Origin of the sequence: Epilithonimonas zeae, assembly GCF_023278365.1 — a bacterium.
GTDB lineage: Bacteria > Bacteroidota > Bacteroidia > Flavobacteriales > Weeksellaceae > Epilithonimonas > Epilithonimonas zeae_A.
Genome location: NZ_CP075338.1, coordinates 1,211,100 through 1,441,785 on the forward strand (window position 1 = coordinate 1,211,100; position 230,686 = coordinate 1,441,785).

General features: G+C 34.4%; 205 protein-coding genes (2 of these 205 only partly in view). 100 read left to right on the plus strand and 105 right to left on the minus strand.

Features of this window, described 5'->3' with window-relative positions:
- Positions 1-2,169, plus strand: partial view of an ATP-binding protein gene (locus KI430_RS05290; RefSeq protein WP_248877219.1) — the 3' portion only. Its footprint begins 60 nt before the window's first position; the window shows 2,169 of its 2,229 coding nt (coding positions 61-2,229); its start codon lies off the left edge, out of view; its stop codon occupies positions 2,167-2,169.
- Between the two features lie 443 nt (positions 2,170-2,612).
- A complete protein-coding gene (locus tag KI430_RS05295; RefSeq protein WP_248878274.1) occupies positions 2,613-4,307 on the plus strand; it encodes an FAD/NAD(P)-binding protein in 1,695 nt (564 codons plus the stop codon).
- 117 nt (positions 4,308-4,424) lie between these two features.
- Here KI430_RS05295 and KI430_RS05300 read toward each other — a convergent pair whose 3' ends face one another.
- Together KI430_RS05300 and KI430_RS05305 are read right to left on the minus strand one after the other, a co-directional pair.
- On the minus strand, positions 4,425-5,033 hold the full coding sequence (locus tag KI430_RS05300) for an alpha-ketoglutarate-dependent dioxygenase AlkB family protein (RefSeq protein WP_248877220.1): 609 nt from the start codon (positions 5,031-5,033) through the stop codon (positions 4,425-4,427).
- A 143-nt stretch (positions 5,034-5,176) separates the two neighbouring features.
- Entirely contained in the window at positions 5,177-5,953 is a 777-nt protein-coding gene (locus KI430_RS05305; protein WP_248877221.1) for an XRE family transcriptional regulator, read from the minus strand.
- 61 nt (positions 5,954-6,014) lie between these two features.
- Here KI430_RS05305 and dinB point away from each other — a divergent pair, with 61 nt between their 5' ends.
- Positions 6,015-7,157 carry a DNA polymerase IV gene (gene dinB / locus KI430_RS05310; protein ID WP_248877222.1) on the plus strand — a complete coding sequence of 381 codons (1,143 nt, stop codon included), beginning with the start codon at positions 6,015-6,017 and terminating at the stop codon, positions 7,155-7,157.
- Between the two features lie 10 nt (positions 7,158-7,167).
- A complete protein-coding gene (locus KI430_RS05315) occupies positions 7,168-10,242 on the plus strand; it encodes a DNA polymerase III subunit alpha (RefSeq protein ID WP_248877223.1) in 3,075 nt (1,024 codons plus the stop codon).
- A 30-nt stretch (positions 10,243-10,272) separates the two neighbouring features.
- Here the strand turns inward: KI430_RS05315 and KI430_RS05320 are convergent, their stop codons facing one another.
- Together KI430_RS05320 and KI430_RS05325 are read right to left on the minus strand one after the other, a co-directional pair.
- The gene (locus KI430_RS05320; RefSeq protein WP_248877224.1) at positions 10,273-10,866 is read right to left on the minus strand and encodes a Crp/Fnr family transcriptional regulator; all 594 of its coding nucleotides are present in this window, start codon (positions 10,864-10,866) and stop codon (positions 10,273-10,275) included.
- A gap of 355 nt (positions 10,867-11,221) precedes the next feature.
- Positions 11,222-14,704 (minus strand): T9SS type A sorting domain-containing protein, encoded by a 3,483-nt coding sequence (locus KI430_RS05325; RefSeq protein WP_248877225.1) that lies wholly within the window; start codon positions 14,702-14,704, stop codon positions 11,222-11,224.
- A gap of 323 nt (positions 14,705-15,027) precedes the next feature.
- Between KI430_RS05325 and xth the strand changes: the two genes are divergently transcribed.
- The 5 genes from xth to KI430_RS05350 all read left to right on the plus strand — a co-directional run bounded on the left by xth (position 15,028) and on the right by KI430_RS05350 (position 22,490).
- Positions 15,028-15,810 (plus strand): exodeoxyribonuclease III, encoded by a 783-nt coding sequence (gene xth / locus KI430_RS05330; protein WP_248877226.1) that lies wholly within the window; start codon positions 15,028-15,030, stop codon positions 15,808-15,810.
- Positions 15,811-15,917: 107 nt separating this feature from the next.
- Positions 15,918-16,367 carry a PA2169 family four-helix-bundle protein gene (locus tag KI430_RS05335; RefSeq protein ID WP_248877227.1) on the plus strand — a complete coding sequence of 150 codons (450 nt, stop codon included), beginning with the start codon at positions 15,918-15,920 and terminating at the stop codon, positions 16,365-16,367.
- Between the two features lie 494 nt (positions 16,368-16,861).
- Positions 16,862-18,487 carry an AraC family transcriptional regulator gene (locus KI430_RS05340; protein WP_248877228.1) on the plus strand — a complete coding sequence of 542 codons (1,626 nt, stop codon included), beginning with the start codon at positions 16,862-16,864 and terminating at the stop codon, positions 18,485-18,487.
- 447 nt (positions 18,488-18,934) lie between these two features.
- On the plus strand, positions 18,935-21,883 hold the full coding sequence (locus KI430_RS05345) for a hypothetical protein (RefSeq protein ID WP_248877229.1): 2,949 nt from the start codon (positions 18,935-18,937) through the stop codon (positions 21,881-21,883).
- Positions 21,884-21,908: 25 nt separating this feature from the next.
- Complete coding sequence (locus KI430_RS05350; protein WP_248877230.1) at positions 21,909-22,490, plus strand: hypothetical protein; 582 nt, start codon at positions 21,909-21,911, stop codon at positions 22,488-22,490.
- A gap of 759 nt (positions 22,491-23,249) precedes the next feature.
- Here the strand turns inward: KI430_RS05350 and KI430_RS05355 are convergent.
- Genes KI430_RS05355 through KI430_RS05375 form a run of 5 tightly spaced genes read right to left on the minus strand, consistent with a single transcriptional unit; the run spans position 23,250 to position 28,739 of the window.
- Positions 23,250-24,092 carry a sugar phosphate isomerase/epimerase family protein gene (locus KI430_RS05355; RefSeq protein WP_248877231.1) on the minus strand — a complete coding sequence of 281 codons (843 nt, stop codon included), beginning with the start codon at positions 24,090-24,092 and terminating at the stop codon, positions 23,250-23,252.
- A gap of 22 nt (positions 24,093-24,114) precedes the next feature.
- Positions 24,115-25,527 carry a carbohydrate porin gene (locus KI430_RS05360; protein ID WP_248877232.1) on the minus strand — a complete coding sequence of 471 codons (1,413 nt, stop codon included), beginning with the start codon at positions 25,525-25,527 and terminating at the stop codon, positions 24,115-24,117.
- A gap of 1 nt (position 25,528) precedes the next feature.
- Positions 25,529-26,773, minus strand: a complete 1,245-nt coding sequence (gene fucP / locus KI430_RS05365; RefSeq protein WP_248877233.1) for an L-fucose:H+ symporter permease — start codon at positions 26,771-26,773, stop codon at positions 25,529-25,531.
- Between the two features lie 10 nt (positions 26,774-26,783).
- Complete coding sequence (locus KI430_RS05370; protein WP_248877234.1) at positions 26,784-27,695, minus strand: carbohydrate kinase family protein; 912 nt, start codon at positions 27,693-27,695, stop codon at positions 26,784-26,786.
- Positions 27,696-27,731: 36 nt separating this feature from the next.
- Positions 27,732-28,739, minus strand: coding sequence for a LacI family DNA-binding transcriptional regulator (locus tag KI430_RS05375; RefSeq protein ID WP_248877235.1), 1,008 nt, complete (start codon positions 28,737-28,739; stop codon positions 27,732-27,734).
- A 741-nt stretch (positions 28,740-29,480) separates the two neighbouring features.
- Between KI430_RS05375 and KI430_RS05380 the strand changes: the two genes are divergently transcribed.
- The 4 genes from KI430_RS05380 (at position 29,481) to KI430_RS05395 (ending at position 33,682) form a co-directional block, all read left to right on the plus strand.
- Positions 29,481-30,605 (plus strand): helix-turn-helix domain-containing protein, encoded by a 1,125-nt coding sequence (locus KI430_RS05380; protein ID WP_248877236.1) that lies wholly within the window; start codon positions 29,481-29,483, stop codon positions 30,603-30,605.
- 231 nt (positions 30,606-30,836) lie between these two features.
- Positions 30,837-31,700, plus strand: a complete 864-nt coding sequence (locus tag KI430_RS05385; RefSeq protein ID WP_248877237.1) for an alpha/beta fold hydrolase — start codon at positions 30,837-30,839, stop codon at positions 31,698-31,700.
- A 141-nt stretch (positions 31,701-31,841) separates the two neighbouring features.
- A protein-coding gene (locus KI430_RS05390) for an IS3 family transposase (RefSeq protein ID WP_248874265.1) occupies positions 31,842-33,016 on the plus strand; the annotation gives its coding sequence in 2 pieces (ribosomal slippage) (positions 31,842-32,100 and positions 32,100-33,016; 1,176 coding nt in all).
- 198 nt (positions 33,017-33,214) lie between these two features.
- Entirely contained in the window at positions 33,215-33,682 is a 468-nt protein-coding gene (locus tag KI430_RS05395) for a hypothetical protein (protein WP_248877238.1), read from the plus strand.
- 102 nt (positions 33,683-33,784) lie between these two features.
- On the opposite strand, the gene KI430_RS05400 is transcribed toward KI430_RS05395, so the two are convergent.
- Positions 33,785-35,215, minus strand: coding sequence for an OmpA family protein (locus KI430_RS05400; protein WP_248877239.1), 1,431 nt, complete (start codon positions 35,213-35,215; stop codon positions 33,785-33,787).
- A 428-nt stretch (positions 35,216-35,643) separates the two neighbouring features.
- Here KI430_RS05400 and KI430_RS05405 point away from each other — a divergent pair, with 428 nt between their 5' ends.
- Positions 35,644-36,414, plus strand: coding sequence for an alpha/beta hydrolase family esterase (locus KI430_RS05405; RefSeq protein WP_248877240.1), 771 nt, complete (start codon positions 35,644-35,646; stop codon positions 36,412-36,414).
- A gap of 81 nt (positions 36,415-36,495) precedes the next feature.
- Here KI430_RS05405 and gcvP read toward each other — a convergent pair whose 3' ends face one another.
- The 9 genes from gcvP to KI430_RS05450 all read right to left on the minus strand — a co-directional run bounded on the left by gcvP (position 36,496) and on the right by KI430_RS05450 (position 47,455).
- Positions 36,496-39,354, minus strand: coding sequence for an aminomethyl-transferring glycine dehydrogenase (gene gcvP / locus KI430_RS05410; protein WP_248877241.1), 2,859 nt, complete (start codon positions 39,352-39,354; stop codon positions 36,496-36,498).
- Between the two features lie 136 nt (positions 39,355-39,490).
- Positions 39,491-41,251 (minus strand): AMP-dependent synthetase/ligase, encoded by a 1,761-nt coding sequence (locus KI430_RS05415; RefSeq protein WP_248877242.1) that lies wholly within the window; start codon positions 41,249-41,251, stop codon positions 39,491-39,493.
- A complete protein-coding gene (locus KI430_RS05420) occupies positions 41,251-42,261 on the minus strand; it encodes an NAD-dependent epimerase/dehydratase family protein (protein ID WP_248877243.1) in 1,011 nt (336 codons plus the stop codon). Before KI430_RS05420 ends, KI430_RS05415 begins: the two co-directional genes overlap by 1 nt.
- On the minus strand, positions 42,258-42,518 hold the full coding sequence (locus KI430_RS05425) for a hypothetical protein (protein WP_248877244.1): 261 nt from the start codon (positions 42,516-42,518) through the stop codon (positions 42,258-42,260). Before KI430_RS05425 ends, KI430_RS05420 begins: the two co-directional genes overlap by 4 nt.
- A 72-nt stretch (positions 42,519-42,590) precedes the next feature.
- The gene (locus tag KI430_RS05430; protein WP_248877245.1) at positions 42,591-43,532 is read right to left on the minus strand and encodes an alpha/beta hydrolase; all 942 of its coding nucleotides are present in this window, start codon (positions 43,530-43,532) and stop codon (positions 42,591-42,593) included.
- 83 nt (positions 43,533-43,615) lie between these two features.
- Positions 43,616-44,389 (minus strand): alpha/beta fold hydrolase, encoded by a 774-nt coding sequence (locus KI430_RS05435; protein ID WP_248877246.1) that lies wholly within the window; start codon positions 44,387-44,389, stop codon positions 43,616-43,618.
- 16 nt (positions 44,390-44,405) lie between these two features.
- Positions 44,406-45,416 (minus strand): YhcG family protein, encoded by a 1,011-nt coding sequence (locus KI430_RS05440; protein ID WP_248877247.1) that lies wholly within the window; start codon positions 45,414-45,416, stop codon positions 44,406-44,408.
- 36 nt (positions 45,417-45,452) lie between these two features.
- Positions 45,453-46,172 carry a pyridoxine 5'-phosphate synthase gene (locus KI430_RS05445; RefSeq protein WP_248877248.1) on the minus strand — a complete coding sequence of 240 codons (720 nt, stop codon included), beginning with the start codon at positions 46,170-46,172 and terminating at the stop codon, positions 45,453-45,455.
- A gap of 23 nt (positions 46,173-46,195) precedes the next feature.
- The gene (locus KI430_RS05450) at positions 46,196-47,455 is read right to left on the minus strand and encodes a mechanosensitive ion channel family protein (RefSeq protein ID WP_248877249.1); all 1,260 of its coding nucleotides are present in this window, start codon (positions 47,453-47,455) and stop codon (positions 46,196-46,198) included.
- Positions 47,456-47,542: 87 nt separating this feature from the next.
- On the opposite strand from KI430_RS05450, the gene KI430_RS05455 reads away from it, so the two are divergent.
- Both KI430_RS05455 and KI430_RS05460 read left to right on the plus strand, forming a co-directional pair.
- The gene (locus KI430_RS05455; protein WP_248877250.1) at positions 47,543-48,031 is read left to right on the plus strand and encodes a DUF456 domain-containing protein; all 489 of its coding nucleotides are present in this window, start codon (positions 47,543-47,545) and stop codon (positions 48,029-48,031) included.
- Positions 48,032-48,040: 9 nt separating this feature from the next.
- On the plus strand, positions 48,041-48,448 hold the full coding sequence (locus KI430_RS05460) for a hypothetical protein (RefSeq protein WP_248877251.1): 408 nt from the start codon (positions 48,041-48,043) through the stop codon (positions 48,446-48,448).
- 58 nt (positions 48,449-48,506) lie between these two features.
- Here the strand turns inward: KI430_RS05460 and KI430_RS05465 are convergent, their stop codons facing one another.
- Positions 48,507-49,151 carry a uracil-DNA glycosylase gene (locus tag KI430_RS05465; RefSeq protein ID WP_248877252.1) on the minus strand — a complete coding sequence of 215 codons (645 nt, stop codon included), beginning with the start codon at positions 49,149-49,151 and terminating at the stop codon, positions 48,507-48,509.
- A 329-nt stretch (positions 49,152-49,480) separates the two neighbouring features.
- On the opposite strand from KI430_RS05465, the gene KI430_RS05470 reads away from it, so the two are divergent.
- The 6 genes from KI430_RS05470 (at position 49,481) to KI430_RS05495 (ending at position 56,642) form a co-directional block, all read left to right on the plus strand.
- Positions 49,481-50,554 (plus strand): lactonase family protein, encoded by a 1,074-nt coding sequence (locus KI430_RS05470; protein WP_248877253.1) that lies wholly within the window; start codon positions 49,481-49,483, stop codon positions 50,552-50,554.
- Between the two features lie 64 nt (positions 50,555-50,618).
- On the plus strand, positions 50,619-52,925 hold the full coding sequence (locus KI430_RS05475) for a DUF5686 family protein (RefSeq protein ID WP_248877254.1): 2,307 nt from the start codon (positions 50,619-50,621) through the stop codon (positions 52,923-52,925).
- Positions 52,926-52,988: 63 nt separating this feature from the next.
- The gene (locus KI430_RS05480) at positions 52,989-54,116 is read left to right on the plus strand and encodes a lactonase family protein (protein WP_248877255.1); all 1,128 of its coding nucleotides are present in this window, start codon (positions 52,989-52,991) and stop codon (positions 54,114-54,116) included.
- Positions 54,117-54,257: 141 nt separating this feature from the next.
- Positions 54,258-55,034: a 16S rRNA (adenine(1518)-N(6)/adenine(1519)-N(6))-dimethyltransferase RsmA gene (rsmA, locus tag KI430_RS05485; RefSeq protein ID WP_248877256.1), complete on the plus strand. Its 777-nt coding sequence runs from the start codon at positions 54,258-54,260 to the stop codon at positions 55,032-55,034.
- 316 nt (positions 55,035-55,350) lie between these two features.
- Positions 55,351-55,860, plus strand: a complete 510-nt coding sequence (gene idi / locus KI430_RS05490) for an isopentenyl-diphosphate Delta-isomerase (protein WP_248877257.1) — start codon at positions 55,351-55,353, stop codon at positions 55,858-55,860.
- Between the two features lie 125 nt (positions 55,861-55,985).
- Positions 55,986-56,642 carry an NAD(P)H-binding protein gene (locus KI430_RS05495; RefSeq protein WP_248877258.1) on the plus strand — a complete coding sequence of 219 codons (657 nt, stop codon included), beginning with the start codon at positions 55,986-55,988 and terminating at the stop codon, positions 56,640-56,642.
- A gap of 34 nt (positions 56,643-56,676) precedes the next feature.
- Here KI430_RS05495 and galE read toward each other — a convergent pair whose 3' ends face one another.
- Positions 56,677-57,696: a UDP-glucose 4-epimerase GalE gene (gene galE / locus KI430_RS05500; RefSeq protein ID WP_248877259.1), complete on the minus strand. Its 1,020-nt coding sequence runs from the start codon at positions 57,694-57,696 to the stop codon at positions 56,677-56,679.
- Between the two features lie 25 nt (positions 57,697-57,721).
- Positions 57,722-58,852 (minus strand): DegT/DnrJ/EryC1/StrS family aminotransferase, encoded by a 1,131-nt coding sequence (locus KI430_RS05505; RefSeq protein ID WP_248877260.1) that lies wholly within the window; start codon positions 58,850-58,852, stop codon positions 57,722-57,724.
- A gap of 143 nt (positions 58,853-58,995) precedes the next feature.
- On the opposite strand from KI430_RS05505, the gene KI430_RS05510 reads away from it, so the two are divergent.
- Complete coding sequence (locus KI430_RS05510; RefSeq protein WP_248877261.1) at positions 58,996-60,603, plus strand: S8/S53 family peptidase; 1,608 nt, start codon at positions 58,996-58,998, stop codon at positions 60,601-60,603.
- A 69-nt stretch (positions 60,604-60,672) separates the two neighbouring features.
- On the opposite strand, the gene pgl is transcribed toward KI430_RS05510, so the two are convergent.
- The 9 genes from pgl to KI430_RS05555 form a co-directional block, all read right to left on the minus strand.
- Complete coding sequence (pgl, locus tag KI430_RS05515) at positions 60,673-61,383, minus strand: 6-phosphogluconolactonase (RefSeq protein ID WP_248877262.1); 711 nt, start codon at positions 61,381-61,383, stop codon at positions 60,673-60,675.
- Positions 61,384-61,399: 16 nt separating this feature from the next.
- Positions 61,400-62,881 carry a glucose-6-phosphate dehydrogenase gene (gene zwf, locus KI430_RS05520; protein WP_248877263.1) on the minus strand — a complete coding sequence of 494 codons (1,482 nt, stop codon included), beginning with the start codon at positions 62,879-62,881 and terminating at the stop codon, positions 61,400-61,402.
- Between the two features lie 12 nt (positions 62,882-62,893).
- Complete coding sequence (gndA, locus tag KI430_RS05525; RefSeq protein ID WP_248877264.1) at positions 62,894-64,312, minus strand: NADP-dependent phosphogluconate dehydrogenase; 1,419 nt, start codon at positions 64,310-64,312, stop codon at positions 62,894-62,896.
- 143 nt (positions 64,313-64,455) lie between these two features.
- Positions 64,456-66,822, minus strand: coding sequence for a BamA/TamA family outer membrane protein (locus KI430_RS05530; protein WP_248877265.1), 2,367 nt, complete (start codon positions 66,820-66,822; stop codon positions 64,456-64,458).
- A 3-nt stretch (positions 66,823-66,825) separates the two neighbouring features.
- Positions 66,826-71,856, minus strand: a complete 5,031-nt coding sequence (locus KI430_RS05535; protein ID WP_248877266.1) for a translocation/assembly module TamB — start codon at positions 71,854-71,856, stop codon at positions 66,826-66,828.
- Between the two features lie 129 nt (positions 71,857-71,985).
- Positions 71,986-73,155, minus strand: a complete 1,170-nt coding sequence (locus KI430_RS05540) for a hypothetical protein (RefSeq protein ID WP_248877268.1) — start codon at positions 73,153-73,155, stop codon at positions 71,986-71,988.
- 12 nt (positions 73,156-73,167) lie between these two features.
- Positions 73,168-73,545, minus strand: a complete 378-nt coding sequence (locus KI430_RS05545) for a hypothetical protein (RefSeq protein WP_248877269.1) — start codon at positions 73,543-73,545, stop codon at positions 73,168-73,170.
- Complete coding sequence (locus KI430_RS05550; protein WP_248877270.1) at positions 73,529-74,089, minus strand: LemA family protein; 561 nt, start codon at positions 74,087-74,089, stop codon at positions 73,529-73,531. The genes KI430_RS05545 and KI430_RS05550 overlap by 17 nt, the downstream gene beginning before the upstream one ends.
- 11 nt (positions 74,090-74,100) lie before the next feature.
- A complete protein-coding gene (locus KI430_RS05555) occupies positions 74,101-75,354 on the minus strand; it encodes a hypothetical protein (protein ID WP_248877271.1) in 1,254 nt (417 codons plus the stop codon).
- 124 nt (positions 75,355-75,478) lie between these two features.
- Between KI430_RS05555 and KI430_RS05560 the strand changes: the two genes are divergently transcribed.
- Together KI430_RS05560 and KI430_RS05565 are read left to right on the plus strand one after the other, a co-directional pair.
- Entirely contained in the window at positions 75,479-76,060 is a 582-nt protein-coding gene (locus tag KI430_RS05560) for a Crp/Fnr family transcriptional regulator (RefSeq protein WP_248877272.1), read from the plus strand.
- 66 nt (positions 76,061-76,126) lie between these two features.
- Positions 76,127-77,071: a ketopantoate reductase family protein gene (locus tag KI430_RS05565; protein WP_248877273.1), complete on the plus strand. Its 945-nt coding sequence runs from the start codon at positions 76,127-76,129 to the stop codon at positions 77,069-77,071.
- Positions 77,072-77,278: 207 nt separating this feature from the next.
- Here the strand turns inward: KI430_RS05565 and KI430_RS05570 are convergent, their stop codons facing one another.
- The 5 genes from KI430_RS05570 to KI430_RS05590 all read right to left on the minus strand — a co-directional run bounded on the left by KI430_RS05570 (position 77,279) and on the right by KI430_RS05590 (position 82,966).
- Complete coding sequence (locus KI430_RS05570) at positions 77,279-78,256, minus strand: IS481 family transposase (RefSeq protein ID WP_248877274.1); 978 nt, start codon at positions 78,254-78,256, stop codon at positions 77,279-77,281.
- 84 nt (positions 78,257-78,340) lie between these two features.
- The gene (tssD, locus tag KI430_RS05575) at positions 78,341-78,748 is read right to left on the minus strand and encodes a type VI secretion system tube protein TssD (protein ID WP_074233857.1); all 408 of its coding nucleotides are present in this window, start codon (positions 78,746-78,748) and stop codon (positions 78,341-78,343) included.
- Positions 78,749-79,218: 470 nt separating this feature from the next.
- Positions 79,219-80,538, minus strand: coding sequence for a PQQ-dependent sugar dehydrogenase (locus KI430_RS05580; protein ID WP_248877275.1), 1,320 nt, complete (start codon positions 80,536-80,538; stop codon positions 79,219-79,221).
- 102 nt (positions 80,539-80,640) lie between these two features.
- Positions 80,641-82,671, minus strand: a complete 2,031-nt coding sequence (locus KI430_RS05585; protein ID WP_248877276.1) for a TonB-dependent receptor — start codon at positions 82,669-82,671, stop codon at positions 80,641-80,643.
- A 118-nt stretch (positions 82,672-82,789) separates the two neighbouring features.
- Positions 82,790-82,966, minus strand: coding sequence for a histone H1 (locus tag KI430_RS05590; RefSeq protein ID WP_074233830.1), 177 nt, complete (start codon positions 82,964-82,966; stop codon positions 82,790-82,792).
- 210 nt (positions 82,967-83,176) lie between these two features.
- Between KI430_RS05590 and KI430_RS05595 the strand changes: the two genes are divergently transcribed.
- Positions 83,177-83,377 carry a DUF2945 domain-containing protein gene (locus KI430_RS05595; protein ID WP_248877277.1) on the plus strand — a complete coding sequence of 67 codons (201 nt, stop codon included), beginning with the start codon at positions 83,177-83,179 and terminating at the stop codon, positions 83,375-83,377.
- 7 nt (positions 83,378-83,384) lie between these two features.
- Here the strand turns inward: KI430_RS05595 and KI430_RS05600 are convergent, their stop codons facing one another.
- Positions 83,385-83,678: a helix-turn-helix domain-containing protein gene (locus KI430_RS05600; protein WP_248877278.1), complete on the minus strand. Its 294-nt coding sequence runs from the start codon at positions 83,676-83,678 to the stop codon at positions 83,385-83,387.
- Positions 83,679-83,853: 175 nt separating this feature from the next.
- Between KI430_RS05600 and ccoN the strand changes: the two genes are divergently transcribed.
- Both ccoN and KI430_RS05610 read left to right on the plus strand, forming a co-directional pair.
- Positions 83,854-86,133: a cytochrome-c oxidase, cbb3-type subunit I gene (gene ccoN, locus KI430_RS05605; RefSeq protein WP_248877279.1), complete on the plus strand. Its 2,280-nt coding sequence runs from the start codon at positions 83,854-83,856 to the stop codon at positions 86,131-86,133.
- A gap of 21 nt (positions 86,134-86,154) precedes the next feature.
- Positions 86,155-87,030, plus strand: coding sequence for a cbb3-type cytochrome c oxidase N-terminal domain-containing protein (locus tag KI430_RS05610; protein ID WP_248877280.1), 876 nt, complete (start codon positions 86,155-86,157; stop codon positions 87,028-87,030).
- 102 nt (positions 87,031-87,132) lie between these two features.
- Here the strand turns inward: KI430_RS05610 and KI430_RS05615 are convergent, their stop codons facing one another.
- The 16 genes from KI430_RS05615 to kdpB form a co-directional block, all read right to left on the minus strand.
- On the minus strand, positions 87,133-87,624 hold the full coding sequence (locus tag KI430_RS05615) for a phosphate ABC transporter permease (protein WP_248877281.1): 492 nt from the start codon (positions 87,622-87,624) through the stop codon (positions 87,133-87,135).
- A complete protein-coding gene (locus tag KI430_RS05620) occupies positions 87,621-87,923 on the minus strand; it encodes a hypothetical protein (protein WP_248877282.1) in 303 nt (100 codons plus the stop codon). Before KI430_RS05620 ends, KI430_RS05615 begins: the two co-directional genes overlap by 4 nt.
- Positions 87,910-88,350 (minus strand): hypothetical protein, encoded by a 441-nt coding sequence (locus KI430_RS05625; RefSeq protein ID WP_248877283.1) that lies wholly within the window; start codon positions 88,348-88,350, stop codon positions 87,910-87,912. The genes KI430_RS05620 and KI430_RS05625 overlap by 14 nt, the downstream gene beginning before the upstream one ends.
- Positions 88,351-88,468: 118 nt before the next feature.
- Positions 88,469-89,182: a hypothetical protein gene (locus tag KI430_RS05630; RefSeq protein WP_120213083.1), complete on the minus strand. Its 714-nt coding sequence runs from the start codon at positions 89,180-89,182 to the stop codon at positions 88,469-88,471.
- An 18-nt stretch (positions 89,183-89,200) separates the two neighbouring features.
- A complete protein-coding gene (locus KI430_RS05635; RefSeq protein ID WP_248877284.1) occupies positions 89,201-89,656 on the minus strand; it encodes a hypothetical protein in 456 nt (151 codons plus the stop codon).
- Positions 89,657-89,793: 137 nt separating this feature from the next.
- Positions 89,794-90,882: a YARHG domain-containing protein gene (locus KI430_RS05640; RefSeq protein WP_248877285.1), complete on the minus strand. Its 1,089-nt coding sequence runs from the start codon at positions 90,880-90,882 to the stop codon at positions 89,794-89,796.
- Positions 90,883-90,914: 32 nt separating this feature from the next.
- On the minus strand, positions 90,915-91,685 hold the full coding sequence (locus KI430_RS05645) for an SH3 domain-containing protein (RefSeq protein ID WP_248877286.1): 771 nt from the start codon (positions 91,683-91,685) through the stop codon (positions 90,915-90,917).
- A 17-nt stretch (positions 91,686-91,702) separates the two neighbouring features.
- The gene (locus tag KI430_RS05650) at positions 91,703-92,452 is read right to left on the minus strand and encodes a hypothetical protein (protein WP_248877287.1); all 750 of its coding nucleotides are present in this window, start codon (positions 92,450-92,452) and stop codon (positions 91,703-91,705) included.
- A 19-nt stretch (positions 92,453-92,471) separates the two neighbouring features.
- A complete protein-coding gene (locus KI430_RS05655; protein WP_248877288.1) occupies positions 92,472-93,053 on the minus strand; it encodes a hypothetical protein in 582 nt (193 codons plus the stop codon).
- 36 nt (positions 93,054-93,089) lie between these two features.
- On the minus strand, positions 93,090-93,767 hold the full coding sequence (locus tag KI430_RS05660; protein WP_248877289.1) for a hypothetical protein: 678 nt from the start codon (positions 93,765-93,767) through the stop codon (positions 93,090-93,092).
- Between the two features lie 334 nt (positions 93,768-94,101).
- Positions 94,102-94,713: a DUF3828 domain-containing protein gene (locus KI430_RS05665; protein WP_248877290.1), complete on the minus strand. Its 612-nt coding sequence runs from the start codon at positions 94,711-94,713 to the stop codon at positions 94,102-94,104.
- A 330-nt stretch (positions 94,714-95,043) separates the two neighbouring features.
- Complete coding sequence (locus KI430_RS05670; RefSeq protein WP_248877291.1) at positions 95,044-96,762, minus strand: ATP-binding protein; 1,719 nt, start codon at positions 96,760-96,762, stop codon at positions 95,044-95,046.
- The gene (locus KI430_RS05675; RefSeq protein ID WP_248877292.1) at positions 96,762-97,883 is read right to left on the minus strand and encodes a sensor protein KdpD; all 1,122 of its coding nucleotides are present in this window, start codon (positions 97,881-97,883) and stop codon (positions 96,762-96,764) included. The genes KI430_RS05670 and KI430_RS05675 overlap by 1 nt, the downstream gene beginning before the upstream one ends.
- A gap of 130 nt (positions 97,884-98,013) precedes the next feature.
- Complete coding sequence (locus tag KI430_RS05680; RefSeq protein ID WP_248877293.1) at positions 98,014-99,093, minus strand: porin; 1,080 nt, start codon at positions 99,091-99,093, stop codon at positions 98,014-98,016.
- A gap of 17 nt (positions 99,094-99,110) precedes the next feature.
- Positions 99,111-99,671 carry a K(+)-transporting ATPase subunit C gene (locus tag KI430_RS05685; protein WP_248877294.1) on the minus strand — a complete coding sequence of 187 codons (561 nt, stop codon included), beginning with the start codon at positions 99,669-99,671 and terminating at the stop codon, positions 99,111-99,113.
- Positions 99,672-99,814: 143 nt separating this feature from the next.
- Positions 99,815-101,872, minus strand: a complete 2,058-nt coding sequence (gene kdpB / locus KI430_RS05690; RefSeq protein WP_248877295.1) for a potassium-transporting ATPase subunit KdpB — start codon at positions 101,870-101,872, stop codon at positions 99,815-99,817.
- A 136-nt stretch (positions 101,873-102,008) separates the two neighbouring features.
- On the opposite strand from kdpB, the gene KI430_RS05695 reads away from it, so the two are divergent.
- The gene (locus KI430_RS05695; RefSeq protein WP_248877296.1) at positions 102,009-102,365 is read left to right on the plus strand and encodes a four helix bundle protein; all 357 of its coding nucleotides are present in this window, start codon (positions 102,009-102,011) and stop codon (positions 102,363-102,365) included.
- Positions 102,366-102,458: 93 nt separating this feature from the next.
- Here KI430_RS05695 and kdpA read toward each other — a convergent pair whose 3' ends face one another.
- The 5 genes from kdpA to KI430_RS05715 all read right to left on the minus strand — a co-directional run bounded on the left by kdpA (position 102,459) and on the right by KI430_RS05715 (position 106,428).
- Positions 102,459-104,156, minus strand: a complete 1,698-nt coding sequence (gene kdpA, locus KI430_RS05700) for a potassium-transporting ATPase subunit KdpA (protein ID WP_248877297.1) — start codon at positions 104,154-104,156, stop codon at positions 102,459-102,461.
- Between the two features lie 94 nt (positions 104,157-104,250).
- Positions 104,251-104,328 (minus strand): potassium-transporting ATPase subunit F, encoded by a 78-nt coding sequence (locus KI430_RS05705; RefSeq protein WP_120213798.1) that lies wholly within the window; start codon positions 104,326-104,328, stop codon positions 104,251-104,253.
- A gap of 86 nt (positions 104,329-104,414) precedes the next feature.
- Complete coding sequence (locus tag KI430_RS18050) at positions 104,415-104,549, minus strand: hypothetical protein (RefSeq protein ID WP_262920895.1); 135 nt, start codon at positions 104,547-104,549, stop codon at positions 104,415-104,417.
- Positions 104,550-104,560: 11 nt separating this feature from the next.
- On the minus strand, positions 104,561-104,920 hold the full coding sequence (locus KI430_RS05710) for a hypothetical protein (RefSeq protein WP_120213625.1): 360 nt from the start codon (positions 104,918-104,920) through the stop codon (positions 104,561-104,563).
- 158 nt (positions 104,921-105,078) lie between these two features.
- Positions 105,079-106,428 carry a sigma-54-dependent transcriptional regulator gene (locus KI430_RS05715; RefSeq protein WP_248877298.1) on the minus strand — a complete coding sequence of 450 codons (1,350 nt, stop codon included), beginning with the start codon at positions 106,426-106,428 and terminating at the stop codon, positions 105,079-105,081.
- A 113-nt stretch (positions 106,429-106,541) separates the two neighbouring features.
- Here KI430_RS05715 and mnmE point away from each other — a divergent pair, with 113 nt between their 5' ends.
- The 8 genes from mnmE (at position 106,542) to KI430_RS05755 (ending at position 115,674) form a co-directional block, all read left to right on the plus strand.
- Complete coding sequence (mnmE, locus tag KI430_RS05720) at positions 106,542-107,927, plus strand: tRNA uridine-5-carboxymethylaminomethyl(34) synthesis GTPase MnmE (protein ID WP_248878276.1); 1,386 nt, start codon at positions 106,542-106,544, stop codon at positions 107,925-107,927.
- 169 nt (positions 107,928-108,096) lie between these two features.
- On the plus strand, positions 108,097-109,236 hold the full coding sequence (locus KI430_RS05725) for a site-specific integrase (RefSeq protein ID WP_248877299.1): 1,140 nt from the start codon (positions 108,097-108,099) through the stop codon (positions 109,234-109,236).
- 195 nt (positions 109,237-109,431) lie between these two features.
- Entirely contained in the window at positions 109,432-109,716 is a 285-nt protein-coding gene (locus KI430_RS05730) for a helix-turn-helix transcriptional regulator (protein ID WP_027374281.1), read from the plus strand.
- Positions 109,717-109,819: 103 nt separating this feature from the next.
- Entirely contained in the window at positions 109,820-110,980 is a 1,161-nt protein-coding gene (locus KI430_RS05735; RefSeq protein WP_248877300.1) for a virulence-associated E family protein, read from the plus strand.
- 240 nt (positions 110,981-111,220) lie between these two features.
- Entirely contained in the window at positions 111,221-112,102 is an 882-nt protein-coding gene (locus KI430_RS05740) for a toprim domain-containing protein (protein ID WP_248877301.1), read from the plus strand.
- Entirely contained in the window at positions 112,099-112,737 is a 639-nt protein-coding gene (locus tag KI430_RS05745; RefSeq protein WP_248877302.1) for a hypothetical protein, read from the plus strand. The genes KI430_RS05740 and KI430_RS05745 overlap by 4 nt, the downstream gene beginning before the upstream one ends.
- 603 nt (positions 112,738-113,340) lie before the next feature.
- A complete protein-coding gene (locus KI430_RS05750) occupies positions 113,341-114,708 on the plus strand; it encodes a hypothetical protein (protein ID WP_248877303.1) in 1,368 nt (455 codons plus the stop codon).
- Positions 114,709-114,927: 219 nt separating this feature from the next.
- Entirely contained in the window at positions 114,928-115,674 is a 747-nt protein-coding gene (locus KI430_RS05755) for a DUF6602 domain-containing protein (RefSeq protein ID WP_248877304.1), read from the plus strand.
- A gap of 469 nt (positions 115,675-116,143) precedes the next feature.
- Here KI430_RS05755 and KI430_RS05760 read toward each other — a convergent pair whose 3' ends face one another.
- Entirely contained in the window at positions 116,144-117,238 is a 1,095-nt protein-coding gene (locus tag KI430_RS05760) for a hypothetical protein (protein WP_248878278.1), read from the minus strand.
- A gap of 1 nt (position 117,239) precedes the next feature.
- Positions 117,240-118,055, minus strand: coding sequence for an RNA polymerase sigma factor (locus KI430_RS05765; protein WP_248877305.1), 816 nt, complete (start codon positions 118,053-118,055; stop codon positions 117,240-117,242).
- 382 nt (positions 118,056-118,437) lie between these two features.
- On the opposite strand from KI430_RS05765, the gene KI430_RS05770 reads away from it, so the two are divergent.
- The 10 genes from KI430_RS05770 (at position 118,438) to KI430_RS05815 (ending at position 136,704) form a co-directional block, all read left to right on the plus strand.
- Positions 118,438-118,719, plus strand: a complete 282-nt coding sequence (locus KI430_RS05770) for a helix-turn-helix domain-containing protein (RefSeq protein WP_248877306.1) — start codon at positions 118,438-118,440, stop codon at positions 118,717-118,719.
- A gap of 476 nt (positions 118,720-119,195) precedes the next feature.
- Positions 119,196-121,427: an AAA family ATPase gene (locus tag KI430_RS05775; protein WP_248877307.1), complete on the plus strand. Its 2,232-nt coding sequence runs from the start codon at positions 119,196-119,198 to the stop codon at positions 121,425-121,427.
- A 378-nt stretch (positions 121,428-121,805) separates the two neighbouring features.
- Complete coding sequence (locus KI430_RS05780) at positions 121,806-123,509, plus strand: hypothetical protein (protein ID WP_248877308.1); 1,704 nt, start codon at positions 121,806-121,808, stop codon at positions 123,507-123,509.
- A 267-nt stretch (positions 123,510-123,776) separates the two neighbouring features.
- Positions 123,777-125,300 (plus strand): type I restriction-modification system subunit M, encoded by a 1,524-nt coding sequence (locus KI430_RS05785; RefSeq protein WP_248877309.1) that lies wholly within the window; start codon positions 123,777-123,779, stop codon positions 125,298-125,300.
- A complete protein-coding gene (locus KI430_RS05790; RefSeq protein WP_248877310.1) occupies positions 125,297-127,000 on the plus strand; it encodes a restriction endonuclease subunit S in 1,704 nt (567 codons plus the stop codon). Before KI430_RS05785 ends, KI430_RS05790 begins: the two co-directional genes overlap by 4 nt.
- Positions 127,001-127,009: 9 nt before the next feature.
- Entirely contained in the window at positions 127,010-128,773 is a 1,764-nt protein-coding gene (locus KI430_RS05795; RefSeq protein WP_248877311.1) for a DUF262 domain-containing protein, read from the plus strand.
- Positions 128,760-130,841, plus strand: coding sequence for a DUF262 domain-containing protein (locus tag KI430_RS05800; RefSeq protein ID WP_248877312.1), 2,082 nt, complete (start codon positions 128,760-128,762; stop codon positions 130,839-130,841). The genes KI430_RS05795 and KI430_RS05800 overlap by 14 nt, the downstream gene beginning before the upstream one ends.
- Positions 130,842-130,846: 5 nt before the next feature.
- Positions 130,847-134,017, plus strand: a complete 3,171-nt coding sequence (locus tag KI430_RS05805) for a type I restriction endonuclease subunit R (RefSeq protein WP_248877313.1) — start codon at positions 130,847-130,849, stop codon at positions 134,015-134,017.
- 31 nt (positions 134,018-134,048) lie between these two features.
- The gene (locus KI430_RS05810) at positions 134,049-135,812 is read left to right on the plus strand and encodes an AAA family ATPase (RefSeq protein WP_248877314.1); all 1,764 of its coding nucleotides are present in this window, start codon (positions 134,049-134,051) and stop codon (positions 135,810-135,812) included.
- On the plus strand, positions 135,796-136,704 hold the full coding sequence (locus KI430_RS05815) for a hypothetical protein (RefSeq protein WP_248877315.1): 909 nt from the start codon (positions 135,796-135,798) through the stop codon (positions 136,702-136,704). The genes KI430_RS05810 and KI430_RS05815 overlap by 17 nt, the downstream gene beginning before the upstream one ends.
- A 469-nt stretch (positions 136,705-137,173) precedes the next feature.
- Here KI430_RS05815 and KI430_RS05820 read toward each other — a convergent pair whose 3' ends face one another.
- Together KI430_RS05820 and KI430_RS05825 are read right to left on the minus strand one after the other, a co-directional pair.
- Positions 137,174-137,710, minus strand: a complete 537-nt coding sequence (locus KI430_RS05820; RefSeq protein ID WP_248877316.1) for a hypothetical protein — start codon at positions 137,708-137,710, stop codon at positions 137,174-137,176.
- A gap of 1 nt (position 137,711) precedes the next feature.
- Positions 137,712-138,881, minus strand: a complete 1,170-nt coding sequence (locus tag KI430_RS05825) for a hypothetical protein (protein WP_248877317.1) — start codon at positions 138,879-138,881, stop codon at positions 137,712-137,714.
- Between the two features lie 234 nt (positions 138,882-139,115).
- On the opposite strand from KI430_RS05825, the gene tyrS reads away from it, so the two are divergent.
- From tyrS to KI430_RS05840, 3 genes are all read left to right on the plus strand, one after another.
- A complete protein-coding gene (tyrS, locus tag KI430_RS05830; protein ID WP_248877318.1) occupies positions 139,116-140,411 on the plus strand; it encodes a tyrosine--tRNA ligase in 1,296 nt (431 codons plus the stop codon).
- A 41-nt stretch (positions 140,412-140,452) separates the two neighbouring features.
- Positions 140,453-141,205 (plus strand): acyl-CoA desaturase, encoded by a 753-nt coding sequence (locus KI430_RS05835; RefSeq protein ID WP_074233640.1) that lies wholly within the window; start codon positions 140,453-140,455, stop codon positions 141,203-141,205.
- Positions 141,206-141,317: 112 nt separating this feature from the next.
- On the plus strand, positions 141,318-142,160 hold the full coding sequence (locus KI430_RS05840; protein WP_248877319.1) for a hypothetical protein: 843 nt from the start codon (positions 141,318-141,320) through the stop codon (positions 142,158-142,160).
- A gap of 96 nt (positions 142,161-142,256) precedes the next feature.
- On the opposite strand, the gene KI430_RS05845 is transcribed toward KI430_RS05840, so the two are convergent.
- The gene (locus KI430_RS05845) at positions 142,257-143,207 is read right to left on the minus strand and encodes an isopenicillin N synthase family dioxygenase (RefSeq protein ID WP_248877320.1); all 951 of its coding nucleotides are present in this window, start codon (positions 143,205-143,207) and stop codon (positions 142,257-142,259) included.
- A gap of 102 nt (positions 143,208-143,309) precedes the next feature.
- Between KI430_RS05845 and KI430_RS05850 the strand changes: the two genes are divergently transcribed.
- On the plus strand, positions 143,310-143,948 hold the full coding sequence (locus tag KI430_RS05850; protein ID WP_248877321.1) for an alpha/beta hydrolase: 639 nt from the start codon (positions 143,310-143,312) through the stop codon (positions 143,946-143,948).
- Between the two features lie 61 nt (positions 143,949-144,009).
- Here KI430_RS05850 and KI430_RS05855 read toward each other — a convergent pair whose 3' ends face one another.
- A complete protein-coding gene (locus KI430_RS05855) occupies positions 144,010-145,308 on the minus strand; it encodes an aminopeptidase P family protein (protein ID WP_248877322.1) in 1,299 nt (432 codons plus the stop codon).
- A 175-nt stretch (positions 145,309-145,483) separates the two neighbouring features.
- On the opposite strand from KI430_RS05855, the gene KI430_RS05860 reads away from it, so the two are divergent.
- The 8 genes from KI430_RS05860 (at position 145,484) to KI430_RS05895 (ending at position 152,983) form a co-directional block, all read left to right on the plus strand.
- Positions 145,484-146,473: an alpha/beta hydrolase gene (locus tag KI430_RS05860; protein WP_248877323.1), complete on the plus strand. Its 990-nt coding sequence runs from the start codon at positions 145,484-145,486 to the stop codon at positions 146,471-146,473.
- On the plus strand, positions 146,463-147,611 hold the full coding sequence (locus tag KI430_RS05865; RefSeq protein ID WP_248877324.1) for an alpha/beta hydrolase: 1,149 nt from the start codon (positions 146,463-146,465) through the stop codon (positions 147,609-147,611). The genes KI430_RS05860 and KI430_RS05865 overlap by 11 nt, the downstream gene beginning before the upstream one ends.
- Positions 147,612-147,815: 204 nt before the next feature.
- Positions 147,816-148,175, plus strand: coding sequence for a 30S ribosome-binding factor RbfA (rbfA, locus tag KI430_RS05870; protein ID WP_074233633.1), 360 nt, complete (start codon positions 147,816-147,818; stop codon positions 148,173-148,175).
- A gap of 12 nt (positions 148,176-148,187) precedes the next feature.
- Positions 148,188-149,390, plus strand: coding sequence for an ABC transporter permease (locus KI430_RS05875; protein ID WP_248877325.1), 1,203 nt, complete (start codon positions 148,188-148,190; stop codon positions 149,388-149,390).
- A gap of 257 nt (positions 149,391-149,647) precedes the next feature.
- Positions 149,648-150,721 (plus strand): endonuclease, encoded by a 1,074-nt coding sequence (locus KI430_RS05880; RefSeq protein WP_248877326.1) that lies wholly within the window; start codon positions 149,648-149,650, stop codon positions 150,719-150,721.
- Positions 150,722-150,917: 196 nt separating this feature from the next.
- Positions 150,918-151,979 (plus strand): endonuclease, encoded by a 1,062-nt coding sequence (locus tag KI430_RS05885; RefSeq protein WP_248877327.1) that lies wholly within the window; start codon positions 150,918-150,920, stop codon positions 151,977-151,979.
- A gap of 84 nt (positions 151,980-152,063) precedes the next feature.
- Entirely contained in the window at positions 152,064-152,732 is a 669-nt protein-coding gene (locus KI430_RS05890) for a GDSL-type esterase/lipase family protein (RefSeq protein WP_248877328.1), read from the plus strand.
- A 98-nt stretch (positions 152,733-152,830) separates the two neighbouring features.
- Complete coding sequence (locus KI430_RS05895; protein ID WP_248877329.1) at positions 152,831-152,983, plus strand: hypothetical protein; 153 nt, start codon at positions 152,831-152,833, stop codon at positions 152,981-152,983.
- Here KI430_RS05895 and KI430_RS05900 read toward each other — a convergent pair.
- A complete protein-coding gene (locus KI430_RS05900) occupies positions 152,976-153,620 on the minus strand; it encodes a J domain-containing protein (RefSeq protein WP_248877330.1) in 645 nt (214 codons plus the stop codon). The genes KI430_RS05895 and KI430_RS05900 overlap by 8 nt on opposite strands.
- 184 nt (positions 153,621-153,804) lie before the next feature.
- On the minus strand, positions 153,805-154,044 hold the full coding sequence (locus tag KI430_RS05905) for a hypothetical protein (protein ID WP_089872632.1): 240 nt from the start codon (positions 154,042-154,044) through the stop codon (positions 153,805-153,807).
- A gap of 220 nt (positions 154,045-154,264) precedes the next feature.
- On the opposite strand from KI430_RS05905, the gene KI430_RS05910 reads away from it, so the two are divergent.
- Both KI430_RS05910 and KI430_RS05915 read left to right on the plus strand, forming a co-directional pair.
- Positions 154,265-154,771: a hypothetical protein gene (locus KI430_RS05910; RefSeq protein WP_248877331.1), complete on the plus strand. Its 507-nt coding sequence runs from the start codon at positions 154,265-154,267 to the stop codon at positions 154,769-154,771.
- Positions 154,772-154,848: 77 nt separating this feature from the next.
- The gene (locus tag KI430_RS05915; RefSeq protein WP_248877332.1) at positions 154,849-155,475 is read left to right on the plus strand and encodes an XAC2610-related protein; all 627 of its coding nucleotides are present in this window, start codon (positions 154,849-154,851) and stop codon (positions 155,473-155,475) included.
- A 31-nt stretch (positions 155,476-155,506) separates the two neighbouring features.
- Here KI430_RS05915 and KI430_RS05920 read toward each other — a convergent pair whose 3' ends face one another.
- The 11 genes from KI430_RS05920 to KI430_RS05970 form a co-directional block, all read right to left on the minus strand.
- The gene (locus tag KI430_RS05920; RefSeq protein WP_248877333.1) at positions 155,507-155,950 is read right to left on the minus strand and encodes an SRPBCC domain-containing protein; all 444 of its coding nucleotides are present in this window, start codon (positions 155,948-155,950) and stop codon (positions 155,507-155,509) included.
- Between the two features lie 114 nt (positions 155,951-156,064).
- Positions 156,065-156,502, minus strand: a complete 438-nt coding sequence (locus tag KI430_RS05925) for a VOC family protein (RefSeq protein WP_248877334.1) — start codon at positions 156,500-156,502, stop codon at positions 156,065-156,067.
- A gap of 24 nt (positions 156,503-156,526) precedes the next feature.
- Complete coding sequence (locus KI430_RS05930) at positions 156,527-157,051, minus strand: DinB family protein (protein ID WP_248877335.1); 525 nt, start codon at positions 157,049-157,051, stop codon at positions 156,527-156,529.
- A gap of 16 nt (positions 157,052-157,067) precedes the next feature.
- Entirely contained in the window at positions 157,068-157,508 is a 441-nt protein-coding gene (locus KI430_RS05935) for an SRPBCC family protein (protein WP_248877336.1), read from the minus strand.
- 11 nt (positions 157,509-157,519) lie between these two features.
- Positions 157,520-158,374 (minus strand): VOC family protein, encoded by an 855-nt coding sequence (locus tag KI430_RS05940; RefSeq protein WP_248877337.1) that lies wholly within the window; start codon positions 158,372-158,374, stop codon positions 157,520-157,522.
- 153 nt (positions 158,375-158,527) lie between these two features.
- Positions 158,528-158,941 carry an SRPBCC family protein gene (locus tag KI430_RS05945; RefSeq protein ID WP_248877338.1) on the minus strand — a complete coding sequence of 138 codons (414 nt, stop codon included), beginning with the start codon at positions 158,939-158,941 and terminating at the stop codon, positions 158,528-158,530.
- A 113-nt stretch (positions 158,942-159,054) separates the two neighbouring features.
- Positions 159,055-159,822 carry a DUF3108 domain-containing protein gene (locus tag KI430_RS05950; protein WP_248877339.1) on the minus strand — a complete coding sequence of 256 codons (768 nt, stop codon included), beginning with the start codon at positions 159,820-159,822 and terminating at the stop codon, positions 159,055-159,057.
- A 96-nt stretch (positions 159,823-159,918) separates the two neighbouring features.
- Complete coding sequence (locus KI430_RS05955; RefSeq protein ID WP_248877340.1) at positions 159,919-161,187, minus strand: glucose-1-phosphate adenylyltransferase; 1,269 nt, start codon at positions 161,185-161,187, stop codon at positions 159,919-159,921.
- 76 nt (positions 161,188-161,263) lie between these two features.
- Positions 161,264-162,670, minus strand: coding sequence for a glycogen synthase (locus KI430_RS05960; RefSeq protein WP_248877341.1), 1,407 nt, complete (start codon positions 162,668-162,670; stop codon positions 161,264-161,266).
- Between the two features lie 12 nt (positions 162,671-162,682).
- The gene (glgB, locus tag KI430_RS05965; RefSeq protein ID WP_248877343.1) at positions 162,683-164,629 is read right to left on the minus strand and encodes a 1,4-alpha-glucan branching protein GlgB; all 1,947 of its coding nucleotides are present in this window, start codon (positions 164,627-164,629) and stop codon (positions 162,683-162,685) included.
- 190 nt (positions 164,630-164,819) lie between these two features.
- Positions 164,820-165,656: a tyrosine-type recombinase/integrase gene (locus KI430_RS05970; protein WP_248877344.1), complete on the minus strand. Its 837-nt coding sequence runs from the start codon at positions 165,654-165,656 to the stop codon at positions 164,820-164,822.
- 174 nt (positions 165,657-165,830) lie between these two features.
- On the opposite strand from KI430_RS05970, the gene KI430_RS05975 reads away from it, so the two are divergent.
- From KI430_RS05975 to KI430_RS06055, 17 genes are all read left to right on the plus strand, one after another.
- A complete protein-coding gene (locus KI430_RS05975; protein WP_248877345.1) occupies positions 165,831-166,649 on the plus strand; it encodes a DKNYY domain-containing protein in 819 nt (272 codons plus the stop codon).
- Positions 166,650-166,828: 179 nt separating this feature from the next.
- Positions 166,829-167,890: an ankyrin repeat domain-containing protein gene (locus KI430_RS05980; RefSeq protein WP_248877346.1), complete on the plus strand. Its 1,062-nt coding sequence runs from the start codon at positions 166,829-166,831 to the stop codon at positions 167,888-167,890.
- 162 nt (positions 167,891-168,052) lie between these two features.
- Complete coding sequence (locus tag KI430_RS05985) at positions 168,053-168,676, plus strand: hypothetical protein (RefSeq protein ID WP_248877347.1); 624 nt, start codon at positions 168,053-168,055, stop codon at positions 168,674-168,676.
- A 167-nt stretch (positions 168,677-168,843) separates the two neighbouring features.
- Positions 168,844-169,635, plus strand: coding sequence for a DUF4261 domain-containing protein (locus tag KI430_RS05990; protein ID WP_248877348.1), 792 nt, complete (start codon positions 168,844-168,846; stop codon positions 169,633-169,635).
- A 107-nt stretch (positions 169,636-169,742) separates the two neighbouring features.
- Complete coding sequence (locus tag KI430_RS05995) at positions 169,743-170,219, plus strand: hypothetical protein (protein ID WP_248877349.1); 477 nt, start codon at positions 169,743-169,745, stop codon at positions 170,217-170,219.
- A 106-nt stretch (positions 170,220-170,325) separates the two neighbouring features.
- Positions 170,326-170,640, plus strand: coding sequence for a hypothetical protein (locus tag KI430_RS06000; protein WP_248877350.1), 315 nt, complete (start codon positions 170,326-170,328; stop codon positions 170,638-170,640).
- Between the two features lie 24 nt (positions 170,641-170,664).
- On the plus strand, positions 170,665-171,180 hold the full coding sequence (locus tag KI430_RS06005; RefSeq protein ID WP_248877351.1) for a hypothetical protein: 516 nt from the start codon (positions 170,665-170,667) through the stop codon (positions 171,178-171,180).
- A 117-nt stretch (positions 171,181-171,297) separates the two neighbouring features.
- On the plus strand, positions 171,298-172,002 hold the full coding sequence (locus KI430_RS06010) for a hypothetical protein (protein WP_248877352.1): 705 nt from the start codon (positions 171,298-171,300) through the stop codon (positions 172,000-172,002).
- A gap of 84 nt (positions 172,003-172,086) precedes the next feature.
- Complete coding sequence (locus KI430_RS06015) at positions 172,087-172,584, plus strand: hypothetical protein (RefSeq protein WP_248877353.1); 498 nt, start codon at positions 172,087-172,089, stop codon at positions 172,582-172,584.
- A gap of 18 nt (positions 172,585-172,602) precedes the next feature.
- Complete coding sequence (locus KI430_RS06020; RefSeq protein WP_248877354.1) at positions 172,603-172,875, plus strand: hypothetical protein; 273 nt, start codon at positions 172,603-172,605, stop codon at positions 172,873-172,875.
- Between the two features lie 113 nt (positions 172,876-172,988).
- Entirely contained in the window at positions 172,989-173,693 is a 705-nt protein-coding gene (locus KI430_RS06025) for an SMI1/KNR4 family protein (RefSeq protein WP_248877355.1), read from the plus strand.
- 96 nt (positions 173,694-173,789) lie between these two features.
- Positions 173,790-174,224 carry a hypothetical protein gene (locus KI430_RS06030; RefSeq protein ID WP_248877356.1) on the plus strand — a complete coding sequence of 145 codons (435 nt, stop codon included), beginning with the start codon at positions 173,790-173,792 and terminating at the stop codon, positions 174,222-174,224.
- Positions 174,225-174,239: 15 nt separating this feature from the next.
- On the plus strand, positions 174,240-174,920 hold the full coding sequence (locus KI430_RS06035; RefSeq protein WP_248877357.1) for a hypothetical protein: 681 nt from the start codon (positions 174,240-174,242) through the stop codon (positions 174,918-174,920).
- Between the two features lie 23 nt (positions 174,921-174,943).
- Positions 174,944-175,816, plus strand: a complete 873-nt coding sequence (locus KI430_RS06040) for an SMI1/KNR4 family protein (protein ID WP_248877358.1) — start codon at positions 174,944-174,946, stop codon at positions 175,814-175,816.
- Positions 175,817-175,912: 96 nt separating this feature from the next.
- Positions 175,913-176,578: a toxin-antitoxin system YwqK family antitoxin gene (locus KI430_RS06045; protein WP_248877359.1), complete on the plus strand. Its 666-nt coding sequence runs from the start codon at positions 175,913-175,915 to the stop codon at positions 176,576-176,578.
- A 39-nt stretch (positions 176,579-176,617) separates the two neighbouring features.
- On the plus strand, positions 176,618-177,151 hold the full coding sequence (locus KI430_RS06050) for a hypothetical protein (RefSeq protein WP_248877360.1): 534 nt from the start codon (positions 176,618-176,620) through the stop codon (positions 177,149-177,151).
- A 91-nt stretch (positions 177,152-177,242) separates the two neighbouring features.
- Positions 177,243-177,863, plus strand: coding sequence for a hypothetical protein (locus KI430_RS06055; RefSeq protein ID WP_248877361.1), 621 nt, complete (start codon positions 177,243-177,245; stop codon positions 177,861-177,863).
- A 6-nt stretch (positions 177,864-177,869) separates the two neighbouring features.
- Here KI430_RS06055 and KI430_RS06060 read toward each other — a convergent pair whose 3' ends face one another.
- The 4 genes from KI430_RS06060 to KI430_RS06075 form a co-directional block, all read right to left on the minus strand.
- Positions 177,870-179,348, minus strand: coding sequence for a lipopolysaccharide biosynthesis protein (locus KI430_RS06060; RefSeq protein ID WP_248877362.1), 1,479 nt, complete (start codon positions 179,346-179,348; stop codon positions 177,870-177,872).
- Positions 179,349-179,386: 38 nt separating this feature from the next.
- Complete coding sequence (locus KI430_RS06065) at positions 179,387-180,175, minus strand: FkbM family methyltransferase (protein WP_248877363.1); 789 nt, start codon at positions 180,173-180,175, stop codon at positions 179,387-179,389.
- 156 nt (positions 180,176-180,331) lie between these two features.
- Positions 180,332-181,204 carry a sugar phosphate isomerase/epimerase family protein gene (locus tag KI430_RS06070; protein ID WP_248877364.1) on the minus strand — a complete coding sequence of 291 codons (873 nt, stop codon included), beginning with the start codon at positions 181,202-181,204 and terminating at the stop codon, positions 180,332-180,334.
- 94 nt (positions 181,205-181,298) lie between these two features.
- Positions 181,299-182,672, minus strand: coding sequence for a T9SS type A sorting domain-containing protein (locus tag KI430_RS06075; RefSeq protein ID WP_248877365.1), 1,374 nt, complete (start codon positions 182,670-182,672; stop codon positions 181,299-181,301).
- Positions 182,673-182,819: 147 nt separating this feature from the next.
- Between KI430_RS06075 and KI430_RS06080 the strand changes: the two genes are divergently transcribed.
- A complete protein-coding gene (locus KI430_RS06080; protein WP_248877366.1) occupies positions 182,820-183,614 on the plus strand; it encodes a helix-turn-helix transcriptional regulator in 795 nt (264 codons plus the stop codon).
- A gap of 182 nt (positions 183,615-183,796) precedes the next feature.
- Complete coding sequence (locus KI430_RS06085; RefSeq protein WP_410744674.1) at positions 183,797-184,309, plus strand: glutathione peroxidase; 513 nt, start codon at positions 183,797-183,799, stop codon at positions 184,307-184,309.
- Positions 184,310-184,366: 57 nt separating this feature from the next.
- Here KI430_RS06085 and KI430_RS06090 read toward each other — a convergent pair whose 3' ends face one another.
- Together KI430_RS06090 and gcvT are read right to left on the minus strand one after the other, a co-directional pair.
- Positions 184,367-184,825, minus strand: a complete 459-nt coding sequence (locus KI430_RS06090) for a PepSY-like domain-containing protein (RefSeq protein ID WP_248877368.1) — start codon at positions 184,823-184,825, stop codon at positions 184,367-184,369.
- A gap of 87 nt (positions 184,826-184,912) precedes the next feature.
- Complete coding sequence (gene gcvT, locus KI430_RS06095; RefSeq protein WP_248877369.1) at positions 184,913-185,992, minus strand: glycine cleavage system aminomethyltransferase GcvT; 1,080 nt, start codon at positions 185,990-185,992, stop codon at positions 184,913-184,915.
- 226 nt (positions 185,993-186,218) lie between these two features.
- Here gcvT and KI430_RS06100 point away from each other — a divergent pair, with 226 nt between their 5' ends.
- Positions 186,219-186,551: a zinc ribbon domain-containing protein YjdM gene (locus KI430_RS06100; protein ID WP_248877370.1), complete on the plus strand. Its 333-nt coding sequence runs from the start codon at positions 186,219-186,221 to the stop codon at positions 186,549-186,551.
- Between the two features lie 96 nt (positions 186,552-186,647).
- On the opposite strand, the gene KI430_RS06105 is transcribed toward KI430_RS06100, so the two are convergent.
- Together KI430_RS06105 and KI430_RS06110 are read right to left on the minus strand one after the other, a co-directional pair.
- Entirely contained in the window at positions 186,648-187,298 is a 651-nt protein-coding gene (locus tag KI430_RS06105) for a hypothetical protein (protein ID WP_248877371.1), read from the minus strand.
- Between the two features lie 233 nt (positions 187,299-187,531).
- A complete protein-coding gene (locus tag KI430_RS06110) occupies positions 187,532-188,464 on the minus strand; it encodes a sulfate/molybdate ABC transporter ATP-binding protein (protein WP_248877372.1) in 933 nt (310 codons plus the stop codon).
- A gap of 84 nt (positions 188,465-188,548) precedes the next feature.
- On the opposite strand from KI430_RS06110, the gene KI430_RS06115 reads away from it, so the two are divergent.
- From KI430_RS06115 to KI430_RS06155, 9 genes are all read left to right on the plus strand, one after another.
- Entirely contained in the window at positions 188,549-189,208 is a 660-nt protein-coding gene (locus tag KI430_RS06115) for a YceI family protein (protein ID WP_248877373.1), read from the plus strand.
- Between the two features lie 130 nt (positions 189,209-189,338).
- Positions 189,339-190,349 carry a phenylalanine--tRNA ligase subunit alpha gene (pheS, locus tag KI430_RS06120; RefSeq protein ID WP_248877374.1) on the plus strand — a complete coding sequence of 337 codons (1,011 nt, stop codon included), beginning with the start codon at positions 189,339-189,341 and terminating at the stop codon, positions 190,347-190,349.
- 210 nt (positions 190,350-190,559) lie between these two features.
- Positions 190,560-192,287 carry an ATP-binding protein gene (locus KI430_RS06125; protein ID WP_248877375.1) on the plus strand — a complete coding sequence of 576 codons (1,728 nt, stop codon included), beginning with the start codon at positions 190,560-190,562 and terminating at the stop codon, positions 192,285-192,287.
- Positions 192,287-192,925 carry a response regulator transcription factor gene (locus tag KI430_RS06130; protein WP_248877376.1) on the plus strand — a complete coding sequence of 213 codons (639 nt, stop codon included), beginning with the start codon at positions 192,287-192,289 and terminating at the stop codon, positions 192,923-192,925. The genes KI430_RS06125 and KI430_RS06130 overlap by 1 nt, the downstream gene beginning before the upstream one ends.
- Positions 192,926-193,325: 400 nt before the next feature.
- Complete coding sequence (locus KI430_RS06135) at positions 193,326-193,784, plus strand: hypothetical protein (RefSeq protein ID WP_248877377.1); 459 nt, start codon at positions 193,326-193,328, stop codon at positions 193,782-193,784.
- A gap of 168 nt (positions 193,785-193,952) precedes the next feature.
- A complete protein-coding gene (locus tag KI430_RS06140; protein ID WP_248877378.1) occupies positions 193,953-194,480 on the plus strand; it encodes an NADPH-dependent FMN reductase in 528 nt (175 codons plus the stop codon).
- Entirely contained in the window at positions 194,480-194,692 is a 213-nt protein-coding gene (locus KI430_RS06145; RefSeq protein ID WP_248877379.1) for a (4Fe-4S)-binding protein, read from the plus strand. The genes KI430_RS06140 and KI430_RS06145 overlap by 1 nt, the downstream gene beginning before the upstream one ends.
- 3 nt (positions 194,693-194,695) lie before the next feature.
- Positions 194,696-195,094, plus strand: a complete 399-nt coding sequence (locus KI430_RS06150; RefSeq protein WP_248877380.1) for an OsmC family protein — start codon at positions 194,696-194,698, stop codon at positions 195,092-195,094.
- A gap of 2 nt (positions 195,095-195,096) precedes the next feature.
- Complete coding sequence (locus KI430_RS06155; RefSeq protein WP_248877381.1) at positions 195,097-195,378, plus strand: GNAT family N-acetyltransferase; 282 nt, start codon at positions 195,097-195,099, stop codon at positions 195,376-195,378.
- Between the two features lie 177 nt (positions 195,379-195,555).
- On the opposite strand, the gene KI430_RS06160 is transcribed toward KI430_RS06155, so the two are convergent.
- Complete coding sequence (locus KI430_RS06160; RefSeq protein WP_248877382.1) at positions 195,556-197,973, minus strand: DUF5916 domain-containing protein; 2,418 nt, start codon at positions 197,971-197,973, stop codon at positions 195,556-195,558.
- 114 nt (positions 197,974-198,087) lie between these two features.
- A complete protein-coding gene (locus tag KI430_RS06165; RefSeq protein ID WP_248877383.1) occupies positions 198,088-199,761 on the minus strand; it encodes a glutamine--tRNA ligase/YqeY domain fusion protein in 1,674 nt (557 codons plus the stop codon).
- Between the two features lie 204 nt (positions 199,762-199,965).
- On the opposite strand from KI430_RS06165, the gene KI430_RS06170 reads away from it, so the two are divergent.
- The 3 genes from KI430_RS06170 to KI430_RS06180 all read left to right on the plus strand — a co-directional run bounded on the left by KI430_RS06170 (position 199,966) and on the right by KI430_RS06180 (position 202,481).
- On the plus strand, positions 199,966-200,643 hold the full coding sequence (locus KI430_RS06170) for a response regulator transcription factor (protein WP_074233816.1): 678 nt from the start codon (positions 199,966-199,968) through the stop codon (positions 200,641-200,643).
- A 31-nt stretch (positions 200,644-200,674) separates the two neighbouring features.
- Positions 200,675-201,763: a sensor histidine kinase gene (locus KI430_RS06175; protein WP_074233815.1), complete on the plus strand. Its 1,089-nt coding sequence runs from the start codon at positions 200,675-200,677 to the stop codon at positions 201,761-201,763.
- 133 nt (positions 201,764-201,896) lie between these two features.
- Positions 201,897-202,481, plus strand: a complete 585-nt coding sequence (locus KI430_RS06180; RefSeq protein ID WP_074233814.1) for an IS1096 element passenger TnpR family protein — start codon at positions 201,897-201,899, stop codon at positions 202,479-202,481.
- Positions 202,482-202,551: 70 nt separating this feature from the next.
- Here KI430_RS06180 and KI430_RS06185 read toward each other — a convergent pair whose 3' ends face one another.
- Both KI430_RS06185 and KI430_RS06190 read right to left on the minus strand, forming a co-directional pair.
- The gene (locus KI430_RS06185) at positions 202,552-203,178 is read right to left on the minus strand and encodes a hypothetical protein (protein WP_248877384.1); all 627 of its coding nucleotides are present in this window, start codon (positions 203,176-203,178) and stop codon (positions 202,552-202,554) included.
- 108 nt (positions 203,179-203,286) lie between these two features.
- Complete coding sequence (locus KI430_RS06190; RefSeq protein ID WP_074233812.1) at positions 203,287-204,078, minus strand: glucose 1-dehydrogenase; 792 nt, start codon at positions 204,076-204,078, stop codon at positions 203,287-203,289.
- A 238-nt stretch (positions 204,079-204,316) separates the two neighbouring features.
- On the opposite strand from KI430_RS06190, the gene KI430_RS06195 reads away from it, so the two are divergent.
- Entirely contained in the window at positions 204,317-205,660 is a 1,344-nt protein-coding gene (locus KI430_RS06195; protein ID WP_248877385.1) for an alpha-amylase family glycosyl hydrolase, read from the plus strand.
- Positions 205,661-205,764: 104 nt separating this feature from the next.
- On the opposite strand, the gene KI430_RS06200 is transcribed toward KI430_RS06195, so the two are convergent.
- The 6 genes from KI430_RS06200 to KI430_RS06225 form a co-directional block, all read right to left on the minus strand.
- Positions 205,765-206,418 (minus strand): NAD(P)-dependent oxidoreductase, encoded by a 654-nt coding sequence (locus KI430_RS06200; protein WP_248877386.1) that lies wholly within the window; start codon positions 206,416-206,418, stop codon positions 205,765-205,767.
- A 56-nt stretch (positions 206,419-206,474) separates the two neighbouring features.
- The gene (locus tag KI430_RS06205) at positions 206,475-206,885 is read right to left on the minus strand and encodes an Rrf2 family transcriptional regulator (protein ID WP_248877387.1); all 411 of its coding nucleotides are present in this window, start codon (positions 206,883-206,885) and stop codon (positions 206,475-206,477) included.
- Between the two features lie 154 nt (positions 206,886-207,039).
- Positions 207,040-208,506, minus strand: a complete 1,467-nt coding sequence (locus tag KI430_RS06210; protein WP_248877388.1) for a class A beta-lactamase-related serine hydrolase — start codon at positions 208,504-208,506, stop codon at positions 207,040-207,042.
- 87 nt (positions 208,507-208,593) lie between these two features.
- Positions 208,594-209,178, minus strand: coding sequence for a helix-turn-helix domain-containing protein (locus tag KI430_RS06215; protein ID WP_248877389.1), 585 nt, complete (start codon positions 209,176-209,178; stop codon positions 208,594-208,596).
- Between the two features lie 130 nt (positions 209,179-209,308).
- Positions 209,309-209,674, minus strand: a complete 366-nt coding sequence (locus KI430_RS06220; protein ID WP_248877390.1) for a hypothetical protein — start codon at positions 209,672-209,674, stop codon at positions 209,309-209,311.
- Between the two features lie 34 nt (positions 209,675-209,708).
- Positions 209,709-210,851: an acyl-CoA dehydrogenase family protein gene (locus KI430_RS06225; RefSeq protein ID WP_248877391.1), complete on the minus strand. Its 1,143-nt coding sequence runs from the start codon at positions 210,849-210,851 to the stop codon at positions 209,709-209,711.
- 148 nt (positions 210,852-210,999) lie between these two features.
- Here KI430_RS06225 and KI430_RS06230 point away from each other — a divergent pair, with 148 nt between their 5' ends.
- Together KI430_RS06230 and KI430_RS06235 are read left to right on the plus strand one after the other, a co-directional pair.
- A complete protein-coding gene (locus tag KI430_RS06230; protein WP_248877392.1) occupies positions 211,000-212,766 on the plus strand; it encodes an AMP-dependent synthetase/ligase in 1,767 nt (588 codons plus the stop codon).
- Between the two features lie 88 nt (positions 212,767-212,854).
- Positions 212,855-213,094 (plus strand): hypothetical protein, encoded by a 240-nt coding sequence (locus tag KI430_RS06235; RefSeq protein WP_248877393.1) that lies wholly within the window; start codon positions 212,855-212,857, stop codon positions 213,092-213,094.
- 36 nt (positions 213,095-213,130) lie between these two features.
- Here the strand turns inward: KI430_RS06235 and KI430_RS06240 are convergent, their stop codons facing one another.
- From KI430_RS06240 to KI430_RS06265, 6 genes are all read right to left on the minus strand, one after another.
- Positions 213,131-213,325: a hypothetical protein gene (locus KI430_RS06240; RefSeq protein ID WP_248877394.1), complete on the minus strand. Its 195-nt coding sequence runs from the start codon at positions 213,323-213,325 to the stop codon at positions 213,131-213,133.
- A 12-nt stretch (positions 213,326-213,337) separates the two neighbouring features.
- Positions 213,338-213,940, minus strand: a complete 603-nt coding sequence (locus KI430_RS06245; protein WP_248877395.1) for a MarC family protein — start codon at positions 213,938-213,940, stop codon at positions 213,338-213,340.
- 51 nt (positions 213,941-213,991) lie between these two features.
- Positions 213,992-215,728, minus strand: coding sequence for a BatD family protein (locus KI430_RS06250; RefSeq protein WP_248877396.1), 1,737 nt, complete (start codon positions 215,726-215,728; stop codon positions 213,992-213,994).
- On the minus strand, positions 215,729-216,463 hold the full coding sequence (locus KI430_RS06255; protein WP_248877397.1) for a tetratricopeptide repeat protein: 735 nt from the start codon (positions 216,461-216,463) through the stop codon (positions 215,729-215,731).
- A 237-nt stretch (positions 216,464-216,700) separates the two neighbouring features.
- A complete protein-coding gene (locus KI430_RS06260) occupies positions 216,701-217,546 on the minus strand; it encodes an ABC transporter permease (RefSeq protein ID WP_248877398.1) in 846 nt (281 codons plus the stop codon).
- Positions 217,543-218,442, minus strand: coding sequence for an ABC transporter ATP-binding protein (locus tag KI430_RS06265; RefSeq protein ID WP_248877399.1), 900 nt, complete (start codon positions 218,440-218,442; stop codon positions 217,543-217,545). Before KI430_RS06265 ends, KI430_RS06260 begins: the two co-directional genes overlap by 4 nt.
- A gap of 87 nt (positions 218,443-218,529) precedes the next feature.
- Here KI430_RS06265 and KI430_RS06270 point away from each other — a divergent pair, with 87 nt between their 5' ends.
- On the plus strand, positions 218,530-219,867 hold the full coding sequence (locus KI430_RS06270; RefSeq protein WP_248877400.1) for an AAA family ATPase: 1,338 nt from the start codon (positions 218,530-218,532) through the stop codon (positions 219,865-219,867).
- Between the two features lie 30 nt (positions 219,868-219,897).
- On the opposite strand, the gene KI430_RS06275 is transcribed toward KI430_RS06270, so the two are convergent.
- Positions 219,898-220,827, minus strand: coding sequence for an SPFH domain-containing protein (locus KI430_RS06275; RefSeq protein WP_248877401.1), 930 nt, complete (start codon positions 220,825-220,827; stop codon positions 219,898-219,900).
- Positions 220,828-221,017: 190 nt separating this feature from the next.
- On the opposite strand from KI430_RS06275, the gene KI430_RS06280 reads away from it, so the two are divergent.
- On the plus strand, positions 221,018-222,667 hold the full coding sequence (locus KI430_RS06280) for a peptide-N-glycosidase F-related protein (RefSeq protein ID WP_248877402.1): 1,650 nt from the start codon (positions 221,018-221,020) through the stop codon (positions 222,665-222,667).
- 92 nt (positions 222,668-222,759) lie between these two features.
- Positions 222,760-223,620 (plus strand): tyrosine-protein phosphatase, encoded by an 861-nt coding sequence (locus tag KI430_RS06285; RefSeq protein WP_248877403.1) that lies wholly within the window; start codon positions 222,760-222,762, stop codon positions 223,618-223,620.
- A gap of 23 nt (positions 223,621-223,643) precedes the next feature.
- Here the strand turns inward: KI430_RS06285 and KI430_RS06290 are convergent, their stop codons facing one another.
- The 3 genes from KI430_RS06290 to ccsA all read right to left on the minus strand — a co-directional run bounded on the left by KI430_RS06290 (position 223,644) and on the right by ccsA (position 228,056).
- On the minus strand, positions 223,644-223,820 hold the full coding sequence (locus KI430_RS06290) for an Arc family DNA-binding protein (protein WP_074233794.1): 177 nt from the start codon (positions 223,818-223,820) through the stop codon (positions 223,644-223,646).
- 17 nt (positions 223,821-223,837) lie between these two features.
- Positions 223,838-224,707 (minus strand): SPFH domain-containing protein, encoded by an 870-nt coding sequence (locus tag KI430_RS06295; protein WP_248877404.1) that lies wholly within the window; start codon positions 224,705-224,707, stop codon positions 223,838-223,840.
- A gap of 115 nt (positions 224,708-224,822) precedes the next feature.
- Complete coding sequence (gene ccsA, locus KI430_RS06300; protein WP_248877405.1) at positions 224,823-228,056, minus strand: cytochrome c biogenesis protein CcsA; 3,234 nt, start codon at positions 228,054-228,056, stop codon at positions 224,823-224,825.
- A gap of 239 nt (positions 228,057-228,295) precedes the next feature.
- On the opposite strand from ccsA, the gene KI430_RS06305 reads away from it, so the two are divergent.
- On the plus strand, positions 228,296-230,686 hold the 5' portion of the coding sequence (locus KI430_RS06305; RefSeq protein WP_248877406.1) for an FtsK/SpoIIIE family DNA translocase. Its footprint extends 90 nt past the window's final position; 2,391 of the gene's 2,481 nt are visible here — the first part of the coding sequence; its start codon is at positions 228,296-228,298; its stop codon lies beyond the right edge, outside the window.

Consider the following 230,686-nt stretch of genomic DNA (forward strand, 5'->3'; position numbering starts at 1 on the left):
GGTTATCTGCTGGGAATTAATACAAAAAATTTATCAATCGCTTTTTACAGCCAAAACTTAGCAGATATATTTGATTTTGATCAAAATATTATCAATCAAAGTCTTAACAGCATTAATTGTTTTAACAGTATTGCTGAGCACCCTCTATATAAAGACGCTATTACAGATCATTCGGATAAGGTTAAATGCAGCGGACGTATTACATTAAATCACCAAGAATATCATATTGTCGTTTATACATATAATCATCTTCTATATATTGAATTGGAGCAAGTTATTTTAGCCGATAATGCTGAACAGAAAGCTCTTAAAAACGTTAAGAATCTCATATCAACTAAAGATGGCAACCAGATATGGAATACACTTGTAAAGGATATCGCAAATATTACTGGTTACGAAAGGGTAATGATATATAAGTTTAATGCCGATGCAACAGGACGCGTTATTGCTGAAGAAAAAAACACTGATTTGGAAAGTTTTCTCAATGTACACTATCCTGAAAGCGATATTCCAAAGCAGGCGCGACAACTATATTTGAAAAACTATAAACGTATTATCTCAGACGTCGAGTCACAACCAGTTCCAATTATTAGTGCTATACCTGACATCGATTTAAGTTTATCTGGGATTAGAGCGATCTCCCCGGTTCATCTTCAGTATCTTAAAAATGGTCGGATTGCCTCAAGCTTCAGTATTTCAATTATTATTAATAATGAGCTTTGGGGTATGGTTACCTGCCATCATTCAACAGCTCGACATATTGATCTTGATGGCAGGATATTATCTGAAATCGCCACATTTATAGCAGCGAATTCATACAGCTCATACAAAGCTTCTCTTGCGCTTAGCTATGATAAGCAACTGAGTAAGAGCTGCTTTGAACTTAAGCTTCAACTGCTGTCTAAAAATAATTTCAAAGATTCGATTTTTGAACATTCAGCCCTTATTCATATGTTATCCGAAACAGATGGTTTTGCAGCCCTGATTGATGGTCAGATTATAAGCATTGGCGATACACCGGACAACAAACTTATTATTAGCATAGCACATTGGTTGCAATCCCAATCTCACAAAGGGTTTTACTTTAATCACTCCTTTTACAATGAATTTAATACCGAACTTGGACTGGATAAAAATTGTTGCGGTATTGCTTCCTGCTTTTTAAATGAAGCTCAGGGTGATCTAATGATATGGTTCCGGCGTGAATACAAAGACCATATCAATTGGGCTGGTAGACCAGAAAAAGAAATTGCCATGCTAAACTTTTACAAGGAAGAAAAACTGACTTATTCCCCTAGACAGTCTTTTGCGATCTACTGCGAAGAAGTGGTTAATAAATCACGGCCTTGGAGAAAAAAAGATATTCAAAGACTACAGAAAATAAAAGAAGTTGTTGACCAGACTGCGCAGGAATTTCTTTATAAAACTGAGAGAGCCAACAAGGATCTGAATTTCCTTAATGAAGAACTTAAAAGAGTGAATGAAGAATTAGACAGTTATTCTCACACCATATCACATGACCTGGCAACACCACTGACTGTGATGAAGCTGAATATGCAGCTGATGGCAAAATATAATACAGATCAGCCGACTATTGATAAAATTCATAATGTACTCAACGAAATCGATAATATGTCAGAAATGATGAATAATGTTCTGAGACTGAGCCGCCTTAAACATTCGGAGTACAACTTTCAGAGCATCGATCCTGCAGACATCATCAATAAAGTCTGTCTCGATTCTAAATTGACCTACAATGAAGATGTTGAAATCCATATTGGATCAGTTTATCCTGTTATTGGTGAAAAAAGCCTTATTCAGCAGGTCTTTCAAAATGTTATTACCAATGCTGTAAAATATTCTTCTCAGAAGGAAACACCACAAGTAAGCATTAGATCAGCTGTTGAAGGTAATTGGATTATTTATGAAATCCAGGATAACGGCATTGGCATACCCTATGACTCAAAACACGATGTTTTCAAGGTTTTTAACCGTATGACTAACTCCAAATCTTTCTTCGGAAATGGTGTCGGATTATCCATTGTCGATAATATTATGAAAAAGATCGGAGGCAGTGTGGATTTTGAAAGTGTAGTTGACTCAGGCACAACTTTCTATCTTAAATTTCCTGGCTCTCAAGTTTTATTCCGTAATTCACTGAATCATTGATAACACATCTGACACATTTCATTTGCATAGACTCCGAAATAAGTCTACCTATTTTACAAAGTCTTAGATGAGTTTCGAATTTTATTTCAGTAACAAACTGATTGATTATTAAGAACTCTGATTAAGTATTAGATTCACTATGGGTTTGGTTTAAGATAAAGAAGTAAAATGAGGCAGACTATAAACCATTTCCAAAAGTATAATTCGTATTGATTATAGCAGTGCATTTTGGAAAACTCATAAAAAGATACTGTTTTCTGATAATGATTCTCTAGAAGACGAAGTAAAGAAAATTCTTTTCTCAATATTTTCAAAGCTTATAACTAGTGGATGATAATTAATTGTGGAATATATTTTGAATATCTGCTGTGAAATAAAAGTAGATGCAAAATATATATCCTAAAACAATCGCAATTATTGGCGGCGGTCCTGCAGCACTAATGATGATTAAACATCTTTCTGAGAATCATTGCCCGGCTTGTAAGGTGCTCATATTTGAAAAGAATGACCGACTTGGTGTAGGCATGCCTTATGGCAGAGGCGGCTCTAATAATGAACATGTTGCTAATGTTTCTGCTGCTGAACTTCCCAGCTTTGCGATAAGTTTTAAAGATTATATCAGCAAGCATCCAACCAATGAACATCCGGATTACTTTGACAAAGGCAGCTTCAACCCTAACCAAGTAATTCCAAGACTCCTCCTGGGAAATTATATGGAATATCTTTTCGACCATTATATTAAAACTCTAACAAAGAAAAATATTGAAGTGGTCTTCAAAACCAATTGCAAAGTCATCGATATTGAATCAACAGCCGATCAATCTTATAAGATTATAACTGAAAACGAGAAATGCTTTTCAGCCGACATTATAGTCTTATGCACGGGTCACCACTGGCCTAAAACTTATGAAGATGCTGTCAGTGGATGGTATGACTCTCCCTACCCGCCTTCCAAGTTCACGTCACCGTTTAATGGTCCGGTTGCCATCAGAGGCACTTCCCTAACGGCTGTTGATGCTGTAAAGACACTAGCCCGTCTTAATGGAACTTATGAGGCTGATCAGGATGGCAGGCTGACTTATCATCTTAATCCGGAATCTGATCAGTTCAAAATCACTTTATTTTCAACAGGTGGATTTTTGCCTGCCTTGCGTTTTCATTCAGATGGTGAGGCGTATTCGAGTTCATGGCTGATGTCACTGCATGATATTTACGAATACAAAAGTAACAATGCTGGATTTGTGGACCTGGATTATGTTTTTGATCTTAATTTTAAGCAGCCACTGAAAGCTAAAGACCCTGAATTCTACGATAGGATTAAGGCTATGGATATGGAAACTTTTGTAGAAGAAATGATGAAACTACGAAAAGAACTTGACAGTTTTGATCTTTTCAAAGCAGAGTACAAGGAGGCAAAAAAATCCATTAAACGTAGAGAATCAATCAGCTGGAAAGAAACTCTGGCAGCCTTTAGCTATGCTATGAATTATCCTGCTAAACATTTTTCAGCAGAGGATATGCTTCGTTTGAGAAAAACAATGATGCCTCTTATCTCTGTCATTATCGCCTCATTGCCACAGGCATCATATAAAGAACTGATATCGTTATATGAAGCAGGTTTGCTGGATCTGGTTCAGGTGGATAAAGAAAGCCGGGTAGTTCCTAACGGTAATTCAGGAGCAGTTTACCATTATACTTCAATTGATAACGAGCGAAGGGAAGAACATTATCCTATGTTTGTTGATGCTATAGGGCAACAGTCCTTTAACCTTAATGACTTTCCTTTCGAAGGATTGAAACATACTGAATTAATTACTTCAGCGTATCTTGATTTCAGGGATAATCAGAAGGCATTAGAATTAATCAAAGAAGGCGAAGCACAAGTTTACCAAGGATATAATAATAACTATTATCTGAAATTACCCGGATTGAAAATCAACGATTTTTTCCAGGCTTTAAATGCTTACGGACAGATTATCAATAGTCTTTATATTATGGCTGTGCCTTTTATAGGCGGACTCAACCCTGACTATTCGGGACTGGACTTTTGTGATACTGCCGCTGAGAGAATTGTAGCCTCACTTAAGATTACTGATATCAGCAGCGAAATGTCTGATATTAAAAATGTAGCCAGTTAATATTATTATTAAAAGTTAATTTAAAATTTAAAGAAATATCGATTAGAATTTTATTGTTTTTACATATCTAATTCCTGAAGGAAGACTGCTATGCAGTCTTTTTTTAGACAACAAAACTTAGGATATATTAACCAATCGAAATGTCAGATTAATTCTCTCTTTCATCGGAATGGTTGATTTGGCAATTCTATGTTCCCAATGCTCCTGAAGGTCACCTTTCATAATTAATAAAGAGCCGTGAGGAAGTGGCAGTCTGTATTTGCTTTGGTGATGGTCCATCTTTCTGAAATCAAAGTTTCGCGTTTGCCCTAGACTGATAGATGCAATGACTGGACGCTTGCCATAACGGCTTTCTTTGTCTCGATGCCATGCTACGGAATCATTATTATCTCGGTACAAATTTAATAGCACGCCGTTAAACTGATAACCAAACTCTTTCTCGATCCTGGCCTTTAATGACAGCAGTTCGGGTGTCCATGGATTAGCTCCGGTTTTCCCATCTTCTTTCTTATATGTGCTTTCATCGCCATACCATGCTGTCAATCTTGGGGTCAATACCATTTTGTCATACATTTTCTGAGTACTTTGCTTCCACGGTGTATTGTGCAGCAGCAGATCTTTTAACTGATCCGCTTCTTCAGTATTTAAAAATTGTTCCTTATACTCTACAAGGTTTTTAGGGAACTCATAAAATTTTTCGGAATCAAATAAACTGAGCTGCGTCATAAACTGTTATTCAATTTTTAGTAAACATTTGAAATTCTCTCCTAAGGGAGAGTTTTCCTCATTTGTGTTTTTACTTCCCTTCTGGGAAGTTTTTTATTATGAGGGTATTTTTCAAGTAGTTATTAACTGTACCCAGAATAAATTCAGTTCTTATCATCGAGGGTCTCTTTGATCTGCTTTATATCTGTTTTAATTTCTGTCATAAAGTTTTGGATATGATGTTCAGAAAATTCATCCGCTTCGTATTCCTTTGTATTAATACTGCATGCAAATTCCCAGATTTCTTTAATTTCAGGCAGTGGAATTTTATAAGGCTCATAAAATTGATTATCAGCTTTAACCCAAATACCGTCCGCTTCGTGAAACTGAAACCTTTTGTAACTGATACCATCATTGGTGGTAATAAAAACATAAGTCCTGTCCGTTTTCAAGTCAGAAAGGTTTTCGACATATTTTCCTACAATGTAAGTTCCATCCTTATAAGGCGGCATGGAATCACCGTCAGCAGGAAATGCCCTAAACTTACCCCCTTTTAAGAAAGGTAATGATATAGTCTCCAGACTTTCTATGTACTCCGGGTCTCCGTAACCGTTTAAGTAACCCATAGAAGCCTTCTGTGGAATAATCTCAATCTGATTGTTTCCATCCTGATCTACCCTGATGGGCAGAATTATTCTATTGTCAGGAAGTTCCATAATCTCATCGATCGAAAATTTCCTGATATCTACAGTTAATAAAAGATCAGTGCTGATATTATAGTACTGTGAAATTCTAACCAAGACTTCAAAGGGTGGTTCTGTCCTTCCATATTCATAAGCTACATACCTGGATCGGGTAAGAATTAACAAATCTGCCAGCTCTTGCTGAGTCTTATTTTTCTTCCCTCTCAGGAACACGATGTTATCAGAGAATTTTGACATTGTTACAATTTTAGACAACAAAAATACAAAATTTGTTTCAAAATGTAACTAAGTTTGTACAATGGAAAGAGCAATTGTACATATGGATCTGGATACATTCTTTGTTTCCTGTGAAAGGCTGAGAGACTCTGTATTGGAGAAAAAGCCTGTCATTATCGGAGGGGGAGATCGTGGCGTGGTGGCATCCTGCTCTTATGAAGCGAGAAAGTTTGGAGTTCGTTCGGCTATGCCAATAAGGATGGCGTTGCGTTTGTGCCCCGAGGCTAGGGTCATTAAAGGGGATATGGATTATTATTCTAATATGTCTCATATGGTGACTGAAATTATTCAGGAAAAAGTACCCGTTTTAGAAAAAGCAAGCGTCGATGAATTTTATATGGATCTTTCCGGTATGGACAAATTCTTTGGATGCTATAAATGGACTAATGAAATCGCACAAGCAGTGACAAAGCAGTCTGGATTACCGATCAGTTTTGCATTATCTTCGAATAAGACCGTCTCTAAAATAGGGACGGGAGAGTCTAAGCCAACGGGAAGATTTGAAGTGAAGCCTGAATATATAAAGCCTTTCTTAAATCCGCTTTCCGTGAAAAAGATTCCAATGGTCGGCAATGTCACTTTTGAATTGCTTTCCAGATTAGGTGTCAGAAAAATAGAAACCTTATCTCAAATGCCTGTGGGCGTCCTGCAGGAGTTAATAGGCAAAAACGGAAAGGAGCTCTGGAAAAAAGCCAATGGTATCGATGAGACAGAAGTAGTACCCTATTCAGAAAGAAAATCGATTTCCACAGAAACCACTTTTTCTGAGGATACCATTGATATTCTTCATATTCAAAGTATCCTGTCGGGAATGGTGGAAAAATTATGCTATCAGCTAAGACAAGAGAAATGGCTGACCTCAACCGTTTCTGTAAGGATACGCTATGCCAACTTTGACACCGAGAACAAGCAGTGTAAAGTGCCCTATACTTCAGCAGACCACACCTTGCTGAAATATGTTTTGGAACTCTTTAATAAAGTATATACCCGAAGGATGAGAATCCGTCTGATTGGAGTGAAGTTTACGGGACTGGTTCATGGCAGTCACCAGATGAATCTTTTTGAAGATACTGAAGAGTTGATCTCATTATATCAGACTATGGATCAGTTGAAGGGTAGATTTGGGATTCATAGTGTCGGACGGGCTTCGGGATTAATAAATTAATGTATTGCTTATGTTTCTTAACTGCCACACCTATCACAGCCTGCGTTACGGGACTATTTCTGTTGAAGATCTGGTTCAGCTGGCTGTTGACTATCAGCTGAAAGTTTTAGCATTGACAGACATCAATACCGTCACGGGTATCTACCAGTTTTATAAATTGTGTCAGGACCATAACATCAAACCGATCGTAGGCGTTGATGTAAGAGTTGAAAATGAGCCGTATTATATTTGTCTTGCTAAGAACCCTAACGGGATTGCTGAAGTCAATAAGCTGTTGACCGCTTATAATTGTGAAGGCATTGACATTCCTAAGATCAATCCTCCATTGGAAAATTGTTATGTTATCTATTCTTTGCAGAATAGACCCGAAAAATTATTACATCACGAATTTGTTGGTATCAGAAAGGATGAAATAAATTACCTAATTAATCCTGAACTGAAATCTTTAATTCCTAAAATGATCATTCTGCATCCGGTCACTTTTAAGACGGATGAAGAATATGAGCTTCATAAAGTGTTGCGCGCAATTGACGGCAATACCCTACTCACCAAACTGACTGAAAATGATTATTGCAGGAACAGTGAATATTTCATCAGTAAAAGAAAACTTCTGGATCCGTTCCAACAATACCCTGAAATTATTGAAAATACCAAACACATCGTCAGTGAGTGTAGTTTTGATTTTGATTTTGAAACGCCGAAGAATAAAAAACATTATACCGGAAGCAAAGACAATGATTTTAAATTATTAACACAGCTTGCTTATGAAGGATTGACTCAAAGATACCCAGACAAAAACAGAGCTGCTATTTACAGAGTTGAAAAAGAACTAGAAGTAATTGATCAATTGAATTTCTGTGGTTACTTTTTGATTACCTGGGATATTATCCAATATAGCAAAAGGATGGGTTTTATGCATGTCGGCAGAGGTAGCGGCGCCAACAGCATTATCGCTTATTGTATCGGGATTACTGACATATGCCCATTAGAATTGGATCTGTATTTTGAGCGCTTTCTCAACCTTAACCGTAAGTCCCCTCCTGATTTTGACATTGACTGGAGCTGGAAAAACAGGGATGACATTTTAGAGTATATTTTCAAAAAATATGGCAAGGATCATGTTGCTTTTTGCGGAACGAATGTAGAGTTTAAAAAAAGGTCAAGATTCAGGGAGATTGGGAAGGTTTTCGGATTACCAAAAGATGAACTCGATCAGCTTTCTAAAAAACCGAAAGAATTACACGACCAGAATTCAGTTGTTCAGCAGATTTATATGTTTGAACAGCTTCTGGTAGGCTTTCCAAATCAGAGAAGTATGCATTCCTGTGGTATTCTGATTTCTGAAGAGCCTATAACCAATTACTCAGCTTTGGAATTTCCACCCAAAGAATTTCCTATTGTCCAGTTTGATATGCACACTGCTGAAAACATTGGTCTGGAAAAGTTTGATATTTTATCACAGCGCGGCTTGGGAACCATCAAAGAGGCGGTTAATCTGATTAAAGAGAAGCGAGGGATCAGCATTGATATTGATGACACGACGCTTTCGAAGAATGAAGAAAAATGCAACGAATTTCTAAGCATTGGAAAAACCATAGGCTGTTTTTATATTGAATCACCTGCTATGCGTGGGCTCTTGAGAAGGCTAAAATGTGACAATTATAAAGTTCTGGTGGCCGCTTCATCGATTATTCGTCCAGGTGTAGCCCAAAGTGGTATGATGCGGGAATATATCTTTAGACATAATCACCCAGGACAATTTGAATATTTTCATGAGGTGTTTGAAAAAGAACTGGGCGAAACCTATGGCATTATGGTTTATCAGGAAGATGTAATTAAAATTGCAATGCACTTTGGTGGCGTATCAGCAGCTAATGGCGATGTTCTCCGAAGAGCCATGAGCGGCAAAGGGCGTTCTCTCTCTGCGTTGCAAAAACTTAAAGAGGATTTTTTTGAATCCTGCAAGAAAAAAGGGCATCCCGATCAGCTCTCTCAGGAAGTTTACAGACAGATCGAATCTTTTGCAGGCTATTCTTTCTGTAAAGCCCATTCAGCTTCGTATGCGGTGGAAAGTTACCAGAGTCTTTATTTGAAAGCCTACTACCCCATTGAATTTATGGTATCTGCCATTAATAATGGCGGTGGATTTTACAGAACGGAAGTCTATATTCACGAAGCCAAAATGGCTGGCGCCAAAATTCATAATCCTTGTGTTAACCTCAGTGAATTCCAGACCACCGTATATGGTACAGATGTCTACTTAGGTTTAATGCATATTGAAAAACTGGAAGCTGCTGTTAAACTATTGATTACTGAAGAACGTAAAGAAAATGGTGATTATAAATCACTGGAAGACTTTGTAAAAAGAATCCAAATCGGTATTGAAACGCTGCAAATCTTAATTTATGTAGGCGCTTTCAGATTCACAGGAAAACAGAAACATGAACTATTGATTGAAGCGAGATTTCTGTTATCTAAAAACCACTACAGGATAAAAGTGATTTCTTTATTTGAGGAACCTCAAAAAAATTATGAATTACCAGTTATTGAAAAGAATGTTTTTGAAGATGCCTTTGATGAAATTGAAATACTGGGATTTCCGGTGTCACATTCTATTTTTGATTTACTGAAGACTAAATACAGAGGTCATGTTCTGGTTAAGGACCTTTTGAAATACCATAAAAAAACTGTTAAGATGCTGGCTTATCTGATTTCAAGAAAGCATGTTCCTATCAAAATGAAAAATCATCCGGGCAAGAAAGATGACATGTATTTCGGAACTTGGATTGATGCTGAAGGACAATACTTCGATACCGCTCATTTTCCTGACAGCTTAAGAAAATTTCCTTTTATGGAAGGCGGAATTTATCTTTTGCTGGGAACTGTCGAAGTCGATTATCATTTTCCAACGGTAAACATTACAAGAATGGCTAAGATGCCGCTCATTGCTGATCCAAGATATTCAATGGATGAAGAAAAATCTAAAGAGATGGAACGAAGCCTTCGAGATGACGTGAGTAAAACATCACGTGAGCCTTATCCTATGGAATATGAGATAGGACTGCCGAGACAAAAAGGAATATAGGGTAATATCATTTTTTAATGGATGACACATTCAATAAAACACTTTGTGGTCTATAATTTTTAGAAGTCCTGCTTTCTCCATTTTTTTTTCTGTTCGGATAGTTGTTTCCACTCTTAAACCGATCAAGTCTGCCATTTGTTGCCGTGTTAAGGGTATTTGAAAGGAAAAAATTTTCCGATTATTTTGCCTGCTCTTGAGATAATCCATTAATGCGATCAATTTGTGAGAGGGACTTTTCATTAAATAAATACTTCCCATTATAAATTTGAAATAGGTAAGATCAGAAATATTTTTCGCTACATTTAATCCGACTTCCGGATTACTTTTTGACAGGTCAAAAAAATTATCTTTTGAGAGGCATAAGAGAACAGCATCTGTTAAAACTTCGGCATTAATTGGATATGGCCTGTCTGTCAGCAAAGCAAAATCCCCTACGGAATATCCGTCTAAAACAATTCCCTGAATAAGCTCTTTACCATTTAAGTCCCGATTGAATAACTTGATACTTCCTATAACAATCTGATAATAGAACTTAGGAAAATCGCCTTCTCGGAAAATCATTTCTCCACTATTAAAATTGATTGTCTCAGCATTTACGGATTTCAGAACATTAATATCAATCATCATTTATACTTTTATTACTAGGATGTTATATCAAAAACTTTCAGTTGATACATATTACTTTGATTACTTAACCTCTGTAATGTTAAGAATACAAATCATAATTAACTAAATCGAAAAATGATCAAGAAAAATGATAAATACATACGATCATTTACGATAAATATGATTTTTTGGACTGGATAGTTGCACTACTCTGTAATATTTTTTTTGGAATGAAGTTAAATTATGCAGTAGATCAATTGATTAATTTACTGCGAAAAGGACTAACGCAGATATTAACAGTTTTTACTCAAGCTTCATTTTTAAGATAGTAATGATGAAGGGAACAATATAGAGCTGCTTATTTTAGGATAACTTATTTTTTAATGATTTTAAAAGCCTTCAGTGAATTTTCAACTGTCAGCATATAGACGCCTGAAGGTAAGTTTGATATATCGATGCTGCCGTTGCTGAAATAACCACGCTTTACAACGCTTCCTGTGGTACTATAAATAATAAATGCCGGATCCAGCCTATCATTATTTTTTGAAACGATGTGAAGTACATCTTTTACGGGATTTGGATGTATTTGAATTTCATCATTATTATCTTTAATCGTAATAACCGAGCTGAGAGTTGTGCCATCGGGATTAACTGTATATGGTAGATCTCCCATATATCTTTCAGTATCTCTTGAGCATCTTACCCCCATTGCTGCCTGCGGATAAAAGCCTGTTCCCGAGGCCAATTTACCACCACTTCCTGATATGCTGCTAAGGTTAAGTCCAATAGCATAACCAGTGTAGAAATCTGCAGGAGAACTGGTCCATAATCCCGTTTGATATTTATAATTATCTGTAGTAGGCGAAGCGCTTCTGATATTTCTCCAATCATTACCACCAAGAATTCCCCTTATACCGGTTGCAGGGATATTTCCTATGTTATATTTTGAATTTGGAAAATTAAATACCCAACCGGATCTGCTGCTTGGTGTTGTACTTTCCGTCGTGATTGAAAGTGTATAACCAGGATACTGTCTGACATTTATGGCATTGTTGACTGCTCCTGCTGTGAGATCTGCAATTGTACTTTGAACAATACCGTAATTTGAAAAACTGCTGCTGGTATTATACCCATTATAGAACCAGGGAGACGATCCTCTTGCATAGGTACTATTGTTAACTGCAGCAAATAAATTGGCATTAGCTGTATCTGGAACCCTCCATCCTGCCGGACAAGGATCAAATACTGATTTCTCTGCAGCATGGCCCCATCTATCCTGTGCAAGTCCGTTTTCATCGGAGATCCAGTCTTTTACTTGTAGTGATTTTGTAAGCAACGTTCCAGCATCTTCAATTCCTAGTTCTTGACCGGTTTTGGCTCTGAAAAGGAAATATAACGGATTTTCAGTAGTGTATTTTATTATTTTTCTGATCTTTTCATTCTTCGGTTCAGAAGCTAAAATACCTGCGGAAGATTTATAAATATCCCACTCTCTCGAATAGCCGGAAATATTGTCTGTCGAAGAAAAAATGTCGTCTGTGATTGGATTGGATATCCCTAAAATGACATTTCCGTTACCGTCGATTCCGATTTGCTTATAAACACTATATGTCGCTGCAACCTGAACACTATTAGCGTGAGCTGATATATATTGAGTTCCTCCAGGATTATGGAACGTTGGGAAAGGATCTTTCCTGCCCCATTGATAATGCAACCCTCCAGACTGCTGGATTTGTGTTTTAGATTGCAGTTCAGTGGCTAAATCAGGTCTTATCAGTGTTGATGGTAACGCTTGCAAAGCTCCAAGATTTCTATCCATAAATATTGTACTCATTGGTGTTCCACCTTTAGCAGGATATATTATTTGAGGATTTGTTGTTGGAATGATGCCGCCATTTTCAATAGATTCAGTTGTATATGTTATTTGATTATCCTCAGACAAAGGGTTTGTAACCGGTGCCCAGATATGCCAGCTCCATAATACTTTATCAGGGTTGGATGTCCCCCATACCCCATTATTACCTTTATGATAAGCAATTACAGCGTTCCCTTTTTCCTTCGCAGCTATCGTAACTTTCAATTGCTGATCCGGATATGTACCAATAATTTGAATTTTTTTGATCAAATCCGGATTGTCAGTCCATACCACGCTTCCTGTATTGATATTACCTGACGGAAGTTGCTTATTATCGGAAAGATAAAGTTTGTGCATGGCGTAAGCTTTTTTAAGACTGATCAACAGCTCTTTATCTTGCGCTACAGGATCACTAACTTCACCAGTCATCACTACAAAACTGTTGGGTTCTTTTGTCCAGGCTTTATAATCCGTGTTATCATTGTCGGTTGACAGAACATATTCTGTATTATAAAATACAGGTAACAATGAAAGATTCGGATCTTTCATACATCTTACTGCTCCCAAAGCATTGGTTTTAAAAGTTTGATTGACATAGATTCCATTCCAGCCGGTAGCAGAAACATCGGTTCTTTGAGGATCATTACGAATAATCGTTCCTCTGTTACCTCCAATTCCATAAGTCCCAATAAGTAAAAAAGCATCCGATCCCGGATCCTGATAGACCACTGATGTAGGTGTACCAACATTGTTCTGATAATAAACATAGTTCCCGCTAGTTGGCATTAATCCTATTTTTCGGTTATCAGTTCCATTAAAATCCATTCCTCTGCCTGGGTAAACCTTGACTCCCAGCAATACATTATTAATTGCATTAGGCAAAATCTGACTATTAGCAATATTTGTGTCATCATTCACACCACTGTTTTTTCTGCCCAATGGGTTAAGATTATTATTAATAGTGTTTCTTCCATAATGCGAAGGAACTCGCCATCCATTGGGACAAGGATCATACTCTGATTTTAATTCATATGATTTGCTATCTGCGGCAACAGTTGCATTTCCGCTGGAGGCATTGCTATGTAAGCCTTTTCTGTTATCTGACCATAAGTCCCAAGTTTCTATCAGGTCAGGATTGGAATTACTGACTTTATACTCCTGACTTGAAAACCATGTTCCATCATTGGTGGCGTGACTAATAATGTCAATAGGATTATTAATGGAGTATCTTAAATTTCCATTGATAGTATTGGTGCCAGTATCAATACCTCTTTGCTTTACAGATATTGGTGAAGATTGTAATGTTGCATAAGCATGTCTCCTGCTTCCAACATCACCTGTGATTTCATAAAATGTTCCGTCCTTATATTGCAGTGGAGGTACAGGATCCTTCCTGCCCCACTGGTACATCAAACCTCCTGATTTGTTCCATTCATTACCAAGAAAGTGAGCGTTTGTCGCACCAAGATTTCGATCCATATACTGTGGTGTGAATGCCTGATTCAAGACATTCGTTTCAAAACCTTGTCCGTAAAGAGCTCCGCCTGAAGGATCATCCGTAATCCAAATATGCCAGGTCCAATAGATTATACCATTGACGTTAAAGGCTATACTTGCATTACCTTCACCTTTTGTTTTATCAATTAAAACTTTAATTTTAGCATCCTCGCCCGTTCCAACGATGGAAGTTGAACTTACTAATCCATTGACATCTTCCCAAAATACAGTTGCAGTCTGCTGACCGCTTTCAATAATCGGAGTAAATTCCCCAGTATCATTCTGCATATATCTGCCATTTTTCCACATTTGATAAGCTTTAGCAACAGGTATATATAAACCGTCAGTTTTTGTACCATCAGGCAGAAGACCATCTTTATAAAAAATATAACTATTAGGTGCAAGCGTATAGTCTCCTTCTGCTTTTTGAAAATTATGAACTAGAGAATTATAATCTATAGACACTGGCTTTTGTCCGAAAAAAAATACGGTACAAATAAGCATACAAAGTTTGTAAAATTTAATCATGTTAAGTATTTTTCATAATCATATTACAAAATACGTGCTAATATTAAATGATTAAATCATTATAAGTATGAATTTAACAATAATACACATTCATAATTATAATATAGTAAATTGATGCTCGATTTTTAGTGAAATTTGATTGGTATTAAGCATTAAGAGGTTGAGAAATACCCATGAAAGAGTTTCTGACTTCCCACATGTAAATGGCGTACACTTTGATAATTCCTTATTATAGATATCGCAGGAAATTCTTTAAGCGAAGTATTTGGTAAAGAACAATACGGTATAGCAATTTAATTATGAAAATAGCGACTTATAATGTTAATGGCATTAACAGTAGACTACCTGTCCTTCTGAAGTGGCTTGAGGAATCCCAGCCAGACATTGTATGTCTTCAGGAACTCAAAGCACCGCAGGACAGATTTCCCATTAAAGAACTTAATCACGCAGGTTATCAGGCTATATGGAAAGGACAAAAACAGTGGAATGGAATCGCCATCCTGAGCAAAGGATATGAAATAACCGAGGTTCAACGACAACTGCCGGGTGATGAAGATGACTTACAAAGCAGATATTTGGAAGCCATCATCGATCAAATGGTTATCTGCTGTCTTTATCTGCCAAATGGAAACCCATATCCGGGATCGAAATATGATTATAAACAAGCATGGGTAAAGCGTCTGAAAAAGCGAACAAAAGAGTTTATAGATATGGATCTTCCTGCCGTTATAATCGGTGACTTCAATATTATCCCAACTGCTGCTGATGTCTACAAACCTGAAAAATGGGAAAACGATGCACTCTACAGGATCGAAATGCGAAGAGCTTATCAATCACTACTTAAATTAGGATGGACAGATTCTTTGAGAACACTTTATCCATCGCAAACTATTTATACTTTTTGGGATTACCTTTTCAAGGCTTATGAACGGAATGCCGGCATTAGACTGGATCATATTTTATTAAGCCCGTATTTAAAAAATTGTTTGATAAGCGGCGGCGTGGACAAACATGTCAGAGGATGGCTGAAATCAAGTGACCACGCACCGGTTTGGGTGGAACTTGATAAAAGCAAAGTCTAAACCTATAGTATTGCAATATATCACATCAATTCCCTTGGTATAATATTGAATATTACAGACAGGGCATATTTATTGCAACACACCTCGCTCACCAAACAATTTTTATTATGAATAATGAAAAAACAGTATCAACACTCAATGATTTGCTGAACATCACAAACGACAGAATTCAGGGATTCTCTAAAGTTGAAGATAAAGTATGGGAAACACACCCTGCTTTGAGAAATGATTATGATCAAATGGTATCAAGATCGCAGGAAATGAAAAATGATCTCATCAGACTCATTAATGAACGCGGTGGTCAGCCAGACAATACAGGAAGTACTGCAGGTGCAATACACCGTGCCTGGATTGATGTTAAAAATGAATTATCTTTTGACAATGATGAGGCAACACTTGAAAATGTAGTATTTGGAGAAAATGCTGCTATTAAAGCCTATCAAAATGCATTAGACAATGGTGATCTCTGCCCTGAAAGCTCTCAGGTCGTATTAGATCACCTGCATCATCTAAAAGCTTCACATTCGAAGTTTGAACATCTTGAAAATCGCAGTTGATCGATATGAAAAAGAGAGTCAAAATTGACTCTCTTTTTTTTTGCGAATTCGTTATAAAGCGTTAAATCTGGATTGTAATAATGTATCTGCCTTAGTTTCCGTTTACTGTATTTTAGAACTGCTGAATACTAAATAAATACAATCATTATTCTTAAGTAGATGGAATAATGTTCAGAATGCTATCAAGATCAGTATTTTATTTTTTTAAATACCTTCGTCTAATTTCATTATGGACATAACTTTACTACGGCAAAGATGATCGCAACTCTTTTTAGGTTTCATTATTCAACTTGAAATGCAAAAATAACAAAGCTGTAAAATAATTATGTCAGATAAATTTCTTTTAAGGTATAAAATGCTTTTAGACAAATAAATAAGCAGAGAAATTTACGAGCCATTTTCCTGCTTTCGGTTTGAAACGAAAGGCAGAATACGCACCCGGTCATCATGACCAAAAATATATTATGTTAACTTTGACGGTTCAACACCCAAATATGATGACAAATAAATTAAATGACCGGAAGAGTTCTCTTTTTCGCCTAACAACTCTTTGTACAATTATTTTAATAACCTTCACAAAGGCACAAAACCCTGAAGCCTTTAATAAAATTTACACCAATACATATCTTGAAATATCTCAAAAAGATTTCAGAAGAGCATTAAAAATAGCTGATTCTCTATATAATATTTCCGAAAGTCCGCGCTATAAAGCTAAGAGCCTCATGCTGTCAGCTACATTACTTCAACAAGCCGGAGAATTTAAAGAAGCTGTTGATTATGCCACAAAAGCTGACGGCATACTGGGCGACACAAATGAATATGTATGGAAAGCGAAGGTATCTGGTTTTTTAGCTACCCAGTATAGACATCTGGGACTTTATGACTATTCAAAAAAATATATAGATCAAACAACTGAAATTATAAAAAACATCGATGATCTAAAACTTGTCAATCAAACGAATGGCTTTCTTATGCAAGAGAAAGCTTACTATCAGCTTGAACAAAAAAATTATCGTGAATCAATTAAAATGATTGATGGCGCCTCACGGTATTTTAGTCTCTCCGGACAGGATAATCCGTTTCTTACAGCTAATAATGAACAGCTTTTAGGTTTGAATTATTACCACCTGAAAAATTATTCAAAGGCTATGAATTATTATCAAAAAGCTTTGAATAAATTGAATGAAATGCCTGACAACTTCCTTACAGCCTTGGTTCTAAATGGAATGGCACAAATCCATATCGCACAAAAAAATCCCGAAAAAGCAAAGCCTTTGATTGATAAAGCTCAGAAGCTTGCTGAAGAGTCACCCTACCTCAGCTTAAAAAATGAAATTTATCAAAGCTCTCAGCAATATTACGCTTTAACCAAAGATATTGAAAAACTTGAATTAAGCAAACGCAAACAAGACTCTGTTAAAGAAAAAATCAGCGGCAAAACTGCATCTTTTATTAATGATTCCTTTACAAAAATGGAGAAAGATTCTCAAAAAAAACAACAGCAGTCAGAGCGAAAAAGTGTATGGATTGCATTAACGCTTTTATTGCTAAGCTTAATTATGGGTTATTTTATGATCTATAGAAAGCGTCAGAAAGAAAAATTTATAAAAATACAGCAGATCTTAAATGAATTTGAAGAGATAAACAGCAAAAGAATGGTCGAATCCGACATTCCCGAAGCCAATTTTTTTTCTATTAATGAGGCTTTGTCTCAACAACAAGATGACATTGAAACAGAAACTCAAGCTTTAATGACTCCCGCTACTGAAAAGAAAATCCTAGGTAAGCTTGAAAAGTTTGAACAGACCACATTATTTACCCGAAATAATGTATCTCTTCCATATGTTGCAGCTTATTGCAGCACAAACACTAAGTATCTTTCTTTTGTAGTTAATAACCACAAAAAGAAAGATTTTAAGAATTACATTAATGAATTGAGGGTTAGACATATTATTCATAAACTAAAAAATGACAGTCAATATCACAAGTACAAAATTTCCAGCTTAGCTGAGGAAGCCGGTTTTTCATCTCAAAGTAAGTTTGCAGCTGCATTTAGGAAAGTTACTGATGTCTCGCCTTCCGAATTCCTTGATCATCTTCGATCACAGCATTTGAATTGAAATCGATGTTTTTTTTTCGGAAATAAACCGATCGCGTCCGTTTAGCGTCGCATAATTTTGTCTAAAACTTAAAAATCACATTAAATTATTGAATCTGAATTTTGATCGAAGATGACATTCAGAAGATTAAAATTCATAAAGTTAAGGGAGGCAGCAGTCTCCTTTTTTATTTTTGCTAATCACCAGACTATTAAATTATTAAATCTCTATTCATAATATATTATTGACATTCATTTTCCTGAATACGACCCCTCATTTTGTTGTATATCAGTTTTGATAACTGGTATTTTGCATCAGATTTTTTGACTTGCTGGAAACAGGATACAAATGATGAAAAAAGTCTGAAAGCTTTTCCCGAATATCTATCGGGAAAGTTTTTTTGACCACCCGAATCTGAAAGCAAGAATTTAATTCTTAAAAAGGTTTATTAAATTTTATCAACACAAAATGACACGAAAAATTTTTAACTATCTCAACAGAGGAAGGTTCTTCTGCTGTTTAATTTTTCTTACAGCTAATTTTCTTTTTGCTGAAGGGTCTAAAGATCTTTATCCTAGCGGCTCTGCTGGCGGCCGTGCTTATCTGTACAGTAATACTTATAATGGTACCACCGGTTCTACGATGGCTTCGTGGCCTTTTAAAACAGCGGGAGCACATTATGCTTATGTTAAGGCGGGTGAAATTATCCACACAGCCTCAAGTGCTCAGGGTATAGGAAATGGCAGAATTGTTCTTACAGCTCCGGATGGCTCTGTTTACACTTCCGCTAATAACACTACTGGACAGATAAGCAACAGAACTTCAGAGTTGGCAGGACCAAGACTTTTAGGACAGGCAGCTGGTTCGAATCGATATTTAACTTTTAACAGAACTGCGACAGCGAACCAAGCTGGTATATGGAAAATCGAATTTACGCCAACCGGTGACGTTAATTCTTCCGCTACGCCTTCAGTTACAAGTGTTGCTGCAGACGCTTCTTGGACTCAGGGAACAAATTCAGAATTAATTGCAGCCTGGGACGTCTCGGTAGAATCTTCGGGTTCATGGATAACAGGTCGGACTTATTCCAATGTAGTAAATTTGCATATCAGCAATACTCAAAGTGGGTTTTACGGACAGGTTTACGCATTAACAAAAGATGGTTATATCTACAGAGTTAATAATAATGGTAATAATGGAGTCGGCTTTACATTTTTTGTGAACAATAGAGGTTTTATTTCAAATAACAGCTCTACTTATAAAAGTATGGACTTTTCAAGCGGTATTGCATCTTATGTACAATCCCCTATTGCTGCAGATACATCATCAGACATCACCCATAAGATATTTTACAGTCAGCCATCCTCTGATCTGCCTGTATCAGCAAGTGGTAGTGTACCCGGAAATACAACCTGGCTGAGAACAAACGTCATTGAACCTACAGTTTACAATGTGAGCCTTGTTGGTGCTGAAACAACACCTGGACAGGTCAGCAGTGTTAAAGGTGGCTATGTTAGATTTAATGCAGCAGTTCAAGGTTCCTATACAATTACTATAGAAAGTGCTTCAATACCAGCGACTTTTATAACACGGACTTTAACCGGAATCGCTGCCGCAGGCAACAATAATGTATTCTGGGATGGAAAAGACGGCAATGGCAACAATCTGCCGCAGGGTAACCAGCCAATCAGGCTTAAAGTTCAATTACGCGGTGCAGAAGTGCATTTTCCATTTATTGACATGGAAATAAATCCCAACGGTATAGTGTTGGAACTTTTAAATGGGATCGATACTACCAGCGAACGCTACCGTGTATATTGGGATGATAGTGATATAACGAGGACTACCACCAATAATCAGGGAAAAGGATCTACACCTGCTAACGCCAGCGTTTCCGGTTCACTTAGTGGTCCTACCGGTACAGGTGGACATATGTGGGGACAGCAGACTAACAGCACAAGCCCCCTGACTTCAGCCAATCTCGGAAATGGATTTGGTAATGAAAAATCAATCGACACGTGGTCTTATATCAAGGGGCCGATTGCCCAATCAGAAACTTCAGTTATTGTAAAGACAGCCGATCTTCAGGTTACGGCTGTTACTGCAGATAAGAACACTTTGGCAATTGCCGACCAGATTACCTATACAGTGAAAGTGAAAAATAATGGCCCTAGCGATGTTGAAAATGCACCATTCACTTTTACAGCGCCGTCAGGTTTCGATCCGCAGTCTCTCACATTTGCCGGTAACAACTGTGGCACTCAAGCGAATGCTGTCAGCTATAATGCGGTTACACACATCTATTCTTCTCAGCTTAATCTGCCCAACGGATGCGAAATTACATACACCTTTACAATGCTTGTGAGCAGCGCGGCAAATGCAGGTGCTGTAGAGGTTCAGGCTGCGATATTAAGACCAAACGATGTTACGGATCCTGATGCGACCAATAATACGCCAGGTGTGCCTCCTACTAATGCCCAATACGAGTGTGCCAACAACGGACTTGGGGGAATATGTAATAACATTTTGAACCATAATACTGTAACATTTACACCAGGTGAAATCTGTACAGAACCCGTCAATGGGAATACCTTTCAATGGAGTATTTCAGACTCTCCGAACCCTTATATTACTCAGAATATTACGCAACCACCTTCTAACTACGGATTTGTTTTTGACATTTATGAACTGGATAATTCGTTCAATTTAAATATCAATGGTACGTTGATAGCTACACAAGAGCTTCAGTTCCAGTCATCAGGAACTTCCGGCATCAATGTCCGATTCGCCGATGGATCTCAATATGAAGTCAACACTACACACAATGGAACAGCTGCTGATATCTGGCAGATGCGAGGAAATCCTGCTAATCCACTCATCCGTATCTCTATCAGCCCAGCCGGTGTTATCTCCCTTTATGGAAGTAAGGCTTCATATGGATCTCTTCAACCGCTTGTGCTTACTAATGGTAATGCATTAAATACTATCACGTGGAACCATACAGGGACTAATAACATTACTGTCACTCAAAATGTTGTCGGCCTGACCATTATGGATGGTTACGGTTATGGTCTTAATATTACACCTTGCGCGTGCTACCGACCCGCTGTTTTGACAGGGAATGGTCCAGATACTAAGATGGGCATTACTCTTTTGAAAAGGGCTGGTGGTGATGCTCCAGGAAACTGGCCGATGGCAAGGAAGTCAGGACATATAGCCTTGGAATCTAATAATCGTGGCTTTGTAATAACACGCCTTTCCACGACTGAAATTCAAGGACAAAGCAGCCCCACTACCATCGCACCTAAAATCGTAAACCCGCAGGAAGGTATGATGGTCTATGATACAACTGTTAAATGCTTGAAAATTTACCATGACGGTATATGGAGCTGTTTTAACAAACAAGCTTGTCCATAATAATTTTACTAATCAATAATTAATAATGAAACAGGTATTCTCAATTACAAGCCTATTGTTATATGCTACAGCATTTTCGCAGGTAATTATCGGCAATGCTACTGGCAGCGTACCAGCCGGACAGAAAAATTCCGTTCTCCTTGAATTTGCACTTGGGCAAAATAAAGGGATTATACTTCCTTACATCCGAACACTACCCTCTGGCGGAGGTCTTGTGGAAGGAACTTTTATTCTTGATGCCAGAGACGCTACAAAAGCTAAAGTAAAATATTACAATGGCGTCACAGGAATGCAATCTTCCGATGGCTGGTTTGATCTCAGCAATGGGAATACAGCCGATATTTCAGCCGCAATGGCTATGCAGCCAACATCTGCAACTGTTAGCGAGGATTCCGCAGCTAAAGTTATTATAGGAGCAGCAAGTACATCAACAGATGGCGTCCTTGTTTTAGAATCCGAGACCAAAGCAATGGTGCTGCCTATGGTAAACAGTACAGACGATGTTACGGATCCTGCACCCGGTATGATGGTATACATCAATAAAGAAGATGCTAAAAGACTTGCTGTGTTTAATGGGAGTGCTTGGACATTCTGGAAAGCCCCATAAAAACTAAATCTTTAATAGAACAATTTGGCTGGGCAGTGTTTTTATAAGGTTAGAAATCTTAAAATTTGTGTTTTTTTCTGCCCAGTCTTTTGTACGATATGAAGCAAGCAATAAACAACTATTAATCTGTTAGGTTTATTTTTGTTGTCAATGCTGATAATTGGACAAGGGACCGATTGCTGTAAAATTGCATAAAATCAGCCATATCGCTTTTACAAAATCCACAGTGATCAGGAGAAAGGATTTGTTCATTATCCTTTAAATCCAAAAAGGATTGCTAAAAGATATATTCAGCGGCTATTGGATGAAAGCTTATGGCAAACATGGTTGACCTTGGAATTTGCGGTTTGACTATAGATCACCGAAATTTTTGGGATAAAAATTCTCTGCAGAAATATTTCCAGCACAAAAAAAGCAAAAAACGAATGTCAAATATTGGAATCTAAGCTCGATGATATTTAATTTCATTATTGTGTTTTTATATATATAATTACAAACATAAATTTTCTCAAATTTAAAAAATATCGGTTGTATAAAAGTAAAAATTACAATTCGTAACTTTTAATTTATAATTCGAAATAATATTGTAGCGATTTTTATCAATAGTTAATAACCTAAAAGTATAACAGCCTAGATAATGTGTAAACACCTAAAGCTTTTGATTTAATGCCTTCAAATATATAGTTGTCTAATTTTAATAAATCAATATTATTATAAGGAGCTAATGATATTATTAAATTCTCATTCAAACCGTCATTTTTACACGTTCACATAATTTTTCAAAAATTGTAAGCTTCCATTAGCGAGCTGATCGGCATCATAAGGTGATTTCTGCCAAAGAGAAACCATTTGCTGCATCCCGGAGATTGATGATGAGAAGTTTTCTAAAACCAGATTTCCTTCAAAATTGATTTCTTTCAAAGCTCTGAAAAATTCCTTCCAATTTACTGTTCCTTCACCTAACATTCCGCGGTGAGATTCTGTGATGTGAACGTGTTTAAGCTTCTTTCCTGCAAGAATGATGGGATCGTAAAAATTATTTTCCTCAATGTTCATATGAAACGTATCGAGGTGAAGAAACAAATTATCCTTATCTGTTTTTTTTATTAAGTCCAGAACATTTTCAGCAGTATTGCAAACGTACGATTCATAACGGTTTATGGGCTCAATTCCTATTTTCACGCCTTTTTCTTTGGCATAATCGGCGACTTTACTCCAAACTTTCACAATAATTTCAGTTTCCTTTTCGGTTAAAGGATTTCCTGAAAAAGCTCCTATTCCACCGTGAAGAACGCCGCCTAAAAAATCAGTTTCCAACTCGGAAGTTTTATCAATTGCCTGTTTTATCAATTTCTCAGCAACTTCGGGATAAAATGTGATATGCGCTTCTTTTGGAAGGTTCAGTGAGCAGACAACATCTAAACTGTTATCTTTCAACTGCTGTCTTACTTCTTTTGAATTAAATTCCATTGAAGTTGGTAATAGAATTTCTATCAAATCAAAACCTGCTTTTGCCGTTTTTTCGATTGCATATTTTCCGGCTTCAGGATTCCAGTTAGGTGTAATCCAAGAAAGGAGTGAAGCTCCAAATTTTACATTCATTTTTTTTACTTTTAAATTTTTACTAGAAGATCCACCATTCTGTTCTTACTCCAAAGTAAGTTCCGAATCTTTTGGAACCAGATTGCTGCAGAAATGGTGAATAAAGACTGTTCATCGCCTGATCATTATACCTTGAAACTTCTGCAATGAAACGGATATGCGGTCTTGCCCATACACTTCTTTCCGCAGTCGGAACGATGGTTGGCGCAAGAACCAATTTCGTCATAGAAGCTGAATTCTGATTACCATCTTTCCTTGATGCAAAATGCAATTCTGAGAGAATATGAAACCAGTTATTGAAATAATAGGTAGCTCTTAATCCTGTATTGAATTCAGATTTCTTATTAAAAATTTCGCGCTCATAATAATCTATGGCTTTATTATCACTATTCGCTCCGCCTTTACTTATTGTGAAAACCGCATAGGCATTGGCCGACCATTTAGTGGAAAGATTGAGCAAAATATGTTCTACAGCAGTTAAGGAATATGCACTTTTATAGGTTTTTGTAACTTCATCCGGAGCACCATAAGTTCTCCAGGTTTGAGTATTTCCGCTGTCACCTCCATTAGCGATTCCGTTTCCATATCTCACTGATATTTGATTGAAAGAACCTGCAATCTTAGTCTTTAAATTTGTACTTAGTTTCGCTCCCAAAACCCAGCCGTTGTCCGATGGATATTGCTCCATCGAATTTTTTCCCGATTTATCCAGATTATGAAATTCAGCCAAAAGCTTCAGTTTATGAACATTATTTTTAAATGGAATCGTCTGTTCTAAAATAAAAACTTCGCGTTGTCTATAGACCAGATTTTTTGTACCACTGATGACGTTGGTATAAGAATATGGCGTCGAGTTACTCGCTGCAGTATCAATCGCTGCCGGAAAAAACATAGAGAATCTGGTATTTTTATGTCTCACACCCCAACCCGTCGCAGAATGGTCATCGAAATAAAAATAATCCGCAATGTGGACGTCATCGTATCTCAGCCATCGTGAACCTGCCCAAACATCCCAATCACTTCCCATAATATTTCTGGCTTCCACAAATGCTTCCGGCAAAGCGATAATCATCCCCTGGTTGGATTTTGAATCTACATTTCCCAGGAAAGTGCCACCTGAATAGAAACTTAATCTCGCCTGCATATCGATTTTTGTTGTTTTTATACTGTCACCATTCATAACCGGCGTGAAATGAAAAGCAGGTAAAAAATCCACATAATCGCCCTGATCCATTCTTCCTCCAAGTGAACCCTGATTATTAAGATTCAGTTGTCTTCCGGTTTTTCCATCTGCATTTGGTGAATATCCGACGCCAATCCTACCCGTTGTCCCAAAGGAAAAATCCTTATTCGTGATCACAATTTGAGCGTGAGAAGCCTGGCTAATGATCAATAAAAACCAAAAGCTGTATTTAAAAACATTGAAGTTCTTCATCTTATTTAAGTGTCTTTGGCTTGTAAAATTTCAAAGCAAATAATAGAATTACAGCATAACAAACAATTGGAAGAAGATAAGCGTGTGCAATATCTTTCTCAGCAATTTTTCCCATCAAAGGAGGAAATATAGCGCCACCAAACATTGCCATCACAAGAAAAGAAGATGCCTGCGGAACTTTGCTGCCTAATCGTTTCAATCCAAGGCTGAAAATAGTAGGATACATTACACTTAGGAAGAGATTTAATAATATTAAACTAATGAAAGATGCCCAACCGAAACTTTGTGAAATAATTAAACATAATACAATATTACAAGCGGTGAAAATTGCAAGAAGTTTATTCGGAGCAATGAATTTCATTAAAAATGTACCTACAAAACGTCCGATCATCATCATCGCCATACTTAGAGAAAAATAATACGAAGCCTGAATCTCCGGAAGATGCATTTTCTCAACACCATAATTGATGAAATATGCCCAGGTTCCACCTTGTGCAGCAATGTTAAAAAACTGTGCAATAACAGCAAATATAAAATGTCTTTGTTTCCAAAGTGGCGCGTGCGGGTCTGAAACTGAAGCTTCTACTCCATTTTCGCTCTCAGAAATCTGAATATCTTCGGCGTGAGGATCTTTCAGACTTGGAACTTTAATAAAAGAAAAAATAATAGTGATGGTCAAAATCACAACGCCAATCCAGGTGTAAAGATCTTTCACAGAATCCAACGAATTATCATCCAGACCAGACTTTCCGAAGATAAAATAACCTCCCAAAAGCGGACCTATAATTGCACCCAAACCATTGAAAGACTGAGCGAAATTTACTCTTTGATCACTCGTTTTTTCATTTCCTAATGCTGCTACAAAAGGGTGAGCAACCGTTTCCAAGGTTGCCATTCCCATCGCCAAAACGAAAAGTGCGATTCTGAAAAAGTCAAATGACATCTGATTTGCAGCGGGAATGAAGAGAAAAGAACCGAGCGCAAATAATGATAATCCTAGAATCACACCCTTTTTGTAACCAAATTTTTTCATAAACAATCCCGCCGGAATTCCCATTAAAGCATACGCTCCGAAGATTGAAAGTTGTACAAGACCGGATTTTGATTTGGAGATATTCAAAACATTCTGGAAATGTTTGTTCAGAACATCACCCATCGTTAAAGCAATCGCCCAAAAGAAGAATAATGAAATCACAAATGCCAGTACGACAACATATTTCTTTTCTGTAAATTTTGCAGTATTCATAGTGTTGATTTTAAATAGTTTGACCGTAATGTTCTTCGCGGAAAGATTTGAATTCTTCGTAAGTATAATCCGGACAAGCGCCTGATTTCGAAGTAATGAAAGCGCCAAGAGAAACAGCCTGTTTCATAATCTCTTCAGGTAATTTCCCCTGAATTCTTTTTGATAAAAAGCCGGCAAGAAAAGAGTCGCCGCTTCCAACTGTATCGTTAACTTCTATCGGAACTGCTGAAAAATTGTAACTTTTATCTCCGACAAAATATCTTGCACCTTTGCTTCCTTTTGTAAGTACGATCTCATTCAGGTCAAAATGTTTTTGAATTTGTTTGATGCTGTTATCTTCATCAATGTATTCTTCTCCGAGAAACTCGATTATGGTTCTTAATTCTGCTTTGTTCATTTTTACAAGATCTGCTTTTTGAAGTAAAACTTTAATCAAATCAAAATCGATAAAGGGCGGACGGAAATTGACATCAAATACTCTGAATTTGGAAAGCTCTATCAATTCCAAAAGTGTTTTTTTTGATTCTTCGTTTCTTGCAACCAGACTTCCAAAAACAAAAGCATCAGAATTTTGAATCAATTCTTTTTGTTCCGGCGAAACTTTGATATAATCCCAAGCTACATCATCTACAATATCATAATGTGCTTCTCGGTGTTCATCAAAATTTGCAATGACCGTTCCTGTTGGCTTTTCATTATCAACCTGAATAAAATCTGTGGAGATATTCCAGTTTTTGATTTGATTTAGAAGTTCATTTCCCAATTCATCATTCCCGACTTTACTGATCATTTGAACATCGACTCCCATTTTGTCAAGATTGTAAGCCACATTGAAAGGCGCACCACCCGCTCGTGATCCGGCTGGAAAAATGTCCCAGAGAACCTCTCCAAAACATACGGTGTAAGATTTATTATTATTCATAGTTAGGTTAAACGTTTAAGTTAATTAACAAAAAAATTATTTTATAGAATTTTTAATGATAAGCTGTCCGGAAAGAATTATTTTTTTTGCAGTAGAAGTATATTGATTGATTTGAATATCGAGCAATTTGATAGCTTCATCTGCCATTTCTTCTAATGGTTGTTTCACATAAGTAATCTCTGAAGGGAATAATTTATAAGCTTCCGTTTCATCAAAAGCAAGTACAGAAACCTGTTCAGGAACTTTGATATTGTTTTTAACAAGATAAGCAAGACCGGCAACTGCAAGTTTGTTACTTGAAAAATAAAGTGCTGTATTTTTTGGATTTTGTCCTAAAGACAGTTCAAGTTTAGACTGAATTTCTTCCGTAATATTCTCCAGACCCACAGCTATATATTTGGTATTTACTTTTTTCCCTGAATCTGCAATACTTGTCTCAAAACCCGTTTTTCTATCCAAAAGATGAGGCAATTTTGTATCATAACCTAAATAGATAATCTCGTCAAAATCCTTTTCTAATAGATAAGATGTTGTACTTTCCGCAATCTCTCTATTATTCAATATAACACCAGGAACATTGATGCCTTTAAGATATCTGTCGATTGTGACCAAAGGATAATTTTTATCTAATAATTTCTGCAGACTAACTTCCGAATCGGCGACTGGTGCAACAATAATCCCATCAACCTGTTGTTGGGAAAATAGGTCGATCAGTTTTTCAAACTTTTCTGCATTTTCATCAGAGCTTCCGATAATTAAAGTATAACCAAGTTTCAAAGCTCTGTCTTCTAAACTTCTGGCAATGCTGGAATAAAAATCATTGGAAATATCTGCTACAATCAGTCCTAATAATTTACTTTTATTATTCTGTAAGCTTCTGGCAATCTTATTTGGAGTATAGTTAATCGTTTCAGCTATTTCAAAAATTTTTTTCTTGGTGTCCTCACTAATTCTCTGTCCTTCTTTCTTGTTCAGAACATACGAAACTGTTGCTACGGAAACTCCGGCAATTCTGGCAATGTCTTTAATCGATGCTCGTTTCATTATTCTGATTTACACTGCAAAGTATTTAATAATAAATTAAAAAAACAATAGTTGATTTTTTTTGGTCATTTCAGGAAAAAGTGTAATTTGGCAAATTTTATTTTTTGATATAAAATGATTTAAAACACAGAATATCAATAAGAAAAAATCAAACAAGTTACTAATATATTAATTTAATTTTAACAATTAGCCTTTTAATGTTACATTTTGGTTAAACGTTTAACTAAAAATATTTATTTTTTGAAGATTACAAAAAGTGAGAGATATGATTTGTTCTTCATTAGAATCCGTTAATTATAAATCTTGAGCGAAAGTATTAATACTCAAAAATTAGTAAGATTTCACACATTCTGAATAATTTAAATACTGTTTAACACCTTCAAAATATTATCTATATCTTCTAATAAATGGTTTGAGCAGAGTCCTGTCAAGTTCACCAAAAGCCAAATGGCGCCAATTTAATCTAAATTGAGCCATTTTTTTTTGATTCCAAAATAATCTTTTTTAATGTTTTAGAAAATTTAGATTCGAAATACTAATAAATAATTTTTCAGAAAATGATATATCTTACAAATTACTAAGATTCTGTTGATACATTAAAGTATATAGTTAGCACCATTTTTATTTAATGAGAATATTATTTTAAGTAATGGAACATAATCAAAATACAATATTTTAAAAATGACTATTATCAATCATTTTTCTTCCTCACTTATATCCTATTTTTGCAAAAAAGATCAAATGGATAAACTCAATTTTCTGGAAGTTATTGCTGCGATTGCCGTTTTTGTATCGCTGCTGCTTGCCGTATTTTTATTAACGGTAAAGACAGAAAGAAAACTGGAAAACAGATTATTTGCAGCATTCCTTATCATTAATGCCATTGATATCAGCGGACTTTTTATGCATCTTTTTACAGATAGCTATAATCTGAAAGCTTTCAAAATATCTGCCTATTTATTGGTAATGCCTCTTTTTTATCTGTACGTTAATGCCGTTTGTTACTCTGATTTCACCTTAAAAAGAAAGCATTTACTGCATCTTATTCCGTTTATTGTTGCCAATTTAATTTTAGTTCCAAGACTTTTTATGGCAGAAGGAGCTGCTAAAGAGTTGTTCTTTAAAGATATGTGGCATTCCCCTGAAATGTTTTTTTATCAGGCAATCGCAGAACTGCAATATTTCTTTTATATCGTTGGTGTATTTCTTATCCTTAAAAAATACAAGAAGATCTACCTTGAAAACTACACCGATCCAAACACTTTATCATACAAATGGCTGTCTCAGCTTACAAAGATTTTCTTATTCATCCACTTATGTATTATCATAAAAAACATCGTAAGATACACGCAGGATAGGGATTTATTTATCTGGTTGAATATTGTTGCCGGAACAGTTTTTTTATTAACTGCGTGTTGGTTTATTTTAAAAGCATTAAATCATCCTGAGCTTTTTCGAAGAATTGATTCTACCTTAAAACCAACAGAAAATTTTGTTGAAACTCCGAAAACTGAGAATAAAACCGATGACACAAAAAATTTTCAAATCGAACAGCTCAGAAATTTTATGGTTGAAAAAGAACCCTTTTTAGAACCGTCACTAACGATTCAGGAATTGGCAAATCAGGTAAAAATTCCAGTTCGAGATTTGTCTGTTTTAATTAATCAACATATCAATCAGCACTTTTTTGATTTCGTGAATGAATATCGCATCAAAAAAGCAATGACCATTCTAAAAGACCCCACAAAAAGAGAATTAACCGTTTTAGAAATCTTATATGAAGTAGGTTTCAATTCAAAATCTTCTTTCCATACCTCTTTTAAAAAATATACGAATCAAACACCAACAGAATTCAGAAACAATTGATAATTAAATAATTGTAAATACTCGAACTTTGTATTGTAGATAATCGGACTCATTTTAATCAATAAAATGAGTCCGACTTTTTTTACACGGACGTTTTTCAAAACTTTCTACAGCATATTTGTACCAACATATTTAAAGTCAAATTAAAACTTAGAAATAATGAAAAAAATAAGTCTTTTTGTTTTTTTACTGATGTCTGTATTTTGTTTATCACAATTACAAACCGTAAAAATGGACACTCTCCTAAATGTAGAAATTGGTGGAATAAAACAAGCCATAGAAATCAAAACTGATGATGCTAATAAACCAATTCTGCTATTTTTATCAGGCGGTCCCGGAAGTTCAATGATGAAAAATGCGGATTCTTTCACCAATATTTTAAAGAATAAATTTACGATTGTTCAATGGGACCAAAGAGATGCGGGAAAAACATTAGAATTAAATCCTTCACCCATTCAGCCGTCAGTAGAACTTATGGGAAAAGATACTTATGAGGTTATTAATTTCCTGCTCAAGAAACTGAATCACAAAAAGCTTTATCTGTTAGGCAGCTCTTGGGGAAATGCTTTAGGATTTTATATTGTTAGAAATCATCCCGAATTATTGCACGCATATTATGCTGTCAATCCTGTAATAAGCCAACTTGCGAGTGAGAAAGAATTGCTTAAAACATTAAAAATTTATTTTAAAGACAACTCTGTTGCTATGGAAGAATTGTCAAAAGTACATTTTCCTTTTTCTAATGACGAATCTATGTTTTACTTAAGAAAGTGGCTTTTTTATAAAGATGGTAAGCAATATGTAACAAGTGACGATTTCAAAAAAGGCTTTCTTCAATGGTCAAAAACCTGGTCTCCTGCGTGGAATGAAGTACTGAAAATTGATTTACCAAAAACTTTAAATAAAGTCAATTGTCCGCTTTATTTTCTGGTTGGTAAAAACGATATTCAGACATTAACTTCCATTACACAAGAATATTACGAGCAATTGAAAGCACCCAAAAAAGATTTATTTTTATTTGAAAACTCGGGGCATCAAATCCATAAGGATGAAGCTGAAAAGTTTCAAAACATAATCGTTGAAACAGTGAATTAACAAACTTCGATTAAACTATAAATTATGACTTTAAAATATTTAACTACTGTCCTATTTCTTGCTTTAATTGGGTGTAAAAGTGTTTGGATGTACTAATTTAGCTTCCAGTTAAAGTTAAGCATAAAACCTTAATTTTAACCTATGAAAGGAGAGCGAAAAATCTACGATCCTGCTTTTAAAACCAAAGCTGTTGAGCTAAGCAAAGAACGAACTAATGTGTCAGAACTCGCAAGGGAGCTGGGAATCGCAGTCACGCTGCTTTACAAATGGCGTAAGGAGTACGAAGAATTTGGAGAAAGAAGTTTTCCAGGGAATGGAAAACTGAAACTGACACCCGAACAGGAAAAGATTCATGAGCTGGAAAAAAAGTTGAAGGATGCAGAATTAGAACGAGATATATTAAAAAAAGCAATCGGCATCTTCTCCAAGAGCGGTCGCTGAAATATAAATTCATAAAAAATAATGAATCTATTTTCCCGATTGAAAAGATGTGCAATGTTTTAAAACTATGTTCCAGTGGTTATTACAAATGGAAAAACAGGCCTTGCAGCAAGAAATTGCTTTTGAAGGAAAAAATAAAACAGCAAATCACTTCAATATATTTTTCATCAAAACAGCGCTATGGCAGCCCTAGGATTACGTCTGAGCTAAATTCCTTGGGTTACAAAATATCCCGAGTCACAGTGGCTAAATATATGAAAGAGCTTGGACTGCGAAGTAAACTGAGCAAGAAATTTAAAGTGACTACAAACTCTAAACACAATTATTTGGTGGTAGAAAATGTGCTGGACAGGAATTTTATAGCCGAAAAACCTGCGCAAGTTTGGGTTTCTGATATTACCTACATTCAAACCAAAGAAGGATTTTTGTACTTGACAACAGTGATTGATTTGTATGATCGGAAAATCATTGGATGGAGTTTAAGCAACGGAATGAGCACCGAAGAGACAAGTCTTTCTGCCTGGAAAATGGCTGTCAAAAACAGAAAAATAGGGGAAAGTCTAATTTTTCATAGCGACAGAGGCGTTCAATATGCAAGCAGAAAATTTGCAAATACTCTGGAATTTTATGGAGTTACAAGAAGCATGAGCCGGAGAGGAAATTGTTGGGATAACGCTGTGGCAGAGAGCTTTTTCAAATCTTTGAAAACAGAACTGATTTATGGAAACAAGCTTATTACAAAAGAAAAAATGGAGCTGGAAATATTTGAATATATTGAAATATGGTACAACAAAAAAAGACGCCACAGTGCCTTGAATTATCAAACTATTGAAGAGTTTAACAATCAAAACAAAATTTATCAAAATGTAGCTTAACTTATACTGGAAATTTTGTTTGCATATCCAAAATTAAAGAAAAAATGCAGCTTTCAGATGCCAAATCAACTATATGAATAACTCCAAACTTGGAGAGATTTTTGCTGCAAAAAAATGAAAAAAAAATAAAATATTATGAGAAACTTGATGCTTGCAACCGTCGTTCTAACCAGCTGTTTGACATTCGGGCAAAAAAAAATGGCTAAAAAAGAATCGGTGCCACCTATCGTAAAACCGGCACCAGTTAAAGAACAAATAATAGAGAAACCTATCTTCTATGACAATGAGGAAAAGTGCTTCATCTACACCACCGAAGAGAAAAAAGACAATCTCGTTTATCATACAGAAAAACTCCTGAAGTATGGTTGGGCTAGTAATAACGCAAGGATAATCATCACCACCTACAATTATGATCCTGTCGAAAAACAAAAGACAGAAAGCTCAGGAGATATTTTGGGTTACCCCATAAAAACCCAATACATCGATGGAAAATACCGTATAGAAAAAAATACTGTATTTTTCACACCAGATAAAGCAGACAAATTTGACAAACAAAATTTCCAACTCATTTATAAATCAAAAACACTGGATCATGCAATAGACAATCAAGACAATATACTGAAGAAAGTAAAGTGTTCTCAACAGTCGATTAGCCCAACCTACTGACATCATAAAAAAACTCTCAATTATTTGAGGGTTTCTTTTTTTATACATCTTGCAAAAAAAAGACTGCCATTACTGACAGTCTAAAAAATAGAAAATTAGGATTTATTTTGCTTGAAAATACACTCTTCTATTAGCTTTATTTTTCCATTCAGGGCACTTGGATGCAGGATCGCACTCCGGATATTTTAGATCCAGCTTACCATTTCCTTTAGCTTCCAGTTTTGCTGAGTTAGCCCCGTTGGAGATTAAATATTGTTTTACATTATTAGCTCTTCTTTCAGATAGAGTCTGATTATAACTTTCTGTACCTCTTGTATCCGTAGCACCTACAACCACATAAGAACCGTTGTTGGAGTTGATGTAGCTGATAGCACTGTTCAGGATTGGCGTATTATTAGGTAAAATTCTGTCAGAGTTAAGATCGAATTCGATACCGCTCATTGCTGTTTCGTCTGCAGACACGACACCATTACCAGTATTGTTGACTGGGCATCCATTGTTTTCTACAGGTCCTGGAACCGTTACACATTTGTCATAAAGGTCAATTACACCATCAAGATCTACATCCAATGCAACACCAGAACCATCTACTCTAGCACCAGCCGGAGTGTCTAGCTGTCTGTCCCAGTCATCGCAAACACCATCATTATCAGCATCTCCTGCTTTACACAATTGGATATTATCGATTTTAGTTTCCAGTTCATCTATTTTAGAATACACTTCCTGTAATGGATCGTGCCACATCAGACTGTTGCTGTGTTTTCCAAGATGAACAGTCAGACCCAAAGTCCCGTTGAAAAAGTTATCAGAAGTTTTAGCACTGATTCTATTAACTGCACTATATTGGTCGCTTCCACCACCGTCGAAGGCATCATCACCAGTTACTACATACATCAATCTTCCTTCTATGTCTACTCGATTACTGATTTTATATTTCAAGCCAGCTCCTGCTTGTCCAAATAAAGAGTTGAATTTGAATGGTTTATTTTCTGTCATCAATCTTTGACCAAATTCATCTTTCTGGTAAGCTCTGTATGCCAAAACTCCTACACCAGCATATCCGTGGATCGCCCATCTGTAGTCTGCTTTGCTGTCTACCCTTCTTAATAGGTTAGAAAGATTGATATCTCCCAAAAGCGAGATTGCATCATATTGTGTTCTTCCGGCAACTTGCAAATTAGCTGCAGCATTAGCAGGCGCAGCATCTTTTGTATTGAAGTATCCTTGTCTTGTTTCCCCACGGTCGTATTGCAACTTCAATCCGAATGTGTGAGAAAGTGCTTTATCAATACTGAAATAAGCAGAGTAACCTACCAATGTATTACCACTTTGGATCGATTTAAGATCTGCATTCTGCATCAACGGAACACCACCACCAAAGGAAATAGACCAACTGTTAAACCTCGGACCTTCTGATTTTAAAGAAGTAGTTTCAACAGGATTAGTACTACTTGTTGTCTGCATCATTTCTTGCGAAAACATCACAGCCGGACACGCCAAGGCCAATGACAAAATTGTTAATTTTGATTTCATAATAATAAATTTAAATTGTTTTACTTATTAATTATATAATTAGAAAAATTATATAAACCTAACGTGAATACCGTCGTATCGGATAGGTGTGTTCCACTATCCAATTACCATACCAATAAAAATATTTATTTATTATTTTGAATTATTCAAAAGTAGAAACCTTGTAATATTTTAACATTTTCTACTCGGATTCCTCGATAAACTATAAGAATTTGGTGCAACCATTTTATTAAGTTTAATTTTTGTTAAATAATTAAAAATATTTCCCAACTGTAGATTTACATGGATCTTATACATAAAAACCTCCTCCAATTAAAAAAATACAATTCATTAGCATTAAAAAACAATTTTAGGAGTCTCTAAAAAAATAATCTGATTAAGATTTAACTTTTATGTATAAAAACTTTCAAAGTAAAAACTATACTATTATGAAAAGACATCTTTTACTATTTCTATTAACCGTCTCTATTTCTATTGTATCACAAACCATTAGAACTTATAACATCAATGGTCTTACCCGAAAAGCCATCTTTTATGAACCAATTCTAAAATCTGATAAAATACCTGTTGTATTTGTTTTCCATGGCCACGGTGGCAATGCTAATTTTGTGAGCAAAAGAATAGACATTCAGAATTACTACAAAGAGGCCCTAGTTATTTTTATGGAGGGATTTCCCGGAAGAACTGTTCCCGGCCTAGATCCGAATGGTAAAATGAATGGCTGGCAAATTTTCGCAGACGATCTCGAAGGAAGAGATATCCAGTTCTTTGACAAAGTTTTATCAGACATCCACCAAAAGAATTATAATATTGATGATAAAAAAATTTACTTGATTGGTCATTCCAACGGCGCGAGATTCGTGAATGTTCTTTGGAAAACGAGAGGTGACAAAATCGCAGCTATCTGTTCAGCTTCAGCACAAGGCGGCAATATGATTTCAGGAGCAGTTCCAATTTCAGTTTGGATGTACATTGGCAAAAATGACCGTATGGTTTTCCCAAAAAGTCAGGAAGAGTCCATACCAATCGTCAAATCCAATCTTGGAATCACTGACAAAGGAAAAACAGACGGCAATAAAACTATTTTCTCAGGAAAAAACAACACAGAACTCGTTCTCCAGCAAAGCAATTCCGGTCACGAATTCCCAAAATCCTCACTCCCAGAAATAATAAGCTTCTTCAAAAGACATACAAAATAAAAAACCTCTCCGGATTGGAGAGGTTCTCATTTTTTATATAATCAATGAATCACAAAACAATTCATAATTAATCATTGATTTTTACATATATGCTTCAATCGGCTCGCAAGTACAAACCAGATTTCTGTCACCATACGCTTCATCTACTCTTGCAACCGTCGCAAAGAATTTGTGTGTTCTCACCCATTCCAATGGATAAGCAGCTTTCTCTCTACCGTAAGGTTTGTCCCAATTGTCAGAGATGACCAATTGCTCAGTATGAGGTGCGTTTTTCAAAACGTTGTTTGTAGCATCCGCTTCACCATTAGCAATTTCCTCAATCTCTTTTTTGATATTGATTAATGCTTCAGCAAATCTGTCAATTTCTTCCTTGTTTTCAGACTCGGTTGGTTCTATCATCAATGTCCCGGCTACAGGGAAACTCACTGTTGGCGCGTGGAAACCATAATCCATCAAACGTTTTGCAACATCTGCCACCTCAATTCCTAAAGATTTGAACTGACGGAAATCTACGATACATTCGTGCGCCACTCTGCCTTTATCATTAGCATAAAGGATTGGGAAATGCTCTGCCAAGATTTCCTTCAGATAATTAGCATTTAAGATAGCGTGTTCAGTAGCTTTCTTCAACCCTGAAGTTCCCAACATTTTGATGTAAGCATAAGAGATATTAAGAATCAATCCAGAACCATAAGGTGCCGCAGAAATACCTTCAATTGCTTCTTTTCCACCCGTTGCGATATTAGCATTGGTTGGTAAGAAAGGAACTAAATGTTCAGCCACACAGATTGGACCAACACCAGGACCACCACCACCGTGAGGAATGGCGAAAGTCTTATGAAGATTCAGGTGGCAAACGTCTGCTCCGATATTTCCAGGGCTTGTAAATCCAACCTGAGCGTTCATATTTGCACCATCCATATAGATTTGTCCACCGTGTTTGTGCGTTAGTTTAGTAATTTCTTTAATATTAGCATCGAAGAAACCGTAAGTCGATGGATAAGTAATCATCACACAAGACAAATTCTCAGAATGTTGTTCTGTCTTAGCTTTGAAATCTTCAAAATTAATTTCTCCATTCTCAAGATTCTTCACAACCACGATTTTCATTCCTGCCATTGCAGCAGAGGCCGGATTAGTTCCGTGCGCAGATTGAGGAATTAATACAATATTTCTGTGTCCTTCGCCTCTGTTTTTATGGTATTCTCTGATGACCATTAGACCTGCATATTCACCTTGAGCACCAGAGTTTGGTTGAAGAGAAGTTCCTGCAAAACCTGTGATTTCTGCCAAATCTTTCTCCAACTCTTTAATCATCGCTTGATAACCGCCTGCTTGCTCTGTTGGTACAAATGGATGCACACCACCCCATTCTCCCCAAGACAAAGGAATCATTTGAGTTGCAGCATTCAGTTTCATTGTACAAGAACCTAGAGAAATCATTGAGTGCGTCAGTGACAAATCTTTTCTCTCCAGACGTTTGATGTAACGCATCAATTCTGTCTCAGTATGATATTTGTTGAAAACTTCTTCATCCAGAATACTATCAGTTCTCAATAATTCTTCTGGAATCGAATATTCTTCTTTAAGGCTAACTTTATAACCTTGTTTTCCTTTGAACTGAGCAAAAGCTTCAATCAAATGATTTAATTTATCAACCGTCGTAGTTTCGTTAATAGAAATACTAACAATGCCCTGAGAGAAATAATTGAGATTAATTTTCTGGTCTCTCATTTTCATTCTCAAAGACGCTTTCTCCTCCTCGTGCAGTCTGAATTTAACCGTATCAAAAACCGGTTCCGATACGATATCATAACCTAAAATCTGTAATGCATCTCCAAGTGCATTAGTCTTATAATGGATTTGGTCAGCAATGAAATTTAAACCTTTAGGTCCGTGATAAACAGCATACATTCCAGCCATTACTGCCAAAAGAACCTGAGCTGTACAAATGTTTGAAGTTGCTCTTTCTCTTTTGATGTGCTGTTCTCTGGTTTGCAAAGCCATTCTCAATGCTCGTTTACCGTACATATCCTGAGAAACTCCGATGATTCTTCCAGGGATGTCTCTCTTGTAATCTTCTTTACAAGTGAAAAACGCTGCGTGAGGACCACCATACCCCATAGGAATCCCAAATCTCTGCGTGGTACCAACAGCACAATCAGCGCCCATATCGGCAGGAGATTTTAGTTTCACCAAAGCCATCGGGTCACAAGCTACAACCACTTGCAAATCGAATTCTTTGTAAGAAGTAATATTGTCTGTATAATCTAGAACGATTCCGTTTTTGCCTGGATATTGCAACAAAACGCCAAAATAAGAATCATTGAATTGATGATTGATATGATTACCAACAATTACATCGATGCCAAGTCCTTCTGCTTTGGTTTTAAGGACAGAAACAGTTTGTGGAAGAACTAAATCTGAGATGAAAAACTTTGTAGAATTATTTTTCTTTTGGTCTTTAGTTCTGTTGTTGAAGAACATATGCATCGCTTCTGCAGCAGCCGTAGATTCGTCTAGAAGAGAAGCGTTGGCCAATGGGAAACCTGTCAAATCAGAAACTACAGTCTGGAAATTGAGTAATGCTTCCAATCTTCCTTGTGCGATTTCCGCTTGGTAAGGCGTATAAGCTGTGTACCAGCTTGGATTTTCAAGAATATTTCTTTGGATTGGCGAAGGCAGAATGGTATCGTTGTAACCAAATCCGATATAAGTATCGAAACCTGCATTTTTGGAAGCTAAATCTTTGGAATGTAAAAGCATCTCATACTCCGAAAGAGGCTCCGAGATATCCAGATCTTTTTCTAACCTGATAGAATCAGGAATGGTTTGTGAGATTAATTCTTCTATGCTTCCAGCCCCTACTTTCTTCAGCATTTCCGCTTTATCAGACTCATTAAGACTGATGTGACGATTTACGAATTGTTGTGTATTCATTTATAAAACTTCAAATTAGATTCTTATTAATAAGGTTTGTAAATTTAATCAATTTTTAAAAATAATTATTAAGTGTAGAATTTGATAAAATCGATCGACACCATTTTATTTGATACAAAAAATTTATTTTTAAAGGCTATTTATTATATATCGTATCAATTTTATCCGAATATTTTTGGAGAACGATATTTCGTTTAATTTTTAAGGTCGGTGTAATTTCTCCGTTTTGGATTTCAAAATCTGCAGGCATCAGGATAAATTTCTTTATTTTCTCAAAACTTGAAACATTGCTTTGAATATCGTCTATGAGTTCCTGATAAAACTTCTGAACTTTTTCATTCTCCACTACTTCTTTCCAGTTGGTAAAAGTAACACCAAGCATTTTTATTTTTTCTTCTAATGTTTCAAAATTCGGAACAATCAAAGCAGAAACAAATGGCTTATCTTCCGCAATCAACATAATTTGGTTGATGTAGCTGTTGTTGGAAAACATATTCTCAATCGGTTGAGGCGCGATGTATTTTCCGTTCGAAGTTTTCATCAAATCTTTGATTCGATCTGTGATAGTCAGGTTTCCTTCGTTATCAAAAATACCGGCATCACCTGTTTTCATCCAGCCATCTTCGGTAAAAACTTTGGCGGTTTCTTCAGGATTTTTGTAATAACCTTTCATTATTCCGCTTCCTTTTACAAGAATCTCATTGTTCTCTCCGATTTTGATTTGAGAATCTCCCAACAACTTTCCTGCACTTCCGTATTTATATTTGGTGAATGGAAAAGCCGTCACAGTCGCCGTAGTTTCGGTCATTCCGTAACCAACAGTGATGTGAATTCCCATTGCATCAAAGAATTTCGTCACTTCTTCAGAAATCGATGCGCCACCACAAGGCATAAACCACAATCTTCCACCTAATTTGGTTTTGATTTTATTGAAAACCAAAGTGTCGGCGATTTTATATTTTTGATTTAATAAGAAAGGAATATTTTGTTGATTCCGTTTTAATTCCGAAACCTGACTTCCATTGTCGATTGCCCAAGCGAAGATTTTTTTCTTGATTGGAGAAGCAGTCGCCAGCATTTCGTTGATTCCTGCATAGATTTTTTGATAGAATCTCGGGACAGAACACATCGTGGTTGGACGAACTTCTGCCAAAGCACTGGCAATTAATTTTGGATTCTCCAAGAAACTGACTTTGGCGCCTTGAGAAAAACAGAACAATGTCCAGCTTCTTTCGAAAACGTGGCTGAGCGGCAGAAATGCCAAAGAATGTTCACCTTCAAAATTCTTGAAATCAAAAAATTTCACGTGTTTATCAAATGTGTCCTGAAAATTGCCGTGCGTAATCATTACACCTTTCGGAATTCCGGAAGTCCCGGACGTGTAAATGATTGTTGCAACATCGTCATTCATTCTTTCGACAATGTCAAATTTATCCGAAGCATTCTCAATAAAATCCTGAAGCGTAATGGATTTATCTTTTAATTTAAAACTACTTTTTGCTGAAATAATTAGTTCAACATTTTGCGATTTGCTTAATAATTCGTGGCAAATATCGTATTGTTCTTCGTTTCCTGCTAAGATGATTTTTGGTTCAGCGTGGTGGAAAATATACTCCACCTGCTCCGTTCCGTTGGTAGAATAAATTGGAACGGTAATCGCGCCAAGACACAACGTAGCCAAATCCATCATCATCCATTCCGGCGAGTTGTCCGCAAAAATCGCTACTCTATCATCCTTTTGGACTCCAGCTTTTACAAGCGCGTTGGCTGTTTTTAAAACTGTTTTTTGGAATCTCGCCCAAGTCAGTTCCTTCCATTCATTATTTTTTTTGAATCCTACAGAAGCCTTCTGTGGAAATCTTTTGACATTCTTATTCAGAAATTCCGCAATGTTCATTAATTAGATTTTGAAATGCTTTCAGCATAATTTTTTAAGTGGAAATCTACACTTTTTTCAATTGGAATAAACTCGTAATTCAAAGTTTCACGAATTTTTTTATTGGTAATTTTCGAATCTGATTTAACAGTTTCTACATTGGTTTTGTTTGCCAATTTGAGAATCGGAATCAACCAACCAAGCAAAGTTGAAAATACTGGTAAGATATCAAGAACCGAATCCGAGATGATTTTCACAGGTTTCTTGCCAAAAACTTTTCGGACTTTATCAGAAATCGTTTTATATTTAATATTTTCGGAAGTCACAATGAATCTTTGTCCGAAAATTGATTTTTCCATCAATTCAATAGCAACATTCGCCACATCCCGGACATCGACATAAGCTGTAGAACCTGGAAACGTAAAACCGTTCGACAATTCTTTGAACAATTTTCCACTGCTGTGATTCCAGTTTCCGGAACCGATGATTAAGCCTGGGTTGATGATGACCGTATTCAAACCTTCGTATTGGGCGCGCCAAACTTCCATTTCTGAAACATATTTGGAAATCGCATAATCCGAATGGTGAAGCTTCTCATTAAAATCGGAATTTTCATCCATTTCCCCTTTTTCATTATATCCATCCAAAACAGCAATAGAACTCACGAAAAGAAACTTTTTAACTTGATTAGAATCTAAGGCGAAGAGTAATTTCTGAGTAACTTCAGAATTATTTCTGTATAATTCCTTCTCATCTTTGGGATTGAAACTTACTTTGGCAGAACAGTGGTAAACTTCTTCAACATCTTTCAAAACATTCTCCAAAGATTCTGAATCTTCGAAATCAACATTAACCCACTCAATTTGATTGAAATAAAAATCAGGCTGGTCGGTATAAAATCGGTAAGATTCTAAAACATCTTTCAGGTTGCTGGATTTTCTTTTGGTGGCACGGACTTGTTTGCCTTTTTTCAAAAGCTCGAGAACGATAACTCTTCCCAAAATCCCCGTTGCGCCAGTTACTAAAATCATTCTATGTCAGGTGTTTGATGTCCGATATCGGATGTTTTTTTGAAAAGATTAATAATGAGAATGGAATTAACAATGGTATAAGCAACAATAACTCCGATAAAATACCACAAACTTTTGCCTTCCAAAATCAAAAAGTAATTTCCCGTTCCGGAAAGTGAATCCCGAAGTACAAAAAACAAAAGTCCTAAAAGAAAAAGATTGATTAAACCTGAAAAAATTAAAATAATCTTGTAAATAGTTTCCTGATATTTCCTCATTAAGAGATTTTTACAAAGATAATTCAATTCGGGAAAAAATCGTTTATACTTTTCTTGAAATCTATCAGTAAATTAATGGGTATTTTCTTTGATAAAATTGAAGGTTTTCTCGAACATCAATTCGTGATCAGATTCTTTGTTAAGCCCGTGATTCCCTTTTTTGATGGAAATCATTTCATTTTTAACTTGGTTTTTATCCAAAGCTTCTTTCAAGATCTCTGCCTGGGAATAAGGAACTATTTTATCCTTCGTGCCGTGAATAATCAATGTTGGAACAGAAGAATTGCTGATGTAAGTGATTGGAGAATATACCTTCAGACGATTGACAGCCTCGTCTTTTTGTTCTTTTACATTATAACCTGTGAACCCAAAAACCAGTTTGTTTCTGATGTCATAAATCTTTGGAAAAATCAGTTTAAAAATAAAAATCATAAAACCAGGCGCTTCTGTACGGAACAATTTGTTCATATCCGCTGGTCCAAAATAATCGATAAAATAATTGATTTTCGATGAATAATTAGGGAGACTGCTATATTCAGAAAATAGAGAATCATTGGAGTAAGCTGCAATCATCCCAATCTGTCCACCTGCCGAAGCTCCCAAAATGCCAATATTCTCCGTATCGAAATTATATTTCTCAGAATTTGCTCTAATCCAGCGAATGGCCTCTTTTGTATCTTCAATTGGTGTCGGAAAATGAGTTTTTTCATTGAGCAAAGTATAATTGATGCTTACCACAGCATAACCTTCTTTTATAAACTTTAAGAAAAAACCACTTAGGTAATAATCATCGCGAAGCGCTTTATCGCCTTCTGCCCAACCTCCGCCGTGGACAAAAACTAAAACCGGAGATTTTTTAGCTGTTTTTTGAGGAAGATAGATATCAAGCTTCTGCTGAGCCGTGTCTTTTATTTTATAAGTAACATCTTTGAAATTTAAAGTTTCTGAAAGCTTTTCCTGAGCAGCGGAAATTGTCAAAATAAAGATCAGAATAAAAGAAATCGGCCATTTCATAGAGTCACAAATTAAAATATGGATTCGGTAATACAAGGCTTATACCATTACCAAATCCATATTGAATTATATTTTTATACCGACTAAAGAAGAAAATCTTTCACTGCCGCATTGAAATCGACAGGATTATTCGCCTGAACCCAATGTTCTGCATTTTTGATTTTAATAATTTTAGAATCTGGGAATTGTTGTTTAATCAGGAACTCATCTTGAGGCAAAATATAATTGGAATTTGCGCCGCCAATGAACAAAGTTGGACCTTTAAAAATACCAAACTTGATGGCATTCGATACAAATTCTGTGTATTTTTCAGCTAATGTTTTTAGATTAAATCTCCAAGCTAGCTTTTTATCATCTGTCCAATACAGATTCTTCATCAGAAACTGAATCACAAATTTTTCGTGAATATATTCGCCCAAAACGGCTTCTACATCTTGTCGGGATTCCACTTTGTCAAAATCCACACTTTGCAAAGCCTTGATAATCCCTTGATGATGTGGCGGATAGGCTTTTGGCGTAATATCTACAACAATCAGTTTTTCCAATCTTTCAGGGAAATTAATCGCAAACTGCATAACTGCTTTTCCTCCCAAAGAATGTCCCAAAACATTAGCTTTCTGAATGTTATGAGCATCCATATAATTAGCAATATCCTGAGTCAAATCATCGTGTGACATAGAATCTGAATGAAAACTTCTGCCGTGATTTCTCAAATCTAAGATGTGAGTCGGCATCAATTCTCCAAATTCTTTTCCAAAACTTCCCCAATTATCGAGCATTCCGAATAATCCGTGAAAAACCAAAAGTGGTGTTTCCGTTCTCTCTTCTCCGTATATTTTTGAATGTAAAATTTCCATTAATATTTATTAAATTTTATTCGAATTGAGCATTAAAAATCTGTTTTTCTCTTTCTATTTCATTTCTCAATTCTTCTTCTGTTGGCAAAAACAATTTGTATTTTGTAGCAAATAATTGCTCATTTCCTTTCAAGATAGAATATTTTGCAATATCGCTGTCGGTTTCTGTACAAAGCACTATTCCAATGGTTGGATTGTCGGATTCGGATTTTTCGAAATCGTCAAACATCCTCACATACATATCCATTTGACCGACATCCTGATGCGAAATTTTTGTGGTTTTCAAATCTAATAAAACAAAACATTTTAGTTTATAATTATAGAAAACCAAGTCGATATAAAACGTATTATTTTCAGTTCTGATGAGCTTTTGTCTTTCTACGAATGCAAAACCTTTTCCCAATTCCAAAATGAATTTTTGAAGATTTTCGATTAAAGCTTTTTCTAATTCTTTTTCTGTGTAAGAAAGATTATTAGGAAGATTCAAAAATTCTAAAACCGTTGGATTTTTAATAAATTCAAATTTATCCAATTGGAAATCTTTAGTCTTTTCTATCATTTCCCTTTCAACTTCATTTTTATTTTGACTCATTAAAAGCCTCTCAAAATAAAGTGTGGAAATATTCCTATCCAAAGTTCTAACGGTCCAATTATTTTCTGCAGCTTCTCTGAGGTAATAATTTCTGGCTTCTTTATTGTCCTGTCTCATAATCAACCTTATATGAGACCAAGTCAATTTGGCACACAGTGTGTGCCGAATCTCTTCTTCTGGAAATGTCAGATAAAATTGTCTAAAGTTACGCAAGTTACGTTCAGAAAAACCTTTTCCAAGATTTTCCGTGAGCTCTGTGGACAGAGATTTTATAATGAATTTTCCATACTCAGCACGTTCTTCTCCATTTTGTTCTTCTTCTACAATTCTTTTTCCAACAGACCAGTAAGCTTCCACCATCGCAGAATTAATGGCAGAATAAGATTTCTGTCTCGCCAGTTCTAAGATTTTCTGGATGTCGGTAATGAAACTCATTTTAGAAGTATAAAAATTTAATCATTAAATTATAAACTACCATTTCGCCAATCGCTTCAAATAAGCTTGAACTGTATTTTCCAAACCAAGATAAAGCGCTTCCGAAATCAATGCATGACCAATAGAAACTTCCAAAAGATTCGGAACATTATCTGCGAAATATTTTAAGTTGTCTAATGACAAATCGTGCCCGGCATTGATTCCCAAACCAAATTCACTTGCAACTACAGCCGTTTTAAAATATGATTCTATAGCAAATTCCTTATTATCAAAATAATGTTTGGCATAAGCTTCTGTATAAAGTTCGATTCTATCTGTTCCCGTTTCTGCAGCAAACTTTACAATTTCCGGATTTGGGTCAAGGAAAATAGACGTTCTGATTCCAGCATTTTTGAATTCCGAAATAACAGATTTCAAAAAATCTAAATTCTTTTCACAATCCCAGCCGGCGTTGGATGTTATTGCATCATCAGCATCAGGAACCAGCGTCACTTGTTCTGGTTTTACTTCCAAAACCATATCGATAAACGGACGATGTGGATTTCCCTCGATATTGAATTCCGTTGTTACCAAAGGTTTCAAATCGTAAACATCTTTTCTTGTGATATGCCTTTCGTCTGGTCTTGGATGGATTGTAATTCCCTGCGCTCCGAATCTTTCCAAATCCAAAGCAACTTGAGTTACACTTGGAACATCGCCACCTCTTGCATTTCTCAGCGTTGCGATTTTATTGATATTGACACTAAGTTTGGTCATAATTTATAAATGATAATTGATTTTTATATTTTGTTTACCTGCATTATCTCGAGGTCAAATTCTTTGGAAGCCACCAAAAGATGGTCAAAAATATCGGCCTGAATCTGCTCAAAATTGACCCAGTTAGAATCATTGGCAAAACAATAGATCTCCAAAGGCATTCCTTGCGGTGTAATCTCCATTTGTCTCACCATTATCGTTCCTTCCTGGTCGATATTAGGATTATTTTTAAGATAATTCAAAGCGTAAATTCTGAAAGTTCCAATGTTGGTCAATTGCTGACCATTGATAATCTCATCAGCGTTTTTCAGTGTACTTTTCTGAGCATCAATTTCTTTTTTCTTTTCCACGAGATAATCGTGAATCAGATTAATCTTCAACAATTCACTAAAAGCTTCATCATTCAGAAATTTGAAAGATTTGATATTAAATACAATAGATTTTTTTATTCGTCTCGTATTCGTTTCAGACATCACCTGCATATTTTTGATTTCTGTTGTCAGCAAATCATAAGTCGGAATAGTTGAAAGTGTTTTATCAAAGTTTCTGATCTTCGTTGTCAACAAATCGATATCTTCTATATTACCTTCGATAGAATATTTTGGAATGGCCACCCAGTCGCCTACTTTCAAATTCTTGGAAGTAGCAACATGGATTCCCGTTACGAAACCTAAAATTGTATCTCTGAAAACCAAAACAATAACGGCAGTTATTGCTCCTAAACTTCCCAAAACAGTAGTTCCACTTATACCGAACAAAACACAAATAGCTATAACTCCAAAAATAAATCCACCAAAAATCCTAACGGTTTGAGAAATAGAATTGATAGCGATGATTTTATAATAATCCTGCTGAATCAGGTAATAATTCTGTAAAACTTTGATAAAACGGAAAGCCATATTAGCAATCACCAAAACAATCAAAATCCCAATAAGCCTTTCCAGAAAAACAAAGCTTTTGGGATGCCTGTAAAAGATAGAAAACAAGGCATAATTCCCAAATCCTAAAGCCAAAATATTAGCCACAGAGTTGGTGACTTTTGCTTTATAAATGGATTTCATTACAGGATATTTCTCCTTATCAAAAAAGAATTTGAATATAAGATTGATTCCGTTTTTCAGAAGAAAAGCAACAATAAAAATTAAGAATATCAGAAGCGCAAATTTTAGTGTAATTTGACTTGCTAAGACAAATTCATCAGGAAAAAAATCTTTACAGAAAAAATGAATTTCATCACTGATTCGTTGAAGAAAATCTTTGTAATCTATGAGTTCGTTTTTCATTGAGAGGAATTATTTCACAAATTTAAGGATAAAATAAATCTTTTGGCATTACTTTGAATGTTGTATTTTTAAATAAATTTAAAAACTATGGATTCTGTTTTTATCGACATTATCGCTTTGGTTCTGCTTTTTGTAGGAATGCTGGGAACTTTCCTTCCCGTTTTGCCCGGATTATTATTGAGTATCTGTGGCTTACTGATATTCAAATTTGGGACAGAAAATAATATGCCAATGATTTATGTCTGGATTTTCGCGTTCCTAACTCTTGTTTCCACAGTTCTGAATTACGTTATTCCCGCAAAAACCAACAAAAAATATGGAGGAACTCGCTACGGAAGTATTGGTTCTTTTATTGGAACGCTTCTCGGTTTGTTTTTCATTCCGATTCCCTTAGGATTTTTAATCGGAATGTTATTAGGTGTTTTTCTTGGAGAATTGTTACACGATGTTAACGATAGAAAAAAAGCCTTCAACTCTATGAAAGGCGCTTTTATTGGCTTTGTATATGGCACCGGTTTTAGTTTAATGGTTGGGCTGGCAATGTTTTTGGTTGTTGGCTATTATATTTTCTTTTAAAACTTTTGAATGATGAAATTTAAAGCACTTTTATTTGCACCTATCCTTTTGTTGATGAGCAATTGCAAAACACAATCTCAAACTTCAACATCAGATAATATTATTAAACTTGGAGTCAACAAAAAGGTTACGATTCCAAATTCAAAGACGAGTATAGAATTTAAAGAAATTATCGAAGACAGCCGTTGCCCTGCCAATGTAACTTGTGTTTGGGAAGGTATTGCGATTGTCAATCTAAATGCATTTTCAGGAAAAGATACTAAAGACATCAAAGTCGCAACAAGAGATTTCTTACCAAAAGAAGTTACCAAATCTTTTAATTATGCGGGCTATAGATTTACGGTGCAGGAAGTAAAACCTTATCCTGGAGGAAAAGAAGAAGCGCCTAGTGTGACTCTTAAATATGAGAAAGAATAGTAAATCTCTGAGATAAATAAACTCTAAAATTCTCTAACTTTCTAACTCTAAACCCAATTTATCCCCAAACAATTGGATTTTTCCCTTTTTCTAAAAGATACTTATTGATTTTAGAAAACGGCTTGCTTCCGAAAAAACCTCTGTAAACAGAGAATGGTGAAGGATGTGCCGATTGAATAATAAAATGTTTAGTCTCGTCTATCAGCGAGGCTTTTTTTTGTGCAAATGCGCCCCAAAGTACAAACACGACATTTTGTTTTCTATCAGAAATTTGTTTAATGATATAATCTGTAAACGTTTCCCAACCAAGGTCTCTATGCGAATTGGGCTCGTGCGCTTTTACGGTTAGAGTTGCATTAAGAAGAAGAACACCCTGTTTTGCCCAATCTTGTAAATCTTTATTTTTTCTATTGATTCCCATATCTTCTTTCAGTTCAATAAAGATATTTTTGAGAGAAGGCGGCGCCGTGACATGCTCAGAAACAGAAAAGCAAAGTCCGTTAGCTTGTCCGTCATTATGATAAGGGTCTTGCCCGATAATCACAACTTCCACATCATCAAATTCCGTCAGTTCCAAAGCACGGAAAATCTCATTTTTAGGAGGAAAACATTTAGTAGAATTATATTGAATTTTTACTTTCTCCCAAAGTTGATTAAAATAATCACTTTCCTTTATCGGCTTCAAAACTTCTTTCCAAGTCATTTTTCTGATTTTTTACAAAATTAAATTTAAAAAACTATTAACACAAAGCGCAAAAACATTTTTAGTCAACATTATTAAAAATCGCAAATTGGAATTGCAAAGATTTGCAACTTATCATAACGAAATAATATTAAAAATTAGCGGCTTGGCGGTAAAAACAACAAAGCAAATTTGCTGACATTTCCTCCAAAATAAAGTTAATTATTCATAAAAGACCTTTGGCTTAATTTTTATTGTAATAAATTCGGGCGAAATTTTAAATTTTATCTAAAAATATAGTCCTCAATAGAATGAAAATCTGGAATAGTTTTATTTTCTCAACAATATTTATGGCTAATTTATCTGCACAGAATACGATTATCGTAGGAACTTACACCAACAGTGAGAAGTGCAGCAGTGGCGGAATTCACATTTTCGATTTTGATGAAAACACCTATAAATATAACCTCAAATATCATACAGAAAATATCATTAATCCAAGTTTTGTAAGCCTTAGTCCAGACAAAAAATTTCTATTTTCTGTCAACGAGAATGGCTACAAAAGTACAATCACTTCTTTTTCTATCGACGAACCTAATGGAACTCTAATCAAAAAAGATGAACGTAAAACGCAAGGTGAAGACCCGTGTTTCTTGATTTCCGATGACCAAAATATTATCGTAGCCAATTATTCCGGTGGAAGCATCAATGTTTTCAAACGTTATGCTGATGGAAAATTATCCGATGTTTTCCAGAATATCAAATTTGAAGGTGTTGGTGTGAATCCGAAAAGACAGGAAAAATCACACATTCATCAGGTTCAGTTTTCTCAGGATGGAAAATATGTTTTGGCAACTGATTTAGGTTTGGATAAAATTTATGTTTTCAAATACAACAAAACTGGCGAAAAAGTTCTGGAAAAAGTTGGTGAATTTGATGCAAAGAAAGGTTCCGGACCAAGACATATTGCGTTTGATAAAAGTGGAAAATTAATTTATCTTGTTCAGGAATTGAGTGGTGATTTATCTGTTCTAAGTTTTAATGAAGGTAAGATTGAATTAATTCAAGAAGAAACTCTGTTATCCAGAAAAGTTAGGTTCAATTTCAGAGCGGCGGATATTCATTTATCGGACAATGAAAAATTTTTATACGTTACCAATCGTGATGATGCCGACGATATTACGACTTTCAAAATCTTGGAAGATGGAAAAGTCAAAAGAATTCAGCAAATCAAAACAACAGGTAGAAATCCTAGAAACTTCGCCATCAGTCCTAATAATAAATTGGTTTTGATAGCCAACCAAGACACCAATAGAATCAATATTTTCAGTAGAGATTTGAAAACCGGCGAATTGACTCCAACTAATAAGTCGATTCCCGTTTGTGCTCCTGTGAACGTCATTTTCTATGAAAAAGGTAAATAATTTTACAGCTAAACAATATTTTAAACAAAACACAGTTCTAATAGATTAATGCTTGATGAAATCGATGCTTGATAAAAAATTTATCCTTACCTTTTTTCTGATTTTAATAAATGGTTTACTTTTCTCACAAAATGAAAAAGAAAACCAAATCGAAGACGTCGTTATCAAAGGCGTTAAAAAATATAAGAACAAAAAAGAAAATCCGGCTTACGCTATTATGCAGCAAGTCTGGAAAAAGAAAAAATCCAACGGACTTCTGCTCCACAAAGATTATCAATACAAAACTTACGAGAAAATCGATTTTCGTCTTGATAATATCGACAGTGCTTTTACCAAGAAAAAAGCGTTTCGCGGAATGGATTCTATCATTTTCAAATACAATGATTCTTCTGAGATTGCGGGAAAAGCGGTTCTTCCTATCTTCATAACAGAAAGCATCTTCAATGTTTATGGTAAAAATGGTCCAAAGAAAGAACGTAAAGATTTGGTTGCGACAAGACTTTCGGGACTGAAGAATAATCAAATTGTTTCCAAAACGATACAGAATATGTATCAGGACATCAATATTTATGACAACACGATTAATTATCTGAATATTGGTTTTGTAAGTCCAGTTTCTACCGATGGTTTTGGTATTTTCGATTATAATATTACGGATACGATTGAGGTTAATACTGTTCGTTCTTACGAGATTCGGTTCACGCCAAAAAATCCTGATGCATTGGCTCTGAAAGGGCGTCTTTACATTTCTATGGACAAGTACAATGTAATGAAAGTAGAGATGGAAACGAATAAAAAAATCAATATCAATTTCGTCAAAAACATTGCTACAGATTTGGAATTCGATAATCCAGACGATTCTACTTTTATCCCAATCAGAAACGAAACGACCTTGCAATTGGTTCTCAATGATAAGGAAAAAGCAAAATATGTACTTGCAAAAAGGGTTGCCAACTATTCCGATTATCAGTTTGATAAAGGATTAACGGATGATTTCCTCAACAAAATTGTTGTTCCCGAAGACGAAATGGTTGCTAAGGACGAAGAGTATTGGCAAGTTAACAGAACTGAACCGCTAACAACCAGTCAACAGAATATCTACAAAATGTACGACGAATTAGAACATAATCCGAAGTACAAAAAGGTTGTTAAAATCATAGAAATTGGAAACTCCGGCTACATCCCTCTCGGGAAAAGTGGTATTGATTTCGGGAATATTTTTCAGGGATTTGGTTATAATGATATAGAAGGAACCAGGCTAAGAGGTGGTTTCAGGACCTATCGTGGAAAGAACGATATGTGGCGAATCCAGGCGTACACTGCTTACGGTTTCCGAGACCAAAAATGGAAATTTGGTGGTGAAGCAAAATATATGTTCAATAAAACCGATCGTTTTCAGATTGGTGCCGGTTTTAGAAAAGACGTTTTACAGTTAGGCGTTCAATTGACGACAGACGAAGGAATTATGACAAGGTCTTTTGCTTCTTCTTCTGTCCTTAACAGTGGAGAAACGACTTCTATGAGTTCTGTGAAACAAAGTAATATCTATACGAGTATCGAACCTTGGAAAAACATCCAATTGCGTCTGGATGCGACCCAACAAAGCATCGAATCTGCAGATTCTAACTTGTTCAATATTAATTATTACAGAGGCGGCGTCTTGCGATCAGATTTGAATGACACGAGATTCACAGCAACAATTATTGCAAGACCTGGAATAAAATTTTCCACTTATGGCGTTGATCGTTACGAAATGACAGCTTTAGCCACTAATCCAACTTTGATTTTAAAATACACAAAAGGAGTTGGTGGTGTCTTTAATTCTGATTTTAATTATAACAAATTACAATTCTATTATTATCAACCTGTGATTTTAGGAAATTGGGGAAGATTATTTGCGAATGTTGAAGCCGGTAAAAACTTTGATGCACTTCCACTCGCTTTGCAAAATGTGATGCCTGCCAATCAATCTTATGGTTTGGTAAGAGGTGTTTTTTCTTTGATGAATTATTATGAATTTGTAGCAGATTCTTATGCTGTTTTGTTTTTGGAGCATCACTTCAATGGGAAAATTTTATCACAAATTCCTTTGATTAAAAAGCTTAAATTAAGAGAAGTTGCATTTTTCCGTTCTGGCGTTGGAAGTCTGAAGCAAGAATCCATAACGATGAATGCCGGAAATATGAACCTAAGTGCTCCTGAAAAACCTTATTACGAATATGGTTTTGGAATCGAGAATATTGGTTGGGGCAATTTCAGAATATTGAGAGTCGATTTTAACTGGAGAGGAAATTACTTAAATCATAAAACAACCGCAAATACCGATGTAAGAAAATTTGGTGTTCAGTTTGGTTTCCAGATGAATTTTTAGGAAATTTGTGACAATACAGGTTTAATTCTGTAAATGTCTAATTCCAGATTAATTCGTCACCAAATGAAATTCCAAAAAATCTTTCTATTATTAAGTTTCTTAATTTTTACAAGTTTATACTCACAAAGACAATTTGTATTTTTTGGTTCTTACAATTGGGACAAAGGTTCGGAAGCGGTTTATGTTTATGAATTGGATACAGAAACCGGAAAACTGACGAAAGTTGCTTCATCTTCTGACGTTATCAATCCAGGTTATATTACAGTTTCGTCTGATGGGAAATACGTTTACGCATCTTCTGATGCCAAGACTCCAAATTATGGAACAGTAAGTTCTTTTGCGTTTGATCCCGATAAGAAAACATTAACTTTTCTCAATCAACAAAAAACGGGTGGCGAAAATCCTGTTTATGTGAATGTTGATAAAAGCGGAAAATGGCTTATTAATGCAACATACAATCAAGCCACTATTTCTGTTTTTCCTCTTCTTGAAAATGGCAAAATAGATTCGATAGCGCAGCATTTCAAATTCACGGAAGGAAGTGGTGTTGATGCGAAAAGGCAGGAGAAAGCACACACGCATTCTGTAGTTTTTTCGCCCGATTTTAAAACTGTACTTTTTGCAGATTTGGGAGCGGATAAAATATTACAATATCCATTTGATGCAATCCAAAAACAACCTTTGATTGATAGCCAAAGTACATTCATCAATACAAAACCTGGAAGCGGACCAAGACATATCACTTTTAGCAAAGATGGAAAATTGGCTTATTCTATTGAAGAATTGGCTGGGATGATTTCGGTTTATGATTTTTCTGAAAACAAGCTTAAAGAAATCCAAAGAATTGCAACCCATCCCGACAAAATAAAAGACGGTTTTGAAAGTTCTGATGTTCATATTTCTCCAGACGGAAAATTCCTCTATGCGACCAACAGAGGAAAGGAAAATAATATAGCGATTTTCAAAGTTTTAAATGACGGAAAATTAGAATCTATCGGCTATCAAAAAACAAGAGGAAAACATCCCAGAACTTTTGCGATTGATGAAACTGGAAAATTCATTATTGTGACTAATGTTATTTCGCAAGATGTAACTGTTTTCAAAAGAAACTTAGAAACCGGAATATTGAAAAAAGTCGGAAAACCAATTAAAATCAAAAATGTGACTTGTGTGAAAACGAAGATGTATTGATTTTATCTGATCGCAAAGGCGCAACCTTTCTAGAAAATAATATCTCTAAAAAGTCGCAAAAGAAAACTTTGCGACTTTTTTGTTGTTAGAATATAAAACGTTCTTGCGACTTTGCGTTAAATATAATTCTATCTTTGCAAAATGGACGTTAGAGCAAAAAAACATCTTGGTCAACATTTTCTTACAGACCAGAATATCGCACGCAACATTGTAGATTCGTTGTCTTTTGAAGGCTACAAAAAAGTTTTGGAAGTCGGTCCGGGAATGGGCGTTCTTACAAAATTTCTTCTCGAAAAAGAGTCAGAAATCTATGTTGCAGAAATCGACCAGGAATCTATCGTCTATCTGAAAAACCATTATCCAAAGCTTGAAGAGCAACATTTTGTTGGTGACTTTCTGAAAATCAATATCCCGGAAGTTTTTGGGGAAGAATTGGCTGTGATTGGGAATTTTCCTTATAATATTTCGTCTCAGATTTTGTTTAAAATTATAGATAATTTCCAGTTTGTTCCAGAAATGAGCGGAATGTTCCAGAAAGAAGTGGCTGAAAGAACCGCCGCAAAACCGAGAACAAAAGATTACGGAATTCTATCAGTTTTGGTTCAGGCTTATTACGATGTGGAATATCTTTTTACGGTTCACGAACATGTCTTCAATCCACCTCCAAAAGTAAAATCCGGCGTTATCCGAATGACCCGAAATTTGAAAGAAGGATTAGCTGGAAATGAGGTTCTATTCAAACAAATCGTAAAAGCTGGTTTTGGACAAAGACGTAAAAAGATGAGCAACGCTTTGAAAGTTCTTGATATCCCTGAAAATATGAAATCTCACCCGTTCCTTGACATCAGAGCTGAAGAATTGTCTGTTGCAGATTTTATTGCTTTTGCGAATGAGTGGAAAGTGAGTTTGGGAGCTTGAGTGTTTGAATGTTTGAGTGTTTGAGTGTTTGAGTGTTTGAGTGTTTATCAAAAACTAAATTATAACATAGTATTGTCATTCCGTAGGAATCTCGACAGCGACGTTTAGATTCCTACGGAATGATAAATATTATGCTGATTATTTTAATACATAATGCTCTAATTATCGACAAGTGTTCTAAAAAAGACAAATCTAATAGCCCCGATTGTAGTGGAAATCCTTTTTCTTTTCTTTCACATAAGGAAAAGAAAAAGATTGTAACGGAAAGCGGGAAATAGCTCCTAAAAATTTGTTTTAAAATCCTTATTTTTGTTCTATGGAAAAAGTGGTATTGGTCAATCCTCAGGATGAAGTTTTGGGACAAATGGAAAAAATGCAGGCACACGAAAATGGACTTTTGCATCGTGCTTTTTCGGTTTTTCTATTCAACGAAAAAGGAGAAATGCTTTTGCAGAAACGGGCTGAAGAGAAATACCATTCACCCAACCAATGGACCAACGCTTGTTGTTCACACCCAAGATTGAACGAATCTTATCTGGATGCAGCCAAAAGACGTATCAAGGAGGAATTGGGAATTGATTGTGAGCTGATGGAGAAATTCCATTTTATATACAAAGCAGATGTAGGGGAAGGACTTTGGGAACACGAGTTGGATTATGTTTTTACAGGAAACTTTGATGGAGAATTTGATTTGAATCCTGAGGAAGTTTCAGAAATCCGATATGTTTCTATTCCTGATTTACAAACTGAAATTTCTGAAAATCCGGATAACTTTACAGAATGGTTTAAAATCATTTGGGCTGAATATCGAAATCAGCTGAATTAATTTAATCTCACAAATCAAACCGATTTTGCAGATTAAAAAGTTTTGATGAATCACTAGATCTTTGAGAAAATTATAATTTTTCTAAACCCGAAAATATCCTTAACTTTATTATCAAATCTCTATTTATGAAAGCTTTGGTAATTGGTGCAACCGGCGCTACAGGAATTGATCTTGTGAATCAACTTTGTCAGGATGCTGACTTCGAGCAAATTGATATTTTTGTGAGACGACGTTCTGATTTTCACAATGAAAAAATCAAAGCATACATTGTAGATTTTGACCATCCAGAAGAATGGAAACACCTTGTGAAAGGCGATGTTGCTTTTTCTTGTCTCGGAACAACTCTGAAATCTGCAGGAAGTAAAGAAAATCAAAAAGTAATTGATTATGATTATCAATTCAATTTTGCAAAAGCAGCAAAAGATAATGGTGTTGAAGATTATATTTTAGTTTCTGCTTATGGTGCCAATCCTGATTCCAAAATTTTCTATTCCAGAATAAAAGGTGAGTTGGAGGAAGCTGTGAAAAATCTGAAATTCGATAAGACAACGATTTTCAAACCAGGAATGCTGGAACGGAAAAACTCTGACAGAAGTGCTGAAATCACAGGTTTGAAAGCTATTAAATTCCTTAATAAATTAGGACTATTCAAAAGTCAACAGCCTTTACCAACTTATGTATTAGCGAAAGCGATGATTGTTGCTTCTAAAATTAAATCCAATAGTTTTTCGGAAATAAAACTTCATAATATTTTCAGTTTTGCCGAGAAGAAAACACAATAAAAAATCCAATCTGCTTTGATTGGATTTTTGTTTATTAATTATTTCTGTCTTTCAGGTATTTCTGCCATTCCCAAGTAGTTTTGAGTGCTTCTTCCAAACTGGTTTCAGATTTCCAGTTGAGCTCTTTCTCAGCTTTGTCGGCATTAGCATAAGCAATTGTAATGTCACCTTCTCTTCTTGGGCAAATCTGGTAAGGAACCGCTACATCATTCGCCAGTTCAAAAGCTTTTACCACTTCTAAAACCGAGGATCCTTTTCCTGTTCCCAAATTATAAATATCCAAAACTGTTTCTTCCTCAGAATGCATCAGTTTTTGTAAAGCTGCAACGTGAGCTTTCGCCAAATCTACAACATAAATATAGTCACGAATAGCTGTTCCGTCTTCTGTAGGATAATCATCACCCCAAATGCTCAATTTTTCTCTGATTCCAGCGGCAGTCTGCGTAACATAAGGAACCAAATTATTTGGAATTCCTGCAGGCAGCTCTCCTAGCAAAGCTGTTGGATGCGCACCAATTGGATTGAAATATCTTAATAGAGTAACCCTTTTGTTATAGGCTCGAGAAAAATCTTTCAGGATATCTTCGCCCATTTGTTTGGTTTTTCCGTAAGAAGATTCGGCTTCTTTGAGAGGTGTATTTTCATCAATCGGCATTTTATCGGCTTGACCGTAAACCGTACAGGATGAACTGAAAATAAAGTTGGAAATATTTCTTTCCTTAAATTCCTGAAGGACATTAATCAATGAAAACAAATTGTTCTCATAATATTTTAAAGGCTCGGTCATACTCTCTCCTACTGCTTTTGAAGCCGCAAAATTGATACAACCTTCGATATCGTGCGCTTCGAAAACTTGCTGTAATAATTCTTTTCTTCTAAGATCAAAAGGATAGAAAATTGGTCTTTTGCCTGTGATTTCCTCAATATTATCAAGTATGAATTTTTCAGAATTTGATAAATCATCTACAATGATGACATCAAAATTGTGATTAATAAGTTCAACAACCGTGTGAGAACCGATGTAACCTAAACCGCCTGTTACGAGTATGGACATTTAATTAATTATAAGTTATAAATTATTAGTTTTTTGCAAAAAATTCCAAAACAGAATCTGTAATATATTTCAACTGCTCTTCGTCCAATTCTGTATGCATTGGTAAAGAAATTACTTGGTCAAGTAATTTATCCGTATTGATGAAGTCTGCTGGGTTACTGTCTTGGAAATAAGCTTTCTGTTTTCTAAGCGCCACTGGATAATAAATCATCGCAGGAATTTCTTTCTCTGTTAAGAATTGTTGTAATTCGTTACGTTTTCCGTTGGTTATTCTCAAAGTGTATTGATGAAAAACATGTGTTGAATTTTCCGCTCTTTTAGGTGTTAGGATATTTTCGTTTTCAGCAAAAGCTTCGTCATAATAATCTGCAGCTCTTCTTCTAGCTTCATTATAAGAATCAAGGTTTGGTAGTTTCTTTCTCAAAATCGCTGCTTGAATGCTGTCTAATCTTGAGTTAACCCCAACTTCGTCGTGGTAATAACGCTCGTACATGCCGTGGTTTACAATTCCTCTCAGTCTGTGTGCTAATTCGTCATCATTAGTAAAAATAGCGCCTCCGTCTCCGTAGCAACCCAAATTTTTGGAAGGAAAAAATGATGTTGTTCCAATTGTTCCCATTGTTCCAGATTTTTTTTCGGTTCCGTCCGAGAAAATAAAATCAGCACCAATCGCCTGTGCATTATCTTCAACAACATAAAGATTGTGTTCTTTGGCAATTTTCAGGATTTCTTCCATATTCCCACATTGTCCGAAAAGATGAACAGGAATTATGGCTTTAGTTTTCGGTGTAATTGCTTTTTTGATTGCTTCTGTATCGATGGTAAAAGTATCATAATCTACATCTACCAAAACAGATTTAAGCTTCAATAAATGAATTACTTCTACTGTCGCAGCAAAGGTAAAATCTGCAGTGATTACTTCATCACCTTCTTGCAAATCCAAAGCCATCAATGCAATTTGAAGCGCATCTGTTCCATTAGCACAAGGAATCACGTGTTTTACATCCAAATAAGTTTCCAAATCTGATTGGAAGGATTTGACTTCCGGACCATTTATAAAAGCCGCAGAATCCATCACATTTAAAACTGCGTTGTCAACTTCACTTTTGATTTTATAATATTGGCTTTGTAAATCGACCATTTGGATTTTCTTCATAATCAAATATTTATTATTAAAAGCATCTGAAAATCATTATCAATATTAGTTTTAATAATTCTCGAAGGTGATTTCAAATGCAAAAACATTATTTTGTAAATTTACATTTATTTATCAGTTTAAAAAATCTAATTCCCCTAAACGTGAGAAAAATCTTTACAATTTTGTCAGTCAGCTTTTCGTTAGTTGCAACTGCTCAAACCGAATTGGTCTTTGTTTTCTTCAAAGATAAACCGAATAAAGCTTCTTTTTATTCCAACCCTTTATCAGAATTAACTCAGAAATCTCTTGACAGGAGAAACAATCTTGGAATAGCTTTAACAGATCAGGATGCTCCTATAGAAACAACTTATATTCAGAATATTAAAAATCTTGGATTTACGGTTACTGATTATTCTAAATGGCTGAACGGCGTTGCTGTGAATGCTACTTCTGCTCAGATACAGACTTTATCTCAGCAAAGTTATGTAGACCACGTGGAAAGTTTTGTTAAAAATCCGAATGGCGGAAAACGTAATGAAAAGATTGAAAAATTTAAAGAATTTGCTTCAACTAATGATAACAAAGATGCTTTAACAACATTTAATTATGGAAGCGGTTTGAGCCAGATTAATCAAATCAATGTTCGCGCTCTTCACGTTGCTGGTTTTACCGGAGCCGGAATGACGATTGCAGTAATTGACACTGGTTTTCCATCCGTAGATACAGGAAATGCATACAAGAGGCTTCGCGATAATGGACAAATTAAAGGTGGTTATAATTTTATCAATAAAAGCACAGACATTTATAACACTTCTTTAAATACGCACGGTTCCATTTGTATGGGTGCTATTGGTGGCTATTTGGATAATCAATTTGTAGGAACAGCTCCTGATGCAGATTTTTATCTATATGCTTCTGAAGATGGTGCCAATGAAATCCCCGAAGAGGAACTGTATTGGATAGAAGCTGCGGAAGAGGCTGATAGGAAAGGCGTTGACGTAATCTCAACTTCATTAGGTTATACTGAGTTTGATGACAGCAGATATGATTATACCTATGCTAATATGAATGGAACAACGTCTTTTATCGCAAGAGGTGCTCAAATTGCTACTGAAAAAGGAATTTTTGTAACTTTTGCTGCAGGAAATGAAGGTACAAGTTCTTGGCATTACATCTCAACACCAGCTGATAATGCTAAAGTTTTTACAATTGGAGCCGTTACCAATCAAGGGCAATCTTCCTCTTTTTCTTCTTTTGGACCAAATTCTGCCGGTGTAATAAAACCAGATGGTGCAGCAAGAGGATCAGAAACTTATACAGTTTATGGAAGTCAAGTAACGCAAGCTAGCGGAACTTCCCTTGCAAATCCAGTTGCAGCGGGCGGTGTTGCCTGTCTATTACAGTCTTTGCCTAACAATATTTCCAGAGAAGATATTAAAAATAAATTAAGACAAAACGCTTCTCTTTATCCAAATCCATCAGCTCAAATGGGATACGGAATTCTGAATTTCTATAAAACTTATCAGACTTTAGGTTTAAAGGATATCACTAAAACTAATATTAAAGTTTATCCAAATCCAGTGAAAGACTTTATTAATATTACTTCTGATAAAGCCATAAAATCTGTTGAAATCTATGATGTTTTAGGAAGATTAATTAAAACTAATTCTTCTTCTAAAGTTAATGTTTCACAACTTTCTAAAGGAAATTATCTTCTAAAAATAAAGACTGATTCTGGAGATATTATTGAGAAATTTATTAAAGAATAAACTAGGTATTTAACAAAATAAAACGGGCAATAGTATTTCTATTGCCCGTTTTTCATGTAAATAAATTGATTAATTCAAGGCTTTCTCATCCGTAAAAAACTGAAACGTTTCTTTTTTATTAATGAGTTGAAGAGGGTATAATTGCGGGTTGTATGCTCCGTTCAAAACTTCATTTAGTGCGTGTTTTTTGGATTCGCCAAATGCTACAACCAGAATGTTTTCGGCTTTATTAATAATTGGTTCTGTCAAAGTGATACGGTACATTTCCTGAGATTTCAGATAATAAGCATCAACCCATTTTTCCTTCTCATTCAAAATTTCTTCGCCTGGAAATAGAGATGCTGTATGACCATCATCTCCCATTCCCAAAAGAATAAAATCGAAAACACCTTCATTTCCTAAAATATTTCTGATCTGCTTCTCATATTCTTTCGCAAATTCCTCAGGCTCTACTCCATCTTTGTACATTGGAAAAATGTGATTTTTACTCACAGGAACTTGATTAAACAATGTTTCAAAAGTCATTTTCGCATTGCTTTTATCATCGTCCAAAGATACCCAACGTTCATCAACCCAAAAGAAATAGATTTTGCTCCATTCTACTTTTTCAGCATATTCTTTAGTTGTTAACAATTTGAAAATAGCTTTTGGAGAAGAACCGCCACTTAAAGCAACTACAAATTTGCCGTGTTTTTTGATTGACTTTTCTGCCAGTTCAACAAATGTATCAGCCGATTTTTGATATAATTCTTCCAGATTTTTAAATACTGTAATGTTCATTCTCGTCAGTTAAAAATTAAACCCATTTGTGACCCTGCCTTTCGACTAAAGCATCGCTGCCTTCTGGCCCCCAACTTCCTGCTTGATAATTCGGGAAAGACAGTTCTTTATTATTTTCCCAATATTCCTGAATTGTTTTCACAACATCCCAAGCTTCTTCAACCTGGTCAGATCGCATAAACAGAGTTAGATCACCCAAAAGTGCTTCCAGTAAAAGTGTTTCATAAGCTTCCGGACTATCTTCCTGACAAGCAAAATCATTAAAGACCATTTCCACAGGCTTCAAATCCAAAGAAAGTCCCGGCTTTTTGCTCATAAATTGAAGACGAATATCCATAGAAGGCTGAATGTTGATAATCAATCTGTTTGCTGATAATTCAAACGGACTGTTAGAGAATGTAGATGTTGGCAGCGGACGGAATTGGATAGTAATATAAGAATGTTTTTTCTCCATCTTTTTTCCTGTTCTCACATAAAAAGGGACGTTTTGCCATCTCTCATTATCCAAATAAAATTTCATTGCCACAAAAGTCTCTGTGTTAGAATCTTCAGCAATTCCATTTTCCTGACGGTAACCTTTTACCTCTGTGCCATTGATCATTCCTGGTCCATATTGTCCTCTGACTGCATAATGTGAAACTTTATCTGGTGTGATTCTGCGAATAGATTTCAGAACATCTACTTTTCTGTCTCTTATTTCTCCCGATTCCAAAGAAGCCGGCGGTTCCATTGCAACCATACAAAGAATCTGAAGCAAATGATTCTGAACCATATCTTTCAGTGCACCAGTTTGTTCGTAGAAAGCGCCTCGGGTTTCAACGCCAACTTCTTCGGCTACAGTTATTTGAATAGATTCAATATATTTTTGATTCCACAAAGGTTCGAAAATCGAATTTCCAAATCTGAATGTTAGGATATTTTGAACCGTTTCTTTTCCTAAGTAATGATCAATACGATAGATTTGTTCTTCTTGAAAAGTCTGTGACAAAAGTGTATTAAGTTCAATCGCAGAAGCTTTGCTATGTCCGAAAGGTTTCTCAATAATAATTCTATCCTTACTTGCGTCAGAAGCTAAAAACGTATTTTTGATGTGATTAGAAATCGTTTCAATAAAATTGGGAGCTATTGACAAATAGAATAATCTGTTAGCTCTAACACCATAATCTATATCGAAATTTTGTAATTTCTGACTAAGATCTTGATACGATTGCTGTTCATTTAATTGATGCTGAAAGTAAGTCAAATGTGATTGAAAACCTTCCCAATCTTCTGAAGTTACATCTTTTCGGGAAAACTCATTCAGATTTTCTTTGATATAATCTCTGAATTTTTCGTCCGTATTTTCTGCTCTTCCCAAAGCTACAATATTGAAACGCTCAGGCATCCTGCCGTCGATATACAAATTGTAAAACGCAGGAAACAATTTTCTTTTAGCTAAATCTCCGGTTGCACCAAAAATGATAATCGTAGTTGGTTGCAGGATTTTATTTTCACTCATTTTTCCCTGAATTTATTGATTTGAAGAATTCCAAGTTGTGTGAAAAACGCCTTCTCTATCCACACGTTGGTAAGTATGCGCTCCGAAATAATCACGCTGAGCCTGAATCAAATTCACTGGAAGAGATTCTGTAGTATAAGCATCAAAATAACCTAAAGCTGTTTGAAGTCCTAAACTTGAAATTCCGTTTTCGACAGCGAAACTTGCCGTTTTTCTTAGAGATTGGATTTTCGATTTTACAATTTCAGAAATATCTTGATTCAATAAAATATTTGATAAATTCGGGTCCGCAGAATATGCAGTGTAGAATTTCTCTAACAATACAGAACGAATGATACAGCCGCCTCTCCAGATTTTAACAACATCTTTCAATGGAATTTCAAAGTTGTATTCTTCAGAAGCTTTTACCAATAATGCCAAACCTTGAGCATAGCTGATTAAGGTTGCCAAATACAAAGCATCACCAACATCTTTGATGAATGATTCTACATTTTCCGGACTTATAATTTTTTTCTCGGAATATAATTTGGAAGCCTGAACACGCTCATCTTTATAAGCAGACAAGATTCTGGAAGTTACCGCAATATCAATCGTCGGAATAGAAACTCCGATTTCCATTGCTTGCTCAGAAGTCCATTTTCCGGTTCCTTTTGCGCCGGCCTTATCTAAGATTTTATCAACCAAATAAGCATCAGTCAAATCATCTTTTTGTTGGAAAATATCTCTTGTAATCTCAATCAAGAAAGAATTCATCTCGCCATCATTCCAATTTTTGAAAACCTCATAAAGTTGTTCGTTATTAAGATTCGCCCCTTTTCTTAGAAGGTCGTAAGCTTCGCTGATGAGTTGCATAATCGCATATTCGATTCCGTTGTGGACCATTTTTACATAATTTCCGGCAGAACCTTTGCCCATATACGCTGTACAAGCTTCTCCATCGACTTTTGCTGCAATAGATTCCAACATCGGCCTCAGAAGTTTGAACGCTTCCACATCTCCGCCAGGCATAATACTTGGCCCTTTTCTTGCGCCTTTTTCGCCACCGGAAACGCCCATTCCCACAAAGTGTAAATCTTTGGAAGCAAGATCAGAAATTCTTCTGTTAGTATCCTCGAAATATGAATTTCCAGCATCGATTACGATATCACCTTTACTCAAAAGCGGTGTTATATTTCCCAAAACGGCATCTACAGGTTTTCCCGCAGGAACCATTAAAATAATTTTTCTCGGCGTTTCCAAAGCATTTACAAATTTCTCCAAAGAAACTGTTCCTTTGACTTTCATTTCAGAAGTTGCGCCGTCCTGCAAATGTTTTACTTTTTCTTCATCGAGATCAAATCCTGCGATAGAAAAACCATTTTCAGCAATATTGTAAAGAAGATTTCTCCCCATTACTCCGAGACCAATCATCCCGTAATTATACTTTTCCATTTTTAAATTTAGATTGATTTAAATTTTACAAAGGATAAATTTACGGATTTGAAGGCGACCTAAAACAATAAAAGAATGGAAAATCCCATTCTTTTATATATCGAATATCTATTATTGAAATTATTTTGTTTTAAATCATTTATTTAGAACGGATATCCAATCGCAATATTCAGAATCAAATTATCTTTTCGCCAAGAGCTGTCACCGAATTTTATTCTGTCCAGAACCCAACGATCCCCTTTTTCATAGTAAGGAACTCTTAAAGGCATTGCCAAATCCAATCTCAAAATTAATATTGAAAAATCTAACCTTAATCCAACTCCTGCTCCAACAGCTAACTCATTCAGGAAATCTTTTGAAAATTTTCCTCCAGGTCTTGTAATTTGTCCTTGAGCATTGATCTCATCATTGATTAGCCAGATATTACCAGCGTCCACAAAAGCAGCTACATTCAGGAACTTAACAATATTAGCTCGGTATTCGGCATTCAGTTCCAGCTTGACATCGCCGGCCTGGTCAAAAAAGAAACTGGCGTTTTGCGTTCTCGGATCATAACTTCCCGGTCCAAGCGTTCTTGCTCGAAAAGCCCTGATACTATTACTTCCGCCTACAAAGAACTGTCTGGAATAAGGTACAAATTCTGAATTGCCATAAGGATAAGCTAAACCAGCAATAATTCTGGATGCAAACGAGGTCTTTTCATTGAACTTATGATAAAATCTGAAATCGTGCTCCATCTTCGCATACTGGCTGAAAGGCACGCCGAAAATATCTTTCTGATCGCCATTTTTTGCATTAGCACCGGTCAGAAGTCCTGTTAAATTTCCTGCCAGATCTAACATCCCACGGTAGTAGATTGTATTGGCTTGTGGCGAAGTTGTATTCGTATAAGTATAAGTGTAAGTTGGTCCAAAAATCAATTGTTTTTCCACAACTCTTCCTAAAGTTGGATTCGGTGGAATGCCTTTTTCCGGATTACCGTCAATTTGTTCTCTATACTTATCTGTAATTGTCTGAGGTGCAACCATTGTGATATCAATAACCTTAAGATCGTGTTCTTTCCGTACATTTTCTTTCCAAACATAGCCAAAAGATGCATTGAAATTATGCAAAGTGTACAACTCCGTACGGCTTTGGTATTCGTAACCTAGTGCGATATTGGTTCTTGGCACAAACGCACTGGAAGAATTGAAACGGAAAGGTGCAACGATTCTCGGAATCGAAAGTTCCGTTTTCGCACCCACACGGATGATATTATTGGCATCTTTTGCGCCACCTATCTGAACATCAAAAGCACCATAAACAGAAGCTTTGAACTGTTCTGCTCCGCGGAAAAAATTCCGGTGTGTCCAGTTGAGATTGACTTCGCCTCCACCGTAATTAGCGGAATTGGTTCTTCCCAACGTTTCCAATCTTAAAGACTGAATTTGTCTAGGGGTTAAGGAATAATAAGCATCAAATTTATGATTCAAAGAATCGGAAACGATAAAATCATTTTTTACAAATTTGAAAACACCTAAACTGATCAATCGGTTCAAAGTCAGATTGTGGTCTGCTCTATTATAAATATCACCTTTTTTAAAGTACAAAGCACGGTCGAAAATCTTTGGTTTGAATTTATGTTCGGGATCGATGACATAGATATCTCCATAGGCATATTTGGAAAGAGAATCTTTATCCATCGGGATTTGGTATTTCCCTTCTTTCACATCACGGATATTATAGTTAGGAAAAACAATGACATTATCAATCGTGAATTGTTCCTTTGCCAAGTCCGGAGTCTGCTCTTTAAGCTTGACATTCAATTCAACCTTATGATTTTTTGCAACAGTACTATCTGCCTGAACAATGATGTTATCCGCATTAAAATAATAGAAGCCTTTTTCCTTCAGACCATTATCAATTCTTTCTCTCTCGGCTTTGATAACACCAAGATCAAAAGGATTCCCCACTTTCAAAAGTGATTTATCTTTCAGATTCTGAATTTCTTTATTGATTAAAGTAGAGTCTTCCTGAAACTTCACCTGACTGATGAGATATTGATTTCCTGGTCTAAGCGTATAAATAACCTGCGCTTTTTTATTCTTCAAAACCGTATCATATTTTGCTTGAGCGTTAAAATAACCTTTGTTCTCAGAATAATTCACAATAATGTCTTTGTTGAATTCTGTGTCAACGTCGCCCAACAGAACCGGTTTTTCTCCGAATTTATATTTTAGCCAATAGTTAAATCCTTTATCTTTTTTAGGTTCTTTGGCAATATTATAAGCGTACAATTTTGGCCTTAATCCCAGAAAACTGGAGTTGGGTTTTGGCGTGAGGTTATCTTCTAATTCAGACTTCAGCGCTTTTTTTTGTTTTTTTGAAATGCTGTCGCCTTCCACTTTCACTTCTGCACCTGTGTAGAGCAATTGACCATCCTTCAGAAATTTGGTATTGCTGCAGGAATAAAATATGGCCAGTGCTGAAACAGCAATTACGGATCTGAACTTAATTGTATTCTTAATCATCATTTATTTAAATTCTACAGCTTGGTTATTATTTCTTTCTCTTCTTCTCTTTTCCTTTTTGGCGCTCTGGAAAATCTCACGGAATTTATCATAATCCAAAGTAATGATAAAACCTAATCCAGTTTCCACAATTTGCCCTTGCAGCGCAACCTGATATTCGTTTTTACGGTAAGCTCTCAGCATATATCTTCCATCTTTGGAAAGGCTGTAATCTACGGTAACATCGCCCGCAATATTGGTCGTATTTTCGTTTTGCCTTGCATCGCCTTCCAACCCGAAGTTACTTCCCACAGAGACCTTCAGTCGGTCATTCAATAATCTTTTGCTGATATCGACATTCAAATCTGTTCTGGTATTTTTGTTTCCTGTAGAATAATCTTCGGAAGATTCTAAGTCCAAATTAAGATCAACACCTTTTACCAAATCAGAAGCCAGATTATTCAGTTGTTGAGAAAGAATTTTACTCACACTTTGTCTAGCCATCGCCTCCGTAGAAAGTCCGGCACTGTTTTCAAATGGATTTTCCCCGATGAATCTGTTCAGTAGAAGCAAAGCAAAAACCTGCTTGTTCATTTCGTTTTCATCAGTTCGTAATTGAGTCAGTTTTTGATCTACAACATCTTTCACTGTAGATGAAACTGCATTATTTTTTTCAGCAGTTGTGATATCAAAAGAGATAACCGGTTTCAACAATTCGCCTTTCATTTTCAGCAAAGTATTGAACTCCATTCTTTGTTTGTATTGATTCAGATTGACTGCACTTTCTCCACTGATTTGTTGCTGAACCAAGTCTAACGGCGCCGTCTCAGTTTTATAAACGGCGGTAATATCGAGCGTTGCTGCTGTCGGTTCGCCAGTCCACGTAATCGTACTTCCTTTTTGAATTTCGAATTGGCGTTTCAGTAAACTCACTGTCATATCATAACTTCCTTTTTCCACTTCATAAACACCGACTAAAGTTACTTTTCCAGAGGGATCAATGCCACCTGTCAGTTCGGCATCACCTTGAATATTTACAAAATCGCCATTCGCTTTGTCAATAATCACGGACATTTTCGCTTCTTTGCTGACTTCGATATTCACACTCACGTCCATTCCTTTGATTTTGTTTTCCGTTTTCAAAGAATCTGCGACAATGGTTTTGTTCAAAGCAATCTGATCCTGATCAATGAATTCTACAATACCGTCCCTTTCCTGCAAAGCCGGACTTGATTGAGGCAAAACAAATGTGAAATCCGTATCATCAGAAACGGCCAATCTACCATCTACTTTTGGCAAATCCAAGTTTCCCCGAACTTTTAGCGCTGCATCGATAGACAAAATTCCGTACATCATTGCATCATTGGATTTTTCAGAATTCACGACTTTGAAATCTTTGGCATTAACATCAAGATTGAAAGTAAAATCTCTGTAGGTCTGAGTTAAAACTTGTCCATCAACTTTTAAAGAATTACCATCTTTATCATTGATTTTGAAATCATCAAACTCAATTCCTCTATTGGTGAATGAAATTTTATCATTAATCTTCCTGAAATCACTTCCCGTTTGTGCGATCATCAGTCCAACATTATTCATCTTAACATCACCAAGAATTCTCGGTTCAGTGGTTGTACCAGAGATTTTCAAATCACCAGAAAGATACCCTTCCGTATTCGTAATGGCATTCATTGTGAAGCCTTGCAGCGTTTTCATCTGAAGCTGATTCATTGCCAGATTCATATCAAAAGAACTTTCGGAAGTATTATAATTTCCTGTAATTTTCACATCATTGTCATTGCCAGAGAGTGCAATATCAGCATTCAGAATATTAGCAGACTGATTGTTGACTTTGATATCAAGATTTCCTACCGGACTTCCAAAGACGAATAAATCAGTCACATCAATATCCGATGTGAATGTCATATCCTTCGTCAAATTTCTCAGTTGCGATGTTCCGTTGATATTACCTTTCGCTAAAAGTGAATCTTTTTTAATGATCTCGGTAATGGTTTCAATCTTAAAATCCTTCAGCGAAACGTTCAGCGGACTGTTTGGAGAATTGCTTTCAGATTGTAACAGAATCTCACTTCCGGCATTTGACAATCTGAAATTATCCGCTAAAATCCCCTGACTTCCAATTTGGATTTTGTTACCTTCAGCAACTGTCCAATCCATATAATTCAGTTTTAAACCATTTGGATTGAGTGAAATTTCTGTAATGTCATTCATTGACTTAGCGTTTCCGGCAATCAGGAATTGTGTTGCATCTTTTTCGTCTTTGGTCGTTATATTATAATTAATGATGTTATCAGCCACATCGCCATTGATATTCACTTTATTCAAAGCAAAACTTTCACTTTTCAAGGCAGCAACATCCAGATTATATTGCAATGCCTGATTCTGATTGGTTACCTTCAAATTCGTATTTTCCAAAGTATTGGTTCCATAAACCACCTGCGGAATTTTCGCATTAAGTTCGATTATTTGAGAATCTGCATTGTAATTCCCTGTGATATTAATCGTTTCGAAGCTTTTCAAATCGGGAACAAATTTCCTGATCAAGTCATCATTTTTGATGATTGCAATCAGTGTAAAATATTGCCCCGGATCTACTTTTTCAACTTTACCAGGTTTTTGGAATTGATAATATTGATTAATTGTCTGAGACAATGCTCCGAAAATCTGAGTCAGCTTATATTTTCCATTCAGTTCAACATCTGCAATCTGAGAATTGAATTGAATCTTGGTTGAATCCGCAGTAGAAATAGCATTGAGTTTAATTTCCTGAATTGGATAGATTTCTTTCGTATCAGAAATTGCAAAGTCCTGTAGATTGAGATAACCGTTGAGATTATCTGGATCCAAACTTTTGAAATCGCCGTCAATTCCACCTGCGATAATCATTGGTGAACTGTAAAACCCTAATTTATTTAAATCTAATTTGTTGATATTTCCATTGATTTTAATTGTCGGATTTTTGTCATCATAAACCCCTGAAGCTGTGAGATGAAGATTCGCATTCGGATCTTTTGAAACTAAATTGATGTGGTAAGCGCCACGGTTAATTTTTCCAACCAAATTCATATTTTGGTAGCGATAACCTTTATAAACTGCAGATTGAACATTGCCTTTCAAATCCGCATTGGCATTTTTGAAATCGAAGCTTTCGCCTTTCGCAGCTATCTGAGCCGTGATTGGTCCCAAATCTTTATTCTGAATAATCTTTCCGAGTTGCAAATTCTGAAGATTGGCTTTTACATCGTACATTTCACGATTTTTTCTGCGCATATCAACATTGGCAATAATTCCTGCATTTCCCAAAGTTGAATATAAAGTCAGATTCGTATTCACAACTTTCGTAGTTCCTTTAGCAAAACCTTTGATGCTGAAATGTGATGGCAAAGAAATGTTGGACGGAATAGTTCCTTTCGGCACCAGATTGAAAACTGTTTTTCCTGATGAAGCCAGTTCGCCAATTTTCAAATCGTAATACAAATTATCCGGATTCATCACATTTTTGATTCTGCCGGAAGCCGCAACTCGCAATTGATCTAAACCGGAAACTTTCAAATCGTTAATCAATAAATCATTAACAAGACCTTTCACATTGGCATTAACATTAAGAACTGCATTGGGATATTTGTTGAAAGGTGCTGTATTTCTAAGCGTCGGAACGAGATTCAGAATATCAGAAAAACCGATTTTGGAATTTTCTATATTGGCTGAAATTTTCACAGCGCCAGGATTGGCTGATAATTGCTCGATGGAATTATAATTAAGAACAACTTCGTCCCTCAAAATGGTTTTTGATGTTTGCAGATAAAGATTTTTCAGATAAGCTTCTTTCTCGGCATACACAAAATCTGTATTGAATGTCTGAACATCCAAACCTCTCTCTTCCTGAATTTCTGCAGATTTTACAGTTCCTGCAAAACCGTTGTTTTCCATTTTGAAATTGCGGACATCAAGATTGAGTGTTCCAAAATTAAGATGATTGAAATCCATTCCGCTTTTGGTTGGCGCAACCGCTGTATTGTTATAAGCAACTTTAACATCATCCAGAATCAATTTCCCTAGTAGGACTTTCATCGCTTTTTCTTTGTCAGAATTTTTTGAAACTTCAGGTTTTTCTTCTTTTTGAGAATTGGCGTTCGAAGATGGAAAAAATAAATTCGCATTGATATTAGCTCCGGTTAAATAAACATTACCAATGTCATAATTACTATTATCAAGATCAATACTGTTCACTTTTGTGCTTAATTCTTTAAATAAAACTTTAGCAAATGTCTTCGTATTATCATCGCCATAATCGATATTGAAATTAGTCAGTTTTATTCCATTCAGACCTAATTTCATCGGCTTTTTCTGGTTGAGGGAATCAACTTTTTTCTCCACATTTTTAGAGACTTCTTCTATCAAATCCTGCTTCAGTTTTAATTTCAAACCATCAAGATTAATGTCATTAACAGCGTAGGAATTATTTTGAAGGTCAAATGTTTTAACTCTGGTATCAAAAGATTTGAAATAAAGATTGATATCATTTTTGGATTGCTGATCATTGAACGATAATCCAATATCTTTCAATTTAATTTTATCTAAAGAAATAATGAAAGGCTTAGATGGACTTTCTTCCTTTTCCGAAGTTGCAAAAGCATCAATAATATAATCGAAATTGAATTTTCCTTTTGGATTACGGACAACATTCGCACGAACGCCTTCCAAATCAATTGACGTAAGATCAGCTTTGGACTTTATCAACCGCCACATATCGAGTCCTACATCTAGCTTCTTTGCTGATAAAAGCGTATCCACATCCTCGCCTTGCAAATACAGATTTTCCATGACCAAACTGTTTGGGAAACCAATGTAAACTTTTTCCAAAGAGACTTTAGTTTTAATTTTACCTTCCAGATAAACAATAAGTCTATCCTTTATCATATTCTGAAAAAATGGTATTCTCAGGCTAAATATAAGCACAATAAAAAAAACCAGTATGGAAATAATGGTTACAAGGGAACGCCGAATAATTTTACGCCAGTTGAGTTTTAATTTCAAAAGATATTTTTTTGAAAATGAAAAATACAAATATTGTACTAAACCTTAAATTAATAAAAAAACAACTAAAAAATTATTGAGATTCAAAGATTAAGTCGTTTAAGAAATAGAATAATTTGAAATAAACGATTATTTTTTCTTAAGTTTAATCAGATACAATCCCGTATTTTTTATAATCGGATCTATTTCTCCACTATTCATATCCATATAACCTCCTATATCAAGTCCGTAATCAATAAAAGCTAGTTTTGATTTTATTCGGAATTGTTTTGGTAATTCATATAAATAAAGATCGTTTTGAGCAGTTGGACTGTCATACATTTTTACTGCTTTTGCTTTGAAAAATAGTTTTTCATTTTGATAAGTTAAACTGTAATAAGCTGTATTAATAAAAGATGGTGCTACCCACTGCGGCAAACTGAAGGGATTTCCGGTTTCATAGTAGTCGTCTTTTTTACGGGATAATAATTTAATTTTACTATCAGTTTGATAATCCAAATTCTTTTCTTTCAAAATCTGCGTATAATATTTATTCAAGTAGTCATCATCTATTTTTTCTTTTCCTAATTGATTGATGGAATAAAGTCCAGTTTTGAAATCTTTGAGAACAGTTAACCCTTGATTAAAAAATTTGGCTGGAAAACCTTTGAAATCGATTTGTCCGATTGTATCGCTTTCAAAAACTTCATTTCCTTGATGTGAAAACCTATAATCATCTTTTTGTGAAAACATCAGAATCCAATTTTCACCTATCCGAAAGTACATTGGAAAACAATTCCTTCCCGACTCTATGTTGCGGTCTGTATCATAAATTACCAGGTTGGATTGGCGATAATTTTCTTCAAAAATAGATTTGAATTCTTTATCGCTCAATTCATTTTTGACATTCAGAATCTGAGAAAATTTGGAATAGATTAATCGATTTCCGGAAAAATCATAAACACCATTTTCAGCAAAAACATAAGGCACAAAATTCGAAAAATCAAAAATAGACGTATATTTTTCTTTGTTAAGATCATTAGAAATCATCAAGTTCCCAGATGCATCATACTTCGTCAATCCTTGTCCATTTTTCAAATAAAATTCGTTTTTAACAGAATTATAAAGAATAGGAAATGTGCCTAAAGCTGGGACAATTTCAAAATTTTCGGATTGAGGTTTTTGTGTTAATTCTTTAAAATGATTATAAGATTTTGGGCGGAAAATATCTGCAGTCGTAAGATTAATTGTTGTACATCTATCAATAAATAATAGAATTAATAAACCAATGATAAGAATAATGACTGTAGATTTCTTCATCAATAATTCAAGTTAAACTACTTTTTTCTTCAATTGATCTACGTCGAATTTCTTCTTCAAACCTCTCACATTGACTGCTACAAATGCAATAATACAAAAATACATCGAGAAATAGATCAGCAACATTTTAAGGCCTGAGACACCCATAAACATCAATAAAATTTGGGAAACAAAACCCATCAACCAACCAACCATCATAATAACTACTACAGAAAAGCCAAATAATCCTAACTTCTGAGCTGGTTTGTAAATTCCCAGCTTTTTAAAAATACCAACAGGTATAAGCAATAACAACAGCACAAACGGATGAAAAGCGGCGAAAGCTACCAAAATACCTGGCTCAGCTTCGATATGTTGTAGAATGTCTATTATGTTAAAAGGCAACTCCATCGTATTTTTTTTCTTGTTCAGAGATTTGAAGTAACTGTTTTTTGCCGTACATCATTGGTTTTGCAAGCAGTAAATTAGGGAATTCTGCGATACCAATATTGTACATCGTAACGCTTTCGTTATAAAATTCTCTTCTGTCTGCGATTGCATCTTCGATTTGAGAAACACGACCTTGAAGCAATTGAAAATTCTGACTCGTTTTGATATCAGGATAATTTTCCGCCACTGCAAAAACTGATTTTAGTTGATTCTGCATTTGGTTCGACAATTCCACTTTTTCCTCGGTCGAATTAGCATTTAGAAATTGAGTCCGAAGCTCCGTTAGTTTCGTCAACATTGATTCTTCGAATCTCATAGATTCTTTGACCACTTTGATTAGATTTGGAATTTCGTCTGCTCGTTGTTTCAACAGGACATCGATATTTCCAAAAGATTTATCGACATTATTTTTTAACATTACTAATCTGTTGTAAGTGGAAACAATCACATTCAGTAATCCCAAGACGACCAATCCGATAATGACGTAAGCGAAAATTTGTATCATAGTTTTTATTTTTATTCAGTTTGTTTTGATGGTGTCGACTCTGTCGCAGGAACTGGTTCAGCACCTGTAGCTGGTTGAGAATATATTTCTTCTTCAGGTTTAGATTCATAACTGTTGTAGATATTATCATAAAAATCATCCAACGACTTCACCGGTTTTGAATTCTGAAAAGGCAAATCCAGATTTATTTTCCCGATTTCTAATTGATTATTTCTCAATTTCACAGGCGTTAAAAAAATCAAAGCAATCAGAATCACCCAAAAGTAGATGAAATAGCCCGCCGACTGTAAAATAGGACGCAACGTATTATGATTATCAACACTTTCCACAGTTGCAATCCCGAACACATTTTTGATTTCTTCTTTCTCAAAAACAGGTTCATTATTTTCTTTCACACTTGCTTTACCAATCAATAGAACTTCCATATTCTCTTTAAGGAGATACTGTGTGTAGCGCTTGTTTGAGGATTGATATCGCTCATCGATTTCAAAATCAATAAATTCAATTCCTTCAGTTATAACTTTAATTTGTCCGGATTTGTCTTGTACATAAAACGGTTTACAAATCGTTTCCGAAGATTCTAAAGAATAGGAGTCTTTTCCATCTTTATCCGTCGAAACAGTCTCTATAGTATAAAGAAATCCAATACATTCTTTTTTACCAATACGCGAAATCATCGGCTCAATCATCTTCACAGTTCCGGAAATCTCTGCCAAACCCATCGCAACAGAACGAATATTGGAAGTTGGTAAAGTTCTTTGAATTCGGTAAAATCTCTTCTTATTACTGGGTTTAAAAATCGAAGTTAAAAACGGAAGAATAATAAAAACAATCAGAATGAAATAAGGGACGCCCAACGTAAGAACAAAACCAAAAAACAATAATCCTGATACAGAATAAAGAATTTTTTTCCAAAGCGGAATTTTAGCTAATCCTTCTCTTTCTCTCCGCTCGCTTTCCTCTTTGGAACTTTGATAACCGCTTCTGATCATTGCATAGATCATCCCAACAATCCCCAAAACAAAAACCGAAAGAAACAAACCAACCGCTAATAAAGCTGCCAGCTTGTTGTCATATAAAGAGCAAAGACCTACAGATAAAGGATTTAGTACAAAAAAAAGCCATTTGGGTTTGAAATCAAACTCATATAATCCGACTAAAATAAAAGTGTGAAAAATAGCGACAAAGAAACTCATCAGCATCAGCATAACTATGAGACCTTTATCAACTTCTAGTGTGTTATAAAATGCAAGGAAGTCATCCATCAACGGTTAGTAGTTTTTTATTATTCCTGGCATCAACAAAAGTGCCAACTGTATTGATTTTACACGGATAAAGATATTTAATTTTAACCGATAATTGGAGTTATTGTAAATTTGTTTTAATTCTATGGACAAAACAAACATCAACAATTATTTCCATTCCTTATTTCCAATAGAAAAGGACGTTGTGGAAGAGATTACAAAAACTTTTACGCAATTTTCTATGGAGAAAAATACGATTCTCTTGGATAACGGAATTATCAGCACCAAAACTTATTTTCTGGAAAAAGGCTATGTCCGTTCTTATATCATCAACGAAGATAATGAAGAAGTTACAACCAATATCTTTTTTGCACCATGTTTCGTGAATGATTTTTTATCATTCTTCAAACAACAACCAACAAAAGAAATCTTCGAAACAATTACCGATTGTTCGTTTTGGGAAACCGGACTGGAAAATGTTCAGCAAAATTTTCATAACATTTCTGATTTCCGGGAATTCAGCAGGCTTTTATTTGTGATTAATTATTATCGACTGAATGACCGAGTTATTGAACTAACGAGCCAAAAAGCAGAAACCAGATATCTGAAATTATTGAAAGAACATCCTCATATTTTCCAGCACGTTCCATTGAAAATCATTGCTTCTTATCTCGGAATTACCAACAGTTCGCTCAGTAGAATCCGGAAAGAAATTACTAAAATCTGATTTTTTGTCATTTGACAATCGGACTTACGTTAGAAGTATTTTACTTTTGACAAAAAATTAATGAGAATGAAAAATATAGTAGTTGTAGGACTTGGCGGCGTTGGCGGTTATTTCGGGTTTAAGATCAACCAATTTAATGAAACTGCAAATCAGTTTACGGTTTCTTTCATTGCGAGAAATCAAACTTATGATATTGTAAAAAATAATGGATTGACATTACTTTCTCCGGAACATCCAAACAGTGTTACAAAACCGAATCACATCTTACAAAACATTAATGAAATTAATGATCCTGATCTGGTTTTGATTTGTGTTAAAGAATATGATTTGGAAAATGTCTGCAATCAATTGAAGCAAGTTATTACAAATAAAACCATTCTGCTTCCATTGATGAACGGTGCAGATATCTATGACAGAATCAGAAAAATTATTCCTGATAATACGATTCTGCCCGCTTGTGTTTACGTCGCTTCTCACATCAAAGAAAAAGGAATTGTAGAACATAAAGGTAAAGCCGGAAAAATGATTTTTGGAAAAGATCCAGCCCATCTTTCAACAGAGATTAATTGGATTAGTGAGCTGATGAAAAATAGTCAAATTGATTTCGATTTTAAAGATAATTCCTTTGCTGATATCTGGACCAAATTCTTTTTTGTATCGAGTTTTGGTTTGGTTACAGCCAAATATAATTCTTCAATCGGGACAGTCTGTACAGATGAAATTCAAAAACAGGAAACAACGGAAATAATGAAAGAAGTGAAACTGATTGCTGACAAAAAAGGGATTAATTTACCCGAAGATATTATAGAGAAAACCTTTGAAAAAGCAATGACTTTTCCTCCAGCCACTCCAACATCTTTACAACTGGACATCAATGTAAAAAAAGAAAATAGCGAGTTGGAATTGTTTGCAGGAGCCATTATCAATTACGGAAAAGAATTAAATATTGAAACACCTTTTACGGAGGAGATTTATAATGAATTAAAGGAAATAATTCAAAATAATAATTAGATTCATAAAGATTATAAAGCAGCAATATTTAGATGTGCTATAACAATAGATTCGCTACAAATTAACAGAGGGTTTTCTTAGCCATAAAAGATACCGGAAATAAAAAGAGGAGACCTTTTTGGGTCTCCTTTTCTGTATATCTAAAAGCCTATTGCTGGTAGGTTGCTCCCCAGCAGAGCCTACTTCCTCTTGGGCTTTGATACTAAATTAGTATTTTTTTTGTCTTATGTAATTTAAATACGTATAATTTCTGGGCAATATTTCTTCATTTGAGTCCCAAAATTTAGCAGTAACATCAGGCTGAATAGGGATAAGATGTTCTAAAGACTGTAATTTTTCCCAAGGCGTTTTTCCATTCAAAGAAGAGTGTGGTTTTTTCTTATTGTAAAACTCCTGCCATTCAACAGCTAAAGTATTTAAATTAAGATCTGGATCAGATAAATCCACTAGTGACCAGAATTCGGATTTGTCAGTCTGTTGGGTTCTTTCTACTTTACCATTTAAATGAGGGGATCTGGGCTTTATAGGTCTGTATTTGATAAAATGTTCATGCAGCTCATATTGGAAGGAGTAATTAAAAAATTCCGTACCCCAATCGGTTTGAATATGCTGTATAGGAAAATAGAATGTATCCAAAATTTCACCTAAAAAATGTATCGTACTTTCTGCTTTTTTATTAGGGTAAACTCTAATAACTTTCATTCTTGTGCAGTCATCAATAGCTGTAAATTGATAAGCCTTACTCCTGATTTTAGTAACATCCAGCTGAACTCTACCCCCTGGAACTTCTTTGCTGTATCTTTTGTAATCAGATTTTTTACGTCTTTTTACTACAGGATTAACTTTGTGTTTAAAGAGTACCCGCCAAACAGTCATTGCAGATAATGAAGTTCCCGTTCTGAGTAGATGGGTTGAGATTCTTGCAGCTCCCCATCTTTTTTTCTCTCTTAAATCGAGGATAATAGATTGAGTTTCTTTTGTAATCTTAGTATTGGTAAGGGTTTTAGGACGTCTTGACTTATCTGACAGTCCTTGTTCTCCTTCTTCTTTATACCTTTTTATCCATCGGTGAAGTGTTGATCTTGCAATTCCACAACGTAAAGCTGTTTTCGTTACAGATCCCGATTCTAAATAGATTTTAAGCCAATCTTTGCGAGCCTTTATTTGCTGTTGCTGTTTATTCATGGATAAAATTTTTAAACTTTACACCATAAATTTAAGTCATTTTTGTAGCGGATCTATTGATACTTTACAGTTTAATCTAAATGATTATTTAGCACCTGGCCAAACGCCATCGTAGGCTGAGTTGCCGTAATCTATTTTCTCTGCACTTACTACAAAGCTGATGAACATATTATCTTCGTTCAAAGCATCATAATCTACTTCGTGCTGGATAACGTATCCGTTTTCCCACTTCAGAGTTGTCAATGTTCCTTCTTCGTGAGACTTGTTGAAAGTGACTTCACCACTAGTTGGCTTGTACTTTCCATTTAATAAACTTTCCAAAATTCCTGAATCTTCAGTTGCTTCTACAGTGATTTTGATCAATGCGTTAGAAGGGTCTGATGCAACTCTACCGGAAACATCCGTGTTTCTTGATACACCGTAATTCAGTTTAAGGATTTTTTGTTCTGCACCGCCGTTGAATTTTAATACGGCTCTTGAATTGTTTGCCATGATTTCTAAAATTTAATTGTTAATATATTATATTGTGTATTAGTGTGTTCCTTAACTTTTATATACCAAAGATAGAACCACCTTCCAAAAAAATCAGTAGTAGAATTACTACAGTTCGAGAATTTTTTAATATAAAAAAGCTATCTATTTGGTTTTATTCAAAACACACAATTAATATTTTATTAACATAGAAAATTGTTTTAGGAATAAGTTTTGAATTCTAGAGAAAAAATTTAAAGATGCGATTCATAGATCATTATATCAGATCAATTTATTTTGTAGATGGTAAGATTGGAAAGGTAAAAATTAGTAATAAACTAATGTTTTTAGGAATTTTACATTTGCCACTTTTAATCTTTTGGTTTATCTGGAAAGGACTCTATGAAAAGGGGTAAAATTCTTTTATAATTTGAATCGATGATCTATAATAAATATAAAAAGCAACTTAAAAAGTTGCTTTTTGAATAGTCTCATTTTTTATTGTAAGCAACCCGCCATACAATTCCGCTTACATCATCTGCCACCAGCAATGATCCGTCTGCAATCTGCAATACTCCAACGGGTCTGCCATAGACATCTCCTTTAGCTTCATTGGCAATAAATCCCGTTAAAAAAGGTTTGTAAGGGCCAGAAGCTTTCCCTCCTTTAAATGGCACAAAAGCAACTTGGTAACCAACTAATGAAGAACGATTCCAAGAACCGTGCTGTCCGATAAACGCTCCATTTTTATAAGTTTCCGGAAATTGTGAACCTGTATAGAACGTCAAACCCAAAGATGCTGTATGACTTCCCAAAGGAACATCCGGAATAATAGTCTTAGCTATCAGGTCAGGTTTTTCGCCTTTTCTTCTTGGATCTTCATTTTTCCCGAAGTATGCGTATGGCCAACCATAAAACGTATCAGCTTTCACACTGGTTAGATAATCAGGAACCAACTCGTCTCCCAGTTCATCCCTTTCGTTAACCACTGTCCACAATTGTCCGGTTGACGGATTCCAGCTCATTCCAACTGGATTTCTAAGTCCTGCAGCATAAATCTTTTCTCCACTTCCATCAGGATTAACTTCCAAAATATTAGCTCTTCGCACTTCGTGTTCCATACCATTCTCACCAACATTACTACCCGATCCTACGGAGATGTAAATTTTAGTTTGATCTTTATTGCTGATGATATTTCTTGTCCAGTGGTTATTATACCCACCAGCAGGCAAACTCACGATTTTCTTTCCAGGTTTTGTGATTTTGGTATCACCTTGTTTGTACGGATAAACCCAAAGTCCATCAGTATTTGCAACATAGAATTGATCTTTTATGATCAACATTCCATAAGGCTGATTCAAATTATCTAAAAAAACAGAGGAAGATTCTGGGATACCATCTTTGTTGGCATCACGATAAAGAAGAATTCTGTTGGCAGATTTCCCACCTACTTCAGCATCACTTTTACCGCTGATATCATTTTTAATTTTTTCTGTAGCCGTACGTTCAGAATTGGAAAGCACTACGAAAATATCGCCATTATCAGCCTGAATCATATTTCTAGGGCTTTTGATATTCTCAGCGAAACGGCTTACTGTAAAACCTTCCGGCGCAATTGGTGTTTTATTTTCAGGCCAACCAATCACGTTACTGAATTTGTTCTTCGCACCTTTTTCATCCGGTGCTGGTAATTTTAAAGTATCGGTTTGAGTAGCAACTTCCGCACTTTCTCCGCTATTTCCTTTTTGATTTTTATTGTCTTTACAACTAACGACGAGTAATATAATTGCCGGTAATAGATAATTTTTCATAAATTTTGAAATGTGGTGTTAATTAATATTGACCTCAGAAATTACAAAAACCATTCCTTAAGGATTTGAATGCAATTACACATATTCTACTAAATATTAAAATTAAAACTGCGCTTCAACACCCATTACAAAGTTTCTTTTGGCTGCAGGATTGTAATATCGGTTTCCAAAAGCATTGATATCAAAACCTAAAACATAATCTGTATTATATAAATTCTGAATCATAAGACTTAGATTAAATCTGGTTCTATCAGCTTGCAAAGGAAATCTGAATTGAATATTGCCAACCAAACTTGATTCAGACCATACAGAATTAGCATCATTGAGAGGTAATTTTGAAGTATAGAAATGAGAATAATCGACAGATAATTTTTTGAAAAAAATGAAATTGATAAGCGAATTGATAGTTGTTTTCGGAACACCTGTCAAATCATTACCGGAGAAATCCTGCTCATTTTGTTTATAATTCTGAAATTTGAAATTGTAAAAACTTCCTGAAAAACGAAATCCCAATCGACTGAAAAAATCATTTTTCAAATCAAAATTTTTGGATTCCAACAGAACTTCAAAGCCTTTTTGAACGGTTTCTCCTGCATTGACAAAATATTCTTGTCCAGACTCATTTTGCCTTCTTACAATAGCATCTTTCATTCGGAAATCAAAATAACTTCCCTCAAAAAATATAAAATTTCCAAATTGTTTTCTGATTCCAATTTCTTTATTCCAGCCATATTCCGGATTCAGATTGGCATTGAACTCCTGTGTCGATGAGCGGATTTCCTCGTTGGTTGGTGCGGAATTCCCTTTTCCAATTTTTCCCCGTATAGAAAAACCTTTAGTCAAAATATAGGTAACTCCAAAATTAGGCAAAAACTGATTTTTGAATCTTGCATTCCCATATTCTGTTTCCGGATAAAGCCTTTGCCAATCGTAAGAATTGGAATTTAAACTGACAGAAATATCTGTAAATAATTTTTCGTCGAAATTCAATTTTTGAGAAAGGAAATAGAATCCCGAAGTATTTTTGATTTTGTCAAAATTCTGTGGATCGTCTTCCACCCCTCTGTTATTATCAAAATTCTTAACAAAAATATCATTAATTCCACCTTCGAATCCCAGTCTGTAAGCTAACGAAATTTGATTCCAATTTTTCTCATAATTGAAATGTGTTCTTAGCGCAAAATTCTTTTCAAATCGATTTTCGAAGTTGGTAATAAAGGGATTTTCAAAATCAACATAAGAACCTTGAACCAAAATAAAATGGGAAAAATTGGAACTAAATTGATAATCATTGGACAAGCCTGCCAAAATCATTTTATTTCGGATTCCTGCCTTTTGTTCCTTCGAACCAAGGATTGTTGCTGTCGAAGGTCTCGCCTGCTTTCTATTATTTTGCATCTGCTCCAAAGTCAATCCACCAGGTGTCTGATAATCCAAATCCGAATACAACAACATCATTTTCGCAATCGCTTGATCAGAGTATTGATAATTATCTTTAACAAAAAACTGTTTCCGTTGGACTTTGGATTGTTCTCTATAAGAATCGGTTTGGTAGTAATTTTGGAAAACCTCAAAAAAATGCTTTCCCATTTGCTTAGAAAAGTCAAAATTTTGATTGAAAGTGCCGTAACTTCCAGTGGATAAATTAGCTGACAAGTTATCCTGATTATTGGTTTTGAGGAGTAAAGTTCCACCTGTCATCGCTCCGTAATCGCCACCTTCGGGGCCTTTAAAAACTTCCATTCGGTTAATTAAAGCTGGAGAAACTACATTGAAATAAGTATTGCCGGAAGCATCAGATAAAATAAAATCATCAAGATAAACCTTCACATTGCGAATACCAAAAGGTGACCTTAATGTGCTTCCACGAAATGAAATCCTGTAACTTCCCGGCGAACGTTCTTCCATTCTTGCACCTGGAACTTGATTGATAGATTCCAACATCCGTTCAGGTGGATTTTGATTGATAAGGTTTTCGGAAATTACAGCAACCGATTTTGTAGAAGAGATGTAAGTTGTCGGTTTTTTATAGGCATCAATTTTAACTTCAGAAATCAGATTTGTTGAATCTGCTACTTGAGAATATAAAATTGAAGTGGTAAAAAAAGAAAGAATTAAGTATTTTTTTTTCATTGCAAAAGACTAAGCAAAAACTATACTTTTTCTTAACTTATAAAAGATAACTCAAAATAAATTTGAATTAAGTGAAAAAAAATCCCCGTTTATGACAGGGATTTTTTTTTGGTAAAGATTATTTCTTTGATTCTTCAACAGAAACTTTACGGAAATCTTTGAAAAGCTTGCTCAACTCCAAAGCTGATTTTCTCGCTCTTGTCCCAGCTGCTTTGTTTCCTTTTTCAGCTTGTTGTTCTGCCTCTTTGCTGAAAGCTTCAAATTCAGCATTAATCTTTTCGATTAGTTCTTTCATAGTAGTAAGTATTAAATAAGGTGCAAATATAATAGTTTGACGCATTCTACAACTATGATTCGTGATATTTTAATTGATTTTACGCTTAATTTTATTGATTCTAATGATATTTTTTCACTTTGAGTCTTATAATTCGTCCAAAAATTTTTACAAAATCGGATTTGTATGATTTTTGGTAATAAACTCTGTATCATTAATTATATAAAAATCATGCTTAAAAAAGGAGACAATGTAAAATGGAAATTTCAGTATGGCGAAACCTATGGTGTAATTACTAATATCCATACCAAGGATTTTATATTTATGAACATACAAAGAAGAGCTTCTGAAGAAAATCCCCAATACGAAGTAATGAGCGAAAAGACAGGCAAAACAGCCGTTCACAAAGCTTCTGCTTTGAAAAAGATATGATTATCAATTACAAAAATTCTTTCGGCAGTTCAATATTATTATTCTTCATAAAATCCAGCAATTCATTATACTTAGTTTCATAATGACCACCGCCGCATTGGTCAGAAATACTACAAATGTCTGATGGTTTGATATCCAAAATCGCTGAAACTTTGGTCAGAATATCAAGATTAATTTTCACTTTAGAATTCTCTATATCAGAATAAGCTTTCTGTGAAATTCCCATTTCAAAAGCCATATACTCCTGAGTAAAATCTCGGTCTCTTCTTATTTTTCTGATATTTTTCCCACACAATTCCATGATTTCGATTTTAGTAGTTTTCGGTATAGTTTAGAAGTAAATCTATTAGTAGTACACAAAGCTACAAAATACCTTTGTCAAAATATAATAATGGATGTATGATATTTATTTCCGTCAACAAAGCATTCGGAAAAATGCTTCGAAATAAAATTATCCTTGACCTCAAAACGTACATATGGAGACACAAAAATTTCATTATGACAACAATATTGTCAGAGCATTTCTCTATGCCACTGTAACATTTGGAATTATTGGTTTTATCTTGGGCCTTACAGCAGCCTTGATGTTATTTTACCCCGAATTGCCAGAATTTTTATTCGGAACAGATGACACCACTATCCAAAGTTTGCGTAGCGGTAATATCCAGGGTTTGATTAATTCTCAAGGTGCAATGGGATTTGGAAGAATCCGAATGTTACATACCAGCGCGGTAATTTTTGCCTTCGTCTGTAATTCTTTTTTCTGCGGCGCTTATTACAGTATGCAGAGGTTGCTGAAAACCAGAATGTACAGCGATACACTTTCTTGGATTCATTTCTGGTCCTGGCAATTGATGATTATTGCAGTTGTTATTACTTTCCTTATGGGAATCAACACTTCAAAAGAATATGCTGAACACGAATGGCCAATTGATATTTTGATTACCATCTCTTGGGTGATTTTCGGAATTAATATGTTCGGTACGATTCTGAAAAGAAGAGTCAGACATTTATACGTTGCAATTTGGTTTTATATCGGAACTTGGATTGCCGTTGCGATGCTTCATATTTTTAATAATCTGGAAGTGCCTTTGTCATTCACCAGTTGGAAATCGTATTCAGCTTACTCAGGCGTTAAAGACGCTTTAGTCCAATGGTGGTACGGTCATAATGCGGTTGCATTTGTATTGACGACGCCAGTTTTAGGTTTGATGTATTATTTTTTACCAAAAGCAGCAAATCGTCCTGTATTTTCTTACAAATTATCCATTATTCACTTTTGGTCTTTGATATTTGTTTATTTGTGGGCAGGTCCTCATCATCTTCAATATACTTCTTTGCCGGCTTGGGCTCAGGCAGTTGGAACAGGATTTTCAATTATGTTGATTGCTCCATCTTGGGGAGGAATGTTGAATGGATTATTAACCTTACGAGGTGCTTGGGACAAAGTCCGAGAAGAACCAATTCTGAAGTTCTTTGTAGTTGCAGTTACCTGCTATGGGATGGCAACATTCGAAGGTCCATTATTAGCGACAAAATCCTTAAACAAAATTGGACATTATACAGATTGGGTAATTGGCCACGTGCATTTGGGAGCATTGGGTTGGAATGGATTTATGGCCTTCGGAGTTATCTATTATTTGGTTCCAATGATGTGGCAAAATGAATTATGGTCTAAAAAACTCGCCAATTGGCATTTCTGGTTAGGAACTTTGGGAATTATTTTCTACGCTGTTCCAATGTACATCGCCGGTTTTACGCAAGGTTTAATGTGGAAACAATTCAATCCAGACGGAACTTTGGTTTACAAAAACTGGCTGGATACAGTAACCGCTATTCTACCTTACTTCAAAATGAGATTTTTAGGTGGAATATTATATCTCGCTGGTGCAGTTTTAATGGTTGTTAATGTCTATAAAACAGCCAGAAAAGGTTCATTCTTAAAAAATGTGCCCGCTGAAGCTCCGGCTCTCGCCAATGTCAATCAAAGTAGAAAACAAGGTGAAGGTTTCCATCTTTGGCTGGAAAGAACACCACATCTTTTATCAATTTTAGCATTTGTTGCAATTGCTATTGGAGGAATTGTCGAAATCATTCCAACTCTAACAATGAGCAGTAATATTCCGCAAATATCAGCAGTAAAACCATATTCGCCGCTTGAGCTGGAAGGTCGAGATCTTTACATTCGTGAGGGTTGTAATTCCTGCCACTCTCAAATGATAAGACCTTTCCGTGATGAGGTAATGAGATTCGATGGAAAAAACGGACAATACTCAAAAGCTGGAGAATTTGTTTATGACAGACCATTTTTGTGGGGTTCCAAAAGAACTGGCCCGGATCTCCACAGAGAAGGACAAAGAAATCCAGATTCTTGGCATTTTAAACATATGTATAATCCGAGAATCACATCGGCAGGTTCTATTATGCCACGTTTTCCTTGGTTAATTACCAACAAATTAGACCGTTCTCAAATGGTCAATAAATTAACATTAATGAAAAATAGTTTTGATGTTCCTTATACAAAAGCTGAAATCGATTCTGCAAATCAATGGGCGGATAATCAATCCAAAGCGATTGTAAAGAGAATCTTTTCTGAAGCTGCAGATTTGAAAGGTCAAATGGAAGCGGAACGAAAATCAAAAGGAAACGATTTTGTCCCATTCGAACAAAGAGAAATCATTGCTATGATTGCCTATCTACAAAGATTGGGAACGGATATCAAAACCACAGAAATCAAAACTGCAAGTGTAGAATAATAACCGTGAAAACTTAATAAAATGAAAACAAGAACTCCCTTATCAATTGGTATTGCAGCCACATTAGGTGTAACTTTTATCATCTTCGAATTGTCCGATAATTCCAATTATCTATCCTCTCCTTTCTTTTGGGGATTGTTAGTTGTCATTATTTTTCTTTTTTTGATAATGAATTCTATTGGGGATTTGGTAGAAGACGCCCGATTCAAAAATTTATCAAACGAGGAGAAAGAAAAATATCTGAAAGAAAAAGCAATACCCTATTTTCAGAAACTTTGGAATTCAGCTTTCAAAAAACAATCAGCAAGTGAGGAAAAAACTTTGCTTATCGATCACGGTTTTGATGGTATCACAGAACTTGACAATGCTTTGCCAAAATGGTGGATTGGATTGTTCTACGGAACCATTATTTACTGCATGGTTTATCTGTTTGCTTTCACATTCACAGATTATGCCCATCCCGATGTAGAATATGAAGTTGAAGCTAAAACTCAACTCGCTTCAATCAAAGAGTACGAGAAAACTGCTCCAGCGATAGATATTGAAACAGCAGTTTACAGCGCTGACAATATTGCAGAAGGCGAACAGATTTTCAAAACCAACTGTATATCTTGCCATTCAGATTCCGGAAAAGGCGGCATTGGTCCCAATCTTACCGATAAAAACTGGATTAACATCAAACAAAAAAGTCTTTTCAAAAATGTATTTTGGATGCTGGAAAATGGTTCTCCTAATAATCCTACAATGCGACCTTTCATCAAAGACGGAATCATCACAGGCAGAGATGCAGAAAAAGTTGCGGCTTACATCTATCACATCAATCGTGAAAAAGCGCCAATTACAGAAGCTCAAGGCGGTGCTGCTCCACAAGGCGAAGAAGCGCATTGGGAAGAATAAAACTTATATCGAAAGTATGTTAGTAGGTCAGCCTAAAGCAAAAAATATAACTCCTGTCAGTAGAATGGTTATAAGTGTTTTTGATTTCATTGGTTTGAGTTTTTAATTAAGTTTTTTCAATTCTACCAATCCAAAATGCAGCCAAACTCCGAAAAACCCTGTTTTGGTTAAAAATGTTCCTTCTTTCTGAAAATCTACCGTTGTATCTGGTTTTGTCTGACAAATGAAAAAATGACCGCCATCGATACAGTTCATTTTTCCTTCCTGATAAAGCCTTGTCCAACCGAATTCTTTGTATTCATCATCCTTATCTTCAGGATTAAAAATAAACCGGCGAACCACTTCTGAGTCTCCCCTTTTATCTTTTTTGGAAATAACTGTCCATCTTTTCAAATCAACCTCAAATCTGGAAGGAACATTTTCGGGTTTTACATCTTTGGTTTTTGCAATCACTAATGTATCTAAAGCTGTTTTATCATCTTTCACCGAATAAACGGCGTAACTCCCACTCCAGATGTCTGCTTCAGAAGTATTTTGCGCTTTGAACAGAAATGAAAAATTCAATAAAATAAAGGTCAGTATTATTTTTCTCATTTGTTATTTTTTTTAATTCTATAAATTAAGAAGCGAATAAAAGCCAGAAGAGCCAAACAGCCCAAAAGAACAATCGTAAAAAGCTGGAAAAATGCTTCAGCAACATCCTGACTTTCCCCATCGCAATAGACTATATCGCCCCAAATATCAACTCCTTTTTGGCCTTCATACATCGTTTTGTCACAAGCGCAATATTCCGGGACGACAATTCCAAGATAGAACAGTAAAGCCGGAATAGAAATGAACAAAATCAGAACCGCAATGATTTTCAGAAGGTGAATATAATCAGCTTGTTTCATTTCTTTTGAGAATTGATCGATAATTAATTATAAAAATTACAAGAACAGACATTGTCAGAATGGGAAATAAGCTACAATACAAAGTTGCAAACAACTCCTCGGTCAAAAGATAAGTACTCCACGATGATTCTCTATCTACAAAAATCTCGTAATTCCAAAAGAACCAGGTCGCTGCTGTAAAAAATAATTCTGCCGCGATTTTTAGAAATCTATTATTGATTTTTGATATAAATGAAAAAATTAATGAAAGCAAAATTCCCGTAAGAATCGAATACAAAAATATATCCTCAAAGAAACTACATTCTAAACAATGGCTTGAAGTATTGTCCGACAAAAATCCCATTGCCCAATAAACCTGTAAAAACGTTCCTGCAAAAATGACAAGAAAGTAAAACGTTGAATTCTTCAGGAAAGGTAAAATTCTCATTTATAAAAGTTAGTTCTTAAAAATTCAAATCAGCTGAAACTTTGATATTCATAAGATAAAAAACGCATAAACAGGATTGAATTGTTTACACGTTTTTATAAGATTTTTATTGTTGCAATTAATTCAAAATAGGAACATCAACTTTCAGATTGGGATATTTGTCACCCAGTTTTTTGAGAAAGTCATTGGCGATGACGTTTTCCTGTACCACTTTCTGCATATCCATCGACAGCATATTGCTTGCCGTATTCACGTGAGTAAAAACAAGGGCCGAAAACAAAATCAGCTCTATCGGTTTATCATCCGTCGCTAAAGAGATTTTGTACGCTTTTACCGTATCACCTTTCTGTTTTGCAAAAGCTTTCATTGTTCCTTGCTGCGGAATCTCCACCAGGCTCGATTGTGAAAGCCTATGACTGTCAAATACCAAATGATTGCTGATATCGCCATCGGTATCGGTATCCAAAAGGTGAAGTTCATCATTACTCAAAATCAAATATTTCGGAGTCTGAACGGTTTGATATCGTACCGTTCCCAAAGTCGCCATACTTTTCAAAGAATCTTTCATCCCGTCTTTGATGGCAGTTGCGCCGGAATATTCAAGGTTTGCAAAATTGAATGCATCAATAGGTTTTCCGTTCATCTGGGTCTTCAGATAACTGTAATCCCCGTTCAGAAAATTGGATTTGTAAGTTTCTGCCCGTTGAAACTCTGATTTGAAATCTGTACTCTGCAGAGTTTGTTTCATCTTTTGCTTTTTAGCGTACATAAAATACATCACGCCGCCATAAAAAAGCACCATAAATCCGATAATAAAAAAAATTGTACTCATAGTTTTTGTGTTTTAAATTTATATTTTCGTAGGTTCTACTCTTTTTTTCTTCGAAGGAATTACGCCCCAGATCATAAAAGCAATAAGAAGCAATGCCACCAGCTTTCCACCATATCTTGTATAAAAAGGAAGTTTATTGAGGTCATCTTTTTTGAGTTTTTGAGAGGCTAAAATCGCATCCATTTCCTTATCCGGAATATTATAGAACTCATCCGCTTTTTCATCATAACCTACTAATTTTGGTTCTTCAATGACATATAACGGCAGGATATAAGCGATATTAAATTCTTTATGCAGGGTGGCAAGATCGAGATAGTTCCCATTGTTAAGTTTGTATTCTTCGGTATTGGGAAGGTCATAAACTTTTGTGAGTGCTTCTCTTTCGCCAATAGGGATTTTGGCTTTTGCCGATAGAAAATTGCAGGCAGAGAGCATCAATGCAGATGCCAGGAAAATTGGTTTTAAGTTCATCATTGTTTGTTTTTTTAGTTATACAATTTTTATATCAGAATAAAATTGTTCACTTTCTAAAGATAATTAAAATCATAAAAAATTGAAAATATTATTTGCAATTGTTGAAAAATTAATTACAATCTGGCTGTTTTATTATTTCATTTCCATCTTTTCAGCCATTTCTTTTCTCTTTCCGTTAGAGTTACTGCTTCAGGTTTATATTCAGGATTAGGAATGTACCACTCCATTGTTTTGTAAAACTGACTTAATTTCGGATTCTGAAAAACATAACCGCGTCTCGCAAATGGTAAATTCTTGAGTATTTTTCTTTCCAGATCATTTTTAGGTTCCGCAATATTTTCTTCCTGATAATAAGAGAACGGAATGTACCCCAAATCCTGAATTCCCAAATAGTTTTGAGCATACAAAAACAAATCACCATTGATTTTGAAATTCTTCTTCCGGAAAACAATGTTGCCTTTTTGCAGATGGAATTTTAACGCATCATTTTCGATAAAAGAATTTTTAATTCCTTTGATATCTTCGGTTTTTCCGATGCCGTTAATCTGCCATTCATTAGAATTTTTGAAGAACGTTTTGTTGATAGAAAATGTTTCAAACTCGCCAACATCAATAATCAATGTAAAATCATCAATCTGTTTATTCGCCCAACGATTGGCTGCAGTCAAAACATATTCAAATTCATAATTATAATCTATCGAACCAGAAACGTCATAATTGTAAGTATGCTTGATGATGTTGAGTCCTTTTTTGAAATTGGCTTCAAAATGATAGACGTAAAAGAAATCGACATTATTCCCGCTTTTGTTACCATTGAATTTGGCTAAATCCAAAGACTTTATCTTCCCATTTTTATTGTATAACGAGTCGGCAACGTAAGAAACATTATATTTCAAAACCGAATTATTGAGCTCCACCTTGAAATCTCTCATATACGGATGTTGCCCATTTTTTGGTGCGCCATCCACATCTCCTTCCGGCGAAAAAGCTTCAAAACCAACGGTGATTTTCTTGTCTTCTTTCGGATTGAAAAACTCATAATAAACCGTGACTTCAATTACCTGATTTCGCACTTTTTTCAGAGTTAAAATTTCCTTTTTGACCGTAATATCGGTTTCATTGATTGGAATCAACTGATTGCCTTTCGCGAAAAATGCACCGTCATTTGCAAAGGCCGAAACGCTTGTTAATATTAATACTATTTGAAGTAAAAACCTAGTCATCATTTTTTGTTTTAATTCAATTATCAATTCAATTTTTAAAAAGGTATCTCAACTTGTCTTCCCTTATAAACGTCGTTTCCGATTTTGAATAATGCGACATAAGAACCCGCTCCGTCGGAATTGGACAAATGGATGTATATCGAATTATTTACTTTGTCATAATAACATTCGGTGTAACCATTGTTGGGATTGAAAAGGTCTTCGATATCTTTCTTGGGGATTTCGATTTTCTGATTTCCTATTTTCACAGTAATAGACTGGTAATAACTTTTAGGAATTGTTCCGTCTGTTCCCCACATTTCGCGGCTTTTGTATTTTGTGATTGGAAAATCTGTCTCAGAAAAGTATTTTTTGTTGGATTCATAATCAAAATCACCCGTTTTGATATTGATATCGATATCGTTTAAATGAAAAACCGCCTTGTTATCGTGAGTATCTACAGAAGGTATTTTCTCAAGATCTTTGATATATTTGATCCTTGAACGATGTATATAACCGGATTTTCTATTGTTATCAAAGCTAATATTCAACCAATCCGTGTCTAAATCTTCAAAAATAAAAACTGCTTCTCCCGATTTTATCTTTCCGATGATTTTGCTGTTCGTTGACTCTTTTTCTCTCACATTCACGTAACCGTCTTTATCGACAATCACAGCAAAATTGCAAAATGACGTTATATCATCTTCTTCAGAAATTGGCTTTGTTTCTGTAATTTTTTGAGGTTCTTTTTTTTCAATTGTCTTCTGCTTTTCTTCTATGCAGGATTGCAAAGTGAAAATTATAATTAATAATAAAAACTTCTTCATTTCAATCATTTAAAATTCTATTTCCACCATTTCTCATTCTCTTTCTTCTTTCCCAGATTGGTATCCAACTCCGTTTCGCCATACATTGAAAGGATATAATATTTCCAGCCTTTGTCAAAATATTTTGGATCCGGCGAAAATTCTCCCGCTCCAATATCCAAATCACCACTTTCCGGAATTCTGTAATCGCCCCAGTTGCATTTTTTTGAAACGCCTGTTTTATAGCTTATCCATTTTCCTTTAAACTCATTATTACTAAAACCATCCGTATCATAAGCCAAAGAATTATACTTGAGTTTATTTTTATCAATGATGTATCCCACAGTCATTGTACCTTTGATAGAACCTGTGGAAGTCATTTTCCGGTCTTCATAAAAATTGATTTCGCAGGTGGCAAAACCTTGAAGATGACTCGGGAAATCGATATTCTTTCCAATCGTGGCACTTTTAATAGTCAACGTTCCCTGAAAAGGTCGAATTGTTTCTTTAACTTTAGTTTTTCCTTGAACAATATATTCGTAAGGATTATTTTTATTCTTAATTACAGAAATAAAATGGATATGAAACCTTTGATAATCATTCCCAATATAACCAATAGGTTCAGGTCTTTTCAAAATTTCATTATCATCCGCAACAACAGTTTCAGCAGTAAGAATCCTTGAAATATCATAGTTCTTAATATCGTTGTAAAAGTCATTACTCTTGTTTTGAGCAAAATTTTTACCCAAACAAAACATTAACAGCAAAATAAAAAAATTGATTTTCATAGCACAATTTTTAGTTTAACTAATGAGTTTCAATGGCTTTAACTTTCCCTGTTTTCTTGTCAAAAGTAATTTTGTAATTAGGTCCGCCATAAAACAAAACAAGGGTTAAAGTATTATCTGTTTCACTATCAAATCGGATGTCTTTCGCCAAGCTAATCCTCAAATTTCCATCATTTTTAAAAATATCGTGATCTGTAGAATGGATAATTTGCTGTTCAAAAATTCCTTTTTTCTCAATGATTTCCAGCCAAGGACGCGTCATCACGCTGTAACCAACAATCTGAACTCTATAATTTTGATTCAGATCTTTCTGCATTCTGGAACCGAAAGGTGTCATCGCAAAAAATATGGTGTAAAACGGCAGCATCATCGGTAAAATACTCAGGATCAATGCCACGATCAATGTTCCTAATAATAATTTCGCCAATAGTTTTTTCCAAAACAGAACGATCACTGCAAAACTTGTTAAGATCCAAAGCCAAAACACAATAACATCGCTGTAATAACCTGCAAAACTGATTTTCCAGAAATAATACAGCACGCTATCTGACACCAAAAGTATCGAGAGAACTAAATATATTTTTAGTATTATTTTTTTCATCGGTTTAATTAAATTTTGTGTTTATACATTTAGATTTTACTCCAAATAAACAAAATCTCCCGAACTCACTTTTCCAAAAATCTCATTTTGAAATTCTTTTTTGATGATAAATAAATACGCTTTGTAATGGGGATTTTTGTCTCCTCCAATCTTCAAAGTGCTTTTTTCATCATCAAAAACTAAGTTATACTTTATGATTCTGTCTTTCAGTTGCCAAGTGTAGATGTCAAAATTTTGTCCAACAAATTCACCTTTGGTTTTCTTTGAGTTTCCGTATTTTTTGTTGAGTTTAGAAACAAAATTTTCCGTTTTATCTTTATTGGTTTCTCCGGCAACTGCATTGATGAGCATTAATTTCCCATCCATATTCGTTACAAAATTGATAGCATTGAACTCAAAATCATCAAAATTGGCAAGAACATCACGAGTAGAAAAACTACGTTGTCTATATTCAACTCTTACAGGTTTTTCGCTTCCGATAAATTCACCGTCAGAAATAGTATCAGCCTCAATCATTTCAGATTTCACCTGATAATATCCACTATACTCTTTGCTTTTGGTATTTTCGGAAAGAAGGGTTGAAATATTGGTGTTGAAATCGAAATTTTCCAATTGTAAAGCTCCATCAGCAAGTGATTTTGCTCCAGATTTTTCTTGTCCGTTGCAGGAAAGCACAAATGGTAAAATAATAAATATTGATAGTATTCTTTTCATTGTATTAAGCTAATGGTTCTCGTTTTAATAATATTATTTTTTCAAATATAAGTTGAGCGAACTACAATTCGTTATATTTTAAACAATTTAAATATAAAATCATTCCTAAGTAAGATATATACTACATATTATTGTTTTTCCATTCTTTTTTTATCAAAACTGATACGATTATCAAAAGCTGGGTAAGGATTTTCCCAAATATCTTCCTCGGTATTATAATGACCTTTCAATTGTATAATTTTGTTTTCTTCGGAATTACGTTCAACCGATGATATAAATTAGAACCATTTACAATCCGTTTGAGACAATTTATGATTCGTAGTAAATAGAAAACTTAGGATATACTTTCTATTTTGTCGATTTTCCAATGACCATCTTCCTTTTTGAGTGTATATTGGTAAGTCATTCCACAAATATCCAGGTGAAATTTCACAAATCTGGAGAAATCATTTTCAGAAATAGAACTGAATTTAACCTTATCAATATTCTTTAAATCAGATTCATAATCGTCCTGGGTCATAAAGAAATAATCATAATCAAATCCGAAAGGCGGACCGTCATTTTCTGGATCTTGTTTGAAATGCTCATCGCCTTCAACATATTTCTGACGATATTGACTAAGAAAATTCTGAGTAAATAATTTCGAATTCGAAAGGAATTTCACCTCCTTATCCACTTGTTTGAAATCAACATAATAGTTTTCCGCATCTTCATTTTCTGAAAGAATGCCACCTTTGATGCTATGAAATTTATAAAGCATATTCTGATTGGTTTTATACCAATTCAAAAAATCCTTTACAGTCTGGATGTCTGAATTATTCTTTATTATTGATGTTTCTCTATTATTTACTGATTGGCGAGTTGTTTTTTCAACGGTATTCTTTTCGCAGGATTGTGTTGCAAAAAGCAGACATAATAAAAGAGTTGTTGTTATTAGTTTTTTCATTATTGTGTTTTTGATTTTCTTAATTAATTATCGGAATATTAAGTATTACCGTTGTTCTATCATTTTTAATAACTCTAAGGCTTCCTTTTCTTCAACATTTTATTAATCTTTTTCTTACTACAAATTCACCTTCTATTATGCTTATTTTTAATCATTTGTTGTTTTTTGTAAAAATATTGATTTTGATAAGGAAACTGCATTCTTTTGTAGTTTTTTCTAATGTGCTTTATTTTAGCTTCCTAAATCCAACTATTATAAATAAATAATGCCAATAGAAATCTATTAGCGTCACTTATGAATTTCTAATATTTAATCGATTTTTTTAGTAACTTATATTCTAAACAAGAACAAACTCCCCACACCCAGCTCACTTTCAACCGAAATCTGTCCTCCTTGGGCTTCAACAAACTGCTTGCTGATACTCAATCCCAATCCAGTCCCTTCTTTTTTTGTACCCGGAATTCTGAAATATCGATCGAAAATTTTATCAAGATATTGTTCTTCTATTCCACGACCAAAATCCCTAACTGAAAATTTGACTTTATCATTTTGATTTCGAACATCTATCTCAACTTCTGAGTTTTCGTAAGAATATCGGATGGCATTTGACAAAAGATTATTGAGAACCCAAGACGTTTTTTCTTCATCGGCAAAAATATTTGTCAACCCATCTTCTACTTTAATTTTGATATTAATTTGCTTTTGCTCAGCTGCTGATTTATTGGCATTTACAGCATAATCAATGATATCTTGAACATTAGTAAATTTTGAATTGATTTGTATAGAACCACTTTCTACCTGAGCGATATTCAATAATTCACCTGTAATTTTTAAGAGTCTGTTAGAGTCTTCTTTGATTCCGTTCACTAGGTTTTTCTGTTCATCATTCAGGTTTCCGATTCTTTCATTTTCTAATAGTTGAAGTCCCATTTGGATGGAAGAAATTGGGGTTTTGAATTCGTGCGAAACCGTTCCTAAAAAGTTGGTTTTAGCCAAATCCAATTCTTTGAAAGGTGTAATATTTCGAAGCATAATTACTTGACCAATAAATTGACTGTTTTTTTCACCAGTTGGAATAACATTAATGTCAATGATTTCTTTTTCAAAATAACTTTCCTTTCCGTCTGCATAAATTTTCATCGGTTCTTTATCTGAAATATTGTTTGTAGATTGAATCATTTCTTTAATCAAATCCCGCACTAAATCATTGTTCACCGCCACCTCCTGAATCAATTTCCCGACAAAATTTTCTTTTCTAAGGCCTGTAATTTTCAACGCTTCGTCATTTACGAAAAGTACTTTTTTATTTTCATCAATACCAATTACAGGATCGTGCATGTTATCAATCAAAGTCTCGATGCGTTTTTTGCCTCTGATGATTTTGTCCAGTTTACTTTCAGAGTATTCCTGAAGCTTTTCAGCCATTGTGTTGAAGGATTTTGCCAATTCTCCGAACTCACTTCTGCTTTCAAAATGAACCCGTTCTTTATAATTCTGATTTGCTATTTGCCTGATACTTTCAGTGAGCGTTTTGATTGGATTTGCAATATTGGAAGGCAGATTTACCAACAAAATGAAGGCAATGATAAAACATAACATTCCAGCGACTGAAATTACCATAATCGCGCTTTTAGCCGTAGAATCTGCAATACTGCTTTTATGTTCAATCGCACTCATATTGAGTTGCATCAATTCAGCAATATCTTTTCTTATCGATGATTGAAGAATCGTATTTTTTGAATCTTTTTTTAAAGCCTGAAAATGAATCACAACATTATCTGTAGCTTCTTTCTCTCCCGGTTCAGTCACATTTTTTTGTTGATTTTTCAAATGTTTTTCAAACACATTGAAAGCGAGTGGATCCGTATTGATTTCTTCCAAAGCAAGAAGCATATTGCGGGAATACTCCAGAGTATTGTAGTTGGCTTTCAGAATGTTATTCGTATCTTTTTTCAATTGATTGATATACCATCCGCTCAGAACAGACAGGATGAATATCATTATAAAAAGAAGACCAACACCGATGTTAAGTTTTGTTTTAATTTTCATTATGAAAGAATGACTAAATCTATATTTTCTTTTGACAATCTGTTAAGTAAAGAATTGAAAGTATCCGTCGCCACAATTATTTTCCAAAGATTAAGATGCGGCTTTCCGATGCAGACTGTCGTGATTTTCCGTTCTTCGCATTGTTCCATTATGGTGTGAGCGATATTTGTACCTTCAACCTTTATAATTTCAGCGCCTAATTCTGTTGCTAATTTAAAATTATTAATCAAATGTCTTTGCTTGTCCAGCGCTATTTTATCTGCACGTTCTCTAGGAATCTGAACATAAAGCAAACACCATTGGCTGTTATAATAATTGGCTAATCTCGCCGTTTTTCTAATGACATTTTTCGCCGTTTTTTCGTTGGAACTAATGCAAGCCAAAAACTTTTCTTTCCTGATATTTTTGATGGATGAAACTTCGGTTTCCACCTTCCGCTGAACTTGGGAAGCTACTTCTTTCAAAGCCAATTCACGCAGTTGAAGGATATTTTCACTTTTGAAAAAATTACTAAGTGCAGAATTGATCTTAGATTGGTCATAGATTTTCCCTGCTTTCAATCGGTCAATCAATTCTTCTGCTGTCAAATCAATATTCACTACCTCATCAGCCTGAGCCAAAACACTGTCAGGAATTCTTTCTTTGACTTCAATATCAGTAATGTTTTTCACGTCTTCATTAAGACTTTCGATATGCTGAATATTGACTGCGCTGATGACATTGATGCCAGATTCCAGAATCTCCATCACATCCTGCCATCGTTTCTCGTTTTTGCTACCTTCGATGTTGGTGTGCGCCAACTCATCCACAATCACGACTTCCGGACGTAGATTGATGACCGCCTGTACATCCAACTCATCCAACTCTTTTCCTTTATAAAACAATGTTCTTCTGGGAATCACCGGAAGTCCGTCAAGCAAAGCGTGTGTTTCTTTTCTGTTATGAGTCTCGATATATCCAATTTTTACATCGATGCCGTTTGACAAAAGTGTATGCGCTTCCTGAAGCATTCGGTAGGTTTTTCCTACACCGGCGCTCATTCCGATGTAAATTTTGAATTTTCCCCGTCTTGATTTTTTGATTAAATCGAGGAAGTCCTGCGCAGATTTTTTCTCATCCATAATTTTTTCGGTGGTAAGAAGTTAAAAGTAAAAGGTAAAAAGTATTGGATTGAAGTTAGTTAGTTTTTAGTTAATTAGTGCCAAATTTTTAACATTCACCTTTAACTTTTAACCTCTCACTTCTCACCATTTAAAAACTAACGGCCAACGATGTCACTGCCGAAAAATTATTGTTCTTAAAAGCATCATTTCTGGTCAGGAAAATTTGGTCTTTGCTGTTCAAATTTTTGATTTCTGTTCGCCAAACCAAATTCGGAAGAATCCAGTAATCGGCGTTCAAAGAATATCCAAAAGTTTGAAAACCATTATCCGTCCCAGTCGAGATGATGACGCCTTTTTTATCTTGATAATACTCACCTCTCACAGCAAAACTCAGCTTTCCTGTCGGACTGAATTTCGCAATAATCAAGGGCGAATACCAAACATTATATTGCTCACTTCCTTTCGCTTTTTGTTCCGCGCCAACATCAAATCCTGTTGTCAACGCCAACTTATCCGTCAATTGAAAAATGCCGTAAAAATTATGGAAATATCGCATTTGTCTGAGGCTGTCCGGTTTATCATTCCCGATGAATGAACTGCTGTTCAAGGTGATTTTTTCGGTCGGTTTATAAGTTAATTGATGACCGAACGCCACAGTAGCATTGCCTTCAATTCTCTGGATTCTTTGCCAACCATTCAGCACCAAACCGCTTAAAAACCATTTTCCTGAATTGCTGGTGTAAGAAATCTTGGCTCCACTTTCAAAGTAAGGCGAATTTTCCGCCTGCAGGCTCCTGGTCAACGCCCAGCAATCTTTGCTTACCGCACTTTCAAAACCGATGTGAGAAGGTAAAATCCCTGCATCAATCCAAAGATTTTTTGATTTTGAAATTTTCACGCCAACATTGGCTTCATAGATATTTTTCAGCACACCAGATTCCGCAGAATAATTAGCATTCATATAAGTTCCGGTTGCTAATGAGAGATTGGCTCGGAGTTTATCGGTTTCATAATTGGCCTTGATGAAGCCTAAGTTCAGATTGACTTCATTGTTTCTGTTGTGGCTGTAAATAAATGAAGGACGTGAATTATTTTTAGGATTATTAGCATCGAACTGATAATATAATTCTGCGTAGCCAGATATTTTCAGTGGTTTGTTTTCTTCCTGTGCAAAAAGCATAGTGGATAATCCAAGCATAGAAAATGCCAGTTTTATAGTTGTTTTCATTCTTTAATTTTTCGTAATTATTTCAAACCGTCTAAAGCAATATTGAGTTTCAGAACATTGATTTTTTCTGTACCGAATATTCCCAGAAAAGGTTTTTCTGTATTGGAAGTGATTAATTTCTCAATTTGATTTTCATTAAGATTTCTGATTTTTGCAATTCGTTTAGCTTGAACATTAGCTGCTTGAACAGAAATATTCGGGTCCAATCCACTTCCGCTTGCTGTGACCAAATCAGAAGGGATTTCTGATTTTTTGACATCCGGATTATGTTTCAAAAAGTTGTCTATTCTTTCCTGAACCGTTTTAAGATAATCAGGATTGTTCGGACCTTTGTTGCTTCCTCCTGCTCCGGCTGCATTATAATCTACAGCGGAAGGACGCGGCCAGAAATATTGGTCTTCCGTAAAGGCTTGACCAATATTGGCGTAATATTTTTTATTATTGAAAGTCAGAATTTCGCCTTTTCCATTGTTGGGAGAAAACTGGGCGATTCCAAAAACGATTAAGGTATAGAATCCAGCAAAGAATACGAGGCAAACTACTGTGAGTCTGATGGCTGGTAATATATTTTGTTTCATTTTGATTGATTTTTATTTTAGTTAAAAGTTAGAAGTCAGATGTTAGATGTTAGATGATGAATTAGTAATTAACTTTTATAATGTTGTAGTGGTTTGCCCTAAAACTAGCAACCTCACCAATTTTCACCTTTTACTTCTCTCATCTAAAAGAATAACGATACCAAAAGGTCTATGATTTTTATCCCAATGAAAGGAATCAAAACGCCTCCCAAACCGTAAATCAAAAGGTTTCTTCTGAGCAATGCACTGGCACCAATTGGTTTGTAAGCAACGCCTTTCAGAGCCAGTGGAATAAGCATCGGAATGATAATCGCATTGAAGATAACTGCTGATAAAATGGCGGTTTCCGGAGAATGCAGATTCATAATATTAAGACCTTGGAGCGCCGGAATCGACGCGATGAACAACGCCGGAACAATGGCAAAATATTTTGCGACATCGTTGGCAATACTGAACGTCGTCAAGGTTCCGCGGGTCATCAAAAGCTGTTTTCCGATTTCCACGATTTCAATCAGTTTGGTCGGGTCGTTGTCCAAATCCACCATATTTCCGGCTTCTTTCGCCGCCTGAGTTCCACTGTTCATTGCTACACCGACATCAGCTTGAGCGAGTGCGGGAGCATCATTGGTTCCGTCGCCCATCATTGCAACCAAACGGCCTTCTGACTGTTCTTTCTTGATGTAGTTCATCTTATCTTCCGGTTTAGCTTCCGCAATGAAATCATCCACACCAGCTTTTTCAGCGATGTATTTAGCAGTCAAAGGATTATCCCCAGTTACCATCACCGTTTTAATTCCCATTTTTCTCAAGCGTTCGAAACGTTCCTGAATGCCCGGTTTGATAATATCCTGAAGCTCTACAACGCCTAAAACTTTTTCGTTTTCCGAAACGACTAAAGGTGTCCCTCCGTTGCTCGAAATATTTTTTACGGCTTCTTCTGTTTCTTTCGGAAATTGATTTCCTGCTTTTTCCACCAAATTTCGGATGGCGTCAGAAGCACCTTTTCGGATTCGGATATTGTCATAATTGATACCTGAGCTTCTTGTTTCCGCCGTAAACTTGATGAATTCCGAATTGTTGATTTCATAACTTAAAGGATTAACACCAGCTAATTCTATGATGGATTTTCCTTCAGGTGTTTCATCAGCCATTGAACTTAATACAACAGCTTTCGTGAAATCTTGTTCATTAATTCCGTTAACCAAATGAAAGTGAGTCGCTTTTCTGTTTCCGATGGTGATGGTTCCTGTTTTGTCCAACAAAAGAACATCTACGTCACCAGCCGTTTCTACCGCTTTTCCACTTTTCGTAATCACGTTGGCTCGCAAAGCTCTATCCATTCCTGCAATTCCGATGGCTGACAATAATCCGCCGATGGTAGTTGGAATTAAACAAACAAATAATGAGATAAAAGCCGCAATTGTAATGGGTGTGTGTGCATAATCTCCGAATGGTTTCAATGTCACAGTAACGATGATGAAAACTAAGGTAAATCCTGCTAAAAGAATTGTTAAAGCAATTTCGTTGGGTGTTTTTTGTCTGGAAGCACCTTCTACCAAAGCAATCATTTTATCCAGAAAACTTTCGCCAAGTTCTGTCGTAACTTTTACTTTTATTCTGTCTGACAGAACTTTAGTTCCGCCTGTTACACTGCTTTTGTCGCCACCGGATTCTCGGATTACCGGTGCACTTTCTCCTGTGATGGCGCTTTCATCAATAGTAGCAAGACCTTCGATAATTTCTCCATCGGATGGAATAATATCGCCAGGTTCACAAAGAAACACATCACCTTTTTTTAGCGAGTTAGAAGTTGTAAGTAAGAAGTCAGAAGAATTCAAATCGAAAAGACTTTTTACATTCAACATCTCTCTTTTCACCATTTTTGCGAGCGTTTCTTCCCTTGTTTTTCTAAGTGAATCGGCTTGAGCTTTTCCTCTAGCTTCAGCGATAGCTTCGGCAAAATTGGCAAAAAGCAAAGTGATAAAAAGAACTGCAGTCACGACAATATTGTAAATCAAACTTCCCTGATTTTGTTCTCCTGCGGCAATCCAGATGCAAACGCCAGCCATTACCAGCGTTCCTACCCAAACCATAAACATTACCGGGTTACGGAACATTTTAGCTGGATTTAGTTTTATAAAAGATTGTTTCAAAGCTTCGTTGACGAGTTCTGCCTGAAACAAATTGTTATTATTTTTCATTGTTTTATGAGTTAAAAGTAAGATGTGAAATGTGAGAAGTTTTTAATCGATCACAATTAGATTATTTTAAAGGTTATGCAATGATCCAAAATTCCATATTAAAATTTTTTTTTAGTTTTATTTATAAAAACATTTGATGAAACCACATAGAAATTTGAAAGCCTGGAGCGACAGCATTTCATTAATAAAAGAGATTTATGTAATTACTAAATCATTTCCTAGAGAAGAACTTTTTGGCATCACTTCGCAGATGCGCCGAGCAGCATTGTCAATTCCACTGAATATTGCTGAGGGGGCAGCAAGAACTAGTAAAAAAGAATTTATTCGTTTTCTGGACATTGCCATTGGTTCTATTGCTGAGCTGGACACTCTATTTATTATTTCATCTGATTTAAAGTTTTTATCTGATGACGAATTTCGTTTACTAAATGAAAAACTTGATTTAATCGGAAAACTGGTTTATGGATTAAAGCGTAAGTTGCTTAGTGCGTAAGAAGTCAAATGTTAGATGTCAGAAGTTTGATGTAAAAACCAATCACAGAATATTTTGTCAGTGATTTGCTTCTTACTTCTTGCTTCTCACTTCTCACCCACCAAAATATTCTGCGATTGGACCTAATGCCAAAGCCGGAAAGAAAGATAAAGCTGCAACCAATGCAATGACCGCAAAAACCATTAATCCGAATGTGGAAGTATCGGTTTTCAAAGTTCCTGCACTTTCGGGAATGTATTTTTTAGCAGCTAAACTTCCTGCAATCGCAACCGGACCAATAATTGGAAGATATCTTGCCATCAACATCACGATTCCACAGGCAATATTCCAGAATGGTGTATTGTCTCCTAAACCTTCGAAACCGCTTCCGTTATTGGCACTTGATGAGGTGAATTCATAAAGCATTTCGCTGAAACCGTGAAACCCAGGATTGTTGAGCCAGCTTGCATAAGCTTCAGGATTATGGGCATAAGTATAACTTGCAATCGCTGTTCCTGCAAGAATCAAAAATGGATGAAGAAGTGCAATCATCATTGCGATTTTCATTTCTTTAGCTTCAATTTTTTTTCCGAGGAATTCTGGCGTTCGGCCAACCATCAATCCACTGATGAAGACAGCGAGAATAATAAATATATAGAAATTGAGAAACCCAACACCTACACCGCCGTAGAAACAGTTGACCATCATTCCGAGCAGTTGATTCATTCCACTAATCGGCATAAAACTGTCGTGCATAGAATTGATACTTCCTGTAGAAATGACGGTAGTTGCGATGCTCCAATAAGCCGAAGCTGCAGAACCAAAACGAATTTCTTTCCCTTCCATATTGCCCATCGTTTGAGAAATTCCCATTTGAGAAATATTTGGATTTCCATTGACTTCTGAGACAATTGTAGGAATCGTAAGAATCAGAAAACCAATCGTCATTACACCAAAGACTGTCCACGCCAATTTTCTTCTTTTGATTACATATCCCATCGCAAAAATCATTGCTAACGGAATCAGCATTTGGGTAACAATCTCAACAATATTGGTAAAGTAATTTGGATTTTCTAGTGGATGAGCTGAGTTGGGACCAAAAAATCCACCTCCATTTGTTCCCAAATGTTTGATGGCCACAAATGCAGCAACTGGACCGCGGCTGACTTCGACTTTATCACCTTGTAAATTAACAATCGAATCTTTGCCTTCAAAAGTCATCGGCGTTCCATTGAATGCCAACAGAGAGGCAACTATGATTGCAATTGGTAACAAAATTCTTGTACAACTTCTTATAAAAAAGAAGTAAAAATTTCCTAATCTCTCAGTAGTTCTTTCCTTCATCGCTATAAAAACAACAGCTGCCACAGCCATTCCGCAACCTGCAGAAATGAATTGCCAAAGCATCAATGTCAATTGTCCTAAATATGACATTCCTGTTTCGCCTGAATAATGCTGAAGATTGGTATTGGTCACAAAGCTTACCGCTGTATTAAATGCTAAATCACCGCTCATTGACGGATTGTTGTCGGGATTCAATGGAAGCCAGTCCATATTGGTTAGAACAAACATTGCCACTAGAAACCAAACTAGATTAATAGTTAATAGAGCGATCAAATGTTGTTTCCAAGTCATTTCCTTTTCCGGATCGATACCTGAAAGTTTGTAGAAAATGTTGTCTATGGGATTTAAAATTTTATTCAGCCAAGTTTTTTCATTACTGAATATTTTGCCAATGTATCTTCCCAATGGTATCGCAAGAGAAACAGCGAGAAAGAACATTAATATAATTCCTAAAATTTCTGAGTTCATTTTTTTTAATTTGAAGTGAGTGAGAAGTAAGAAGTGAGAGGTAAAAGAAAGCGGCACAGACCTTCTGACTTTTTACCATAAACTTTTCACCTTTTTAAAATTTTTCCGGTTTTACAAGCACGTAACACATATATGCGAAGACGGCAATAGCAATGATAAATAATGCAGTCATATTTTTTCGAAGTATTTGACGGTTAGAAAAAAGATTACGAACAGAAGTAGTCCTGTAATGATTAATAGTGTTGTCATTTTAAATTTTTATGAAAATTGAATAATTGCCGCAAATACAAAAACACTGAGAATCACAGTTAGATTGACGATTAGAATCTGAAGATTATGTTTTGAGTTGGAAGCTTTCCACTGTTCCCAATTCCCTTGATTTCGGTTTTTCATTGTTTGGAAATTTATAATCCGGATTTGTAAACCTGACGGAAATAAGCTTTCTGTAGACCAACAGGAATTTTCTCGAAAATGAGATTTTTGTAAACTCTGTCGCAAGAAAAAGTGAGTCTATCCAAAGAATAAATAAAAATAGACTCTACCGCATTCTTCAATGTTTCGTCTCCTTTTCTGTAGATCTCATTCATTTTGTTGAGACAATTTATCAATACTATTTTGTCTTTCCTTTGTATCAGTTTCTGGATTTGTTTTGTGAAAACATTGATGACCATAAAAGAATTTTTGGTCTTGTAGATTTCTTTGAACTCTTCTTCGGACTCAGGTGCAACTTTGATGATTTCCTGAATGGCTTCTGTGTGATTCATTTTATTATTATTTTGAACCAGTTATGCCAAGATATATTCCCTTTAAGAACTTAATCATCCTATCAATTGCAAATCAATTAATTAAAATTTATTTTTGAAATTTGGACAACAAAAAAGCCTATCAAAATGATAGGCTTTTTCTCAATATGATAATTAATTTAAGATATTTTGTATTCCTCTATTTTGCGATATAAAGTTGCAATTCCTATTTCCAGCAAACGCGCAGCTTCAGCTTTATTTCCTTTAGTATAATTAAGAGTTTTCTGGATATGAATTTTCTCCGCACTTGCCATAGAAAATGCTGACAAGGATTTGTTGCTAGAAGTATCAGATGTCGACAATTGCTGCAAATCGAAAGGTAAGCTTTGAATTGTTAATTCCTGACTATCTTCCAGAATTACGCTTCTCTCTATAACATTCCTAAGTTCACGAATGTTTCCTTTCCAAATATGCTTTTTCAACACATCCAAATATTCTTTGGAAATCGATGTAATTTTCTTTCCGATTTTTTGTGTGAATTTTCTCAAAAAATAATTAGCAAGTTCCTCAATATCTGAAGTTCTCTCACGCAAGGATGGCAGAACAATACTGAATATATTAATTCGATAAAACAAGTCTTCACGGAAATTTCCTTTGTCGATTTCATTTTGCAAATCTCGATTCGTTGCAGCAATTATTCTTACATTAACTTTGGTAGGTTTGCTGTCTCCAACTTTCAGAAACTCGCCAGATTCTAAAACACGAAGTAATTTTGCCTGTAAATCCAATGGCATCTCTCCTATCTCATCAAGAAAAACAGTTCCGTTATTGGCTTCTTCAAAAATTCCTTTTGAATCTTTCATTGCGCCAGTGAAAGCTCCCGCCTTATGACCAAACAATTCGTTTTCCAATAATTCTTTGCTGAAAGCCGAGCAGTTGATGGCTACAAAATTTTGCTTATTGCGATTACTTGCATTATGAATAGCCTGCGCAAAAACTTCTTTTCCAGTTCCGGTTTCCCCATTTAGCAAAACTGTTGCATCAGTTCCAGCCACTTTTTTAGCTGAATCGATAGCGAACTGAATCAGTCTTGATTTTCCGATGACATTGTCAAAAGATTGTTTGTTGTCGAGTTGTTTTTCCAACTGTAAAACTCTCCTATTGAGAACAACTTTTTCTAACGCTTTATAAACAAGAGGAATAATTTTGTTGTTGTCATCACCTTTTGTAATATAATCGAAAGCGCCGTTTTTAATTGCCTGAACACCATCCGGAATATTGCCGTAAGCCGTCAAAAGAATAGTTTCTACTGAAGGATATTTCTCTTTAATAATTTTAGAAAATTCAACACCGCTTCCATCGGTAAGTTTGACATCGCTTATAACAACATCAATATCAGAAACTTCTAATCGCTTTTTTGCATTTTTCAAATCAGAGGCCTGAAAAACTTCAAAACCTTCCAAACTGATAATTCTGGAAAGTAAAGTCCTGATTTTTTCTTCGTCGTCTATGATTAGGATTTTGTTCAATGGCTGAGATTATGATGCAAATGTAAATATTGTATTCAAAACTTACTAAATTAATTAATATTGAATTATTATTACAAACGATAGACTAACTAAAAACCCGTAACTTTGTGAGCATGAATCAGGATACTATTTGTGCGCTGGCAACAGCTAACGGAATTGGAGCTATTGGAATCATTAGAGTTTCCGGAAATCAATCTTTTGAAATTGTCAATAAAATATTCGAAGGTAAAAATCTGGAAAAGGTGGAATCGCACACAGTTCATTATGGTTTTATCAAGGATGAAGATGAAACGATTGATGAAGTAATGATCTCTGTTTTTCACGCACCAAAAACTTTCACGACAGAAAATTCTGTAGAAATTTCTTTCCACGGCTCGCCTTACATTGGTAAAAAAATTCTTGAAGCCTTAATTAAAAATGGCGCAAGAATGGCGAAAGCGGGAGAGTTCACAATGCGCGCTTTTATGAATGGCAGAATCGATTTGTCTCAAGCTGAATCTATTGCAGACCTGATTGCGTCTGAAAACGAAGCTTCAAGAAAAGTAGCTTTGAATCAATTAAAAGGCGGAATTTCGAACGAAATTTCATTCCTGAGAAATGATTTGCTGAACTTCACTTCTTTAATAGAATTAGAACTTGATTTTGCTGAAGAAGATGTGGAATTTGCTGACAGAACCGCACTTAAATCCTTACTTTATAAAATAGAGGATAAGCTAAATTCTTTGATTGAAAGTTTCCAGTACGGAAATGCCATTAAAAATGGAACGGCAGTCGCAATTATTGGAAAACCGAATGCTGGAAAATCCACTCTTCTCAACGCACTTTTAAAAGAAGAGAGAGCAATTGTAAGCAATATCGCAGGAACAACTCGTGATACGATTGAAGAAATTCTCCATATCAAAGGTCATGCATTCCGTTTAATTGACACAGCTGGTTTACGCGAAACATCAGACGAAATTGAAGCGATTGGGGTAAAAAAAGCTAAAGAAAAAGTAGAGAATGCTGAGATTTTAGTTTATCTGGCTGATGCCGGAACTGAGGATTTTTCAGAAGATATAGAAATGATAAAGTCTCTATTGAGAGTTGATCTGAAGTTGATTATCTGTGCTACAAAAATTGATGAAGTGATTCCAACTCAATATGAAAAATTAGAACAGATTTTCAGAAACGAAATCTCCACGGATTTTGATTTTATAAAAATATCAGCCGTTGAGAACCAGAATATTCAGGATTTGAAAAATGAGTTATCTTCCTACATAGAGCATCTGAAATCAGAAGAGGGAAATGTTGTCATTACCAATCAACGTCATTATGAAGCTTTGCAAAAATCCTTGAATTCAGTTGAACGAGTTGATGATGCGGTGAGTTCGCAAATCACAACGGAACTTTTGGCTTATGAACTTCGTAATGCTTTAGAATATCTTGGCGAAATATCTGGGGAATTCAGCAATGATGAGGTTTTAGGAAATATTTTTTCGAAGTTTTGTATCGGGAAATAATTTAGCTTTTCTTTGATTTCTTTTTATTTATTTTCTTTGATTACCAACCATTTATACAAATTTTATTTTCTCTTTTTGGAGTTTATTTATATATTTGTACACCTGGTGTACACCTCGAACTACAAAAAGCAGTGCAAAGGTGTACAAATGTACACCTTAAATAAAAGATATGAATATTACTTTAAAACAGAAAAATTTAGCTGATGGAAGGATTAGTCTTTTCATTGAGTATTACAAGGGTTCTTCTACTAATGCACAAGGAAGAAGAGTTCACCTGCGAAATTTTGAGTATTTAAAACTGTATTTGCACCCCGATCCAAAGTCGGCTAAGGAAAAAAAAGAAAATAAAGAAACTATGGCTCTTGCCGAAAGTATTTTGGCAATCAAAAAAGCTGAATATGTTCAAGGTCGCTACGATTTGAAAGATACTGTAAAAAGTAAAAGGACTTTTTTAACATACTTTGAGGAGTTGACAGAAGAAAAACAAAAACAAGATACTTCTAATAATTACGGTAATTGGTTATCGACTCTACAACATCTCAAAAAGATTGTTCCAAAAAATATGACTTTCGATGAAATTGATGAAAGCTTCGTCAAGAAAGTTCACCGATATTTCGAAAAAGATGCTCTCACAAAAAGTGAGCTGCCACTTTCTCAGAACTCAAAATATTCATATTTCAACAAGTTTAAAGCTGCTCTAAGAAGTGCTTTCGATAATGGATATTTGACAGTAAATTATGCGTCAAAAGTAAAATCCTTTGAACAAGCGGAAAGCCAAAGAGAATATCTGATTTTTGATGAATTGCAACGTTTAGCAAAAGCGGAATGCAAATACCCGGTTTTGAAAAAAGCATTTCTTTTTTCGTGTTTATCAGGACTACGGTGGTCGGATATTAATACTTTGACCTGGAAAGAAGTTCGTGATGAAGGTGATGTTTCCAGAGTCAATTTCCGACAGGAAAAAACAGATGGCGTAGAATATCTCTACATCTCAAAACAAGCCAGGGAATTGCTGGGCGAAAGACAAGATCCTCAAGCAAGAGTTTTCAAAGGTTTGAAATATGGAATGACCTACAATACTGAAATTATCCGTTGGTGCAATCGAGCTGCAGTTCCTAAGCATATTACTTTTCATTCAGCGAGACATACGAACGCTGTCTTACTTCTGGAAAATGGCGCTGATATTTACACAGTTTCAAAAAGACTGGGACATCGGGAATTGAGAACGACTCAGATCTATGCAAAAATTGTGGATAGCAAAATGAAAGAAGCTGCTGAGATTATTCCGGAATTAAATATCGAGTTATAAAAAATTCCGTTTTCTATTTTTAAACTCAAATAAAATCACTTTCTCATCCAGTTGAATCCAGAATAATCTTATTTAGCCTTTTAACATTTCAAATTAGTCCAAAGTATTCTTATTTAGCCTGCAAGCTATTGATAGTCTTCCATTTATGGTTTTTATTGTTGACTTTTGTTTCGTTAAACCAATTAAAAGAAACAGATGGAAAATAACGAAATCATCATTCATAAGCTCAACCGAATTGAAAAGCATATTTTCGGGCTCAAGGCAATTCTTAATGTAGAAGAGCTTTCAGATTACACAGGGTTCAAGAAATCCTATATCTACAAATTGGTTCATACCAACTCTATCCCATTCTCAAAACCTTCCGGAAAAATTCTATTCTTTGAACGAAAAAAAATTGACGAATGGTTGCTCAAAAACAGCCATAAATCAAACGATGAGATCCAACAAGAAGCAATAGAATTTTCTTTACGCAAAAAATAAAACCTAACTACTGCCATAGTTAGGTTTAAATGTTTGTTTTACTGGAAGTAAAGAGCAAATATAAAAATTATTTGTGACTCCTTCCAAAATCAAAAAATGTTTTATGGAAGAAAATAAGATTCTGTATCAAATTGAGACAGAAACGAAAACAATATTTGACAGAACGCTCAATTATTTGAATTCAAAATATTCAATTAGATTCAACACAATCTCTCTTGAGCTTGAAATTAAACTTGTTTCGGATAAAAAATGGTCACCACTCAATTTGAACTCATTATTTATAGAACTTGTCAGAGCAGGAATTGATATTCCGATTAATAAGTTGGAGATTCTGGTCAGAAGTCATTTGATTCAGCAGTACAATCCGATTCGGGAATATTTCGAAAACTTGGAAAATTGGGACAACGATAACCATATCAGTAAGCTTTGCAGTTATGTAAAGACGACCGATGATAAATCCTTCCAAAAGTATTTCGAGAAGTGGATAACCAGGACTGTAATTTGTGCATTGAAACCCGGCTACATCAACAAACAGTGTTTTGTGCTGTTCAATACTAAGCAAAACAGTGGAAAGACGAGTTTTCTGCGATTTCTCATTCCTGCAAGTCTTGAACAATATTATACAGAAGACATTGGTGTTGATAAAGATGGCTTAATTTCCTTATGTAAAAACCTTCTGGTCAATATTGATGAGCTTTCGGTAATGTCAAAAACAGATGTTAATATTCTTAAATCCTTCATTTCAAAAAATACCGTCAATGCACGTTTGCCTTACGATCGAAAATCATCATTGATGCACCGAACGGCTTCGTTTTGTGGGTCTACCAACCGGTCGGATTTTTTAACCGATGAAACCGGAAGTGTGCGGTGGCAGATTTTTGAAGTTTTGGAGATTGATTTCAATTATTCTAAGGAAATCAATATTGAAAAAGTTTGGTCACAAGCATACTATAATGCTTTTGAAAGAAAAAATTACAATCCTGAACTCACGGCTGAAGATATCCAGGAAAATGAAAAGCGGAATGAAAAATTCAAACAGGTATCCCTGGAACAGGAAATTATCCTTAATCATTTCGAAAAATCCAAACTGCAAAGTGAATTTCTGACGCCTTCGGACATTATGCTTGCTATGAACAATGCGCTTGGTGTACGGCTGAACATTATAAAAATTGGTAAAGCCTTGACCGCAATGAACTATGAAAGAATTAAACATCCGAAAAGACAAGTCTATGGATATTTGATCCGAAGGAAAATTGACGAATGAAATAATCTAAAATTACTTACCACTTACCTGAAAATTTCAGAAACTACCATTAGTACAAAGTTTATAATAAGGTAACTGAATAAAAGTAAACTTACCTAATTACCTAAAATAAATGAAGGTAACCAGGTAATGAAAGGTAGGACGTAAAATGTGTAGAAACCTCGATGAACAAAGGCATAGGTAGTAAGGTAGGCGAACTTTTAAAAAAACTTTATAAACAAAACACAAAAATAAGATTCTATGAACTGTAAACAATTCAACAGCATACCGTTGGAAGAAGTCCTCTTTTCTCTCGGACACCTTCCCACGAAACAAAATGAAAAAGAAGCTTGGTATCTCAACCCATTTGCCAGCGAATCCCAAGCCTCTTTTAAAATCAATAAAAGCCTAAACTATTGGTACCTCTTTTCAGAAGGAATTGGAGGTAATAATACCGATTTTATGAGGAAATATCTGAATGCTTCAGTAAGTGAAGTTTTAGTTTGGGCAGAGAATCACTATTTTTCTTCTTTTCAAAAGCAAAATGTTCCTTATCAGAAATTTGAGAATCTTCCGAAAAATTACGAGATAATTGAAATTAAAAATGTCCAGCATCCGGCACTCCTGGAATATTTGAGAGAAAGAAAAGTACAAAATCAAACCGAATTTTTAAAGCAAATCCATTATCAGAATAACAATAAAAACTATTTTGGAATTGGTTTCAAAAACGATTCAGGCGGTTACGAAATCCGCAATAAATATTCAAAAATCTGCTTAGGTAAAAAAGATGTCACAACCATTAAAAACGGTTCTGATTCACTTCGGATTTTCGAGGGATTTTTCGACTTTCTTTCTTTTAAAACTATAGAAAATCAATTGGCAAAAGGACCGTCTGATTATCTCATTTTGAACTCTGTCTCTATGATTCAAAATATTAAAAATTCTCTTGAAAAATATGAAAATATTGAGCTTTATTTTGATAATGACCAAGCCGGGAATCGTGCTGTAGAAATCATTCGAAATGAAACAAAAAGAATAGAAGATTGCCGGGTTCTCTATTCAGATTTCAAGGACTTGAATGAATATCTTACAAAGAAAACCGAGGAAGTTCAAAAACAATATAAATCTGCATTTAAGAGATGAGAAATTCAAAAACTTTTGATGGGAACTTATTTGAGAAAATGTTTGATTTAAATTCAAAAAATAAAATCGGCGCAAATACTATAGCTGTATTTACTTTTATCCTGTACAAATGTGAAGATCCACGAAAAGAAATTGTTTTATCAGACTATCAAATGGCAAGAGAGCTTGGGCTTTCCAGGCAAACAGTCATCACTGCAAAAAATAAGCTCAAACTTTTAGGACTTTTAGATTATAATAGAAATCCGGGTTTTCCAAATCGTTTTATTTTAAATGGAAACCCAATGCCAAAAGTAACACCAAAAACCTATGAAATAATAGATAAGCCGATTGATGGATTAAAAACCATTGTGGAATCGGAAATTAATACAAAAAGTTCATTTTCAAAATATCCGAACTTAAAACAGTTTATGGATTTTGCAAAAACTTTGAAGGACTATTCAGAAAAACTGGATGATTTATTGATTCAAAAATTTCAAAAATGGGAAGAAGCAGATTGGAAAAATTCACTTGGAAGACCTATTTTGAATTGGCAATCTACTCTTGAAAAAAATATAAATACACTCGATGTTTCACATTATAATAAAGGTTCTTCGCTAATTAATCTTCCAATTATCAAGAGACCTATGCTAGACTAAAATCAACCATTCCGACTGGTCTAAATTAAGGTAGACTAAATAATATTTCTGTTTTACGAAAATTACATAGCAAGATGTGTCTTTGTATATACAAAATTTTCATTTTGTACTATCAAAGACTCTCTTGCCTTTTCTTCGAAAAGGGTGAAAAAACTTCGGAACTCGTTTTTTTGTTTTGGAAATCCTTTTTTTTTAAGAATAGAAAACTATGTATTTTGTTTAGATATATATAGAAGAAATTGCTGGTGAAAAGAAAAAGACTATTGAGAAAGCGAAGTAAAAGTAGTGAGTGAAAATACTAAATTGATGCAATTTAGTATTAAATGTTTTTTTTGATTGTCAATTTGATGTGGCTATTTCAAGTTCAGTCTAAACAGTGGAATTTATTTTATCTGCGTTTGCTTTTATCAGAAAAACAAAACATTCGTTAAGCCAAGAAAAAATCAATATAAAAATATTTGTAAGTACTAATAATCAAACCATCAAAATAAATTTTATATTAGCAGTAGAAAATAGCTTTAAGAAAGTTATATAAATCAGATTGACGCAATACGTAAATTTGGAAAACATCTGCCTTTTATAATACATTTCGCTGACAACTTTATGAAATCAAAATCTGAATTTAAAGAAGAATATAAAGAAATATGTGATCTTGCATTTTCATATGCAGTTTCAAATATGAATGAAAATATTTGTGAAGAACCAAATATTAAAAACTGGACTAAAGAAAATCAAACAAAATTTTTGTCTTTAGTAAATGAAGGTTTCAAAAAGGCTCAAAATGAAATTATTAATCAAATTATTTTTTATCAAGAGAAACTAGCCATAGCTAAAATCGAATTAAAAACAAGTAGAAAAAACAGAGATAAGAATTTAGAAAAAAAGATAAAAAGTAATATAGATTTAATATCATATCGCTTGAAACTTCTTTCTTACATAATGGATGGGATAGCATGGCAATTATTTGGTGGACAGACATTTATAACCAAAAGGTTTTATATTGGAGAAACTCCTAAAACATTGACAAATTCCAATATTTTGCACGTGAAAAATGTTGCAGATAAAATTAATGAAGATCCTTTACAATTTGCTTTAATATCAGACCTGACAAATTTTGTACAAATTGGAGATTTAGTTATTAAGAGAAAAAATGGGGTTGGGATTTGTGAACTTAAAGAAGGTAAAATCAATGAAGAACTTATTGAAATTAAAAATAAAATCTATCAAAGTGACATTAGTAATGAAATAATTAACAATACCATAAAAGAATTAGATAAAAAAAAGTTAGAACAATTGCAAAGAATGCTTAAGCAAGATGCAAGAATGCAAGATGCAATTGATGTTGTTAACAATGAAGAAGGAAATGATCACAAAACAGGAAAAGAAATAAAAATTATTTCCAATGAATCTCCTACACATTATTATCATAATGAAATGCTGAGAACAATTTCTGGTTTAAGTGACAAAAACTGGGCGTATCTTGTAGAAGATTTATCAATAATACATTTAGGTGCGTATAAGCCTGATTCATATATATTATCAAATATTGCTATTCGCGCAATCTTAGATGAACAATCTAAGAACTATATAATTGCTGATTACAAAGAAATTATAAATGCTACTTCTCAACCAATATTTGCAAAACCTCTACCTCCGGAAATAATTAATGAAATATTATTTGATGATATTAGAATTATTATTGGTATTGATCTCACAATGTTCTTTAAGAGATTTGAAGAGATTTTTGGAATAAAAACAGAATTTTTATCTCGAAAAGAGACGAAGAAATTATTAGAAGAAAATAAAGAAAATGCTAAGAATTTTTTTACAATAGACAATAGGTCGATTAAGTTTGTTAATCCTAAAAATGGAAATTTTGTTATGCTAGGAGGCGGAATAATCTCTAAGCTATTATTTGATAATTACCATCCAATATCTATTTTTGAATATATTAATGAACTTCTTAACTGAAAAAAACTGCAAATAGCATAGTTTTGCAAAATATGGTATTAAGCACAAAATTGAAATTCTACTCCTTTTATTCCGCAAATTGCTTTTCATTTTGATTGTTTAATTTTAACAATATGAAAAAGCATTTGCTAAGTTTCCGAATTCTTGAACTTTTAATTCTTCGAATTCCCGCACGTCGCACATCCTTTTCCGTTAGCTATAATTTTTTAAACCGACACCATGAGCCTAATAGACTATCATCGAACAACATCAAGTGAACTTTTAGCCTTGACAAATAAAGTCAGAAGCCTGATAACACATTGGGGTGAAGACGGGCGTTACAAGGAAGCGGTTTTGAAAAATGTTATAGGACGTTTCCTGCCTGAAAAATACTTAATTGGGACTGGTTTTGTGATTAAACAAACTGAAAATCGTGGCGAACATTTATCATCAAGACAGATTGACTTAATAATTTATGATGATGCAAGTCCTGTACTATTTAAAGAGGGTGATTTTGTAATCTTAACACCAGATGCAGTTAGAGGAATTATTGAAGTAAAAGCAAATTTACAAAACCAAGGAGTAACCGGTGTTTTACATCAAGCAAATGAAAATGGGCAATTTATTTTATCAGGTAAAGAAGATAAAACGCAAAATTTTTTCAACGGCGTATTTTCATACGAAGGTTTCGGAAATAATTTCGCTATGCAAACTTTCGTAGACAATTATTTACAAAGCAACCTAGACTTTTCAACTGATATTGATTACTTGAAGTTTAAAGTAAATCACGTTTCCTTAAATAAAGATTGGTTTATAAAGGTATGGAATGATGATACAAATCCTCATTCAATTTATAATATTGAAGACCTTTCCTTTTCATTCTTTATTTCAAACCTTATTGACACTTTGGCGAACAAATCAATTCAGAAAAACAATTTTATTTGGTATGCAACTGACAAAGAACTAAATCTCAAAAGACAATTTTGAAAGTAAAACAACAGGTAAGATAGATTTGTCTAGAGCGGGGCTGAAGTGCTTTGATTGAAAATTTTTTGCAAGGTTCAACATTCATACTTCTATTGAAGTCTTGCGTTGCAAACTCCATTTTCGCCAGCACCCAAACGTTAAAATAAATTTAAAAATCTCAAAAAAGAATGGGTTTGATGTTATTAGAAAAATAGTTAGATTTTTAAATTTTTGTTGTTTGATAAAAAAAATTAAATTGGTTTCAAAAAAACAATATAAAATTTTGCTCCTTAACAATTAATGATTTTCCTGTAATTGAATTTATAAATTTATTCAGCAATTTTCTGTTTACTCTATTAGTTATTTCTCTTTTATTACCCTGTTTTTGAGGTATAAAAAGAAGCCCACGCCGTTGTATATACTACTTGAGTATTTAGTGAGTATCCGTGACCTCACCCTACGGGTGTACAAGCACCCTCGTTGTTCTTGGCTATCCAATAATCAATTCGATGCCTGCCTTTTCTGCTTTGTATTTTATTTTGGTCTGCAATTCATAATAACTCCAGTTGCGAAGCACAAATTCCTGTTCTTTTGCAATTCCTATTTTGTCTTGCTGATTTTTAAGAATAAGTGTACCCGCCTGTTGCTGGATGCAGAAATCAATCAGTTTGCGGCTATACAAATGAAGCCGATGGCTTACGTAACGGCTTTCTAGATTTTCTGTCTTATATAATGCCTTCTGTTTCCGTTTAGCTCCATTTTCTGAACGGGCATAGGCAATACCCTCCTTAATCCTTTTTTGACTTGCCTGAATCGCCAACCTGCGATACAAAAACTCTTCTTTTGATCCAATATTGATTCGGACATTGTTGGCTTTTGCAACTATTGGATGCTCCAGAGAAAGGGAAGCTTCCGCTATGATTTCGGGTTTTAAAAGATGCTCGTCCTTATCAAATTCAAAAACTGCAAGCCAGAAGATTTTCCTGTCTTTCAGCTGTATCTGCGAAGTGCAAAGCTTTATCTCTTCTTTTAGCAGACGTTCCATAATCACTCGCTTATCAGTGTAGTCTCTGCCTAAGTATGTTTTGACAGGTATCGCAAACATATTAAAACAAAAGGCTTTCGTTTCTGCGTCAAATCTCATTCTACTAATGCATTTAACCGGAAGTGGGATCGGAATGTCTCTTTTATAATTTCTAAGTGATTTTGTTCCCTGCCAATAATCGGCTTTGTTTTTAGAAAAAGTTGATTGAATTGTATTGTTAAGACTTCCCAGAATATCTGTCGGGATTTCCCCTTTGAATCGGTCAAACACCATTCGTGCTGTAGTGCCAGTTTTCGAACGGTTAAAAATTCCCATATGATCTTTTTTTTCATCAGCTAACTTGTATTGGATTTCTTCTGTGAAGTAAAAGAAATCTTTGATCATTTCCTGGACATATAAATGTGAAGCTATTAAGTTGGCCGCTCGGAAACAACGGTTCTGATATCGATAAAGTTTTTCCCACATTTCATTTTTTTGATCCGATGGAACATCGATCAATAACTGAATTTTTCGGGTAAGTGTCATCGTAGATTTTTCCATATCAAATAGGTATTTCAGAGTTTTTCCGATTCTGTAAATATTGATAGGCACAAAGAAACTCTTGATGCACTTCTTTTTCAGAAAGTTTGAGTTCTCGTGCGATCACTGCAAATGAAGATTTCTGTTCAAATCTTCTTTTTATGATTTCAATTTGTTGACTGCTAAGTTCATCTTGGTGAACCTTGTCTTTCTGAGATTCAATCGCTAGCTTTCCATTAGAATTTGTCTTTAAGATTTTCTTTAGATCGTTTATTGCCCCAGCTACTTCATTGCTTATATCTTTAACACTACTACCCATTGCTTCTGCAATAGGTTTGTATCTAAAGCCATATTGAAGGCAAAGCTCGATCAGGTGCTTTCTTTTTGGGTTTATCACCTTTAATACTTTATTGACTTCATCAAAATCTTTTTGATCGGACTCCTGCTGAATAAGATTTTCTTTGTCTTGCAGAGGATCATATCCGATAAGATAATCCTGATAATTCTCAAAACTTTCAAGGGAAGCTGTTAAGCGAGCGAATTTATTTTTCGGAGCAGTAAAATAAGATATACAGTCTCTTTTTAAAACAAACCGCAAAAAGCCAAGAATATGATTTGGCGTTTCTATGGAATCACGGTGTAACCATAATTTAAGAAATGTATCTTGCACAAGTGTTTCCACAACAAAATCATCGTCAAGCATTTGTTTTCCGATCCAGAAAAGAAGTCTTTTGTACCGTAGATGAATATGTTCTAATGAGGCAGGATTACCTTTTTTCAGCAGTTCATATAACTGAAAATCAGTTAGCTTTCGGGGTAGTGAGTTTGTTCTTTTCATAAGCGGTATTTTTCAGCTTATTGATTGCTAAAAGAAACTGCTTAGATATCCGAATGAATTATCTGTACCATTTTATGCAATATCTCACTACATCTTGCCTCCAAATAAATGGCGTGAAACTCAACATATCCGAACTGGGGCACTGGTATACCTTATATGCAGATAAGTGAGCTCACGCCTAGGTCGTGAGCTACTTTACTTATCCTCTCGCATATTAAAAATTACCAGTTTTCAGTTCGAGATTCTAAGCAATAGCTTCTATATTTCTTTGAAGTATCGCAAAGTTACATTTCAATAACTTATTTTACAAATATAAGAATATTTTCTAAAATATGTACTATAGTACATAATATTTTTTGATGTTTTTCATTCACTTTGGTTTATGAATGAATCATTAGAAGAAATAGAAAGATATGTTATAAAACGTGTTAAAGAAATACGAGAATCAAAGAGTGTCACTCAAGAGGAACTCTCACTTTCTATTGGGAAGAATATTGGATTTATTTCACAGATAGAAGCTCCATCTAAAAAAGCAAAATATAATTTGATCCATCTAAATCTAATTGCAATAGCATTAGGATGCTCCATTAAGGATTTTCTTCCTGATGAACCTATTCGAGATAAGAAATACGATATTAAAGAAATTAAAAGTAAAAAATCCTGACGAGAGTTGGGATTTTTTTGTAATGATAAAAGTGCTTTTAGAGATTAGAATGAAGAGTTAAACTACATCTTGTACCTTATTTTTTGATTGATATAAAAACAATTTGAATTTATGACCTTCTTAGTCGCTCAATCCTAAACGACTATTTGAATTATTGATTTAAAAAGATCTTCTTCGTACTTACGCATAAGATTTTATTAAGAAAATATGAGAAGATTCATTTGAGAAAATAGTTTGAATTCTGTGCTAATATTTTGTTTTGTTAAACGTTACGGTTTTCCGTTTTTTCTTTTACTTTCCTTTTGTTACATTTAAAGGTTGGAAAATACGGAATATCCAATTTAGCTTTTAGGTACATTTTAATCGAATATTAACGAGATTTGATGTAAAGTTTTCCTAATAGTAATAATGATTTATACAGTGCAATAAAAGATAGAGATGGTTAAATTCTAGAGAAAACTAAAAACTAAATACCAATGATTAATTCAATTATTTTAAAAGGGGTAGCTACTTATGATTCAACAGATGGCATCCTAATAAATAATTTAAAAAGAGTAAATTTTTTATACGGAACCAACGGTTGTGGGAAAACTACTTTGTCTAATTTTTTACAAGAAACTGCTAACCCAATATTTGCAAATTGTAAAGTATCTTGGGTAGATGAGCAACCTATTAAGACATTAGTATACAATAAGTCATTTCGAGAACATAACTTCGGAAAAGGTAATATTAGTGGAGTCTTTACTTTGGGGCAAGCAACCACTGATGAAATAAAATTAATAGAAGAAAAAAAGGAAGAATTAAGAAAGATAAAAGATGAAGGTGGAAAATTAAAGGATACACTAAATAGTCAAATTGAAAAAAAGAAAAATTTAGAGAAGGAATTTACTGATGAATGTTGGAAGAAAATATACAAAAAATACGATAAGGAATTTAAAGATGCTTTTGTTGGTTCGATGAAATCCGGAGAATTATTTAAAAACAGACTTTTAAAAGAATTTTCTACTAATACAGCCAATCTAGAAAACTTAGAATTTTTAAAAGAAAAAGCAAAAACTATATTTGGCGAAGTACCTCAGAAAATAAAACTTATTAATGATATTATGTACAGAAATATAATATCAATTGAAAAAGATTCTATTTGGAATAAAATAATTGTTGGAAAAGCAGATGTCGATTTAGCTCGATTAATACAAAAGTTAAATATTAATGATTGGGTAAATGAGGGAAGAAAATATATACAAGAAAATGAAACTTGTCCATTTTGTCAACAAAAGACAATCACAAAAGATTTTAAAAAACAGTTAGAAAACTTCTTTGATGAAGTTTACATCAATGATTTAAAAAAGTTAAAAGATTTAAAGCAAGAATATAATTCTGCTAATGAGAATATTCTTAACGAGCTTAATGCAATTGAAATTGATCATAAGATTCTAAAAGATTCTAAATTAGATATTAATAAGTTTTCCGCATATCTAAAAACACTAATTAGCCAAAATACTACGAATAATGAACTCCTAAATAGTAAAATAAAAGAGCCTAGCAGGAAAATAGAGCTTATTTCTCTCGAAGAACAATTCGATTTAATCAAAAACTTAATTGATAAAGCAAATGATGACATTAAGAAGCATAATGAATTAGTAGAAAATTTTATTTCAGAAAAAGACAAGCTAACTCAAGAAATTTGGAAATTTTTGGTTGAGGAATTTAAAGATGACCTAGCAAAGTACAATTCAAATACTACCGGACTTGATAAAGGAATAATAAAATTAGAAGCAGACCGCGGTGCAAAGTTAGAAATTTATAAAACACTGAAAAGCGAGATTGTCAAGTTAAGCAAAAACGTTACTAGTATTCAGCCGACTGTTGATGAAATCAACAATCTATTGCAGGCTTACGGATTTCTAAATTTTAAAATAGTACCTGCAACTGAAGATGGATTTTATCAAATACAAAGAGAAAATGGAGAAATAGCAGCAATGACTTTAAGTGAGGGAGAAGTTACTTTCATTACTTTTCTATATTATTTACAACTTGCAAAAGGAAGCCTTGATGAAAACACAGTTAATGATGAGCGTATTTTGGTAATTGATGATCCAATTTCGAGCTTAGATAGTAATGTACTATTTGTTGTAAGCACTTTAATAAAAGAAATATTAAAAGATGTACGAAATAACATTGGAAATATTAAGCAAATTATTCTTTTGACTCATAATATCTATTTCCATAAAGAAGCTTCATTTGAAGGTAATAACAGAGGGAAGGGAGAAAGGAATCAATATTATATACTTCGTAAAGTAAACTCTGTTACTAGATTATTTCCTTATTTAGATAAAAATCCAATATCTTCTTCGTACGATTTATTATGGAATGAAATAAAGGATTATAAAAAGAATTCTGGTATCACTGTTCAAAATGCAATGAGAAGGGTAATCGAAAATTACTTTAGTATTTTAGGACAAAAGAGAGATGAGACATTGTTGTCAAAATTTACTAATCCTCAAGAAAAGGAAATTTTTAGATCATTATTGAGTTGGATAAATGAAGGCTCACATACTTTGCCTGATGATTTATATGTTGAACTTCCTGATCAGTCAATAGAATCTTATTTAAAAGTTTTTAAGGAAATATTTCTCCACACACATAATATTGGGCATTATAATATGATGATGGGTGCCGAAGAAAATGAAGAAATACTAGTAGAATAATTTTGTAAACAATAAATACCTTACAAAATTAGCTCTTGCATTATCTCTTAAATATAAACCTTACAAATCATTTAAATAAAGAATTCTAAGTCGGTTGTAGAGAAGAGCTTTTTTCCCACTCTACGTTAACACAAGGTTCCCAAACAACAATGTATTGGTCGTCCTTGAAAATTAAGAAATGGGATAATTACAATTTTAAATATTGATTTCTAAATAATGGTGCACAAAGCGTTTAGGACAGAACTCAGAAAATTTTCTGGGTTTGATGTACAAGAGCAAAATAAAATTTATCTGTCATTTCGTCACAATCCGAGTTCCCAAGTTATAGCGAAAGCCAGACAAAGGTTTTGGAAATGATAATGTAATTGAAATTTAATAATGAAACGAAAAAAAATTGGAAGGAATTTAAAATTAGTGGTAGCTCAAAATTGGAAAGATATTTTTCCGGATAAAATTGAAAAAAGAAATGTTATAGATCTTTTGGCAGGTATTGATCCAGATATCTTGTTGCTAATTGTTTGTGCAATAAATCAATCCTTTATCGCAGGGGAATCCTTTGAAATGAAATTGATCGATTCATTGTCAGATCTTGAGAAAATAAAATATCGATATGAGATAAGTAAAATATTGAATTGTTTAAATAAGAGAAACTCTAATATTAACGAAACAAAGTGTATTTTCAATGTCAAAGCTAATAACCTATTAATTAAAAAAATCGTTGAGAATTATAATTATTTAAAGGATAAATCAAATTCTGAATTCGAATCATTTCCATTTATTCAGGCATATTTAATATTCAATTCAGAAGTGTATCCCACTATTAAATTTATGGATGATATACCAGAGAAGTACTTCAAAAGCCTAGCGCAATTCATTATTACAACAAAAACCATTGATTTTGATTTTGTTTATCATCAGCTGTTTATTTTTGTTCGGTTACGATCTTTGTTTGAGTATCTATGTAGAAATTATTCTGGTTTTTTGCAGCGATTTGAAGATAAGCATAATATAAATGGTTTAGACAAATATATTTTTGATCAACTCTTTTTATTAAACTATTTGGATGACAAAAACTATATAAGTTTAGACCCAAAAAATTCAAAAGAAATACGAATAAAAGAATATTGTGAAGAATTATGCATAAATTCATTATTCAATAAACAAAAAATTGAACTAAAATATTATCCACTGTTAAAGGATATTGATAATGACAATGGTTATTTTGTGCTTAACAAAGCTTACTTATTCCTGAATTTTTATCATAAAATAAAATATAAAGTATTCCAATTTTTAACTGAAGAATACAAGGCATTTAATTCGTATAACGATTTTTCTTCCGAATATGCAGAAAAGGGGAGTGAAGAAATATTGTTTCGAAATTTGATTCAATTATCCTTAAAGAATAAGTATTATAAAGTAATATTTAATGAAAAAAATAAATCATTAATTGATTGTCTAATAATCAATAATAAACATATTTTTATATTCGAATTTAAGGATTATGAGAGCATTAATAAATTAGATACGATCTACGATTATAAAGAGGTCGAAAGAATAATTGAGAAAAATTTTGTCAAGAAAAAAGGAATCTCTCAATTAATCTCAATGATGAATAAGTTAAAAATTAACAGTGACTTTAAAGAGATTATTGCAAGAAAAAATATTAAACCTCATACTATCGAAATATATCCTGTTATTGTAGTATCAAATTCATTTTATAATATTCCTTCTTTAGAGCATTACTTAAGCCTCAAAATGATGGAAAAACTTAGTGTAATAGATTTAGGTGTTAAAAAAGTTCACAATCTTACAATGATTGATTTAAATTCATTGGTTGAATTAACATACTATAATAATCAATTTGATTTGGTAAAATGCCTTAAAGAATATGCGTTGAAAAAAAAGAAATTTAATGAAAATGTAGCTTTACCCAATTACCCATCTTTTAGGGAAAGTTTCATTAAAGCAGATATTGTAAAGAATGGTGATTTTCTTACACAATTTTTAAAGTTAACTAACTTTGAAAACACTGAAGATATTAAATCAATGCCTGACGATTTTTTTAAACGAAAGAAAAGATAGTAATTATTTTGGATTATTTTAATGAGCGAAATCTCTTGATTGTTATCAGAGTTTACAATGAATATAAAAATAGATATTAATTGAAAATAATCATCTATTAAGTGTTCTAAACTTGGATAAATTGCTATATTTTTATAAATTCTAAACCAAAATTTAATAAAATTATATTTATTTGGTTTTTAATATGTTAAAATGACTCAAAAAGATATTAAACAGCTCGAAGTAGAGCTTTGGGAAGCAGCCGATGAATTAAGAGCTAATTCAAAATTGACTGCGGCTGAATATAAAGATCCTTTATTAGGATTAATTTTATTGCGTTTTGCTGAAAATAAGTATTTAGAAGCAAAAGATAAATTACAAGAAATACTACCTGTAAATCCTCGTACTGGAAAACGTCGTGATGTTAAGAAAGATGATTATGTTGCTCTTGGAGCAATGTTCTTACCAGAAAAAGCACAGTATACTCATCTTGCCAATTTGCCGGAAAGCGAAGATTTGGCCGAAGCTGTAAATTCTGCAATGAAGCTTATTGAAACTGAATATGAAGAACTGGCAGGTATTCTTCCTAAAAATTATCAGGAACTGACGCCTGAAGATGATTCTGATAATAATTTACTGGCAAACCTGATCCGTATTTTTAACAGTGACTCAGTACAAAAGGCTAAAGGTGATGTCTTTGGAAGAGTGTATGAATATTTCCTGATGAAGCTTTCAATGATGGGCGCCGGTGCTCAAGAAGGAGGGGAATTCTTTACGCCCCCATCATTAGTACAATTGATTGTTAATTTTATTCAGCCGGATCACGGGATTATCCATGATCCTGCGTGTGGTTCGGGAGGTATGTTTGTACAAACTGCACACTTTATCAAAAATCATCAGAACAAAAAAGTAAACGAAGCTATTCAAGTTTTCGGTACCGAATATAAAAGCAATACCACACGTTTGGCCAAAATGAACTTAGCCATCCATGGAATAAACGGGAGTATAGCTAATAATAATTCTTTTTACAGCGATCCACACGAACTCTATGGAAAATGTGATTTCCTGATGGCAAATCCGCCTTTTAATGTGGATAAAGTAGATGCTAAGAATAAATTTTTAGCAGAAGATAAACGTTTACCATTTGGGGCACCGTTAACAGGTAAGGGAACGATTGGAAATGCCAATTATCTTTGGATACAGTATTTTATGTCATATCTGAACCCAACTGGAAGGGCTGGTTTTGTAATGGCGTCTTCAGCAACTGATGCTGGAAATGCTGAAAAACGAATCCGTGAAGAATTGGTAAAAACAGGAAATGTAGACTGTATCGTTTCTATCGGAAACAACTTTTTCTATACCCGTTCGCTGCCTTGCCATTTATGGTTTTTTGATAAAGGAAAGCGAAAAGAGAACAAAGATAAAATACTGATGATAGATGCCCGTAATGTTTATCGAAAGGTAAGCACAACGATTAATGATTTTTCTCCTGAGCAATTGGAAGGATTAACGGCCATGATAGCATTATACCGAGGTGAAACTCCTGAAGTAGCAATAGACAATTCTTGGTTTAACGAGCATTTCCCTGATGGGACTTATCGTGATGTAGAAGGTTTATGCAAAATGGTGGATTTGGAAGAAGTGGCGGAACAGGATTACAGCTTGACACCGGGACGATATGTTGGTGTAAACATCGACATTGATATGGATTTTGATTACAAAACCCGAATGCAGGAATTGCATGGCGAATTAGCTGAGCTGAATATGGAAGCCAACCAATTGATGAATCAAATTCAAGCTATTAAATTATGAGAGAAGGTTGGATAGATTATAAACTAGGAGAAGTTGTTGAAATTAAATATGGGAAAGATCATAAGAAATTAAGGGATGGAAATTATCCTCTATATGGATCTGGTGGTGTTATGAGATATGTTGATTCTTATCTTTATGATAAAGAATCCGTATTAATACCGAGAAAAGGGACATTAAGCAATTTGTTTTATTTAAATGAACCTTTTTCTACTGTCGATACAATGTTCTGGACGAAGATTGATAAATCTATAACTGAGCCACGATTTCTATATTATTTACTAAAAACTTACGATTTAGCATCTCTTGATGAAGGAGCTGCTATTCCCAGCTTGACAACAAAAGCACTCAACGTTGTTAATATTTCACTTCCACAACTCGAAACCCAGCGCAAAATCGCCAGCATTTTATCAGGTTATGATGATTTGATAGAGAACAACTTAAAGCGTATAAAAATTTTGGAAGAAATGACACAACAAACCTATGAAGAATGGTTTGTGCGAATGCGTTTTCCGGGTTATGAAACTGCGGTTTTTGGTGATAATGGTTTGCCGGAGGGTTGGGAGAAAGTGAAGTTGGGGGATGAATTCATTATTAAAAATGGTAAATCATTTAAAGGATTAAACACTGGTAATCCTTACGAAAATAAAATTTATGGTTCTAATGGAATTATTGGGTATTCAAATTTATCTAATACAACAAACAGTGTAATCATAGGAAGAGTTGGAGCTTATTGTGGATCAATTAACTATTGCTCAGAAGATTATTGGGCAACAGATAATACAATATTTGTTGAAGAAAAGTTTAATAACATTTCAATTGAACTAGCATATTTTATATTAAAGCAATTGAATTTAAGAACATATGCAGGAGGTGCAGCGCAACCACTTTTAACCCAGAATACTATAAATCAATTAGAGATAATTAAGCCGAGTAAAGAGTTAATTATTAAGTTTTCTGAAAAGTGCAAAAATATAAACAAGCAAATAATAAATCTAACAAACCAAAACCAACGTTTACGCGAGGCGAGAGATATTTTGTTGCCAAGATTAATGATGGGAATAATTGACGTTGAAAGTTTAGAAACAAAACAAAACGAAGCTAAAATAATTCCATTAGCACAGCCTAAAAAAGAAACCTCCAAAGAATTTAAAGAAGCTGTTTTGATTGCTTGTTTAGTGGAAAGATTTGGAAGTGAAAAATATCCTTTGGGTAGAAAAAGATATACTAAACTTTCTTATTTATTTCACAGATATTCAGATAATAAAATTCAGGATTATCTAAGAAAAGCCGCAGGGCCATATAATCCAAAAACAAAATATGGTGGTCCTGAAAAAATTGCTTTACAAAATAAATATATTCAAAATTGGAAAGGGGATAAAGGAACAACTGGTTTCGTAACTGCCGAAAAAATAGAAGATGCTAAAAAGTACTTTTCTAATTATTGGCAAGTCGCAGATTTGGACTGGTTAACAACAGAGTTTAAGTTCAAATCTAATGATGAATTGGAACTTTTAGCAACAGTTGATAATAGTTTGGTGGAACTTTCTAAGAAGAATCTTGAGTTTACCACAGTTAATGTTTTGGACATTATAGAATCTGAAAAGGAATGGGAAGCTAAGTTGGAACGAACGATTTTTAGTAATGCGAATGTGGAGGGGGCGATTGGGTTTTTGAGGGGAGTTTTGGAGTATAATAGTTAGAGAAAAATAATGGCAGAACTGATTTACAATATCAAAAATATTTTTTCGACCCATATAGACGGTTGCTTGCTAGACTATGAGGCCGAATTTTACCATATAGCATCCTATCAGCGAGGTTACAAGTGGGGTTTTGATGAAAATGGTGCGGTAAGTATTTTGCTGAATGATTTATGGAGTACCTTTACTAAATCTCTAGACCAAAAAAAACCGGTGGATTATTATCTGCAGTACATTACACTAAAAAAAAGTGACGGCACAAATTATCTAGAGGTAATTGATGGGCAACAACGGCTAACAACACTTTCTATAATGTTGTCCATTCTTTCCTATTTAACTGGTGAAGATAATATTGCCAAAAATCGATTGGATTATGCCGTTCGCTCTAATTTTTTTAAAAACTACATCTACCAAAACGAAAAATTAGAAGGCCTATTGGAATGTGAATGGGATCGCAAGACAGGACTTATCCTTGAAGAAGAAAGCTTTAACAATCAGGATACGTTTTATTTATTTGGAGCTTTAAAAAAATGTCATTCATTTTTTAGTGAATTAGATGTTGAACACCAAAAGAAGTTTTACGATTTTCTCTTACATCAAGTACAAATCATTGTGAATGTAGTAGAGCACGTGAGTAGTGAAAAAGTTTTTTCAAATTTAAACAGTAATAAAATACCGCTTACTGAAGCAGAACTGATCAAGGCTTTGTTTATCACTAAACATGCTCGTTTATCTGATGATTTGAGAAAAAAATCGTTTAGAGAAATTCAGGAGCAACGCTTGATCTTGGGCAGACGTTGGGATGAAATTGAGAATTGGGTAAATGATAAAGTTGTTCAGAGTTATTATTTTGGTTCGTTCAATGATCCTATGTTTGGTTTTCTTTCATTGGTTGCCAAAAGCATAGAGGATGTATCTTTCAAAGAGCAAACGAGCCATCATGAACTGTTCAATTTTTTTAATCATTTAGATGTGGATGTCCTACAAAAAGAATTGTATCATACTTTTTGGATATTAAAGGATTGGCTCAAAGACCCAATCATCTATAACCGATTAGGGTATTTGTTTTTTCATAAAGGGTCAAAGTTTAGTGTAAAAGATTTTATCAAATACTTTAAGTATAAATCTAAAGAAGGTTTTTACAACAAATTGCTAAAGAAAGTTATTGCCAACATTCCAACAGGATTGGATATTAATTATGAGGACAATCCCAATGAAATTCATCAAGTACTGTTGGCTTTAAATGTGTTGTCAGGAAATTCGAAATTTGATTTTTACAATTACGTCAAAGAAAAATGGACACTTGAACATATTTTTCCACAAACGCCGGAAGGTAAGAAAAACATACTTACTGATAGCGATAAGGAAAACATTATCCAAATGGTAAACGAAGATGATAAGCCTAAAGTGGAAAAAGTAATTCGTAAGAAAGAAAGAACACCAGAGGAAAAGCTTGTTTATACAGATGCCTTGAAACGATCGGGGTATATTCATCATTTGGGGAATATGTGTTTACTTTCAAATGTTGACAATATTTTGAATGGCTGTGGTTTCTACGATGAAAAACGAACGAAACTTCTTACACGTATAAAAAATGGTGGATTTATACCATCACATACGATAGAAGTGTTTACCAAATCGATATTTGATGAAAATCCGGGTGATTTTACACGTTGGAACAAAGAAAATATCGATCAGCACGGACAGATTATTCACGACAAAATTTCAACCCTAACCCAATCATTAAAAGAAGAAGTTCAAGATGAAAGCAGGTAAATACAACATTAAAGAGCTGTTCTCAAATAAAAATATTGAAGCTGTCATCATCCCCGAAATTCAGAGAGATTATGTATGGGGAAAAGATCAGGTTGAAGGATTGTTGCAGTCGATATTTGATGATTATATCAATTTTGAAGGTTCAAAAAGTAAAATACATATCACTGTACATAATAATCCCGCATTGGAAAAAACGCTCAGTAATTACTATAAAACTTTAAAATATAGTACCAGCATTGGTTTTATATATGCCTACAGCGATTTTGAATATCCAGACAAATATTTTTTAATAGATGGACAACAACGCCTAACCACAGTCTATTTGCTTTTGGTTGCTATTGCGTCGAAAGATGAGAATTTTAAAAACCAATTCTCAAAAATATATTTTAAAAATAGTAAATCTTTTATAGAGTACCGTGTTCGCGAAGCAAGTTTATTGTTTTTAAATCAAACCATTAAACATAATCTTCTTCACAACGATGCGGAATTAGAAGAGCAATGTTGGTACTACAATTTCTATAAAAATGACAAAACCATACAATCCATTGTAAGAAATTTAGAAACAATTAAAAATTTTCTAGCTGAAAACTTTGACGATATCGGCAGTTTTAAAGACTACGTGTTAAACCACGTTCAGTTTTGGTACTTTGATACGAACATTAGTGAGCAAGGGGAAGAATTGTATATCTATATGAACGCCAGAGGTGAACGAATGCAATCGAACGAAAATTTAAAAGCAGAACTACTGGCAAAGATAAATTCACAAGATGAAAAAGATGAATGGGGAAGAAAATGGGAAGAATGGCAAAATGATTTTTGGTTAATTAGAGGCAAACACGAAAACGCTGATGAAGTGTTCAATGAATTTCTTTATTGTATTGCTGGTTTAGAAAATCATAAGAACAATAAAGGTTTTTTTATAAAAAATTCAAATAAAGGTTTTGCGCCACCAACAAACAATCAGTTGCTACAATGTTTTAGAAACCATTCTTTTCTCACAATAGAAAGGTATATCAATGCTCTAAAAATAATATTGGGCGACGAAATACTAGATTTTTGCAAAAAAAATGATTTATACTACAAATGGATTATCCATACAAGAAATCTGATCCGAAAGTTACTCAATGATAATCAAACCAATTATTTTATAAAGCTGGATGATGCCAACAGAGGAACGGAACAAAATAGAATGGTTTTATTATGGTCTGCATTAGAGTTGTTTTCCAATGTACAAACTTTCGATTTAGACACTATCATTTCATTTAGGATAATTTATAACCGCTATCATAATTATATTAGAGCAGTAGCTACTAATTTGAATGATGTTGCAAAATTTAAAAGCATTGGTTTCGAAGTCGTAATTTCAGATAATAGCAATGATGAGGAGGTTTTAAAATATAAATTTTTAAGCTCTCAGAAACAGAAATCAAATTTGCACAATATCCTGTCAGTTATTTGGCATTTAGAAGACCATCCGATAAATTTAGATGGAAGTTACTTGAGAAATATCAACAGCATTCATCTAATAGATTATAAACAGAACCCTTCAGTTGAAGAATTGGAATTAATCAGAGATAAATTTTACGAATTATTTCCTATTAAGGAAGATAAGAGTGTGAATTGGGACAACTATGCAAAAATTATCAGTTGTCTAATTACCTATGGTAAATGCTGGAATGCCAAAGTGACCAATAGCTATGATAATTTGGATTTTGATAATGAAAAAAGAATTGTCCGAGATATCGATGCTGAAGAAGACAAATGCTTTTCAAAATTTTTCGAAAACTATTTGCAGGCCAATAATTTGATAGAGTTAGAAAAAAGAATTCTCATTGAACCTAATTATGATGATCAGACCGAAGAGTGGCTTGATGCAATACAGTGGTATAACTTCCAACTGAAAGAAAAAATGTGGAAGGAAGGATATTATATCGCGGTGGGAAATCATAATCATAGAAAAGCAGATAAACACTTTCCAAATTTTTATCGTTTTGTTAATACCAAAGGAAATTTCAATGGTGGAAATCCAACTATATTGTCTAGCAAAGTAAAAACTGTAAAAAACTAACCCCTATGTCCTACGAATACTCAGAAGATGCATTGATAGAAAACGCTACCGAAGAAGTTTTAAGAGAACTTGGATGGGAAGTTACTACAGCCTGGAAGAATGAAAGTTTTGGAACTGAAGGATTATTAGGTCGTGAGGATAAAGGAGAAGTAATCTTAGAACGATATGTTTTAGAGGCTTTACAGCAGTTAAATCCAGATCTTCCAGAATTAGCATATACACGAGCTTTAGAAAAAATTGTTCAAAAAGAAGCAGATAAAACTATTGCTCAACAAAATAAAGCCAAATATCAATTATTAAAAAATGGTGTTGAGGTTTCGTTTACAAATGAGGAGGGCAAAACCCAAAAGAAAACTTTAAGAATATTTGATTACAAAGATTATTTAAACAATCATTTTCTGGCTGTTCGGCAATTCGAAGTCAATGGCGAGTTACATAATCGTCGTCCTGATGTGATTGGTTTTGTAAATGGTATTCCATTAGTATTCTTCGAGCTTAAATCTCACGCTATCGATCTGCGCTCTGCTTATGAAGATAATTTCAAGGATTATAAAGATACAATCCCTCATTTATTTTATCATAATGCCTTTATAATTTTAAGCAACGGTACAGATGCTAAAGTAGGTACCGTAACCAGTCCATATAAATACTTTCTTGACTGGAAACGTATAACAGAAGATGCTGAAGGAATTGTAAGTTTAGATACAATGCTTAGAGGAACCTGCGCTCCTGAAAACCTGATGGATATTTTCGAGAACTTTTTACTCTTTGATGAAAGCAATGGAAATATTGTAAAGCTAATGGCGAAGAACCACCAGTTCATTGGAGTAAACAGAGTTTTGGAAAATGTGCAAAATATAGATGACCTTGAAGGAAAGTTAGGAGTTTATTGGCACACTCAAGGTTCTGGTAAAACATATTCTATGGTCTTTCTTTGTGAGAAGATACATCGAAAGTTCGGAGGTTCTTACACATTTTTGATTGTTGTCGATCGCACAGAACTGGAAAACCAGGCTTACGATACATTTTCAGGTGTTGGAATTGTTAATAATAAAAATATCATTGCAGGTAAAAAGAAAGGTATAACGGGTAGAGATCATCTGAGAGAATTATTAAGTGAAAATCACAGGTATGTATTTTCATTAATACACAAGTTTTCTATTGATCCTGAGTTAGAAACAGAATACCCACTTATTACAGAAAGAAAAAACATAATTGTAATTTCTGATGAAGCACACCGTACACAAGGTGGTAAATATGCAAGAAATATGAGATTTTTTGGATTGCCTAATGCTTCATATTTAGGATTTACCGGAACTCCCATCATTAAAGAGGAGCAGGAAGTCACAAAGAATATCTTTGGAGAATATGTTTCTGTATATGATTTTAAAAGAGCAATTGAAGATGAAGCAACACTACCATTAAAATATTTGAATCGTGGAGAGCGACTAAATATTGATAATCCTGCATTGGATGAACAAATGGCTGAGATTCTTGAAAATGAAAATCTTGATGAAGATCAGCAAAAGAAATTAGCTTATCTATTTAAAAAAGAATACCCCATACTTACTGCAGAATCGCGTCTGAGAGAGATCGCTAAAGATTTGGTTTGGCATTTTAATGAAAGAGGCTATCAGGGGAAAGCAATGTTGGTAGCACTTGATAAGCCGACAGCGGTTCGGATGTATGATTACATTATGGAATATTGGCCAGAATATCTGACCGAGCTGGAACAAAAAATTGCAGAATCAAAAGACCTTCAGGAAGAGCAGGAATTAAAACGTAAATATAACTTAGTTGCTTCAACGGAGGTTTGTGTTGTCATCAGTTCAGAACAAAATGAAATTGATAAATTCAAAAAAATTAATTTAGATATTGAAATGCATCGTCGCAAAATGGTTGAAAGAAATCTTGAAAAAGAATTTAAAGATGAAGAGCATCCATTCCGATTAGCAATTGTATGTGCGATGTGGATAACAGGATTTGATGCTCCTGCTATTTCAACAGTTTATATTGATAAGCCGATTAAAGGACATACTTTAATGCAAACAATTGCCAGAGCAAACAGGGTGTATGATGATGAAAAAGAAAACGGGCTTATTGTTGATTATGGTAATGTTTACCAACAATTAGAAAAAGCTTATGCAGTTTACGGAGAAGGAGATAAACGTAAAAAAGGAGAAAGGAGTGATAGTCAAAAACCATTCGAGCAGTTAGAAGCAATGTCTGACGAAATCGAGGAAGCCATTTCCGAAGTTGTGGAAATGTTAAAAGAAGAAAATTTTGATTTAGATACTTTAATTGAAGCTACAGCTATGGGAAAAATTGCAGCAGTAAATAACGGAGCCAATGCTGTTTGTAGAAATGACGAATCCCGTGCTAAATTTGAGATAGCGGCTAGAAACGTATTTAGAAAATATAAAGCACTTTTTCCTGAAAAACAGGCAAAAAAATTCACTCCACAATACAATGCTATCGATGCTATTTACAGCAAACTCAATCAAAAAGTAAAAAGTGCTGATGTCACAGAGATTATTTTACGTTTACAGAGTGTGGTCAATGATTCCGTTGTGGTCGATACTGTTCAGGAAAATCCCTATACAATGATAGATTTGTCTAATTTAAATATTGATGCATTAAAAAAAGCATTTGAGAAAATCCCTAGAAAAAATGAATTAGTATATGATCTGAATAAAGCTGTGGAACAAAAATTAGAACAGATGCTTAAAGAGAATCCTTTACGTTTAGAGTTTTATGAACGTTATAAAGAAATTATCGAAGCTTACAATAATGGTAAATCTGAAGTAGAACTTGTACGCAGTTTTGAGCAATTGGCAGCATTTGTTCAATCCCTGTCACAAGAAGAAAAAAGAGCTTATCAAGAAAATTTGGATGAACCTACCTTATCCATTTTTGATCTTTTAATTCAGGATAAAAATTTGGATAAGGAAGAAAGAGAAAAAGTGAAGAAAGTGGCAGCACAAACTTTAGAAATTCTCAAAAATGAAAAGTTAAATATTCCTAATTGGAAAGAAATTCGAGAAGTAAAAGCAGGTGTAAAAACTACTATTTATGAACAGTTATTATGGCTTCCAGAAAATAAATATACTGATGAAGAAGTAAGTTTAAAAAGTATTGCTGTTTATCAGCATGTTTATTCTTATTCATTTTTGTAGAAGATTTTATTAAAATTTTAAAATAAAAAATATGCTGGATCTTGTTGAAGTTCATGAAGAATTATATTTATATCTGCTTGAACAAAGGAAAAGAAATTCTGAACTAAAATTTACTTTTAGAAAAAGTAATCATGCAAATAGATTGGAAGAAGGGTATTGGTTTTACGGAAATGAAAACTATTTAGCAATATCATTTTGGGAAGGGATGGATTGGAAAAATAGAACTCCGAATATATGTTTCATAATTGATAACGAGGGAAAATGCACCTTGGAAATTAATGTTTCAGATTCTACTATCAAGAAAGAATTTATTGAAAGATATTTTTTAGAAAGAACACTAAATTTAGAAAAAATTGGTAAAAAATATATCATCAAGTATGATAATGTTTTTTCTGAATACAGTAATCGCATATATGATCTAAACGATTACAAGTCTGTTTTTGATTTTTTCCTGCACACAGATAAAGAAAATATTGATGATATTATTAGGAGTAATTCTGATTTTTTTGAGATGATGGGATCAAGTGAAAATGAAATTTCATTTTTAAGTTCAGAAGAATTTCTAAAAAGACATAATAAAATTAGGCAATATAGAAAACGCAAGCAAGAGATTGATAATGAAGATGAATTTGTTATCAAAGAGGATAAGCCTTGGAAATTATTTTCAATTGATATAAAAGATTATGGATTAATAAATGACTTATCGATTGAAATAAAAAACAAAAAAAATCAGTGGATATTTTTAACAGGTGAGAATGGATCTGGTAAAACGAACCTTTTACGAGCAATGGCAACAGCATTGGGAAATAGAATGTTGTCAAAAAATGAATTTGAAGAAAATCCTAATTTTAAAGTTACTGCCAACTTCATTTATAAAAATAAATTACAAGAATACAGTAGAATTGGAAATGGTGAAGTAAAAGGTAAAAGAAAACCATACATTCAAGGGTTGGCAATGTATGGTCCATATAGACTTGATATGGTGGTAGATAAGATGAATAAGGCTAAATTTAAAAAAGAATTAAATAAAGAAGAGTCTTTCAAATCTTTATTTAAGGTAGGAACTCCACTATTAAGTATTGACAAACAGTTTGAGTTTTGGAGGTCTGGATCAAAGCGGGAAAAGAATCTTTTTCAAAAAAGAGAATATTATATTAAGTCTTTAATAATTGATGTTGTTCATAATTTAGTTGATATTAGATTTACCATTGAAAATAACAAAAAAATTACAAAGTACATTTTTACTAATGATCAGAATCAAGAATATTCTTTAGTTTGGGAAAAATTATCAACTGGTACAAAGAGTACTATTGCGATGCTTGGTGATATTCTGATTCGTCTTTTCAATCAACAATCTGACATTCTTGATCCAGCAGAATTACGTGGGATTGTTATTATAGATGAAATTGATTTACACCTTCATCCTAAAGCACAAAAAGAATTAGTAATAAACCTCTCAAGAACATTTCCTAATATTCAATTTATTGTTTCTTCCCATAGTCCAATACCTTTTATTGGTGCACCTGAAGAGAGTGTATTCATTACGGTTGAAAGAGATCAGAATGATAATATCAAAGCGACAATGTTAGATATAGACATTTCAAATCTATTACCTAATACAATTTTAAGCTCACCTATTTTTGGCTTTGATTCCATAATTAATGTTCAACATAATCCAAATGAGAGTTTGATAACAGAAAACGATTATCAAGAAGCCGCATTTTATAAAATTTTGAATAGAAAGATCACGGAACGAACTATACAATTAGGAATAGATAATGATTCAGATAACTAGAAAAGATTACAATGATATTCCCGAACCTTTGACAAGACCTGGGACATTTAGGCAAATTGAGCGTGCAGTTGCAGAAATGAATGGTGATAAGTACAATACTACTTATTATAAAGATGAAGTTGTAGTTAATAAGCTTAAAGCATTTTCTGTGCATAAAGATAATCTTGATGCGGGTGATAAACCAAAATGCTATTATTGTGAATCATATGTTGATCACGTAGCGACTTTACAGGTTGAACATTTTAGACCAAAGGCTAAAGTCGATGAAATTGATAATAATAGTTTATCCCATCCTGGTTATTATTGGTTGGGTTTGGAGTGGAGCAACCTTTTGTTATCTTGTCCAAGTTGTAATGGTAAAAATGCAAAAGGTAATAGATTTCCTTTAGTTGATTTCAACAATAGAGCCAGAGCAATAAACCCAATAGGAAATTCACCACTTTCATTTGACAGAACACATTGTATTGCCAATCAATCTCCCTTATTAGATGAAGAACCATTATTAATTAATCCGGAGTATGAGGATCCGACTCCTTATTTGACATTTAATGACGTAGGACAAATACAGGGTATTGGTGAAAAAGGAGAAAAGACAGTTGATATATTGAAATTATATAGAGATCCTTTGTTGGCAGCCCGTCAAGTTAAATTAAATGAAATTATTAAGAATATTGAATTAGCTTGCGCAGCAAGAGCAATGGGTAAAATTAATGATGATGGTCTAAAAGTTTGGCTAGAAGCAGAGTGTACTAAAGTCTTAGAATTAGATAATGTTAGAAATGAGTACTGTTTGTGGGGTAGACATATTATTGCAAATTTTGAAAGTTGCGTTGTTTCTAAAATTGCGATATATAAAGACGAGTTACGAGATGCTTTCCAAGAAGTTAGATAGATATAAAAACTGAGCTATAATTTGTTGAAATTCTGAACTTATTTTTTTCTAAAATTGATGAAAATTGAAGTGTACAGGCGAAATGTATCAAATATCACTGTCGCATTCGGGAATTTTTAATTGTTTAATTTACAGTAATTTACAAGGTTGAAGGTGTACAGAAGTAGTACAAATGCACTTTTAAATTTATCGTCAGATATTCTAAAGCATTGGTTTACAATCGTTTAATGTGACGAGATTCGTGCGGAAAAGTAGAAAAAAAAGATGTTGCAGCATCTTGATTGTGTACCACTTTTGTACACCTTGTATTGCGCAAAGCACCATCAATAAACACTTCTATAGATACTGTATCGGAAAGTAATCGCTCGTAATTAACAAATAATTATTTCAAAAATAATTCAAAAGGCTTATTCTCTTTAACAAAAAGACCAGATTAATTCTGGTCTTTTTTATAAAAGTCATATTCCAATTAGTAACTCCAAAAACTCCACTGTTCGCCATTATAAACAGCAAGCGTTTTGAGTGGCCCATTGGATAACAAAACCATTGTTCCTGGAGCTGGGTTGATGATATTCTGATAAGAAGTTGCAATTGGCAAAACCATCGCCTTGGAAGCAGATTCCAGAACCAGAATTCCATCAGCTGAAGAAGTATTACTTCCAATAATTACTTTAGAATTGGTATTTTCTCTCGCAGGTGGCTGAATGGTTAAATAAGAAGTTGCATTAGCAGGCTGGACACTCAGATCTATCCAGGCTGTTCCATTGTAATATTTTGCCTTTGCAGCCGTCGCTGTGGATGCATCAAAAATTATACTTCCCGCCGTTGTTATGGCGGTTTTATCTGTCACATAAGGCAAGATAAGTCCACGATTGCCCGCTGTAGAAAACTCCATCAAAACAGACGTTTTGTCTACCGCACTTCCTACTGCATCACCAAAAATAACCTGTGCAGATATATTGTTCTTACAAACAATAAGAACAATTAACAATAATACTTTTTTCATTTTAAGGACAAGTTTTTCTGTTGAAACATTTCCATCCGACTGATGAATTCACGTAAACCTTCAGACAGTTTTCTGTAGTGTCATAAACCATCATTCCTTCTACAGGATTGGTAATATTGGCAAGTCCAGCAGTAGAAACCCTAGTAGGTACAAAAGCTTTTCGATTGGATTCCAAAGCCAGGAAACCGCCTTTTCTCACCATTGGCCAATTATCTGCAGCTCCGGCTCTCCCTTGGGATGTAATTCCGATTTTGGTATCCTGAACAGTTCCGGATGTTACCGCATTTTCCAGACAGTAAAGTGACAAAGAGTTGGTACTGTACGCAGAAAATGCCACGTCACTATCACCAGATAATACTTGTACAAATTTGACTGCACTTTGATAATTAGCAAGTGTAATCCCAAAATCACTTAACTTGAAAGTCAAAACTCTCACGTCCCTTGTTGTTCCAGAGAAACCACTTCCACTATTATAGTTGTGTGGACAATTTCCGGCAAAATAAAAACTCCAGAGTGCCGTTCCGGAAGGGGTTACTGAAGAAAAATTAACATCCTTTTGAACACCAACAGTATTTCCATTGATGTCAGTAAATTTAAAAACATCGAAAGTTGTACTTGGCGCACCCACTTGAGTCACAATGATATCAGGAATATTATCTGAAATACAATTAGGATTGATGTCTGCCAAAACATTAACATAGAAACTCAAATCCTGTCTTGGAATGTTGAAAACCGCAGTACTAAGATCAAGACCATTTAGCCCATCTCGCAAATAATAGCCGAGTGAAGTATCGCAACTCAAGGATGGCCTATTGGTCTGATCCTGTAAAACACCATTCACATATCTTGGAATTCCAATAAGGTAATTTGTAGAGGTGCTTCCAACAGAAAAAGATGTGGGAAATGCTCTATAATTTTCATTAACATAAGTTCCGACTCTGGATCCAAACAATGTTGGATTAACGCCTGAAGAATAATTAACACCTCCTACCGAGAAACCTAAAAGGTTATTAGTGTCTTGTGCTGTAACATAGCTACCTGAATTATTCTGTGATGTCCAGAATGTATTATAATCTCCGTAGATTACATCTGGCCGAATCTGAGAGTCAAAAAAGTAACCGGTAAAAAAAGCAATCAGAACAAAAGCTTTTTTATAAAATATCATATCCATTTAAAACAATTTTCATTTCCATACCAACCAACCCGTATGTTCCGCGACAAATATATAGAAATTTGCTAATCACAACATATGACACTGATTTATATCATAATTATTAACAAAAATTTGATTATTATTAATAATTTTTTACATATAATCTTTTTAAATTACATTATCATTAATTCACAATTACAAATTTATTACAGATAGTAATTTCCTATATTTGCAGCTAATTTTTTTAAGACAATGAATGCATTTATAGAAGAGCTAAAATGGCGCGGACTTTTTTCTGATATGACGCCGGGAACGGAGGAACAACTGGATAAAGAAATGACAAAAGCTTACATTGGGTTTGACCCAACTGCAGATTCTTTACATATCGGAAGCCTTATCCAAATCAAAATCCTGGCTCACTTTCAGCAGCACGGTCATCAGCCGATTGCTTTGGTTGGTGGTGCAACAGGAATGATTGGTGACCCTTCTGGCAAATCTGCGGAACGTAATCTTTTGAGTGAAGAAACGCTACTCTATTACGTTGATTGCCTGAAAAATCAATTGTCAAGATTCTTAAAATTTGATGGTGATGGAGATAACAAAGCCATTCTTGTCAACAATTACGATTGGATGAAGAATTTCACTTTCCTTGACTTTGCTAAGAATATTGGAAAGCATATCACAGTAAATTATATGATGGCTAAAGATTCTGTAAAGAAACGTTTTTCCGGAGATTCTGGTGTTGACGGAATGAGTTTCACAGAATTCACTTACCAACTTTTACAAGGTTATGATTACCTTCATCTTTACCAAAATGACGGTGTGAAGCTTCAAATGGGAGGTTCTGACCAATGGGGAAATATCACAACAGGAACAGAATTAATCAGAAGAAAAGCGCAAGGTGAGGCTTATGCTTTAACCGTTCCTTTGATTACAAAAGCGGATGGTTCCAAGTTCGGAAAGTCAGAAAGTGGCGAGAACTATTGGCTGGATGCTAAGAAAACTTCGCCATACAAATTCTACCAATTCTGGCTAAATGCAACAGATTCTGATGCAGAACGTTTTATCAAGTTCTATACTTTCCTTCCAAAAGAAGAGATTGAAGTTTTGATTGAGGAACATAAAACTGCGGCACATGAAAGAAAACTTCAGAAAAAACTTGCTGAAGAAGTTACAATTTGGGTTCATGGACAAGCAGAATATGAGAAAGCTTTGAAAGCTTCTCAGATTCTTTTCGGACAATCTACAACAGAGGATTTGGTAAGTCTAGACGAAGAATTGTTCCTTCAAATTTTTGATGGCGTTCCACAAAAGGAAGTTTCAAAATCTGAATTGGTTGGCAGCAATATCGTTGATTTGATTTCAGAAAAAACAGGTTTCTTAAAATCTAAAGGTGAAGCTAAAAGAGAATTAACAGGAAACGCCATCTCCGTAAACAAAACCAAAGTTGGCGAAGATTATTCGGTTTCAGAAAGTGATTTGATTGATGGAAAATTCCTTCTTCTACAAAAAGGAAAGAAAAATTATTTCATAGTAAAAGGAATCTAAATTTCATCAATCATTAATTAGTTCAATTACATTTTTATTAAATGGCAGTTATCATTTTTATCATAGTACTTTGGTACTCCGGTTTATTTTTTCAGACATTTTTTCTTCACCGTTATGCAGCGCATCAAACATTCAAGATGTCAAAATTTGGTGAAAAATTATGTTATGTTTTAACGTGGGTTACACAAGGTTCTAACTATCTTTCAGCTTATGGTTACGGTGTAATGCACAGATTGCATCACGCTTATGCAGACACGGAAAAAGACCCACACTCTCCAAAATACGATGCTAATTTGTTCGCAATGATGTGGAGAACGAAAAAAATCTATCAACAAATCAATGACCAAAAAGCAAAGATAGAAGAAAAATTCACCAAGAATGTCCCGCAATGGAGAGGCTTTGACAGATTTGCAAGTTCTTGGGGTTCCAGAATCGGATGGGCAGTTTTATACACCGTATTTTTCTACTTTTTCGCAACCGCTTGGTGGCAATGGCTTTTGTTGCCGGTTGCTTATATGATGGCGCCAATCCACGGCGTAATTATCAATTGGTTTGGTCACATCTACGGTTATGTGAACTTCAAAGTTTCTGACACTTCCAAAAATCTCCTTAGGTTTGATTGGTTGATGATGGGAGAAGCTTACCACAACAATCATCACAAACACGGTGGAAGAGCCAATTTCGGAGGCGTAAGATGGCACGAGATTGACGTTACTTATTGCATTATGATTCTTTTGGACAAGATGAAATTAATCAAACTGAATCCTGTCGCAGTTGTAAAAAGAGAAATTTAATTTTAAAATAAATATTTAGGTTAGGCATTTTGTCTAACCTATTTTTTATTGCATTGAACAAGAATATCTATTAATTATAAAATTAGTAATATCTTCGTGTAAAACACAAACTATGCATCCTTTTTCGATAACATTTCACACAGCTGACCATCTTGTATTCAAAATTATTTCTATTCTTCTAGGACTTTTTATTGTTGTGATTTGGGCTTATAACTCATCTCACATCAAACTAGTTTTACGCATAATCATTGGGTTAATTGGAGGAATTGCCGGATATTATATCGCCATATTTTTCTTTGGAATTCTGCAATTTTCTTTTACTACAATTAAAGATAATTTCAGTTCCAATAAATATTCTGCTACGATAATCAAATATGAAAATTTCGTCAGCACAAGCACTTCCAGAGATAGTAGAAGTATTGGCTCAAGAACAAGACGAAACACATTCTACAAACCATTATTAGAATATAAAGATGATAATGGAGTTATTAAAAACACATATGGCGATGTGTCTTTCAGCGACAATAATATAAAATCCGTTGGAGATACAATAGACATCATTGTAGAAAATGGTGAAGCAAGAATGATTACACCTATCAAAATTTTTGCTCTTGTGGTGAACATTATTGTGATTTGCTTTCTTGTGATTTTCTACTACATCCTCTACAGTTACGCGCAAACTCAATCCTTAGAAGACATTGGAACATTCGCTTTGGCAATATTTGGATTTATCATTTTTCCTCTCGCTTTTTGTATTCTTATTTATCTTTTCCTAAATATTGGTTATGATTATTTTTTCCTTGGTAAAAGATATACGGGTAGAAATACAGCAATTGGTGTTTCCGCTTTAGGAATCTTCCTGTTGCTTGGTTTATTTGGATTTATAAAAAGTATTTTTACGAAAAAACGCAAAAAGAAGAAAAAGAAATTATTAAAAATGAATAAAAACCATTAATCACAATTTTATTTTTTTTGATAAAATTTTCACTCATCGAAATAAAAAATACCGTTGAGTTTTCAACGGTATTTTTATTTTTAAATATAATTTCAATTAGATTTTTATCAAACCTAATTCAATCAATCTTTCTCTTAAAAATTCTCCTGCTGTTGCATCAGGGTACAATTTCGGATTATTTTCATCAACACAATTTTCAAGTGCATTCAAAGGCATATCGCTCACCGGATGCATAAAAAATGGAATAGAATATCTCGAAGTTCCCCATAATTCTCTAGGTGGATTGACCACTCTGTGAATCGTGGATTTCAATTTGTTATTAGTATGTCTTGACAACATATCGCCAACATTAATCATCAATTCATCAGGTTCTGCAATCGCATCAATCCATTCACCTTTGTGGTTTTGAACCTGAAGACCTTTCCCTTGAGAACCCATCAAAAGCGTAATCAAATTAATATCTCCGTGAGCAGCAGCTCTTACCGCATCATTCGGTTCTTCGGTAATTGGCGGGTAATGAATTGGTCTAAGGATAGAATTCCCTTCAGCAATTTTATCATCAAAATAAAACTCATCCAAATCCAGATACAAAGCCAAAGCTCTCAAAACATATTTCCCAGTTTTTTCAAGCATCTGGTAAGTTTCTTTCCCAACTTCATTGAACTTTGGAAGTTCTTCCACGATGACATTGTCAGGATATTCGCTTTTGTATTTTGAATCATCCGAAACGTACTGTCCGAAATGCCAAAATTCTTTCAAATCTCCTTTTTTAAAGCCTTTTGCGGTTTCTTTACCAAAACCAACATAACCTCTTTGTCCTCCGATTCCGGGAATCTCGTACTTTAATTTGGTTTCTGTTGGGAGTTGAAAGAAGTTTTTGACTTCTCCATAAAGATTGTCTACGAGTTGGTCATCCAGGAAATGTCCTTTCAGGGCTACAAAACCAATTTCTTCGTAAGCTTTTCCGATTTCATTTACAAATTTCTGTTTGCGTTCCGGGTTGTCCGAAAGGAAATCACGCAGGTCTACACTAGGTATTTTATCCATTTTAGAAATTTTTCGTGGTGCTAAAATACGTTTTTTATAGCACACAAAACTTATAGATAAAAACTATTCAAAATTCTAAGTTCTGTTATTTATCTTTGCACAATGGATTTACAATATCTCGTAAGAGAACCTCAAAATATTACGCCAGAAACGCCCGTTTTGTTTTTGCTTCACGGTTATGGAAGCAATGAAGAAGACCTTTTTAGTTTTGTTCCAACTTTACCGGAAGATTGGTTGGTCATCAGTTTCCGAGCACCGAAAAATTCCAGCTACGGTGGCTATGCTTGGTTTGATATCGACTTCAATAATGCTGAAAATTTTGTGGACGAAAATGAAGCTAATGAAGCTGTAAAACTGGTTTTGGAAAATATTATGACCGTTACCAACAGATATGGTTTGACGGATAACAAGACGCATCTTTGCGGTTTCAGCCAAGGCGGAATGATTGCTTATTCTCTGGCTTTACAATATCCGGATTTGTTCTCGAAAATAGCTTGTCTAAGTTCTTATCCAGAAGAGAAGCTTCTGAAAAACATTGTGAAAGAAAAAAAGAAATTAGAAAATCTGCGTTTCTTTATTTCTCACGGGACAGACGATGCTGTGATTCCTTTGGAATGGGGCAGAAAAGCAGCAGACCTTTTATATGATTTGAGTGCTTATTTTTCGTTTAGAGAATATATGTCCGGACACGGCGTGAATCAGAAAAATTATCTCGATTTGATGGAATTTTTTAAGAAATAAAATAAAAATCCCGAACATTAATTCTGTTCGGGATTTTTTATGTTTTGAATTAAATTTCGAATTAAGAATTCATCAGGTCTTCGATTTCTTCCACAGTAATTGGAATATTCGCCATCAAATTAAATGGTTTTCCGGAAGACTGAATCACATAATCGTCCTCAATTCTCACGCCGAATCCTTCTGCCGGAATATAGAAACCTGGTTCGTTGGTAAACACCATATTTTCAACAAAATCATCTGTTAAGATTCCGTAATCGTGCGTATCCAATCCCATATGATGAGAAGTTCCGTGCATCATAAATTTTTTGTAAGCTGGCCATTTTGGGTCTTCATTTTGGACATCAGCTTTATCAATCAATCCCAGTTGAAGCAATTCGGTAGTATAAACCTCACCCATTTCTTTATGGAATCTGTACCAGTTATTTCCTGCAACCAATCTATCTTCAGCCTCAATTTTACATCTTAAAACCGAGTTGTAAATTTCCTTTTGTCTTTCCGAATACTTTCCGCTCACTGGAATCGTTCTGGTCAAATCACTGGAGTAATTCGCATATTCTGCACCAACATCCAAAAGAATCAAATCGCCTTCTTTGCATTGCATATTATTGGCGATATAATGAAGAACATTCGCATTATTTCCACTTGCAATAATTGGCGTATAAGCAAAACCTCTACTTCTGTTTCTTACAAACTCGTGGATCAGTTCCGCTTCGATTTCGTATTCCCAAACGTTGGGTTTGATGAAATTCAGTAATCTTCTGATTCCTTTTTCCGTGATATTACACGCATTTTGAATCAAGGCTAATTCTTCTGGTTCTTTGATGCTTCTCAAACGCTGAAGAATTGGATTGCTCCTTTTATAATTATGCATCGGGAAATCCGACTGTATTTTTTTGATGAATCGGTCTTCTCTCAACTCCGTTTCTACAGCATTTCTGTAATGTTCATTCTTATTCAGATAAACATTTTCAGCTTCGTACATCAGATTTTTGAAGACTTTATCAAAATCGCTCAACCAATAAACCGTCTTGATTCCGGAAGTTTCAAAAGCTTGATTTTTGTCTAATTTTTCACCTTCCCAGACCGCAATGTGATCGTTGGTTTCTCTTAAAAATAATATCTCACGATTTTCTTCCAAATAAGCATCAGGGAAAATCACCAAAATACTTTCTTCCTGGTCTACTCCACTCAGATAAAAAATATCACGATGCTGTTGGAAAGGCATTGTAGAATCTGCACTGATGGGATAGATATCGTTGGAATTGAAAACGGCCAAAGATTTTGGTAACAATTGTTCTGCAAACTTCTTTCTGTTTTTCACAAAAAGAGAACTTGGAATCTGTTCGTATTTTGTTGTCATTATAAAATGGATTTGAATTACAATTTCCTATCAAATAAGAAATTAATTAAAGTGATCCAAATTTACAAAACATAGCTGTGCAAAGGAGAAACTTAACCATAAATTTTTCATAAAATACGATTTAACATAATATTCACAGCATTTTTACTTATATTTGGAATGCAATATATTCTAGATGAAAGTAAAATACAGAATCATACTTGTTTTTTCTTTGATTATCCTTAGTTTTCTTAGCTATAAAGTGAGTATGGAAAAAGCCAATTCGGATATAAAGTTGCCCAAACTCGCCCTTAATTATAATCTCCAAAAAGATATTATTTACAAAAATACGTCTGAAAATCAGCCATTAAAACTGGACATTTATCAGCCTAAAAATCTTACAACTAAATCTCCTGTTGTTATCTTCATCCACGGTGGTGCCTGGGTTATTGGTGATAAAGAAATTGTTGCACAAAATTACAGAGCGTATGTTTTGGAGGAACTTGTGGACAACAATTACACGGTTATCAGTATCAATTTTACGAATATTAATAATGAAACGCATCTAGATAAAACTTTGCAGGATTGTACAGATGTTCTGAAATGGATCCAGGATAATTCTGAAGAATATCAATTAGACATTAATAACATTGGGGTTTGGGGCGGATCTTCCGGTGCTCACATTGCAATGTTGACCGCTTATAATCAGCAAAACAATATCATTTCCGGATTTCCAAAACTGAAATATGTAGTCAATTTTTTCGGACCATCTGACTTGAATGAGCTTTTCAAAACCGATGCTAATAAGTTACTTTTGAAAGCTTTTAAAATGTCTTATCCGAAAACTTACAACATAAGAAAACAAAAAATAAAGCAGTTGACAGGCTTCGATATTAATACTCAAAAAGAAGAAGCCATCAAGAAAAGCAAAGAATTCTCTCCGGTGACTTACATTACAAAACAAACTGTACCAACTTTGATTTTTCACGGAACCAGCGATAGTACTGTGGATATTTCACAATCTCAATTATTGGCAGATGCATTGGAAAAAAACAAAATTTATCATCAATATTTTGTTTTGGACAATGCGAAACACGCTTTTAGTAATATCAATTTGGATGAAGCTAAAGATGTCGCAAAAAAAACTTTAGAATTCATAAAATTACAGACCAAATATGTACAATAATTGGTTTAAATTTTTTCTCTTTAGAAAATCATTATTTTTACTTTCAGTTTTGGCAGCTGTTGTTTTGAATGCGCAAATTACTTTTAAAATTGTAGAACTTCCTGAGAATACAAATCAAAATCCGAAGCTATTTCTGGCTTCTAATCTTAACAATTGGAATCCGAATGATAGCCAGTTTGAGTTCAAAAAAGATCTGGAAGGTTCATATACATTAACGATTCCTACTCCATCCCAGAAAATAGAATATAAAATCACGCAAGGCAATTGGGAAACTGCTGAAGATTCTCAAAACAGAACTTTGGAAGTTTCTAATTCTTCAAAAACTGTTGAATTAAAAATCCAAAACTGGACGCAGCCAAAAGAGAAAAAGCATACCGCGACTTCTAATGTAAAAATCTTAAGTGAGAATTTTAAAATTCCGCAACTCAATACGACGAGAAAAATCTGGATTTACCTTCCACCTGATTACAAAAAATCCAACAAAAGATATCCTGTGATTTATATGCACGATGGACAGAATCTTTTTGATGAATTCACAAGTTTTTCCGGAGAATGGAGCGTGGATGAAACACTAAATGAAATCTTTTCTGAGACTGGAGAGTCTGCAATCGTCATAGGAATCGACAATGGTGGAGAAACCAGACTGGCAGAATATTCGCCGTGGAATAATGCAAAATATAAAACGAAAGGCGAAGGCGATTTGTATCTGGAATTTCTTACAAAAACTTTGAAACCTTATATCGATAAAACTTACAGAACTCAGAAACAAGCTTCTAAAACCTTGGTTATGGGAAGTTCTATGGGTGGTTTGATTTCGCTTTACGCTTCGGTAAAATATCCGAAAGTTTTTGGAAAAGCCGGAATCTTCAGCCCTGCATTTTGGTTTGTTTCCAAGGATTTGAAGGCCTATCTGAATAAAAACCAAAGCAATCTCAGAAATTCTAAATTCTATTTTGTAGCCGGAAAAAATGAAGATGAAACGATGGTTCCTGAAATTGAAACTGTAAACAAATCGTTGTTAAAGAAATCTGTTCCGGAAAAAAATATTGTTGTGAAAATAGATGAAGATGGAACACATTCTGAAAACTATTGGAAACGGGAACTGAAACAAGCTTTGATTTGGTTGATGAAGTCATAATTTTCAATCCTTCTATATGTATTCTTTGGAATGACAAATCTTATTTGTTGCTAAACGGATATTAGGATGATAAAATCCCTAGCCCCGATTGCAGCGGTTACCCCGCAACTAGCTTTGGGAAAAGCCATGGCGTGAGGAGTATGAGCGAAAAGCGGGAAATAGCTCCAAAAAATTCAAAATAAAAACACTAAATTTGCAGCATTTATGGAAAGCAACAGACAAAGAAAAGTAGCGCAAATTATTCAGGAAGATATGGCAGAAATCTTCCGCAAACAGGCATCTGAAAGTAAAGAGAGCTTTTTGGTATCGGTTTCTGACGTGAAAGTAACTGCCGATTTGAGTATCGCAAAAATATATTTGAGCATCTTTCCGGCTGAACTGAGAAAGCCGATTATGAAAGAAATCAACACCAATAATGCTTTTTACCGCAACTATATTGGACAAAAAATGTCTAAGCAAGTGCGCATCATTCCGCAATTGTCTTTTTACATCGACACAAGTCTGGACGATGTAGAACGCATCGAAAGAGAGCTAAAAGGCGAAGGCGACAACCCAATTCTATAACCTGCGACTGTATTGAAAAATGCTTTTTACATAGCATCTCGATATCTGATTTCTAAAAAAGGAAGTACAGCAGTTACCTTCATCACTTGGCTGGCGGCTCTTGCGATGGTGGCGGCTGTGGCAGCGATGTTTATCATCATTTCGGTTTTCTCCGGATTGGAGGAAATGAACAAGCAAATGATTGCCAACCTGCACGCAGATCTTACTATCAAAAGCAAAACCGGGAAGATTTTACCGGATATTGATAAAATCCAAAGCTCGCTGAAGAAAAATTTTGATATTGCTCATTTCTCAAAATTGATAGAGGAAAAAGTCTATCTGAGTTATAAAAATAATGGGGAAATTGCTTACCTGAGAGGCGTAGATTCTGCTTACACAAGTGTGAATCCTATCAATGAAAATATTTTCTATGGCAAATATCCCGATTTCAAATACAGCAATGAGGTGATTATGGAAAATAGTCTGGACAACAGACTCTCGCTTCCTGTGAACTCTAGTCAAGATTTTGCAACGATTCTGATGCCGAAACCTGGAAAAGGAATTATCCAGCAAGAGAATGATATTTTTAATAAGAAAGACATTTTCGTCAGTGGAATTTTCCCTGGTAATGACCAATTGGATAATTACATAATTGCTCCGATAGAATTAACACAACAACTTCTTGGACTTCCAAAATCGGCTTGTTATCAAATCGTGATTAAGCTGAAAAATCCTGCCAATGCAGAAATCGTTAAATCTAATCTGTCTAAAGAGTTTGGAGATAAAATAGTCATCAATACAAAATCTGAAGAAAATGCAGCTTTTTGGAAAATGATTAATACCGAGAAACTGATGATTTATCTAATCTTTGGTTTGGTGATTTTCATTACGACATTCAATTTGGCTGGAGCGATTACTATTTTACAATTAGACAAAAAAGACCAGGCGAAATCCTTAGTCGCTTTAGGGTTCAATAAAAAGAATCTTAGGATGATTTATTTCTTCACAGGATTTTTGATTGTCTTCTTTGGAATTATGATGGGACTTGTGATTGGTTCGGTGATTTCTTATCTGCAAATAAGAACAGGGTTGTTCCGTGCCAGTGAGACCTTACCTTTTCCGGTTAAAATAGAAATGATAAATTATATTATTGTTTCTGTTACAGCTCTATTCTTTGGGCTTTCTATTTCCTGGATTTTTTCTAAAATTAATAAAAGATATATTTCGGATAATTAGAATCTTGTTGGTTCTCATTTGCGAAATCCCTTACTTCTTAAACAGTAAAAACCTGTTGTTAAATATTTAACATACTGATAAAATAAAAAATACAGATAAAATTATCTGCATTTTAGAATTTTGCACTTATAACATTAGCATTTTAAAGATTATTAAAAAAAATCATCTGAATAGTAGCAAATCAATGTATAATGTTAATAATTAAATACTTTATTTATAAAATTATTTTATACCTTTAGCGCCCTTAATTTTTTGAAATGAAAAAATGTATTTTTATTCTTGCTGTTGGAATGTTCGGCATTACAAATGCGCAGATCCCGACAGGTTACTATGACAGCGCAGCCGGATTGACCGGATATGCGCTTAAAACTAGACTTGGAGAAATCATAACTGCTGGTTACCAAACCAAAAGCTATGATAATCTTTACAATGGTTATCCTACAACAGATACTGACAAATTCTACGAAAATGATGGTAGTGTTCTGGATATCTATTCTGAAAATCCTACTGGTACAGATCCTTACAATTACCAGCACGGTGTAAAAAAATGTGGTAACTATGCCAACGAAGGAGATTGCTACAACAGGGAACACTCTATTCCACAGAGTCTTTTTAATGAAGCAAGTCCAATGGTTTCCGACATCCAACACATCCTTCCGACAGACGGGAAAGTAAACGGAATGAGAAGCAATTATCCTTACGGTAAAGTAAACAATCCGACTTGGACTTCTAAGAATGGATCTAAAGTTGGACCTAATGCTTCTTCTGGCTATTCAGGTACAGTTTTCGAGCCAATCAATGAGTTCAAAGGTGATGTTGCGAGAGTAATGTTGTATTTTGTTACAAGATACCAAACAAAACTTTCTGGTTTCTCTAGTGGCAATATGCTTAATACAAGTAATGTTAATCAAGGATTGACGACTTGGGAATTAAATCTTATGTTGCTTTGGCACCAGCAAGACCCAGTTTCTGAAAGAGAAATTACAAGAAACAATGCGGCTTACAATTACCAAAAAAATAGAAATCCATACATCGATCATCCAGAATATGTTGCTCAAATCTGGGGAACTGTAATGGCTGTAGACGACGCTTCTTTTTCTAAGAATTTGACTATTGCTCCAAACCCTGTAAAAGGTAATGTTATTAGCATCACTGGAGATAAAGATTTGAAACAATTCAAAAAAGCATTTATCTATAATATGGTAGGACAAAATGTTCAGACCATTGAAAATCCGTTCCAAGCTGGAAACACAATTACTTTGAAAAATTTACCTAAAGGCGTATATATTCTTAAAACCGGAGAATTAAACACCAAATTTATAATTGAGTAATCAAAACAAATTTATTTCAATGAAAGACAGAAATTAATTTCTGTCTTTTTTTTATTTCGCAATATTAAAAATCTAAAATTTTATCGAATAGAAAATACAATATTTAATTAATAATAAATTACTGCTACAATGTTAATAATTAATAACATTAATCAATCATAATATTTTATACCTTTAGCGCCCTTAATTTTTTGAAATGAAAAAAAGTATTTTTATTCTTTTGGTTGGTATGTTTGGTATTACAAATGCGCAGATTCCAACCGGTTATTATGATGGAACTGACGGACTTACCGGCGCCGCACTTAAGACTAAACTAAGCGAAATCGCTACACGAGGCCACCAAGACAAAGGTTACAATTGGGGTGTTTTTTCTTCAGCCGATAGAGACAAATATTATGAAAAAGATAATACTGTTTTAGATATTTATTCTGAAAATCCGACCGGACCAGATCCTTACAATTATACAATGGGAGCTAATCAATGCGGTAATTACAGCGGAGAAGCATCTTGTTATAACAGAGAGCATACCATTCCAAAATCGACGTTCGACGATAGAACACCAATGCATAATGACTACCACCACCTTTTACCAACTGACGGTTATGTGAATGGTAGAAGAAGCAACTGGCCTTATGGAGAAGTTGGAACTGCAACTTGGACTTCCAGAAATGGCTCAAAATTAGGAAGCAGCAAACTGAATGGTTATGGCGGAACCGTTTTCGAACCAATCAATGAGTTCAAAGGTGATATTGCGAGAATCTATTTCTATTTTGCTACAAGATATCAATCGTTAATTACCGGATTTAATTATGATATGTATGACGGAAGCACTTTTAAAGTATTTGCTGAGCCATTTTTAAGTATGCTTTTAAGATGGCACCAGCAAGATCCTCTATCTCAAAAAGAAATTGACAGAAACAATGCCGTTTATGCATACCAAGGAAACAGAAATCCATTCATTGATCATCCAGAATATATTGCTCAAATCTGGGGAACTGTAATGGCTGTAGATGATGCTTCTTTCTCTAAGAATCTTACAATTGCTCCAAATCCTGTAAAAGGAAATACAATTCAGGTAACAGGAGACAAAGACTTGAAACAATTCAAAAAAGCATTTATTTACAATACTGTTGGACAGAATGTACAAACGATTGAAAATCCTTTCCAGAATGGAAATACAATCACTTTGAAAAATCTTCCAAAAGGTGTTTACATCTTGAAAACAGGAGAATTGAACGCGAAATTCATCGTTGATTAATTGTCTTAAACAAATATTAAAAACCTGAAATCAGTTGCTTTGGCAGCTGATTTTTTTTACCTTGAAACTTCAAAAAATCTAAAAATGAAATACAACAGACAGCTTTTCAAAAAGCTTTTTTTCTTGGCAATGATTCTCAACTCTCTCCTATTCTTTGCTCAGGATAAACCTTATTGGAAAGAAATCCAGGAATTCAAAAAATTAGATGAAATCAACGGAATTTCTAAGAAACCAATTCTATTTTTAGGAAGTTCATCTTTTACTTATTGGAAAGACGTGAATGATTATTTTCCAGGAAAAACGATTATCAACAGAGGTTTTGGAGGTTCCAGATTATTAGATCTAAATAATTATTCCGAGGAACTTCTCACGCCTTACAATCCTAAACAGATTGTTATCTATTGTGGAGAAAATGATATTGCTACAGACAATCCTTCTTCAGCCGAAGTTTTAGAAAGATTCAAAACATTCTTTGGAAAAATCAGAGCTAAATATCCGAAAGTTCCGGTAGCTTATGTTTCTATCAAATATTCACCAAGCCGTGAACAGTTTTGGCCGCAGATGAAAGAACTTAATCAATCAATACAAGCTTACCTTAAAACTCAAAAAAGAGCAAAATATATTGATATTACAAAAGTAATGAATGACGAAAACGGAAAAGTAAAAACCGACATTTTCAAAGAAGATATGTTGCATATGAAGCCTGAAGGTTATCGACTTTGGGCAAAAGTGATAGAGCCTTATTTAAAATAAATTTTTGAAACATAAAATTAATTCCTTAGTTCTTAAATAATTAAGGAATTTTTTATTTTTAATTTGTATTTATTCTAAATTACTTTATATTTGCAGCTATGATTTCAACTGTTATTCCTTTCAAGATTGCCCCTTTGGCTCCGGCTTACAGAAACGATGAAATGATGTATTGCGACAAGAAAAAATGTTGCAAAAAATTCAAGAAAGGGAAACGTTGTAAAAAATGTCCGGGCAGATTGAAAATCAGTTAAACATCATCCAGATAATCATAGCAGCCAATGCTAAAAATATAAATATAGAAACCAGTCGTTTAGATTGATTTTCTTTTTTTGCAGGTTTCTTGAAAGATTCAGATGGATTGTTTAAAGATTCTTTTTCATCAATTGTAGATTCTGATTCTGCTAATTCTGTAATTGTAATTCCCTGAACAATTGTTTTATGAAGAACAGTATTTGTCGCGTGGAGCAAAATCTGGAATTTCCCTTGAGAATCAAATTCTTTTATTCTAATCGTCCTTTCACCATTCGGTTTTTCTAATCCAAAAGGAACAATTTTTACCAAGTCCGCATCATAAGTATTCCAATAAATAGTAATTTCCTCACCTTTTATTGCTCGGATTTTACTAGCAGAAAAATTCTTGATTTTCGGAGGAAGAATACTTTTCACATTTCTCTGCTGACTGGAGAGATTTTGGTCATACAACTTTCGTCGTCCATCATCCATCAAAGTTTCATAAGCTTCCTTGATCTCTTTGAATCTATCAGAAAAGAACTCATCATTATCATTTTTATCCGGATGATATTTCAGAGACAATTTTCTGTAGGCTTTTTTGATGTCTTCTGCAGAAGCATTTTGAGGAATTCCGAGAAAGTAATAGTAATCCTTCACAAAGCAAATTTAATGATTCCGTTTATTTTAATAACACTCAAAAATTAATTTCTCACTAATTTCACGGATTATGCAGATAGAAAATCAGCAAAACTTGCCCGGTTTGCGAGAAATAAAAGCAAAAAAAAACGAAAAGCAATCACTTTCCGTTTTTCTTAACAATTTAATTTAATTTTTTAAAAAATTATTCTGCAGTTCTTGGTTTGCAGCATCCTCTTCCAAATTGCGCTCTCACTTTCTCCTTCAAAGAGTTGTATTCTTCGTCATTCATCGTTCTAATTCTGTCTGCAAAACCGAACGGTGTTCTTTCCTTCACATCATATTCGTCGAAGATTCCTCTTACGAATGCTTTTCTTTTTTGCGCTTTTTTGGCGATGATTGCGATAGCTGCTAAACCTGCGATGGCTAAAATTCCTTTTTTCATTTTTTTAAAGTTTTACGTTTTACATTTAGGAAGACGCAGACCTAAATCTTTTACTTTAAATAATTATTGGGGCGCCTTTATCCGCCCTCCGTTCCCACTTTTTTTTAGCAAAACAAAAAATAGCTCCACTCAGTTCGGGGCGCGCTGCGAAAGTAATTTTCTCACAATTTCAAATATTATTAATTATAGTTACTTTTGTTTATAAGTCAATCACATTAAAATGAAAATAATCATATCGATATTTATACTACTTTTGACCAGCAACATTTTTTTCTCTCAAGATTTAAGACTATATACTCCTATATTAATAGTCAATGCTAAAGACACAATAATTGATGGGAATAAAGTTAATAAAGTAGTTGCTGACTATTACAATCCCGATTTTAAGAAGATGGAAAAAGAGTATTTGAGATATGATTCCAATTCTCAAGTAGTAGAAATTTATGATAAGAAATCAAACTTTTTTAAGCCTTTTATTAATCTGAAATTTCAAGGAGAAACTATAGAAAATTATTTCGGAATGTTTAAATATTTCAAAATAATTCAGAACACGAAAAATGAATTTAAAACCTCATCCGCGACCGGTAATTTTCCAAGTCATTTTGAAAAAATTAATTCTATTGAGATCTTACAAAAAGAAAAAAGGTATTTAATATTAAAATTTAATTACTCAGATATTTATGGCTTCAGGGGTTTTGGAGTTTTAAGCTTAACAGATTTTCAATAAAACACTTAAACAAAAAACCTTGCCCATCCCAAAGCTTTTATTTTAATAGTTTTCATTACTTTGTCGAAAACACCTTTATGTACAAATTATTATTTCTTGTAATTTCCAGCATTTGTTTCAGTCAAAAAAATGAATATTTTTCTGATTCAAAAACAGTTATAAAAGCTAATCAATACAAAATCAATATCACACAAAACAATAAAGGCAAACAACCCGTTGTAGATTTCATTTTATACAAGAAATCTGCTAATCAATGGATTCAAATCCAATTGGGAAATTTCAGAAAAGAAGAAAGCAATCTATATGTAACAACCGATGAAGACCTGAATAACGACGGTTATAATGACATCAAAATTTCTTTTGCGCAAGCTGCCCGAGGCGCCAATGAGATAGAAAAACTGTTGATATTTGATCCAAAACAGCAAAAATTAATAGACATAACTAATTCTCAAGAATATCCTAATCTCCATTACAATCCAACGAGAAACTGTATTAATTCTTATATGTTTTCGGGGAGCAACACTACGTTATTTTTCAAACTCAGAAATAACAAATTGGAAAACTTTGCAAAAGTCGAATTTTATAACGATAGTGTTTACAGTTATAAAATTAAAAATAATGAACAGATACTGCTAAAGAAGAAGCCTTATCAATCTTCTGACGCCGCAGTATTCTTTTCAGATTTTGATCCTATCAAAGAATAGAAAAAAGCTTTGCAATCGCAAAGCTTTAATTTTAGTTAGTTTTCATAAAGTCAAAAGCGCCTTTCCGTAAATGGATTCCATATTCCAGCCAAGCCTTCATACAAGCCAGAAAATTGGCCCAGCCTTCGGTTTGACCGATTGCCCACTTTATACCTTTATCGTCTGTGTTATGCCCTTCCTCCGCAACTTTTATCACTGTGTTATTTTCAGATAATTGTTGCAATTCTATTGTCACAACAGATTTTGGATCCCAGACAAAAACAATTTTTTCATTGGGAATTATTTCTTTCGTTGTCAATGGATAAGAACCATCAAATTCGGGAAAAGACCAGAAAATTTCTTTACCGGCTTCCATTCTTCCGGAACCTTTGGAAATGAAATAATTCTGCATTATTTCAGGATTGATAATCGCTTCAAATACTTCTGAAACAGGCTTCTGGATTCCGATAGAAGCTTTTGCTGTTACTTTTTCCATAGATTTATTTTTTTTAATTAATCACAAAGACACAAATATCTAAATTCTAAATCTGCTTAAAGGCAAAAGGGATTTTGCTAAACAATACAACTTTGTGCCTTTGTGTAAAATTTTTTATCCTTCGTAACCAGAATCTTTGCTGTGATTAACCATCCAGCAAACACCGTATTTGTCTTTGAAGCTTCCGAAATAGTCGCCCCAAAACTGGTCTTCCATTGGCATTTCTATTTCTCCACCTGCAGAAAGTCCGTTAAAGATTCGGTCTGCTTCTTCCCTACTTTCCGGGAAAATAGAAATATAATTTCCGTTTCCTTGATTCAGTTTGTGTCCCATAGACGGAACGATGTCCGAAGCCATCAAAAGGTCTTTTCCTATTGGTAATGCGATGTGCATCACACGGTTTTTCTCATCTTCGGAAAGATGTTCTGTTCCCGGAGCGTTTCCCATTTTCATTACTCCGCCTACGAATTCGCCACCGAAAACGGATTGATAAAATTTGAAAGCTTCTTCTGCTGTACCATCAAAATTGAGGTATGAATTTAATTTTGGCATTTTTAATTTATTTTGTGATTAATGTTAGTACTTTAAATCTTTATCAAAGTCATATGTCATTCCTTCATAGCCAAGGATTTTTCTCATCAAACCTAATTGTCCTGACAAATAATCTTCCCGTCCAATGCACATTCCAACAAAATTGAGAACATCTTCTTTGAAAAAATCAACGCCCATTCCCATTGGGAAATCTTTATCTAAATCTTCGTCTGTAACTTCCAATAACTTTTGATAAACCAAAGGCGAAATCTTGTGGAAACTTTCCCTCAATTGTGCTAATGTGGGATAAATGAAGTTCTCATCCAAAGCTTTTCCCTGGAAAAACAAGTCGCTGAATGGGTCTTCTTCTTTGAGTCCCAAAACCCAGCCCAGGCTATAACGCATATTGATAAAATTCCCAACCATCCAAATGATATGATTGGTTTTTTCATCGATTCTTTTCTTTGCATCTTCCTCAGAAATTCCGTCCAAAACCATTACAAATGTCTGCGAATGGGCACGGAATGCAGGAATGATTATTTCTAATTTTTTTGAGATTGGTTTATCCATCATTTATGTTTTTAAATTAATTTTCAGAAAGACTCTTTACGACTTCTAAGCCTTTGTTGAAGCCTTCATCCATCATATCTTTGTAGCTGCTGTCGACATCGACTTCAACTTTCAGGGTTGTTTTTCCATTATTGCTTTCAAGATAGTAAGCCTCCAAACTTCCATTCCAAGCTTTTACTTTTTCGCTGTCAACATCCTCAACTCCATTAGTTAGCTCACCAAGATGTTTAAACACCAAATGTTTTGGCTTCTCGATACGTTCTATTGTACTTACCATTCCGTTTTGTCCACTTGCTTCTGTAAAATACGTTTTCCCTCCAACTTCCCAATCTGTTTTCATCACAGAACCCGGGCTGAAATAATGCGTCCATTGAGAATAAGTTTTGTCATTCCACAAAATATCCCAAACTTTTTCTGCTGACGCATCAATCTCGATTTGATATCTTAATGTTTCCATAACTTTTTAATTTATGAGTTGTAATAAGCGTCTTCTATATCTTTGATGATAATTTTTTTCATTTTCATCATTGCGCCAAATGCTTTTTGAGCCTTTTCCACTTCGTGCGTATTAGTCAATTCTATTAATCGATGCGGAACAATCTGCCAGCTAAAGCCATATTTATCCTTGAGCCAACCGCACATACTTTCCGAGCCTTCTTTTGTGAATTCGTCCCAATAATAATCGGTTTCATCTTGGTCTTTGGTCATTACGGTTATAGAAGTTCCTTCTGTAAATTGGGCCTTATGGTCGTGTGAACTATCCATCGCCATCATCACATAATCATTGATGATAAACTGAGAATGCGCCACATTTCCAACCACATCACCTTGTCCTTCTACATATTCCATAATGCCTTCTATTTCAGAATCCGGGAAAATGCTTGTATAATAATTCAGAGCTTCTTTACATTTTCCGGCATTATTCCCAGTAAACATCATTACCGGAGAAACTTTTTGCTTGGCTTTCTCAGCTGTAAAATATAACTGCCAGGAAATCCCATATTGGTCTTCTACCCAAGCATATTTTTCGCTCCATGGATAAGCGTCCAATTCCATCATTACTTTTCCTTTTTCAGCAAGTCTGTGATAATAGCTTTCTACTTCTTCAGCAGAATCACACATCATCATTAATGATAAAGTCATATTAGGTTTGAACATTGGACCAGCATTCAGGAACATTAATTTCTGACCTTCGATTTCTATGTTAATAACCATTGGTGTATTAACTGTAATCTCTGTATTTCTGAAGACAGAAGTGTAAAACTCTGCCGCTTCAGCGCCATTTTGGTTGAACCAAAAGCAGGGAAATATATTGTTGTTCATTATTTTTATTTTAGAAATTAGATTTAAAATTTTGTAATCTTCCAAGTTTTAACACAAAGACTACAAAGTTTTTTAATAAAACCGCTTTTAAGTCACAAAGGCGCTTAAACTTATAAAAATTTATATAATCTTTTGTGACTTTTGTAGTTCATTCTAAATACTTTCTGAGTAAGACTTAAAATTATCCAAAATTGCTTGCCAACCGTCTTTTTGGAATTCCAAAGGATTTTGATTTTCCGGGTCAAAGTTTTCAGTCACTTTTGTTTTGTCATCAGACAATTTTTCGAAAATAATTTCAACTTCTCGTCCATCTTCCATATGATATTGGATTGATTGATTTTCTTTAACCTCATCATAAATTCCAACGAAGTCAAAACCAAAACTTCCGTCCTTTGCCTGCATCCTGACTTCCAATTTACCGCCAACTGTTAAATCATTTTTAGCAGAAGGACATTCCCAGCTTTCGTGGGCGAAATTCCATTTCACAATATGTTCCGGATTATTGAATGTGTTCCACACCTCATTAATTGGTTTATTGATTTCTGCTGTTACTTTAATTTTATTCATTTGAATTTCTTTTAAATCAAAGTTAATTTTATTCTGATATGCCCGACTTGTCTTAGGACAATAATTGGTCATAAAACAAAAAATCACTCTTAAAAAAGTGATTTTCAATATCTTTATTTTTTAAAGTTCAATGGATATTTTACATTACTGTAACTATCGATACTTGCTTTGAGCGACCCAACTGCAAGTTCTGCTTTTATGAGGATTGGTACTCTGTTTTGGTCATTTGTCACCCACATTGTCACGCCTTCTTTCTGTTTAAAAACTCTTCCGCTAATTACCGAAGGAATAATTTTGAGACAATTAATTTTACCAAATTTGGTTGACAAGTTCTCTGTTCCGACCACTTTCAATTGAAAAGGAAATAATTCGTCATCAATCCAGACATTCATTTTCAACACGCTTCCGACTTTCAAATTATCCGCAGACTGACTTCTCAAATAATAAAAACAAGACAACATATCCTGAATATCATTTGGAACTTTAATGGTTTTTGCAGGTCTGTCCGTATGTTTTTTATCAACCAAAACCAATGAGTTGTTAGCGGGATTAAAAGTGCTTTGCAAATGTTGCGTATAACTTCCTTCAGAAACGTTTCTTACGTAGAAAAGCGGTTCCTTGTTCTCATTAATATAACTTTCATATACATCTTCTACTTTGAAAAACGCTTTAGCTGCACCACTTGTTTTTCCAACTCCTCGAACGTAGAAAGCAGGCTGACCTTTATAGGATGTTTTGGTAGTTGATAAAGTGGCATTCCCAGCCGTAATAAAACCATAGTGAATTCTATAACTCAAGACCTCGCCAGCATTGATATTATCAAATTGTGCTGAAGCTGATGTGAACCATAAAAAACTGATAAGAAATAACAGATTCTTCATTAAATATTATTTATAGGCTAAGTCTAAGACAAATTATTTGCCAAATTTAAAAAATAAAACCCTCCGTTTCCGAAGGGTTTTAGAGTATGTATCAAATTACATAATATTTGTACCGTCTGGAATAACCGCATTTTTCTTTATCACAACAATTCCATCCTTGATAGAGTGTGTGTCATAATCGCCGTCCGGATGATGTTTTCCTCCGATGATTCTTACATTGTTTCCGATGTAACAGTTTTTGTCAAGAATAGCTTTATCAATATAACAGTATTTTCCGATTCCCATACTCGTGATTCCATCTTTCTCATTTTGAGAAACTTGCTGAGCAGTTTGGTAATAGTCCGCACCCATTACATAGGAATTCACAATTGTTGAGCCTCTGTCAACTCTGGTTCTGTTTCCGATGATGCAATTCTCAATCTTATCTGCTAAAATGATACATCCATCGCCGAAAATCGTTTTGCTGACATACGAACCATTAATCTTCGTTGGAGGAAGCATTCTCGCTCTAGTATAAATAGGATTAGAGCTGAATAAATTGAATTGAGGTAAATCCTGCGCTAAATCCAAATTAGCCTCATAAAAAGACTCAATTGTTCCGATATCTGTCCAATAGCCATCATATTGATAACTTAAAACATTTAGATTTCCGATGGATGCTGGAATGAAATCTTTTCCAAAATCATCACCTTCATAATCGGCAAAAAGCTTTCTAAGCACATTCTTTGTAAATACATAGATTCCCATTGATGCTAGATATTCCTTACCTTGAGCTTTGCTTGCATCGCTAGTTTCAGAAGTCCAATCTGATAGAACATCCAAACTTGGTTTTTCTGTAAAAGCAGTAATATTGCCATCTTCATCTGCTTTCATAATCCCAAATCCAGTTGCATCTTTTGCAACTACAGGAATCGTCGCAATCGTAATATCGCCCCCTTTTTCTTTGTGGAAATCTATCATTTTCTTGAAATCCATCTGGTAAAGCTGGTCACCGGAAAGAATCAGAATATATTCATATTCATATTTTTCAAGATGCTTCATAGTCTGGCGAACCGCATCTGCCGTTCCCTGATACCAGTTTTCATTCTCTACATTCTGCTCAGCCGCCAAAATATCGACAAATCCTTTGCTGAAAATATCAAAGTGATAGGAATTCTTGATATGGGAATTCAGTGATGCAGAATTGAATTGCGTCAACACCAAAATCCTGTTAAGTCCCGAGTTGAGACAATTGGATATAGGAATATCGACCAAACGGTATTTACCAGCAATTGGAACTGCGGGTTTGGACCTCGTATAAGTCAAAGGGAATAATCTGCTTCCACGTCCACCTCCTAAAACGATAGAAATTACGCTTTCATTCATAATATGTTTTTAGTTATATATATTTATTAAAGTTAATGATAGTTTTCAAATATTAAGCCAATGTTAACAAAAAAAATTAGTAGTTATAGAGCTGGGAATAATTCTGTGCCGATTTCTCCCAAGAAAAATCAAAAGACATATTACTATAAATCAAACCTTTCATCAAATCTTTCTGGCTGTAAATATGCAGCGCTCTTTTTATGGCGTGAACAGCATCTTCTGCACCAGCATTGGTAAAATTAAGTCCACTACCACCAGTCGAAATATCCTGAACCGTATCTCGTAAACCGCCTGTATATCTCACAATTGGAATGGTTCCATATCGCATAGAGTACATTTGGTTCAGTCCGCAAGGCTCAACCCGACTTGGCATTAGCAAGAAATCTGCCGAAGCGTAAATCTGATGAGACAAATATTCTTTATAACCCAAATCTATAGCAAAATTAATATTGAATTGATATTGCAATTCCTTCAGCCTGTTCTCGATTTGTGGGTTTCCGGAACCTAAGACAATAATATTTAAGGAGCCATTGGTTTCCTGAATACTTTTTTCAACAATCTCTGGTAAAAGGTCAGCACCTTTTTCACCAGCAAATCGTCCTATGAAACCGAAAAGCGGAAGATTGGGATTGAGCCCATATTCTGCGCAAATGGCTTTTTTGTTTTCCCATTTTCCTTCTTCTGCATAATCTCTGTTGAAATTGAACTTCAGCATATCATCTGTTTGCGGATCCCAAACTTCGGTATCAATTCCGTTGATGATTCCGAAAGCTTTTTGGCGTTCCTGATTCATCAATGGTTCAAGACCTTGAAAACTGTAAAATAACTCTTCCAGATAACCACTAGAAACTGCATTGAAAGCATTGCAGGTTTTAATCATCGTAGCCATCGGATTGATTCTTCCGCTCCAATCCAATAATCCCGATTTTTGACCATCAAAATGGGGAAGAAAGCTGGACATCTGCCAATTCATACTGCCCTGATACTCACCATTATGAATGGTTCCGATGGTTTTGACACCTTTCAGGAATCGGAATTCATAACAATTATCTATCATAAAAGGGACTAATCCTGTATGATAATCGTGGCAATGTAAAACATCCGGACGGATCTGCATCGCACTCAGCCAATGCAAAACACCGTGTTGAAAAGCAATGAACTGCTCGCTCTCATCCCAATAGCCATAGACATTTTCTCTATCCAAAAGTCCCGGAATTTTAACCAAATACAAATCAAAACCTAAAGATTTATCTTTCTCTTTGAAAACCTGAACCTGATACATATGGGAAGATTGATGAATAAAACCATCAAACACAATATCGAAGTCGTGATTGTAGAAAAACGGTTTGTTGTACCAAGGCATTATCACGCTGGCATCCAATCCCATTTTGTTTTGATATTTGGGTAAAGCGCCCACCACATCCGCCAGTCCACCAACTTTTGCGACAGGATAACACTCCATAGAGAGATGAAATACTTTCATATATTTCTTAGTTTATTTTTTACGTTTCAGGAAATCTGCAATTTTAGATTTCTTTATTAGTTTACTTTGTTTCAATACCATACCTGATAAAGGTGGTAATTTTATAATGATTGAGTTCTTTCTGTTATTCCAGCCTTCATCTAATCTTTGGGAAATGACGGCTTCTACTCCGCTTCCGCTGTATTTTTCATCATCGGAATTCAGGATTACTTTCCAGTCTGTATTTTCATCTACGCCAATTCTGTAATCAAAACTATTGGGTGTTAAATTCAGAACAGTCATCAGAACTTCTTTGTCGTATTTGCTTTTTCTGAGATAGATAAAAATTGAGTTGTCTCTGTCATCGCCATCAACCCATTCATAACCATAAGGCGAGAATTGCAATTCGTACAAAGCAGGATGAGTCTTATATAAGAAATTCAAATCTCGTACAAACTCCTGAAGATTTTTATGTACAGGATATTGAAGCAAATGCCAGTCAAGGGAACTTGTGAAATTCCATTCGTTGGTTTGGGCAAACTCGTCACCCATAAATAATAATTTCGTTCCCGGATTTGTGAACATATAAACATACATTGCGCGGAGATTGGCAAACTTCTGCCATTCGTCACCCGGCATTTTGTAAATCAAACTACTCTTTCCGTGCACTACCTCATCGTGAGACAAGGGCATCATATAATTTTCATTATACATATACGTGCTCGTGAAGGTGATTTTGTTGTGATGGTATTTCCTATGAATTGGATTTTCTTTAAAATAGTCCAAGGTATCGTGCATCCAGCCCATCATCCATTTCATTCCAAAACCGATTCCATCATCATGAACAGGCTTGGTTAATTTTGGAAAATCGGAGCTTTCTTCCGCAATGGTCTGAACATCCGGAAATTCTTTATAAACTGCTGTATTAAAATCCTGTAAAAACTGTTTCGCTTCCAGATTGACATTTCCACCATAGATATTAGGTTCCCATTCGCCATCGTTTCTTGAATAATCGAGATGAAGCATAGATGTTACAGCATCTACACGCAATCCATCAACGTGATAACGGTCTAGCCAAAATATTGCATTTGAAATCAGGAAAGATTTGACTTCGGGTCTTCCGTAATTGAAAATATAGGACTTCCAGTCGGGATGAAAGCCTTTTCTCGGGTCTTCGTGTTCATATAAAAAAGAGCCATCAAAGCGGTGCAAGCCATTGGCATCTCCCGGAAAATGAGACGGAACCCAATCCAGAAAGACACCGATATTATTTTTATGAAGTTCAGAAATCAAATACATCAACTCCTGTGGTCCACCGAATCTGGAAGTTGCCGCGTAAAATCCCGTAATCTGATAACCCCAACTCGGGTCGTATGGATATTCCATAACCGGCATAAATTCTACGTGTGTAAAATTCATTGTTTTGAGATAGGGGACTAATTTGTCCGCTATTTCGCCATAACTAATAAAACGTTCAGGATTATTTGGATCACGCATCCACGAACCTAGATGCATTTCGTAAACCGAAATTGGAGATTCGAGACTGTTGTATCGCCAGCGTTTTTCCATCCATTCTTTGTCCTGCCACTCGTACCAAGTGGTGCAAACTGCAGAACCTGCCTGTAGAGCATTCTCAAAGCAAAGTCCATACGGATCCGCTTTTTCTAACAAAATTCCATCGGTTGTTCTGATGCCATATTTATAAACTTCACCAAAATCCAAGTCTGGGATAAAACCTTCCCAAATCCCAGATTGATCCCAACGCCCAGCCAACTTGTGAGAAAAAGAATCCCAATTGTTGAAATTTCCCATTACAGAAACTTCTGTTGCTGTTGGTGCCCAAACGGCAAAATAAACACCGGAAACTCCATCGACCTCCACTTTGTGAGAGCCGAACTTTTCGTAGAGCCTCGTGTGTTTTCCCGAACGGAAAAGATAAATATCAAAATCGGAGAATAGTGAGTATGGCAGAACCGACATAGGTTAAGTATAAATGATGAATGATTAATTATAAATGATGACTTGTTAGCAATTATAATACCTTTACCAAGATAGCGAAATAAATCGTTATAGCATTATAATAATTTTGTTAATAAGTATTAAAGTTGAGTACCTGTGGTAATAGAGCGTAGAATGCATTGTAAAAACTAAATTTTAAATCTTTTTGATTTTATAAAAAATCTAACGGGCTCTTTACTTTTGCTTTGGAAACATCTGTGATTTGGGTATATATTTCTGTGGTTTTGATATTATTATGCCCAAGCAATTCCTTTATTACCCTGATATCAGTACCATTTTCCAACAGATGTGTTGCATAAGAATGACGTAGCGTGTGAACCGATGCTGGAGAAGTTATATCTGCTTTTAGTAGAGCATTTTTCAGGATATTCTGTACACTACGCTCGGAATATTTTTCATTGGTCTGTCCTTCAAATAGAAAAGATTGAGGCTGATAAAATTTGTAATATACCCTCAATAACTCTACCAGCTTGGGAGAAAGCATCACAACTCTGTCTTTTTTACCTTTAGCCTGCCTGATAAGAAGTACGTTTTCGTGTGTTTTGATGTCTGATATTTTCAGTTCCAAGACCTCACTAAGACGCAATCCACAAGAATAGATGGTGGTTAAAATTGCTTTGTGTTTAATATTTTCTGTAACGTCCAGAATCTTTTTCACTTCTTCCCTTGTGAGAAAATTAGGAAGTTTATGCTCTTTCCGTTTGGGATACAGATGTTTCAAATTGACGTTACGCAGAAATATCTCTTTGTAGAACTTGGTAATGGTAGCAATCATTGCCTTTTGATAAGACTGCCCCACTTTCTTTTTATTGACCAACCATATTATAAAATCTTCCAACTGCTGCTGGGTGATTTCCTCCGGATTGAATTTGGCCGAGACTTTTAAAAAGTATGCAAGATGCGATGTGTAGGTCTTTATACTTCTTTCCGCATAACGTTGCAGGCGAAGAATGGTCACAAATTGCTCTGTAAGATTTGGGTTCATCATTTGTTTTTTTTGCGTTTATCCAAATATAGAAAAAAAATAAATAAATCGTTTACAGCTGATTAACTTAAATTAGAAAAAGGATAAGCGCAAGTTTATATGTCTTGTATTGACGCAATGCGTAGATTTGGATGTTAGCGGCAAGCAATCCAAAACTACTATCAAAACAGAACACTGATGAATGAACTAAAATCCTACGAAAGTTTCGATGAACTTGAAGAACAAAACATATATTGGACAGACAGTAAAAGTGTATTTTATCGAAACTTTCAAATAAAAAGTGCTGACTTAGAAAGTTTTGAGCATTTTTTTGGTGTTTGGGCAAAGGACAAAAGAAATTGTTATTCAGGAGCAACTAAACTTAAAGACGCTGACCCAAACACGTTTTCTGCATTAAATATGACTTATGCAAAAGACAAAGAAAATGTTTGGGTTTTGGCAGGGGTAATTAATGATGCTGACGCAAATACTTTTGAAATCTGTGATAGTGGGCAACATTCTTTAGGAAAGTCATTAAAAAGAATTAATGACCGAAAATTTCTACACGAAAGTTTTGTTCCTTATGGCTTTGGACGTGATAAAAATAATGTTTATTATTATGACTTTCAGGGAAAAGGAAAGATTGTAAAAAAAGCTAACGCTGAAACTTTTGTATCACTTAATGACAGTTATTTTGGACACGACGACAAGTGTGTTTTTTGTGGAATTTCAGTTATACCAAAAGCAAATCCAAAAAGTTGGGAAAAATTTAAAGAGAATTATTTTTACTCAAAAGATAGGACAAACGTTTTCTATTTTAACCGACAAATAAAAGATGTAGATGTTGATACTTTTGAAATTGTAGAACTGCCAAGAATTACAGGAACTGCAAAACAATATGCTAAAGATAAATTTACGGCTTATTGGAATGACCGTAAAATTAGCTTTGCAGAATTAAACAAAGAAATAGAAGAAGCAAAAATATATTACGATAAAATGATAGAACTTCTAAAATGACATTAGCCTGCCGCTAACAAGGGTTTTGCAATAATGGGGCGAAACTGCAAAGTTCAACGGTAGTTCTTCGGTTCAACTTTAGTGCAAAATTGAAGATTTGTGCTTCGATTGCCCCACCATCGCAAAGGCCCCGAAACGTTTGTGGCAATTTTACAGAAGCCCGAACATAAATGTATAAAATGGCAAAAAAGAAAAAAAAGCTTCCGAAAAATTTTGATGAATTAATCAAAGAAAATAACATCGACAATCTCAAAAAAGTATTTGATACTTGTGAATTAGATGCAAGAGGTGGTTACGGAAAAGCAACCGCTCTTAGTTTTTTCAATGTTCCTGATGCTCTTGTTCGCTGGTTGGTAGAAAATGGAGCAGATATTGAAGCCGTAGATGATTACCAACGAACAGCACTTCATCAACACACAATGGCTCGTAGTGGCAAGATTGCAATACTCTTAGAACTTGGAGCAAAAGTAAATGCTATGGATAAATATGGCGACACACCTTTGCATTTTGCAGCAGGAAGCAGTTTTAATGTTACTTCTGTAAAAAAATTGATTGAATACGGTGCTGATACCAATGCGCTAAATGCAAATAGACTTACACCACTCGAAAGAGCTTTAAGCCGTGCAAATAACCTCGACATTGTAAATTTGGTAGAAATATCCAAAATCTTATTGGAAAATATAGAAATAACTCAAAAAATGCAGGATCACATTACTCATATTGGAGAAAACTTTGAGTTTCACCGTGAAAAATTCAATAAAGATTATCTGCAGGAAACAGACGAAGCGCTTAACAAACTTTACAATATATACAAAGTTCAACCTGTAAAAAAACGTATTATGCACGATTGTGTATCACCAATTACAGTAAATGGAACAACTTGGCAAAAACAATTTGAGGAATTATGGGAACTTCTTATTCCATCAAACGGAAGTGCAAAAAGTGTACAAGGAGAAGTTGTGCGAATTTCCGGTAAAGTACGAGACGAAATATATAGAAACGGTAGCGGGAATTGGAATATTGATTTCAAAAAAATGTTGGACGCATTTCTTGTGCATTTATCTTCGAGTAATGCTTTATCAGCTAACGAACTTGAAAAAGCAAATTCACTGGTACAAAATATCCGAAAAAATGGAGATGCCGAAACGGAAGAACTTAACTATTTATGTGAACTTGCTACAAAATGGACACTTCTTAACCCAACACCAATTTTACTTGACAAACCAAATTACAAAAGATAAAAAACTACCTAGCAAGGGTTTGGCAAATGAAAAGCTTAAATACTTTAATTGAGCATTTTTGCGAGGTTCAACATTAGTAACTCTGTTTAATTTTTTATGCTAAAATCTTAGGTTCCGGCAACCCCCGAAACGTTAGCTATAATGCCACAAAATGCGAACAAAATGAACAATATCCAAATAAACAAAATTAAAGAATATGAGAAAAGTACAAACATTAGGAAAATTAGTTTTATTTCTTTATTTCTGTGTTTGGCGATTGTTTTACCTCTTGGATTTTATATTCTTACAATAAATGAAGCACTCCCGTTTAAAAACGTAGATAGTGAAAGCTTTGACAGCAGAATGAAAGACAGTTTTTTATTCGCATTTATATTATTTGGATGCTTATTGCTTTTAATTGGACCTTTTGTCTTTATAATAAACAATATGTTTAAGAGATATTTAAAATTTATTAGAACTCTTAATGTGGATGACGCTGAAAAACTATTATCTCTGAATGAAAAAGAAAATTTTATTTATAAATATATGCCATCATATATAGTAAAAGAAAATACAATTACATTCTTCACTATGTTTCATCAAAATACGATAAATTTTAATGATATTATCAGTATTGAAGTTAGACAAATATTCCATAAAGGATATAAGGCTTTTGTTGTAATTAAAACATTAAACAATAAGTATTCTTACACTTTATCCGGAAACTCATTTAAGGTTAGAAATTTAATAACCGAAGCTTTGACAGCTAATCCTAAAATAATTAATAATGAAAACTGGAATTATTAGCATACTGCTAACAAGGTTTAGCTTTATTCAATAGTAGTTTTTCAATCAAACTTTAACATTTCATCTTTCAAATCTCCAGAATATTAGCTGTATTTTTACAAGAACGACAAGTAATACAAGTTAATTTTGACATTTCGTACCTGCTCAACACAAAAACACTAAACAAAATGGGATTATTTGATATTTTTAAGAAAAAAGAAGAACGGAAAGAAAATCAGGAAAGCAGAATATTGCTTGCAATGCCAATGTTTGTAAATGGCGACAGGTACGAATTAAACGCCATTGTCGACCATCTGAAAAATTATTGGAATTTAGCTGTGACAGATATTGATGGAGATGATGAAACTGCAATTTTAAACATCGATGATGAGAAAGTTGCTATTGCTTTTATGCCTATTGCCATTCCGATAGAGGACATTACCGGAACTGCACAATACGCCTATAATTGGCCAACTGTATTGGATGAGGTTAAAAATTCTACCGGACATTCTATTGTTTCCGTATTGTCGGGAACAAAAACGGACGCAGAAAGATTTAAACTTTTGAGCAAAATCTTACATTCAATCTTAACAACATCAAACTCAATTGGGATTTATCAAGGAAGTCAGACGCTTCTTATCCCTAAAGAGCAATATCTAGAAAGTGCAGAAAACTTAAAAAATGATGCTACGCCAGTCAATCTTTGGGTTTATATTGGCTTAAGGGAATCTGAAGAAGGAAATTCCGTTTACACTTACGGTTTGAGTGCATTTGGAAAACTAGAGATGGAAATTATTAACTCAAAACTAGGTTTGGAGGAATTGTACGATTTCATTTACAACATATGTGCATATGTGATCAACAGTAATGTAACATTTAAAGATGGAGAAACTTTGGGTTATACAGCTGAACAAAAAATCAACATAACACTTTCTAAAGGACAATTGGTTGACGGACAAACCCTGAAACTTGAAATGTAAAGCTACAGCTCAACTAATGTACTCAGCTTTTAAACTAATAAATATAAATTTACTAAATAAACGATTTTAATAAACTTAAATTAAGACATAATCTCAAAAAAAACACAATGAATCAAGTTTTACCACTTATAACGATATTTTTAGTCTGTCTGATTTTTATTTTTTGGAAAAGCAAAAGTCATAAAAAACAAGCTACATCATCGCTTACTGAATTAGATATATTTATGTCGCTACAATTCTCATTGGATCACGCAGAATTTACACTTAATAAAAACAAAAACTTGTATCCTTTTGCGATGACGATGTCTAATAATGGCGTGGACACAGACTATTACAATTTCGAAAACAAAGAAGTTTCGATTGAGAACATTGAGAATCAATTAAAAGAAAGCAAAACCGATATGGGTTTGATTTTGATAATTTCAAATGATGCAGAGAATTCCAGACTTGAAATTCAAAGCTTTTTAAAAGGAATTAAAAAAAGTAAACGTGAGATTATGAATTACAAAACTGTAGATAACAAGTATATAATTGACAGACAAAATATCAAAACTATTGACGAACGTCCTAATTTTATTTATTAGAAATAAAGCTTTTGCCAAGATTTATGACAAAATACGCTGAAGTTCAGAATTATCAGTATTTTGCAATATTACATACAACAACCCCAGCACTAAAGAAAGAGTTGAATTGACATTTAGCGAAGGTAATGAATTCCTGACGATTACATATCTTCTACAAACTGAATCCGATTATAAAAAATTCATTTCAACCTTATATGATTATCATTTTAAATACAGCAAAAGAAACAAGCGTTATCAATTGCCGACGAGCTCTTATTCTGGAGAAAATATATATCTTATGGGTTTGAAAAGAATTGATGGAAAACAATTTTACACTTTGAAATATGATAGTTATGTAGACAAAGCATTGTCTGGACCACGACCAAATTCTCAAAATCAGATTCCGCTTCCTCCAAAATCTGATAGTGTGAAAGTAAAATAAAATTTAGTAAAAAACGCAGGGAATATGAAAACACAACTGAAAATTTTCGCATTATCTACAATATTACTCTTGTACAGCTGTAAAGAAAATGGTGATAAAGGGTCTAAAAAGAATGTCGCAGACAATGAGTTTCTTAAAACTTTGGTAGTAAGACCAATCGGAAAAAGCAATTATTACATTTCGCTTCCTAAAGATTATGTGATAGAAGAAACGAACGGAGAAGACTTTTCCGTTTACCATTTTCATCCTGCAGACAGCACAAAAAAAGAAGATTTCTCAGGAGGTTTTTATTTTGGAAATCATCCCAGCCAGTTTCCTCCAGATAATAAAAGCTGTACAACAGAAAATAAGAAGAATAGAATACTTGGCCAAGATTCTAATTGGACAGTCTATAACTGTAACGGCAATTACTCTATCCAAACCATTATTGATAGTAAAAGTGGTGAGAATTGGAATGAATTGCTTCATCTTTTTGGAAATGCCCAATCCAATAAAAATCTCAATAATCTGTTGTTTATTTTTACGACAATGAAGAAATAGGAATTTGAAAAATTGAATTATACATTCACTTGGTATCGACATCAACCATTTAAAGAATGCTAAGATTAAGAAATATGTTTGAAATTTAACACAAATAACTGCAACATTATTTACCAAATGATAAAACCACAAGAATTTTTAACAAAATATAACATTGATTTAAACAAAACAACCAGTTTATTAAGTCAAAAAGGATTTAGATTATTATCGGAAGATGAGATTAAGGAAACCAAAGAATGGCTAGCCAACTATAAATTGGGGATTGACCTTTTTCCAATTATAACTAATGATGAAAGTGACTTTATCGCAGTTTACACAGAAGAACCTTTGCTGGATAAAGTGGCTTTGTTGCAACACAGTGATCTAGACTTCACTCCAAAATTCAAAAATATCAATAACTTAATCAATCATATAAAAAATGGAATTATAAATCACGATAATAATTGGGAAAGTTTTGATAATCATTTTGATTACCCCAACCATACTAATAATCAGCAAGAAAAATTAATTATTGAAAAATTAAAAAAGAACTTAGAAAATAAAGATATATCGAGTGACAGATATGAGCTTCTAACTTCTGCAATAATGGTTTTTACACCTTATGAAAAAATTGAAAATATCTATCCATATTTAGATGACAAGGATGTATTTGTTCGGCAAAAATGTGTCTCAATTCTTGGAGATTTTTACAGGCACGAGCCGATAAAAGAAAAAATACGGAAAACATTGAAAACAATCAATAATGAAGTATTAGCAAAACAAGTCTATGATGGTTCTTTGGTTGAAGCTAAAAAAGGATTTTGGAAATCATTGTTTAATTGATTGAGAAGAATACAATATTTGCTAAAATAAGTTTAGATAATTTCTGTTTTCAAATTAAAACGAAAATATTAAAACAAAAAAACTATGAAAAACAAAGCAATTATTATCGGATTATCATTGTTGCTGTGCCTTTTTGCCTTTCTAATTAGAGATTGGTTTTTGTCGTTTTTTATAGCCGAAATTACGGGTGAAAATATTTTGTTTAGTGACAGTTCAAACGTAACTCATCAGATTTTCCCGATGCTGATTTTTATTTGCTCATTTGGAATAATTCCTTTCTTATACCTGATTGCCAAAAATTATTGTAAAATCTATTCGGGTAAACAACAATTATTTTCTCTACTCATTATCATAATTTCAGGATTTCTATTTTTGGGATTGAGAGTGATTTATCTAAAATTTAAAGTTGCTCAAATCAACGACATTTTAAGAAGAGCCGAATTTACTTCCGAAGCTGATATTCCCAGAATTAATTTTCAGGATATGTATTTGGAATATTATCTGTTGGCTGGTTTGGTAGTTGGAACAATACTTTGTATGATTATTTTTAAAAAATCTTCAAATAGTGAATTTAAAAACTAAATTCAAAGAAACTTCTGTATGAAAACATTGGAAAACCGAATATTAAGCTTTGACAATTGGGAGCAACCGTGGACATTTTGTGAATTTGTATTTCAGGATAAAACATTAAATTACAATGAATTAAATTTATTCAACGAAATCTGGACAAAAGGCGGCGCCTTCGAATTATGGAATGATTACGATTTGGTTTTAGGTTGTAAGGCAAGTCACTCTTTTATTGCTGACAATTACAATTTGGCAGATAAAGCCATTGCTAATATTGTTCGGGCACTTTCTTATGAGTGGAAATAATATGAAATTAAAAGGTTTTTACATAGACATTAAAGAAAGCATTGAGCAACATTTCAGTTTCCTCGAAATATTTGGTTTATAATTACATTCTACCACATCAACAATAACATTTTATGAAATTAATAAATGCCTTTCCAAAACTAAACGAAAAGTTATTAGCCCAGGTTGAAAACACCTTAGAGCAGCGATTTGGCTATAAAAACATACCAACCGACTATAAGAATTTTCTGTTAAACAATAATGGCGGTTATGTTTCGCCGGGATATATAGACGATACGGATGACGCTGAACATACACAAGAAGTTGTATTTGAAACACCTTTAAAATGGGTAAGAATGAACAATGCTTCAGTTGAGCCTGCTTTGATTTGCTTTTTTGGAGTTTGGCTGGAAGATGATATGAATGAAGATGAGGTTGAAAATTGGGATTTGCCCGAACTTATTTTATCCAACGCAAATTCTAAGGAAGATTTTGATGTTTTGCCAGATCATATGATGTCGATCGCAAGTTGTCAGCATCCTGATGCTTCCGACATTCTTTGTATTTCGTTAGACAAGCAAGACTATGGATCAATCTATTACAATTACGGTATGTGCGACCATCCTTCAAACTTTCACGGCGATTTTTATGAAAAAGCTGTAAATCTCGTTCTGCAAAAATATCATCTATCCAATGAAGATACTTATAATTTAGACGAAGAAAATCCAAATGACAGAAAAATAATCAACGAACTGAAAAGGGCAACTTTCGTAAAAGTAGGAAATTCATTTACCGAGTTTCTGGAAAATTGCAAGATTATTGATGTAGAAACGGCTTAAAGATTTTGACGAGGAAGAATTTGCTTGATGATTTTTAAGTTTAATCATCAAGGTATGCGATAAATAATCACCAATCAAAAAGAAAATAAATAACAAATGGATAATAAACTAAAACCTTACTGCACAATTATTGGAGAAACAATAGTTACCGTTGTTGTCTTTGGAGACGAGCTGGCCGATTTGTATGGATATGAAATGGATGCAGGCGACCCATTTTGGTACATATCTGGCACAGATGCCTGGTTTGAAAAACAAGAAGTAAACGGCGAAACGTTCCTAGTTGCCAAAACTTACGACAAAGATTATTTCAGTGTGCCTGTAGACCAGAAAGCACTTGATTTATTGGCGGTTAAAAATGGCATATTGGTACTCTTACCGAATGCGCCATTGAAAGCGGAGGACATTAAACAAACGACTGATTTAGAAGAGTTAAGGGAATGGATGAATACCGAAATTGGTGAGGATGAAATTGAGGGCGTAATCTACTGTTTCTACACAGAAGAAGACAAAAAGAAATATCACGAGCAATAAACTAAAACTTGTTTTATGAAGTTATATCCAACAATTGACGAAGTTTTTGAAGCACCAATGACTGTTTTCAAAACCATATTCTTTCCGCTATTGACAGTTGCCTTAAAGGACCTGAACAAAGGCGAAGGTAAAGTTCATTTTGTAACTGTTTGGGGAAATGGCGATCCTGACCTAAATTTCAAAGATGAGTTGTTTGGTTTTAATTTTATCAAATTCGATTGGACAGGTGAAAAATATAAGTTTAATGGAGACTTAAGCAGTATTGAAACGTTTGATAAGTTGAGCGACTGGTACGCAGAAGCTGAGAAAGAATACGAAGAAAACAAGGCCGATTATCTGACACAAAAAGCCTACGAGGAAGTTAAGAAAAGTCATTTTGCGATACAGAACGAGCGTAGAAGGAAGATTTCTTTTGAATATTATCATTATGTGAAAGGGCTTATCAATTATTGGATAACGAGAGATAAATATCTGGAAACCGGATTATTTATTCAGGGTGGAGCCTATACCGACTGTGACAGTAACCACGAGCGAAAAATCTATGAAAAACTAAGCGCTACAGGTGCTACAACACGAAACAACGAGTTAATCGGAAAACTTACAGGTTATAATTATAGCGGTTTCGGGGAAGATGAGATCAGTTTATATATTGATAGAAAACAACAACAAGTATTTCAAAAATTTAATTGGACCTAAACTATTAACTAAAAAATACGAAAATGCCATTTCCAATTGATCTCAAATACATCGAAGAAACTGAAAAAGAGCTTGGACTTACGTTTCCCGACAGTTTCAAAAACAAAATGCGCAAAGAAAACGGTGGAGCTTTAAGCACCAAAGAAGATGACTGGCAACTTTTCCCATTTTTTGACCAAGCAGACCAAAAGCGAATAAGCAGGACTTCCAATCATATCGTTTTAGAAACCAAACTAGCCAGAAATTGGGGCAATTTTCCAGTCGATGGAATAGCAATTGCATCAAACGGATCTGCCGATTACTTGATCTTATTAACAACAAAAGAAAACGATAAACTGTTAGACGATAAGATTTTTTCGTGGCTTCACGAAACGGGAGAAGTAAAAGAAATCGCTAAAAGCATTGAAGAAATTACCTCAATTACTTTAAAAGCTAAAAGCAAGAAGCAAGTTCAGAAACAGAAATTAAACAGCCTAAAAACAGATGATGGGTTTGGTATCGATAGCATTCCATCGCCTTGGATATTAACAGAAAAATTTTCTCACAACAAACCGCCATTTTATACTTTTCAAATTGGCAAAGGAACTGATTGTTTGGTGAGTTTAGAAACAGCTTTCCCGACAGATATACTTAATACCGACAAGTATTGGTTTGACCAATGGAAGAAAGAAACGGGATTAAAACCCAACAAGAATGATTTGTTCATACAACGAAATGACTTAGAAGACTATTCCTACATTATTGTAAGAGGTAAAAATAGTACACCCGTTTATTATTGGATCAACAGCAAACAAACTGAAAAATGGCACTTAAAAATGAAAACCAGCTCAAGCAGACATAACGGAGATTTTAAGGAACTTAGCAAGTTGCTTAGTAACATTCGAGTTGAAAATTAATGATATAAATTTAAAAAGGTAAAACTGAGGGCAAACCAAACTTCCAGAAAAATCCTTTGCAAAGAATATTTCACAAAATCTAAATAAAAAAACAAAATGAAAAAACTATTATTCGTTATTCTGTTATTATCAAATTTGATTGCTTTCTCACAAAATAAGGAGAAAGAATACAAAAAGTTCTTTGAAAATGGGAAACTCAAAGAACAAGGATATAAAAATAAGAAAGGAGAAAATGTTGGAATTTTCAAATATTACTACGAAAATGGTCAGGTTTATGTTACCGGACAATTCGAAAATGGAAAAGAAACTGGAAAATGGCTCTATTTCTTTAAAGACGGAAAGCCATACATGACCGGTAATTTTGAAAATGGAAAGCAAAGTGGAGAATGGAAAAAATATTACAACAATGATAAATTAATGCAAGTGGAATACTACAAAAATGGAAATTTAACAGGTGAATGGAAATTCTACCACGAAAATGGCGAATTGTTTAACATAGGAAACTATACTAATGGAAATAAAATCGGAGAATGGAAGGCTTACCACGAAAACGGAAAATTGTCCAGCATCGCATATTTTGAAAATGGCGAACAGACTGGTGAAGCGAAAACTTACTATAACAATGGACAACTATGGGGATCGGGAAATTTCGCAAACGATCATCAAATCGGAGAATGGAAAACACACGATAAAAGCGGAAAACTAATTAAATCTGAAATGTTTGATAAAGACGGGAAACTAATAAAAACAGTGGATTATTAAAGTTTACATTCAGAATTTAATCCAAAAAACACAATTAAAATGAAAAATATCACAAGAATTATTTTCTTATGTTTAATCGCTTGTCAAAGCAAACCAGAGAAAGCCAAAACAGTTACTAATCATCCTAAAATTGCAGAAATTGAACAATCTAAAAGCGATGACAATGAACTGTTCATTCTTCACGAAAAAATAAGTGAAAATTTTGTCAAAATCATTCCGCCTAAAAATTCCGATTTTGAATTTCCTGATGATGAGGCAAAATTAGAACCTTATAAACACGGTGATTTCAATGCGGATGGAAAACAGGATATTTTGGTTTTTCTCGGTGCTTGCGGAACTGGTGGTTGTATGTACGGATTGTTTCTAAATCAATCTGATAATTACTATAAATTGGCGTTTATGGATTACTTGAAAAATCCGGAATTCATTACAGAAAAAGACGGTTTGTGGACCATCCAATCGTCCGAAGAACTGGAACCTTATAATCCTTCAAAAGTTCAGGTTACCACTTTCAAATTTGATAAGAAAACTGACCAGTACGAGTTGGATAAAACTTATGTAAGCAAAGAATAATGCTTGAAATTGTTAACGGCCTATCTGTTTTCAACACTTTAAATTCTTAAAAATTGGAAAGAATTTTGCTCCACACTTTCAAATTACGGTTATGAGAGTTCTGTATGTTATATTATTTATTTTGTTTTTACAAGCCTGTGCTACAAAAAAGTACACCAAAGCTCATCTTCTTCCCGAAGGCATAAAATCAGCGACTCAAGAAGTTTATGACACTTCAAACCATCAGAGAAAGCTTCTTCATAAAAAGGAAATGACATTTACCAAAAATGGTCGAATCAAATATTCGAAAACATTTGATTCCAACGGAAATCTTTTGCAGGAAACGGAAAAGAAATTGTGGTTTACAGTAGAACGCTATCCCAACAAAGATTCTTACTATTGCAAAACCCGCTGGAAACCCAATCAACGTGAACGCATCAGCTGTTATACCAAGAAGCGATATAAACAAAACGAAAGCATCTATCATTACAACAAAAATGGCAGTATTGATAAAATCGCAGATAACTTTGAGACGTTTAATACGAGGCAATTCCATTATTCCAACAACGAGCTTTCCAAGATTGTGATTACTGGAAAAGACAACAAAAACATTGACGAATTATCAATCAGTTGTATAGAAAAAGACGAGAACGGAACTTGCCTCAAACAGACTATAATTTCTACTAAAACAGATAAACAGCAAGAGATTTTGATTTCTCCGAGATATCATTAATCTTGATTAAAATTTGAAAATACTCTTGATGAAAGCTTTGTTGAGATATTTATCCAACGGATAGATTTTAAGGAAATGATTTCCAATAAAAAGCAATATCAAAACGACTGCCGGCTTGTAGAAAAGATTGAGAATATTCAGCTTTAAATCCGGCATAAAAATGGCGACGTTGATGGAAATACAGCCTAAAATCATTGCATAAATCATCTCAATCCCCAAAGGAAAAACTTTAAATTTGATATAATTGAAAACGATTTTGATAATATTAAATAACGACAGAGAAATCGCATAGGCAATCGCAATTCCTAATATTCCCAAGTCTGTGTGTTTCAGGAAAAGCATATTGGTTGTGATGGTTAAAACAGCCAAAATCAGCATCACCACAATATTGAATTTATAATATCTTGATAGGGAAATAATATGGCCGTTGAATCCCGTTGCCAGATCAAACAACATCGCAAATCCGAGAACCCAAACAATCGGCTCAGAAGAACGCAAATCTTCACCATTCTTCATAAAGTCTGCTAGATATGGGAATCCTACCGCAATGCAACAGAACAAAACCAAACCGAGGAAAAACAAACTGAGCGATGTTTTTTTGTGAAATCTGTCCAGTTCATCGTAATCTCCATTCGCCAAAACCTTATTAATAATCGGTGCTGACAGGTTGAACAATCCCATCTGCGGAACGACAATCAGGGAAATAATAGAATAAATATTATTGTAAATCCCGTTTTCCTCAAAACTGATGAATTCGCCAATCATATAACTGTCAATTTTGATAGCGATGTAATTTCCGATATTCCCTAAAAATCCGAAGAAACTATAAGTTAAAATTTCACGATAAAGATTGTCTTGTTTGAAATAGCCTAAGTCAAAATCGAACCTCACTTTTTCCAATCGATTTGTATAAAGTCCGTAGCCAAACAGCGAAATCACGAACATCATAAAGAAAAATCCGTAAGCCGATTTTTCCGCAAATCCCATAAAGAAAAACAGACAAAACGCACCAAGATTGGCCAGTTTTGGAACAAAGTTTTCAAAGATATTGGGAACTACTACTCTTTTATAATTGGTCAAAAATTTATTAAAAACAGACGATAAAGCCAGAACCAAAGCCAGTGGCAAAATCAGATTTTTCATTTTCCAAACCTCCAATTTTTTGAAGTCTGGAAACAGATAAGCAATGAGGAAAAATCCACCTACAACAATTAAAAAATTAATGACAACAGCCAACAAAGAAAGGCTTAACATATTGTGATGTTTCCCGTCTGCATTCACTTTTGCAAAGAATTTGACGTTGGAAAAACTCAATCCAAAAACAATAATCGGAACGATGATTTCGGCTGTCGGCAAGATATAACGGAGCTTTCCATAAAACTCCATATCGTACGGAAAAATGAAAATAGCCGAAAATGTTCCCAGTAAAAAACCGAGATAACCAATTATCGAATATTTTACACCTTGTCTTGCTACGACACTCATAGTTTTTATTTAAAGTTCTAAGTTTTGGGTTAAGGCTTCTAAGCCTTTGGAAGAAAAATTATATTGTTGATGTAATCTTTATAATTCTTAACATTATCCGGATTTTGTTGATTCAGGAATTCTTTTGTTAGAATTTTTGGTTGTAATTTTTCTCTATCCAAATAATTTACGGAATAGCCCCAATCCGCAATCTCGGAAATCAAAGTCCAAAGATTTTCCTGGTGATGACGTTGCTCCATCTCAACCATCAGAATTGGCTTATATTTCTCGATTGTTTTTGTGGCTCCTCTCAAAGTCTGCATCTCATTCCCTTCCACATCAATTTTAATAAAATCGAGTTTTTTGAGATTGAGATTGAGTTCATCCAAAGGCTTTACTTCCACTTTCTGAAGAATTGTTTTTTCTTCATTTTTTTCTTTGATAGAAGTTTGTAAAGTTCCTCTCGTATGGATTTTTTCGCCATTAATCACAGGAATTTTGAATTCAGCTATGGTAGAAATATCAGACAAAGCCACAGAAAATAGATTGACTTTTGGAAATAATCGCCCTAATCTTTTGAACAATTTTTGATTAGGCTCAAAAGCGAAAATATTTTCCGGCCTAAGATGATTTTCCAAAGTGAAAAGATAAGCGCCTACATTGGCTCCAACATCCATAAAAACTGAATCTTTTCTCAAAACGTCTTTAATCCAAAGAAACTCTGGCTCTACTTTTCTTTCCAAAAGATTTTGTGCAGTCAAACCTTTCAGCTTCTTGAAAAATCTGCTTTTGTAATAAGACGGCGAAATGTACTGTAGATTCTCAGCAAGCTGACTGTAAACACTCATCGATTTTGGTCATAAAGAAAACAACGGCAAAGAAAAGGCATTTATTTTACAAATCATAAAACTTTGTTAAGAGAATGATTTTTTGAAGGATCTAAACGCAAAATGCGCAGGTTTTTTTGAATATGTTTTTAAGATTCGCAAAGACGCTCAGCTCAGCTATTTTGTCTTGAAATAAGAATGATTATCAATATAATTTTTACTAATCTTTATGCTTTCAAAAATATCTTTGTCGCTGGAATCTTGTTCTAAAAACCAATATTTGAGACCTGCTTTTTCTTTGGCTTCGAAAATGGATTTAAAATCAATGGCTCCATTTCCAATTTCAGCAAAATCTTTGGTTCCGGCTTTCATATCTTTCACGTGCCACAAAGGAAATCTTTTCGGGTATTTTTCGAAATAATCTAAAGGATTCAAACCAGCTTTTGAAATCCAATAGAGATCCAGTTCCATTTTCACCAAATCAAAATCTGTATTTTCTAAAATGAAATCATAAACCGTTTTATCTTCGAGTTTTTCAAATTCAAAATCGTGGTTGTGATAAGCAAAATCAATTCCTGCTTTATTGGTTACTTCTCCAGATTTATTGAGTAATTCCGGAAGTTTTTTATAGTGTTCTAGAGTTCTTTCTTCCTCAAAAAGATATGAGCAAACCATATATTTTGAACCTATGAAGTGTAAATCTTCAACGGATTTTTCCCAGTCATTTAGAAGTGTGCCTTTACTGTTGTGAATAATTCCGGTTGTATGGTGAGAACTTATCACTTCTAATCCTATATTCTTCAGAATCGATAGGAATTCCGATCTCGTTTTTCCATAGAATTTTCCGTCATAACCGTAGATTTCGACTTGCTTAAAGCCCAATTGTGCTAAACGTTCCAAAGATTTTTCCAGATTCTCAGCAACAGCATCCCGAATCGTATAAAGCTGGATGGCTAAAGGTTTTCTATTATTCATAAGGTTTGAAGTTCCACAAGCATATAAACCCAAAAATCCCAATCCGGACAAGCTTATAAAATCTTTTCTGTTCATTTTTGATTTTTCGATGGTTTAAAGGTATGTAAATTCCATTAAAATAAAACCTGCCGAGAAATGGCAGGCCTTGAGAGAGAAAAATTAGGAGTAGTTAGTTTGACTTGATAATTTTAAATGATTCTTCGTTTAATTTGGTTTTAAGTTTTAGGATATAATTTCCGTTCGGAAGATTAGAAAAATCAACTTTTGAAATATTTTCATTTTGTCTTGATAGAACTTTTTTACCGTCTTGAGAATAAATTTCAAAACCTGATATATTTTCTTTAGAATTGATTTGCAACATATTTTTTACAGGATTTGGATAAACACCAATTGTTGATTTGTTCAAATCTTGAACGGCAAGTGTTCCTCCAAATTTGTACAATGCATAGTTATTATCTTTCAAAGACATCGCAAAAAGATTATTATCATTGGTTTTTATAAAGGTGCTGAATCTGTTGTTTTCTCCAACCAAATCTTTGTAATTGTTTTCCCAAGCGGTAACTCCTGTTTCTGTTATTTTTTTGATGATTGAATTGTTAGTGTTAAATTCTGAAAAAGAAAGAAGATAGCCGTTATCGGTTCCTGAAATTAGTGCGATATCATAATAATTATCTCCAAAATAATTATTGGTCCAAATTGTATTGCCTGAACTGCTCTTTTTAGTCAGAAGAGTTTTTGTTGCCGATTCGTGGTTAACGCCAGCTACCAAAAGTTCGCCAGCATTATTGATTAATCCTTTTTCATAGATGCTTTCGCCTTCTGATATGTATGTGTTCTCCCAAACCAGGTCACGGGAATCATTGTATTTTGCTATCCATCCGTATTCGTTTTCGATATCAGTTTCTTCGTCATAGTAAGCCGTTTCACCTACCAAAGCAAAACCGCCATCAGCCAAAGGAACTGTATCAAAAATCACAGATCCGGGATACTGCGTATAAGTTCTTGTTTTAATCCACAGCTGATTACCATTTGTATCATATTTACCAAAGAAATAACTGAAAGATGTGTCATCTTCAAAATCACCACTCAGGACGATGCTGCCATCTGCCAATATATCCATATCAACTACAAATGTTTCTTGATTATTAACTGTAATGGTTTTTGTCCAGATTACATTACCGTTTATATCCAACTTCACAAAAGATGGGTTACCATTTCCAGCATTTTCCGTAATGAAGTATAAATTGTCATTACTATCCTTACTCAATAAAAAAGGAATGTTATTAAACAAGTCCGGCAATGTTTTTTGCCATAACAGATCTCCACTGCTATTAACTTTATTAACCTGAGGAATAAACGTATTACTACTTCCAGTAAAAACATAACTGCCGTCTGAGAGCTGAACACTTCCTCCGGAATACATCAAAGTGCTGTTATTAACTGGCGATATTGTTTTTTGCCATAGTAATCCTGGCGCAGTGGATTGTGCTCCAAACATTGTAAACAATCCAACTAATACAAGTAAAGTAAATTTTGTTTTCATATCATTGATTTTTAAATTGTTCTGTAATGAGAATTTTTCATTGTTATTGTTATCAGCAAATGTATACTTCAAAACAAATACAAGTAAATACCTCAAAAAAGGTATTTTGATTAATAATTTTTGTTAATTTTATAACAAATCACAACTATGGATAAGAATTACTCAATAAGTTCGAAAAAAGCACATCCACTGCTGAAAGTCTGGAACGCTTATCCCCAATCTCTGAGTAATACTGCCAAGAGTATTACTACTCCACCAACCATTGAGCAAATAATTGGCGAATTATTTTCTATTGGAGAGTTCTATTATTACAGCATCAATGTTCCGGAAAGTACGTTAATGTTTACAAACGGTCATATTTTGAAAATTCACGGATTGAAAAAACTCCCGAAGTATCTAAAAGAAATTATTGATTTAATTCATCCCGACGATCTAGATTTTGTGATGGAAGCCGAACGAATGACTCTCGAAAAAATGAATGAAATTGGATGGGAGCATCAACAAAATCTCAAGTGTAGTTATTGTTTCCGGATGAGAACTTGGAAAGGTAACTATGAAATGTTTCATCATCAATCTCTACATATAGCCAAAGACGAAGATGGAAAATTACTACAAGCTGTTAATATCCATACCAATATCCAACATATTACCACAACCAATTCTCATATTGTTTTAGTCGCAGGAGTTGGCAACAGAGACGATTTTCATCAAATGCATTATGAGAAAACAGAACAAAAACAATTGCCCGACAATTCGCTTACAAAAAGGGAAATTGAGATACTCTCCTTATTAGCTTTGGGTAATTCGGCCAAGCAAATTTCTGATATTCTGGATCTTTCTTACCATACTGTAACTACACACCGCAGAAATATTTTTCAAAAAACAGATTGTACAAAAATATCAGAACTCATAAAGAAAGCTCTGGAATGGGGACTTATCTGAAATAATTGATAATTGATAATTGATAATTGATAATTGATAATTGATAATTGATAATTGATAATTGATAATTGATAATTGATAATTGATAATTGATAATTGATAATTGATAATTAACCATTAATTCCCAAACTTGTTTTAAATTTGAATTTTAAATTATCTTTATGAAATATTTACTTATTATTATGCTATCACTATTCGGATTTTCAAAAAATAAGGCACAGGCAAAATCAATTCACAGTTTTAAAGTAGAAGCTTTAGATGGCTCAACCATTGATTTTTCTAAATTCAAAGGCAAAAAAATATTGGTTGTCAACACCGCTTCCGAATGCGGATTTACGCCTCAGTATGCAGATTTGGAAAAGCTTTATGAGCAGTACAAAGACAAATTGGTTGTCGTAGGTTTTCCAGCCAATAATTTTGGAGGACAAGAACCTGGGGCCAACCACGAGATTGCAACTTTCTGCCAAAGAAATTATGGTGTTCAATTTCCAATGGCGGCGAAGATTTCTGTAAAAGGAGATGATATTGCTCCGATTTATAAATTCTTAACAGACAAAAAGGAAAATGGCGTAAAAAACACCAAAATCCTTTGGAACTTCACCAAGATTCTTTTGGATGAAAAAGGTAACATCATTGATAGTTTTGTAAGTACAACCAATCCAATGAGTGAAAGTATTACGAAATATTTGAAATAGATTTAGCACTCTACACAAATAAAAAAGCGTTCAGATTTTGAACGCTTTTTTATTTTACTAGTCAACTCTTAAAAAATTTCCATTTTTATCGAATTCCAAATCGATGTCGTTGAGTAAATCAACTTTGATTTTATTTCCATCTTTATCAATACTTTCTACAGCTACACCTTTGTAATGCTGATTGAGATAAGATTTGATTTTCGCAGGAATCAAAACGTTTGGAATACCTTGCTTATCACTGATTTCTTCCCAGTTTCCATTTTTATCAAAATCGATTTCTACACCATTGTTCAGTTTAACTTCGTACTTTTTGCCAACCAAAGTTGTTTTCGATTCATACTTTATCACAGTTGCTTTGGGATAATGCTTGGCAAGAAAATTCTTAATACTTATAGGCATTTGCTGATAAGAGACAGCAATTTTAGTTGGATTTAAAACTTCAGAATTAACTTTAGCTGCGTGATATAATAACGCTCCTGAAAACAACAATATTAGACTTAGTTTATTTAATTTCATAACAAATTATCTTTTTGAATTTAACAAAATCTTAGAAACAAAAAAGCGACCAAAATAGCCGCTTGTAAATTAATATTAAATCAAATTTTATACAAAAGGCAATTTAACCACTTTCGCAGGAATATCTTTATTTCTTATTCTGATAAAAATCTCCGAACCTAGTTTAAAGTTTGGTTTATCAACATAAGCTAAACCTAATCCAATTTTTTTCATTGGCGACATTGTTCCGGAAGTCACTTTTCCAATGATATTTCCTTCCGCATCAACCACTTCATAATCGTGTCTGGGAATTGCTTTCTCCTGCATCTCAAAACCTACTAATTTTCTGGAAACACCATCGGCTTTTTGATTTTCCAAGAATGCTTTGTTCACAAAATCTTTATCGAATTTTGTAATCCAGCCCAACCCAGCTTCTAGTGGAGACGTTGTATCATCAATATCATTTCCGTAAAGGCAGAAACCTTTTTCCAATCTTAAAGTATCTCTGGAAGCCAATCCGCAAGGAATCATTCCAAATTCTTTCCCAGCTTCCGTCAACGCATCCCAAAGCTGTTCTGCATATTTATTATCAAAATAAATCTCAAAACCGCCACTTCCTGTATAACCCGTGTTGGAAATAATCACATCAGAAAAACCAGCCACAGAACCTATGGTGAAATGATAATATGGAATTGAAGACAAATCTGTGTCAGTCAGTTTTTGAAGAATTTCAGTTGCTTTCGGACCTTGGATAGCAATTAATGACATCTCATCGGAAGCATTCGTCATTTTTGCTCCGAATTTTTCATTGTATTTTGCAATATGATTCCAGTCTTTATCAATATTGGAAGCGTTTACGACTACAAAATATTTTTCATCTTCTATTTTGTAAACAATCAGATCATCCACAATTCCGCCATTTTCATTCGGAAGGCAAGAATATTGCGCTTTTCCATTCTCAAGTGCGTCAACATTATTAGAAGTTACAAATTGCAACAAGTCTTTTGCAGAAGAACCTTCGATAAAAAACTGTCCCATATGAGACACATCAAAAATTCCCGCTTTTTCGCGGACAGCAAAATGTTCTTCTGTAACTCCTGAATATTGAACTGGCATTTCGAAGCCTGCAAATGGAACGATTTTCGCGCCTAGAGAAACGTGTTTATCGTATAAAGCGGTTTTTTTCATCTACTATTGATTTATTTTTTTTAATGGTTAGATGGAACGCAGAAGCGTTTCATTTTTATTTTAACGATTTATTTTAGTTGCGCACAAATATAAAGAAGATTTTAGATAATAGATGCTAGATATTAGACTTTAAAATTAACTGATAAATATTGGTTGAAGTCCTTCAGCAATTTAGTTATCTTTGCAATTCAACTTTAAACCTTGAACATTAAACTTTAAATCAATTATGAGCGACACCATTCTTTGCCCGAAATGCCAATCCCAATTCACTTACGAACAGGACAATCTACAAGTCTGTTCTCAATGTTTCCACGAATGGGATCCTGCAGAAGTTTCAACGGAAGGAAAGATTTTCGATTCTCTTGGGAAAGAATTACAAAACGGAGACTCTGTAATTGTGATTAAAGATTTGCCTGTAAAAGGCGCTCCAAAACCAGTAAAAGCAGGAACAAAAGTTAAAAACATCCGTCTTCGTCCAGATTCTGACCATAATATCGATTGCAAAATTGACGGCTTCGGCTCTATGGCTTTGAAGTCTGAGTTTGTGAAGAAGGTATAATTATTAGAATAAAAACCATTTATCGAAAAAATATAAAGTCGTAAAGGATAATGCTTTAATCTTTGCGACTTTCATTTTAAAAGATTAGAAGAAATATTATATTTTTTCTATTTTTTGAATGACAATATCTTCTGACGAAGGATTTAAATACATAATATAATTTGAATTTTCACTTTGTCTGATTACCTTTTCAACACTATATCCATTAGGACTTTGAAATATTTTTAAAATATATTCATTTTTATTTATTCTTTTTATTTCCTGAATTACGTAAATAAATATTTGATCGGAACTATGATTAAAAAGACTTCCATCCAAATTAGATTTTAGAAAATCAATATTAATTTTCATTGGTAAATTAGGACTTGACGTGTAAAAAATAAATAAATTTCCGTTTTTGTCATAAAACGACACAGATTCTCTTTTTTTATGTTTTGAGATTTTATTACTTTGAATATCTACATTTTCAATTTTAAAAAGATTTGTACCATATTTCCAATCTTCTATCTTATCTATATCAATAACAGAATTAATGATTATTACAATTTGATTATCTTTTTTATTTAAGTATTTGCTTTCAAAATATTTTTTTGGCAGGACTCTAATAGAATCATCTTTGTAAAGAATTGCTTTTCGAGAAATCAATTCTAAATTATCGTTTTTAACAATTTGATATGAAATATCTTTTTGTGCCAGTAAAAAATTGAGATTAATAAATATGGAAAATAATAGAAATATATTTTTCATAAATCGAGATTTTTTTTAAAAACAAAAAAGGAAAGATTTGGCAGGGTAAACTTTCAAAGACTTTGATTGTTCGCAGAAACGAAACTAATTTCCAGTCCCTAAGGCAGAAAGAGAATTAACCAAAAATTTCCTGATGTATTTTCGTTTGTCAAAATTATAATTTTTTATTTATTCAACAAACTGAAAATGTATAAGTTATCCATATTTTATCAACATTTTTCAGATTACGGAATTTAAAATTCTAAAAAGACGTTTCCTGAAAGTAAGTTTTTAGAATAAACAACAATTGATTTATCATTAATTCTAAGCTTATTTCGGTAATGTGAACCGGCAAAAAGACTCTCTAAAACTGTTGCCTCTACTCCATTTTCAGAAACTTTTATTTGATGTGGGAAGTAATGTTTCTTAGAAAGATTGAATTGAGTTTTTTCTTCATCAGTAAAAATATTGACTTCACCTAAAAGCTTCGCAACATAATCGTTGTAAGGATTTTGGTAAGTTTCTTTCGGCGAATCATTTTGAATCAATCGACCTTGTTGCAGAACCACAATTTTATCTGCCCAAGGCAAAACTTCTTCCAGATTGTGCGTCGAAATCAAAAGACTTAGATTATTTTGCTTGACATAATTGAATAATTTATCACGCAATTCAAATTTTCTGGAAAAATCGAGGTTACTAAAAGGCTCATCCAGCAAAAGCATCTTTGGAAGAATCGCCAAAGCTCTGGCAATTGCTGCACGTTGTTGTTGTCCACCACTCAGATTTTTAGGCAAAACTTTAGCATAATCTGTCAAACCGACAACATCCAACAATTCTTCAATCTTTTCTTTTTTCAACTTCAGATTGATATTAGAAATGAATTTCCCCACATTATCAGCAACCGTTGCATAAGGCATCAAATCGTAATTCTGCGCAACAAATTTCATCTGAGATTCGCCGGGAACAAGATTTGCTTTTGGACCAAAGAGTTTTTCTCCATCGAAAATAATTTGTCCATCCTGCCAATCTATCAAACCATAAATCAAACTCAGCAAAGTTGATTTTCCACAGCCACTTTCACCTGCCAGCGCAATAATTTGACCTTCGTCTACATTGAGATTTAAGTTTTGGAATAAAGGTTTATCGGTCTGATAATTGAAATATAGGTTTTTAACTTCTAAAAGCATTTTGTAAAATTAGTAGTTTGAAGTCGTGATAATTTTATTATTTTAGCAAAAACACAAAAATAAGTATAATTTAAAAGATTTAAAATGAAAAAGACAACTTTAATAGCCGCATTTTTATTGATTTCCGCTTCGGTTTTTATCATTTCTTGTGGTAAAGACAAGCCTGTAACCAGCGAAAGCAATGAGGTTTTGACCACCACAGACGGACAGGTTTATGTTGTAGACACGCTTAACAGCAAAGCAGAATGGAAAGGTTTTAAAGTAATAAAGTCTGATAACACAAGCCATATCGGCGCTTTGAAGTTTGAAAGCGGAGAAGTAACCGTGAAAGATAATAAGCTGGAAAGTGGACAATTTGTACTTGATATGAACTCTCTGACCAATGAGGATTTGAAAGATTCTGAATCTAACGGAAAACTTCTTGGACATTTGAAAAGTGCGGATTTTTTTGACACGGCAAAATTCCCAACGGCTTCTTATGAAATCACAAAGGTTACAGAAAATATTGCAGGAAGCGATTACAATACGATTCTTGATGGAAATCTTACTATAAAAGGAATTACAAAGCCTGCAAGCTTCAATGCCAATGTAAAAGTTAAAGATGGCGAATTGAGCATTGCAACAGAACCAAAAGACATCAACCGGGATGAATTTGGAATCAAATTTCAAATGCCTGCCGCTGAAGGTTTGATTAAAAACGAAATCAATGTTCAGATGAAAGTGAAAGCTATTGAAAAGAAATAATAAAGGTTCAAGAGACAAGACTTGAGACTCAAGATTAAAAATTGAAATCTGCTTTTAGAAAAGGCAGATTTTTTTATGGAATTTTTGGTTTAAAAATCGTATTTTTGCAATCTATTTTTTATAAAGAATAATGCTAGAGAAAATTGATGACCTATTGTTAGAAGTACAAAACTTCCAGTCTTCTGCAAAGGATGAGATAGAACAGTTCCGCTTAAAATTCAATGGAAAAAAAGGAATCATGAATGATTTCTACGACGCATTGAAACAAATTCCTAATGAGCAAAAGAAAGATTTTGGACAAAAAATCAATATCTTAAGAAATACCGTGAATGAAAAGCTTGAGGAGCTGAAAACATCTTCCGAAAGCAAAATCATCCTTGAAAAAGAAGATCTTACAAGACCAGCTTTTCCTCTGGAATTAGGTTCTCGTCATCCAATCAATTTAGTTAAAAATAAAGTCATTGATATCTTCAAATCTATCGGTTTTGCTGTTGCAGACGGACCAGAGATTGAGGATGACTGGCATAACTTTACGGCACTTAACCTTCCGGAATATCACCCGGCGAGAGATATGCAGGATACGTTTTTTATCGAACAAAATCCTGATGTTTTGTTGAGAACGCACACATCTTCTGTACAAATCCGACATATGGAAAACAATGAACCACCAATGAGAATTTTGTCTCCAGGTAGGGTTTTCCGTAATGAGGCGGTTTCTTCCCGTTCGCATTGTATTTTCCACCAGATAGAAGGTTTGTATATTGATGAAAATGTAAGTTTTGCAGATTTGAAACAAACGATTCAGTTCTTCACAACTGAACTTTTCGGAAAATCGAAAATCAGAATGAGACCTTCTTACTTCCCTTTTACAGAGCCTAGTGCAGAAGTAGACGTTTATTGGGGTTTGAATTCCGAAACCGACTACAGAATCACAAAAGGAACAGGTTGGTTAGAAATTATGGGTTGCGGAATGGTAGATCCTGCGGTTCTTAAAAACGTTAATATCGATCCTGATAAATTCTCCGGATATGCTTTTGGGATGGGAATCGAGAGAATTGTAATGCTTCTTTATCAAATGAGCGACATCCGAATGTTCTTTGAAAACGATATCAGAATGCTGGAACAGTTCAAAACTTTGTAAATAGCGCACAAAATCTATAAAAATTAATCCTGTAAAAGCTAATTTTGCAGGATTTTTTATTAACTTTATATAGAAAACTAATAAAAACAGCTGTACAATTTTATATTTATGAAAAATAGTTTCATAAAGGCATATTATTGTGAGATTTTTTATTTTTGTATATTATGTCAATAACAATGACTGAAAACAAAAACTAGTAAAAAACACAAAATGGAACCGAAAGAAAAAAACACCAATAAACAAAACTTCAGATTAAGAAAAATTGTTCACTATTTTCTTATTTTCTGTATCCTATTAATTCAAATAATATTAGCAGGTTTCTTTTATAACGAGTTCAAAAGCAGAAAAAATCTGACTTTTATAGAAAACCAATTAAAAGAAATCAATTCTTTAGAAAACCTGACCAACGATTCTAAAAAAGAACTTCTGAATTCTCAGGATTATTTTCAAAAATATCTGATTACCGATGATAAACAATATCTGGAATCTTATTTCGAATCTGTAAATAGATTGACGAAAAATCTGGACAGCATCAATAATTACAAGAATCCGAAGCTGGAAAACATTTTGCTTCCTCAGAAAAAGGATTCATCGGAATTTAAAAAATTAAAATTACTCGCAGATTCTTCTTATCAGTTTTCTACAAAATCAAGTTTCAAAATTCGGGAGGATCTTCCAAAGATGAAAAAGTATGATCTTCATTACGATTATGCTAAATTTGATATTGAAACCAAAACCATTTCTGACTCCGTAAAAAAGAAAGGTCTGTTTGGGCGTTTAGGTGATGCAATTGCCGGAAAAGATAATGTTAGAAAAGAAAGTACTGTAATCACTGTAAAAAATGGAGATATAACAAATGCTGAAAAAATCAAAACAGAGATGGACAGCATTGTAAACACCATCAACAATCATTATTCCAAAGAAGTTCAGAAAATCCAGGTTAATGTTACCAATAACAAAAACCACAGCAGTAAGTTTTACAAGATTTTCAATACGCTTTTGATTTACAGCAACGATTTGATGAACATTTATGAAGTAGCCATCAAAGATTCTAAATTTGAGTTGCAAAAAGAATATGAAAATCTGAATTCTGAGAAAAACAAAATCAGAAACTATTTAGTTTTAGGAGCAATGATTTTGATGTTTATTGTCTCTATATTGATTATGTTCCTGACAAGAATTGCGTTCATTTATGAGAAACGCTTAAAAGCTGCCAATATTCAGATTAAAGAAAACCTTAATTTCAAGAATAGAATCTTAGGCATGCTAAGCCACGAATTGAGATCTCCTCTGAAAATTATTGGCATTTTCATCAACAGAATCAATAAAAAAACAACAGACGAAAGCATCAAAGAATATCTGAAATCGATAAGTTTCACCAATAATACTCTGTTGATGCAGGCGAATCAGATTCTGGAGTACACCAAAAATCAACAAGTAGAAAATAAATTGATTCCGGTAGTTTTCAATCTTAATAATGAGATTGATTCTATTCTTAATTCGATTGAACCTTATATCCAAACGAGAAATAATCAGTTTGTAATCGATAAAAATATTGATCCAAATCTTGTCGTTTATTCTGACAATACAAAGATCAATCAGATTTTCATGAATATTCTTGGAAATGCTAACAAATTCACGGAAAACGGACAAATTAGTGTTGATACAAAAACCGAATACGTTGATGAAAATACAGTTTCGCTCGTAACCAAAATAACAGATACAGGCGCTGGAATCTCGGAATCGGATCTTGAGAAAATCTTCGAACCTTACTATCAAGGGGTTTTGTCTGAAGATGTAGAAAATCTGGGCGCCGGTTTGGGATTGAGTTTATGTAAAGAACTTGTAGGATTATATTCCGGAGACATTTCTGTAGCCAGTAAACTTGGAAAAGGTACAACCGTGAGCTTTTCCGTTAATTTAAATATCAATAAATAATGTTAGAACACAAAACCACTTTCTTACTTGCAGACGACCATAGCCTTATCAGGCAAGGCATTGTGTTTCTTTTGGAAGAAATCGGTTTAGATTGTGAGATTCTCCAGGCTTCAACATTATCTAAAGTATTGGAAACTTTAGAAGCTAATCCTATTAACATTGCTATTATAGACGCTCATTTTCCTGATGGAAACAGCCTGACGATTATTCCGCAAATCAAAAAGACCAGACCTGAAATTAAAATTCTAATCTTTACGGGTATAGATGAAGAAATGCACGCATTGAAATTCATCAATGCTGGCGCTAACGGCTTTCTTAGCAAACTGAGTGATGAAGAAGAAATAAAGCAAGCTATTATGAAGATGCAAATTTACGGGCAATACATCTCGCCTGTCACGCAAGCTTTGTTAATGAATTCCCTACAAAATCCAACTATTGCAAATCCATTGAACCGCCTTACAGAAAGAGAAATGGAAATCGCAGAAATGTATGCAAAAGGCTTGGGCAATTTGGAGATTGCAAATAAGCTGGACGTTAAACAAAATACCATCAGCACTATCAAAAAACGAATCTTTGAAAAGCTGAATATCCAAAACATCGTAGAATTATCCGAATTGATTAAAAATAATCATCAATAATTCTTTCTTTATTAAAAAAGTCATTTTTTCATCTTTTGATTTGTAGATAAATATCTACAAGCTCATCGACATACATCTATTGTGTTTTCTTGCTTAGAATATCGCTTTACTGATATTTTTGTATCAATAAAAAGTCAATAATTATAATCACTAAAAATAGTAATTCTATTAATAACTGATTAAAGTTGGAGACTTGATTCTAAAAACACACACAATAATGAAATTTGGTATTTTTTTGCAGAGCTTCGGCTCTGCTGGAAATACTAAAAAATGCAAATGATGAAAATGCAATTTTCAAGATTCTATCACACAAATAATGAAATCAAGTGTTCGTCTTATAGATGTCAGTCTCTATAAACGGACACTTTTAAAATCAATCTATCTAAACAAAAATAAAACGATGAAAGTAAATAACCGCAAAGAGATTGCAATCGCAATGTATGGGTTTTTCCTTCTTCTGATATTGGATATATTATTTTTGGTGTTTGCCACAAAGTTTTTAATATTAGATAAGGCAACTTTATACGGCATTTTTTTGATTGTATTTATGTTTTCCATTTGGAGAATAACGCTACTGAAAACTTTCTCATTGGAAGTTTCTGAACATATTTTATCTGTAAAATACAGACATCCGCTTTCTGCTAATCATCATCCGGTTCTGGAAGTTCCTCTGCAAAAGGTGATGTTTTACAAGATAGAAAGAGGAATTATGAATTATATTATGACAATTAATATCAATACAAAAAGAGGAATGAAAAGCTTCTACTACAGATTAGGAACATTACCTAAGAGCGAAGCTTCAAAATTCAATAAAATGTCGGATCTTATATCCTACGTGAAAACCGAAACTGAATTATAAACATATAGTTAATTATTTAACCCAAGAATCCTGCGAATTAAGTTTTGCAGGATTTTTATTGTTGAGATTATCTCAAGTTTACGAACATATCCTACATCAATTTACAGAGTTTTTGCTTTGTCTAATTTTGAAATCAAATAATGATTAACTTTATAAAAATCTCAAACTATGAAAATATTTGCATTTGCAGGAAGCAACTCTTCCACTTCCATCAACAAACAGTTGGTAAAATTTGTTCTGAAAAGTTTTCCTAATGAAGACATTAATCTGATTGACCTTAATGATTATCTGATGCCTGTCTTTTCCGTTGATTTAGAGAAAAATGGATTTCCTGAAGAAGCACACAGATTTCTTAAAAACATAGAAGAAGCTGATGTCATTATTTGTTCATTGGCAGAAAACAATCGTTCATATAGTGCAGCTTTCAAGAATATTTTTGATTGGGCGTCCAGAATCAATGTGAAAGTTTTTCAGGATAAACCAATGTTTCTGATGACCACTTCGCCAGGCGGTTATGGTGGTGGAAATGTAATGGCTGAAGCTCATAAATTCTTTCCGGCTTTTGGTGCAGATATCAAGGAAACTTTTTCTCTGCCTAAGTTTTATGAAAATTTTGATGCAGACAATGGGGTTATCGAACCTCAACTTTTGAGTGAACTTAATTCTAAAATCGAAAATTTTAAAAATCAAATCTAATGGATACTCACGAATATAATACCGGAGAAATCACAATTCTTTGGAAACCAAAAATCTGCATCCACGCGGCAGTTTGTGTAAAAATGCTACCAAAAGTTTATAATCCAAAAGACAGACCTTGGATAAAACCAGAAAATGCAACCACCGAAGAATTAAAGAATCAAATTTCAAATTGTCCTTCCGGCGCTTTGAGCTATAAATTAAATTCTTAAAAAATGGGCGTAAAAGTAAAAGCAAGTCTGGGAACAGAAAAATATTACACAGAAGTAATTGCCGGAGAAAACACGCTCATCACAGATGAACCTGTTGATAAAGGCGGAGGAAACAAAGGTTTCAATCCGTTCGAAATCTTGGCAACTTCGCTCGCAAGCTGTACTGCAGCAACACTGAGAATGTACATCGACAGAAAAGGCTGGGAAATCCCAATGATAAATGTAGAAGTGGATTTAGAGAATTATCCTCAAACCAAGACAGCTCAGTTTTGCAGAATTATAGATTTTGGAAATACTGAAATCAGTGAAGATATTAAAGACAAATTATTCAAAATTGCAGATGCCTGTCCTATCCATAAAATACTAACAAATGATATAGAAATCTTAACTAAAATCAAATAAAAATGCTAGAAGTAACACAACATAACTGGGAAACAAAAGGCGAATTCGCTGCAACATTTGATGGACAAAAAGCTGGATTAATGACTTATTCTTGGGCTGGAAATGATAAAATCATCATCGACCATACAGAAGTTGAACCCGCTTACAATGGAAAAGGCGTTGGAAAAGCAATGGTTTACAAAGCTGTAGAATTTGCCAGAGAAAACAATCTGAAAATCATTCCGCTGTGTCCTTTTGCAAAAGCGACTTTCCAGAAGAATGAGGAAATCAGAGACGTTCTTTAAATATTAATGATGAATTATAAATTATGAACGATATAAAAACTCCATTTCAGAATTGAAATGGAGTTTTGTTTTGAATTGCTCGCGACCCGACTTGAGCGGAAATCCTTTTTACGCAACGTAGTGAAGTGAAAAGATTGGGAGCGGAAGACGGATTAAGTTGCCCAAATAATTATCATTTTAAAACCAATTTTTCATCCTGTTATAATCTAAGAAATAAGAAATTCTAAGCGAGAAATTGTTAATCATCGGAACGTTAAACAATTCATCAAAGTTATTTTTGAATTTCATTCTTGATGTTTCCAGATAATTACTTGTCGCATTTCTGTAAAGTAAAGTCAACTGACTTCCCGGCGCAAACCACCAAGAATAACGCAAATCGACATTCCAGGAGTTGTAAGTTCCGTTCAAGTTTGGGTTGTAAGCTGTGTTGGAATTCAAATTTCCATCATTTTCAAGTGTATAGAATTGCTTGTAAGTAACATCCGCAAAATAATGCCTGAAAGCCAGAGCCAAAGTCATTTTCTCATTGAATGTATATTGTCCTGTAATCGCATTCTCATAAGTATTTCTCTGCCTTCTTCCCATATAAATATTGCCTGAATCTTTCCCCGAATATCCAACCTCATTATTACTGAAAACCGGATTGAATTGCCAAATTATTTTCATTTTATCGGAAGCTCTGTAACGCAAGTACAACGATGGAACAACATAGTTTCTTCCCTTTTGGTCGTAAGCATAATAGTCAACTGTGATGTTATATTGCAGCTTTTTTCGGCTGTCACTCTCAAACCAAAGCCAGCTGTCAAAATAGCCGGGAACATTCAGATATCTACCAAATGTTCTCGGTTCGTAAATGTCTTTTTCGCCATAAGGTGTGAACTCGATTCCGCCTCCAAAACTCTGAAATTTCTTGTTTGTAAAAGAGTTATTATGATTGAATATCAATTTCTGATTCAGAAACGGTTCTAATCTGTGGTAATAATTAAGATTAAAATTCAAGTACATATTATTCAGTTTTTCGGTTGGCTGAAGAATTCTGTAACCGTACCAGACATTATGATTTCCGTAATTCGTTTTGGTCGAAAAACCAAGGTCGTTGATGTCCCAATCTTTGTTGACGTAATTGGCATTAATTTCGAAACGATTTTTGCCCGAGAATTTTCCAATTCCCACAGTCCCTCTGTTTCCGAATTTAGTTCCATCATCCATGACCCAACTTCCTTTCATGTTTCCATAGTAATTGTAAGTATTCTTTTTGTTGGCAATATTCCACAAAAGTCCTGTAGAATTAGCATCCCGAAAATCCCCCATTCTCAGCGTACTTGTGTTGACCAAAGTCACAGATGAGTTATCTCCAAATCTCTGGTCAAAAACCAAAACATTATAATTGGTCCAAGGCTCTACCACTTCTTTTCTGGTTGCGCCAGTTTCGTTATCCCGAATTGTAGCTTCCATTTTCTCCGTCACACCATTGAAAATCCCAATACCCAAACCTTTTTTGGTTCTTCCGGAGATTTTGAAAGCATTGAATAATTTTACTTTTGCGGGATATTCGGTTATGGTTTCTTTTTCTTCATCAATGATTGGATATCTCGACGGACTTCCACCAACTCTTCTGGAATAAAACAAATCACCTTTACTGAACAGCTCCGTTCCTTCCATAAAAAATGATCGTTGTTCCGCGAATTGTTGTTCGAAAGGTGTCAAATTCAAAATCGAATTATCAAAATTAGCTTGCCCAAAATCCGGAATCAAAGTCATATCGAATGTAAAAGCGTCGTTGATCCCGTATTTCAGGTCCATTCCGCCATTGACATTCATTTCTGTTTTACCGTCGTAACTATTGACGTAGGTTGAAAAATAAGGTGTGAAAGACAATCTGGTTGGCGTTTTTACTTCCGCAACGCCGTTGAGAACACCGTCGTACAAAGTATAGTTCCCTTTTTGATTGTCGACGTGGTTCCAATCATACATCGTGTTGGTTCTCTTGATTTTCCGAATCATATTAAGACCAAATTCCTGCAAATCTTTTTTAGGAAAACGCAATTCAAAAAACGGAATCTTCATTTCTACAGCCCAACCCTTATCATTGATTTTCACAGCACTATACCAGACAGCATTCCACGACATATCTTCATTTTCTGTGGTTAATTTTCCATCAACCTGAACGCCTGCTGCAGTCACAATGAATTCCAAACTCTGCTGATGGTCATTATAACCATTGATGATTATTCCAAAAAAATCATCGTTCGCAATATTATCTCTTTCGGTTAATTCTTTTAAAATTTTTGAAGGTTGTGGGTCATACATTTGAGCAGCGATGTATAATCCTGTATCGTCATAAAGAAATTTGACCTCAGTTTTCAAACTATCTGCCTGAGGCTTTCCGTTATTTGGCTGTCTTTCTACAAAATTGGTTGCTATGGGAACATTTCTCCAAATCTCATCATCTAAAATCCCATCAATTTTTATGTTTTGATCTTTCTTTATGGCCTGTAGTTTCTTTCTCGAAATACTATCCGAAGCAATCGTTTTCTGTGCTGAGATTTGCCAAAAAAAGAACGTTAATATAAGAATGCAAAATTTAGTTTTCATAGTTTTATCTTACTTGATGATAAGACAACAACAAAAATATTTCTGTTACATCAAAACAAAAAAAATCAGCCAAACGACTGATTTTCAATTTAATAATTTATTTTTTTTTCTTAATTAGGGCTTATAGCCATCCTTAAGCGTAACTGTTCTGTTGAAGACCAATTGATCATCAGAAGAATCTCTGTCCTTGATATAATAACCAATTCTTTGGAACTGGAAATGGTCATCCAAAGTGGCATCTTTTAGACTTGGCTCAGCAAATCCGTGAGAAACTCTCAGTGACTGATGGTTGATAAATTCCATAAAATCAACTTCCTTTACAGCATCTGGCTGCTCTGTTGTGAATAACCTTTCATAAGTTCTGATTTCGATTGGCAAAGCATGTTTTGCAGAAACCCAATGAAGTGTTCCTTTCACTTTTCTAAGACTTGCCTCGGTTCCGCTTCCAGACTTAGAATCTTCGTCATAAGTCGCATAAATTGTTGTGATTTGACCTTTGTCATCTTTTTCAACTCTTTCAGCTTTGATGATATAACCTGCTTTCAGACGAACTTCTCCACCTAATTTTAAACGGAAGAATTTCTTATCCGCTTCTTCTTGGAAATCTTCTCTTTCTATATAAATTTCTCTTGAGAAAGGCACTTGTCTGGTTCCAGCATTTTCGTCCTCAGGATTATTTTCAGTTTCCAGCCATTCTTCTTTATCCTCAGGATAATTTTCTATGATAAGTTTTACTGGGTTTACAACTGCCATTACACGGGTCGCTACTTTATTAAGGTCTTCTCTCACAGAAAACTCCAACAATTGGATATCAATCAGATTTTCTCTTTTCGCAACACCAACTCTCTCGATGAAGTTTTTGATAGATGCCGGTGTATAACCTTTTCTTCTTAATCCTGAAATAGTAGGCATTCTTGGATCATCCCATCCAGTTGTAACACCTTCCTGAACCAGTCTTTGAAGCTTTCTTTTTGATGTTACCATATAAGAAACATTCATCCTTGCAAATTCTCTCTGCTTAGGTGCAACGCTTTCGTTATCATAAACTTGATCAAGATACCATTCATACAACGGACGGTGATTTTCAAACTCCAATGAACATAAAGAGTGTGAAATTTGCTCGATATAATCAGATTCTCCGTGTGCCCAATCGTACATCGGATAGATTTTCCATTTTTCTCCGGTTCTGTGATGTGGTTTTTTCAGGATTCTGTACATCACAGGATCGCGCATATTCATATTTGGAGACGCCATATCGATTTTGGCACGCAAACTCATCGCACCTTCTTCGAATTCTCCGTTTTTCATTTTCTCAAAAAGCTCAAGGCTTTCTTCAACTGGACGATCTCTGAAAGGCGAATTGATTCCTTCCTCAAAAGGATTTTTTCTTTGAGCCGTAATATCTTCCGAAGGTTGCTCATCTACATAAGCTTTCCCTTGTTTGATCATCTCTACAGCCCAAACATATAATTGTTCAAAATAATCTGAAGTGTATAATTCCTGATCATATTTGAAACCTAACCAATCGATATCCGCTTTGATAGAATCTACAAATTCCTGCTCTTCTTTAGCCGGATTGGTATCATCAAAACGAAGGTTGACAGGTGCATTATATTTTTGTCCCAAACCGAAGTTGATACAGATTGCTTTTGTATGACCAATGTGAAGATAACCATTTGGTTCCGGCGGGAATCTAAATCTTAATTTAGACGTATCCAACCCATTTGCCAAGTCATCTTCTATAATTTGCTCAATAAAATTGAGTGATTTTTTTTCTTCTTCTTCCATAATCTGAACGTGAGGTGCAAATTTAATCTAATTTCCTCGAAAAATAAAACGATTTTATCTTGTAAAAATAGATGAATATTAATGTCGAAAATTGTTTTAAAACCTCAATTATTTGTTTTGTAAATGTTAAATTTGTGTGAACTTTAAACATTTAGTGATATAGAGTTCATTTTTTTTTAATTTTGGGATAATTAATAAATCGAAATGAATCGTAAAAAAATCCTTTTAATAGATGATGAACAGGACATTCTGGAAATCATCTCTTATAATTTGGAAAAAGAAGGTTATCAGGTTTTTACCGCTGGTAATGGTAACGAAGGAATAGAAAAAGCAAAGGAAATATTGCCGGACCTTATCCTTTTAGACGTTATGATGCCGGAAAAGGACGGAATAGAAACTTGTCAGGATCTTCGTAAAATCAAGGAATTACAGAGAACACTGATTGTATTTTTATCTGCAAGAAGTGAGGAATTTTCACAATTGGCAGGTTACCAGGCTGGCGCAAATGATTATATTGTTAAATTAATCAAACCAAAAATTTTGGTATCAAAAGTAGCCGCGTTATTGCAAATGGGAGCCAATTCTCAGGAGAATTCTAATTATATAGAACTGGGCGATTTAATTATCGATAAAGATAACTTCAAAGTTACGAAAGGAAAAGAGGAGTTTTTACTTCCGAAAAAAGAGTTCGATTTGCTTTATCTTTTAGCTTCTAACACAGACAAAGTATTCAAAAGAGAAGAAATTCTGGAAAAGGTTTGGGGCAACGATGTGATTGTCGGCGAAAGAACCATAGATGTCCACATCAGAAGACTAAGAGAGAAACTGGGAATCAATACCATCCAGACACTCAAAGGAATAGGTTATAAATTAGTAGTATAAGGTTTTCTGAAAAGAAAATCTTTTTTTTGAAATGAGAATAAGAAATTCGGTAAAAATCAATTGGTTATCTGTTGCAGCATCTTTCCTTTTAGTAGCTGTGGTAGGAAGTGTTGTCTTACTTTTTGAGTTTTATACAGATGATATTTATTTCAAAACGACGGATTTCAATTACTTTTTGGTTTTCACATTATGGTTCGTATTTGTAGTGAACTATTTTGTTCTGGAATTTCTTTTTAGTTTTTATAGTAAAAATCAGATCAGGAGAATTACCAACATTCTTCCGGAAGATATTATTCACGATTTCGATACAGATATCGGATTCAAGGAACTGGGCGAAAAAGTTCACGAGATGAATCAGAAAAATGCCGAAATCGATATGATGAAGGAAATGGAAAATTACCGAAAAGAATATATCGGTAACGTTTCTCACGAACTGAAAACGCCATTATTTTCCATCCAAGGTTACATAGAAACACTTCGAGATGGCGGTGTGGAGGATCTCAACATCCGCGACAAATATCTGGAAAGAATCGATAAATCTGTCGAAAGACTTTTGAATATTGTAAAAGATCTCGATATGATTAACCGCTTCGAATCGGGTCAAATCGCTCTGAAGTACAGTAATTTTGATATCAATCATTTGATTCAGGAAGTTTTCGATTTATTGGAAATGGAAGCAGAAAGACATTCTATGACGATGCTTCTGCAGACTACACAATCTCAACTTTTGGTATACGCAGACAAGCAAAGAATTTCGCAGGTTTTGATTAATCTGATTTCCAATGCTGTGAAATATGCCAACCGAGAAGAAGCTCAAATCATCGTTTCTACAAGAGAAGGAACCAAGAGTATCCACATTTCTATTGAAGATAATGGAATGGGAATAAAACCTGAGAATCTGCCAAGAATTTTTGAAAGATTCTATCGTGTTGAGTCCAGTAGAAACAGAAAAGAAGGCGGTTCAGGATTAGGTCTTGCTATCGTAAAACACATTATGGAAGCCCATAAACAAACGATTAGCGTAGAAAGTGCTTATCTTTCCGGAACTAAGTTCAAATTCAAATTAGCTAAACCTTCTCTGGAAAAAATCAAGAAAGCAAAAGCAGCAATTATTGATTAATAAATAATCAGAAAGCTGGGAATTTATAAAAATCTTTTTTGAAAAAAAATTTCTCAGAAACTTTTCTGAAATCTCATTTGTTTTATATTTGCATCATTAATCAAGACAAAAATAAAGTTTAAAGTAAAACGAAATGGTTTATAAGATTAGAGTAATTCTAGACGCCAAAGAGACTATCTTCCGAGACATAGAGGTCAAAGAAAAACAAACACTTTGGAATCTACATCTGGGTATAAAAAGCGCCTTCAATTTGCCTGGGGAAGAGTTGTCTTCTTTTTATTTTTCTGATGATGAATGGAATGAAGGAAAAGCAGTTCCTCTGGAGGATATGAGCGATGATGGAGACGGCGAAATAATGTCTGACATCTATCTGCCAGAAGGTTTCCCTGCTGTAGGACAGAAAATGAGATTCCAATACGGATTTATAGAGCTTTGGGAGTTTTTCTGCGAATTGTTGGAGATTGTAGATGAGAAACCAGCAGTTAACTATCCTATTACGGTTTACAGATTTGGTAACGTTCCTTTGAAAGCGCCTAGCAAAACTGGTTCTTCCAACGGAAAAAGCAAAAGTTCTGCTACACCGTTTCTAGATGATGATTTTGGAGATTTCGATGCGGATTTCAAGGAGACAAGTTTCGATGATGAAGATGATGATTTCAACGATGATGAGGAGGAAGATGGCTACAATGACGTTTTCGAAGAAGACGACGAAGATTAATCAAATATTGACAGAATATAACAAGCCCGAAAAATCGGGCTTGTTTTGTTTTAAATTCTAATTATTGATTCTAAAGGCATTTTCCATCGCTTCTCCCACCTTTATTTTTCATCAATATATCGAAGCTTTTCTGCAACTCTTCAATCGAACAATTTTTCATTTCTTTGTTTGGGATATTTTCTGATTTTGGATTATTGGACGAATTGGATTTCAATGTGTACTCTTTCTCGAGACATTGGATGGCTTGATTATCTACAATATAATAACGTTTCTCTTTTACCTCATCTTTAGTTTCAGGCTTATCGGGTAATCCTCCATCAAAACTCCAAACGGTTTCATCTTGGAAAATAAAATAGGGTTTTCCATCATTCACAAAATAAGTTTCCGTAGAAGAAAAATGACTATCCGCTTGGAAATGTTTTACAACTTTTAGCTTACCTTTTTCAGAATAATAAACTACATTTCCTGACATCTCTTCACACTCATATTCAAAACCAACAGAATCAAGTTTTTTGGCAAGCAGTTTAGAATTAACTGAGCTATATTCCTGTTTTATTCCATCTACAGAATTAAAATTATTATCGATATTCAGAGAATGTGACTTCACTTTTGAACCTAAATCAGAAACCTTATGTTCAATATCTTTTTTACAGGAAAAAATAAAAAGCAAACCTGAGATTAAAAACACTTTTTTCATAGAAATTTTGTTTGATTGACATTATTAAACAAAAACTATGCAACTCATTAATAAAAAAATGTCTGCATTACTACAGACATTTTACTAAAAATTATTTTGAAATTATATTTAAGGATTTCCGTACATATTAGATTCTCCACCGTCAATGGCAATCACTTGACCAGAAACATAGCCATTTTCATCACTCAACAAATAAGCTACAAGATTACCAACATCTTTCGGGTCACCCAGTTTTCTTGTAGGATTTCGAGACGCATATTCTGCTTCGGCTGCTTTTGGGTCAGCAGGATTCACTTGATTAAAAGCTTCAGCAACCATTGGCGTCAAAATCGCTCCAGGAGCAATCGCATTAGTTAAGATATTGAATTTCCCATATTCCAAAGCGGCATTTTTTGTCATTCCGGCTACAGCGTGTTTTGTCGCTACATAAGCAGTTTGATTCGCCACACCACGGATTCCGCCAACCGACGCAACGTTTACTATTCTTCCACCTCCATTTTTCTGAAGTTCTGGAATGACGTATTTCATTCCGTAATAGACGCCCAAAAGATTGATATCAATAACTTTTTTGAAAATATTAATATCATAATCTACCAATGGCGCTTGTCTTCCTTCGATTCCTGCATTATTATAAAGCCCGTCCACTTTCCCAAATTCCTTTACCGTTGCATCAACATAAGCTTTCACATTTTCTTCCACAGACACATCTGCCGTAACAGTTAAAAATCGGCTATCCGGGTATTTGGACTGTAAGTCTGCTTTTGCTTTGTCCAACGCTTCTGCATTATAATCTACCAATGTAATATCAGCACCTTTTGATGCCAAAGATTCAGCAGCTGCAAGTCCTAAACCCATTGCTGCTCCTGTTACTATAATTGCTTTTCCTTTAAAAACTGACATAATATTTAATTTAATATTCTCATTGCTTCTTTATACAACAATGATACCTTTGCGATTTAAATTATATTAAAGTTTTCCTAAAATTGGACTTCAAAAGAATAATCGAAATAGTCCGCCGTTTTTTATGGATCAAGTTTTATAAAACATTAACAAGACCATATTCTTCGGACTTTTTAATTTTTATTACATTTACAGAATAGACAATAAGAATTCACAACTCAAGAGAAACAATTTTAGAATGAAAAAACTGATTCTTCTTCCGGCACTCGCCGCATTATTATTATCCTGTAAAATCCAGAATCATACTATGGAAAATCCGCAAGAATGGAAACGCACGACCAATATCTACGAAGTTAATGTTAGACAATATACACCAGAAGGTACTTTTGCAGCATTTGAAAAAGAACTTCCAAGACTGAAAAAAATGGGCGTTAAAACGTTGTGGTTTATGCCAATTACACCTATTGCTCAACAGAACAAAAAAGGAAGTTTGGGAAGTCCGTATGCTGCGTATGATTATACTACAATTAATCCTGAATTTGGGACTTTGGAGAACTTTAAACACTTGGTAGATGAAGCGCATAAAATGGGATTCAAAGTGATTATCGATTGGGTAGCAAATCATACTGGCTGGGACCACGTTTGGACAAAATCTCACCCAGAATGGTTTCTAAAAGATCCAGACGGAAGTTTCCACAAAGCCAGCGGAATGGACGATATTATCGAGTTAGATTATACCAACAAAGAAATGCGTCTGGCAATGATAGATGCAATGAAATACTGGGTTAAAGAAACTAATATCGACGGTTTCCGTTGCGACTTGGCAAGTTGGGTAGAAGTGGATTTCTGGCAGCAGGCAAGACCAGAAGTGGAAAAATTAAAACCACTTTTCTTCTTGGGCGAATTTGATGAGCTGGAAAATCCTGATTACGGAAAAGTTTTTGATGCGAGTTACAGCTGGAAATGGATGCATCTTTCCGAAGATTTTTACAAGAAAAATCTACCGCTTTCCGATTTGAAGAATCTTTTGGAGCAATACTCCAAAATCGGCGATAACTCAATGAGAGCTTGGTTTACAACCAATCACGACGAAAACTCCTGGAACGGAACCGAATATGAAAAATACGGCGATTTTGCACCGGCTTTAGCCGTCTTCTCTGCGACTTGGAATGGCGTTCCACTACTCTATTCTGGGCAGGAATTACCAATGAAAACCAAACGTCTGGAATTTTTTGAAAAAGACCCAATCCCTTGGAATGGGAAATATGAACAGGAAGATTTCTACAAAACTTTATTGAATCTTAAATCTGAAAATCCTGCCTTAAGAGGTGGCGACCCGGCTGTAACAACTTATTGGATCAACACAACTTCTAACGACAAAGTTTTGGCCTATTTAAGAAAAAATGGAGAACGCGAAGTTTTGGTTTTGATTAATACATCAAAAGATGCTGTTAATTTCAAATTGGAAGATGACAACTCGGTGGGAAGTTATAAGAATGTTTTTACCAATAATAAAGCTGAATTAATCAAAGGTTCGGATGTGAGTCTTCCTGCTTATGGTTATCTGGTTTATGAGAAGTAGTGCTTTTTTAGACTTTAAGATAATAGATGATAGACTTTTGTCATCCTAATAGAAACCCCCTTCAGAGTTTTGAACTCTGAAGGGGTTATTTTTGTGATATAGTATTAATACGCTGCAGTGAAACGCTGTTTAACGAATTTGTTTTGTTCCAACTCGTCCACCAAAGCTACAGCAACGTCTTCCACAGAAAGCATGCTTCTTCCCTCTTCGTTAAAAACTGGATTTTCCAAAGCTGTTCTGTAAGTCCCTTTTCTAATACCGGCAGTTCCCTGATGCATTTCAATTGCCGGGGAGAAAAATGTCCAGTCCAATGTTTCGTTCTTTTTGATTTCGTTCAGATAATCTCTTGCAGCTGTTGCGCCCGGTTTAATATCAGCAGGAAAATCCGGACCGTCTACCAACTGTTGCCCATCGATGAACAAGCTTCCTGCACCACCAACGGTAATGAACCTCTTAACGCCTGATTTTTCAACCGCTTTTTCGATGTTTCTGGAACCGTTCAAAAAGTCTTCATAAAGATTCGGATTGGTCCAACCTGCATTGAAAGTATTGATCACAGCATCACTCCCTTCCAAAACTTTTGCTAATTCTTCTACATTATTCACATCTGCGCTGGTTGCAGTTACGTTATCTTTCGCTTCTACTTTTGAACTGTCTCTTGCAATAGCGTTTACAGAATACCCTCTGTTTGATAATTCGTTTACGACTCGTTTTCCTACGAAGCCTGTTGCTCCGATTACTGCTACTTTTTTGTTCATAATTTTAAATTTTAATTAATTGTAATATATTTTGTTACATTTTAAGTCAAAAATTTTTAACCGAATTGATTGGTAAAATCTGACAATTTTTTGCTTTTCAAAAACTGGAAAACCAAATCATCTGTTTTACCAAATAAAATATCAAGATTTTTGTTGATGTCTTTCCCCACACTACAAAGCGGATTCGGGTTTTGATTTCTTTTACCGAGAACTTCCGTATTTTTTACTGATTTGTAAATTTCTGAAATATTGATCTGTTCAGGATTTTTAGCAATTCTAACACCTCCTACTTTTCCTTGTCTGCTTTCTATTAAGCCAGATTTTTTGAGGTTAATCAATTCTTTACGGACAATCACAGGATTGACATTCACACTTCCGGCAATCCAGTCAGATGTCAGCCATTCTTGCGGATCTTTCGCAAGAAGTGTCAAAATATGGATAGCGGTTGCAAATCGTGTGTTGTTCATAACGGTGCAAAGTTAGAAATAATTTTTAATTGTAACAAAAATAATTACAATTAAATTTTATTAACTGTAATTATTTTTTTAAACTTCGACAAGTCAGTCTGACACTTCAAGTGTTATAATGAGCTTGGCGAAATATTTTTTATTGTAATCAAATTTATTTCGTTTCAATTTCAATAATCTTTTCACCTTTATCACCAAGATACTGTTTAATCAACTGTCGATAGATTTTGTAGCCGTCATCCACATTGGTGAAAATAATCAGACCTTGTTTGGTTTTAGGCAAAAGAAAAACAATTGTGTTGACACCTTTGTCAGAACCGCCGTGTGACAAAGCTGTTTCACCATTTCCTAGGTCATAAATTTCAAAGCCAAGTCCGAAATATTTATTCTTTTTGGTTTCAACCTGTTTGGATTTCATCGTTTCAAAAACCGAAGGCGTCAGAAGTTCATTATTCATAACCGCAACCAGGAATTTTCCGTAATCTTCCACAGTCGTTGTCAAATCATCTGCTGCATTAGCGGTTTTATTCCGCACAATATCATAAGCTTTTCCGTTACTATCATAACCAATCACGATTTTGTCTGCATCTTTTTTTTCATTCCAAATATAACTCGTATCGTTCATTCCCAAAGGCTGGAAAATATATTCTTTAGCCAGTTCTTCCAGACTTTTATTGAATTTATTCTCGATGGCTTTTCTCAGATATTCGAAACCTTCTCCTGAATATTGATATTTTGTTCCTGGCTCAAATTCGAAATTGAGCTTATTATCTTTATTCATCCAACGCCAGTTGGGAAATCCTGTCTGATGACTTAATATCAATCTCGTGGTCAGCTTTTTGTGACGGGAATCGTTCGCAATATCCGGGTCAATCCAATAGTTGTCAAGCGGTTCATCAAGATTCCATTTTCCAAGACTTATCAAGCGTAAAACCGTCATCGCAGTCACCGGTTTCGTTAAAGAAGCCACATTGAAAAGACTGTTATAAGCCGCTGACATTTTACCATTCTGAGTTCCGTAAACATTTATGCCTGTTAATTTTCCATCCTCAATCAAACCTAATCCTAAAGTCGGAATGTTGTTATCTTTCATCAGTTGCTCAATGCTACTCGCTTTGTCATCCAATTTAGCGTCGCCGTGATCATAACTCAGGATATCGCTCATTATCCAGTTTCCGTCTTTCTTCGTCCAAACTGTAGTGAATTTTGCCTGACCGCCTAAAGCATCCTGCTTTCCTTTTTCACGGATAAAAAACCGATGCTCTCCGGATTGTATAGCGCCGTATAATTCGCCATTATTGTAAAGTGGAAAAACTTCGAGACTGTTTTCAATAACTTTTCGGATAGGCTTTTGATTCGGGTTGCCGCAGATGTTTTGTTTGGTTCTTTCCAAGAATAATTTTTTGTCCTGAAAGCCACCTTTATCGTGATAAAATTTCAGATGATCATCTACTGATTTTTCCAGATAAGCGATATCACAATTATTGAATCCACGTTCAAAAAAAATACTGTCCTGCTTTTTGAGCTCAAGGAATAACGGTGAATTTTTATCAATCTGAGCTTTCAGATTTGCGATAGAAAGTAATATAAAAAGGAAGGTAATTCCGAATTGTTTTGTCATTGTTTTATTTTTTGACAAAGGTTCAGAATTAATTGATTTTAAATCAAAAATTGAGCCCGACAAAAACCCGACAATTGGCTGACAAGATCATAACAAATTGAAATCCAGATTGTAATAAAGACTTCGTTTTTTATCTAATTGATAAGCATTTCTAAGAATAATAAAAATATTCACTAATGTTAAAGCAATCATTGTTACCATTACCGACGCTTTACCAAGCTTTAAAATCACAACTAACATAAAAATAATTGGGGCAATAACAGCTAAAATAATTTGAAGCGAAATGATTTGTTTGACAAGTGGAGATTTCTGTTTTGAAATCAACATTATTAATAATGGAGGCAGAAAATTGGCAATCGGAAACCAACACAACGGAAGTGAAGAAAGATTGATGATTTTGATTAAAGTCAAATTTTCAATCGTTTCATTTTCTATTGGTAAAACAGTTTCTTCAACAATTGGATTTTCTACAACAACTTCTGTCAGAATAATCGGCGTCAATAAATCCTTTTCAGAAACATCCAGACTTGAAGCCAAAGTTTTCAAAGTATAACCTTTCGGTTCAGTCCCGGCTTCAATGCGTTGAATGGTTCTTACAGAAAGCCCGGATTTTTCTGCCAATTCTTCCTGAGTCAGATTCTGTTTTTCCCTGATTTTCTTTAATTCCGACATCTGATTATAAATGATGAGCGATAAATGATTATTGATTTTAAAACAAATTTACAGAATCCAAAGTTTTAATTCTTAATTCAACAAAAAAACCTTTCATTTTTTGAAAGGTTTTATATTTATTTAAAAGTAATTATTTCATACTCAAAACTTTGTCAACAACGTAAACTGTGTTTCCGCGCCAAGGCAAAGTTCCGTGATATTCTTTGTAATGTAAATCGAAATATTTTCCACTATTCATCTCCAATTGTTTGAAAACTGCCTCATCTTGTATAGAAAACTCAAACTGATTACTGCCAATCGGCGCACCGGTTTTTGAAGCTCCAAATCCTTCCTGAATCAATTTTCCTTCATAGGTTTTGAAAAGATTTCCTTTGTTGACCGCATAATTGAGATAACCGGATTTTACACCTTCTCCAAATACAAAGTAATATTTCCACCAAACAAAAACGCCTAGAAAAAGTAATATTACGGCTAAAGTCATCCAAAGATATTTCATAATTTATTTGTTTTTAGGAAATAAAGATATAAAATTATTTCTTCGATATTGCTCTGGAAATCACAATCTTCTGAATCTCCGAAGTACCCTCGTAAATCTGAGTGATTTTTGCATCACGCATCATTCTTTCTACATGATATTCTTTCACATAACCATAACCACCGTGGATTTGAACCGCCTCTACCGTTGTATCCATCGCAACTTGAGAGGCATATAATTTCGCCATTGCGCCACTTTCTGAGATATCTTTACCTTCATCTTTTTCCGAAGCGGCTTTATAAATTAACATTCTCGCAGCCATAATACTGGTATGCATATCTGCCAATTTGAATGCAATTGCCTGATGATTGATGATTTCTGTCCCGAAAGATTTTCTTTCTTTAGCATATTTCAGAGATAACTCATAAGCTCCGGAAGCAATTCCTAAAGCCTGAGAAGCAATCCCAATTCTACCGCCATTGAGAACAGCCATTGCAAATGCGAAACCGAAACCGTCTTCTCCAATTCTATTTTCTTTAGGAACTTTAACATCAGTAAACATCAAAGAATGCGTGTCGCTTCCTCTAATTCCTAATTTATCTTCTTTCTTTCCAACAACAAAACCTTCCCAACCTTTCTCAACGATAAACGCATTGATTCCTTTATGTTTTTTCTCCGGATGAGTCTGTGCGATTACGATATAATAAGTTGCGTTCCCTCCATTGGTAATCCAGTTTTTGGTTCCGTTCAACAAGTAATAATCACCTTTATCTTCAGCAGTTGTAGATTGTGATGTTGCATCAGAACCCGCTTCCGGCTCAGACAAAGCAAAAGCACCAATCACTTCCCCACTCGCCAGCGGTTTCAGGTATTTCATTTTTTGCTCCTCATTACAGAATTTTTCCAAACCTGCACAAACCAAAGAGTTATTAACCGACATTACAACGGCAGCAGACGCATCAATTTTTGCAATCTCTTCCATCGCCAAAACATAAGAAATGCTGTCCAAGCCGGCACCGCCGTATTTTGGGTCAACCATCATTCCCAAAAATCCCATTTCGCCCATCTTTTTGACAGCATCATAAGGAAATTTTTGTTCATTATCTCTTTCTATAACACCTTCCAAAAGTTCTGCATTGGCAAAATCTCTTGCGGCCTGTTGAATCATCTGTTGTTCTTCTGTAAGATTGAAATCCATAAGGTTTTTTATTATATTTTTCGTTCGTAAATATAAACTTTTTGGCAAAAAATCAAAGACAAATGCAAGATTTTGTTATCTTAGAAAAAAAAATTATATTTACGATAATGTAAACTCAATTTTAATAATATATTAATAAAGATATTTTATGAACGTTAAAAGAATATTTGACTTTTCCACACTGGCTTTGGAGAAATTCCCTAACGAAGATTGTCTTGTCACGAAGAAAAATGGCAAATGGATAAAAACTTCCACTGCAGAGTTCATCAATCAAGGTAATAAAATATCTCGTGGACTTTTAAAATTGGGTATAAAACCGGGCGACAAAATTGGACTCATAACTTCCAATAACAGAACGGAATGGGCGGTTATGGATTTGGGAATTTCACAAATTGGAGTTGTAACGGTTCCTGTTTATCCAACTATTTCTGAGGAAGATTATGTGTATATTTTCAATAATTCTGAGATTAAATATTGCTTTGTTTCCGATGCTGAATTATATAAAAAATTAACCAACGCAAAACCAGAAATCCCGTCATTGGTCGGCGTTTTTACATTTGACGAAATCGATGGTGCTCCAAATTGGAACGAAATTCTTGACCTTGGTGAGAACGAGTCAACCCAAATCGAGGTTGATGACCTTTCCAGAGCTATCAATGCGGAAGATTTGGCGACGATTATTTATACATCTGGAACAACTGGAAAGCCAAAAGGTGTTCAGTTAACCCACAACAATTTGGTTGCGAATGTTACGGCAAGCACGCCAAGAATTCCGAAAGATAAAAGCATTGATTATAAAGAACTGAAAGCGCTTAGTTTTCTACCAATTTGCCACGTTTTCGAAAGAATGATTTTCTATCTTTATTTGAGTAATGGAATTTCTATTTATTTCGCTGAAAGTATCGAGAAGATTGGAGACAATGTGAAAGAAGTTCATCCACAATATATGACGGTTGTTCCAAGATTGGTGGAAAAAGTTTACGATTCTATTTACAATAAAGGAACTGCTACCGGCGGACTGAAATCCAAAATTTTCCTTTGGTCATTAGGCATTGCTGAGAAATATGAAATTGGACAGCCAAAATCCTTTATGCACACAATTGCAGACAAACTGGTCTTCAAAAAATGGAGAGAAGGTTTAGGTGGCAATTTGATTACTTTGGTTTCGGGTTCTGCGGCTTTGTCTAAGCGTTTGAACAATATGTTCCACGCTGCCGGAATTCCGATTTTGGAAGGTTATGGATTGACCGAAACTTCGCCTGTAATTTCTGTGAACGCTTTTGGAAAAGTGAAAGCTGGTTCTGTTGGAATTCCGTTGGAAAATGTAAAAGTTAGAATAGAATCTGACGGTGAAATTGTGGTAAAAGGACCTTCTGTCTTCGAAGCTTATTATAAAGATGAAGAAAAAACCAAGGAAGCTTTTACGGATGACGGTTATTTCAAAACTGGCGATATCGGAATGATTGATGAGGATAATTTCCTTTTCATTACCGATAGAAAGAAAGAGATGTTCAAAACTTCCGGAGGGAAATTTGTTGCACCGCAGGTCATCGAAAATCTTGCGAAAGCTTCGAAATTTATTGAACAAATAATGGTAGTCGGCGACGGCGAAAAAATGCCTTGTGCCTTGATACAACCAGATTTTGCCTTTACCAAAAACTGGGCAGAACTTCATAACGTTAAAATCTCGGATTCCCCGAAAGAAATTGCGGCTAATCCTGCAGTGAAATCCAGAATAGAACAGGAAATTGAAAAAATCAATCAACACCTGGGAAAATGGGAACAAATCAAAAAAATTGAACTGACTCCAAAAGTCTGGACAATAGATGACGGACTTCTTACACCAACGCTAAAACTGAAAAGAAAAGCGATAAAAGCGGAATTCCAAGACCTCTACGACAATATGTACAAATAAATAATGAGCTATCCTATTGGGTAGCTTTTTTCTTTTTGATTTTCTAAATATTATATTTGCTATCAGTGAGAATAATGAGAGATATAAAATGATTATAACCCGAAGAGAATTAATAAAAATTTGCGACAGATTTCTAGCAGATGAAGTAAGTAAAGAAGAAATGATCCACTTTGCAACAACAGTGATGTTTGATGATGAAGATAAATACGAATGTGAAGACGAAATCGTAGAAGAAATATTATCTCAATGGGATAATATGAATACACAATCTAAAATTAATAAAAGAAGTATTCAAACTTTGAGGAATGCTCTTTTTGAAATTGAATAAAAACTAAAAACGCTTCAGAAATCTGAAGCGTTTTTCTTATTTTCTCTCTGCCAACTTACTCCAGTTGTGCAGAATGTAAACTACGATAATTCCTAAAATTCCTGATGAAATAGAAAATATGAACTTTGTATTTTCATCATCAAAAAATCCCGCTCTCCAATCGATGGCATAAAAATTAATCCCCACAAAAAGGACAAAAAGGACTAGGAATACTTTATAAAATGTCTTCATTTTTCAATATTATTAAAAGTGAATGTAATTCTGAAATAGTTGTGCAAAGTTAGCGGTAAATAATTTAATAGAAATAGCTAAAAGGATAATTCCGAAAACTTTTTGCAAAACTTGCAGAGAACCCTCTCCCATTTTTCTTTCTATCCAAGGCGCCATCTTCAAAATTAAGTAAACGAAAAGCGTATTCAGAATGATTCCACAGATGATATTAATATCGTGATATTCTGCTCTTAAAGACAAAGTTGTTGTCAATGTTCCTGCTCCAGCGATTAGTGGAAACGCAATTGGAACAATAGAAGCTGCCTGAGGTTGATTCGTTTTATGAATTTCTATTCCCAAAATCATCTCAATTGCAATAATAAAAATTACAAAAGCTCCTGCAATCGCAAAAGAATTGACATCTACACCAATGAATTTCAAGATATTATTTCCAATGAAAAGAAAAGAGATCATTAATAATCCGGCAACAATAGCTGCTTTCTCAGACTCTATCCTTCCGAATTTTTGTCTTAATGATACGATAATTGGAACCGAACCCAAAATATCAATCACTGCAAATAAAACCATAAAAGCGGTCATTGTTTCTTTGAAAGAAAATTCGCTTAAAAATTCCATAACTTTAATTTTAAAGATTTCGCAAAAATATAAAATATTTTTGAAAATTTCCTAAAGTAATTTATAGACTTCTACAATTTCATTCAAGATTTCGGTTTGTTTTTCTTTGGAAGAGAAAGGAGAATACTTTTCAATATTTACTTTTGTGATTAACTGATTATATTTCTCATAATCACTAAGTCCAAAATTAGACCTCAAATACTCTGAAAACGTCATCGAATAATGACTTTGAGAAAATTTGTCTGCATCGGATTTAAGTTCCTCAAAAGCATCAAAAAACTGAGATGGATTTTCATCACTTAATTTCTTAGTCAAATAGTTAATTGACGAATCTAAATCAAATTTATCTTTGTTTCGTAAAAGCGCTTCTGTCTCTTCAATATTAACAATCGGTGCCGTAAATGTTTTTTTCTTCTCTAACTCCAATTTCTTTTTCTCTTTGCGACGTTTGTTAAAATAAACAAATACGATTGAACCAAATCCAATAATCAAAAGATTTCCAAAGATACCTAACCAATTCAGTTTATTATGTTCCTTCACTTGTAACTTTTTCGTATCCATTACAGGTGAATCTACTTTCTCCAAAACATTATTGGTATATTCATTCACTTTCTGCAAAGTTGTTTTTGCATTGGCGATATCTTGGGCATTAACAGCATTCAAGACCAGAACTTTAGAACCAACTTCTACATACTTTTCTTCCTTCGGGTCAAAATACGAAAAGTTCTCTGTAGAGATTTTCAAATCTCCACGTTTCTTCGGAATAATAACATATTGAGCTTCTACTGCACCTTCAATTCCTTTGGTTGTTGGTGTCGAATTATTAATGATTTTAGGCTCGAAAACTTCATAATCTGGAGAAGGTAAAATTTTCGGAACTATTGATGGAGAAAGATTTCCGCAACCACTTACTTTCACCGCAATATTAAAAGCTTTATTAATCTCAAAATTTTCTTTGCCCTTATCTATCATTTCGATTTTAACATCGTATTTTCCGACTGCATTATGAAAATTCATTGGTGCACCTTCCGGTAACCTTTTTACATTAAGTTTAACTTTATTAGAGACAAGCGTGTTTTTATGATTTGCAAAAGGAATCTCAACTGGCGGCACATCCATAATGCCAGCTACTTTAGGGACAATTACAAACATCCCGACAACCTGAGAAGAGTAATCATTTTCCGTGTCCTCTATCGACTCATCAAAATTAGCAATAGAACGAATCATAAGGTTTCTTGCTGCTTCAAATTTCGCAGGTTCCAAATGTCTGAAATTAGAGATATTCCTTGAAAAAGCTTTTAAGACAGCTACTACAGGTTCGTCCTTGTAAACTTCCCGTTCTTCCAACTGCATCTGCAAATACATACTTTTTGAAGGGTTATTGGTCGCCAAAGGTTTCTTCTCTGCTTCTTTTACAACGATATCAATAGGCTCTGTTTTGTACATTTTGCCATTGATTTTCACAAGAGCTGAACCAATTTTTACGTTTCCTGTTTGTTTTGGACTTAAGGAAAACTGGTAAACCATTTGATTGATTCTTATCTTTTTTACAGGATCAATCAAAGTATTTTGTTCGGAAGAGATAGCATAATCAAATTTCGTAAGATCCGGAAGTTTGACAGGTGTCTCCTGAATCAAGTCTTCTCCAAAAATTTCTAAAACAATCGTAAATGCAATAGGTGAGTTAACACGTGTATCCTGTGTGTTAACCTCAGAATAAAGATTAACCTGAGCAAAGGAACAAGCCGATGCTAAAAGAAATAATATGTATAAATTTTTTCTTATCATTTACCAATCCTTTTCGTTGCTTTGCGGCATCGAATTGGCTCTTTTGTTTAATATTCTTCTGGCAGTTTCTCTTTCACGATTTTCTATGTCTCGTAAAATCATTTTCTCTGCTTCTTCAGGGATTTTATTTTCCTGCTTCTTAGGATCATTAGGTTTTCCTTGACTATCACCTTTCTGCTTATCGCCTTGTCCGTTTTGCTGATTCTTATTCTGATCACCTTTTCCGGACTGATCCTGATTCTTCTGATCTTTTCCTTCGCCTTTTCCTTTCTTCGGATCTTGCTTTTGTTTGTCCTTTTTTTCTTTATCCTTCAACATCGCAATCTCATAATTTTTCCGGATGGCTTCGTTATAAGGATCTTGTTTTAGGGCTTGCTTATAAAGCTCAGCTGCTTTTTCCGGATTGTTGGATTGCATCTGAGCATTCCCTTGGTTATAAATGGCTGCTGCTTTCTCAAATTTGCTCTTAGTCAGCTTTGCTGCTTTCTGATATTCAGCTGTGGCTTCTTCGTATTTTTTACTTTTGAAAAGCGAATTCCCAAGATTGTAATGTGCAGTATAATTCCCACTTTTCACAGAAATTGCTTCTAAGTATTTACTGGAAGACGCATCATATTCTTTCGCATCAAACTTCTTATTACCTTCATAGACCAAAGCATTATAACTCTTCTGAGCAATTAAAAATTGAGAAGAAAGAAACAAGCTTAATACAACTATGGCAAATCTAAAATCCATTGATGCAAAATTATCCGTTTTATTGTTAAAATCAATAAATTAAAAGTTAAAGTTGGGTTAAAAAAACAGCCTTAAAATGCTTTATTTAAGGGCTTTTGTAGATAAAAATCTACAAATAAAATCAAAAAAGCTATCATTCGTTTGAACAATAGCTTTATTATTATATAAAGTTAACTTTAGATAAAATTTTTAAAACACTATAATTTAATCATTTAAAACAATTAATTAAAGTAAATTTTACCAATCTTTCTTCTTAAGAATCCAATAACTTCCACCGATGAAAATTACAGACCAAATAACACACGCAATGACACTTCCAATTGGATATTCAAACTTAAATTCCATTCCGAACATTTTTGCCATATTGGTTCTTACTAATGGTGAAGGAATAAGATTTGACATACTTCCCAAAGGCAAATAATCTGTCAGAAAAACGTGATCTATCATTATTTTCCCTTGTTCTTTTGGTGCAACATTATTCATCAACGAAAACTTTTCTATACCTGATAGAATGCCTTCAACAAACCAAATCATAAAAAATCCAAGGAAAACAAATATTGATTTTCTGAATAATACAGATAAAAACATCAAGAAAGAAAAGAATGTAAAGAGCTTCAAAAAGTAATTGAAAATGAAATAAATCTCTTTAAAAATCAAATCATTTTCTTGTGTTGTCGAATAACTTTTACCTAAAATAAAAGCGATGATGAAAACTATTAAAGTGGAAAATCCTGTAAAAACAAAAATCGTCAATAGCTTAGATGCTACAAATTCTTCCCTACTTAGTCCATCAATAATATTCTGTTTAAACATCCTATTACTGAACTCTTGACAAATAGAAAAAACAATAATACAACCTAAAAATATTTTCAATAATCCGACAATGTAAGTTGTGAAATTCCAAATACCGGGAAAATCATACATCCCTTGTTCTTTCAAATTAACCTTCAATCCAGCCAAGTCAAAGTCTATCAAACCGATGAACAAAAGCAAAATCAAAACGATGAAATATAATCCAGCAAAAATCCTGAATGGATTGTAATTCAGATTCTTGAGATATTCTAATTTTAATAATCTAATCATGAGTTGGTTTGTTTTACAAGTTCTAGGAATTGAGTTTCAAGACTTTCTTTTTTCTTCTGAAGATGAGATAAAGAAATTCCTTTTTCAAATAATTTTCTATTAAGTTCGGATGCCGAAATATCTTCTGAAATCTGAGCAATAATCAACTTTTCTCTTTCTTTCACACTAGAGAAAATATTCAATTGATTTAAAGCTGAGATTAGTAATTCTGTATTTTCTGCTTTCAACTCAAAGAAACCTTTCGTATTACTCATTGCATCAACAGAGCCGGAATAGATGGCAGTTCCTTGTTTCAAAACAATTACGCGTGAACAGATCTTCTCAATCTCGTCCAAAAGATGACTTGCCACAATAATTGTAGTTCCAGATTTTGCAATAGAATTGATGATATCACGAATTTGGATGATTCCTTCCGGATCCAGTCCATTTGTAGGTTCATCAAGAATCAAAACCTGTGGATTAGCCAACAATGCAGATGCAATCGACAAACGTTGTTTCATTCCCAAAGAATAAGTCTTAAAAGCATCTTTTTTTCTCGCCAAAAGATTAACCGTTTCCAGAACCTCATCTATTCTTTTATTTGGAACGCCTTTTATCGCCGCAACGATTTCCAAGTTTTTTTCCGCTGAGAGATAAGGGTAAAAATTCGGTTGCTCTATAATTGCGCCTATTTTTTTCAACGTATCTGTATCTGTTCCTTCTTTTCCAAACCATTTCCAAGAACCGGAAGTTGGGTTGATTGTAGAAAGCAACATCCCGAAAGTGGTAGATTTCCCGCTTCCATTCGGCCCCAAAAGACCATAAACATTTCCTTTTTCTACATCAAAGGAAATATTATTCACAGCAATATGCTTGAATTTTTTGGTTAAGTTTTTTACTTCCAGAATTTTTTCCATCTGATTATTTTTATGAATAGTCTTATTATTACAGCAATTGTTACTTAGTTTTGTATGGTTTTTGTTAAATTTCAGAAAACATTAATAATGACCTACAACATCTCAAAGTTTTCTAAAAAACTAGACATATCCGAAGAAAGTATCAAACAGTTTATCCAAGATTTTAACCTTGAAATTTCAGATTGTCTTTCTCCAAATCTCAATATTACCCAAAATTTTGAAACATTCGCTACAGAAAATCAAGAATTTCTAAAAAAATATGATGATGATTTAGGAAAAGAAAAATCCGCAGAAGAAATTGCTAAAAAGATACATCAGCCCACTGAAAAAGTTGAGCAAATCATACAACATCAATCAACAAATATTTTTGATAACGGGATTTACAAATCATCCATTTCAAGTTTTGGGATAGATAATCAACTCGGTGGAGATTATCAGTTTGTTTATAATTATTTTGGGAATAAAACAGAACTCAAACAAAGAGATTTCATTGGTTATAGGGACTTGTTCTTCTACATTTCTGATATGCTGGAACCTTTCATCAATCCTGAACAATCCAAAAATTGGGGTATACAAAAAGCCGCAGGAATCATTGTTTATGGTCCACCGGGAAGTGGTAAAATTTTCTGGGCAAAAAAGATTGCAGAGATGATTAACTTCGATTTTTTTGAAGTCCGACAATCCCAGTTAAAATCAACTTTAAATAATGAAAAAGCCAATTTTGATGATTATCTAACCCAAATGCTTAAGAAAGAAAAAATTGTTCTATTTCTTGAAAATTTTGATCAAATCATGATGCAGAAATCAGAAATCATTAATACCGAATACAATGATGTTAAAGAAAGTATTTTCCATTACATAGAAAAGTTTGAGAAAGAAAATCTTTTGATGATTGGTTCTGCAAAAGAATTAGAAGGTATAGAATCTGAAATTTTGGCTCCGGGAAGATTTGATGTTTTGATTCCAATTTTCCCGCCCAATAAACAAGAACGTGCGGAAATACTGTTATTCAATATGACCAAAAACCTGAGTAAAGATGCAATTTTATTAAAAATATTAGAAAATAATCAAGCCAATCAACTCCCATTCTGGCAAGAAACTGCTGAAAAAATGAGAGTTTTTTCCAATACCATGCTGGTAGATTTCACCCAAAGTCTGAAGAAAAGAATCAGAAGTTTGTATCTCAAAAACAAAACTGAAAATATACAAATCAGTCAAGGAATTTTAGATTTATCCTTGAAAGAATCTGCTTCCAAATTAACCGGTGATTATTTGAATAATGTTCAACAATTTTTGTCCGAAGCAGAAGATAATTCTTACGATCGTTTTGCGGGAAGAATAGAAGATTTGAAACAGGAACTCGATGTATACAAGACAAAAGAAGAACCTGTAAGAACCATAGGATTTCATCCCAATGAAGAATAAAAAAAGCCTGAGTGATTCAGGCTTTTCATTTTATAAGAAGTTAGGATTTTGTCGATTAGGTTTTGGATTATCAACATTATCAATTTGTTTAGAAACCGCCATCGCCGCAACCAAATCATTCAGCATTGTACTAGCTGCAGTTGGTGTATTTGGTAATAGAACAAGATTTGATCTATTGTTTGCTCCGATTGATTGCAAAGTATCGTAATGTTGTGTTACAACAATCAGCGCTGAGGCTTCGTGTGGTTCAATCTGGACACTATTAAGCATTTTCACAGACTCTTCCAGACCTTTTGCTATTTCACGTCTTTGGTCCGCTATACCTTGCCCTTGTAATTTTTTGGATTCAGCTTCCGCTTTTGCAACGGCTACAATTCTGATTCTTTGAGCTTCAGACTCATATTCTGCCGCTGTCTTTTCACGTTCAGCCGCATTGATTCTGTTCATGGCGTGTTTTACTTGTTCATCAGGATCGATATCTGTTACCAACGCCTTGATAATATCATAACCGTAACTGTTCATCGCTTCCTGTAACTCTCCTTTTACCGCAACTGCTATATCATCTTTTCTTACAAAAACATCATCCAATTTCAGTTTTGGAACTTCTGCTCTTACAACATCAAAAACGAAAGAAGTAATCTGTGATTCCGGATTTTCTAATCTGTAATATGCGTCTCCAACCTGAGTTCTAATCACTTGATACTGAACAGAAACTTTCATCTTAATAAAGACATTATCCAAAGTTTTGGTATCAATCATCACATCCAATTGTTGGATTCTGAGATTCATTCTTTTAGAAATCTGATCGATAAAAGGAATTTTAAGTTGAAGACCAGAATGTCTTACCGAATGAAATTTACCCAAACGTTCAACAATTGCTGCTGTTTCTTGTTTAACTGTAAAGAAAGATGCGAATAATGTTATTAATCCAAAAAAGACAATAAAACCAACGTATATCATAATTTGTAATTTTTCTTAAAGATAACTTTTTCCAATGATAATCGCAAATGAAATAAAGTTACAACCTCATAATATAATATTATTAAAATCACAACATAATTATTATTAACCAAAACTAAATTCATAAAACAACACTTACCAAGCCTTTATTCATAAAGATTTTCTAAATTTGTTAGATTAATAATCTAATATGAAGAAAAAATTACTATTTGCTATTGTCGGACTTGCGATAGCACCATTTTTTAGAGCTCAAAATGTTTCTGTTTTTACTGACGTTCCATTTTACAGTATGTATCATTATCTGGGAGAAGGACAAACCATGCCACCGGAAGCATTTTCGCAAATTCCTGCCGGAGCCATTCGTTTGCACGCTTACGAACAGGATATTATTTCAAGAAAACTATCTGAAACTGAAATTGCATCCATAGGAAGCAGCGTCAAAATGAATATTGTCTTAACCGCTGCTTGTGACAACTATGATAGGCTTGCCGGTGTTAATCTGGTTTTGGTTCCTAAAGGAAGCACCACTTATACTTTTGACCAAGCTAATATTAAGCGTATCGAGATTGGACGGTTTATCACGCCTTTCATGAATAAAAATGCGACAATAAAACAAGTCCCTTATAGCTATCAGGTAGACAATATTTCCAATATTTTGCATGATTCTGCCTTATCATCTGTTTATGATTTTTGGATTGAGTTCCGAGCTGATGGTTACTCAGCTGCAGCTAATACACAAGTCGCCGGCTGTGCTGACAGGACAGATGTTTTCCGTGGTAATTTGGAATTTGTAACAAGTGGGACAGCTGCGCCAACACAGAATTTCCTTTTACCGTTATCTTATCGCCAAAATCTGAATAATTATAACGCTACTGATGTTCCGGGACAAACGACAAGATTGGTTACATTTACGCTTGATCAGCCTGTTCCTAATGCTTCTTTGCATCTGATTACTTCCAATCACGGCTCTAATACCAATGGTGAAGAATATGTAAAAAGAATACACTATGTTTATCTAGATGATCAATTGGTAAATCAATATATGCCTGGCGGTAAAAACTGTGAAGATTATAGACAGTATAATACACAGAGCAATGGAATCTATGGAACCAGCGCAAAAACATTAAGAGGATGGATCTCCTGGAACAACTGGTGTCCTGGCGATGTGATTCCTAATCGTGAAATTAGCTTGGGAAATCTATCTGCCGGTACACATACCATTAAAATTGATGTTCCTACTGCTGTTTTTACAGGACAGCAAGGTTATTTCCCAATCTCAATGTACATCCAAAATCAAAAGAATGGCGATGTAATTTGTGCTGCACCTTATGACTTGAAAATCGCTAACCAACTTAATACAACTGTAGACCTTACTTGGAAAGAGACTGGAACTTCTAACCAATGGCAAACACTCTGGGGAAGAAGAAATGTTTTTACTGCTGCCGGAGGAGAAGTTTACCGTGATATCAGTAACGAACCAAAAGACTCTCGTAGTGACCTCAATCTTAATTGGACTTACGAAACTTATGTAAAATCAAAATGTACAGATGACAAAAGCAGCGTCTGGTATGGCCCTATATATTCTTCTCAAATCAAACTGGGGACTGATGAAATTAATGCAAAAAAATCCTCAGTCTATCCAAATCCTGTGAAAGACTTTATAAATATCAATTCGACAGCAAAAGTGAGCAAAGTTTCTGTTTATAACGCAGATGGTAAAATTTTGTTAGAAGATAATTCTACAAAAATTAATCTTTCCAAATTACAGTCGGGGGTTTATCTAATGAAAATTGATTTTGCTGATGGTAAATCTGAAGCACAAAAAGTCATTAAACAATAAATTAAATATTCAAAATAATCAATTCCTGTTTAGAAATAAGCAGGAATTTTTATTGAAAGAAAATAAGCTTTATAAAAAATCGTTTCGGAGTTATGAGATATTTCTATTATTTAGTTGTCCTATTTTTTATTTCCTGCAAAACTTACACTTCTTCCAAGATTGAGTTTTCAGCCTACTCTAATCAGAATCATATTGAGATAAAGAAAGTTAATAATCTGAGATATCTGGGCGGAATTAAAAATTCTGAAGGAAAGATTCTGAAAGATAGTTTAATCTACCGAAGTGGTAACCTTCATCAACTTAGAAAATCGTCTTTTGATAAATTAGATAAAATGAAAATCGGTATAGTCATTGATTTGAGAACGCAACAGGAAATTGATAAAGAGCCAGACCAACTTCCTAAAGTTATCAATTATAAAATATATTCTGCTTTCGAGGATAAGAATGATGAGATGAGCAATGCGAAACAATTAGCATTAAAAGGAAACATCACCAAGAATGATACGGATAAAAGAATGATACAATTCTACACAGATTATGTTTCTGAAAATCCCGAAATTATTAAGCAAATCATTTCTGAAATATTAAATTCCGATCAACCTATACTCTACCATTGTACCGCCGGAAAAGACAGGACAGGAATGATTACAGCTTTGATTTTAAAAGTTTTAAAGTTTGACGATTCTGTTATTTTTGAAGAATATTTGCAATCTAATAATTTGAGACAACATATGATTCAGAAAAGATTAAATCTTGCCAATACATTTCATTTTGTTTATCCAAAACTAGACATTGGTGTAGTTGAAAAGACGAGTTGGATTGAAAGGGAATATTTGCAATCTGCTTTCGATGAAATTGACAAACAATATGGTTCGATGGATAATTACATTCATCAGATTTTAGGAATTTCTGAAAATCAAAGGCGGATTTACATCAAGAAATTTTTACAATAAAAAAGCAGTCAAAATTGACTGCTTTATTTTTTATCAGTTGATTGGTTATCCGTTTTATTTTTTTTTCTTCCTGAATTAATCAGACTTTGATTGATAATATATTCCAATTGCCCATTCACACTTCGGAATTCGTCAGCAGCCCATTTCTCCAGCAATTTATACATCTCATCGTCTAGTCGTAAAACAAAACTCTTCTTCATCAATACTTGATTTTCGATTAATTATAAAGTGTTCCTGCATTCAGGATTGGTTGTGCTGCTTTTTCGCCACATAAAACTACCATTAGATTACTTACCATTGCTGCTTTTCTTTCGTCATCCAGTTCAACAATATTTTCTGCAGATAGTTTTTTTAATGCCATATCAACCATTCCAACAGCACCTTCAACAATTTTTGCTCTAGCAGCCACAATCGCCGTTGCCTGTTGTCTTTGCAACATTGCTCCAGCAATTTCCGATGCATAAGCCAAATGACTGATTCTAGCTTCCTGAACAATAATTCCCGCTGTTGAAAGTCGGTCTGTCAATTCTTTTTCAAGGATATGATTAACATTATCACCACCATCACGAAGCGTTATTTCTGCATTTTCGTCTTCCAAGTTATCATAAGGAAAACTTACCGCCAAATGTCGAACAGCTGCCTCGCTTTGGATTCTCACATATTCCATATAACGCTCTACATCAAAAGCAGCTTTATAAGTATCGCCCACTTTCCAAACGATAACAGCTCCAATTTCTATTGGATTACCCATTTTGTCATTCACTTTCAGAGTCTGTCCCTGAAGGTTTTCTGAACGAAGACTCATTCTTTGCGTTGAATACAATGGATTAATAAAAAATAAGCCGTTAGCTTTTACTGTTCCAACATATTTACCAAAAAAGCTAAGCACTCTGGAATGGTTTGGCTGAATAATCATCAAGCCTTTGAGAAAAAAGATGAACGCAACAAAAGAAATCACGCCAAAAATCACCGAAAGAGGATTATTATTGCTTCCGCCGCTGATCACAAGATAAGCACTTAACACAAAAAGAACAAGGCTGATGACTAATGCTAAGAAGCCTGACAAAGGTTTTACAATTTTTTCCATATTAATTTAATTTGATATTAATTTGATATCATAAATATACTACTTATTTTGATACAAAAAATAAAAAAAAACCGAACTTATTAAAAGTCCGGTTAAGTAATTTTATTAAAAAGCCTTAAGGTTCTACTTGAGTTCTTTTTTCTTGTTTTTCGTTCAATTTTTTATACTTAAACCAAGCTGCTATCGACAGTGCCAACATATAACCTAAGCTGATGTAAACCCAAAGAGGCAAAGGAATCGGGTCTCCTTTTGCATAAGAGTGTAATCCTGACAAGTAATAATTAACTCCAAAATAAGTCATTACCATTGAGCAAAATGCAAACATCGTCACCACGTGAAAAGTATATCTGCCTCTTAATCCCGGAACCAATCTCATATGGATTACAAATGCATAAATCATAATCGAGATAAAAGCCCAAGTTTCTTTTGGGTCCCAGCTCCAGTAACGTCCCCAAGATTCGTTAGCCCAGATTCCACCTAAGAAGTTTCCGATTGTTAAAGCTAATAATCCGATATTTAAAGACATTTCGCTTACAATAGCTAATTCTTTTAATGTTGTATCATTATGTCTTTTGAACGTGTCTTTGTTGGCGATTATATAGAAAATCAATGAAATCATTGCAATTAACATTGACAAAGAGAAGAATCCATAACTAGAAGTAATAATAGCAACGTGAACTACCAACCAATACGATTTCAAAACCGGAACTAGCGGCGTAATTTGTGGATCCAACGCAGAACCACCGTGAGCAAATCCCATCATAATCACAGCAACCAAAAATCCAGCTGCAGGAATCAAGGTATTTGAGTTCCTATATAAAGCAAATCCCGCTGAAATACCAACCCAAGAGATGAAGATAATCGCTTCATAACCGTTACTCCAAGGCGCGTGACCGGAGATGTACCATCTTCCAACCAAGCCTAAGAAATGGAAGATATAACCAACTGTTCCGATATAAATTAATGTTTTTACAACATTATGAAGAATCTTGCCCGGTTTGAACAATTCTACAAAACCTAAAATCAATAATAAACTTCCAATAATAGTATAGAAAATCAACAATTTGAAGTTGATATCCAAAGTATTCATCAAAACTTCAAGCTTAACTTTGGTTTCAGAAGGCACTACATTTTTCCCCCATTTTTGTTGGTACTCCTCTACTTTTTTGAGTTCTGCATCAGCTTTTGCCCAGCTTCCGCCTTGTGTCGCCATAAGAACACTTGACAAATAGGGGCCTAAAACCGCTTGTGCATTTTCGTCCGGTTCAAAAGTAGGTGTCATCACAGAGTTCCAAGTGTGATTTGGGTCGTTTTTGACAGGAACAGTTCGGAAATATTGGTAAGACATAATTCCGTTCAGTACTTGAACTTTGTCATTTAATTTGATAACTGCTTCGTCATATCTTGTTCTTTCAGACGCTTTTTTACGGAAGGCATCATTATAATCATCTTCCAAAACAAAACGAAGATTTCCATTTCTATCTGCAGGGAATAATTTAATCAAACTTGTAAAACCTTCGTCTGTCGCTTTTGTTTTAGCTCTAAGGTCTTTTCCAACTTTACCAGCAGTTTCGATTTTGATGATGTTCACTTGCGCCCAGAACATCGGGTCAATTGTTGCCGCCAAAAACCATTGGTTGGCATCCAAATCCTGAAATTTGGAACGTGACGTTAATTTATGCAAAATATCGAGAGCCTGTGTATTAGCCGGAACAATACGACCTTCGTAATTCTGAACCAATAAAGAAGCGAATTTGTCCGCATGTTCTTTACTGATGGTAATATTCTTCACCATTTCATCAGCATCTATCACCGCAGGATTCTTGTTCGGCGAAGTAGGAGCCGCAGCTTCGGAATGAGCGTGACCTTCGTGACTGCCGTCTTTCCCGTGCATATCAATTTCCTGAGCATTAAGTCCAAAACTTAATAAAAGTAAAACAACAGTCGCTGCTTTTTTCTTACTAATGGTTTTCAACATTTGGTTCAAGCTCCAGAAACGAGAACCTTTCCAGAACATTGTCACAAACATCCCTAAAAATAAAAATGCATAACCGATATAGCTAATCAAAGTTCCCCAGAAATCGTGGTTCACAGAAAGAACTGTTCCTTTTCTATCCGGGTCAAAACTCGCCTGGAAAAATCTGTAACCTTTATAATTAAGAACGTGATTCATATAAATATTGTAAGGCGTTTCTTTTCCTTCGTCCACTATTCTCACGTGAGATTCATAGGCTGACGGCGAAGAACTTCCTGGATACGTTTCCATTACAAATTTTTCTAATTTAAGTGCAAAAGGCTGCGTAAAATAAATTTTTGGTCCGAATCCTAACATCACATCTAATCCATCAATATGAATCTGTTTGTAATTGTTCGGATTTCCTTTTTCAACTACAAGGTCAACAACTTGTTTTGTTTTTGGTCCGGCAACTTCTACTTTCAGCATATCCGGAACATCCTTATCTTTTTGTTTATCGCCTTCATAAGCCACTAATTTCCCAGTTTTAGTTCCTTCTGGAATCACTAATTTCAATTGGTCAATCGTATAAAGACTTCTCAAAACCAAAGGCTGGAACTCATCTTTCTTAGTTGTTCCAGTCGCTTGAGTTGCCATTGTCATATAAGCAGCATCAGTCGGAGTTTTGATGTAGATTTGTCCATCTTTTTTCTGGAATTCAACAGCACCTTCAATCGCCGTTCTATTGTAACTTACCAAAGTTCCATTGATATTCTGAACTTCGCCTTCAGCTAAATAAATATTCTGACGTCCGCCCATATCACTGGTAGAAACCAAATGCAAGAATTCTTTCCCATTTCCAGCAACTAAACTATCTTTCTTTCTTTGGATATAATCCAGAGTTTTAATAACAATTTTTTCCTTTCCTAAGAAATCATAGGTTGCCTGAAAATCGTGATGAAGCGGCGACATCAGATATGGAACATCGTGGTAATTCTGCTGTTCTCCTTTTTCCTCAATTTTAATTTTGAAGAAATGTTTATCCGTTACAATCTCATTGTTAGTTTCTCCTTCACGGATATGCATCGTTCCTTCGAAACTAATATAACGCGTAATTGCGCCTCCAATAAAAATAAGGACAAATGCCAAGTGGAAAACCAATATCGGCCACTTTTCTTTTTTATAAAGTCTGTATCGTCCGATGTTTCCAATGAAGTTTAGGATTAACAAAAACATCACAGCCTCAAACCATTTGGCTTCGTAAATCAATGCTTTTGCTGTTGGTGTGCCGTAATCGTTTTCGATAAAAGTGGCAACCGCCATAGAAATTGCGAAAACCAGCAATAGAACCGCCATCGTTCGCGTAGAAATAAGAATATCCTGAATCTTTTTCATTCCAAAAATTATAATTCACAAAAATAAGGATGATAAACCACAACGACATCAAAAAAAACTGTTATTTGTCATTTTAAAAGCTTGAAACGTTATTTTGAAACGTTCTTAATAAGGCTTTTCAAACTGATAATTAGAATGCTAAAAACTCATATAATTTTAAGAAAAAATAAAAATAACTCTCAACAATTTATGTGAGAAATAAAAAACATTAAATTTGCATCTATTGACTATTTTTGAAAATGAACAAAGAACAAAATACGCCCTCCAACTCAAGTAAAATCATTTCGAAGCCGAGAATCATTTCGGGTGTCACACTGATAATTTTATCTTTAGTTTTGACACTTTCCTTCGTTTCTTATCTGATGAATTGGAAGTCTGACCAGAGCCAAGCCGGAACAATGTCAGACAAAACTGTAGAATCTTCCAATCTTTTTGGGAAAATCGGAGATTGGTTGGGGAATCTTTTTATTTTTGAAAGTATTGGTGTAGCAGCTTTTGTTGTCGCATTTTTGTGTTTTGTTTTTGGAACGTTGGTTTTCAAGAAGAATTATTTCAAACCTTGGAAAACTATTTCACACAGTTTATTTTTCATTTGCTGGACTCCGATTTTCTTTGGTGCAGTAACCAATGGCGAAGGCGTTCTCGGTGGTGTTTATGGTTATCAGATTATGGATTATCTTAAATCCTATATCGGTTCTGTTGGACTTTGGATGGTTCTTTTGGTAAGTTTTGCCCTTTATTTTGTTTTAGAATTTAACCTGAGACCAAGCTCAATCAAAAATAAACTGAATGACATTAATGATAATACTTTCGGGAAACTGAAAAGTCTGATGCCGGATTCTGACGATGAATTTGAAGCGGATGAAGAGCTGGAAAAAGAAATTGTTCCTGAAAATATTTCTGCTAAATCAAATCCAGTTAAAACTAACAATGATTTTAGCAATATCAAAGTCACTCAGGACTTTGAACCAATCAAAACGCCGAATCAAACATCTTTCAGAGAAGAAATCAAAGAACCGATTAAAGAATCTGCTCCTGAACCAATTATATTATCTTCTACTCCAGCTCAGCCACATAAGCCAGTTATTGAAACTCCGGTTGTAAAAGCTGAAGATGATTTTGCTTTCAATGTAGAAATTAAAAAAGACGAAGATTTTCCTGTAACTGCTGAACAACAAAAATCAGATGATTTGGTTAGCAAACACGGTTTGTATGACCACAAATTGGATTTGGCAAAATTTCAAATGCCTTCTGTTGAATTACTGAAAGATTACGGAAACGAGGAAATCACCATTAATAAAGATGAACTCGAAGAAAATAAAAACAGAATTGTTGGCTTATTGAAAACCTTTAACGTTGGAATTTCTGAAATCAAAGCGACAATTGGTCCAACGGTTACACTTTACGAAATTGTACCGGAAGCAGGAATCCGTGTTGCAGCAATTAAAAAATTACAGGATGATATTGCTTTGAATCTTTCCGCACTTGGAATCAGGATCATCGCACCAATGCCGGGAAAAGGAACAATCGGAATCGAGGTTCCAAGAAAAAATCCAACAATGGTTTCGATGCGTTCGGTTGTAGCTTCGCCGAAATTTCAATCAGCAGATATGGATTTGCCAATCGTTTTTGGGCGAACAATTTCCAACGAAGTGTTCGTAGCTGACCTTGCGAAAATGCCTCACCTTTTGATGGCTGGAGCAACAGGACAAGGAAAATCTGTTGGTATCAATGCAATTCTGACTTCATTGATTTATAAAAAGCACCCAAGCGAATTGAAGTTTGTGATGGTTGACCCGAAAAAGGTGGAATTATCACTTTATTCAAAAATTGAAAGACATTATTTAGCAAAATTGCCTGATACAGAAGATGCGATTATTACAGATAACGCAAAAGTAATCAACACATTGAACTCGCTTTGTATCGAGATGGATGACCGTTATGAATTGCTGAAAAATGCGTTCTGTAAAAACATCAAAGAGTACAATGCGAAATTTGCTCAAAGAAAACTGAATCCTGAAAATGGTCACAGATACCTGCCTTATATCGTTCTGGTTGTGGACGAATTTGCAGATTTGATTATGACTGCCGGAAAAGAAGTAGAACATCCGATCGCGAGACTGGCGCAATTAGCGAGAGCGATTGGAATTCATTTAATTGTTGCAACACAAAGACCTTCTGTAAACGTAATCACAGGTATGATCAAAGCGAATTTTCCAGCAAGGGTTGCTTTCCGTGTAATTTCCGGAGTGGATTCCAAAACGATTTTGGATTCGCCTGGTGCAGAGCAGTTGGTTGGTAAGGGAGATATGCTTTATTTCAATGGCAATGATTTGACGCGTTTACAGTGTGCTTTTGTGGATACGCCGGAAGTTGAGAGAATTGCAGAATTCGTTGGCGAGCAAAAAGGTTATTCTGATGCTTACCTTCTGCCAGAATATTCCGGAGAAGATTCTACTTCAACAGTCGGCGCTTTTGACCCCAACGAGAAAGATGCTTTGTTTGAAGAAGGTGCAAGAATCGTGGTTTCTACACAGCAAGGTTCGACTTCTATGTTGCAAAGACAATTGAAATTAGGCTACAACAGAGCCGGAAGAATTATGGACCAATTGGAGGCGGCTGGCGTGGTT

Coding starts and splice junctions, on each gene's coding strand:
- KI430_RS05620 (WP_248877282.1), bottom strand. CDS start 87,923: ATGAAACAAGCTGATTATATTCACCTTCTGAAAATCATTGCGGTTCTG.
- KI430_RS05645 (WP_248877286.1), bottom strand. CDS start 91,685: ATGAAGAAGTTTTTATTATTAATTATAATTTTCACTTTGCAATCCTGC.
- KI430_RS06160 (WP_248877382.1), bottom strand. CDS start 197,973: ATGAAAACTAAATTTTGCATTCTTATATTAACGTTCTTTTTTTGGCAA.
- KI430_RS05780 (WP_248877308.1), top strand. CDS start 121,806: ATGAAACGAAAAAAAATTGGAAGGAATTTAAAATTAGTGGTAGCTCAA.
- KI430_RS05545 (WP_248877269.1), bottom strand. CDS start 73,545: ATGGAGTTGCCTTTTAACATAATAGACATTCTACAACATATCGAAGCT.
- KI430_RS05990 (WP_248877348.1), top strand. CDS start 168,844: ATGGGATTATTTGATATTTTTAAGAAAAAAGAAGAACGGAAAGAAAAT.
- KI430_RS05540 (WP_248877268.1), bottom strand. CDS start 73,155: ATGAAGAAATCTACAGTCATTATTCTTATCATTGGTTTATTAATTCTA.
- KI430_RS05455 (WP_248877250.1), top strand. CDS start 47,543: ATGGATTCTGTTTTTATCGACATTATCGCTTTGGTTCTGCTTTTTGTA.
- KI430_RS05915 (WP_248877332.1), top strand. CDS start 154,849: ATGTACAAATTATTATTTCTTGTAATTTCCAGCATTTGTTTCAGTCAA.
- KI430_RS05745 (WP_248877302.1), top strand. CDS start 112,099: ATGAGAAATTCAAAAACTTTTGATGGGAACTTATTTGAGAAAATGTTT.
- KI430_RS06285 (WP_248877403.1), top strand. CDS start 222,760: ATGAGATATTTCTATTATTTAGTTGTCCTATTTTTTATTTCCTGCAAA.
- KI430_RS05335 (WP_248877227.1), top strand. CDS start 15,918: ATGAATAATGAAAAAACAGTATCAACACTCAATGATTTGCTGAACATC.
- KI430_RS05705 (WP_120213798.1), bottom strand. CDS start 104,328: ATGACTGCATTATTTATCATTGCTATTGCCGTCTTCGCATATATGTGT.
- KI430_RS06105 (WP_248877371.1), bottom strand. CDS start 187,298: ATGAAAAATATATTTCTATTATTTTCCATATTTATTAATCTCAATTTT.
- KI430_RS06060 (WP_248877362.1), bottom strand. CDS start 179,348: ATGAGTGTCGTAGCAAGACAAGGTGTAAAATATTCGATAATTGGTTAT.
- KI430_RS06100 (WP_248877370.1), top strand. CDS start 186,219: ATGAGCGACACCATTCTTTGCCCGAAATGCCAATCCCAATTCACTTAC.
- tssD (WP_074233857.1), bottom strand. CDS start 78,748: ATGGCAAACAATTCAAGAGCCGTATTAAAATTCAACGGCGGTGCAGAA.
- gndA (WP_248877264.1), bottom strand. CDS start 64,312: ATGGAAAAGTATAATTACGGGATGATTGGTCTCGGAGTAATGGGGAGA.
- KI430_RS05385 (WP_248877237.1), top strand. CDS start 30,837: ATGGACACTCTCCTAAATGTAGAAATTGGTGGAATAAAACAAGCCATA.
- KI430_RS05730 (WP_027374281.1), top strand. CDS start 109,432: ATGGAAAATAACGAAATCATCATTCATAAGCTCAACCGAATTGAAAAG.
- KI430_RS05685 (WP_248877294.1), bottom strand. CDS start 99,671: ATGAAACAAAATATATTACCAGCCATCAGACTCACAGTAGTTTGCCTC.
- KI430_RS05925 (WP_248877334.1), bottom strand. CDS start 156,502: ATGCCAAAATTAAATTCATACCTCAATTTTGATGGTACAGCAGAAGAA.
- KI430_RS05935 (WP_248877336.1), bottom strand. CDS start 157,508: ATGGAAACATTAAGATATCAAATCGAGATTGATGCGTCAGCAGAAAAA.
- KI430_RS05755 (WP_248877304.1), top strand. CDS start 114,928: ATGAGCCTAATAGACTATCATCGAACAACATCAAGTGAACTTTTAGCC.
- KI430_RS05560 (WP_248877272.1), top strand. CDS start 75,479: ATGGACAAAACAAACATCAACAATTATTTCCATTCCTTATTTCCAATA.
- KI430_RS06005 (WP_248877351.1), top strand. CDS start 170,665: ATGAAAACACAACTGAAAATTTTCGCATTATCTACAATATTACTCTTG.
- KI430_RS05380 (WP_248877236.1), top strand. CDS start 29,481: ATGGATAAACTCAATTTTCTGGAAGTTATTGCTGCGATTGCCGTTTTT.
- KI430_RS05495 (WP_248877258.1), top strand. CDS start 55,986: ATGAAAGCTTTGGTAATTGGTGCAACCGGCGCTACAGGAATTGATCTT.
- KI430_RS05835 (WP_074233640.1), top strand. CDS start 140,453: ATGGCAGTTATCATTTTTATCATAGTACTTTGGTACTCCGGTTTATTT.
- KI430_RS05635 (WP_248877284.1), bottom strand. CDS start 89,656: ATGATGAACTTAAAACCAATTTTCCTGGCATCTGCATTGATGCTCTCT.
- KI430_RS05845 (WP_248877320.1), bottom strand. CDS start 143,207: ATGGATAAAATACCTAGTGTAGACCTGCGTGATTTCCTTTCGGACAAC.
- KI430_RS05465 (WP_248877252.1), bottom strand. CDS start 49,151: ATGACTTGGAAAGAAGTTTTGAAGCCGATAAAGGAAAGTGATTATTTT.
- KI430_RS05600 (WP_248877278.1), bottom strand. CDS start 83,678: ATGGAATTGTGTGGGAAAAATATCAGAAAAATAAGAAGAGACCGAGAT.
- KI430_RS05615 (WP_248877281.1), bottom strand. CDS start 87,624: ATGAGAAAAATAATACTGACCTTTATTTTATTGAATTTTTCATTTCTG.
- KI430_RS05470 (WP_248877253.1), top strand. CDS start 49,481: ATGGCTAATTTATCTGCACAGAATACGATTATCGTAGGAACTTACACC.
- dinB (WP_248877222.1), top strand. CDS start 6,015: ATGGAAAGAGCAATTGTACATATGGATCTGGATACATTCTTTGTTTCC.
- KI430_RS05445 (WP_248877248.1), bottom strand. CDS start 46,172: ATGACCAAACTTAGTGTCAATATCAATAAAATCGCAACGCTGAGAAAT.
- KI430_RS06280 (WP_248877402.1), top strand. CDS start 221,018: ATGAAGAAAAAATTACTATTTGCTATTGTCGGACTTGCGATAGCACCA.
- KI430_RS06205 (WP_248877387.1), bottom strand. CDS start 206,885: ATGAACAACACACGATTTGCAACCGCTATCCATATTTTGACACTTCTT.
- KI430_RS05590 (WP_074233830.1), bottom strand. CDS start 82,966: ATGAAAGAACTAATCGAAAAGATTAATGCTGAATTTGAAGCTTTCAGC.
- KI430_RS06080 (WP_248877366.1), top strand. CDS start 182,820: ATGGATAAGAATTACTCAATAAGTTCGAAAAAAGCACATCCACTGCTG.
- KI430_RS06115 (WP_248877373.1), top strand. CDS start 188,549: ATGAAAAAGACAACTTTAATAGCCGCATTTTTATTGATTTCCGCTTCG.
- KI430_RS05890 (WP_248877328.1), top strand. CDS start 152,064: ATGAAATACAACAGACAGCTTTTCAAAAAGCTTTTTTTCTTGGCAATG.
- KI430_RS05610 (WP_248877280.1), top strand. CDS start 86,155: ATGAAAACAAGAACTCCCTTATCAATTGGTATTGCAGCCACATTAGGT.
- KI430_RS06010 (WP_248877352.1), top strand. CDS start 171,298: ATGATAAAACCACAAGAATTTTTAACAAAATATAACATTGATTTAAAC.
- KI430_RS06070 (WP_248877364.1), bottom strand. CDS start 181,204: ATGAACAGAAAAGATTTTATAAGCTTGTCCGGATTGGGATTTTTGGGT.
- KI430_RS05325 (WP_248877225.1), bottom strand. CDS start 14,704: ATGCTTATTTGTACCGTATTTTTTTTCGGACAAAAGCCAGTGTCTATA.
- KI430_RS06250 (WP_248877396.1), bottom strand. CDS start 215,728: ATGATAAGAAAAAATTTATACATATTATTTCTTTTAGCATCGGCTTGT.
- KI430_RS06210 (WP_248877388.1), bottom strand. CDS start 208,506: ATGACAAAACAATTCGGAATTACCTTCCTTTTTATATTACTTTCTATC.
- KI430_RS06260 (WP_248877398.1), bottom strand. CDS start 217,546: ATGATTAGATTATTAAAATTAGAATATCTCAAGAATCTGAATTACAAT.
- KI430_RS05800 (WP_248877312.1), top strand. CDS start 128,760: ATGAAAGCAGGTAAATACAACATTAAAGAGCTGTTCTCAAATAAAAAT.
- KI430_RS05865 (WP_248877324.1), top strand. CDS start 146,463: ATGTACAATAATTGGTTTAAATTTTTTCTCTTTAGAAAATCATTATTT.
- kdpA (WP_248877297.1), bottom strand. CDS start 104,156: ATGAACTCAGAAATTTTAGGAATTATATTAATGTTCTTTCTCGCTGTT.
- KI430_RS05340 (WP_248877228.1), top strand. CDS start 16,862: ATGATGACAAATAAATTAAATGACCGGAAGAGTTCTCTTTTTCGCCTA.
- KI430_RS05765 (WP_248877305.1), bottom strand. CDS start 118,055: ATGAAAAGAACAAACTCACTACCCCGAAAGCTAACTGATTTTCAGTTA.
- KI430_RS05760 (WP_248878278.1), bottom strand. CDS start 117,238: ATGGAAAAATCTACGATGACACTTACCCGAAAAATTCAGTTATTGATC.
- KI430_RS05855 (WP_248877322.1), bottom strand. CDS start 145,308: ATGACAACAAAATACGAACAGATTCCAAGTTCTCTTTTTGTGAAAAAC.
- rsmA (WP_248877256.1), top strand. CDS start 54,258: ATGGACGTTAGAGCAAAAAAACATCTTGGTCAACATTTTCTTACAGAC.
- KI430_RS05320 (WP_248877224.1), bottom strand. CDS start 10,866: ATGATTGATATTAATGTTCTGAAATCCGTAAATGCTGAGACAATCAAT.
- KI430_RS06235 (WP_248877393.1), top strand. CDS start 212,855: ATGATTATAACCCGAAGAGAATTAATAAAAATTTGCGACAGATTTCTA.
- KI430_RS06290 (WP_074233794.1), bottom strand. CDS start 223,820: ATGAAGAAGAGTTTTGTTTTACGACTAGACGATGAGATGTATAAATTG.
- KI430_RS05415 (WP_248877242.1), bottom strand. CDS start 41,251: ATGAACATTGCGGAATTTCTGAATAAGAATGTCAAAAGATTTCCACAG.
- KI430_RS05440 (WP_248877247.1), bottom strand. CDS start 45,416: ATGAGTTTCATTACCGACATCCAGAAAATCTTAGAACTGGCGAGACAG.
- KI430_RS05395 (WP_248877238.1), top strand. CDS start 33,215: ATGGCTAAAAAAGAATCGGTGCCACCTATCGTAAAACCGGCACCAGTT.
- KI430_RS05625 (WP_248877283.1), bottom strand. CDS start 88,350: ATGAGAATTTTACCTTTCCTGAAGAATTCAACGTTTTACTTTCTTGTC.
- KI430_RS06155 (WP_248877381.1), top strand. CDS start 195,097: ATGCTAGAAGTAACACAACATAACTGGGAAACAAAAGGCGAATTCGCT.
- KI430_RS05370 (WP_248877234.1), bottom strand. CDS start 27,695: ATGAATAATAATAAATCTTACACCGTATGTTTTGGAGAGGTTCTCTGG.
- KI430_RS06020 (WP_248877354.1), top strand. CDS start 172,603: ATGAAAACATTGGAAAACCGAATATTAAGCTTTGACAATTGGGAGCAA.
- KI430_RS05880 (WP_248877326.1), top strand. CDS start 149,648: ATGAAAAAATGTATTTTTATTCTTGCTGTTGGAATGTTCGGCATTACA.
- KI430_RS06180 (WP_074233814.1), top strand. CDS start 201,897: ATGGTTTATAAGATTAGAGTAATTCTAGACGCCAAAGAGACTATCTTC.
- xth (WP_248877226.1), top strand. CDS start 15,028: ATGAAAATAGCGACTTATAATGTTAATGGCATTAACAGTAGACTACCT.
- KI430_RS05655 (WP_248877288.1), bottom strand. CDS start 93,053: ATGAAAAAAATAATACTAAAAATATATTTAGTTCTCTCGATACTTTTG.
- KI430_RS05425 (WP_248877244.1), bottom strand. CDS start 42,518: ATGAGGAAATATCAGGAAACTATTTACAAGATTATTTTAATTTTTTCA.
- KI430_RS06225 (WP_248877391.1), bottom strand. CDS start 210,851: ATGGATTTCAATCTTACAGAAGAACAACAGATGATTCAACAGGCCGCA.
- KI430_RS05970 (WP_248877344.1), bottom strand. CDS start 165,656: ATGATGAACCCAAATCTTACAGAGCAATTTGTGACCATTCTTCGCCTG.
- KI430_RS05435 (WP_248877246.1), bottom strand. CDS start 44,389: ATGGAAATTTTACATTCAAAAATATACGGAGAAGAGAGAACGGAAACA.
- KI430_RS18050 (WP_262920895.1), bottom strand. CDS start 104,549: ATGAAAAACCGAAATCAAGGGAATTGGGAACAGTGGAAAGCTTCCAAC.
- KI430_RS06170 (WP_074233816.1), top strand. CDS start 199,966: ATGAATCGTAAAAAAATCCTTTTAATAGATGATGAACAGGACATTCTG.
- KI430_RS05740 (WP_248877301.1), top strand. CDS start 111,221: ATGAACTGTAAACAATTCAACAGCATACCGTTGGAAGAAGTCCTCTTT.
- KI430_RS05595 (WP_248877277.1), top strand. CDS start 83,177: ATGCTTAAAAAAGGAGACAATGTAAAATGGAAATTTCAGTATGGCGAA.
- KI430_RS06110 (WP_248877372.1), bottom strand. CDS start 188,464: ATGCTTTTAGAAGTTAAAAACCTATATTTCAATTATCAGACCGATAAA.
- KI430_RS06190 (WP_074233812.1), bottom strand. CDS start 204,078: ATGTCAGTTTTTAAAGGAAAAGCAATTATAGTAACAGGAGCAGCAATG.
- KI430_RS05665 (WP_248877290.1), bottom strand. CDS start 94,713: ATGAAAAAACTAATAACAACAACTCTTTTATTATGTCTGCTTTTTGCA.
- rbfA (WP_074233633.1), top strand. CDS start 147,816: ATGGAAAGCAACAGACAAAGAAAAGTAGCGCAAATTATTCAGGAAGAT.
- KI430_RS05315 (WP_248877223.1), top strand. CDS start 7,168: ATGTTTCTTAACTGCCACACCTATCACAGCCTGCGTTACGGGACTATT.
- KI430_RS05940 (WP_248877337.1), bottom strand. CDS start 158,374: ATGAACAACAATATATTTCCCTGCTTTTGGTTCAACCAAAATGGCGCT.
- gcvP (WP_248877241.1), bottom strand. CDS start 39,354: ATGAATACACAACAATTCGTAAATCGTCACATCAGTCTTAATGAGTCT.
- KI430_RS05295 (WP_248878274.1), top strand. CDS start 2,613: ATGATTAAACATCTTTCTGAGAATCATTGCCCGGCTTGTAAGGTGCTC.
- KI430_RS05960 (WP_248877341.1), bottom strand. CDS start 162,670: ATGAAAGTATTTCATCTCTCTATGGAGTGTTATCCTGTCGCAAAAGTT.
- KI430_RS05810 (WP_248877314.1), top strand. CDS start 134,049: ATGCTGGATCTTGTTGAAGTTCATGAAGAATTATATTTATATCTGCTT.
- KI430_RS06295 (WP_248877404.1), bottom strand. CDS start 224,707: ATGGAAAAAATTGTAAAACCTTTGTCAGGCTTCTTAGCATTAGTCATC.
- KI430_RS06145 (WP_248877379.1), top strand. CDS start 194,480: ATGGATACTCACGAATATAATACCGGAGAAATCACAATTCTTTGGAAA.
- KI430_RS05735 (WP_248877300.1), top strand. CDS start 109,820: ATGGAAGAAAATAAGATTCTGTATCAAATTGAGACAGAAACGAAAACA.
- KI430_RS06055 (WP_248877361.1), top strand. CDS start 177,243: ATGAGAGTTCTGTATGTTATATTATTTATTTTGTTTTTACAAGCCTGT.
- KI430_RS05640 (WP_248877285.1), bottom strand. CDS start 90,882: ATGATGACTAGGTTTTTACTTCAAATAGTATTAATATTAACAAGCGTT.
- KI430_RS06090 (WP_248877368.1), bottom strand. CDS start 184,825: ATGAAATTAAATAAACTAAGTCTAATATTGTTGTTTTCAGGAGCGTTA.
- KI430_RS05910 (WP_248877331.1), top strand. CDS start 154,265: ATGAAAATAATCATATCGATATTTATACTACTTTTGACCAGCAACATT.
- KI430_RS06255 (WP_248877397.1), bottom strand. CDS start 216,463: ATGGATTTTAGATTTGCCATAGTTGTATTAAGCTTGTTTCTTTCTTCT.
- KI430_RS05850 (WP_248877321.1), top strand. CDS start 143,310: ATGGATTTACAATATCTCGTAAGAGAACCTCAAAATATTACGCCAGAA.
- kdpB (WP_248877295.1), bottom strand. CDS start 101,872: ATGAAAAATAATAACAATTTGTTTCAGGCAGAACTCGTCAACGAAGCT.
- KI430_RS06230 (WP_248877392.1), top strand. CDS start 211,000: ATGAACGTTAAAAGAATATTTGACTTTTCCACACTGGCTTTGGAGAAA.
- KI430_RS05820 (WP_248877316.1), bottom strand. CDS start 137,710: ATGAAAAAAGTATTATTGTTAATTGTTCTTATTGTTTGTAAGAACAAT.
- KI430_RS06050 (WP_248877360.1), top strand. CDS start 176,618: ATGAAAAATATCACAAGAATTATTTTCTTATGTTTAATCGCTTGTCAA.
- KI430_RS06125 (WP_248877375.1), top strand. CDS start 190,560: ATGGAACCGAAAGAAAAAAACACCAATAAACAAAACTTCAGATTAAGA.
- KI430_RS05955 (WP_248877340.1), bottom strand. CDS start 161,187: ATGAATGAAAGCGTAATTTCTATCGTTTTAGGAGGTGGACGTGGAAGC.
- KI430_RS05405 (WP_248877240.1), top strand. CDS start 35,644: ATGAAAAGACATCTTTTACTATTTCTATTAACCGTCTCTATTTCTATT.
- KI430_RS05300 (WP_248877220.1), bottom strand. CDS start 5,033: ATGACGCAGCTCAGTTTATTTGATTCCGAAAAATTTTATGAGTTCCCT.
- KI430_RS06270 (WP_248877400.1), top strand. CDS start 218,530: ATGACCTACAACATCTCAAAGTTTTCTAAAAAACTAGACATATCCGAA.
- tyrS (WP_248877318.1), top strand. CDS start 139,116: ATGAATGCATTTATAGAAGAGCTAAAATGGCGCGGACTTTTTTCTGAT.
- KI430_RS05795 (WP_248877311.1), top strand. CDS start 127,010: ATGGCAGAACTGATTTACAATATCAAAAATATTTTTTCGACCCATATA.
- KI430_RS05505 (WP_248877260.1), bottom strand. CDS start 58,852: ATGAAGAAAATCCAAATGGTCGATTTACAAAGCCAATATTATAAAATC.
- pgl (WP_248877262.1), bottom strand. CDS start 61,383: ATGAACATTACAGTATTTAAAAATCTGGAAGAATTATATCAAAAATCG.
- fucP (WP_248877233.1), bottom strand. CDS start 26,773: ATGAATACTGCAAAATTTACAGAAAAGAAATATGTTGTCGTACTGGCA.
- KI430_RS05565 (WP_248877273.1), top strand. CDS start 76,127: ATGAAAAATATAGTAGTTGTAGGACTTGGCGGCGTTGGCGGTTATTTC.
- KI430_RS06065 (WP_248877363.1), bottom strand. CDS start 180,175: ATGAGTGTTTACAGTCAGCTTGCTGAGAATCTACAGTACATTTCGCCG.
- KI430_RS05305 (WP_248877221.1), bottom strand. CDS start 5,953: ATGTCAAAATTCTCTGATAACATCGTGTTCCTGAGAGGGAAGAAAAAT.
- KI430_RS05400 (WP_248877239.1), bottom strand. CDS start 35,215: ATGAAATCAAAATTAACAATTTTGTCATTGGCCTTGGCGTGTCCGGCT.
- KI430_RS06140 (WP_248877378.1), top strand. CDS start 193,953: ATGAAAATATTTGCATTTGCAGGAAGCAACTCTTCCACTTCCATCAAC.
- KI430_RS05725 (WP_248877299.1), top strand. CDS start 108,097: ATGAATATTACTTTAAAACAGAAAAATTTAGCTGATGGAAGGATTAGT.
- KI430_RS05985 (WP_248877347.1), top strand. CDS start 168,053: ATGAACAATATCCAAATAAACAAAATTAAAGAATATGAGAAAAGTACA.
- KI430_RS06165 (WP_248877383.1), bottom strand. CDS start 199,761: ATGGAAGAAGAAGAAAAAAAATCACTCAATTTTATTGAGCAAATTATA.
- KI430_RS06220 (WP_248877390.1), bottom strand. CDS start 209,674: ATGAAATATCTTTGGATGACTTTAGCCGTAATATTACTTTTTCTAGGC.
- KI430_RS05805 (WP_248877313.1), top strand. CDS start 130,847: ATGTCCTACGAATACTCAGAAGATGCATTGATAGAAAACGCTACCGAA.
- KI430_RS05750 (WP_248877303.1), top strand. CDS start 113,341: ATGAAATCAAAATCTGAATTTAAAGAAGAATATAAAGAAATATGTGAT.
- zwf (WP_248877263.1), bottom strand. CDS start 62,881: ATGAGTGAAAATAAAATCCTGCAACCAACTACGATTATCATTTTTGGT.
- KI430_RS06240 (WP_248877394.1), bottom strand. CDS start 213,325: ATGAAGACATTTTATAAAGTATTCCTAGTCCTTTTTGTCCTTTTTGTG.
- KI430_RS06030 (WP_248877356.1), top strand. CDS start 173,790: ATGGATAATAAACTAAAACCTTACTGCACAATTATTGGAGAAACAATA.
- KI430_RS05420 (WP_248877243.1), bottom strand. CDS start 42,261: ATGATTTTAGTAACTGGCGCAACGGGGATTTTGGGAAGAGTTATCGTT.
- KI430_RS05350 (WP_248877230.1), top strand. CDS start 21,909: ATGAAACAGGTATTCTCAATTACAAGCCTATTGTTATATGCTACAGCA.
- KI430_RS06085 (WP_410744674.1), top strand. CDS start 183,797: ATGCTATCACTATTCGGATTTTCAAAAAATAAGGCACAGGCAAAATCA.
- KI430_RS05825 (WP_248877317.1), bottom strand. CDS start 138,881: ATGGATATGATATTTTATAAAAAAGCTTTTGTTCTGATTGCTTTTTTT.
- KI430_RS05950 (WP_248877339.1), bottom strand. CDS start 159,822: ATGAAGAATCTGTTATTTCTTATCAGTTTTTTATGGTTCACATCAGCT.
- KI430_RS05770 (WP_248877306.1), top strand. CDS start 118,438: ATGAATGAATCATTAGAAGAAATAGAAAGATATGTTATAAAACGTGTT.
- KI430_RS05790 (WP_248877310.1), top strand. CDS start 125,297: ATGAGAGAAGGTTGGATAGATTATAAACTAGGAGAAGTTGTTGAAATT.
- KI430_RS06150 (WP_248877380.1), top strand. CDS start 194,696: ATGGGCGTAAAAGTAAAAGCAAGTCTGGGAACAGAAAAATATTACACA.
- KI430_RS05660 (WP_248877289.1), bottom strand. CDS start 93,767: ATGAAAAGAATACTATCAATATTTATTATTTTACCATTTGTGCTTTCC.
- KI430_RS05695 (WP_248877296.1), top strand. CDS start 102,009: ATGAAACCACATAGAAATTTGAAAGCCTGGAGCGACAGCATTTCATTA.
- KI430_RS05815 (WP_248877315.1), top strand. CDS start 135,796: ATGATTCAGATAACTAGAAAAGATTACAATGATATTCCCGAACCTTTG.
- KI430_RS06015 (WP_248877353.1), top strand. CDS start 172,087: ATGAAAAACAAAGCAATTATTATCGGATTATCATTGTTGCTGTGCCTT.
- KI430_RS05475 (WP_248877254.1), top strand. CDS start 50,619: ATGCTTGATAAAAAATTTATCCTTACCTTTTTTCTGATTTTAATAAAT.
- KI430_RS05995 (WP_248877349.1), top strand. CDS start 169,743: ATGAATCAAGTTTTACCACTTATAACGATATTTTTAGTCTGTCTGATT.
- KI430_RS05680 (WP_248877293.1), bottom strand. CDS start 99,093: ATGAAAACAACTATAAAACTGGCATTTTCTATGCTTGGATTATCCACT.
- KI430_RS05885 (WP_248877327.1), top strand. CDS start 150,918: ATGAAAAAAAGTATTTTTATTCTTTTGGTTGGTATGTTTGGTATTACA.
- KI430_RS06135 (WP_248877377.1), top strand. CDS start 193,326: ATGAAAGTAAATAACCGCAAAGAGATTGCAATCGCAATGTATGGGTTT.
- ccoN (WP_248877279.1), top strand. CDS start 83,854: ATGGAGACACAAAAATTTCATTATGACAACAATATTGTCAGAGCATTT.
- KI430_RS06045 (WP_248877359.1), top strand. CDS start 175,913: ATGAAAAAACTATTATTCGTTATTCTGTTATTATCAAATTTGATTGCT.
- gcvT (WP_248877369.1), bottom strand. CDS start 185,992: ATGAAAAAAACCGCTTTATACGATAAACACGTTTCTCTAGGCGCGAAA.
- KI430_RS05710 (WP_120213625.1), bottom strand. CDS start 104,920: ATGAATCACACAGAAGCCATTCAGGAAATCATCAAAGTTGCACCTGAG.
- KI430_RS05980 (WP_248877346.1), top strand. CDS start 166,829: ATGGCAAAAAAGAAAAAAAAGCTTCCGAAAAATTTTGATGAATTAATC.
- KI430_RS05840 (WP_248877319.1), top strand. CDS start 141,318: ATGCATCCTTTTTCGATAACATTTCACACAGCTGACCATCTTGTATTC.
- KI430_RS06275 (WP_248877401.1), bottom strand. CDS start 220,827: ATGATATACGTTGGTTTTATTGTCTTTTTTGGATTAATAACATTATTC.
- KI430_RS05450 (WP_248877249.1), bottom strand. CDS start 47,455: ATGAAAAACGAACTCATAGATTACAAAGATTTTCTTCAACGAATCAGT.
- KI430_RS05430 (WP_248877245.1), bottom strand. CDS start 43,532: ATGAAATGGCCGATTTCTTTTATTCTGATCTTTATTTTGACAATTTCC.
- KI430_RS06245 (WP_248877395.1), bottom strand. CDS start 213,940: ATGGAATTTTTAAGCGAATTTTCTTTCAAAGAAACAATGACCGCTTTT.
- KI430_RS06195 (WP_248877385.1), top strand. CDS start 204,317: ATGAAAAAACTGATTCTTCTTCCGGCACTCGCCGCATTATTATTATCC.
- KI430_RS05630 (WP_120213083.1), bottom strand. CDS start 89,182: ATGAGTACAATTTTTTTTATTATCGGATTTATGGTGCTTTTTTATGGC.
- KI430_RS05375 (WP_248877235.1), bottom strand. CDS start 28,739: ATGAAACGAGCATCGATTAAAGACATTGCCAGAATTGCCGGAGTTTCC.
- KI430_RS05360 (WP_248877232.1), bottom strand. CDS start 25,527: ATGAAGAACTTCAATGTTTTTAAATACAGCTTTTGGTTTTTATTGATC.
- KI430_RS06130 (WP_248877376.1), top strand. CDS start 192,287: ATGTTAGAACACAAAACCACTTTCTTACTTGCAGACGACCATAGCCTT.
- KI430_RS06025 (WP_248877355.1), top strand. CDS start 172,989: ATGAAATTAATAAATGCCTTTCCAAAACTAAACGAAAAGTTATTAGCC.
- KI430_RS05930 (WP_248877335.1), bottom strand. CDS start 157,051: ATGGATAAACCAATCTCAAAAAAATTAGAAATAATCATTCCTGCATTC.
- KI430_RS05530 (WP_248877265.1), bottom strand. CDS start 66,822: ATGATTAAGAATACAATTAAGTTCAGATCCGTAATTGCTGTTTCAGCA.
- KI430_RS05580 (WP_248877275.1), bottom strand. CDS start 80,538: ATGAAAAATTATCTATTACCGGCAATTATATTACTCGTCGTTAGTTGT.
- KI430_RS05555 (WP_248877271.1), bottom strand. CDS start 75,354: ATGGATGACTTCCTTGCATTTTATAACACACTAGAAGTTGATAAAGGT.
- KI430_RS06075 (WP_248877365.1), bottom strand. CDS start 182,672: ATGAAAACAAAATTTACTTTACTTGTATTAGTTGGATTGTTTACAATG.
- KI430_RS06040 (WP_248877358.1), top strand. CDS start 174,944: ATGCCATTTCCAATTGATCTCAAATACATCGAAGAAACTGAAAAAGAG.
- KI430_RS05570 (WP_248877274.1), bottom strand. CDS start 78,256: ATGAATAAACAGCAACAGCAAATAAAGGCTCGCAAAGATTGGCTTAAA.
- KI430_RS05975 (WP_248877345.1), top strand. CDS start 165,831: ATGAATGAACTAAAATCCTACGAAAGTTTCGATGAACTTGAAGAACAA.
- KI430_RS05345 (WP_248877229.1), top strand. CDS start 18,935: ATGACACGAAAAATTTTTAACTATCTCAACAGAGGAAGGTTCTTCTGC.
- glgB (WP_248877343.1), bottom strand. CDS start 164,629: ATGTCGGTTCTGCCATACTCACTATTCTCCGATTTTGATATTTATCTT.
- KI430_RS05460 (WP_248877251.1), top strand. CDS start 48,041: ATGATGAAATTTAAAGCACTTTTATTTGCACCTATCCTTTTGTTGATG.
- KI430_RS05920 (WP_248877333.1), bottom strand. CDS start 155,950: ATGGAAAAAGTAACAGCAAAAGCTTCTATCGGAATCCAGAAGCCTGTT.
- KI430_RS05905 (WP_089872632.1), bottom strand. CDS start 154,044: ATGAAAAAAGGAATTTTAGCCATCGCAGGTTTAGCAGCTATCGCAATC.
- idi (WP_248877257.1), top strand. CDS start 55,351: ATGGAAAAAGTGGTATTGGTCAATCCTCAGGATGAAGTTTTGGGACAA.
- KI430_RS05650 (WP_248877287.1), bottom strand. CDS start 92,452: ATGAAAATCAATTTTTTTATTTTGCTGTTAATGTTTTGTTTGGGTAAA.
- KI430_RS05945 (WP_248877338.1), bottom strand. CDS start 158,941: ATGAATAAAATTAAAGTAACAGCAGAAATCAATAAACCAATTAATGAG.
- mnmE (WP_248878276.1), top strand. CDS start 106,542: ATGAATCAGGATACTATTTGTGCGCTGGCAACAGCTAACGGAATTGGA.
- KI430_RS05585 (WP_248877276.1), bottom strand. CDS start 82,671: ATGAAAAAAAAATACTTAATTCTTTCTTTTTTTACCACTTCAATTTTA.
- galE (WP_248877259.1), bottom strand. CDS start 57,696: ATGTCCATACTCGTAACAGGCGGTTTAGGTTACATCGGTTCTCACACG.
- KI430_RS05860 (WP_248877323.1), top strand. CDS start 145,484: ATGAAAGTAAAATACAGAATCATACTTGTTTTTTCTTTGATTATCCTT.
- KI430_RS06215 (WP_248877389.1), bottom strand. CDS start 209,178: ATGTCGGAATTAAAGAAAATCAGGGAAAAACAGAATCTGACTCAGGAA.
- KI430_RS05775 (WP_248877307.1), top strand. CDS start 119,196: ATGATTAATTCAATTATTTTAAAAGGGGTAGCTACTTATGATTCAACA.
- KI430_RS05670 (WP_248877291.1), bottom strand. CDS start 96,762: ATGAAAATTAAAACAAAACTTAACATCGGTGTTGGTCTTCTTTTTATA.
- KI430_RS05480 (WP_248877255.1), top strand. CDS start 52,989: ATGAAATTCCAAAAAATCTTTCTATTATTAAGTTTCTTAATTTTTACA.
- KI430_RS06175 (WP_074233815.1), top strand. CDS start 200,675: ATGAGAATAAGAAATTCGGTAAAAATCAATTGGTTATCTGTTGCAGCA.
- KI430_RS05675 (WP_248877292.1), bottom strand. CDS start 97,883: ATGGATGAGAAAAAATCTGCGCAGGACTTCCTCGATTTAATCAAAAAA.
- KI430_RS06265 (WP_248877399.1), bottom strand. CDS start 218,442: ATGGAAAAAATTCTGGAAGTAAAAAACTTAACCAAAAAATTCAAGCAT.
- pheS (WP_248877374.1), top strand. CDS start 189,339: ATGCTAGAGAAAATTGATGACCTATTGTTAGAAGTACAAAACTTCCAG.
- KI430_RS06200 (WP_248877386.1), bottom strand. CDS start 206,418: ATGAACAAAAAAGTAGCAGTAATCGGAGCAACAGGCTTCGTAGGAAAA.
- ccsA (WP_248877405.1), bottom strand. CDS start 228,056: ATGAAAAAGATTCAGGATATTCTTATTTCTACGCGAACGATGGCGGTT.
- KI430_RS06035 (WP_248877357.1), top strand. CDS start 174,240: ATGAAGTTATATCCAACAATTGACGAAGTTTTTGAAGCACCAATGACT.
- KI430_RS05355 (WP_248877231.1), bottom strand. CDS start 24,092: ATGAATGTAAAATTTGGAGCTTCACTCCTTTCTTGGATTACACCTAAC.
- KI430_RS06185 (WP_248877384.1), bottom strand. CDS start 203,178: ATGAAAAAAGTGTTTTTAATCTCAGGTTTGCTTTTTATTTTTTCCTGT.
- KI430_RS05895 (WP_248877329.1), top strand. CDS start 152,831: ATGATTTCAACTGTTATTCCTTTCAAGATTGCCCCTTTGGCTCCGGCT.
- KI430_RS05550 (WP_248877270.1), bottom strand. CDS start 74,089: ATGATACAAATTTTCGCTTACGTCATTATCGGATTGGTCGTCTTGGGA.